This window comes from Acinetobacter sp. CS-2 (assembly GCF_016599715.1).
Classification (GTDB): Bacteria; Pseudomonadota; Gammaproteobacteria; order Pseudomonadales; family Moraxellaceae; genus Acinetobacter.
In genome coordinates, this window is the sequence record NZ_CP067019.1 from 1,603,964 (window position 1) to 1,834,649 (window position 230,686).

Below are 230,686 nucleotides of genomic sequence, written 5' to 3' on the forward strand. Positions count from 1 at the left end.
AAGCATTTATCTTTTACTCTGCAAAAAATGAGTCATAAAACGCTTCGTTTCTAAGATGGTAGCTGTTGATTGTACTTATAAATAGCCTAAGCAAAATAATAGATCTATTAAAATAGCCTAAGTAAAAATTTTAGTTATTTCGCTGCGCAAAAATTGATGACGCGAATTTTCTTCCAAATCTTTATGCCAATACATCCCCAAAGTAATTAGCGGCAAGTCCACAGGCACTGTAAAAATATTTAATGTAGTAGAAAGTTGTAAATGACTAAGCAAATTTTGAGGAATAGTTAAAACGGATTGAGGGTTTTGTAGCAAAATCTGTAAAGCCGTTGAGTAATGTTGGCAACGTAAAAAAATCTGTCGCGACAGTTGTTTGCGGTTTAAATATATATCTTCAACCAAAACTCCAGTTCGGCGTGATGAAACTCCAATATGTGGAGCAGCGAGATAAAGCTGTTCTGTCATTTCAGGTTGCTGTGTACATACCACAAATTGATCTTGTACCAGTTTCTGAAATTGAATTTTCTCACCGAAGTTTTGTTCCAGATCAATGACAAAGTCTATTTGCTGGGTGGCGAGATCTGTGACAAGCGTTTTACGGTCTAATTTGCTACTGAAAAATTGAATTTCTAAATTTAGACCTTGAAAGTGCTGCACCAGTTTGGGAAAAATCATCGGTTCAATTTCATCATGGACCGCAATTTTCAAACTTTGGACCATGCTTGGTTCAAAACTCTGCTTTTGCATTGAAATATTTTGAATGGTAAACAGCGCATTTTTAATTGCAGGATAAATCTGCTCGGCAAACGGTGTGGGCAACATTTTACTGCTAGCACGTGCAAATAAATCATCCTGCAAATGCTGTCTTAAACGCTGTAAGGCATGACTGGCGGCCGATTGACTGATACATAAAATCTGCGCGGCTTTGGATATGCTTTTTTGTTCATACACTGCAATAAATAAGGGATACAAGTTAATGTCTATACGGTGAAAATTCCCCATATCAATGACTGCTTTATTATGAATATTTTTCATAGTGTGATATTGAATTAAATCATTTTATTCATAATAGTTTTCGGGTTATGGTGTTGTAAAGCGTATAAAACATAATATTTGAAGGAAAGTCGCCATGTTTGAATTATCAGCACGTGCACAAGACTATATTGAAAGAACCAAAAAGTTCATTAAAGAAGAAATTGAACCGGTTGAAACCGAGTTTTGGAATGATGTCCATGAGCTCAATCAAGGGGGAGACTGGACAACATGGCAATGGCCCACTCAACTTGAAATATTAAAAAATAAGGCTAAGGCAGTGGGTCTTTGGAATATGTTTTTGCCATGTCCAGAATTGGGGCAAGGTTTATCAGTTCAGGAATATGCACACATTGCCGAACTTTCCGGTCGTAGCTTGCTTGCACCGACGGTCTTTAACTGTAATGCACCAGACAGCGGCAACATGGAAGTGTTGTGGCGTTATGGTTCTGAAGAACAAAAACAGCAATGGCTCACACCATTATTGGAAGGCAAAATTCGTTCAGTATTTTGTATGACTGAACCTGCTGTGGCATCTTCTGATGCCACCAATATGCAGGCTACGGCGATTGTCGAGGGAGACGAAATAGTTCTGAATGGCCGTAAATGGTGGTCATCGGGTTTGGGCGATCCCAATGCAAAAATCATCATTTTTATGGCGCATACGCCTGATGAAAGCAAAGACCGTCATCATCAACATTCCATGGTTTTGGTTCCTGTAGATACTACGGGCGTAACAATTGAACGCATGCTGCCAGTGTTTGGGGTCTATGATGCGCCACATGGTCACGGCGAAATTAGCTTTAATAATGTCCGTGTGCCAGTAGCGAATTTTATTGGTGGTGCAGGTCAGGGTTTTGAAATTGCGCAAGGCCGTTTAGGGCCAGGTCGTATTCATCATTGTATGCGTTGTATCGGTGCAGCAGAAAAATCTTTAGAGTTGATGATTGATCGTGGTATGAGTCGTACTGCTTTTGGCAAAGAAATTTTAAAGCTGGGTGGCAATCTGGAACGTGTTGCAGAAGCCCGTGTGGCCATTGACCAGGCACGATTACTTACACTTTATGCTGCTTACAAGATGGATACTTTAGGTAATATGGCAGCACTGACTGAAATCTCAGCAATTAAAGTGGTTGCACCAAGCGTACTGGAAAAAGTGGTAGATATGGCCATACAGATACACGGTGGTGCTGGTGTTTCTCGTGATACACCTCTAACAGGATTCTTTGCTCAGGCTCGAAGCTTGCGTTTGGCCGATGGCCCAGATGAAGTGCATAAAGGCATGATTGCTAAACTTGAATTGGCAAAACGCGGTTACAGTTCAGGTCGGAAAAAAGATTAATTACATAAATAGTTGAGGCTGCTTATCACTTGCCTGAAAATTTTGCTGTTTATGAGAAATTAAACGGGTATAAATAAGTAAGCGATGAAGTGTTATAACATTGATGATTTAGGGAAATAACAATGTCAGTGATTGATGTGGGTGGGAAGGTTCGTCAAGGCGAAGAACTGGATGTCATTGCTGTTGAGAATTGGCTCAAAGCACAAGGAACTGATTTACAGGGTCAAGCCGAAGTTACACAATATTCAGGTGGAGCGTCCAACTGGACTTACCGTTTGAAATACGACAATACGGACTTGATTTTACGCCGTCCCCCTAAAGGAACCAAAGCCAAATCTGCGCACGACATGGCACGTGAATACAATGTGCAAAAAAATCTGGCACCATTCTATCCTGTACTGCCTGAAATGGTGGCGCTCTGTCAGGATGAATCGGTGATTGGCTGTGATTTCTATGTCATGCAACGTGTGGAAGGCATTATTCCACGTGCCAATTTACCCAAAGAGCTCAACTTTAATGAAGCTCAGGTCCGTGAATTGTGCATCAATGTCATTGATAAATTGATTGAGTTGCATCAAGTTCCTTATCAGGGTACAGAACTGGAAAAGCTCGGCAAGGGCGAAGGCTATTGTCGTCGTCAGGTAGAAGGCTGGGATGCTCGCTATGAAAAAGCCAAAACCCTAAATGTACCGTCTTTTAAATATGTCCGAAACTGGCTAAAAGACAATATCCCTGCCGATTCAAAAACCTGTGTCATTCATAATGACTGGCGTTTTGATAATGTAATTTTAGATCCGAAGCATCCGACACAAGTAATTGGCGTTCTAGACTGGGAAATGGCAACCCTCGGCGACCCTTTAATGGATTTGGGTTCAGCCCTCGCGTATTGGGTTGAAGAAAGTGACAATCAAATTTTTAAAGCCACGCGTCGTCAGCCCACCAATTTAAAAGGTATGTTCACGCGTCAGGAAGTGGTGGATTATTATTTGCAAAAAACTGGCTTGCAAACAGAGAACTGGACCTTTTATGAAGTGTTCGGCATTTTCCGTTTGGCCGTGATTGCGCAGCAAATCTATTATCGCTACTACCATAAACAGACCAATAATCCAGCCTTTAAGGATTTCTGGGTAGTGATTCATGCCTTGCATATCCGTGCGCTTAAATTGATTGGCCTGCAAAAACTTGAGGCCAATGAACTGGCTCAAAAATATATCGCGAAATTTAAGGAATTGATGCCGACATGACCACAATTTATCTGATTCGTCACGGGCAAGCCTCTTTTGGGGCTGAAAGTTATGACCAGCTTTCTCCCAACGGCGAATTACAGGCGAAATTATTAGGGCAATATTTCGACCAGATTCTAAAAGAAGCACCTTATGTGGTGTCAGGTTCGATGCAACGTCATCAACAGACAGCCAACTTGACTTTGGCACAATGTTTTCCTGAGGCTGAGATTCAGACCGATAGTGCATGGAATGAATTTAATCACCAGCAGGTTTTTGCCAGATACGAACCACGTTTTAATGAACCACATCTGTTAAAGCAGGATGTCGCCAAGGAAGATAATCCTCGGGCTTACCTGGCTAAAATTTTTGAAGGGGCGATTGAGCGCTGGACGGGTGGTGACTATCATCATGAATATGATGAATCTTGGCCGCATTTTAAAAACCGGGTTGAAACAGCATTGCAAAACTTATGTGATGAACTGGCTAAAATCAAACCGCGGTATGCCGTAGTGTTTACCTCTGGCGGTGTGATTTCGGTAGCTGCAGGAAAACTGTTAGAGCTGAATGCTAACCGGACTTTTGCCTTAAACTGGGCAATCGCCAATACCAGCATGACCACACTACGTCTGGTGGGAAATGAACCACAATTACTGAGCTTGAATGAACACCATTTTATTAAGGCCGAAGATCCCGGCTTACTGACCTGGATCTGATTAAAAAAATAGCAAAGGAAGACAACATGGCAAAAACAATTTTAATTACCGGGGCAAGTTCAGGGATTGGTGCAGGTATGGCACGTGAATTTGCACAAAAAGGCTATAACCTTGCCATCTGCGCCCGTCGTTTGGAACGTCTGGAAACATTAAAACAAGAACTGGAAAGCAAGTACAGCGTAAAAGTCATAGCCAAAACCTTAGATGTGACCCATTACGATCAAGTCTTTGAAGTGTTCCGTGCATTTAAAAAGGAATTTGGTACCATTGACCGTATTATTGTCAATGCTGGGGTGGGTGAAGGTCGCCGGATTGGTAAAGGTAATTTTGAAATTAACAAAGCCACTGTCGAAACTAACTTTATTTCAGCTTTGGCACAATGTGAAGCTGCGGTTGAAATTTTCCGTGCGCAAAATGCAGGGCATCTGGTGATGATTTCATCTATGAGCGCTATGCGTGGCATGCCGAAACATTTAACCGCGTATGGAGCAAGCAAAGCCGGAGTAGCTCACCTGGCTGAAGGCATTCGTGCCGAGTTGATTGATACCCCGATTAAAGTCACCACCATTTTCCCAGGTTATATCCGTACAGAACTGAATGAAGGTGCGAAAAAACTGCCTTTTGAAGTGGATGAAAAAACCGGTTCGCATTTACTGGTCAAGGCCATTGAAAAAGCACCAGTTAAAGCTTATGTGCCACAGTGGCCCTGGTTACCTTTAGGCTTGGCCATGAAAGTATTGCCACTGAAACTGGTCAATAAGTTGGGTTAATTTTAGGATTCTAAAAAGCTCATTCAATGGGCTTTTTTTATACGCTGGAAAACATTGTAAAACTAAGCTCGATAAAAAATAACATCATCAGCAGATTCAGCAGATTCAGCAGATATCGACCACCCTCAACCCTAGATTATTACTGACCTGATGTAGCACATTCACTATTTAATTAGATGAAACTTATTGTAATTTAAGTCAATGCTTCTCACCCCATAAACTCTTATATTGATGCAGATATCATCGTGAATCTTATTTTGTATGCTGTTAAAAATTTCAACCATCGTTCTGATTCCATCCCTGATTATTCAAGGCAATGCCGTTAAGAAAAATACTCTACGTTTAGCAGAACCAGAAGGACAACGTCAGGGGACAGTTGGAACTGGAAAAATGCTGTCTATTTTAATTTTAGGAGATTCGGCTGCGGCTGGAGTCGGTGTTGCAACTCAGGAAGATGCTTTACTCGGTGCAGTGCTGAAGCAGTTAAAAGATGGCTATGAAATCAGTTATCAACTTGAAGCTACCACTGGTCATACCAGCGGACAAGTGATTCAGACGGTAAAGAATATGCCCAATCAACACTTTGATGTGGTGATTACCTCAGTCGGTGTAAATGACATTACCAAACTGATCTCACCTAAAGACTGGATTCAAAAGCAGCAACAACTTTATGCAGAAATTAACCAGAAATTCACGCCTGAATTAGTTATTGCATCTGGCGTGCCACCGATGAACATATTTCCTGCATTACCTCATCCACTGGCCTGGTTATTTGGACAATATGCCAAAGGCATGAATAAAAATCTTACGAAATTTGTTCGGCAGAACGGCAATATGCAATGGATTGAATATGATTTGCAACGTTTTAAAAGCCTCAATCTGGAAATGGCAAAGGATGGTTTTCATCCCAGCAAGGAAATTTATACACTTTGGGGTGAACAGGTTGCAGATAAAATTCGTCAAATGTTTTAAATTAAGCTGAAGACGGATAAATAGACTGTTATGAGCACCGAACCAAATATTGAAACCCATCCACTGGAACCTTTTTTACCACCAGATGCTAGATTGCTGATGATGGGTAGCTTTCCACCACCTAAAGCCCGCTGGAAAATGGAGTTCTATTATCCAAATTACCAAAATGACATGTGGAAAATTTTTGGTTTGGTATTCTTTGGCAATAAAGAACATTTTTTAGATATTGCCAATAAAAATTTCAAGGAACAGCAGATACGTGATTTTTTAATGGAAAAAGGCATCGCAATTTTTGATACGGCGTACCAAATTATCCGTTTAAAAGGCAATGCTTCGGATAAATTTCTGCACATTGCTCAAGCAACTGATTTAAACAAGCTGCTACAGCAGATTCCTGAGTGTAATAGCATCATGACAACTGGAGATAAAGCAACCGATACCTTGATGCTTTCAATGCCAGAACATACTGAAAAACCGACAATTGGTCATGCCTCAAAAACCTACTTTGCGGAACGTGAATTGACTTTATATCGGATGCCATCTTCATCCCGTGCTTATCCACTTGCTTTGGAGAAAAAGGCCGAAGCTTATGCTCAGTTATTTAAGGAAATAGGCTTACTGTAAGTAAGTTATGTAAATCAAGACTTAATTAAACGCATCCAAAGAGCTGACTGTATTTCGTCCATTTTAGGCTGTGCTGGAAAAAGTTTTTGATATCTTTACGAATGTCATCGAAAACTTTTCAAATGATAAATAGATTTAAAAAGGAATTTAAGTGATTCAGAGTAGGCCAGAAAAGTTATCCATCATATTCCACATAGTCCCATAAATTTAAACGGGATTTAATCTCTTTACGGATATTCGGCAACATTGGCAGCAGGGTTCCGTCAATCCACAGGCTTAAGGCCTGAGCAGAAATCACCTGCTGATTGGCATCTATAATTTTTGCGCCTTTGACCATCACCAGAGTTTCTTCACTCGCTGCTGTTTCAATGCCTTTAAACAGGACTTGGAGTTCAAAACCGGTATCTTGAATCAGCCATTCCAGTTCCAGCTGCACATTTTGATTGGATTTTAAAATGGCCTGACCTTCAATTAATTCAGAATCGGACTGGCAATCATGCTCTACACGAACTTTCGCTAAAAACCAGTCTTGGCGGCCTAAATCGTCCAGCGTTTTATACGGGGTTAAAATATCACTTAAATTAAATTGACGGCTTAAATCAAAAAATTGCATTGCAGAAGGTCACGATTGGGAGAGAGCTGAGTTAAAAACTCGAAAAATGGCATGTTAAATCAAATTAAGAAACGAGTAAAATCATTGTGTTGATTGATCTAAAATATATATAAATAACATTTAATTTCTTATAAGTCTTTGCAGAAATATTCATCAGGGAAGTGCCCAGTCTGATAGATGAGACAAGCCAGATTATAGACTTGCAGCTTTTATTAAGGCGGGTTGTGTAGATTCATGAGCACAATATGATCTCGTGCTGATCTTCCAGTACTCGATGATTTAGAAAGACAAGGCCTGTGTGTGTTTTAATGTCATTAATTTGTCATTACATCATCCATTCAATGGGGAGATATGACACCGCTTGCATGCTAAAACGCTGAAATCTGGTCGATTGGGGATCATGTGAATACTCTGTGCGAGTTCCATCTTTATGATGCTCTATCCAAATCACTTCACCTTGTGGATTAAGTTTTAATTCATAGGCAATAAGCGGTAAGTATTTATCTAAAGAGTCGGAAATTTGTTGTTGTAAGATAGTGGATTCGACCATCAGTCCTACTTCGCTATTTAAATTGGCGGAACGAGGATCAAAATTGGCAGAACCAATAAACACCATGCCATCTATATCCAAAAACTTGGCATGCAAACTGGAGGCATTTTTCCCCTTAGCTGGAATGACGTTACCTGTCATCACTTCATACCAGGTCCGTTTATTGCGTTCTATATAGGGCTTAAATTCATATAATTTTATCCCGTTTTTCAGTAAATCATGGCGATATTGTCTATAAAAGGCATGGACCAAAGGAACGTCATTGGCAAGGAATGAATTGGTCAGCACTCGAACATTCACGTTGTTTTGGGCTAAACTGGTTAAATAATCCCTGCCTTTTTTTGTGGGGACAAAATAGGCAGAGACCAGCTCCAGATGCTGTTCAGGTTTTCCCACAAGCTGCATTATTTGACGGTAAATCAGTTGATTATCCGATGCCTGAGCGCGAATTTTATCGGGTGAATCTGCGACAAAATGTGCTTTTGCCCAGTTAATCGGACGATCTTTTAGATGTTCAGTGATCTGTTTTTCAGCCAGTTCAATCCGCCTTTTTAGCTGGTCTTTTTGTAAGGCAGTCAGCTCATAATATCGACGTAATTTGGCAAGCTGTTCTGGACGACTTTTACCCAACAGCAGGGGTATAGGATAACTTAAATCATCACTCCAAAAGTCCTGAAATACTTTGTTGGCATGCTTCACCGCAGTGCCATAAAACAAAATGTCCATATCGGTAAACTGGAAAGACTCACTGGCTTCAAAGTATTCACGGCTAATGTTGCGGCCACCGGTCACCGCTATGGCACCATCGGCAATAATCAGCTTGTTATGCATACGGCGATTAATTTGCTTGAAACGAAAAACATAATCAAACACGCGCAGTTTTCTGGCTCTAAAGGTATAAGGATTAAAGATTTTAATTTCAAAATTGGGATGCTGTGCCAGTTGTTTTAAGGTTGCATCGAGTTGAGAACCGTTCTGGTCATCAATCAACAAACGGATTTTGACCCCACGATCAGCGGCTTTGAGCAATTCAGCCAGCATCAGATGGCCAATCGAGTCATCTTCCCAGATGTAATACTGCAAATCGATATTATATTGTGCTTTATTAATCAGATGCAGCCTTGAAGCAATACTGATAAAAGCATCATCTAAAGCAAGATAGGCGGTGAGGCCCTGGTTAATTTGTGTATCTACATTGGAACCGTTTAACCAGTGCTCGGCATGCACCTGAATGGGAGACTGCTTTTTGGATTCATTCATCGGCAAACTGCACCCCGTCATTGTAAAAATTGTAACAGCAAACATGACAGCATGCATGGATGGTCTAATCTGCATAATTGTTATGAAGTCATAAAGTTATAAGTACATATTATCATCATGTTATAGGTTGAATCCGACAATAAAAAGAGGTTACTGTAGCTCATCTGTTAAAGAACCCAAAAAGGATAAATTATTCATGAAATCACGTGCTGCAGTCGCATTTGGTCCAGGTCAACCGCTCCAAATTGTTGAAATTGATGTTGCTCCGCCAAAAGCAGGTGAGGTTTTGGTAAAAATTAGCCATACCGGTGTATGTCATACCGATGCCTTTACGTTATCGGGTGATGATCCTGAAGGCGTGTTTCCTGCAGTATTGGGCCATGAAGGCGCTGGTGTGGTGGTCGAAGTTGGTGAAGGCGTAACCAGCGTAAAACCGGGGGATCACGTTATTCCACTGTATACTGCAGAATGTGGTGAATGTTTATTCTGTAAATCGGGTAAAACCAACCTCTGTGTAGCGGTTCGTGCAACTCAAGGTAAGGGTTTGATGCCAGATGGCACCACACGTTTTTCTTATAATGGTCAGCCGATTTACCACTATATGGGTTGCTCAACTTTCAGTGAATATACCGTGGTCGCTGAAGTCTCTTTGGCAAAAATTAACCCTGAAGCGAATCATGAGCATGTGTGTCTGCTGGGTTGTGGCGTAACCACAGGTTTAGGTGCAGTAAAAAATACCGCCAAGGTTCAGGAAGGAGATACCGTCGCTGTATTTGGTCTGGGCGGTATTGGTCTGGCTGTGGTGCAAGGTGCCAAAAAAGCCAAAGCCAGCCGCATTATTGCTATTGATACCAATCCTGAAAAATTCAAACTGGCTGAACAGTTTGGCGCGACAGAATTTTTAAATCCAAAAGATTATGACAAACCGATTCAGGAAGTGATTGTTGAAAAAACCGGTTGGGGTGTAGATCATTCTTTTGAATGTATTGGCAATACCAATGTGATGCGTTCTGCACTGGAATGTGCTCACCGTGGTTGGGGACAATCCATCATTATTGGGGTAGCCGGTGCTGGTCAGGAAATTTCAACCCGTCCATTCCAGCTGGTCACCGGCCGTACCTGGAAAGGCACCGCTTTTGGTGGAGTGAAAGGCCGTTCACAATTGCCAGGTATGGTAGAAGAAGCAATGAAAGGAGATATTCAGCTTGAACCTTTTGTTACTCATACCATGGGACTGGAAAAAATTAACGAAGCCTTTGAGTTAATGCATGATGGTAAATCGATTCGTACCGTGATCCATTTTGAAGACTAAACATTCTCAAATAAAAACGAAATAAAAAACGGGCAGATTGCCCGTTTTTTTTATATCAGCCTAAAGAAATTCGGTCCAAATTAAGCAGTGGCTTTAATGACTTCAGCAATCGATTCCGCCACATAATCAATATTGCTTAAATTCAGACCCGCAACACACATACGGCCACTACGCACCAGATAAATGCCGTATTGATCTTTGAGAATATCGACCTGTTCAGCACTCAGCCCGGTATAGCTAAACATGCCTTGCTGTTTGACCAGATAGCTAAAATCTCGTTCCGGTAAGGCCAGGCTCAGTTTATCTTTTAAAATGTGACGCATTTGAATAATACGTTCTCGCATTTCTTGCAGTTCAGCTTGCCACTGTGCAGTCAGATCAGCATCATTCAGCACATTATCCACCAACAATGCACCGGTCGTAGGTGGGCTTGAGTAAATACGGCGTACTGTTGCCTTTAATTGTCCTAACACTTTTTGTGCAGTGGCTTGATCATCACAAACAAATGTCAGACCGCCTACACGTTCACCATACAGCGAGAAAATTTTAGAGAATGAATTGCTGACAATAAAGTTCATTCCAGCCTGATCGAGTGCGCGAATCGCATAGGCATCTTCTTCTAGTCCTTGACCAAAACCTTGATAGGCAATATCCAAGAAGGGAATCAGATCCTGTTGTTTTAGTACAGCAATCACCTGATCCCATTCAGCAGGTGTCAAGTCTGCACCCGTCGGGTTATGGCAACATGGATGTAATAACACAATACTTTTTGCCGGTAGCTGGCTCAACTTTTCTAGCATCGCTGGCACATTGACGCCATTGGTTGCTGCATCAAAATAAGGGTAGAAGTGCGAGTGAATACCAGCACCATTAAAAATGGCAATATGATTTTCCCAAGTCGGTTGGCTAACCCAAACATCAGATTCAGGAAAATATTTTTTCAGAAAATCCGCACCAACTTTAAGCGCGCCAGAACCGCCTAAGGTCTGGATGGTCACCGCGCGTCCATCACGGCGCGCCGGACTATTTTCTCCCAATACCAGCGCTTGAGTAGCCTGATTATAAGGTTTTAAGCCATCCATCGGTAAATACAGCTTAACCTGTTCATTGCTTGTTTCAATATTCTTATACGCTGCTTTGACCGCTTCAAGTTGAGGCACAATATTGTCTTCATTGTAATAAAGCCCAATACTTAAATTCACTTTTTGTGTCCGTTCATCTTTAGCAAATTCTTCCATTAAAGAAAGAATCGGATCACCTGCATACGCATCAACATGTTGGAACATGAATACATCCTTCGTTATATGGAGTAAAACAAATCAAGCCTTCGGTATAGAATACATTTTATCTTTTAATGCCAATGGATGGTCTTTTATTTTGATAGAAACTGCTCAGCAGTTGAAATATTGGTGGTGTTTCAAAAAGTATGCTGACATTAAATGAAGCCATTATTGATGTAAAAAAAGGTTAAGTCGAAAGCTTTAAAATGGTTTTCAATCTTTTTTGAAAAATTACAACTCCTTCTAAAACCGCGCCTAATTCGATGCCTTATTTTGCAATTATTACCTTCAATACCTACAGTAAAAAATTTACCAATACTTTGCTTGCAGTTTTTAAAAGCAGTTATGAAACTGTCCCAATGATCACTTGCAATTCGGGTGTAGTGAATACCTAATTGTTTAAGCTTTGTCTTCAATCGTTGAACTGTAGCTAAGTCTCTTTTACCCCAAACATAAGCAACAATCTCACCTGTTTCTCGATGGTAGGCGTAAATAAGCCATTGTTTATTATTTTTATTTCCCACAAAAGTCCAAAACTCATCAACTTCAAGAGACTCATAATGACTTTGTTTAGGCTGAATTTGGTAGGTCGATTCGGTTAAAGTACGTAAAACTTTACCGATACTGATTCGCTCAACTTCAGCGATATCTCGTATACCACTACCTCTGACCATCAACTGTAATATTTTTCGAGTAATGCCTGAATTACATCCTAGATAGCTCAGAGCATGGTCACCAATAAACTGACGTTTACAGTCTTTGCACTGATAGTTTTGTTTCCCATCTACTTTGATGCCATTTTTCTTTATACTGTCACTGAGGCAGGTTGGACATTTGATTTCTAGAGTTATTCGCATTTCTCTATTTTATCAAAATTCAACCTGCTTTGTTTCAGCATACTTTTTGAAACACCACCGAAATATTAAAAAATTATCTAAAGCACGTTAACAATAGAAAAGGATTAGATTTTAAGTTAGAAGCCAAGTTTTATTTGTAAACAATGTATAAGTAAAAGTTTAATGATTGATGTAGTTTTATTTTAAATAAAACTATTGTCAAATATGGCAATACAGCGTATTTTAATTTCAAGATACATACTTTTTTGAAGAAATAAAGATGTTAAAGCAACCTGTACTCTCAAACGCGACTTATTACTTTTGGCAATTTAGATAATTGCCTGAATGCGTTCGGGCAAGAAAAGGTTGCCCACCAAGTTTATAACCTGATCGGGCAACCCTGATCAGGTTTTTTTTATATCTTATTTTTTATATTTTGGGAGTTTAGACATGCAAACATTAAATTATTCATACTTTAGCAATTTTTATTGGTTTTACTTTAGTCAATTGATGACTCTTCACACGCAATCCATTAGACCCATAACGCTCAAATAAAAGATTGGACTGAATAGTCCCCAGGAAAGACCAATGAATGCTTTAAATACTGCTTTACAACAAACTCAAACAACTGCAAAAGAAACCATTTTAACTTTGCCTCACCAATTGAAGGCACAATTGCCATTATCGAATAAATTGGCGCAACAAATTGCTGCGCAGCGTCAAACCATTGAAAATATATTGGCAGGCAAGGACCATCGTTTGATGGTGGTGACAGGCCCATGTTCGATTCATGATCCCGTGGCTGTACTTGAATATGCGCATAAATTACAACAATTACAAAGCCAGGTGTCAGATCAGATTTTCCTGGTGATGCGTGCCTATATTGAAAAACCGCGTACTACCATAGGCTGGAAAGGCTTCCTGTATGACCCAAATTTAGATGGCTCATCCAATATGCAATTGGGACTAGAAAAATCACGTGAGTTGTATCTACAAATTATTGAAATAGGTTTGCCGATTGCTTCGGAAATATTAAGCCCAATGGCGACTGCGTATTTCGATGATTTACTGGCATGGGGTGCTATTGGTGCACGGACCAGTGAATCTCAGATTCATCGTGAAATTTCCAGTCATATGCCATACAGCATCGGTTTCAAAAATGGCACCGATGGCTCCATTCAAATTGCACTGGATGCTATTCAATCTGCATCACATCCACATCAATTCCTGGGTCTGGGCCAATCCGGTTTACCGTGTATTTTAGAGTCGCAGGGCAATCCAAAAGCACATTTAATTTTACGCGGTGCAAATTCAGGTCCCAATTACCAGCTGGCGGAAATTGAAAAGATCAAAGAAAAATGCAAAGGTGAATTACCGGCTTTGGTGATTGACTGCAGTCATGGCAATAGCCACAAAGATCCGCTTTTACAGCCCGAAGTACTGCGTACCATTGTGGCAGAACGCAAGCAAAATCATGTTCGAGGCGTAATGCTGGAAAGTCATCTTGTCGATGGTCAGCAAAAGATTTCTTGTGAGATGACTTATGGTCAGTCTGTAACAGATGGCTGTCTGGGTTGGGACAAAACCCTGCAACTTTTGCTGGAGGTAGCAGATTCACTACGTGTTTCACAGTTAAAACGTAGCGCCTGATTTTCTATAAAAAGTTTATCGATGATCAATAATCTATAAATAATGTTGTGATAAAGCCCCTGAATTTAGGGGCTTTTTTCTTGTATAGATCTATTTTTGTTATCTGGTTAATTTTAAACCACGCGTTTATTGATGGTGTATGCAATTTCTATTCATACTTTTAACCAGTTAAAAATAACAAAGTTGAGTACTTTACTATGTTTATGCACAATAGGGAAAAATAGTAATCAATAAAACATGAATTGTTTCTTCACGACTGAGATAAGCATTTAAATAAATTAAACCAATTTCAGTATGCGTGGATCATAGAAACAATTCTCATCGGGGAATATATGTATAGTACGGAATTACTGGAAGAAGCACGTAAAATGATGTTCCATATGCTGACTAAGGTGGTGGAATATGGCGGCTCAGATTTATTTATTTCAGCAGATTTTCCACCGAGTATTAAACATCAGGGCTTAATGAAACCGCTTGGCCAGCAGGCATTGACTGCCGACAAGACCAAGTTGTTTGCCTATAGTTTAATGAATGAAAAACAGAGGCATGAGTTTGAAACCGAGCTGGAATGTAATTTTGCCATTAGTGTTCCCAATGTTTCGCGCTTTCGTGTCAATGTATTCCAGCAGCAATTACATGTAGGGATGGTAATACGAACCATTACCGCAGAAATTCCAAATTTTGACCAGTTAAAGCTTCCCGAGTCCTTAAAGCATGTGATGATGGCAAAACGCGGTCTGATACTTGTGGTCGGTGCTACCGGCTCGGGTAAATCGACTTCTTTAGCCGCCATGATTGATCATCGTAATGAAAATTCTGCCGGGCACATTATTACCGTGGAAGATCCGGTGGAATATGTGCATAAGCATAAGAAATCGATGATTACCCACCGCGAAGTCGGCGTGGATAGTCATTCATGGCACAATGCCTTGAAGAACACCTTGCGTCAGGCACCGGATGTTATTTTAATTGGTGAAATCCGTGATACCGAAACCATGGAACATGCCATTGCCTTTGCCGAAACCGGACATTTATGTTTAGGTACTTTACATGCCAATAATGCCAATCAGGCGCTGGATCGAATTATCAACTTTTTCCCGGAAGAACGTCGCAATCAATTGCTGATGGATTTATCTTCCAATATGAAGGCGATTATTTCACAGCGTTTGGTGCGTACTGAAGATGGACGTGGACGTCGTGCAGCCATTGAAATTTTGTTGAATACACCTTTAATTGGAGATAATATCCTGAAAGGCCAGTTTCATGAACTCAAAGAAATCATGAAGAAATCCCGTGAATTGGGCATGCAAACTTTCGATCAGGCTTTATATGATTTATATAATGAGGGTGCGATCAGTTATGAAGAAGCATTGCGTAATGCCGACTCCATGAATGAATTGCGCTTGCAGATTAAATTGAAAAGTAACCGACAGGATCAAACGGTTCCAGGTTCAGCTGCATCATTCAGTATGCTGCAAGATAAAGATCCGGAAGAGAATCAAGCTAAGATAGGACCGGAAACACCTTAATAATAAATGTCTTAAGTCAGATACTTTTTTATTAAAAAATTTGAGCTTTATTTTTCAATTTGCTTTTTCAAAGATTATTTTTTTAAAAGAGTACTGCATTTTTCTGACGATAAAAAAATCAGCCTTCAAGGCTGATTTTTTTATTTAAAGCAGTATTACAAACCTGCTTCATATTCACTACTGGAAAGCAGTTTTTCTACATCCGCCATGTTGTCTGGCTTGATTTTATAAATCCAGCCTTTGCCATAAGGGTCATCATTGACAAAATCAGGATCATCTTCAAGTGCTGAGTTTACTTCAACCACTTCACCTGAAACAGGTGCATGAATATCAGAAGCCGTTTTCACCGATTCAACTACGCCTGCCTGTTCACCGGCAATCATTTTCTGACCCACTTCTGGCGCTTCAACATACACCAGGTCGCCCAAAGCATCCTGTGCATGGTCGGAAATCCCAGTAATAACCAGATCACCTTCAATTTTGACCCATTCGTGTGTACTTGCGTACTTTAACTCTGAAGGGTGATTCATGGATGACTCCTTTAAAATATTCAAATCATTTTTGCCATGTTTTATACATGTTTTTTGATAAAAACAAAAGTTTATAGATAAGGATCTTTACGCCAATTGCTTGGACTACGCCCACTCCAACGCTTAAATGCACGGCTGAAATTGGCGACATCGCTATAACCAATTTCATCGGCAATCTGCTCAAGCGTGTAATCAGTACGTGACAGCAGGGAAGTGGCATGCCGATAACGTACTTCATCCACCAAGGTAGAAAATGAGGTGCCTTCAGCTGCCAGTTGGCGTTTCAGGGTACGATCTGACATATGCAGCCGATCTGCCACATTTTCAATACTTAAATAATGCTGTTCAGAATTGGTCAAAATGTCACGCACCCGCATGGCCAGGCGGCGACGTTCGCCCAAGGCAGACAGTTCAGCTTCACACTGGTTAATCGCAATCTGGCTGGCAATCGGGTCAGCATTGACCATTTTCAAGCTCAGATATTTTTTATCAAAGCTGCTTAATAGATGTGGCTGTTCGAAACGGAACTGATGCGATGGAAATTTTGCCATGTAACGTTCAAAACCGGACGGTTTGGGAAAATCAAAATCAATCTCCCCGGACAGGTCCTCACAACCGGTCAGGGCTTTGGCCATGGTAATAATGCCAAAGGTCAGGGCAATGGCAATTTCAGTACGTAAGGGTTCAATATCAAAATCACACTGCAACTGTAAGGTCGCTTTTTCACCAAAGGTGGAAAAATAAAGTTGTAAAAATGGCATACGTAGCTGGATAAACCGGTTCGCCAGTATCAGGGCATCAGTAATGTCATGTGCCGTCATAATGGCATAACCAATAAAACCATGAATCGAGATACGCATCTGGGTGCCCAAATGGAAACCCAGTGTCGGCTCGCCAGTTAAACGTAGTGCATGCTTGACCAGTTCATTGGCAACTGGTGTCGGAATACGAAAGTTGGGGTCTGCCAACTGTTCACTGTTTAAATGAAATGGGGTGAAGAGTGCTTCAGCAGTGTAACCCCAACGGGATACCACATCTAACAGCAGCAGTCCATAAACACCCGGTATGCCTTGATCCTGTCTTGGAGAAATCGTTTTCATGCGCCATCCATTGCATTCATTCGTTTTTCTATTTGTAGATGCCATATTGGCATGAGTTGAAACAGTATTCGATTAAAATTGTTGGACAATATTTTTAAAGTCTGAAAATTATTCAGGCTGAACATCTTTTTTAAAGACCACAATTTTAGTGGTTGAAATAAGTAATACATCATGGTTCTGATTGAATGCCTGAGTCACATAACTGACTATAGCTCGGTCATTTTTACTTTTTGATGGCGTAATTGCCACAATTTCGACCTCGACATGAATCTTATCGCCAGGACGGGTCGGACGCGGCCAGCGCAGGCTGGACTCTGAACCAATCAAACCATAAGCGACCGGAAAACACTCAGTCCATAAACGCATGGTAACTGCACAGGTGTGCCAGCCACTGGCAGCAATGCCCTGAAAAACAGGATGTGCTTTGGCCTCATGTTCATCAGTATGAAAAACTTGAGGATCATAAGCATGTGCAAACTGTTTGATTTCTTCTAAGGTCATTTCATATTCACGGCTAATGAAACGATCACCCACTTTTATATCTTCTAAATACAGCATCAATACATATCCTTTTTCTTCAATGCCTGTTGTTCGATTAAAAAACTGCCCGTCTGTCTTTGCCACAAATGTGCATAAATACCACCCAGCGCAACCAGTTCTTCATGCGTGCCTTGCTCTACAATGTTACCTTCATCCAGCACAATCAAACGGTCCATTTGTGCAATGGTGGATAGTCGATGGGCAATCGCAATCACGGTTTTACCTTGCATCAATTCATCCAGACTGGATTGAATTGCCGCCTCTACTTCAGAATCTAAGGCACTGGTGGCTTCGTCTAAAATCAGAATTGGCGCATCTTTTAAAAACACCCGGGCAATGGCGATACGCTGGCGTTGACCACCCGATAGTTTAACACCGCGTTCCCCCACATAGGCTTCATAGCCAGTTTTGCCACGCAAATCAGTGAGCTGTGGAATAAAATCTTCCGCCTTGGCTTTGCGCACGGCTTCAAACATCTCTTCATCTGTTGCATCGGGACGGCCATATTTAATATTTTCAGCCACGGTACGATGTAACAAAGAGGTATCCTGAGTTACAAAAGCAATATTTTTACGCAAACTGTCCTGAGTCACATCTTGAATATTTTGACCATCGATCGAAATACGACCTTGGTTAATATTATAAAAATGCAATAACAGTTGAATCAGGGTCGATTTTCCTGCACCAGAGCGGCCGACAATGCCAATTTTTTCTCCCGGTTTAATGGTTAAATTAAAATGATCAATCACATTTTTATTCTGATAAGCAAAACTGACATCTTCAAATTTAATTTCACCATGCTGTACCTGTAAAGGTTGTGCATCCGGTTTGTCCTGAATGTGAATTGGCTGTCCCAAGGTTTTCATACCATCCTGAATGGTTCCGACATTTTCGAACAGTGCGGATGACTGCCACATCATAAATTCGGCAATACTGTTGAGTTTTAAAATCATGGCGGTCGTTGCAGCAATAATACCGAGTTCGGCCTGACCGTTGATCCATAACCAGATGGCGGTACCTAAAACGCCACCATATAAAACCACACTGAGTAAATTGATGCTGATCTCATACTGTGTGCCCAGGCGCATTTGTTTATATACCGTGATCATGAAATCTTGCATGGATGCTTTGGCATACTTGCTTTCACGCCCAGCATGTGCAAATAGTTTCACGGTTTGAATATTGGTGTAAGCGTCGGTAACACGACCAGTCATGACTGCACGGGCATCGGCCTGCTGGCTTGAAATCTGGCTTAAACGTGGAATAAAAAAGCAGGCAGCACAAATAAACAGTACCAGCCAAAGCAGCAGAGGCAAAATCAGCAACGGAGAAATTGCCCCCAGAACCAGACTGATCGTGACAAAGTAGATCAGAACATAGGCAAGCATATCACCCAAAATCACCCAAAATTCACGTACCGCCAGTGAAGTCTGCATTACTTTGGCAGATAAACGTCCGGCAAAGTCGTTGTGAAAAAAGTCTAGACTTTGCTGTAACAGTAAATTATGGAAACGCCAGCGTAAACGCATGGGAAAAGTACTGTATAAAATTTGATGCTTGATAATAGACTGTATATTGGCAAATAAGATATTGGCCAGCAGAATGCAGCTCAAGATCGTAAGATTTTGGCTATGTTCAGCCAAAAAAGTGTCTGGTTGACTCTTGCTTAGCCAGTTCACCAAATCACCGATTTTAGAATAAAGAAAGGCTTCAAAACTTGCAGCAGCTGCAGTAAACAGCACCAGCAACAATAAATAAGGGCGCACACCTTGAGCGGCTTGCCAGACAAAAGGGAAAAAACGGGTAGGAAGTGGTTCGTTTAAACCTTTGGATGGATAAGGATCGACGAGTTTTTCAAACCACTGCAACATGCGAATTTCCTTGAGTAAATGGCTGTTAGGTTGAATATTATTGCAACTTCAATAGTATAAATAATAATTTAATGAATATCTAAAAGTCTGATTAAATCAGTAAACTTTTCATTTTAACGGCTTTGTTACATAAATATTTAAAAGCTGAATTTACTCCAAATCATTAAAATTTAGGAGATCACTTGGGTATGAAGGTCTACCTCACTGGGTAAATTTGTTCAGTACAGCCACACATACATGAATTTCATTAACCTGGCTTTGAAAATGTCTTGAAGTTAATTGATCACCTAACAATTTGATACAGTGCATTTTGGCGTCATCTAAACTTCGTCGATGATAGCCCCCGATCATTTTTTTCAGAAAATTCTACCTGAGAAACACTGCTTCGCAAGATTAATGGTTTGAATTAATTCATTTCGATCAATTGAACTGATTTTAGAATCTTTTTAGGGCTTGGCATTCTTTTAGGTGGATTCTCCTCAGCACCTTAGAGCAGCATTCAACTGAAACGATTTGTAGATTGCAGTAGTTTTGGGTCTCGCCCTGATTGAACAGGGCGATTCTTTAATATTTCCAAGTCAGATTGCCTTAAACGCCTCTATGGCACGCTTGCGCGATAAGCTTAAATCCACAATTGCCCGTGGGTAATTTAATTTTCGCACCTGTGGGTAAGCATAAGGATCATGGATTTTTTTTGCATCCAGATGTGCCAGTTCCGGTACCCATGTTCGGATATAATCGCCGTTTTTATCAAACTTTTGCGATTGGGTGATTGGGTTGAAGATTCGGAAATAGGGTACTGAATCGGTTCCCGTTGAAGCACACCATTGCCAGCCACCATTATTTGCGGCCAAATTGCCATCAATTAAATGCTGCATAAACCATTTTTCACCCAGACGCCAGTCAATCAGCAGGTTCTTGGTTAAGAACATTGCTGTAATCATACGTACCCGGTTGTGCATCCAACCGGTTTGCAGCAACTGACGCATACCCGCATCTACAATGGGAATTCCAGTCTGACCTTGTTGCCAGGCATGCAGGTCTTGCTCAGCATTACGCCATTGAATCTTCTCAGTATTGCTTTTAAAAGGTTTATGTTTGGAAACGGCAGGAAACTGATAAAGAATGTGTTGATAGAACTCACGCCACAACAATTCATCCAGCCAGGTTTGTTGTCCCGCATTGTCTATATGAAAATGACCATTTTGTTTTCTAAACACGGCTCGTAAGCACTGCCTGATTGAAACCGCACCGATATTTAAGTAAGCAGACAATCGGCTGGTTGAATTAAGATCAGGAAAATCCCGTTCCTGTTGATACTGCTGTATTTTAGAGTCAACAAAATGATTCAAAATATTCAGTGCATAGTCTTCCGTTACCGGCCAAAGCTGCTGTAACTGATCTGATACAGAGCTTTGCATATATGTTGATGCACTGTTTTTCGTTTTTTCTGATTCCAGGTTCAGCGCTATTTTTTCCTGCTTTGCCACTGCTGGATAACATTGCTGTAGGCCAATGCCAAGTAATTCATAACAGCGTTTTTTAAACGCACTAAACACCTGATAAGGCTGATTAGATTTATTTGTGATTGAACCGACAGGAAAAATCGTCTGGTCATGATAAAGCTCAAGCGAAATCTGATGCTTTTCCAGATTTTGTTGCGTTTGGGCATCTCGTTTTAATTCATTCACTCCAATTTCAATATTGGCATGTACAGCGTCAATACCAAGTCGCAGACAAAGCTGCAGCATCTCATTGGGGACATCTTTCCATAAAGGAATGTGCTTGATCAGCAGTGGAATATTTAGCTGATTGAGCTGTGATTTTAGCGTTTCCAGTTGGCGTAAATAAAATATTTGTTTGGCAGGGCTGTCATCATGTCGTTGCCATTGCTCAGGTGAGAGAATCACCAAGGCAACACAGTTTCCAGATTGAGCTGCATGCCAAAGTGCAGCATGGTCTTGTATACGCAAGTCCTGTCGAAACCATATTAATTGCATGAACGGGGGATGCCTTATTTTCAGTTGAATCATTCAAGTACAAATAAGAATAATAGCAATACGTTTTAACTATTGCATCAGCCCGTTTGTTTTTAAAGTTCGGCTTGATCTGCTGAACGTGCCGTGAATTGCCTAAAATCAGCACCGGATGGTGCCTGATAAACTCTTAAACCAAATTCTGGGACAATTGCAATCAAATGATCAAAGATATCAGACTGTATCGCCTCATAATCTTTCCATACTGTCGTATTTGCAAAAGCATAAATTTCCAGGGGTAAACCTTCACTGGTCGGTTGTAATTGTCGAATAATCAGCGATTGATTTTGCGCGATGCCTGAATGCTGTTTTAAGTAAAACTCAACATAGGCGCGGAAGGTACCTAAATTGGTTAAACGGCGCTGATTGTATAAAGATTGGTTCGAGAGTTGCTGGTTAAAGCTTTCCAGCTCATCATGTTTGCTATTTAAATATTGATCCAGCAATAAAAAATCTTTTAGTTTTTGCTGCTCATCTGGTGTCATGAAATGCACACTACTTTGATCAATAAAGATGGACCTTTTGATGCGGCGCACTCCAGCATACGCCATACCGCGCCAGTTTTTAAAAGTATCTGTTACCAGCTTATTGGTTGGAATAGTGGTTAGGGTTTTGTCAAAATTTTGCACGGTAATGGTATGTAATGACATATCAATGACATCACCGTCGGCATTCAGTGAAGGCATTTCTATCCAGTCACCAATTCGCACCATGTCATAAGATGAAATTTGTACTGATGCCACCAAGGAGAGAATGGTATTTTGAAATATCAACATCAATACTGCTGCCATGGCACCAAAACCTGCTAGCAAGGTAAAGACATCTTTTTTGAGGAAAGTACCTAAAATCATCAAGCCACAGACAATAAAGATAATCAGCTTAACCAGCTGTAAATAACCTTTAATCGGTTTGTTTTTTGATTTGGGATTACGTTGATAAACTAGATTGAAAATACTTAAAAATTCACTGATGGCTAAAGCAAGGGTGAGAAAAATAAACGCCTGTGCTGCCATTTGAATTAAAACAGTTACTTTTTCTGAAAGATGGGGAACAGTGACAATACCATTCATAATCACAATCGCTGGCACAATGCTTGAAACCCGGCGGATAACACTATGCTGGGCAAAAATGTCCTGATTGACAAATTTCATCTTGGAAATCAGTTGGCGGATACCACGAACCACGACTTGCTTGGCAATAAAATTTGCCAGGAGTGCCAGTAAAATTAAAATACTGAGAGAGGTGAACATTTCTAGCCATGGATAGTGATCTGACCAGTCCTGAATATTTTGTATGAATGCCAATTGTTCCAAAAAATTATCCTGAATTTTTTAAATTATGGAATAGTGTATAGCGTTATTTTTTGATTATTATAAAGATAACGTTTTATATACACGAACTCAAATAAAATTCACCAGCTGGGCTGATGCTGAAATTACTTAATTTCTTATCATTATTCTGTTCTTGTTATCTATGCCAATACGAATACTGGCATAGTGAATTCCTTCAACGATTGATGAACTGGACTTACCACATTAAATCATCAGGAATGACGTAGGCTGCATATGGATCGTCTTCATCGGTGGTCTGTTCATTCTTTTCAGAATTGTTGACAATAATGAAGCCTTCCATCTTGTCGTTAATGCGCTCTGCCAAGGCTTTAGGCAAAATGGCATAACTATCTGCTTCTTTTGCAATAATGAGTGAACCTGCAACCAGCGCATTGTAAATCTGCTGATTGAGATAAATCTTTTTGACTTTATTGTCATCAATAAATTGATAGGCAACTTCGCCATCGGTGTCTTTAATTTTGTGCTGATTGATCATTTGCACAATGGCAGCTTTTAATTCTTTACCCTGTAACAGGCGTTTTTTTTCTAAATCCAGCGCCTGATCGCGAGCCAGCTTTTCTTGCTGGTCTTGAGCAATTTTGGCCTTTAATTCAGCTTCATTGCTTTGTCCGGTACGTTGCTCATGTACTGCCTGTTTTGACAGTTTTTTAGCCTTTTTATTATCGACTAAACCCGCTTTTAGCAATTGAGCCTGTAATGCATTTTTGACCATAATAAATTCCGATATTACTCTTGAGTCTGCCGATAACGATAATAAATAACCCAATAAATCAAGCTAAGTGTCCAGCTTAACATCACTGGGACGAGGTAGGCATGCAATTTTAAATAAGGATAAATCACGCTGGCAAGTAGACCGCCAATGAAAAATCCAAATAAAATGAGCAAGTGCAGAATAATACGTCTACGTTCTACTTTTAGTCCCCGTAACTTGTAGCCTAAAGCCAAGCCCAAATCTGTCAAAACACCCGATAAGTGGGTTGTACGAATAATCGTACCTTTATAATGACTGACCATAGCATTCTGGATACCCATGGCACCACATGCCCAGAGTAAGGCATAACGCGGGAAATAGGGAAGTAAAAGCCAACATAACAGGATAAAAAAAGCCACCAGACTTAAAGGAAAACCGTAGCGGCGTCCTAACTTAAACTGACTATTTCCGAGTATAAATCCACTATAAAATGAACCAATGACATAGCATAGAATAACCAGGATTAAGTAAAGGATGTGTTCAGGTTGCCACTTGAGTAAAGCCATGGCCAACATGCTGACATTTCCGGTCATATGGGAAACGGACTGATGCAGCACGGTCACCAGTCCGAGAACGTTAATCATTCCTGCATTGACTGCAAGAAAAAAAGCCCCTAATTGAACCCAGAGCGGTAAAGTTTGAAAAGGCATAACGTCACAAAAAAAACTTAATAATGACTATCTTAATCCAAACCGCGGTCAACGGCAGCAGTAAATAGCACATCTGTTGAAGAATTTAATGCAGTTTCTGTTGAATCCTGCAATACGCTAATCACCATACCAATGGCTACCACTTGCATGGCGACATCCGAACTGATCCCAAACAGGCCACAAGCGACAGGAATCAGCAATAAAGATCCACCGGCAACACCGGAAGCACCACAAGCTGAAATGGTTGCCAGTACCGATAAAACCAGCATGGTGGTGAAATCCACCGAAATACTCAATGTATTCACAGTGGCTAAGGTGAGAACGGTAATGGTAACAGCAGCCCCCGCCATATTAATCGTTGCTCCTAAAGGAATGGCAACGCTGGCTGTAGATTCAGCAACACCTAAACGTTTGGCCAAATCCAGATTCACAGGAATATTGGCTGCCGAACTGCGAGTAAAAAACGCCGTAATGCCACTTTCGCGTAAACATTGTAAAACCAGTGGATAGGGATTTGCACGGGTCACAAAGGCCACCATCATTGGATTGACTACCAATGCCACAAACAACATGGTGCCAATCAATACTACTAACAATTGTGCATAGCTCTCAAACGTACTTAATCCAGCTTCTGCAAAGGTCACGGCAACCAGACCAAAAATACCCACCGGGGCAAAATTGATGACCAAACGGATCACGCTATTGACGGCATTTGCAGCATCGGTGAGCAATACTTTTGTTGAGTCATGGGCATGACGGAATGCAACCCCCAAAGCAACAGCCCAGGCCAAAATACCAATAAAGTTGGCTTCACTAATCGCAACCACAGGATTGGCCACAAAACTTAAAAGCAGGTTTTTTAAGATTTCAATCAGACTACCTGGTGGTTGCAAGTCTGCATTTGCGGGAATATCCAGAAACAAGGTACTTGGAAAAATGATACTGGCAATTACAGCACTTAATGCAGCCAGTAACATTCCAATCGCATACATTAGTATGATGGGTTTAATTTTCGCGCTATGTCCGACTTTAAAATTAGCAATAGAGGCTAAAACCAGCACAAAAACTAAAATGGGTGCAACAGATTTAAGTGCTTTAATAAACAGTTCACCTAACAGGCTTAAATAAGGAGCCAGATTCGGGAACAAAACAGCAACACCAATACCGAGAATAATGGCGATAATAATTCGGGAGACTAAACTCAAACGCATTAAAGCAGAAAACATAAAGGTGCCTTGTTACAAATACGAGGACTAAAAAATCACAAAAATATTCGGCATTTTATACCTAAAAGTGATATGGCTAAAAAATAATTTCCATATAAAAACTAACTGCTTATTTTTAAAGTTGATATTTTTAGTTTTTCATCAAATTTTACCATATTTTTTAAATATTCAAATAATACAAATGCTTCCGATTATTCTACTGTGTTGTATTCTGTTAAAAGATTCTATTTTCAAGCTCTTAATAAAATATCAAAGGCAGTCTCAAAAAAACCACAGCAGAAATTGAGTGAGATCATTTATATCTGATTTGTCTTAAAATACTTCCGGGGAAAGTTCTTGCATGGCCTGAAAATGCGAAAGATAAATCCGGCCACTTAAGTGATGCAGCAGTTTTGAATGTTGTAATTTATCCATTACGGGGCCCTTAATTTCGGAAAAATTCAGTTTGATGTCCAGTTTATTGAGTTCGGCATTGAGGTCTTCCAGCATTTCCAGCGCGCTCAGATCAATGGCACTAATACTGGAGCAGTTAATGACCACATGCTCTAAATCTGTATACTGACTCACGGCATTAATCAGAAAACCTTTAAAGGTATTGGCATTTAGAAAGGTCAGATTTTCATCTATCCGCATGGACAGGACTGTGTCTGAGGTCAGTACCTGATGACGCTGTATATTTCTAAAATGCTGGGTTCCTTCAACCAGACCAATGACGGCAATATGCGGGCGGCTGATCCGCCACAGCAGCAGAATAAAGGTAGAAACAATACCCAGTAGCAAACCAGTCGAGATATCGATGCAGAGCACACCAAAGAAGGTAATCCACATGGCAATACCATCAGCTTTGGAATAACGCCAGGTTTCAATAAAGGGCTTGAAATCAACCAGTTTCCAGATGGAAACAATAATGGTTGCTGCCAGAATGCCTAAAGGCAAATCACGGAAAAAGCCGGTAAAATAAAGACTGACCACCACAATAAGCAGAGATGAAATGACCCCTGCCAGCGGAGTTTTGGCACCGGCATCTGCATTGACCACCGTGCGCGATAAGCTTCCGGTAACCGGAAATGCTGAGCTGAGCCCGGCACTTAAATTGGATAAACCCAATGCGATCAGTTCCTGGTTACTATTTAAATGACTGCGTTGCTGTAGGGCAGTCGCTTGAGCAATAGATAAAGACTCGACAAAGCTGATCATGGCGATCATTGCTGCACCGGGTAACAAGGTAATGACCAGATCCAGATTCCAGTAGGGCATACTCAGCGGGGGAAAACCTGAGGGGATTTCTCCTACCGTTTTAATGCCTACGGCTTTTAAATCCAGAAAATAGACCGCCGCAATTGAAATTACCACCAAACTTAAAGGCAAGGCTTTCGTCAGAAATGCAGTCGACCCTATTCGGCTTTGCACAGCATTGGACTGTAAAACTTTAGGGAAATAAATCAGAAAAATGAGCGCAAGCATGCCAAAGATCAAAGAGGAGAAATTGCTGTACCTTAGATATTGCCAAACGCTGACTACAAACTCAGGGATATTATTGGCCTTTAAAGGTACATCGACCAGAAATTTGAATTGACCCAAAGCAATCAGCAGCGCAGAGGCAATAATAAAACTCTTGATGACCGGATGACTAATCAGCTGAATCAGAAAGCCAAATCGAAATATCCCGAGCAATAAGGAAATGACACCCACCATTACTGCAAGCAGGCAGGCTGCCTGTATATAAACCGGCGAGCCAACCTCAAATAAGGGATTGAGTGTCGCGAAAGTCATCATGGAAATAATCGCGACCGGGCCAATAGAAAGCGTAGGACTGCTCCCGACCATGGCGTAAATGATCATGGGTAAAATACTGGCATACAGTCCCGTAATGGGCGGTAGTCCTGCCAGCATGGCATAGGCCATACCTTGCGGAACCAGCATTGCGATGACAATTAGGGCTGAAAGAAGGTCAGATTTAAACTTGGCGTGGTTGTAGGTACGCAGCCAGCGCCAAGCCGGTAATAGCGCCGTTAAGCGAGAATTTAAATCTGACATATCTAAAGCTAAATCACTATCTTAGATATATTATGCATAAAAAATGCTAAGAAGTCTTATCAGGACGATTACATCTTCTCAATTTTCTTTTATTTATATGATTAAATTAAATTTTTAGGACAATAGAGTTGATATAGGGTATTGAGGACCTGAACCAGTTTTTCATCTTTAATGGAATAAAAAATCTGTTTTCCATCACGACGTGTAGTCACCATATCGCTTTTACGTAGCATCATCAGTTGCTGTGATAAGGTAGGCTGGCTTATTTTTGTCGTCTGTTCTATTTGGGAGACATTTAATTCTTGTTTGGCAAGATGACATAAAATAAGTAAACGATCTGTATTGGCTAATGATTTTAATATTGTGACAACAACATCAATAGACTCATGCATAGAAGCAATTTCAAGATCGGTGTTCATACAGCATTTCCATACTACGCAACAGTAACTTAGGCAGTATACTGCCTGATTAATCTCATATAGGATGAAAATGTAACATTTTCAATGGTTTTTTATGAAAGTAATTATCAGATATTCTTATATCCATTAAAATAAGGCATTTAATCCAGATTAAATGCCTGATAGCAATGCAAAATATGATTCATCAATTTTTATGGGTCTATTTAAATCCTTTTAATTCTTTTTCATTAAAATGCACGGCTTCAGTGATTGCCTGACGCGTTTCAGGATTATACCAGTTAAAAATTGCAGACATTTTTTCTTCAAAATCATCGCTAATGACAAAATGATTTTCTTGAGTACTGAGCAGACTTTTTTCTTTTAATATAGCAATAAAGCTTTTTAATGTGGCGCTGTCAAAATAATAACCGGCCTGAATCTTTTTGGTTTGTGACAGTTTGTTCAGTACAGCTTTACCCATTTTCTCCAGTTCTTTCAGGCTCAGTGCTTGCAGCGAAGCATACTGCTGAAGTAATGCAGCAATCATCGTCATGTTATTCAGGCTAGAAGCAGACAAATGAGCCAATGTTACAAGCTGGTTTTGCATGTGTTCATCGGCTGGGATAGAAAGGGTTTGATCCTGACGAACAATCCAGCCTAAATGTTCTAAACCTTTTATAATGAGTGTGATTTCTTTTTCTAATTCATCCATAGACCATTTTAAGAAAAATTCTTCTTTAAAATAGGGATAGATACTTTTAACACTATCAATTAAATAATGCGTAGAGATTTTTTTATATGAATGCACCAGCATTGCAATTAATGCCGGTAAAATAAAACAGTGTAGAATATTATTACTAAAATAACTTAATAGAATTTTTTGACTTTCGGCAACGCGCACCCAGTTTTGGTTATTTTGGCTGAAGATTTCAACCTGTTTTAATTTTGCAGCATATTGAATAATCTCTGTGCTCGATAATTCTGTCATGATCATTTTTGCATCATATTTCGTTATTTTTAATAAATGACGATATTGATCAATTTTTCCGATTAAATCATGTTCAGTTAAAGCATGATGTTCGGCATTCAATAAAATCAGCGAGATTAAAGAGATTGGATTAATCACTACTGCTTTATTAATATTTTCCAGAATTGAGTTGGCAACCTGATTGACTGTTTGAATGACTGGCTGAGGTAATTCATCATGAATGTTGAGTTTAATATCACTGGCTTGATGTTCAGCTAAAACCTGATCCAGAAAAACCGGTTCCCCAAAATTGACGTGTACCTGACCAAAAACTTTTTCAATTTTACGGACTGAACTCAAGATGCCCCAGATCGATTCGGCTTCTTTGGGTTTGCCATTCAGTTCATTTAAATAAGAGGTGCCTTCAATCAGTTTTTCATAACCAAAATAGGTCGGAATAAAGGCTATCGGCTTGGTTGCACCACGTAAATGGCTTTGTACCGTCATCGACAGCATGCCTTTTTTCGGTGGTAACAGCAGACCAGTCCGTGAGCGTCCACCTTCAATAAAGTATTCCAAAGGCGTGTTACGCGACAATAAACTATGTAAATATTCTTTAAAAACAGAAGTATATAACTCATTTCCACTAAAGGTGCGCCGGATGAAATAAGCACCGCCACCACGCATGATCTGACCGACCACAGGCAAGTTGAGGTTAATGCCTGCCGCAATATGCGGCACCATCAAGCCACGGTTAAAAATCACATAAGACAGCAGTAAATAATCGATATGACTGCGATGGCATGGGGTATAAACAATTTCGTAATCTTTGGCCAGCTCGCGGACGGTATCGAAATTATGCACTTCAATTCCATCATAAAGTTGCGTCCAGAGTTTGGTCAGCGCCAGTTCGGCAAAACGTAGGGTAGAATAGGAAAAGTCCGACACCACTTCGGTTAAATAGCCTTTGGCACGGTTCTCTGCTTCGAACATGCTGATTTTGTTGTCAATACTTTCTTTACGAATAGCATCTTGCACCGTTTCGGTTTTCATTAACTTGTTAATGAGATTACGGCGGTCGGATAAGTCGGGACCTAAAATGGCTTCTTTGTATTTATTGAAATTGCTATTGAGTTCCTTGACCACAGAATGTGCCGGGGAAAAGTTTGGATATTCAATTTTAGATTTTTCTATAGCTGCTCTTAGGGAAAGCGGTTTGTGAAATTCAATATAGTTTTCACGGCTATATAAAGAAATATTCAAGGCCTGCTTTAATTTGGACGGTGTCGCCCAGGCATCGGCAAATAAGGCTTTAAACCAGGAGTCTTCATATTCGGGTGAGCGGCCCCATAAAACCGTCACCGGAACCAGTTCAATATCGTATGCGGGATATTTTTCCAGAGCTTCAATTAGCCGAATGAGCTTGGCTGAATAATGATAGGTTTGATTTTGTGAGTTGGGGAGGTTTAAAGCCAGAATAGAATCATCTTCCTGCAACTCCTGAATGCTGAAAGGCGTAAAAACAGAAGGCAGTTGGCGTGCTTTGGCTTCAGTATCAATCAGGACCGTGTTGCTTAAGGATGCATCTTGTAATACATAGCAAATTATTTTTTTATCTTTTTGATATTCTAAGGTTTTTTTTAATTCTTCAGTATTGCCCAAGACTTGAGGAGTCACAATTTTATCTAAAATTTTCTGTGTAAATTGTCGATAGAACCGGCTATAACTCTTATGAGACATGTGATTCCCTAAATCAGTTTTCATTTGCTGGATATTGTGTGCAATTGCATGAATAAATACAAACTTTATTGATGACAATTACGTCATTTAAGTGGTAATTCTTTGGTCAATATTACAAGCTTATCGGTTTAAAAAGCATTGTTTTTTAGATTGAAATCACAACTTAAGTTGAATAAGCATAGCAATAGAAAAACTTATCTTGAAAGTGTAAATGGCTTATGATGAGCGCATGACTTTAAAATCAAAAGACAGCTCAAGGAGTTAAAATGAGTACTGATTCTGCTTTTCCAGCACCGAACAATTTAGCCATAGCGGTTTATAGTGATAATGCTGAAGCGATTGGCAATACACCTTTAATTCGTATTAATCGTGCCATTTCATCCGATGCAACCGTATTGGCAAAAGTTGAAAGCCGTAATCCGGCATTCTCGGTGAAATGTCGGGTAGGTGCCGCTTTAATTGCAGATGCTGAAGAAAAAGGTTTGCTTAAACCGGGCATGCATATTGTCGAGCCAACCAGTGGCAATACCGGTATTGCACTGGCATTTGTTGCAGCTGCTAAAGGTTATGACATTACCTTAACCATGCCTGCAAGCATGAGTGTTGAGCGCCGTAAGGTGCTGAAGGCTTTTGGTGCAAATCTGGTACTGACTGAGCCGGCCAAAGGCATGAAAGGTGCGGTCGATGAAGCAGTACGTTTAGCCACTGAACAACCGGATGTGTATTTTTTACCGCAACAATTTGAAAACCCGGCCAACCCGAAAATCCATGAACAGACCACAGGCCCCGAAATTTGGGAAGCTACTGGCGGTAAAGTCGATATCTTGGTATCTGGCGTCGGTACGGGTGGCACTATTTCTGGTATTTCACGTTATTTTGAACAGGTAAAAAATCAACCGCTTTATTCGGTTGCTGTGGAACCTGCGGAATCACCGATTATTGGTCAGGCGAAACGTGGCGAGCCATTGACTCCGGGACCGCATAAAATTCAGGGCATTGGCGCCAACTTTATTCCTAAAAACCTGGATCTGGATTTAGTGGATGAAGTGATTGCGATTGAAAGTGCTACAGCTATTGAATGGGCACGCAAAACAGCAACCCATGACGGTATTCTGGTGGGTATTTCAAGTGGTGCAGCCATGGCAGCCGCAGCTCAATTGGCAGCACGTCCTGAAAATGCCGGTAAAAACATTGTGGTAATTTTACCGGATGCCGGTGAGCGTTATTTATCTTCGGTGTTATTTGAAGATATTTCAGCAGAATAATTGCTGTAGGCTTTTAAAGTTTGACTTAAATTTGAGGCGTTCAGGTTTAAGTCAAACCGTTTGAGTGATGTGTTTCTTTAGATCTCTTTCATAAATCAAAAAATGTTCAATGTTAGATATTTTAAATCAGCACGGCTTCATTTGATTAATTTAATTTTTTACCTTCTCGTAGGCAGTTTCTCTACTTTTGAAAGGTCAAAAGTAGACAAAAACCTTTTGTTTCCCATACACGACATCCTTGTCGTGATGGGAAACGTATGGCATTCATGCCACACTCATGAATCTAATATCGACTAAAAATCTATTTTCAATTTTAGCTTTACGAACGATTTTTAGTTTTTAAAATGATTTATGAAAGAAGCCTTTTCATCCATCCTTTTTATTTCTCTTACACAGACTTGAAATATATTTCAAGTCCGCTCAGGGAGAAAAATAAAGAGGGTATCAACAAGGGTGAAAGCAGTCTGTTATGTTATTTTGATTTTTATTGATAGAATTTATTTTATAAGCTTCAGCCAAAGCTTATTCACATGGCATGCTATTTCGGTATAAATGGACATTGGAAATAGCACTCAAAAGGTAGATGATGTATTGCCTCTACAAATTAAAGATTTAGGGATTTGAATCGGTGTTTGAGCTCGACTGTAAATTACTCAGCGTTTTTCTTTATATTTATAAATATAAAAGTGTTTCCGTCGCGGCTGAATATCTGGCCATGAGTCAGCCCACGGTCAGCAATATCCTGAATAAAATCCGCCAGCATTATAATGACCCACTTTTTTTAAGAATCGGCAATGAAATGGTGCCGACTGAACTGTCGAAACAGCTGTTCCCACTGGTCAGTGAAGCCTTAAGTAAAGTTGAAATCATCAATAATTTCACCGTTGATTTTGACCAGACTACTTCACAGCAGAAATTTACTATTGCCATGACCGATGTGTCGCATTTGGTGTTATTGCCTAAAATTTCCCAATATTTAAAACAGCATGCTTCAAATATTCGTTTAAATGTTCGCGCCATTACTTCTGAAACCAGTTATCAAATGGCCAATGGAGAAATTGATTTGGCGATTGGTTTTTTACCCCATCTGGAAAATGGTTTTTATCAGCAAAAACTGTTTGAGCAATATTATGTGGTGATTGCATCCAAAAACCATCCGCGGCTGAGCGAAAACAGTCTAAGCACTGAACAATATATCAATGAACCCCATATCGATATTGATGCCGGAATGGGGCATTATCATATTGAAAATGAATTGTTAAATTTAGAACTGAAACGTAATATCTTGATGCGCTTGCCCAGTTATCTGGGCGTTGGTCTGGTGGTACAGGAAACAGATGCAATTGCGACCGTACCTTATTATTTAAGTGAAGTGTTATTGTCGCGCGGCAATTTACAGATTTTTGATGCACCGATTACTTTTCCCACCTATGCAGTCAAGCAATATTGGCATATGTCCTGCCATCACAAGACCAGCCATCAATGGCTGAGACAGATGTGTTATGAATTGTTCTCGAAAATGAATGACCTGGATGACCCTATGCATAAAATCATTCATCAATAATTGATTTATTGAAACCCGGCCATCAAGAAATTTTATCCGGGGTCATTAAGGCCTGGTTAATATACAGTTTAATCAGGCGTTCACGTGAACCAATGGCTTTCTGGTAATGGGTTGAATTAAGCAACAAGGAAGCACCATAGGTGACCGTCCAGATATAAGACAAATAGTCGCGAATCGACATGGCACTATTGAAGGATTTCAGATATTCGTCGGTCATGTCCTTAATTTCAATAATCCGCTCTTCACGTACCCGATAAAGCTGTTCAAATAATTCTTTCAGCTTGCGTTCATTATTGGTTAAGCGTTCTTCAATCACATGCAATAAAATGGTCCGGTTGGAATTTAACATGTTGTAGAGCATGTACTGTGAAACATAGGTTTTAATATTATTTTTATATTTTTTTGAAATTTCCAATAATCTTTTTTCATTCAAGATGATCAGTTCTAAATAGAGCTGATTCTTGCTTTTAAAATGTTTATAAATGGTCCCTTTGGCAATATCCAGCTCACACGCAAGTTCTGCCAAGGTAATGTCCTGATTATTATCCAGCAACAGTGTTTCTGCCATGGCTAAAATTTTCTCTTTGCGTAATTGAAAATTTTGTTGGCGTACCGTATTCATCGCAAGTCCCAGAAAGACATAAAAAAAGCCAATTTAAAATATACCGATATCAAGCCTATGACAACCCAACTAATGTCTGATATGAGCTAAAAACAAAGCACTGCTTTGTTTTTAGCGCAAGAGAATAATAAAAAGCACTGCTTTGTTTTTGACTCAAGAAAATAAAAAGCACTTTTTTGTTTTAATGCAAGAGAGGCAATATAAACTGATGGTTAACGAAGCACATTAAATCAGCTTAGATTTGCAATTGCATAGCACAAAATAAAAGTCAATCAGTGAGAACCTGAGAGGTCAATAATCATCAATAAAATTCCAATTACCGCATAATTATTTTATTGTCTTTTTGCGTTGAAAAAAGGGATTAACCCATAAAACGCAAAGAGCAGATATGCTGATTTAACCGTATTTCATTCACATATTTAAGCTTAGGCTTGATGGTGAGTGGTTCAGTTTAAAGTGATTTACAGAAACCATGTTTTATTCGTTGCTCATAATAGTAATGATGAAATGATTCTGAACACTCGAGCTGATGAGTAAAGTTTTTAAACCTGATTCTCGCTGCATTCATTTTTTCTTCATGGATGTTGCAAACTGCGCGAATGGTCAAATTTTACTTAGAGAGATGTACGTGAGAATAAATCCGTTATTTCAGTATAGGTTCTTACAACTTTAAAAAGCACTTCACTATTTTTAATGCGAAGTCTTCACATAAGGAAAGCAATATGCCTATTTATAACGCACCCCTTAAAGACATGGAATTTATTTTAAATGATGTATTTAAGGCAGATGAATTCTGGCAGGGTAATGAAAACCTCGCTCATTTAGATATGGCAACGGCTAATGCGATTTTAGAGGAAATGGCCAAGTTTTCTAAAAACGTCATCCTTGATTTAAACCGCAGCAGTGATGAAGAAGGCGGCGCACAGTTTAATAATGGCGTGGTGACTACACCTAAAGGTTTTAAAGAAGCATTTAAACAGTTTGCCGAAGGTGGCTGGGTGGGTCTGGGGGCACCTGAAGAATGGGGCGGTCAGGGCATGCCTAAAATGCTGACGGTACTGGCTGATGAAATGATCTGGAGTACGAACCCCTCATTTATGCTCTATCCATTACTGACTGTGGGTGCAGGTATGGCGATTAATGACCGTGCTTCCCAAGAACAAAAAGAGACTTATCTACCAAAATTCTACACCGGTGAATGGTCAGGTACTATGTGCCTGACAGAACCGCATTCTGGTACAGATCTCGGGTTGATCAAAACCAAAGCAGAACCGAATGAAGATGGTTCATTCAATATTACCGGGACTAAAATCTTTATTACCAGTGGTGAACACGACCTGTCTGAAAACATCATTCACCTGGTTCTGGCAAAAACACCGAATGCACCGGCTGGCTCACGCGGTATTTCCTTATTCATCGTGCCTAAATTCCATGTCAATGCAGATGGATCGGTGGGTGAACGTAATGCCGTATCTGCCGGTTCTATCGAACATAAGATGGGGATTAAGGGATCTGCAACTTGCGTGATGAACTTTGATGGTGCCAAAGGTTATATCGTTGGTAAGGAAAATGAAGGTCTGGCAGCCATGTTCGTGATGATGAACTACGAACGCTTATCTATGGGGATTCAAGGCATTGGTGCGGCTGAATTTGCCTATCAAAATGCTGCACAATATGCCACAGACCGTTTGCAGGGCCGTTCGGCAACTGGTGCAAAAGCACCTGAAAAACCAGCCGATTCTATTTTAGTGCATGGCGATGTGCGTCGTATGTTGCTGAATGCTCGTGCCAACAACGAAGCATCACGCGCCTTTGCTGTTTATGTCGGTCAACAGCTCGACATCACCAAATACTCAACCGATGCTGAAGCAGTACGTAAAGCCAATGACCGTGTTGCACTGTTAACCCCAATTGCAAAAGCCTACTTAACCGACAAGGCACTTGATTCAAGCCTGGAAGCACAAATGGTGTTTGGTGGTCACGGTTATATTCGTGAATGGGGCATGGAACAATGTATTCGTGACTTGCGCATTTCCCAAATTTACGAAGGCACCAACGGCGTTCAGGCGATTGACCTGATTGGCCGTAAGACCATCAAATGCGGTGGTGCATACCTTGCTGAATACATTGTGGAAATTCGTGAGTTTGCACAAGCTTTAGATGATGCCTTGCCAATTAAAGCCGCTACATTAGATGTGTGTACACAAGTTGAAGACATTACCGCTTTCATTGTGAACCATGCAAAAACAGCGCCAGAGTTCTCTAATGCTGTAGCAGTGGATTACTTGCATGTAGTGGGATTACTTAGCTTTGTCTATATGTATGCGCGTATTAGCCAGGCCGCTCAACCAAAAGCGGAAGCGTTCTTCAAGAACAAACTGGTGTTAGCGCAGTATTATGTAGCCAAAGTTTTACCTGACCTGGCTGCACGTGTACAACGTATTCAAGCCGGTGCCGATGTAGTGATGCAGTTACCAGAGGAATACTTTACTGCCCAATCTTAAGTTTGGCACGATGCTTTAATACAGGGTTTAATAAAGATGGAAATGACATGAGCTGAAGGTATAGCTCATGTCACACAACAAGATTGATAAATTAGGATGGAAAAAATGATTGTTATTGTAAATGGTGTTCGTACAGCAATGGGTGGCTTCCAAGGAGCACTGTCTCCATGTACAGCACCAGATTTAGGTGCAGCAGCTATTAAAGAAGCTGTAGAGCGTTCCGGCTTGCAACCAACCGATATTGATGAAGTGATTTTTGGCTGTGTACTTCCGGCCGGTTTAAAACAGGGTCCGGCCCGCCAAGCCATGCGTCAGGCAGGTTTACCTGATAGTACGGGTGCAACCACCATTAATAAAATTTGTGGTTCAGGCATGAAAGCGGTGATGCAGGCTGCTGATGCCATTAAAGCCGGTTCTGCTGAAATTGTAGTTGCAGGCGGTATGGAATCGATGAGTAATGCGCCATATCTACTGGACAAGGCGCGTGCCGGTTATCGTATGGGGCATGGCAAAATCACCGATCATATGTTTCAGGAAGGTCTGGAAGATGCTGAAACCGGTCTTTCCATGGGTATTCTTGCACAAGAAATGGCAGATAAAAAAGGTTATACCCGCGAACAGCAAGATGCCTTTGCCATCAGCTCGTTGAATAAAGCGGTCACTGCCATCAACAATGGTTATTTTAAAGAAGAAATCGTGCCTGTAACCGTGTCTTCACGTAAAGGTGATGTAGTTGTTGAGCAAGACGAACAACCGCTGAATGCCAAGGCCGATAAAATTCCAACTTTACGTCCTGCATTTAAAAAAGATGGCACCATTACTGCCGCCAATTCCAGTTCGATTTCAGATGGTGCGTCGGCTTTAGTGCTGACTTCAGAGGAAATTGCGGCACAACGGGGATTAAAACCACTGGCAAAAATTGTCGCTTATGGCTCCAACTCACAACATCCTACAGAATTCAGTATTGCACCAGTCGGTGCGATTGAAAAAGTATTGAAAAAAGCCGGCTGGGATGCTCAGGAGGTTGACCTTTGGGAAATCAATGAAGCATTTGCCATGGTGGCGATGGCTGCGATAGATGCGTTCAATCTGGATGAAGCAAAAGTGAACATCAATGGTGGTGCTTGCGCATTGGGTCATCCACTCGGTTCATCCGGTTCACGTATTATCGTGACTTTAGTACATGCCCTAAAACGTACCCGTGGTAAAAAAGGCATTGCCAGTTTATGTATTGGTGGCGGTGAAGCAACCGCGGTTGCAGTCGAGCTGATCTAAAAAGTCTCTATCAGCGTAGAGCGATAAGTAACGAATTAGAATTTAATAAGCAATAACAACCAACATTCCAGCACGCCGGGATGGTGAAAAACAATATGTTTATTTTTGAGATTTTTATTATGAATGGTTTAGATCGCATTCGCTTAGTCTCCCTTCGCGACAAAATTATGTCTGCTGAACAAGCGATTAAATTGATTCAAGACGGTGCTGTAGTCGGTTTAAGTGGTTTTGGTGGTGCAGGTGAGGCAAAAGCAGTACCGTTGGCTCTGGCTGAACATGCCAAAGAGCATCCCTTGAAAATTACCTTGGCGACAGGTGCCAGCCTGGGCAATAAAATTGATGGCCGTTTAAATGAAGCTCATGCAATTGAGCGTCGTTATCCTTATCAGGCTGATCCCGGTCTGCGTAAATCCATCAATGCTGGTGAGGTGATGTATATCGATCAGCATTTGTCTGAAATGGCCGATAACATCCGTCATCACAACTTGCCGTCGATTAATGTAGCAATTATTGCAGCAACGGCGATTACTGAAGATGGGCAGATTATTCCAACCGGTTCATGCGGTAACTCGGCCAACTTTGTGGAAATGGCAGATCATGTGATTGTCGAAATTGACAATACCATTAATCCGGTGCTGGAAGGCGTACATGACATTTATGTACCGAAAGCCCGTCCGAACCGCGCACCGATTCCGTTGATTCATGCGGGTGACCGGATTGGAACGGTTGGGATTCAGGTTAGTCCGGAAAAGATTTCAGCGATTGTGCTGAATGATATTCCTGATACCTCTTTTAACATGGATGAACCGGATCAGGATACTTTGGCCATTGCCAAACATCTGATTCAGTTTTTTGAAGGCGAAGTGGCAGCCGGGCGTTTACCGGAAAATTTAGGCCCATTACAGTCTGGAGTTGGTTCGATTGCCAATGCGGTTTTTTCAGGTTTTGAACATTCCAATTTTCATGACTTGGAAATGTATTCGGAAGTGTTACAGGACTGTACTTTTGAGTTGATTGATTCAGGTAAAATGACCTTTGCTTCAGGCTGTTCAATGACCTTGTCAGATTCTTGTGCACAACATGTGATGCAGAATTTTGAACAATACAAAGACAAAATTGTGCTGCGTCCGCAGGAAATTTCCAATAATCCTGAAATCATCCGCCGTTTGGGGATTATTGCCATTAATACCGCGCTTGAGTTTGATATCTACGGTAACGTCAATTCTACCCATGTCACCGGTACAAAAATGATGAATGGTATTGGTGGTTCGGGCGACTTTACCCGGCATGCCCATATAGCAATTTTTGTGACCAAATCGGTCGCCAAAGGTGGGGCTATTTCATCTGTAGTTCCAATGGTCAGCCATACTGACCATACCGATCATGATGTTGATATTTTGGTGACAGAAAACGGTCTGGCAGATTTACGCGGTCTGGCTCCGCGTGAGCGTGCCCGCAAGATTATCGATTTATGTGCGCATCCTGATTATCGCGATGAACTGAATGATTATTTTGAACGCGCTTGCCAGCGTGGTGGGCAAACCCCGCATCTTCTTGAAGAAACCTTGTCTTGGCATGCAACATTTGAAGAGACTGGAAACATGCATAAAACTGCATAAAGATAGCTAAATGTATAAAACAAAACCCATCTTATGATGGGTTTTTTAATTCCTAATCTAATTCTAAATTAAGTTTTTATGAATGAAATGTGGAGAGAATTTTCAAAAAATGACGAAGGCAAGACAGATTCATTACGGCTGAAACGCTTTGCCTACAAGATCTCGCTTAACCCTCAGAGGGTTCTTTCTATAATGACTGCATCGTAACATTCAAGGTCTTAAATTTTGAAATATCTTCAATATTTTTCAGGAATCTCATTAGCACTGTTGTTAACTGCGTGTACCACTGAAGCATCGGATTATCAGGGGAACTGGAAAAACACCCTGGAAAATCCAAAACTGGAAAATATCCTGGTCATTTCCAAGAATGGTGACAATTATTTCATTACCAATACGATTAAAGATAAAGCAACGGGTAAAACTGAAAAGAAAAATCCTGTACCTGCCTCAGTGGGTAAAAATGGTTTTCTTGAGGTGAATGCTGGTGCGGCTATGGTTGATTTTGCAATTGATGAGAAAACCGGCAATCTGGTGGGTTCAGGCTCGGTCTATAAGAAAGCAAAATAACGCATAAAAGCAATAATTAACAAAACAATCTATCCCTACAGAAGATGTCATGAAATCTATGATTCATGACATCTTTTTTTAGTTTAGAGAACTTAATAACGCTGTAAAACCTTCTATATAATAATTCGCTTTGGATTTGATCAGGTCGCTTTCATCGGCAGAATATTGATCATAGAGTGCAACGACATCAATGCCGGCATGATTTGCAGCTTCCACCCCAATGAGCGAATCTTCAACAATCAGACATTGTTCTGGCTTTAGATCAAAATGTTGCAGTGCCTTTAAATACACTTCTGGATGTGGCTTGATGTTGTCGACATTTTCACGCGTTAACATCAATGCGAAATCGTTGCTGAAATCAATTTTGCTATTGATGAGTTTATTATTCTCTTGATAACGCTGGATATTATATAAACTCGTCGTGGTGGTTAACGCCAGTTGAATACCATGTTGTTTCAACGCCTGAATCAAATTTTCTGCTTGCGGTTTTAGCTCCACGACATAATCGAGAAAATGCCGTGAAATGGCATAACGGCGTAACTTTACTTGTTCTTTTGTTAAATTAAAACCATACAATTCATTCAGATAAGCACAATATTCCAGATAGGGATCAGCAGACTGTCGAAATTTATTCAGCTGTGTATCGCGCTGCTGCTGCTGAATGCTATGATGATCAACATCTATCTTTGCTAACTGTTGAATCAGGGCTGCGTCCACTTGATTCCAGATGCCTACGGAATCAATCAAGGTACCATCCAGATCGAAACACACCAGCTTTTTATCTTTAAACATGCCGAATCCATTTTATTGCTGACCGTATTATCAGACTTTATCTGGCAGATAAAAAGTCTAGTTTAGGTGCAAATACGGCATCGGATTTCGATTTCACAACGAAGATGACCTCTTTTTGCTCATTTTAAGTATTACGAACAATAAAAAGCGTAATACTAAATTGGCATGTCCTTTGCATTTCTTTAAGCATCATAAAGTGATCTAGGGTTCCGGCATTTTTCAATGTGACTGAGACCGAGAGTTCACGGCTAGGTTAAATAAAACCAAAGCTACACGGAGGGATAAAAGCCCGGGAGGTTGTAATTCAAACGGTCTGCACGAATCCAACGTGGCGCAGTATTACAACTTAAATCCTTAGGTGAAAATGCCAATGTTTCACTTTTTTGTGTCAATGCAGCAGACAAGCTTGAAGCCTACACCATGCCCGATAGCCTGAAAGGTCAGCATACGGCATTTTTTTAAGCACAGGGCATATTTTGGCGTCGGATTTAGGTCGCGCCATAATCTCAATTGTCAAAGATGACCACGGTTGGAACGATGCCTTAATAAATACAATTTACACGGGTCGCATTTTAAAGGCTGTTTTATTTAGCCACTTGGACTCCATGCCGAAAAGAGCTTGCCCTTAAAACGTTTCATTTTTAAGGGCTGGGTGGAGCAGGTGGATCAGGCAGCGTTGCGAAGTAAAGATACGCCAGTGACTTTCTGAATTTCCTCAAGACTCACATCTGGCGCCAGTTCAACTAGTCGAATCCCATCAGGAGTGACATCAAGTACTCCAAGGTCAGTAATAATACGGTTGACGACAGCCTGACCAGTCAGCGGTAAGCTGCATTGTGGAACAATTTTAGGCGTGCCATCTTTGGCGCAGTGTTCCATGAGCACCACAACTTTTTGTACACCTGCGACCAGGTCCATCGCACCGCCCATACCTTTGACTTTTTTACCCGGAATCATCCAGTTGGCCAAATCGCCAGTTTCCGAGACTTCCATGGCACCCAGAATGGCAATATTGACATGACCGCCACGGATCATGGCGAAAGAATCAGCGCTTGAGAAAAATGAAGCACCTTTCCTCGCAGTGACGGTCTGTTTGCCGGCATTGATCAAATCGGCATCGACAGTCTCCTCGGTTGGAAATTCACCAATCCCCAATAAACCATTTTCTGACTGTAGCCAGACATTGATATTTTCCGGAATATAGTTCGCTACCAATGTTGGCAGGCCAATCCCCAGATTGACATAGAAACCATCTTCAAGCTCTTGTGCAGCGCGCTGCGCCATTTCATTACGTGTCCAAGCCATGAGATCAAGCCTCCGCCTTTAAAGTCATCTGTTCAATGCGTTTTTCTGGTTGGGTATTTAAGACAATTCGGTTTACATAAATACCAGGTAGATGAATTTCGTCTGGATCAAGCGCACCAATCTCGACAATTTCTTCCACTTCAGCAATGGTGATTTTACCGGCCATGGCACAGACCGGATTAAAGTTTTGCGCTGTTTTACGGAAAATCAGGTTGCCCGCTTTATCCGCCTTATAGGCTTTGACCAAAGCCACATCGGCAGTCAAAGACTCTTCCAGAATGTAGGATTTACCGTTAAATTCGCCAACATCTTTACCTTCAGCAATGACGGTCCCGACACCCGTCGCCGTATAAAAAGCGGGGATACCGGCACCACCAGCACGTAATTTCTCTGCCAAAGTCCCTTGCGGAGTCAGTTCAACTTCTAGTTCACCGTTTAAATATTGACGTTCAAACTCTTTATTTTCACCGACATAAGAGGAGATCATTTTTTTTATCTGTTTGGTTTCCAGCAATAGCCCCAGGCCAAAACCATCCACACCGGCATTATTGGAAATACAGGTCAGGTTTTTCGCGCCCGTTTCTTTTAAAGCCGCAATCAAGGCTTCCGGAATACCACATAAACCAAAACCGCCGACCGCCAGGGTATGACCATCTTGAACAACACCTTTTAAGGCGGCTTGAGCGCTGTCATAGACCTTGTTTGACATCTTGTCACCTCTATTGTTGTTGCAGCAGATTTGGGCTGCTGCTTATATCCTTATGATTGCTTGAGGTCATTTTGCTCAAGCATGATTGTTTTTAAGCACAGGCTTTTTGCCAATAGGCATTGGCATAATTGGATGGATTATTGCGCTGCAAGACTTCACTGATATTACGACTGGCCTGCATCAGGGCATCCAGCTGAATACCGGTTTCATAGCCCATCTTGGAAAGCAGATAATACAGGTCTTCGGTTGAGACATTGCCTGAAGCCCCTTTGGCATAAGGACAACCACCTAGGCCAGCAATGGAGGAATCAAAGACCCGAATGCCTTGCAGAAGTGACTGATAAATATTGGCAATCGCCATGCCATAGGTATTATGAAAATGTCCTGCTAACACTTTGGCATCAAGTTCAGCCAGGCAGGCCTCCCAGACATTTTTCACCCGATCTGGTGTCGCTGTACCAATAGTTTCACCCAGAGACACTTCATAACAGCCCATCTCCAGTAAGCGCTGAGTAACTTTCACTACTTGTTTGGGATCAATCGCGCCTTCATAAGGGCAGTCGACCATACAGGAGACATAACCACGCACCTTGATGTCATTGGCTTTGGCTGCTGCCATGACATCGGCAAACTTCTCCAAACTTTCATCAATCGAACAGTTGATGTTTTTGCGGGTAAAGCTTTCCGAAGCTGCGGTAAACACCGCAACTTCCTTACAACCGACAGCCAGTGCAGACTCAAATCCTTTCATGTTCGGGGTTAACAAACTGAATTGAATATTTGGATCTTTGGGTAAGCTGGCAAACAGTACATCACTGTCCGCCATTTGCGGCACCCATTTGGCTGAAACGCAAGAGCCGACTTCAATCGCCTGCAAACCGGTTTTCATCAAATCCAGAATCAGGTTTTTCCGGTCATCCAGGGTGAGGGGCATTTTTTCATTTTGCAGGCCATCGCGTGGCCCGACTTCTACGATTTTGACAAAATCCGTCATGCGACTTCCTCCGCCAATGGCTGGAACTCGACCAGTTCATCACCGGCTTTGACCTGATCACCTTTCTGGAAATATGAGCTTGCGATGATACCGTCATGCGGTGCACGAATCGAATATTCGATCTTCATGGCTTCCAGCGTCATCAGCACATCGTCTTTTTTCACCTTATCATTGGCTGCGACCAGTACCTGGGTGATTACACCTGGCATCGGTGCAGTCAGGTTATTTTCAGCACCTTGTTCATCCTGACTGTTAAAGTCATTTTTCAGATAAGTAAACTTGTAGCTTTGGCCTTGATGGAACAGGGTAATGCCTTGTGCAGTCTGACTAAAGGACAGTTTTTGCTGTTTTCCTGCCAGTTGCAACGCTAAAGTATGTGCATCAATAAACTGACCCTGTATTTGAATCTGCTGACCGTTATAGCTGGCGACAAAGCCTTGATCTTGAGTATTGAACTGAACTTTTAGGGTAAAACCATTACGTTGTAATTGCACTATATGGCTATTTTTCTGGTTCAGGCGCCAGAATGCTTTTTGCTGCCACACCGGATTACTTGGAACGGGATTCTGTGCCTGACGTGAAAGTAGTTCAATCAGTGCAGCACTAACCACCAGTTCGGTACTGATATCAGCAGAAGGCTTGAGCAAAAACTCTTCTTCACGCTGGATCAGTCCAGTGTCTAGGTTTGCATTTTTAAATGAGTCACAGAGAACCAGTCGATCCAGAAAGGCAATGTTGTTGCCTAAACCGTCAACATGGAACTGGCAAAGTGCATGATGCATTTGGGTCAAGGCCGCTTCACGGTTTTTGCCCCAGACAATCAGTTTGGCAATCATCGGATCATAATAGGTGCTGATTTCATCACCTTCGACAATACCGCTATCCACACGTACACAGTCATTTTGTTCTGGATAGTGCAAATAGCTGATCTGGCCAATCGCCGGAATAAAACCTTTTTCTGGTTCTTCGGCATAGACACGTGCTTCAAGTGCATGACCGTGAATCTGCAATTCATGCTGCTGTTTCGGTAACGGTTCACCAAAAGCTACGCGCAGTTGCCATTCCACCAGATCCTGTCCGGTAATCATTTCAGTCACCGGATGTTCAACCTGCAAGCGGGTGTTCATTTCCATGAAATAAGCCGTACCGTCTTGCTCGACAATAAACTCTACTGTGCCAGCGCCAACGTAATTCACTGCACGAGCAGCGTCAATCGCAGCCTGACGCATCGCTTCCAGTTTATCTTCTGGCATTTTTGGTGCTGGGGCTTCTTCCAGTACTTTCTGGTGGCGACGTTGTACCGAACAATCACGCTCAAACAAATGTACATAGTTGCCATGCGTATCACCAAAGACTTGCACTTCAATATGACGTGGTTGAATCACATAACGTTCAATCAGTACATCTTCATTACCAAAGCTGGAACGGGCTTCACTTTTGCAAGAAGCCAATAAGCTGAGAAAGTCTTCGCTGCGTTCCACCAGACGCATGCCTTTACCGCCACCACCAGCACTGGCTTTAATCAGCACCGGATAGCCAATATTATCTGCCTGCTGTTTCAGGAAATCAGCATCCTGATTGGTACCGTGATAGCCGGGTGTTAAAGGCACACCTGCTTTTTCCATCAAGGCTTTAGAGGTGGCTTTCAGGCCCATCGCCAGAATGGCGGCTACTGGTGGTCCAATAAAAGTGATGTTATTGGCTTGGCATGCTTCGGCAAACTGGTCATTTTCAGACAGGAAGCCATAACCAGGGTGAATCGCCTGAGCACCAGTCGCTTTTGCTGCCTGAATAATACGGTCAATTTGCAAATAGCTTTGTGCGGCTGGTGATTCACCAATATAGATCGCTTCATCGGCCAGTTTGACATGCTGTGCCTGCGCATCGGCATCGGAATAGACTGCAACGGTAGCAATTCCTAATTTCTTCGCTGTACGAATCACACGGCAGGCAATTTCACCACGGTTGGCAATTAAAATCTTTTCAAACATTGTAGGATCCTTCTTGTTGTTATGCCGTGGTCTTGATCCAGGCCGGGCTTTGTTTATTTAAAAATGCATTTAAGCCATTTTTCGCCTCATCTCCCTGGCGAACATGGGCAATATGCTGTGCTGTTTTAAGCAGTAAATCTTCGGTCAAAACCTGTTGGTCAACCAGTTGAATCAATTGCTTGGAGGCGGTTTGCGCAGCAGGACCACCGAGTAAAAGTGCTTCAACAATTTCATCAATTTTGCTGTCGAGCTGTTCTGGAGTAGTGACTTCATGCGCTAGTCCAATGGTTTTGGCCTGTTCAGCAGAAATCCGCTCTGCGGTCAGGAAATAACGTGAAGCCTGACGCGCACCAATCGCACGAATCACATAAGGGCTAATGGTGGAAGGGGCTAATCCTAAACGTACTTCTGAAGTGGCAAATTTGGCATCGGTGCTTGCGATGCAGATATCACAGGCAGAAGCCAGCCCCATGCCACCGCCGAAAGCAATGCCATGTACACGGGCAATGGTTGGCTGTTTCAAGGTTGCTAGGCTTTGCAGCATTTTTGCCAGTTTGAGGGCATCGGCTTCATTGTCTGCCTGTGAAGCCTGACCGGCCTGTTTCATCCAGTTCAGATCAGCGCCAGCGGAGAAGCTTTTGCCTCGGCCCGCCAGAATCACCACACGCACATCATCACGGTCGTTTAAAGACTGGAAGCAGGCATGCAGTTCTTCAATCACCTGGGTATTAAAGGCATTGTGCAATTCAGCACGGTTAATCCAGACCGTGGCGACCTGATCCTGCTGTTCGAGCTGTAAAAACTGATAGGTCATTTATGTCACCTCTTACATGCGGAACACGCCGAATTTGGTTGGCTGGATGGGTGCATTCAGGGCTGCAGCCAGACTGAGGGCCAGCACTTCACGCGATTGCGCCGGATCAATCACACCGTCATCCCATAAACGTGCAGACGCATAATAAGGATGGCCCTGGCGTTCGTACTGCTCACGAATTGGCTGTTTAAACTGGTCTTCTTCTTCAGCCGACCAAGTTCCGCCTTTTTGCTCAATCTGGTCGCGTTTTAAGGTCGACAATACGCTGGAGGCCTGTTCGCCACCCATCACCGAAATACGCGAGTTTGGCCAGGTCCACATAAAGCGTGGCGAGTAGGCGCGTCCACACATACCATAGTTACCGGCGCCAAAAGAACCGCCAATCACCAGGGTCAGTTTCGGGACATTGGCATTGGCCACAGCCATCACCAGCTTGGCACCATTTTTGGCGATACCTTCATTTTCATACTGGCGGCCCACCATAAAGCCGGTAATGTTTTGCAGGAAAATCAAAGGAATATTGCGCTGGGTACACAGTTCAATAAAATGCGCACCTTTTTGAGCCGATTCGGAAAACAGAATGCCATTATTGGCGATAATCCCAACCGGCATGCCGTAGAGCTTGGCAAAACCGGTGACCAGTGTAGTGCCAAAACGTGCCTTGAACTCGTCAAAACGTGAGCCATCGACAATGCGGGCAATCACTTCGCGGATATCGAAGGGTTTGCGCGTGTCACTTGGCACAATGCCGTACAGTTCTGAACTGTCAAACAGCGGTGCTTCAATTTCATCTGCGGTCTTGTTTGGCTTTTTGTTCAGGTTCGCCACGATATTGCGGGCAATCGCAATCGCATGTTCATCATTCTCCGCCAGATGATCGGCCACGCCAGACAAACGGGTGTGCACATCACCGCCACCTAAGTCTTCACTGGAAACGACTTCACCAGTGGCTGCTTTGACCAGAGGAGGGCCGCCAAGGAAAATGGTGCCCTGATTACGCACAATGATGGTTTCATCTGACATGGCTGGCACATAAGCACCACCCGCAGTACAGCTACCCATCACCACAGCAATCTGGGCAATACCTTGGCTCGACATACGTGCTTGATTGTAGAAGATACGGCCGAAGTGATCACGATCCGGGAAAACTTCATCCTGTAAAGGCAGATAAGCACCGCCAGAATCGACTAGATAAATACAAGTCAGATGATTCTGTTCGGCAATTTCCTGAGCACGTAAATGCTTTTTCACGGTCAATGGATAATAAGTCCCGCCTTTGACCGTAGCATCATTCGCCACGATCATGCAGGTCACACCATTTACCTGACCCACACCGGCCACGACACCTGCTGCAGGAACATCATCCTGATAGACCTGATAGGCAGCCAATTGTCCAATTTCAATAAAAGCTGTACCTGGATCGATCAGATGATCAATACGATCTCTTGGTAATAATTTACCGCGAGCTAAATGTTTTTGACGGGCAGTTTCACCGCCACCCAAGGCAATTTTTTCGACTTTTTGTTTAAGATCTTCTACCAGCGTTTGCATAGCCGCCTGGTTGTTCTTAAATTCTTCGCTACGGATATTAATTTTGCTCTGTAATTGATTCATTCCGAACATCCTTGTTTATGTGCTTATGGTTTATCTTTAAGCTGTTTCATTAAACAGTTCACGACCAATCAACATACGGCGAATTTCTGAAGTACCCGCGCCAATTTCATACAGTTTGGCATCGCGCCATAAACGGCCAGCAGCAAATTCGTTGATATAACCGCTTCCACCCAAGGTCTGAATGGTTTCACCTGCCATCCAGGTGGCTTTTTCAGCGGCATATAAAATGGCACTGGCAGCATCTTTACGTAAGCTACGGCTATGATCCGCTTTGTCACACTCTGCGCCTACCGCATAAACCAGTGCTTTACAAGCCAACCAGGTGGAATACATGTCGGCAATTTTGCCCTGCATCAACTGAAATTCACCGATGGCCTGACCAAACTGTTTACGGTCGTGGATATACGGGATCACGGTATCCATACAGGCATCCATAATGCCCAGTGGGCCGGCACTCAACACGGCACGCTCATAGTCCAGACCACTCATCAGCACTTTGGTGCCATTGCCAACGCCGCCCATGACGTTTTCTTTCGGGACTTTAACATTGTCAAAAAACAGCGGATAAGTATTGGAACCACGCATACCCAGTTTGTCCAAATGCGTGCCATGACTGAAACCTGGCATATTTTTCTCAACCAGAAATGCAGTCATGCCTTTGGCGCCGGCTTGCAAATCGGTTTTTGCATAGACCACCAATACATCGGCATCGCCACCATTGGTGATCCACATTTTTGAACCATTCAGCAGGTAATGATCGCCTTTATCTTCAGCTTTGAGTTTCATGCTAACGACATCCGAGCCGGCATTCGGTTCTGACATTGCTAAGGCGCCGACATATTCACCTGAAATCAGTTTAGGTAAATAACGCTGTTTCTGTTCTTCAGTGCCATTTCGATTAATTTGGTTCACACATAGGTTAGAATGTGCGCCATAGGACAAGCCAATGGATGCAGAAGCACGGGAAATTTCCTGCATGGCAATGATGTGCGCCAGATAACCGAAATTTGAACCGCCATATTCTTCACTGACAGTTAGACCAAGCAGGCCCATCTCGCCAAATTTTTTCCAAAGGTGAGCCGGGAATTCATTGTCACGGTCGACCTGTTGGGCAATTGGGGCAATTTCCTTGGCGCAAAAAGCGGCCACTGAATCACGAAGCGCTATCAGAGTTTCATCCAAACCGAAATCCAAGCTTTGTAAATTCATTCTTCATCCATCCTGAGGTTATATTTGTTGTGTCCAAAAAAGCATTTTTGTTGTGCTTGTTTTTTAACATACAACGAAAAATTAAAAAAGTGAACCAATATTCACAAAATGATTTACAATTCATTTTATCTTGTTGAGAATAATTTTATGAGTTATAAAAGATCATCACTGATGCAGGAACGAATGGAACAAAATCGCTTGTCGATTTTACAGTCTGCTCGTGAACTGATTACTCAAGGGGGCTTTAAGGAGGCATCGATTCAGGCGATTGCAGAACGTTCAGGCGTTTCTACAGGGCTGGTATATCGATATTTCGAAAACAAAAACCAGATTTTGATTGAGGTTTTATCGGCAGCGATTCAGCATGAAGTAGGAATTTTGAACCATATTGCCGGGTCAGATTTGTCGCCAAAACTGAAATTGCAAAAATCTGTTACAACTTTTGTGAAGCGTGCCATGAACAGCCCCCAATTGGCGTATTCACTGATGTTCGAGCCGGTCAATCCGGAAATGGAACATGAGCGTTTTCGCAGTAAACAGCTGATCAAACAAAGTATTAAGGAGATTCTGGCCGAAGGGAAGGTGAACGGAGAGTTCGAATTTGAAGATTTAAATACCGTAGCTTTGGGCGTGGTGGGTGCCATGACCTTTGTGGTGATTGAACCTTTGAATCCATCCCGTAATGTAATGTTTGATCAGAAGTATAAGGATCACTTTGTCACACAGATTGCCGATTTTTGTGTTAACGCAGTACGTCGACAGGAGGGAAATTCAGCAGCATAAGCACACAAAAACAGGCATATAGACAAGGTCGTCGTGGTCATAAAACAATTAGTAAAGTTGAAAATCAGAATTACAAAGAATCAAGGAGATCGATTCAATGACACAAGTACGGTTAAGCTATGCCTATGGAACAAGCAGTCAACCCTTATTGGGCATGACTATTGGTGAAAAATTTGATCAGGCATGCGAACAGTATGCACATTCTGATGCAATCGTCAGCTTGCATCAGAATGTGCGTCTAACCTATCAGCAGCTGCAACAGCAAGTGAATGCTTTTGCTTGCAGTTTGCAGAAATTGGGTCTGGAAAAAGGTGACCGTCTGGCCATCTGGTCGCCGAACTGTGTGGAATGGACTATTACCCAGTTTGCAGCCTTTAAGGCGGGCATTATTCTAGTCAACCTGAATCCGGCCTATAAAAGCAATGAGCTGGAATATGTCCTGAACAAGGTTTCCTGTAAGGGACTGGTGATTGCAGCGCAGTTCAAAACCACTGACTATCAGGAAATTCTGACCAAAATTGCCCCTGAGCTGAAGCAGGCTGAAAGTAAATTACTCAATGCAGAGCGTCTGCCGCATTTGAAGCATGTCATCAAGATTGATGATCAAGCACATACTGGTCTACATCGTTTTCAAGACCTGCTGGTTGAGCCGAGTGCAAAAGCCTTAGAAAAATTACAGCAAGTTTCGAGTGAATTGCAGTTCGATGAAACCATTAATATCCAGTTTACTTCGGGGACTACAGGCAATCCGAAAGGCACCATGCTGACCCATAACAATATTTTGAATAACGGTTACTTTGTCGGTGAAGCGATTCATTTAGGGTCGGAAGACCGGGTCTGTATTTCGGTACCGCTATTCCACTGTTTTGGCATGGTGATGGGCAACTTGGCCTGTATTACCCACGGTTCAGCCATGATTTATCCTTCAGCAGTGTTTAACCCGCTGGAAACATTGAAAGCCATCCAGCAAGAAAAATGTACTGCGGCCTATGGTGTGCCAACCATGTTTATTGCCGTGCTGGAACATGAGCAATTTGACGAATTCGACCTGTCCAGCTTGCGTACCGGCATTATGGCGGGTAGCCCCTGTCCACAGGAAATCATGCAGCGTGTGATTGAACGTATGCATATGACTGAAATTACCATCTGTTATGGTATGACTGAAACTGCGCCGGTGAGTGCACAAAGCTCCACTGAAGACAGTGTCGAGCGACGTGTCAGTACCGTTGGCCGGGTTCATCCGCATCTGGAAGTTAAAATTGTCGATGAAGAAGGCAAGGTGGTTCCGCGTGGTCAATTGGGTGAACTGTGTGTACGTGGTTATTCCGTGATGCTGGGTTATTGGGAAGATCAGGACAAAACCCAAGAAGTCATTGATTGTGCACGCTGGATGCATACCGGTGATATTGCCGAAATGGATGATGAAGGTTTTGTCAAAATCAAGGGCCGAATCAAGGATGTGGTGATTCGTGGTGGTGAGAACCTGTTCCCGAAAGAAATTGAAGACTTCCTTTATACTCACCCGGCAGTTTCAGATGTACAGGTGATTGGTGTGCCAGATCCTAGATATGGTGAAGAACTGTGTGCCTGCATCATTCTGCACGAAAATGATCCATGTACTGAAGAAACAATCCGTCAGTATTGTCAGGAGCATATTTCGCATAACAAGGTGCCGCGCTATGTGCGTTTCTTCCACGAGTTTCCGATGACAGCTTCAGGTAAGGCGCAGAAGTTCAAGTTACGTGAATTTATGCAGGAAGAACTGAACTTGAAAGAAATTGCATGATATGAACTGAATATTTTGATATTGATGTCTCCCTCTTTATTTCCTCAGTAGAAATAAAGAGGGGTGTAGCTTTTAAGTCATTTGACTGCATATCCAACATTTATCTCTTCGAATTTAATATATGCCTGATCCGTCTTTCTTATACAGGAAAGCATGGTGAATACATATTTTAATAATAAAAAAATCACCAAAATTCATAGTATTGCATTCTTTCTAAACTAAAATGTAACAGAATTGGTCTTCGTTAATTCTTATGATCATTGCTAACAGCTTTTATTATGCAAATGTATAAAATCAGTGAGATAGGATATTAAAATTGGAAAATATAATTAATCTTGAACAGAAGTTAAGCACAAATTAGAGAGTTTATTTATTAGGTCTATTGCAGGAGAATAATGATGACAGATAATCAAGATCGTGAAAAATTATGGGAACTGATTAAAGAGATACGATTTTCAATGATCAGTCATAGTACTGAATCCCAGGAAATCCATGCACAACCCATGACTATGCTTAATTCTGAACGTATGAATGAAAGCCAGAACCTTTACTTTATTTTGAAAAGTACCAATGATCTGGTGAATGCGATTGAATCTGGACGTAATCAGATTGGACTGTCCTTCGCTAAACCTTCAGATAGCATTTATGTGTCAATTAGTGCACATGCACATATCAGTACAAATTCTGCCCTGATTGATGAGCTGTGGAATTCATCTGCTGAAAACTGGTTCGAAGGAAGAGATGATCCGAGTGTACGGGTTCTGGTTGCTGAGGCCGTCAGTGCCGAGTATTGGAATGTCACCGACAATAAAATGACCCAACTGTTTAAGGTGATGAAAGGAAGTCTTACCGGTAAAACGGATGAACCCCATGCAGAGCATAAAAAAATGAATCTGTAGAAGGTTAAGATTGTCTCATTGAAGATCATTATTGTAAAAATAAATAAAATCTTGAAGTTTAGAAACTGGCTCTGTAGTGTAAAACTATAGGGCTTTTTTATAGGGTCATCGAGATAGTTGAATGATTATTTTACTTTTCAAAGGAAATTTGAAAGAGGATCACTTCCTCATGAAAATGACTCGACAGGATTGCTGAAAAAACGAGCTAAAAGTCGCTTGGTGTACTGAAGTAAAGGTTTGCTATGAAATTAAAACATTGAATCTTTGGCAGATTTCTTTAGTAAGTTGTATATCTTATAAAAATATTAATGAATAACCACTTTAAATTTGGCTTTTTCTCTAAATAATTGCCATAAAAATCTCCGATAAAAAAGATCAGATAAGCTTGAGAAAATTTTTATAATTATTTCAATGATATGATTATTTAGTAGAAATCCTGAAAAACATAAAATGTTGTTTTTTATTTATTTATTTTAAAATAATTGAAGTTTTAGATAGTTTATTGTTCTTTTACCTAAAGAGATTAGATATTTACAGCAGTTACAAAATATTCTTTAAAATTCCTAAAAAATCGGCTTGATTTACTCTTTTTTTGTGTATAATTTCGCCAAATTAAAACCCTGGTTTAGTTATAGAAAATATCTATAATTGCCGGGGTTTTTCTCTGAAAATTATCCTGAAAGGGACGGCCAAAAAACCTATTTCTTGTGGTGGCACACATATGTTTTTAACTAAAACAGCACATCTGGATCATGCAACTCAGCACTCTGCACAGCGTTTATCTACATTACTGAGCTTCTTTAGTTTAGGTCTCAGTACTGCAGCATGGGCTCCGCTGATTCCCTACGCACAGCAGCGACTTCATCTGAATCATGCCGATTTTGGTACTTTATTGCTGTGTATCGGTGCAGGTTCCATGCTGGCAATGCCTGCAACAGGTTTACTAATCCAGAAAGTGGGGTGTCGTGCCATTATTTCCGTAGCCGTTTTATTGTTGCTCATGGTTTTACCCACCTTTGCCTTAACCAGTAGTATTTTGATCATGACCGTTGCTTTGTTCCTGTTTGGTACAGCTGCGGGTAGCCTGGGTGTGGCAATTAATTTACAAGCTGTGATTGTGGAAAAAAACAGTACCAAAAGCATGATGTCGCAGTTTCATGGCATGTGCAGTTTAGGTGGTCTGGCCGGAGTCATGACTGTTACTGCCTTACTTGCAGCGGGTATGAGCCCATTGATGAGTGCTTTGGCAATTTGTCTTTTATTGATGGTTTTGAGCCTAATTGCTGTGCCTAACAGTTTAGCGGTCATTGAAAAGGAACCAAAAACTGATACTACTGAAGTTGAAAGCAAGACCAAAAAATTCCCCAGTCCCTTAATCATTTTAATAGGTCTGGTGTGTTTTATTGCTTTTCTTTCAGAAGGTTCAGCAATGGATTGGAGCGGAATTTATCTGATCAATGAATACGGCGTAAAACCTGCTTTAGCTGGTCTGGCGTATACCTGCTTTGCAATTGCCATGACTTCAGGGCGTTTTGCAGGTCATTATTTAATTGAGGCTCTGGGTGAAAAAAATATCATCATCTACAGTGCAGTTTGTGCAGCGCTTGGACTGTTTACGGTGGTGGTTGCTCCACACTGGATTGTGGTTTTATTAGGCTATGCTTTACTGGGCTTGGGTTGTTCGAATATTGTTCCGGTGATGTTTTCACGTGTGGGCCGTCAAAGTGTCATGTCTAAAGCAGCCGCATTGTCATGTGTCTCTATCATGGCGTATACCGGCTCTTTATTGGGACCTGCTTTGGTTGGGATTAGCAGTGAAATGATGGGCTTGTCTGTCGTCTTTGGGTTTATTGCGACTTTGCTTTTAACCATTGCTTTTTTAAACCGTTTTACTCAGGTCAAAGCTTCTTAATATCTTGATTTAATTTATTAAAATAGAACGAGCATACTCAAGAGTAGATATGCTCGTTTTTTATCACTAAAAAATATAAAATTCTTGTCTTAAATACTTAATAATTCGCAATTTTCTGACAAGATTTTTTAGTGAATGAGGGGGGGTATTCACTTTTTCAGCGCCTTTCAGATCGGCTAAAAATGCATTACGCCAGTCATTGATATCAAAACTTTTTAAGCCATTCATTAATTGCTGATAGCGTTCCAAACGTTCTGATTTTGCCATGGTTAAGGCTTTTTTTAAGGCATGAATCATGCTGCTGCAATTTTCAGGATCGACCATTAACGCTTCAGACATCTGTGCTGCTGCACCGGTATATTTTGAAAGAATCAGTACTCCCGGATTTTCCGGGTCCTGGGCCGCGATAAACTCTTTGGCCACCAGATTCATCCCGTCACGCAAAGAATTTACCCAGCAAATATTGGCCTGCCGATAAATTTTCATTAATACATCATGTGAAATGGTGGCATGGGTACAGTTGATCGGTAACCAGTTATCTTGGGAAAACTCTTGATTAATCCAATCCACCTTGGACTGTAAATGTTCGAATAAATCTTTATACGCGGCAATTTCCATACGGCAAGGACAGGCAATTTGTATGTCGGTAAGATGCTTATGATATTCAGGATTGCTCTGTAAAAATGCTTCCAGGGCATTAAACCGTTCGATTAACCCTTTGGAATAATCAATGCGATCGACGCTAATAATGGTTTGCTGATCACTAAGACTCACAAATTCAAATATAGTGGAAGTATTTTCATCTTTTTGCTCGGCGACTTTTTGTATCAGTTCGGGGTTAACCCCAATCGGATAGCATTGCACAGTGACCTGATGATGATTAAAGCTCAATATGTGAGTATTGATAGGCTGAGTAGCCAGATAATGACTACACACTTGCATACATTGCTGCTGGTCATGTTCAGTTTGTAAACCTACAACATCATACTGGCAAAGGTCTTGAATCAATGATTGTGCGGTAGGAATTAAATTCCAGATCTTTAGGCCAGCAAAGGGAATATGCAGGAAAAATCCAATTCTATTTTTCATGCCCATTTCCCGACAATAACGCGCCACACTTAAAAAATGGTAATCATGTACCCAGATCAAATCGTCTGGCTCGGCCATTTGTTTGAGCTGTCTGGCGAATAGCTGATTAACCTGTTGATAGGTTGTGTATTCCTGAGCCTGGTATTCAATTAAATCGGCGCGATCATGCATTGCCGGCCATAAAGTATTATTGGCAAAACCACAGTAATAATTTTGGTACTGTTCTTCGGTTAAAGGACATGTAACGTATTCCACACCTTTAAATTCGGTTTGATTGAAGTGCGGCTCTTGATGATTGGTGATTTTTTCACCATTCCAACCTAGCCAGATTCCACCAATATCAGCAAGTGCATCTTGCAAGGCCACGGCTAATCCCCCAGCGGTAGATTTATCGGGATTGGGTAAACTGACACGGTTCGATAATACGATTAATCTAGACATGCTTTTTCTCCCTCTGATACTTGAGACAGTCTCAAACAATGTTCTTCTAAGAATTGTGAAAATAAATCAAGAAAATCAGTAACATCTTCAACATTTTTTAGTCGGTAATGCGCCTGGGTAGGTTCTGGTCCAACTTTTATACTGATACCTTCTAACTGATTGATAACTTTGAAGCCAGATTCGTCGGTTTTGTCATCCCCAATGAAAATAGCGAATACATCATTAAGATTTAAATACTCCAACATCGTTTGAATCGCTTGTCCCTTATCTGCCTGTTGAGGGAGCAATTCAAATACATATTTCCCTTCATTTATTTTCAGTTCTGGGTAGGTTTCTAGAAGTTCTTCAGCAATTTGTTTTGCAATATCAGCAAGTTCAGGATGTTGACGATAATGTATGGCAACAGAATAGGTTTTGTTTTCAATCAACAATTGAGGATAGGGCTGACAGCGTTTTCGAATATCATCTTGTAATGAAGAAAAATGAATTGCATTTGTAGCAATACTGAATTGAGTGTCGTCATCGATTTTTATTTCCAGGCCATGCGTACCCGCTATGGGCATTTTTAAAGGAAACAGGAGTTTTGAGGCAACCTTGACTGAACGACCCGTGAGAAAGATGATCAAAACATTCAAATGACTTAACTGCTGTAAAGTATTTAAGGTGGTCAATGAAATAAAACTTTGAGAGGGATCAGGATGAAATTCTGAGATTGTTCCATCAATATCCAGAAATAAACAATACTTTTTATCCAGGGATAAATAAGGAATTATAAACTGTAACAAGTTATGAGCGTAATATTGATCGGGGTGATAATAAGAACTTGAGCCACACATATTTACTGTCTATTAATTATTTGATTCATTCATAAATATCATTAAAAAAATAATTGAGGGATAAAAATATTATTAAAGCTACATAAAATAAATAAATTTTACATAGTTTATGCTTATTTTATTTTTGTCTAATTTGAAATATGTGCCTGAGTGAGATTAAAAAATATAGATTTTAAGGTGTTAGAATGTAGATAAAGTCTCATTCCAAGTATTTTTTTACATTTAAAATCCGATTAAAAATACTTGCAAAATCAGCCAAAAAATAAATTGTAATTATTGATATTTAATGAATATATAGTTAAAAAATAAGGTATTAAACTTGCTAATTAAATATTTTTGCATAACATGGTTACATTTTATATAACTTTGATTACACGAATGTACATTGACGTATATTTGTCACAATGCAATATTTTTTCTATGAAAACATATTGAATTTATAATTCAAGTGGATATTCACTTGGAGTGTTTAGTAGACATGATCTTGAAATAATATTTAAAAAGATTAATAACGTCATATTCTTGATTATAAATTTGAATTGAAAATTATTATAATTTTTTAAGGAGGAATTATAAGACTTATTGTTCTCGATTATCATTGTGAGCAAAAAATGATTTGTTAATTTATATAAACTTTAACCATGATTACTTTAGAAAAATATTGCTATAGGATTTATATAATTTAATTTGTAATTTGGTTAAATCAATCTAAACATATTTATATAAGCGGATAAACATGAATATGAAAAATGAATTATGTAGTCTGGAACAAATTTATAATTTTTTACTTATGCGTCCTTATTTTCATAAGAACACCCAGTTCGAGAAGTTAAAAGAATTTTTTTATGAAATCCATGAAATGAATGGCGGTTTTTTTGAAGTTAAAAATTCTTATAGCTTTTTGGGGACATTTAACGGTAAGCAAAAGGTCATAGATTCTACCCATTCTCCTAATTTTCTTGATAAAAAAGTATTCTTGGAATGGGTAATCAGACAGATAAATTAACGATGAGATAAAAGCTATTTTATGCTCTGTACCTTTTAGAAATATGATGGATGGAATCAACATGATCAAGAAACATATATGCTTTGTAGTAATGGCACTATTGGGGTTAGGGGGATGTCAAACCTATAGCACAAATCAAACGCACTTTATCATGATTACAAAATCATTAGGAACCAAACAGTGTTCGGGAGTCAATGCCGATGATCAGCTTCAGCAACTTAAACATGAATTAGAACAGGCAAATATTAAAGTTTTTGCTGCTGAAATAGGTACAGATCAAATGTCACATATTGCTTTATGTGGGGCAGACGACAGTAAAATCGCGATTTTCAAAATCAGACAAGAGTCAGTCATTAGCGCTGAAAACATGGGTTATAAACTAAAAATAACGGATGAATAATGATTACCGGTTTAATTTTATTGAAATTACAAGTCAACAATCTGGGGGAAAGATCAGAGTACAGCTCCTAGTAGAGCTATTTCAGAAGGAATGTGTGATTTGCAATTAAAAGTGACTGATTAAAGTCACTTTTAATTGATTCAATCTGATGGTGTTAATGGATACGTCCCCAAGTCTGGCTTCGACCAAGGGCGGATATACCAATGTAGCCTCGACCATTTAAAGTTTTGCCATCTTCAGAGAGTTTGGCATTAAAGCTATAAGTTTTACCATTTTTAGGATCGGTAATTTTTCCGCCATCATAGCTATTGTTCCCGGCCTTTTTCAGTCCAGATACGATCTGTACGCCTTGAAGCGGTTTATTATAAAATTTACCCTTACACTTGGTACATTTTTCTCCTTCAGTGCCTTCCAATACATCTACAATCTTTGCTGAAAGCACACCCTTCGATGTTTCAGTAAATTGAACCACAGATAAGGGTTTCTTGGTCACATCATCAATCGTTTTCCATTTGCTTCCATGTAAGGGGTCGGCAGCCAGAGCCAGTGTGGAAACGAGCGACAGTCCGATTATGCTTAGCGTTGTTTTTATCATCATTTGACCTCAACTGATTTGAGTAAACCTTTTTTGTAGAAATGCTTGAAGTCGTAGTTCGAGTTCCGACTTCAACAGGCACAAAATGCAGGTTTGCAGTTTGTAGCTAAAATCTTATTGAAAGATTTAGTATCTATTGTGGAAATTTTTATGAGCTTATGTGTGGAACCCTTTAATTGGATGTAATTTTTATTTTATTTTTCTACATAATTTGATTGAAATTTACTTTATTTCACAATTCATGATGAAGCTCCACATGATGTCTAGTCGTGACTTATACCTGAGTAAGACCTACATATTTAGTAAAGTGTCTGGAAATATTGTCTTGATAGTGCCAGATCTAAGTTGTCCTGTTTTAAGCATTTCTCATCAATAGGCGAGAACAGTAGACAAAAGTTATCAATCAGGCAAAATCCCTCTATAATACCGTCCATTATTTCTAGGGTCAGTTGTTTGCTTTGTTATACGAATGACGCTAGTCACATTATTTTTTAAGTCAGTTTCTTATCTGTAATTCGGCTTATATTTTATTTTCTGATTTTTATGTGTTGCACTGACACATAAGAATATTTAGGTGCCCGCATGGAAATTAAGGTCAATTATCTTGACAACCTTCGACAAGAAGCCAAGTTCGATGATTTCACGGTAATCGCCGATCAACCCATCCGCTATAAAGGTGACGGTTCAGCGCCAGGTCCCTTCGACTATTTTCTCGCATCATCAGCATTATGTGCCGCTTACTTTGTAAAGGTGTACTGTGCAGCGCGTGACATTCCAACCGATAACATCCGTTTGTCGCAAAACAATATTGTCGACCCGGAAAACCGTTACAAGCAGATTTTTAAAATTCAGGTTGAATTACCGGCTGATATTTCTGAAAAAGACCGCCAAGGTATTTTGCGCTCCATTGATCGCTGTACGGTAAAGAAAGTGATTCAAACTGGCCCGGAATTCGTGATCGAAGAAGTGGAAAGTATTGATGCCGATGCTCAAGCTTTGCTGATGCCGAGCTTGACTTCGGAAAGCAGTACTTATATTCCAGGTAAAGACCTGCCATTAGAAGAAACCATCGCCAATATGTCCGGCATTATGGCGAATCTGGGCATGAAGATTGAAATCGCATCATGGCGCAACATTGTACCGAATGTGTGGTCTTTACATATTCGTGATGCACAATCGCCGATGTGCTTTACCAACGGTAAAGGTTCGACCAAAGAAAGTGCTTTGGCTTCGGCCTTGGGTGAATTCATTGAACGCTTGAACTGCAACTTCTTTTATAACGACCAGTTCTGGGGGCAAGATATTGCCAATGCTGAATTTGTGCATTACCCGGATGAAAAATGGTTCCAGCCAGGTCCAAATGGGGAATTGCCAAAAGAAATTCTGGATGAATACACTTTAGAAGTTTATAACCCTGAAGATGAACTGCTCGGCACACATTTGTATGATACCAACTCGGGCAATACTGCGCGTGGTATCTGTTCATTGCCATTTGTGCGTCATTCTGATGGTGAAACAGTTTATTTCCCATCCAACCTGATTGAAAACCTGTATCTTTCCAATGGTATGAGTGCGGGGAATACCTTGGCCGAAGCCCAGGTCCAGTGTTTATCTGAAATTTTTGAACGTGCCGTTAAACGCGAAATTTTAGAAGGTGAGCTTGCACTTCCGGATGTGCCTGAACATGTACTGGCAAAATATCCAAAAATTGTTGAAGGGATCAAAGGGCTGGAAGAGCAAGGCTTTCCAGTACTGGTTAAAGATGCTTCTTTAGGCGGCCAGTATCCGGTGATGTGCGTGACCTTGATGAACCCGCGTACGGGCGGTGTATTTGCCTCTTTTGGTGCACATCCGAACTTTGAAGTCGCTTTGGAACGGAGTTTGACTGAACTGCTCCAAGGTCGCAGTTTTGAAGGCCTGAATGATCTGCCTAAACCGACATTCAGCAGTAACGCGGTAACCGAGCCGAATAACTTTGTCGAGCACTTTATTGATTCCAGTGGTGTCGTGTCATGGCGTTTCTTTAGTGCCCAGTCTGACTACGCGTTTGTAGAGTGGGACTTTACCAACCAAGGTCAAAACTCCAATGCTGAAGAAGCGGCAATGTTGTTCGGCATTCTCGAAGATATGGGCAAGGAAGTATACATGGCTGTGTACGAGCATTTAGGTGCAACCGCTTGCCGTATTTTAGTACCGGGTTATTCGGAAATTTATCTGGTTGAAGATTTAATTTGGGATAATACCAACAAGGCATTATTGTTCCGTGAAGATATCCTGAACTTGCACCGTTTGGATGAAGACCAGCTGGTCGCTCTGGTTGAACGTCTAGAAGATGTTGAAGTAGATGATTACACTGAAATTAGTACCTTGATTGGTATCGAGTTTGACGACAATACGGTATGGGGCCAGCTCACCATTCTGGAATTAAAACTATTGATTTATATTGCATTGCAAGAGTTTGAAGAAGCCAAAGAGCTGGTGGAAACTTTCCTGCAATATAATACCAATACCGTTGAGCGTGGCTTGTTCTATCAGTGCATGAATGTGGTTCTGGAAGTAGAACTTGACGATGACATGGATCTGAACGATTACGAAGCTAATTTCCGCCGTATGTTTGGTGATGAGCGTATGGATGCGGTGATCGGCTCGATGGAAGGTAGTATCCGCTTCTATGGTTTAACTGAAACCAGCATGAAGCTTGAAGGTTTGGACCGTCATTTACGTCTGATCGATAGCTACAAAAAACTGCATGCAGCACGGGGCAAAACTTTGTCAAAGTAAACTCTTATTGAGGAGGACTCAGGTTTTGCTCTGATGCGAATATAAGCAAGAAAACGGCTTGTTCATAATGAATAAGCCGTTTTTTATTTTGAAAACCGCTTCAATTATTTCCTGATGTTTTTTTAAAATTAACTTTTATGGGATAGAGAGGTGTAGATGAACCATTGGTAGTATTCCTGGTCTCTAACAAAATATTTATCCTGTGGGTTGATTTAAGATCATCATAACTAACTTTTATCCATTAAATACAGATGCATCCTTATGGTTTCAGTTCATGTTTCAAGTCTGGATTAAGTTTTCGAATTGAAAGTGTAAAACTTGCTGCAAATAAAGTTTTAGCAGCCTATAAATGCTGTAAAAAGTAATTAAGCATTTGAAATTATTAGCATTAACTATAAGCCTGATAAGCTGTTTAAGATTATTTTTTTGAAACTAAAAATAGCAAGTGCTTAATATTTTTTTATGGTTTAGGGTATCAAGCCAAACTTTATTCTATTAAAGCCCATCCCATTTTTAATTAGTCATGCCTTCGACTAGAGCATAGAATGAGTTCACTTTTGTTTTACTGGCGTTAGGCATATGGCAGTGAGCTGGATTTTCTTCACTTTAATGGCAGCATTTATGCAGGCCTGGCGTAATGCCTTTCAAAAACAGCTGAGTACCACGGTCGATGTCTGGGGAGTCACGCTGGCTCGGTTTATTTTTGGATTGCCATTTGCTGCTCTTTACCTCAGTAGTCTGTATTATTTCAAGCCGGTTGAAAGTATCGTCCACTTCACGCCAAAGTTCTGGGTCTACATTGTGATTGCAGCTTCCAGCCAGATTTTAGCCACTGCATTGATGGTACAGCTGTTTAAGCAAAAAAATTACGCGATTGGGGTAGGGCTGGCTAAAAGTGAAGCGATACTGGCCGCGATTATTGGCGTAACTTTTCTGGCTGACCATTTGTCCTTTCTGGCTTGGATTGGGGTGGCACTGGGTGGTTATGCGGTATTTTTGCTGAGTAAAGGCCAGCAGATGTCCGGGTTCTCAGCCAAAACACTGGCTATTGGCATCGGAAGCGGTTTAAGTTTTGCCATTACTTCACTACTGGTACGAGAAGCCAGTTTAGAGCTCACAAATTTACCAAATTTACACCGTGCAGCATGGGTATTACTGCTGGTGATCAGTTTCCAGTGTATCAGTATGCTGCTTTATCTGGGGCTATTTAGCCGCCGTACTTTAATTGCCATGTGGCAACGTTTGGGTCTAACCTTTAAGGTGAGTGTGTGCAGTTTTATGGCATCGCTCGGCTGGTTCACTGCCATGAGCATGATGAGTGTACCGGTGGTCAAAACCTTAGGCCAAATCGAGATTCTGTTTAGTATGCTGATTTCCGCTTATTTCTTTAAAGAAAAACTGGCCCGTGCGGAGCATTGGGGATTGGTCTTAGTGGTGATTGCGGCAATCTTAGTGATCTGGGCCTGATACGAGAAAAAAGATGGAAAAGATAAAAAAGCCACTTCAAAAAGTGGCTTTTTTACTCTTGCTCTATGCTTTTTTAAGCTGCAATAAATTTTTGCACCGCCTGATTAAAGGCTTCAGGTTGCTCTACATTGGAAATATGCGAGGCATTGATTTCAAACAGCTGACTATGGGCAATACGTTCTTGCATGAACTGACCATCTGCAACAGTCGTCACCGGATCTTGCTGACCAGCCACAATCAGTACAGGTACGGAAATGCTATTTAACTGTTCACGTAAATCCGCTTTAGCCAAAGCTTCACAACAGCTTGCATAACCTTCGCTGCTGCCAGCTTCCAAGTCGTTTTGAAGATTTTCAACTACTGTTGGGTTGCTTTGGATAAAGGGTTCGGTAAACCAGCGTGATGCTGCGGTAGACGCAATTGGTTGAAGACCTTGCTGACGTACCAAAGTGGCACGCTCATTCCAAGCCTGTTCCTGACCAATTTTGGCTGCCGTATTGCAGACAATCACGTGGCTAAAATGTTCGGGTTTATTAATTGCTAACCATTGACCGGTTAAACCACCCATTGAAATACCACAGAATGCAGCTTTTTCAATTTTTAAATGATCAAGTAGGTTGATAACATCTTGACCCAGTTGATCAAGGCTATATGGACCTTGTGGCGCAGATGAAGCCCCATGACCACGGGTATCATAGCAAATCACAAAATAATCCTGTTTGAAGTGATTAAATTGTTTTTGCCACATCCCATAATTGGTGCCGAGTGAATTAGAAAAAATCAAGGCTGGCTTAGATGCATCACCAAAGGTTTGGTAATTGATCTGGGCATCATTCGATGTAAAAGTTGGCATTTTTTTAGAATCCTTAATCTTATAAATCCCCCTAAATCCCCCTTTATGAAAGGGGGAGTTTGGATGAGGATTAAACGCGTTCAATAATCAAAGCGATGCCTTGACCTACACCAATACACATTGAACACAGACCGTATTTACCGCCAGTCTGTTCAAGCTGGTTCAGTGCAGTCATCACAAGACGCGCGCCAGATGCACCAAGTGGATGACCTAAAGCAATTGCACCACCATTTGGATTGACTTTCTCTGAACCATCTTCAATGCCTAAGTCACGAGTACAGGCTAAAGCTTGTGCTGCAAAGGCTTCGTTCAGTTCAATCACGTCCATCTGTTCAATGGTCAAACCTGTTTGTGCCAACAGTTTCTTGATGGCAGGTGCAGGACCAAAGCCCATGATGCGTGGTTCAACACCGACAACAGTTGAGCCAATAATTTTGGCACGTGGTTTTAAACCGTGTTGAGCAACTGCTTCGTCAGATGCAATTAATAGGGCAGCCGCACCATCATTAATACCGGATGCGTTACCTGCAGTTACGGTACCCTCTGCTTTTACGACTGGCTTCAGTTTTGCCAAAGCTTCTGGTGTTGTTGCACGTGGATGTTCGTCTTTATCCACTACAACAGCATCGCCTTTACGTTGTGGAATCACCACAGGAATAATTTCTTTGGCAAAGAAACCACGTGCTTGTGCTGCCGCTGTACGTTGCTGGCTGGTTAAAGCAAACTGGTCCTGATCTGCACGGTTGATGTTGAACTGTTCCGCCAGGTTTTCAGCGGTTTGCGGCATGGTTTCCACGCCGTACATTTCTTTCAGTTTCGGGTTAATGAAACGCCAGCCCATGGTAGTGTCTTCAATTTTTTGACTACGACCATAGGCAGATTCAGATTTACCCATCACAAATGGCGCACGGCTCATTGACTCGACACCGCCAGCAATAATCAGTTCAGCTTCACCGGCTTTAATGGCACGTGCTGCAATGGCAATAGCATCCAGTGATGAACCGCAAAGACGGTTAATTGTCGTTGCTGGTACTTGGTAGGGTAAACCGGCTAAAAGTGCAGACATACGCCCCACGTTACGGTTATCTTCACCGGCCTGGTTGGCACAGCCGTAAATCACGTCATCAACCTGTTCCCAGTTCACCGATGGGTTACGTTGCATCAATGCCTTGATTGGAAGTGCACCCAAGTCATCGGTACGAACAGGAGCAAGGCCACCGGCATAACGGCCAAATGGGGTGCGGATGGCATCTACGATATAGGCATTTTTCATTGTGTATTTCTCACATATTTAAAAGAAGAAAACTTCTCCCTTTTTAAAGGGTGAGAAGCATTGCTTCGCAAGGGAGGGATTTAATGAAGTAGTTTTATTCCTCAAATCCTCCCTACATCCCTCCTGAACATGTTTTAAAGCACTGCTTTAAAAACTAAGTGCAAGAAAGGAGGGACTTCCCCTTAATTTGATTGAGTTGCATCAATCAGTTTGGCACCGGTCATCGACTGTAATTCTTCAAATGACAGACCTTCAACTTTTTCAATTACTTTCATGCCTTCAGGAGTGACATCAATCACACACAGGTCGGTATATATCCGGTCGACACATTTCAGGCCAGTCGCAGGGTAAGCCAACTCAGCGACGATTTTTGGCTCGCCTTTTTTAGTCACATGATCGGTGGTAATAAAGACTTTTTTCGCACCAACGGCTAAGTCCATTGCACCGCCCACCGCAGGAATCGCATCCGGTGCACCGGTATGCCAGTTGGCCAAGTCACCATTTTCAGCCACCTGGAAAGCACCAAGTACGGCGATGTCCAGGTGACCACCACGCATCATGACGAATGAATCACCGTGATGGAAGAAGGCACCACCTTCAAGTAAAGTCACAAATTCTTTACCGGCATTAATCAGCTCAGGATCACGGTCTTCTTCAGCAGGAGGAGGACCGAAAGCCAACAGGCCATTTTCAGAGTGCAAGAATACGTCTTTGTCTGAAGGCAGGTAGCTGGAAATTTTGGTTGGTAAGCCAATGCCGAGGTTGACATAGGCGCCATCAGGAATGTCTTGTGCCACACGTTCAGCGATCTGGTCACGGGTCAGTTTGCTATAGCTCATTGTTTCTCTCCGATACCGATTATTGTGCAGGTTTAACTTGAACAACGTGTTGAACAAAAATTCCCGGGGTGATGATATGTTCAGGATCCAGTACACCCAGTTCAACCACTTCTGACACCTGGGCAATGGTCACGTCTGCTGCCATCGCCATAATCGGACCGAAGTTACGCGCAGATTTACGGTACACCAGGTTGCCCCAACGGTCGCCTTTATGCGCTTTAATCAAAGCGAAATCTGCCTTGATCGGGTTTTCCAGCACGTAATCTTTGCCTTCATAGTTCATGGTTGGTTTGCCTTCAGCCAGCAAAGTACCAAAACCTGTAGGTGTATAAATTGGGCCTAAGCCCATACCAGCAGCCTGAATACGGCAAGCTAGGTTACCTTGAGGCACCAGTTCCAGTTCGATTTTTCCGGCACGGTAAAGTTCGTCAAACACCCAAGAGTCAGACTGACGCGGGAAAGAACAGATGATCTTGCGCACAGCACCCGTCTTTAAAAGTTTGGCCAGGCCGTAATCGCCATTACCAGCATTATTATTCACAATAACCAGATCCTTGATGCCAAGCTCAATCAGGCCATCAATCAGCTCTGCTGGCTGACCCGCTGTACCAAAACCGCCAATCATGATGGTCGAACCATCTTTAATTTGAGAGAGGACTTCCGTTAATGAAGCCACGCTTTTATCGATCATAATCGTTCCTAACGCTAAAATTATTTAGTTTCAGTTTGGGAGAGGGAAACAGTGTTTGACACTGTCGGACCTGTTTTGGGTTTGCTTAATAAAAGATGGGCGACGAGACCGATACAAATGCCCCAAAACACCGAACTCAATCCGAGGAAATGCATACCGGATGCCGTAGCTAAAAAAGTGATTAAGGCTGCATCACGTTCGCTTTCATCTTTCATGGCCACTGAAACATTGGTGGCAATGGCACCCAATAGGGCAAGGCCTGCAAGCGCTGCCACCAGTTCTTTCGGCAGCAGGCTGAACAGCATGACAATACTGCCGGCAAATAAACCGCCTAAAATGTAAAACACACCATTGGCGATTCCTGCGATATAGCGCTTATCTTTAAGTTCATGTGCATCCTTACCCATACACAAGGCAGCGGTAATGGATGCCAAAACAATGGTGATGCCACCCACGCAAGCCACAGCAAGCGATGCAATACTGGTGGTAGTTATAATCGGTTTTGCAGGTGTGTCATAACCACTGAGTTTCATAATCGCCATACCAGGCAAAAACTGCCCGCTAAGACTGACCAAGATTAGTGGAATCGCCAGATTCAGCATGCCATTAATTGACCATTCAGGGTTAATCCACTGCGGAATGGCAAGACTGAAATCGACAGTGACTGGATTCATTTTGCCGAGGATTAAACTGAGTAAAACTCCTGCAAGCAGTACCCAAACCATGCTGTAGCGTGGACTTACGCGCTTGGATACTAAAAAAACCAGTAGCATGCCAAACACAATCAGGGGCATGCTGTTTGTAGCAGTGAACAGTCCCAAGCCAAATTGAAATAAAATCCCGGCCATCATGCCCGCTGCAATGGATTGGGGAATCCACTTCAACAGCTTGTCGAAATAGCCTGTCAAACCAATAAAAAGAATCACCAAAGCGGCCGTGATATAGGCAGCGACCGCTTCATTTAAAGAAATATTGGGGAATAGCGTGACCAGCAGTGCCGTGCCGGGCGCTGACCAGGCGGTGATAACCGGGACTTTGTACTTGATTGATAAAAAAATCCCAGCAACTGCTGCACCAATGGAGATGCCCCAGATCCATGAAATCATCATGCTGGGGTCAACATTGGCTTTTTGTGCTGCCTGGAAAAAGATAATCAACGGCCCGGAATAGGAAATCAGCACGGCTAGAAATCCTGCAACCGTTGCTGACACAGACCAGTCATCTTTTAAGCTTTTAAACAGGGTCGTCATTGCTACTGCCTCCATGCTGATAAATCAATGATCCTGTACCACGCCTATGATCAGGGTTAGCCCTGATCACCACCACCAACAGGAACCACTGTTCCTGTCATATAAGAAGATTCGTCAGATGCCAGGAAAGTGATGGCATTGACTTGTTCCTGAATCGTGCCATAGCGTCCAAGAAAGGTACGGTCAATGGTTTGATCAACCACTTGCTGCATCCAGTCTTTTTCAGATTCAGTCAGTGGATTGGCATTACGCGGTACTTTACGTGGTGGGGCTTCTGTTCCACCTGTCGCCACTGCATTGACACGAATACCATCTTTGGCATGTTCAAAGGCGAGGGAAGCGGTTAAACCATTCACACCACCTTTTGAAGCTGAATAAGGCACACGGTTAATACCACGTGTTGCAATTGAAGATACGTTGACAATAGTACCTTGCCGATTCTTGATCATTTCAGGCAATACTGCACGGCAGCACCACATGGTTGGGAACAGTGAACGATTCACTTCCTTGATAATTTCTTCTTCAGAAAATTCTTCAAAGGGTTTCATCCAGATGGCACCACCCACGTTGTTGATGAGCACATCAACACGGCCATAGGTCTCAATTGCTTGGGCAACCACAGATTCTGCACCTGCAAAGGTTTCCAGGTTAGCCTTGACGATAATTGCATCACCTTCTTGTGCTTCAATTTCCGCTAATGTCTCTTCGACATAATTAGATATATCTGCTAGAACAACTTGAGCACCTTCGCTGGCCACTTGTAGCGCTACACCGCGACCGATGCCTTGAGCGGCACCGGTTACGATCACAACTTTGTTTTCAAATCTTTTTGCGCGATTCATTTGATTCTCCAACTTAGTTTGCAGAGAATTTTTCGAACAGGAAGTTTGCTGGTTTAACACCTTCAGCTTCTAACCAGCCACGCACTGCTTCAACCATAAGTACTGGACCACATAAGTAGATGTCCACGTCACCACCATTTAGCCATTCATTATCGATATGGCCTGTGACATACCCTTTACGCTCATGTGCAGATTCCGGGTTTGCCACAACGGTACGGTATTCGAACCATGGTAATTTCGCCTGAAGTTCATTAAGGCGCTCTAATGCAACCAGGTCAAAGTCGTTGGTTACACCAAATACCAGACGTACAGGCTGTTCTGAACCTTTTTCTTCCAGAACGGATAACATGGACAAGAATGGTGCAATACCTGTACCGCCTGCCAGCATCACGACAGGGCGTGCAACATTACGTAAGTAGAAGCTACCGAAAGGACCGGTAAAATTCATCTTGTCGCCCACTTTAGCCGTTTGGCTCAGGAAGCTGCTCATTTTGCCATTCGGGACATTACGAACAACGAAACCGGTTTTACGGTCACCCGGTTTAGAGCTGAAAGAGTAAGAGCGGGTTTCAGATGTACCAGGAATACCGACATTGACATATTGGCCTGCCAGGAAATTAATTTCTGGCTCAGCAGCGTCAAGTTCGATTTCAAAAGTAATCGTTGATTCAGACAGGTTCTCAACAGAAGTTAGAGTACCTTGATAAGTATGAATTTGAGTTTTACAAACATCAGAAGTTGCCTGAATCTGGAATACAGCATCAGAAGTCGGGTGGCACTGGCAAGCCAGTACATAGCCTTCAGCCGCTTCTTCAGGTGTTAAAGCATCTTCGATATAAGTTTCTTCCGGCATATCATAAGTGCCTGATTCACAAAATGCACGACACGTACCACATGCACCATCACGGCAATCTAGCGGAATATTGATCTTTTGGCGATATGCTGCGTCAGAAAGAGTTTCACCGTCAACAACAGTAATAAAACGCGTTACGCCATCTTCAAATTGAAGTGCAACATTATGGTTTGACATGGCAAGTATCCTACAAATGAGTTAAAACATCAGGTGGCCCGGGCCAACATTCCATTGGGCCAAGGCCGGTTTTTAAATCTAATCAGCTTAGATGTGGTAAACATCAATAACTTGGTTGATATAGTCGTTTTTCAGTACCACGTACTTGTTCAGGATTTTTGGCTGTTCGCCAGAGAAATCGATCACATAACGCGACATACCGAAGTAGCTGTAGTTTTTCTTGTAACGGAAACTCAAAGTATTCCAGTTAAAACGTACAGTCACCTGGTCACCGTTTTGTTCCACAGTTTCAATGTTGCTGATGTTGTGGCTGGTACGGGTATCCGGCATGGTTGCTGAAGAACGTTCAGTCTTAATGCGGAATACACGGTCTTCCAAACCTTGACGGTCCGGATAGAAAATCAGGGAGATCTCAGACTGTGGATCTTCAGTCAAGGTGTCATTGTCGTCCCAGGCTGGCATCCAGAACTGTGCATTCGGAGCGTAGCACTCTAACCAGTTATCCCATTGCTCGTCGTCCAGGAAGCGCGCTTCGCGGTAAAGGAATTGAGCAATATTTTCTAAAGTAATCGCGCTCATGCTTGTTCTCCTGCAGCAGCAATCTCTTTTTCAGCAGCAATTGCTTTTTTCATCAGTTTCAACCAGAACTCGTGTTGAGCCAGGTATAGACCTTCGTCTTCAGTTTTAACGCCAGAAAGTTTTGGTTTTAAACCGATTTCATTGGCAGCATCATCCGGACCTTGGATCCAGTGTTTAGAACCGCGGCTCATATCATTCCATTCAAGCGCGATACCTTGGTAGCCTGCTTGACATGCGCGGAATTCTTCTAGGTCATCCGGAGTTGCCATACCAGACGCGTTGAAGAAGTCTTCGTATTGACGGATACGACGTGCACGTGCTTCAGGTGCTTCACCTTTAGGCGCGATACAGTAAATGGTTACTTCAGTCTTATCGACAGAGATCGGGCGCAGTACACGGATTTGTGAACCGAACTGATCCATGAAGTAAACGTTTGGATAGATACACAGGTTACGAGAACGCTCGATCATCCATTTCGCCATAGCTGCACCGTATTTCTCGGTGTATTCGTCTTTTTTCGGGAAGTTTGGACGGTCTTCCGGGTTTGCCCATTGCGTCCAAAGGAGCATGTGGCCGTTTTCAAAACCGTAAGAACCACCGCCTTGTTTACCCCAAGAACCAGCACTCATCGCACGGATGTTGTCGCCGCCTTGTTTTTCTTTGCGTTGCTGAGTTGTCGCAGCATAGTTCCAGTGAACAGCAGAAACGTGGTAACCATCGGCACCATTTTCAGCAGTCAGTTTCCAGTTGCCTTCATACGTGTAGGTAGACGCACCACGAAGAACTTCCAGACCTTCTTCAGACTGACCTACGATCATGTCGATGATTTTGGTTGCTTCACCAAGGTATTCTTCAAGAGAAGGAACGTCCGGGTTCAAGCTACCGAACAGGAAGCCTTTGTAGTTTTCAAAACGTGCAACTTTTTTCAGGTCGTGTGAACCTTCTTTGTTGAAGCAGTCAGAATAACCGGCATCAGAAGGATCTTTAACTTTTAACAACTTACCAGAGTTGTTGAATGTCCAGCCGTGGAAAGGGCAGGTATAAGTTGCTTTGTTACCGCGTTTGTAACGGCAAAGCTCTGCACCACGGTGTGAACACGCGTTGATCATTGCGTTTAATTCACCGTTACGGTTACGTGCAATGATGATTGGCTGACGGCCAATGTTCGTGGTGTAGTAATCGTTGATATTCGGAATTTGGCTTTCATGTGCCAAGTAAACCCAATTGCCTTCAAAGATATATTTCATCTCTAAGTCAAATAAGGCTTCATCAGTAAATACTGAACGATGGAGTTTGAATTCACCTGTTTCATAATTTTCAACAAGTAATTCATCGATACGATCTAGATGGCTGGTATTGATTACAGGAATACGTGGCATGTCCGTTCTCCGACTTTCCAAATTTTAGGGAAGTCACCACAGCGCTTCATTGCCCTTCTTTGGGAATGAAGCGTTGCAGTTCCTTATTTGCTAATTAAGCGCTTGCGCGACGACGTTCAACTTCAGTAGAAGGAGCACCTTCTTTGTCTTTTTGAAGTACAACGTCGAACTGGATGTGTTTGAAAGGACCTTTCAAGCCACGACGCGCAATTTCAGCTTCGTCAGTAACGTCAACCGCAGTTGCTACCAGACCTTCACGAGTACCGAATGCGAAGTCATCCCAAAGGTATTTGTCGCCTTCGATGTTGAACTGAGTTGTCAACTTGCGGTGACCTGGTGCAGAGATAAAGTAGTGCACGTGTGCAGGACGCTGACCGTGACGAGAAAGCTTGTTCAACATGTGTTGCAACGGACCTTCAGGGTTCAAACCGTAACCTACAGGCATAGTGGTTTGCGCAGTGTAGTTACCGTTGCTGTTGGCATGCCACATTTCTACTTTAGCACCAGAAAGAACTTCACCATCAGTGTCAGTTACTTTACCTTCGATGATAAGTGTCGGGATTTTACCTTCTTCAGTACCATCGTCCATGCGAGCGAAACCTGTTGATTCAGGTGCACCAGCAACATATAGAGGGCCTTCGATTGTACGTGGTGTACCACCCGTTAAACCTGCTTTTGCATCAGCTTCATCAGCACGCAAGTCCAGGAAGTGTTCCAGGCCGATTGCTGAACCTAACAGTGCAAATTCATCAGCTTTTGCCATGTCGATCAGCGCTTCTACACCTTTCCAAACTTCAGACTGGCTCAGATCAAGATCTTCAATGGCTTGGTAAAAGTCTGTAACCAGACGCACAACAACTTGTTGTAAACGGGCATCTACTGGACCTTCAGAAGTGTCTACGTTACAAGCTTTAACTACATTTTCAATGGTTTGACGATCCATTTTATTACTCCTTGGATGGGTGCTTTGGTGGCGAATATCTCTGCTTAAAGAGATAGATGGCTGCCACTTTCCTTGTTTGCTACTTGGTATGTTAAATATGTTTTTTTGTGAAACTGGAACAAAGGTTTATTCCAGTTTTCAGGGTTAAATCAGGTGTCATCTTCACGAACAGATGAGGGGTGACGGTTTAATGCCATCACTTCAATGTTCATGTAAGGGTAGAGTGGAAGACCCTGTAAAATGTTATGCAGTTCTTCATTGCTCTCAACATCAAAAATACTGATGTTTGAGTATTGGCCAGTAATGCGCCAGATATGACGCCATTTGCCTTGACGCTGCAATTCCTGTGAATAAGCCTTTTCAACGGCTTTAATTTCATTCGCCTGTTCAACGGGCATATCACGTGGAATATTTACATCCATACGTACATGGAAAAGCATGGGTTTCTCCTGATTACTGACGACGCAAGTTGTCAATCTTGTTTTCATCCAGCTCAATACCCAGACCTGGACCGTTCGGAATCTCAAGTTCAAAGTTCTGATAGTTGAGCGGGGTTTTCAAAATATTTTCGGTAAGCAGCAATGGACCAAACAGTTCGGTTCCATACGCCAGATTTTCAAAGGTAGAGAAGACATGAGCAGAGGCAATCGTACCCACCGGGCCTTCCAGCATGGTGCCGCCGTACAGGTCGATACCTGCCAGTTTAGCGACTTTTCCAACCTCACAACCTTCAACCAAACCGCCTGATTGGGCTACTTTTACTGCAAAAACTGATGCACCATTGTTACGTGCAATTTGATAAGCCGAGTGAGGACCCATCAAGGATTCATCCGCCATGATGGCCACATCAAAACGGCGAGTCAGGCGTCGCATTGCATCCAGATTGTCAATTGCACATGGCTGTTCGATCAGATCAACACCACCATCTTGTAACAACTGAATACCCTTGATCGCTTCAAGCTCAGACCAGGCACGGTTTACATCGACACGAATCGAAATGTCTTTGCCCAAGGCTTTCTTGATCGCCAGTACATGTTCAACATCTTCTTCAACCGGGCGTGAACCAATTTTCAGTTTGAACACATTGTGGCGTTTTGCCTCAATCATTTTCTGCGCTTCAGCAATATCTTTCTTGGTATTACCTGAAGCCAATACCCAAAGTACCGGAATACTGTTACGTAAACGTCCACCTAAAACTTCGCTGAGTGGCAGGTTAAGACGTTGCGCCTTAATGTCCAGCAGGGCAGTCTGAATGGCACATTTGGCAAAACGGTTGCCATTAATATTTTTTTTGATTACCTGTAATGTTTGTGCAACATTTAAACCGGATAATGTTTTTAAAAGCGGTGCGAAATAAGTATCAATATTAACTTTGACACTTTCCGGGCTTTCTTCACCATAGCCTAATCCACCAATAGTGGTTGCTTCGCCCCAGCCTACATAACCATCTTCTGTGGTAATTTTAACCAACACCAGTGTCTGGGTTTGCATGGTTGCGACAGCCATCTTGTGGGGACGGATGGTTGGAATTTCCACCAGCAACGTTTCTATAGACTTATACATCTTTAAAATTCTCGATCTTGCTTTATGCCTGTCTTGTGATATACCTTAAAGGAATAGTTTTAATTGGTCGAAGATCAATTTTGCATTTTTTTATACTTTAAAGGTATTCTTAACTATGGAACTTAGACATTTACGTTACTTCGTTGCAGTGGTTGAAGAGCAAAGTTTTACCAAAGCGGCTGAAAAACTCTTTATTGCTCAACCTCCTTTAAGCCGACAGATCCAAAATTTAGAGCAAGAGCTAGATATTCAGCTGTTTGAGCGGGGTAGTCGCCCACTTAAGACTACAGAAGCAGGACAATTTTTTTATCAGCATGCGGTTAAACTTTTGTCTAATGCTGAAGAAATAAAATCGATGACGAAACGTATCGGGATTGCCGATCGGACCATTACCATTGGTTTTGTCGGTTCTTTATTGTTCGGTTTGCTATCGCGCATCATGTTTCTTTTTAAACAGCAGCATCCTTATCTCAAGATTGAAATGATGGAAATGAATACCTATGAGCAGATTCAGGCGCTTAAAGAAGGAAAGATTGATGTCGGCTTTGGCCGTTTAAGAATTTCTGACCCTGCGATTAAACGTGTACTACTTCGTGAAGAGCCTCTTGTGGCGGCAGTGCATGCCAGCCATCCTTTAGGACAGCGTTCTGGTGTGAACCTGTCGGAACTGGTAGATCACCAGTTATTCTTGTATCCCAATACTGGCAAGGCCAATTTTGCCAGTCAGGTCCGTGGTATATTTTCCGAGTATGGCCTGGAACCTAAAAATGTTCGTGAAGTACGTGAACTGCAGCTTGCACTCGGTTTTGTTGCAGCAGGAGAGGGAATTTGCCTGGTGCCGGAAAGTGCCAAAAACATTAAATTGGCGCATTTAAACTTTATTCCTATATTAGACAGTTTTGCGGTGAGTCCTGTCTTTATGGCGATTCGTAATATGGATGAAAGTGAATACATACAGTTCCTGTTTGATGCGGTATATCAGGTTTATGACCTGGAAGCGGTGCAATATGATCGTGCCGTTTTCTGATCAGGCACAGTAAAAAGCTACCCTAAAAACCTTAAATATAGAAAATTTCTCCAAATAATGAGACTCAATAAAATATTTTGATATAAAAAGGTGATGGGTCTCATGGTCTTTAATATATCTAAAGCATAGTAAATACAGGATTTTGACCTAAACCAGACTTTATAGGTATAGAAACATGCCTATTCAGTTTTGGACATTTTTTCGCATCTTCTGCATTGTGAGCACCAGAAACTGAACTTCACAATTAGGAGGTGGAGATGTCTACAAATAAAGTGAATATTAATACGCTGATCGATGAGGCAAAATTTACGCCATTTCACTGGGGTGTGTTGCTTTGGTGTCTGTTGATCATTATCTTTGACGGTTATGACCTGGTAATTTATGGGGTAGCTTTACCACTCCTGATGCAGGAATGGGCACTCAGTACCGTACAGGCAGGTTTGCTGGCCAGTACTGCATTATTTGGCATGATGTTCGGTGCCATGAGCTTTGGTACTCTCTCTGACAAGATTGGCCGTAAAAAAACCATCATGATCTGTGTTGCACTTTTCAGTGGTTTTACCTTTTTAGGTTCTTTTGCCAGTAACCCTACTGAGTTCGGTATTCTTCGCTTCTTAGCCGGTTTGGGAATTGGTGGCGTAATGCCAAACGTGGTTGCCCTCATGACCGAATATGCACCAAAACGTATCCGCAGCACGCTGGTTGCCCTGATGTTTAGTGGTTATGCGATTGGTGGAATGTCATCTGCATTATTGGGCGCATGGTTGGTTCCACAGTTTGGCTGGAAAATCATGTTCCTTCTTGCCGGTACTCCATTATTACTTTTGCCGGTTATCTGGAAATTCCTGCCAGAATCGCTGATGTACCTGACTGTTAAAAAAGAAACAGAAAAGGCCCACGTCATTATCCAAAAATTGTCACCAGAACAGCAGATTACAGCTCAAACTGAATTTGTCCTGAATGAGGTGAAAAAAGGTGATGAAGCGCCACTCAAAGCATTGTTCCAGCAAGGCCGTAGCTTTAGTACCTTCATGTTCTGGCTGGCTTTCTTCATGTGCCTGTTGATGGTATATGCTTTAGGCAGCTGGTTACCAAAATTAATGATTCAGGCAGGTTATTCACTGGGCGCAAGTATGATCTTCCTGTTTGCCCTGAACATTGGCGGCATGATTGGCGCGATTGGCGGTGGTGCATTGGCTGACCGCTTCCATATCAAAAAAGTACTCGTGATTATGTTTGTATGCGGTGCAGCAGCGTTAATTTTACTTGGTTTTAACAGCCCACAAATCGTGTTGTATACCTTAATTTCAGTAGCAGGTGCAGCAACTATTGGTTCACAAATCTTGTTATACACCTTCGTAGCACAGTACTACCCATCAACTGTACGTTCTACCGGCATGGGTTGGGCATCAGGCATTGGTCGTATTGGCGCAATTGTTGGACCAGTATTAACAGGTGCGTTATTAACCATGAACTTACCCCACCAAATGAATTTCTTTGCTATTGCGATTCCAGGTGTAATTGCGGCGTTAGCAATCTTAATGGTGAATTTAAAAGCTTCTGTAGAAGCTAAAGCTCTTACAGAGTCTAGTGCAAACAGCAATCTAGTTGCACAAGAATCAACCCAATAATTTCTTTACCTTTCCATTAATCTACTGTCATCAATGATATAGATCGCCATCGTAAGCGATGGTGATCTGTTGCTAGAATTTGACGGCACAATAACAAGCGAGTTTAGGATGAACGCGAAAACATTAACCCAAACAACTGATTTACAAGTAACAACGGTTCGACCAAATATGCAGCGTACGCTCATGATGAGCATGATTGCATTAAGCATGGGGGGTATGAGTGTTGCAGCGCAAGCACAAACCCAGCAGCAAAATGAAATTGAACAGCTCAGACAGGAAGTTCAGGCTTTACGCAGTTTGGTGGAGCAGCAAAAAGTACAGAATGCACAAACTGCAACAGCAATTGCTAACGTACAACGTACTGCAGCAACTGTGCCAGCGAACCCTGTATTAAAAACTGCCAAAGGTGCCGAGTTTAATTTATATGGTAACGTGCGTTTAGATGCCTCTTATAAGGTTGATGGCGGTCCTATCGATTGGCCATATAACCAGATCAATAACGTGGCACTGGAAGGTACTGCCGGAAATAGCGACCGTTTAAGCTCGACTTTATCTGCAACGCGTTTAGGCCTTGATTTTAAAACTCAGGCTGCTGAGCAAGAGGTTAAGGGTAAAATTGAAGTCGACTTTTTGGGTGGAGCCAACTTCGATAATCTGCGTATCCGTCATGCCTATGTAAATTATGGTAACTGGCTGCTGGGGCAAACCTGGTCAAACTTTGCAGTACCGGATTATATGCCAGAAACCATTGATGCAAATGCATACGTTGGTGGTGCTGTGAAACGTACACCACAAGTGCGTTATACCGCCAAATTTAATCCACAAACCAATTTGGTGTTAGCTGCTGAAGATCCAAAAGATAAATTGGTTACTGATAAGGTGATCACTCAGCGTTTACCGGCGTTTACCGCACGTTTAAATCACCAATTTGCAGATAACTTGAATGTCAGCGTACGTGCCATGGGCCATGAAAAGCGTATCAATTCTGAAGAAGAAATGGCATGGGGGGTAGGTGTAGGTGCAAAGTATGATGTTGTACCTGGTACCACCTTAAAAGCAGATTATTACCATGTTAAAGGCGATAGCAGCTTCGTATCATTTGCCAATAAAGGTGTTGTTGTAGAAGCAGATGGTAGTCTTGTACAAAACGAATTTGATTCTATTATGCTAGGTGTTACCCAAAAATTTAGTGACAAATTACATGGCACTTTGGGCTACGGTTATATGACTTTTGATAAAGATCAAAATTATCTGGATGCTCCTGGAAGTGCAGCTACAGCCAATAAAAACCTCTGGCAAGCCTGGGCAAATGTTTTTTATAGCCCAACCAAGCCTTTGAGTTTTGGTCTTGAATATGTCTATGGTGAACGTGAAACTTTTGCTAGCAAGACAGGTGAAGACAACCGCTTAAATGCAGTTGCAATCTATAACTTCTAATAGTCCCCTAAATAAAGACCTTTTATTATGCACTACATAGTAAAGGGTCTATTTTTATATGTATATTGTGATCATTTGAGAATCAAAACCTGAGCCAGAACAAAGCACAGCCAGGGATTAGATCTTTTTTGCTATTACCTCATTGTGAACCACTCGTTTAGAATGACTAAATTTAGTATTTCTTGCCTCACATCCTCTAAAAAATACTTGCACTCGCAAATATAGACGAATTATCAACAGATCCTCATTTTCTATTACTGAATTTCGCACAGTGAAAATTAGTGCATAGCCACGATAAGGTCTATCAAAAGATCAATAGAGATATCTGGAATTTTGGCGATCCTTCCGTTTAAGTTAAACTGGCTTATGAATTTTAAAGTAGTAAAAATACGGAAATAGGTGTAAGCGGGGTTATTTTTCGTTTATCTTTATATGACTCATTTGAATCCTAGCCAATTCACAACAGGCCGATCACCACCAGAGTGTAATGGTTTAATTTCATGAGACTTTTCAAAAAATCTTATTGTCAATAACAAGTTGAAGCATACAATTGCTACAGAGCAACAGTACTTGCTGTTAGATGTACCAAGCTCTTAAGCTGAACTGGAGAGATTCATTGCGCGTTGTTCGCTATAAATTTGTGATTATCATCCTGCTGCTCATACTTGCAGCAAGCTATGCTCTATTTCGATGGTGGCAGGGACCTGTGTTACCAGGATATACCCTGACATACAGGCCTCTGGTGCAAAATGTGGTAGCGACTGGCCGTGTAGCGACCGTATCACGTGCTCAGGTGGGCAGTGAAATTACCGGTGTCGTTCTTGAGCGGTTTGTGCAGGAAGGTGATCAGGTGGTGCCGGGTGATTTACTGCTCGTCCTAAAATCGGATGAACTGCTTACACAGGTACGACAAGCCGAAGTGGCTCTGACCGAACTCGCAACCAGCCGGCGTCCACAGGCAGTAGCAGAACTGGCCACTGCCAAAGCCCAGCTGGAACAGGCCAGTCGGGAAGCAGCACGCAGACGTAATCTAGAAGCTGGCATACTCTCAGCAGAAGAAATAGAACAGGCCGTGGAAGCGGAAAGAGTCGCCCGCAATAATTTTGAAACAGTACGTCTAAAAACAGCAGCATTGGCACCGGGTCAAGTCGAGGAAGCCAAGCTTCGTGAGCAACTTGCTGCAGCCCAGGCTCAACTGGCCAAAACTAAAATTCGCTCTACAGTCACCGGTACGGTACTCACTCTGGATGTGGAACCGGGTGATCTGATCCAACCGGGTCAGACTTTATTTAGCATCGCATTGAAGGGCAATACAGAAATTCGGGTGCCTTTAGATGAGCGAAATTTACCGCAACTTGCTTTACAGCAAAAGGCAACGGTCATTTCCGATGCCTATCCGGATCAAGCTTTTCCGGCCCGGATCAATTTTATAGCGCCAAGCATTGACCCGCAGCGTGGTACGGTAGAGGTTCGCTTAGCCGTCGATCCGGTGCCTAATTTTCTGCGTCAGGATATGACGGTGTCGGTAAATGTCGAAACGAACAGACGGGAACGGGCATTGGCTATTCCGAATGATGCTTTAAGCGGTATCAAAGGCCATAAGGCTAGTGTGCTATTGGTACATGATGGAAAAATAAAACATCAGCAAGTCAGCTTAGGTTTACGTGGCCTGGCCATGTCAGAAGTGGTTTCAGGTTTAAGTGATGGTGATCAGGTGCTGGCCAATGCCGAAGCACCCTTAACAGAGGGTGCGAGGGTACGCTTAAAACAGCAAAAAACACCCTGGAATCATCAGGCTGATGATACAGATAGTAAAAATGAATTACCGGTGAAATTCGATTGAAAAACTTTTTCGGGCGGCTCTGGACAGAATGGACAATCGCAATCAGTTTTTTGCGTGAAGGCCGTGCACAGTCCATCATGATTACTGTGGGTGTTGCAGTGGGTGTGGCTGTCATCATTTTTATCAGTGCTTTAATTCAAGGATTGCAGTCGAATATTGTCGAACGTACTTTGGGTACTCAGGCGCATATCCGTTTGCTTTCACCGGATGAGGTGAATCAGATTGTGCAACCTGCTGCAGGGACGGTGCAATTATTGCAGGAAGACAAGCGGGCACAGCGACTACGCTCAATCAACAACTGGCAGCAGATTACTGAGACTTTAGATCAGTTGCCGGTACTGACCGCCGTATCTCCGGTGGTATCCGGGCCAGCCTTTGTGCAACGGGGGGATGCCATTCAATCGGTTGCCTTGGTGGGTATTAATCTTGAGCGTTATCAACAGATCATCCCGCTGAAAGAATATCTGCTGAGTGGTCAGTTGCGCATCGGTGCAGACGATGTAATGATTGGCAGTCAGCTCGCCAAAGATCTGGGTGTGCAGGTGGGAAGCAAGTTACGGCTGGATACGGGGCGGGAGAACAGTGCATTGGTCAATGTAGCAGGGATCTTTGAACTTGGGGTACGCGAACTGGATGCGCGCTATGTGTATCTGGACTTGAAACAGGCACAGTCCTTACTCAGTTTACCTGGTGGAGTTACAGTGATTGACCTGACCATTTCAGATATTTTTGAGGCAGACAATATTGCTGCACAGATAGGACGTTTGACCTCATTAAAAGCCGAGAGCTGGATTAAAACCAATGCTCAGCTCATGAATGCGATTACAGCTCAGAGCCTGTCAACCAATATGATTATTATCTTTGTGGCAATTTCCGTGGCATTTGGAATTGCCAGCGTTATGTCGGTCAGCGTGGTGCAGCGTACCCGGGAAATCGGTATTTTACGCGCGACTGGCGCGACCCAATTGCAAATTTTACGAATTTTCCTGTTTCAGGGCGCAATATTTGGCCTGCTGGGTTCAGTTTTAGGCAGTGCGGTCAGTTATGGTCTGGTGTGGATATTCAACACCTTTGGCCCGGGTCTGTTTTACATTCCTCTTTCGATCAATCTGGTAATACTGGCCTTGTTACTGGCTACGCTGACTGGCGTACTGGCTGCTGCGATACCATCGCGCCGGGCAGCAGCATTGGACCCTGTGGAGGCGATTCGTCATGTCTGATCAGTCTCAGGAAGTACTGCGCCTAGAAGCGCTGCATAAATCTTATAATATCGGGCAGCCCAATGAAGTTGAAGTATTGCATGGAATCGATTTGCGTATCGCACGCAATGACTTTGCTGCGCTGATTGGTCCATCCGGTTCCGGTAAAAGTACCTTATTGAATATTTTAGGTTTGCTGGATAAACCTAGCAGCGGTGAGCTGTATTTGCTGGGTCAGCCAACCAGTCGCATGGATGATGCCGGACGTACTGCGCTACGCGGCAACAGTATCGGTTTTGTGTTTCAGTTTCATCATCTTATTCAGGCTTTTACTGCCTTAAACAATGTACTTATGCCGTTAATGCTGACACATGGCAAGCCGGACAAACAGGCACTGGAGCGAGCGCGTGAACTGCTTGCAGCAGTCGGTCTTGAACAGTTTGCGGATCGTAAACCGAATGAACTTTCGGGAGGGCAGCAACAGCGGGTGGCGATTGCCCGGGCACTTATTACAGAACCAGCGCTATTATTAGCTGATGAACCTACAGGGAATCTGGATACCCAGACGGCTGCAGAAATGTTTGAACTGTTCCGTAAAGTGCATCGCGAACGTGATTGTGCTGTACTGCTGGTAACGCACGATCCACGTCTGTCCGCGACCTGTGATCGCACCATCAATCTGGTGGATGGTCGTATTCAAAGTGATTCATCAAATCATTAAACCAGCTCCTTTATTTTAAAATTCTAATCTTGATCTTAGCCACCTAATCATAAGAGTGATAAAGGGACTTAACGCTATATTGCTTTTGGCTAGGCATGCAAAAATATCAATCGTTTTAGCGATTTCACTTTTAGTTTTATTTTTTGCTGAAAATTTCAAAATTAACTTTTATGGACAGTTGAGTTATGTAGGGCGCAATCTTAGTTATCGGATTTAACATAATATACATTATACGAAATAAGTCTGTAAGCCCAACATAGAAATGTCCGCTTTTAGAATACGCACCTTTACGATTATCGAAGCAGACTGTTTGATATTCCGGTATCTATAACTGTTATATAAATATTTCACTTTTTTGTATCTATAGATACGCTGTTACATCGTCAATAATCAATCTAACAGATAGATAAATTGAGATAGCCTGATGAACAATCAAGAGCCAAAAAAGCAGCAAAAATACGCTGACAGTGAAATTTCAGATAAGGCTTTCAAGCGAGCCATTATTTGGTTTGGAATTTACGCTTTATTGTTCTGTATTGGAGTCGCATTTGTGGTTGGCGCAGATAACTCATATCTTCCCTAATTTCTACATAACTAATACATAAGTAAAGCTATGGTCAAGCAGCATACTTAATAAAACATGCTGCTTTTTAGTTCAATGATATTGAATTTTAGTTTGCATATATTCACCATAAACTGAAAGTTTTTCAAAAATATGTTCTGAATAAAACATATCATCTACCAGTAATTGTGCTTGATCAAAGCTATATAAATCTAATATTTTCAGTAATTTGGCATTAATTTTAGAAAGCTTTGTACAAAGATGAATATAGTCATCATTTTTATTCTTAAATAATAACTGTAACATATTGATTTTATTTATGTCTAAGTATTCAGATTGTTGTTCCAGCGAGATAACCTGAATTTTCACATGCAAAGAATGAGCAATAAAATCAATTAGTTCCAGATTAATATCTAAACGTGTAATACAAATTATTCTAGATACTTTTGAGTTACATAAACTATTGATTAAATTTAAATAAAATGAATCTTTCGGGCTCATTTCATCATCATTTAATTGTATAGATAGTCCCAGACTATCCAATAATTCATCAAAATTAAAACTAAGGTTGCTCTGGTTCGCCTGATAATAGCGCGATAAAATGCTCAAACTTTGTTCATTTTTAACTGTATGATAAATCACCTTCTGATTCAGATTCGACAATATAAATGGTGAGAATAAATAGGCTAAATCTTCAATATGCTCTGTAATAGGATCTTGCAGGATCACAATCTGCCCTGCTTTCTCTATCTCTCTGAGCTTTTTTGCTCTCAATACTGTGGCTTCAACATTCAAATATTTTTGCTTAAGTAATCTTTTAACCTGCGGAGAAATTTCGTATCCTGACAGCAACTGATTGATCAAATTAAGTTGCGATATTTCAAACATTTGTCACTCCATTTCAACATTTTATCTACCTTCATCACACGTTTGCATGAAGTATTCGCCAGTATCGCAAATTCTTTTAAACTTAATAGATACAACATCAATTATAAAATTTATAACAGATCAGTATTTTTTAAAAATCTGTTATAAAAATACTTTAATATTAATTAAATATTGCTATATTTATATACAGTCATTTTTCATCAGTTATTTTTTAATATGTATAAGTCAGAACAGCTTGCTCATCAATTAAGACAATTGATAGAAAGTGGCTCACTGAAAGCCCATGAAAAACTCCCTTCTTTACGTGAACAAGTGCAGCTTTCCGGTTTTAGCCTGATTACCGTGATGAATGCTTATCAAGAGCTTGAATCTAGAGGTTTAATTTACGCGAAAGAAAAATCTGGCTACTACATTGCAAATACATATGCAGACCATGAACACAATGCACCTTTAATTGTTTCTCTCAATTCAAATATTGAGATCAATTCATTAATTTTTAAATATCTCAAATCCATTCAAGGCGAACACATCGTTCCATTTGGTTCGGCATTTCCAGACAGTGATTTGGTCTATTCCAAAAAACTAACGCAAATTATGGGGCAAATCGCACGTAATAAAAAAAGTTATGATGCCATTGATAGTTTGCCCCCAGGAAATTTTTCATTACGCAAACTGATTGCCCAACGCTATTGTATGCAAGGCATACCCACTGATCCAGATGACATTGTCATTACATCTGGTGCTTTGGATGCACTAAACCTGGCCTTACAAGCGATTGCCAAACCTGGTGACTATATTATCCTGCAGCAAAATATTTTTTATGGTGCCTGGCAAGCGGCTGAACGATTAGGCCTAAAAGTGGTCACTATTCCTGAACATCCAAAACATGGATTTGACCTGGAAGCTTTTGAACATATCTTAAAAACCTATCCGATCAAACTCTGCTGGTTCATGCTAAATAGCCATAATCCGGTAGGTTTTACCGTTTCAGAGGATATAAAGTTTCAAATTTCAAAATTATTACATCAATATCAAGTTCATATGATTGAAGATGATGTGTATGAGGAAATGTATTTTGGCCATAAAAAGCCGTTACCCATGACTTATTATGATCAAAATAATTTAGTCCTGCACTGCTCTTCTTTTTCGAAAACCCTGGGGGCGACGTTTCGGGTGGGTTGGGTACATGCCGGGAAATACTCACAGCATATTCAGCATCTGCAATTAATGAGCACGATTTCAGTCAATTCCTTACTGCAAAGCGCTTTAGTGGAATTTTTATCCAATTTTCATTATGAAAAACATCTGCGCAATTTACGTAAAAATTTACAGCACAATAAATTGTTATTTTATAGATATTTAGAGTTGAATTTACCAGCCAGATGTAAAGTTGAATATCATCCAAGTGGTTATTTTTTATGGCTTAAACTGCCTAAAAATGTAGATAGCATGTGCATTTATGAAACCCTCATCCAGCAGCAGATTGGCATTGCATCTGGTCAACTTTTTAACATCACCGCACAAAAACAGCATTACTTAAGAATAAACTGTTCATTTGAATGGTCAGATTCAGTTCAGCATTCACTTGATCAGGTCATTGCTACGCTGCAAAAATTTATAATAGATTAATAGTTTAAATTGACAGTGAGTATTGTCATGACTATGTTGTAAAATGATTTTGATCAGCGCTGTCTTGTTATGCTGATCTCTATTAAGACAAAATGAAAAACAAAAATATAGGAAAATACGGGACTACCATTATATGGAATCGCAAAATGCTAAACGAATTCATGCATTTGATAATGATGTAATGTCAGATCTAGATGCCGTTGGTATCGCACAATTAATTCGCAACAAAGAGGCTTCTGTACAGGAAGTCACAGCAGCTTCAATTGCACGTGCACAACGTGTCAATCCGTATCTCAATGCGATTCAGCTTGAATGTTTTGAGCGTGCTTTAGCAAAGCCACATTTCAAACAAACAGGAATTTTTGCCGGTGTGCCCTTCTTTTTTAAAGACAATACCGATTATCAAGGCCTTACAACCAGTCATGGTTCTAAAGCAGTAAATGGCAAGACTGTATTAATTAACCCCAAGATCAGTCAACAATTTTTAGACCAGGGATTTGTCGTTTTAGGCAAAACGACCATGCCAGAATTTGGTTTAAATGCCACCACAGAGTTTAAAGATGGCAGTGCGACTTTCAATCCATGGCATACGGACTATTCTTGCGGTGCATCTTCCGGTGGTTCTGCTGCAATGGTGGCCTCAGGTGTAGTGCCTATTGCGCATGCTAATGATGGTGGCGGTTCAATTCGCATCCCCGCTGCCTGTTGTGGTTTGATTGGTCTTAAACCCAGTCGCGGTCGTACTTTTGATAGTGATGCAGCACGTTCTTTACCCATCAATATCATTAGTGAAGGTGTAGTCACCCGTAGTGTCCGGGATACAGCTTATTTTTATGCGGGTATGGAACAAAGATTTTATAATAAAAAACTGCCTAAAATTGGTCTAATCGAACAACCAATCCAGCGCCGTTTACGCATTGGTCTGGTTACTCAATCCATCACAGGCCAAATTGATCAGGAAACATCATCCACCCTCAACCAGACTGCGAAATTACTTGCAGATTTGGGTCATCATATTGAAGAGTTTCAGTTACCTATCTCGATTAGCTTTGTTGATGATTTTAGTGAATATTGGGGTTTTTTATCCTTTATGCTGCAAACTTTTGGCAAAAAGGCTTTTGGTGCTGGATTTAATGCCAAACAGCTGGATAATTTAACGGTAGGACTTGCCGGACTCTATAAGAAGAATTTTTACAAAACGCCGCTATTTTTGTATCGCTTAAAAAAAATGCAGCAACAGTATCAAGACATTTTTAGCCAGTATGACGTTCTGCTTTCTCCAGTATTAGCACATACGACGCCACAAATTGGTTACTTATCGCCGCAACTTCCCTTTGATCAATTATTTGATCGGATTCAAAATTACGTTACTTTTACTCCAATTCAAAATGTGGTGGGTGCTCCTGGCATGTCGATTCCAATGGGACAAACGCAAGTGGATGGCTTACCGATTAGTATGCAACTTTCTGCCAATATTGGGGATGAAAAAACTTTAATTGAATTGGCCTATGAAATTGAACAGGCAAAACCCTGGCGTAGAATTCAGGATACTTGAGCATAAAAATATATAAGGAAATGACCTATTTCCTTATTCCATAGAATATTAAATACAATCATTTATTAAACGTCTTTCATCATTTTTGACACCCTCTTTATTTTTCTCATGTGCTTGATTTTAAAACACTGCTTAAAACCAAGCTTAGAGAGAAATAAAAAGGACTTATGGGAAACATCTATTGAACCTCAAACTCAATACGACGGTTTTTCCGACGTCCCTCTGCAGTGATATTGTCAGCAACAGGTTGATTTGAACCAAAACCTTCTGTGGTTAAATTTTCAGCTGCAATATTTTTCCCAATTAAATAGTTTTTAACTGCTGCTGCACGCCGTTGGCTTAGAATCAGGTTTTTATTTGCATCACCAGAGCTATCCGTATGACCAATCACCTTCACTTTTTTTCCACTCACCTTCTTTAGTGCCACTGACATTTCATCTAAAATTTTTATGCCCGATGCAGTTAACACGGCACTTCCAGATTCAAATTCAATAATACGATGCTTTAATGCAGCATCAATCATTTGTTGCTCAGCTTGGTTGACTGATAATTGTGTAGTTAAGTGATAAGGAGCAGATACAAGACTTTGAAATTTTGTAGTCATCGATTGAATGTCATTAGGGTTACCCATTTTCCCGGATAAATCCATTTGCATGCCACGTACGCTCAGTTTGCCCTGTCTGACTTTCTTTAAATCCTCTGTAATGACATGACTAATCGCATTACTCCAGCCATTAGGCGCTGTAACAGTACGCACTTGAATCTTATCTACAATATTTTCCTGCCCATACGTGAGGTACATTTTATTTAAAATTTCTTGTTTAGTTGCGTCATTAGGTACTGCTCCTTCAATGACAACCGGCTCTGCATGGCCCATTACAGATACACTTAAAAATAAAAAAGCCAACTGAAAAATATTTTTTATATATTGTTTTTTCATAATATTTTATTCATCAATAAAGGTTTGTCTAAACAGTTTCATGTTTTGAGTAGTGCTAAGCTGTTTTTTATTCATTATGATGTAGCTCCAGCAGCATTCATTGTATTTGTTTTGACTACGGTTACAGGGGCTGGAGCTGTCTGTGCTGAAACAACACGAACCGATTTATCATTTACAACCTGATCAACCAGTTGCATGCTGGCATAACCGCGACTTGAGCCAATCTGTCCTGAATTACCACTAATCAAACGGAAATTTACTTTCACAGCTAAACTAGGGTTTTGCAGGTCTTTCCAGATCATCTCAAAACTATTGCCCCGTTGAGTACTCTGGGCATGATCAATGAGACGGTTAATGCCATACTCACCCGGCTCATCAAAAATGGTATGCGTTTGTCCTTGTAAATCTACCACTGTAATACGTGCGCCAGGCATAGATCCTTGATTTGGCCAGACAAAATTCACCCATTGTTGAATGCCATTTTCGTAAACCATTCTTTGACCATCAATATCAATGGTATAAGAAAGCAGTTGTGGATTTTCTAATGGATAAAACTGGAAATTTGATTGATTGACTGCAGCTGTTACCGTTGTTTGATTCAATTCACCCGTGGCCATGCCATTATTAGGAGCAACATAACTTTGGAAATTCATCACAAATTGTGGATTTAGACTAATCCCCAAATCTTTCCAGGTTTTAGACGTTAATAGATAACCACGACGAATGATCAGTGGATCGAGATCCTCTTTGACAAAACGTGCAATACTGCCGTTTTCACCTAAAATCTGACTGATTTCCTGACGAGTTGCTTGTAAGCTCGCAGAAGGATTAAATGGATATTTTTTGCTTAAGTTAGCGGTAAACGGTTGATTGGCTTGTATCATCCATAATTTATTCATTTCATGTTGAGCAGGGATCAATAAACAATCAAAAGATTGAGTTAATGGGCTCATCAATAATTTTTGTAAAACCTGCTGATCCGGCTCATTCAGGCCAATAGTCATTTTTTCATCAATCATTTTTTGACTATGATTAAAAACAGAGTTCTGATCATTAATTGTTTGCTTGACTAAAATGATGGCTGCGGGACCAATCTCCCCTGCACTTTTAAGATCATTGAACTTGCTCCTCACCTGCGCCAATGATTGCATATATTCATCTAATAAAGATTTATTTTGTTGATCATCTCGTTTACGAACCAGTTGATAGAACATTCGGAATTCTTTTGCAATGACACCCTGGACTTGGTTTGATGCCTGTTGCGCAACTTTAGGTGTATCCCGGGTTAAAATTTTCGATTTAAACCAGGCCATGAAACCGGTTTTCGGTGTAGCCAGCTCTGCCTGAACCATTGGATTATCCCAGCTGGTTTCTTTAGTCACTCGCTCAATAATGGTACGTATAGGTGAATTTTCTGGCTCACCCAAGATTTCCATATTTTTTGTTTGCTGGTTAAAATTATTGGCTTTTGCATAGTAAATGCCATTTAAAAATTTGCGCCATTCAGCGATATATTGCTGTTTATATAATGTAGTTAACTGCTTACGAATCTGGTCTGGGCTACCGCTAAAGGTGAGATCATCAGATTGGGTACTATTTAACACCCAATCCTTGCTATCGGTTGGACGGTTCGCAGCATCATCAATGGCTTTTTCTACATATTCATTCCAGGCTCTATAAGTAAACATGCCCGGTAAGGCATAACTTCCCAGTACGGTATTTTGGTTATTTTCCCCAACTAACTGTTTTATCGTTACAGCAGGATAACGCACTGTACCACGCATTTTAATTTCGTTATATACGCGATCACGTGCAGGCATTCCGCGAATGACATCCAGCAAAACCTGACGGGTCTGGTCAACCAGCAAAGAATCAGCTTCAAGCACAGGAAATTTCTGATCATTTGCCAGTGTAATGCTATAGGATAATATTTGCTCGGCTTTCTGGATCATTTCACCACGTGGCATTTGTTCCCGGTTTGAATCCAGCCAGGGACGCCAAAAACGTGTCAGCTGATCACCTAGATGACTTGAATCCATATATTGAGGATTACTCAGCATCAAGTAAGCCTTTAAAGCGTTATAAGCATCTTGCGGATTGGTTTCGGAAGGGTCTAGATATTGCTGAGTTTTCACTCCTTGTTTTATTTCTGCATTGACATGATTGGCTTTTAAAGTAGCTTCATTACTTTTTATACGCCGTAAATACTGCGCAATATTCTGCTGGGTTGGCTGCAAAAGCAGTTGTTTAATTCCCGCTAAATATTCGCCTTGTAATTTTTCTCGCAATGTATTGCCTTGATACAGTCCAAAACCAAACTGAATAGGTTGATTTTCTTCAAATTGATCAAGCTGTTGCATACGCTCCTGTAAAATCAGCAAAGCATTCAGCTGTGTAGAGAGTTGTTGGCCTGATTGCTTTTGCAATTGTAAGACCTTGTCTAAATCGGCCTGAACATCGGCGATCAGCTGTTGATTATTTCGATATGACCAGATCCACAAGCTTAATATTATGGAAATCCCCAGCAAGGCCGCAATAAAAGCAAAGTAGCGTTGTTTCTTGCGTTTAGGATTAATATGCTGTTTAACCAGATGCTGGTCTTTCAAAATCACATCTGAAAATAGACCTTTCAAAAAGTAACCATGATGCTGTGAAACTGAATGACCCGGTACAGGATTTTCACTATTTAAGCTTGCTGATAAATGAAAATCCTGTAACATCTGTTCAGTCATTGGACTTTCGGTCATACCCTGCTGTAAGGCACTGGTAAAATAAAAGCCACGGAATACGGGTTTAAACTGGTAGGGATTTTCTTCAAACAAGGTCCCTATAAAGGTTTTCAGTACCGGTTTTAAGCTTTTAAACTCTAAAGGAAATGTCATTACACTGGGAGAAATATTCTGGCTATGACGTCGGCTAAGATGTGTGGTACTTAACCCTTTTAAACCTTCATATAAAACAGCATAATGCTGTTCAAAAAGTGCCATTACATTCTGCATGGAATCTGGCTCATATTTTAAGGTCGCACCCCATACCTGATCAAATTCATCGACATCATAACATTCAAAAAATTCGCTAAATCCTGCAATCAAATCCATTTTGGAAAACACAACATAAATGGGGGCAAATATTTCTAAACGTTCCGTAATCTCTTGAATGCGTGCTCTTAAATTTTTAGCCAGTTTTATGGATTGTTCAGGACTTTGGCTGATCAGTTCTGCAATGCTGACCACTACAATTAAACCGTTAACAGGTGCCTGACTACGGCTTTTCTTTAATAAATTTAAAAAGCCTAACCATTCAGCTTGATCTTCAGCATAAACGGAATAACGCCCGGCAGTATCCAGCAATACCCCTTCGGTAGAGAAAAACCAGTCACAGTTTCTTGTCCCGCTCAGGCCAGAAGAAACACTTTTTTGATGGGAATTTTCAAACGGAAATTTGAGACCCGAATGAAAAATAGCTGAACTTTTACCTGCAGCAGGATTCCCAATCACCATATACCAAGGTAATCCATATAAAGCTGCGTTGCCTTTTTGATTCCCCAACTTTGATTTGCGAATCATCTGGATCGATTCTTTCATTTGCTGGCTAATCAACTGTAAGTCTTGCATATTTTTCTGCTTGTCATATTCCGCTTGTGTATTATTTTCAATTGCTTCTGCAAGCACAGCAACCTGTTGAATATGGGGTTTTTTTTGCACCAGTCTATAAATGCCATAGCCGATAATAATTAAAATATAAGTTGAAAATAATGCCCAAAAAATATTTCGCGGAATAGTATGATAAGAAGACAACAATGCCACTAATACAGATAGTGCAATAATGGCTTTGGGATGGGTCACATACTGCCAGAGATAAGCTAAAATGGTATAAAACATGTGATTCTCGTTATTTTATTTATATTTAAATGATTTGTTATTTGAATTAATTTAATTCTACATCGATTTAAAAAAAGCATGGGTTAAGGCTTGGTCAGTGCTGTATATCATGCTGGTCATCTCCTTTGACAGATGCATACCCAACATAAAACCAAAAATTTTTGCGAGTTGTTGTGTATGACCAAAAATCGGGTATGTATGTATAAAATGGTAAGGTTCAATTAAAGTAGATAAAAATGTCTGATTATTTTTCTTAACGTTTTTTATATCCGTTGTATCATCTAAAACCAGTATAAAAGGTTGTTCTTGTTGGGTCTGATCAGCGTGATCAGGCATCTCCTGATTAAGGCAAGTCAATAAATTACCTACATTATTGGCAACCTTAAGCGTCTTGATTGCATCTAGATTATTGATCTTCACACCTTCAGCGGCCACACACCAACTGGATGCAAATTCTGCTGGCAAATAATCATCCACCCCAGACATTTTTTCATCCAAAAATGTCTGGTCAATTTCAGAGTCCACATTCATTATTAATGAAAATTCCTGACTTTGTTTTGATATTTGATCTAATAAATTCAGCCAGTCTGTATAAGCACTTTGCTGGGCAATATAATGATGTTGCAGATGTATTTGCTGTGAGATCGTTCCCAAGGATTGCATAAAATTAGACAGCATTTCCCGGCTTGAATATTCATCCCAGACATGTAACACGTTGTCTGATAATAAGATATGAATATTGAGTCGATTTAGACGTGGTACCGGCTTTATTGAGATGCACTGTTCGTCTGCATCACGGCCTGAAGTATCGGTATTGCTCCATCCAGGATGCATCCGGTATTGATATGCCAATTCGCTATCATAAAATAATGCAGAGCGCTTTAAATGCTCAGCCACTTGCATTAAGGTTTCATTCTGTTGTTCTAATTGTTGTTGAATTAAAGCTTTTATACGTGCCAAGCGCCCCACTTTATCTTCTTCATTTTGCTCATTCTCTTCCAGCTCTAAAATATGATCGAGCATTTGAATCCTGTAGGATAAAACAGCTAAGCCATAACTATTTTCCAAATGAGGATCTAATTCCGGCGATTTAAACTTTTTTAGACCATCAATTATTGTTGTATTTTCACCCCATGCATGGCACACAGAAGATGAAAAAATATTTAAATTGAAACATTGGATCTCTTCAACTTTTAGCTCATGCTCAGTCTGTGCTTTATTTGATTGCTGTTCTAATAAGGCGTGATGCTGCTGTCGACATCTTATATATGATTGATAGGCCCGATAAATAAAATATGGTGCAAGCAGAATGATAGATAAAACTACAGGCCATATAAGAAAATATGATACTAAATCTAAACTTGAATGTTCATATTGAATATCACGCCAATAATAAATAATGATCACACCCAACAATAGAAAAATACTACTGAACGTTCCCAGCACCAGCTTATTCATTGAAGCTCCCCAAATAATGCATAACATGTCTCCAAATTAGCTTCTCTATTTTGAGTCATTAAAAAAGCGTTTTGTGCCAAGCCCTGCTCGGATTTTGTATTCAGGCAAAGTGGCTGTATTTCTTCTTTTTTTAATATTAAGCGCACATCCACCAGTTTTGTGGGACTACACCAAGTTGAAATTATTTTCTTTAATTTTTCACTCATTTGTTGCTTGGGTAAAAAACTCAAATAATCCGTTCTAGATAATGGGCCAATCTGAATCTCTACTTTTCCATCAATTTGTCGAATGCTCTCACCACAGAATGTATTTCTACCGAGTAAATTGGCATTCCCCCCTAAAGTTGTTCGTTGTGCATCTTCTAATTTGAATTTTTCTTCTACCCACTGTTTTATTTTAAAGTCATTTTTGAAAATACAATTCAGCATGGTTTTTAAAGCATATGCGGTATTATTTTGCCCCTGCATTAAACCTGAAAATTCAGCAAAATAATCATCTAATTCAGTCTGATCCTGTTGTGTTCTGACATACCCATTCAAGGCATGCAGGACATCCAGATAATCATTTTCCTTTTCAATTTCATACCGTATGGGTAAATAATAAGCCAAACTCGCATCGACATATTGTGTTGTTAATTTATGATTAAATAGACTCAGAAAACCAAGGATTTCTTGTCTTTGCTGATGACGACTTTGCTTAACTTTATGGGTATAACTATAGGGCAAAGCACCTTGTATACCGGTGATTCCCATCATGAGATTAGTGATCTGTATATACTTGTTTTCAAAAGTTAAGGATTCTATCTCAGTCACTGGAAAATTAAGATTTAAAGAACTGTGAAATTTAAAATCATTCGCCCAATACTGCGTTGTAGATGAATGTGGCCTATGGCGCAACAAACGTGTCGCCTGAATAAACTCATAAGCTGTAGGTGTGGTAAAGAGATCATCTATTACAGAAGCTTCTTGCCACCAACGTTCTGCACGCATTGGTATAACTCCTGTTGAGTATTTGAATCACTGACCACAAGATCAACATAACTATTCATTTGAACTTTTAAATTAAAAATATGGCTTAAAAGTTGGCTGAAAATATACAGACTATGGCCTTTAAAAATTTGTGAATCTATGACTAAACTCACTTTAATACCCCGGACAAATAATGGAAAAGGTTGTGCTTCAACCAGTTTTTGTGTCAAAGAGAAATCAATCTTTTTGATAGCATCAATAATAAGCTGGTTTTCTTTTAATTTAGGCAAGTTATAAAGCACTAAAAGCTCTTTAATATGGCTAACGGCATCTCCTTTCATCAGAGATAAGGTATTTAAGGATAAATGAGAAATAACGCGCCATTGTTCATTTTTATTTTGCTCAAAGTAATATGGCTTGGACGGTCGCTTTAACATCATCGCACGCCGTGCAAGGTGGCTCTCATTCAAATTCAAAACATTATTGGCCTGACTTAAAGCTTCATGCGGCAAATCCCGATTACAACAGAGCAATTGTGTACTGATAAAATCAGACTTGGTACTTTGGGGTGATAAATGTTTAGAAACAATGGAATAATGGGTTTCAACCCCATTGTTCTGCAATTGTGTCTGATTCAGACTATAAAAATATTGCTCATTATGCTGATGATAATGACTCATGGCAAAAAATGGTAGGATGGGAACTCTAATCTGATCCTGATTACTTTTTTCCCGAATCATGTTCATCTCAACTATTGAATAAATCTGATAAAATTCGGGATGATGTGCATCAGTGAGCAATGGGTATTCTAATTGTTTATGATTGATTTTCTGTGGTTCAGCCTGCTTATAAAATAGGTTCACCACAGGCGTTGAAAATAGCTTAAAGTTTGCAACATTCAGCTCAGTATAGTTTCGGATACAGGCCTGATCATTTAAATTAATTTTTAAATGAATCAATATTTCAAATGCTGTCTCTTCTTCTGTTAAATGTTTCAAGAAATTTAAATTAAGATTGAGATAATTAAATTTTTCAGGAAAACAAAAGTATTCAATCAGTAAACGATAAGCATGATTCAGCTCAGTATAGTTTCGGATACAGGCCTGATCATTTAAATTAATTTTTAAATGAATCAATATTTCAAATGCTGTCTCTTCTTCTGTTAAATGTTTCAAGAAATTTAAATTAAGATTGAGATAATTAAATTTTTCAGGAAAACAAAAGTATTCAATCAGTAAACGATAAGCATGATTCAGCTCAGTATAGTTTCGGATACAGGCCTGATCATTTAAATTAATTTTTAAATGAATCAATATTTCAAATGCTGTCTCTTCTTCTGTTAAATGTTTCAAGAAATTTAAATTAAGATTGAGATAATTAAATTTTTCAGGAAAACAAAAGTATTCAATCAGTAAACGATAAGCATGATGGGTATGTTGATCAATCGGTAATAAACTTTCAGATTCAGCAAAGCCCATGACTGCAAATGGATGAGCAATTTCAATAATGCGATTGCCAATTCTTAATGAAAATCCTGTGCTGGCATGGAATATGCCATCCAGGACCTGCAAAGGAAAATTTGCAATCGCATCTAAGTAAATCGGTAAATTTTCATTAATTAAAAGTTGTCTGCTTCCTTGATAAATTTCAAAGCCTAAACTAAGCGTCGCATTCTGATTTAAATACATATGTGTACGAGGATGGGTTTTAAAATTCAGACTTTTTAAAGTGATCGGTAATAATCGTACAGGCTGGGTCATGCTAAATTCACACTGTACGCCTTTAAAACTACGTGACTTTAAGAAAGTCGCTTTAGGAATTTCATGTACCTCCGTCAACTGTTTTATCTTATTTATATCGTCAAAACTGACCACTGAACATGCTGGAAATGGCTTAAGATATTGAGGAAACATGACTTCAAATAATGAACGGGTAAAAACCTCATAACTGTCTGCTAGTTTTTTATCAATACGTGCAGCTATGAGTGAAAAAGCCTGAACCAGACGTTCAATATGCGGATCGTCAATTTGTTCTTGATTGAGCGATAAACGTTGAGCAATTTTCGGATATTTCTGTGAAAATTCACGTGATTGTTGTCCAAATTCTTGTAATTGCTTTTCATAATAAGGTAAGAGTTCTTCAATCACGGCAAACCTACTTAAAATCTTACTGAAATAACATATTGTTGTGTTGTGGGCTTCAATAAAACATCCAGAATGACCGGCTCAAATAAAGGCTGAATGTTTAAATAAGCTTGAATACTTAAAGGCAATCCTCCCATGTTATGACTATCAAATAACATGGTGACCTTAACCTGTTTTAATCTCGGTTCATGTGCAGCAATCGATTGTTCGATAGATTGACAAATTTTATCCCGGTCTATGGGATTGGCTGTTGATAGCCCCACAAAGTCAATAATCCCAAATTGCAGAACGGATTGTTTTGCTAAAGGAAAGTCATCAATTACGCCATCCAATAGCGACATGCGGCTATTCAGTAAATCCTCTAGATCCAAGGCTACAGATTCTCGTAATTTTTGAAGAGAAATCCCATGCTCATTCTTTTCAGTTTCAGCTAATAGTCGGTCGAATAAAGTGGTTTTAAAGCCGTAGGGATATAATTTGTCTAAATTCATGTTCTTATTATTTAATTATAAAATTAAAAATCATTTATAGCGACCAACGGTAGTTGGCCACTATTTGGGTCAGTACATTATGCAGCGTAAGAAGCTGTATTATTAGAAAGTGACCATTTCTTGGTCACCGCACCTTTTTGTGTACCGTTAATATCCTGCTGATTATAAGTCCACTCTACTGCAGCATATTTCAAACCAAAAGATTCAGTCGGAACCCCTTCTTCATTGACGTTTGGGGTAACGCTTGAAACAAGCACATGCTTTAATTTGATTTGAAGATATTTAATCCGTTTATCACCATTGGCACGATAAAAATCGATTTGAACTTCGCCAAAAGTATATCCAGCTGAACATGCTTCCCAAAGTTTTGGACTGGTTGCATCTAAATCTTTCATAAATATCATATCTGAATGTTCAACCCTTTCGGCAGTATGGCCCCCTACACTTGAAGATGTCGCTGATTTGGGTTGACGAATATTGTGTGCCCAAGAATTTACTTCCAGCCAGTCTTTGTGCTCGGAGTCACGAGATTCACCATCAACTTTATATTTACCTCGAAATTGTACATATATATCTTTCATTTTTTAATTTTCCTGTTTTATTTTTAAATTATTATAAAATTGCGCTCTGATTAGTTAGAGGACTGAGGTAACTCAGTAACAAGTCGCAAAGAAACTGACAACTCATCCAATTGAAAATGTGGTCGTAAAAAGACCACAGACTTGTAGTGTCCAGGTTGAGCTGGGTTCTCTACAACTTTTACTGAAGCTTCGCGAAGCGGATACTGTGCTTTTGCCTCTTGCGATGCACCATCATCCAACAAAACGTATTGCGATAGCCATTCATTTAAAAATGCTTCAACATTACCAGCAGATGCAAAACTACCCACTTTGTCGCGCATCATAGCCTTTAAATAATGCGCAATACGTGAAACGGCCATAATGTATTGAATCTGACTCGATAAAGCGGAATTGGCATTTGCACTATCACTCTCATATTTTTTCGGTTTTTGAGTCGATTGCGCACCAAAAAAAACAGCATAGTCGGTATTTTTGCAATGTACTAAAGGGATAAATCCTAAATCACTGAGTTCTTTTTCACGACGGTCAGTAATAGCAATCTCAGTGGGACATTTGAATACTACTTCACCATCATTGGTCTTGAACGTATGTACTGGCAAACCCTCAACCAGACCACCACCTTCCACGCCACGAATGGCTGCGCACCAACCATGCATATCAAAAGCATTGGTTAAGCGTGTCGCAAATGCATAAGCTGCGTTCATCCATAAATATTCAGCATGGTTTTGACCAGTCACTTCTTCTATAAAATTAAAGCCTTGTGTCACAGTTCCATCTTTGGGATGATATGGCAGACGACCTAATACGCGAGGCATGGTCAATGCCACATAACGGGCATCATCACTTTCGCGGAATGAACGCCACTGAATATATTCAGCAGTTTCAAAAATTTTAGAAACATCACGTGGGCGATCAATATCGGTAAATGACACTAGGCCTAATATATTGGCACTTGCTGCTGAGATAAAGGGTGCATGTGCTGCTGCAGCGACATGGGAAATCTGCTCCAGCAAATACATATCAGATGGAGTACGATCAAATTCAAAATCACCCACTAATGTGGCATAAGGTGCACCGCCAAACGAACCATATTCTTCTTCATAGATTTTTTTAAACAGCATACTCTGATCAAAATCAGTTGCTCCCTGAAAGTCTTTAATCAGTTCTTTTTTGCTGGTGTTGAGCATACGAATTTTAATTAAAGAATGCGATGGTGTTTCCTGACAGAAATAGTATAAGCCACGCCAGGTTGATTCAATTTTCTGAAATTGTTCATGATGCATAATTTTGCTTAACTGGCTGGAAATTAAGGCATCAATTTCTGCAATTCGCTTATCAATAGACAAGGTCATATTTTCGGAAACCGTTATGGTTCCAGCCATCACTTCTTTAGCCAATTCAGCTATCAGGCTTTTGGCCCGATGATGTTCTTCCTCATTACGTGCGATGCGACTTTGCTCAACAATCGAATCCAGCAAAGTAAATTCTTGAATATCTGTAGCTGTTGCAGTGGCAGTATGAAAATTATTCATGTTCTGCCTCCACGCTTAACTTGTGCACTTGATCTGTATTTTGCAGAATTTCATCCAACAAATCTTCAAGACGTTCATTATTTGAAATTTTGTTACGCAAATCAGTTAGGCGTTCTCGTGCCTCCACCAATTGATGTAATGGATCGACTTGTTGTACGACATTCTCTGGACGGAAATCTGCCATTGAATTAAAAGTTAAATCTACTGACATATAACCTCCTTCTTCGGTTAAGGTGTTCTCAACTTGAAAAGCTGCACGAGGTGCCAGTGATTGTATGACCTCATCAATATTATCCAAATCAACATTGATAAATTTTTTATCCTTTAATTTGGTTTTTTCTAATTCCGAGGCAGCCGAAAAGTCACCTAAAACCCCAATCACAAAAGGCAGCTCTTTTATTTCCTTACCATTTCCGACTTCTACATCATAAGTGAGCTGTACACGTGGTGGACGGATACGTTGTAATTTCTTTTGTACACTTTCACGTTTAGCCATGAAGACTGTCCTATTTTAGTTCTTATTAAATGAAGCAAATGGGCTTGAACCCGAAGTTATAGAATTGTTACTTTGCAGTTTTTTTGCCGCTGTCGTATCTCGTGCAGATGTTTTAATTACTCTGCTCTGTAAATTGACACTTTGGGGATGGCTTACAGAGTTGGCTTTTCCAACGGTACGATTTGATAAAGTACTGCTTTTCAGCCGTTGTTTTAGTCTGACCGTGCTTGCAGTAACGACTTTAGCATTAGAGGTATCAGGTTCAGGTAAGGAAATTTGAATATGATCAGACAATTTTTTTGCTGCAGGATAAGTATTTTCTGCATTCAGATAACGCATTTCATTATTACGCATATACTGTAAATTACTCTGGCTAATCCCTATCCCTGCAAGAAAAGCAACATCGGTCAGCTCTCTGCGCTGAACATTCTGTTTACGCAACTCCTCGACCCATTGCAATGCTTTCAGATTTTTCCCTATGGCCTGAAATCTTTGAGCAGCTTGAATAGATAAATCGTTTTTCAATTCAATATTTTTCTTATTTTTTCTGTCACATATCTGACGATAAATATTTAATAATTCTGGATCGATTTCATCACGAACCAAAGGATAGTTCTTAATGCAACCTCTTTTGAGTTCAATAGATTTTTCGCTCGCGGAGGTTAAAGGAGTGATAGATAGTCCCATCACTAAGGATAAAAAAAATTTATATTTATTCAAAAGATGCCTCTAATTTTATAGCTTTAAATTTAATTATTAGTATAGGTTTAAGAACATTAAATGATTTTTATAATCTTTAATTTATTATTATGATTCTTAATCAATGCGCAGATTTAACAAAAAACAACTAGTTTAAGTCAACAGTGAATTAAGTAAAAACCACACTTTTTATTGTTTTTTTATGTAAAAGATACAAAAAATCATCATATATTTTTTTTATTTTTAGAAAAAATGTGTATTATGTGCAGATTATTTTTATAAAAAACAAACATAATTCATTGTTTTAAATAAATAAATTTAAAAAAATCAAACTAGAAATAAAAACGAAATCATTCAGTAAATAAACAGAATAAAAACTGATGTTCTTTTAACGATATTGAGTATGTTATGAATAATTTAAAAATTCTGATTACAAAATTATCTTCTTGTGCCCGTCTGGTACTGGAGAAATCAGCCAACACCTGTATAGCCCAACGCAATTACGAAATAGAAATTGAACACATATTTTTAGAAATTCTACACAATCAAGAAAATAATGATGTCCAATTGCTATTAGAAAATTACAAAATATCACCTCTTGAGTTAATGGATGATTTAAAGAAAAGTATGGCGCAATTGCCTAAAGGCAATACACGGACTCCAATTTTTGCAAAATCCATTATACGTCTATTAGAACAAGCCTGGTTATTGGCCTCAGCAGAACAAAAACCTTTGATTCGAACCAGTCATCTTCTGGTCGCATTATTAACTGCGCCAGATCTTTATCAAATAGCGATCCGAGCTTCTAGCCTATTTGAATTGTTACCAATAGACCATATGAAACACAACTTTTTAAATGAATGTACACAAAGTATCGAGCAACAATACGAACAGAATGCAGCCCATCCAGATACGATACCAACCCCACAATTATCCAAACAGATATTGCAAACGCCTGCTTTAGCTCGGTACACCATTGATTTAACCGAAAAAGCTCAAAAAGGGAAAATTGATCCAGTGGTTGGTCGGGAACTCGAAATTCGCCTGATGCTGGATATTTTAATGCGCCGTCGTCAAAACAACCCTATTTTAACGGGTGATCCAGGGGTGGGCAAAACGGCTATAGTGGAAGGCCTGGCTGTTAAAATTGCCAACAATCAGGTTCCCGATGCTTTAAAGAATGTTCATTTACATATGCTTGATATGGGGCTTTTACAGGCAGGTGCCAGTGTCAAAGGTGAATTTGAAAATCGTCTAAAACAGGTAATTCAAGAAGTTCAAAGTTCTATTCACCCTATTATCTTATTTATTGATGAAGCACATAGCTTAATTGGTGCGGGTGGCCAGGCGGGACAAAACGATGCAGCCAATCTGCTTAAACCAGCACTTGCACGTGGTGAATTACGCACCATTGCAGCAACGACTTGGGCTGAATATAAACAGTTTTTCGAAAAAGATGCGGCTCTGAGTCGCCGCTTTCAAGTGGTGAAAGTAGAAGAACCAACAGAAGCAGTGGCTATTGATATGCTACGCGCCATGATTCCTGTCATGAGTCATCATTTTAATGTAAACATTGAAGATGAAGCGACTGTTGCAGCAGTCCATAGCTCTCATCGATATATCAGTGGGCGTCAGCTTCCAGATAAAGCCATCAGTGTATTAGATACAGCAGCGGCCCGAGTAGCTTTAACGCAAAATGCACAACCGGTGAAGTTGGACCAGTTACAGGCACAATGGCATAACCTGAATCTGGAACAGGATATTCTAGAAAAAGAACAACAAAATATGCCTATTCACCATGAACGCATCATAGCGCTAAAAGGTAAAATTGCTGAGTTAGCCAAAAAAATAAGTGATACACAAGCTCAGTGGCAAAAAGAGCTACAACTGGTCAACAGGATTAAAGAACTGGAACAACATGCTATAGGTCAGTCAAATCCAGATATTGCTCAATGTCGTGAAGCTCTTGCTCAGCTTCAGGGCACCACTCCGCTGGTTTTTGAACGCGTAAATGCGCAAATGATTCATGAAATTATTTCTGACTGGACTGGGATCCCTGTAAGAAAGATGGCCAATGATGAAATTAAACAGATTTTGAATTTAAAAGATAAGCTGTCAATACGAGTTATGGGACAGGAGAATGCCTTAAATCAGCTAGTTCAGGGCATTAAAACCTCTAAAGCAAAACTAGAAGATCCACATAAACCCCAAGGCGTATTTTTATTGGTGGGTCCAAGTGGTGTAGGTAAAACAGAAACAGCTTTAGCACTTGCTCATGAGTTATATGGTGGTGAATCTCATCTGATTAGCATCAACATGTCTGAATACCAGGAAGCACATACGGTTTCTACACTAAAAGGAGCTCCTCCCGGCTATGTTGGATATGGTCAAGGGGGTATTTTAACTGAAGCGGTACGCCGTAATCCCTATAGTGTGGTCTTGTTGGATGAAATTGAAAAGGCCCATAGCGATGTCCAGGAATTATTTTACCAGGTCTTTGACAAGGGCATGATTGAAGATAGCGAAGGGCGTTTAATTGATTTTAAAAATACCATCATTCTGCTGACCTCTAATGTCGGTTCTAGTGTCATTATGCAAACCTGCTTAAACTCAGCAGTTGAAGATTGGCCAACAGCAGAACAATTAACAGAACACTTAAAACCAAGTTTATATCAACAGTTTAAACCGGCATTTTTAGGCCGTATGCGTATTGTACCTTACGTCCCTTTACATGATGAATTACTGCTACGCATCATCAGATATAAATTGGATAAAACTACTGCACGTCTAGAACAACAATACACCACCAAAGTTAACTATAGTGAAAACCTGATTGAATTACTGCTCAGCCGTTGTACTGAGGTTGATAGTGGTGCACGTAATGTCGATAACATTCTCAATTCATCCGTATTGCCTGCTTTAGCCACACAAGTTTTGCTCGGTTTGGCAGAACAAAAATTGCCACAACACATCTTTATCGATGTTCAAGATAATAAAATATCTTATCAAGTTGATCCGGTAGTCAACAAAATAAAAAAACGTAGTAAAAAGCCTCGTGTTACTGAAGCATAATTAAAAAAACAGAAGGCAGAACATGAATTTAGAATTGGAAAGATTATTAAAAGCAATTTCAGCTGAAGCCCCTTGCGGGATGGATTGTTCTTTTTCCAATGAGTTCCATGCCATTAAAAAAGCACGAACTCAGGATGATTTACTTTTAGAACAAGGTGATTGGATTACAGAACCAAAACTGGCCGATTGGAGTTTTGTAAAGGATAAATCCATTGAACTTTTGACTGAAAAAACCAAAGATATTCGTTTATATACCTGGTTGGTTGAAGCCTGGTCCAATCTGTACGGTTTTGAAGGAGTAGCCAAAGGTTTAGAATTAACCCAACGTAGCTTAAACGATTTCTGGATACTGTTACACCCAAAAATTGAAGAGGAGGATTTGGATCAACGTCTGGGATTGTTGCAAGGACTGATTAATCAACTGCCCATGTTGATTAAGAATATTCCCTTGGTAAATATTTCGCCTTTTTATTCTTTAATTGACTATGATGGCTTATTACATCAACAAAATCTACACCGTAAACATAGTGAAGAAAATAGTACCAGTCATGTCAATATAGCTCTAGAGCAATTTGAACAGGCATTATTGAATACGTCAAAATCTTTCCAATATCAAAATTATCAGGCTTTTTGGGAAATTTTGAATCAGTGGAATATTTTAAAAAAAGTAATAGATGGCCTCATGGGTGTAGATGCTCCAGGTTTTGCAGCTATCGATTCTCAGCTAGAATCGATTCATGGCAGCCTGAAAAAAATCTACAAAACTGATGCATTTGGTTCAGTATGCATGACAGATCAATCCAGCCCTATCACTGACCTGACCGATTCAGCTAAAACCGTAAACCAAGCTGTTGATCTACCGACAGTGATAACCTGTGCACAAAAATTTCAGCTACACGCACAAAATCATTTAGCAAATCGTGAACAAGCCATGCAGCTTTTACAAGATATTGCCGATTATTTCCAGGTCAATGAACCGCATAGCCCGGTCAGCTACTTACTACAAAAAACAATTAAATGGAGCCAGATGCCTCTACATGAATGGCTAAACCATGTGATTAAAAACGAGAACCCTTTAGAAACAGTACATGAACTTTTGGGTGTACAAAAACAATCCTTATAAAACGACTCATAATACGAATAACAACGGGTAAATTTAATGTTTAAAGCAGAAAAAATTCTTTGGGGCGAAGGCTTATTTTTACGTCCACAACATTTTCAATTGCAAGATGCCTATCATGAACAGCGTTTAAATCATACCATCCGATCAACCATTCCTTTTGCTTACGGGATTCAATCCATTCAATTTGATGAGGTGCAATTAAGTACGCATGTTCTGGCTTTAGAAAAAATAGAAATGCTTTGGCAAGATGGCGAAATTTATCAGGCACCGGCACGTGACTTATTACCAGAGCCCATTCAACTGGATAACTTAACTTTACGTGGAGAAATAACGATCTATTTGGCCTTACCTATAATTCAGCCCAATAAGCGCAATGTCTCGTTTGCAGAAAGTAGCCAGCCTAGCCGTTATCACTCACACTTAACTGAAACACATGATTTATTTACCGATGCTACAGCCGCAGATATTACCTTGTTAAGACGCCGTGCAGAATTTAAATTACTTGAGTCTGGTATTGAACCCAATCATAACCTGGATGGATTTCTGTATTTAGCCGTGGCAAAAGTTAAACGGCAAAGTTCGGGAAATTTTGAATTTGATTGCAAGTTTATTCCACCGATCTTGCATATTGATGCATCTGCCAGCCTGATGTCAGGTTTAAAACGTAGTCTGAATATCATTAAAGCGAAAATTAAGGCCATTCAAAGCAACAATCGTGAAAATGAGCAAAAACTCATCGAATTCCGTTCTGGTGATATTGTTTCTTTCTGGTTAGTGAATGCCTTAAACACCGCATATGCCTCTCTGAATCATCTTTTACAATATCCGCATATTCATCCTGAACGATTATTTTTTGAATTACTGCGTTTAACCGGATCACTGCTGACCTTTTCTACCGCCTATGAAGTGGATCAATTGCCTCATTATAAACATCATCATTTACAAGAAAGCTTTTCACAGCTCGATGCCATTCTGCGCGATTTACTCGATACCATTATTTCAAATCGCTATATCAGCATTCCCTTAAAAGAAGTACGTCCTTCGTATTGGGTTGGAAGTCTGGAATCCGACAAAATTACCCGCGACACGAAACTTTATATTGCAGTTTCGAGTGGTCTGATGCAAAGCCATGAGCTGGTTCAGTTAGTCCCACTGCGTTTTAAAGTGGGTAATTCCGTAGATGTAGAACAACGTGTTGTAGCCGCCCTTCCCGTCATTCCTTTACATCATCTCATGCAAGTCCCTACAGCAATTCCAGTACGTTCTGGTGTCAGTTATTTTGAAGTTGAACCCAATAATGAATTATATCAACGTATGTTGGATGCTGAATCAATGTGTATTTATATCCCAGCCGGCTTTCAGGATATTTCAGTTGATGTTATTGCAGTGATTAATGGCTAAGGAAGCAGTATATGAATAATCAAATGCCTTTACTTTTTGAAAATGGTCAAATTGATTTGTGGTTAAACCAAACTGCAACTTCTAACATCACAAGTGCAACAAATCTAGTTGATTTATTGCATGAGGGTTTCTATGTAGTTTTTTTATTGAAAAATCAATTTATTCCAGTAAATCCAGATGAATTTAAGGAGAAAATTTTAGCCCTGTTAGATCGTTTTGAGAACCAGACGCGAAAACTGCAATTTTCAGCAGCTGATATTCACGATGCAAAATATGCGTATTGTGCTTTGCTTGATGAAATCATTGTGACTCAACCAAATGCACAATTTTTTGATTTACAGAATCACTGGATGATTAGTCCTTTACAGTTAAGCCTTTTTGGCTCACAGCTCGCAGGCTATCGCTTTTTTGAAATTCTGGAGTCATTGCGGAGTCAAGGCAAAGAACGATTAGTAGCCCTAGAAGTCTTTCATTACTGCATGCTACTTGGCTTTCAAGGTAAATTTAGAATTGAGTCCATACAAAGTTTGTATCATATGATGGCACGGGTTGGAGATGAAATTGATTTTTTAAAAGGTAAAAAAGCATCTTTTTCACCCTTTGCCGCGTTACCTGATCAAATTAAACATATCATTCATCGTGAATTACCATTTAGAAGAGTTTTAGTCTTTTTAGCAGTTTTTGCTTTATTATCATTTTTATCTTTAAATTTGATGCTTTCAAATCAGAATAATAAGTCATTATCTATTTATAAGAACATTATCAGTCAGCCTGCTGAACAAGCCTATATTACGATTTATTTACCATAAAAAATTAAAAAAGAAAATAGAACATGACCACTTCAAAACCGACCTCTTTAAACAGTTTAGATCAGCAGAAAATTCAGGAGCGTTCTGTATTTAGCAATATAGATTTGTTTAAGCAGGAGGTCTTAGCACATAAGCAAAATAAGCAGCAAATTTCGACAAGCTTAGAAATGCATGGGAGCCCACCTGACCTTAAAATAAATCAGCCTGAGCAAGAAGACAATCATCAAGTTAAGTTCCCTCAAACTCAAAATGTTGACTCTTTGTCATATACCGTACTTGTTAATCAGCAGCTAAGTGCTAGAGAAAGTCTGGTAAAAGACCGTGAATCGGATGAATTGGCTCAATTTTCTATAAATATTTCTGAGACTAAAACACTTGCAATATCTTCAGAAAGTGTCGTCTTTCCATGATTATTGCTATTTTCACGGGGTTTATTGTGCTGGCTTTCAGTCTGGCCTGGTTATTTTTTTATGATTTACGCTTTAAAGTACAAGAATTCTTTTTGGTCATTATTCCGCAAGCTAAGAAACAATTATATTCTGCCAGGCAATTTGCTCAGCAGTTCAATGATGCTGCTGCACCTACACAACTCCAGTCGCATTGGCATTTACAACAATGGTGGATACTGGTTGCTGGATTTTCATTATTTGCCAGTATCTTAATTTTTGCTTTTACCCGCCCCGTAAGTCCGACTAAAATTGAAGCAGATTATTTAAAAGAAGCAGATCCTCAAATTTATGCCTTGCTCGATGGGCAAATGCTTTCACCTCCTCCTGAAGTAGAACAATCTTTAATTGAAGAAGCTATTATTTCTGCAAGTCATATTGAGGCTAGCCAGTCCAGTATTCAGACAAAAATATTTAGCACAAATATAGAATCTTCATCTATCTCACATTTACATGGAGATATCATATCTGCCGATCGTCGATGGCATAAAATGAATCCACGTTATAAACAGCGTTTATTAATGGTATTTAAAATCATGCAACAACGTTATGGTTATGAAATGGTTTTATTAGAGGGTTACCGTAGTCCAGAGCGCCAGAATGCCCTGGCTGGCAATAGTCATATTACTCGAGCCAAAGCTTTTCAAAGTTATCATCAGTTTGGTTTGGCTGCCGATGTTGCATTTAAGCGTAATGGTAAAGTGGTTATTTCAGAACGTGACCCCTGGGCAATGCGAGGTTACCAGTTATATGGAACCATTTCAGAATCGGTCGGTTTAACCTGGGGTGGCCGTTGGACCTCCATTCAAGATTATGGTCATAGCGAGTATCGAATGTCGGGGCTCAAAAAAACTGCTGCAATGGCTGAACAGTTAACGGCTGAAGATCAACTGTTAGCCGATTCTATCAATGAAGCTGTTGAATAACAGGGAACCTATTCGATATCTAAACTAAGTTTAGATATCGATTCATTTCATCCAGAACTGATTGCGTTTTTTCAGCATGCAGCCAATGTCCAGCATCATCAATAACCTGAATTTTAGCATGCGGAAATTGCTGTTTGATGGCACTGAAATGTTCATCCTTACTAATATAGGCAGATTTACCACCACGAATAAACAGTGCCTCTTTTTGCCAAGGCTGGATCATCTTCCAATCCAGGATTTCTGAGTAATGATTAAATAAAGCATCGACATTAAATAACCATTGGCCTTTATTAAAAGACTTCATTAAAAACTGGATCACCATTTCTTCATTTAAATATTCACGCATAATCTGGGTCGCCTGCTGCCGACTTTCAATCTGTGCATTTTTGACTGCAAACAAAGCTTTAAAAATTTGCTTATGATGGCTTTCCTGGTATGCAAATGGTGCCATATCCAAAACCACCAATTGTTCTAATCTCTGCCCTGCCTGATTTGCCAATTGCATGGCAATTTTCCCCCCCATGGAATGACCAATAGCAGAGAATTTTTGAATATTTAAACTATCTAATGTTTCCAGAATATCTGCTGCCATGACAGCATAATTCATTTCTGTTGCATGTGCTGAATGGCCATGATTACGGATGTCTATTTGAATGACTGAATGAGATTCATAGTATGCACGTGCCAGCATACCTAGATTACTTAAACTGCCAAAGAGGCCATGAATAAATATTAGCGTATTTTTTGCTGTAGCAGTTTCATTAATATGTATTTGGTGATTTAAAATCATGGAGTGCTTTTATTACTTTTTAGATGAAATTATTTTTGAGTAAATTAGGTATTTAATCAATTGTTAATTTTCTAAAATATTTTTTTTGCTTAGGCTATTTATGTGGGTATAGGCAAAATTTGGTGAATTGTTCTGTTTTGAGAGATATTTAAAAGAGTATAAAACTGGAAGTTCTTAAGATGAAAGAATTAGGCTCAATATCCTATTTTTAGCCTGTTTTTACTTTAGATTTAATTATTAAAAATAATTCAGAGGAATTTAAATAGTAGATGCCACCATTGACCTCAGCTTCCAGGAACTATCCTCCATCGATATTGACCTGAATTGCAGGTAAAATCAGTTTAGGCATAGATAATGTTGCATCACGGCGGTTACGCATTTCAACAAAATCTACTTTTGTTGTAGTTTCATTCAGGAGAATATTTCTTATATAGTGATCTTCTTTTCTATCTTCGGGTTAATAATCATGACAATATGATAAAGAAAAACCTGAATTTGATTATCCAACGCATAACATTTTTGAATGGAATTGAGTTAAGTAACTGCACTGCCCTTTTAGGAGAATCACAGAAGGATTGGTATGAAAATAAACTTGAAGAAGTTATTATTGCTTAGGCTATTTTGATAAATATAGTCGCTTTGGACGGCGCATAATAATCCAGCATATTGGTAGATAATATCCATTCAGGTGTTAGATCTTGTTTGATTTTTTCCGTTTTTTTAATCCCAAAGATCTTGATATAAAGAATTATTCGCTAAATTCTTTAAATACTTTTTCTGCAAACCACCACGGTAACTGTTGAACCTCAGGGTTCATTTTCAATGTTTCAGCCGCTTCAATCTCGGCAATAAAAGCGGCTTTTTCGCCATTAGAAGAATTATCAAACAAATAGCTACGATCACTGGCATCAATCGCCTGCATGAGTAAATCAATACTGCGATAATAACGTTCCACAATCTTTTGCTCCGGAACAGGATGTCCACCTACACTCACCCGGTATTTAACCCGGGCAATATTAATTCTAGGGTCAACCGTAGAAACATAGTATAAATAGGTTTTAAATCCCTGCAGCTGTGCTTGTTGTAGAAACTCCACTTTAGAGATATGTGACATTACCGTTTCAAAAGTAAAACTGATTTTTAAGCGCAAAAATTCCAGGCGAATATAGTCAATAATTCGTGCGCAAAGATAAGAATCTATTTCTGATGCCTGAAACTGGATATTCCAATCATCAATTATGGTGGGTTCATGTTGCAGTAAAGCCAAAAACTGCCCGGATTGAAGGCGCTTTTTCTGTTTAAGGAAAGCAACGAGGGATTGAGCTTTTAAGGCAGAATGATAGATCATTAAATCCAGTCGTTGACTCAAGCGAAGATTCTGTTCCAATTCATCGGCATTTAAATAAGCCCCAATATAATGGGGCAATAAATATTCTTTGACTGTGCTCTTTCCAGATCCATTCGGACCGGCAAACATTCTTATTCTTGGTTGAGGCATTCTATTATACAGCTGCCTCTTGTTTTCTCTTGCGTTTTAAAACTTTAGGAAGATGATTAACACTTATATAGTTTTGGTGTAGGTCTGCAATCACGGTTTCTTGTCCATTGACTTCGTGTTGTAGTAATTGCTGATCTTTTGCATAAACGACCGTTGCTACCGTACATGCTTTGTTAAAGGCGTGACGGAAAGCATGTATGGCAAGTTTAGGAATCATGTCATCCTCATATTTGCCTGCTTTCATAATGGTATAAGCTGTCATGGAGCAACTCCCCTTACACAAGGTGTATTTGCTTATTATATTAACATAGCCGCAATAATTGTCTATAAATACACCAACATAGAAATGTAATGCTTTGCAGTGAAGTTAATTAAAGCCACATATTCCGTGGCTCATGCATTATTAGTCTTCCTTCCACACATCTTCATAATCTTCACGATCAATCATAAAGCGGAAACCCTCACCCAAAGCTAGGTATGGCAGTACTTCAGGTAAAATATCCTGTAATTCTCGAACAGTCATGGTCTGGAAAAAGTCTTCCCCCTCTTCCAGTTCGCCCCCGTAAATAAACCAGCCAATATTTTCATCCGTTTCAGGCTTTTTACGAATCCCGACAATCGGTTCCTTATTTAAAGTCTCAACCGCAATAGCTACGACATCATCACCACTCACCTGAACGTAAGCAGAATCGAACTCCTCACACAATAACTTTTGTTCAGCAATCAGCTCTTCTAAGGGTGAAAGTTGTTGGGATTTTTTTGACATTGCGCTTCTCTGGCAGATAAAAACCGAATAGCCACAGTTTAACTTAGAACGATTTAACATGGCTAAACTTTTTATTTTCAGTATTTTTTGCTAATCTTGAAAATGTTACGAAATCAAAAAAAATGTAAATGAAACCACAAGATGCGACAGAATCTACAATAAGCCCTCAATATGGTCACGGCGGCAAACGCAAAAATGCTGGCCGCAAAACCCAGTATCAGGAAAAAACTGTGGTGATGCGCGTACCAGAGTCTAAAGTATCTGAAATTAAGTCCTGGTTAAAACCCAAACCCGCAGATGACCGTAGTCAGAAGATTGAACTGCATTCAATACAGATTCAGACCCAACTCGATATTCCTTATCCTATGGAATCGGTTGAGGCAGGTTTTTCCTCTCTGAGTCAGGATTACGCTGAAGACGTTATCGACTTAAATCAATATCTCGTACACAACGCCTCCAGTACCTTTGTATTACGGATAAATTCGTTGTCAATGAAGAATGCTGGTATAGACATTGATGACCAGATTTTAGTTGACCGTAGCTTGAACGCAGAACATGGCGATATTGTTTTGGCTTTAATTAATAATGAGTTTACCGTTAAACGATTAATGATAGAAAAACAGAAAAATAGAGAAGTGAAAATCTGGTTAAAAGCAGAAAACCCAGAATATCCGGATATTTATTTGCGCAGTGAAGAACAGTTGACGATCTGGGGTGTAGTGACCTGTATTTTAAAAAAATTGCGCTAATAAATTTAATGAGTTGATATATAGCCGGCACTGATCAAAATTTTACTTTTAACATACGCAGATAAGATAGATAGATAAAAGCCCCAAGTAAACTTGAGGCTTATGGTAAATCCTAAGCAAGTTTTAGGATTATTTTTGCTGTTGAGGGTTTTTTGCTGCTGTTGGCGTTGATTGCCTTGGTTTTGCTGACGTTGATTGTCTTGTTGCTGCTGTTGCTGTTGATGCTTTTGATTTTCGCTTTGCGGATTCGATTGTTGTTGATTAGCCATTTTCATATTCATCCTTTCGATTGATTACTAGCCCTGATTACTAGGGATATGCCGTATGTAATTACGACTCTTATTAATCTAGCGGATATTTCTGATTAACCAACCTGCAAACTGTTTCGACTTAATTCATTGTAATGATCAAAATATTAATTTACTGATTTTTAGTCTATCACTGAATCTCATCTTTACGCTATTAACGCTAATTACACTGAACCTTACATGCTGCTCAAGCTCTTTATCGAATGATCTCTTGATTATTCGGATTTTTAAAAATTGAAATTTATAAACGATTTTATTTTCCTCACTTTGAAAACGTTACAATTTCAAAACAAGAAAAATGGCTAACTAATTCTTTGCCTTAATTGATCTTAACTGCTATGTAAGCTGTGAACGGAGCTTTAATCCTCATTTAAATGGCCAACCTGTAGTTATAATACTTTCCAATAATGTACTTATATTTTTATAAAATTGAGCAATAGACTTGGCCTGTTAGGAGTCAAAGTATCTTTCAGTAACTACGCTTTATACACAGATATGTCACGGCGCTTTTTGGGATTCTGGAACAGCATTTCCATCTGATGATTTAGAACCTCAACTCCCCCTTAAATTGATAATTGTTTTATCCAGCACAGCAGTTATGCAAAATATTTTGATCTAGAATAATTCTAGAAAAATATTGTCGAGTCTTAATCCAGCTCATTGAGCAATCACTGGGTTTACTATGATGCTGCATAGGAGTGGCATTACTAAGACCCAAGCCAAACAGGCCAGTTATTTTGTCAAAATAATTCTTTGTTTTAAGTCTCTGTGCTATTTACCACATTTAGACTTATGCAGTTATGAAAGCCTGCTCGTAGAAACACTGGTCATCGAAATTTGGGTATTGGTCGTAAAAACGGCAAACAGTTTCAAGACTATAAATTTTATAGTTGCTATGACTTAACTTTTGCCAATAAATATCATCTCTGCAAACAATTCTCGGTGATGATTGCACGGACAACTCCTGAACTAAAAGGTCAATCATGTACTACATTCAATGATCCTGTAACACCAGCAAAAAGCATTCTTTCATCACGCAGTTTCGCTACAGTATTGACCAAAAAAACAATCATCAAACATGCAGTGATTTTTTATGTCAGCCGTGCTCATAAACGCTTAAACCGGCAGTAATTGCATACCTGTGTCCATGTTCACGCTATGAAAAGGTATCTAGCCCTCCCTATAAAAATAGGCTGTCTTATGCACTAGGTCTTGAATATGCAAGCGATGACCTGCTGACTTTAAAGGGTATATCATTAAAGCAAATAGATGTTTTATTTAAATAAATTATAAATATTTGAAAGTGGAAATGTGGAAGTCATTTTTAGGGCATTATCTGTTAAACAGCACTATATTCATGGCTTAGGGCAACCTTTAGCCTTGATTCAACAACGGGATAATTTAATGAACACCTTATTGAAAATGCAACAACGCTATGGATCGGATTGTATACAGGTGGTCTATCATTCAGCCAATTCGGCCTGGCAGATGAAACAGCAGCACCGCTCACCACGCGATACCATCTGCCGGAAGGAACTGCTGCCTATTCATGACTCTACCGTGACTGTTACGCAAAATAAATGAACTGTTTTGGTCAATTTAGCTTACAATGTAAGAACTATTAATAATTATAAAAAATGTCATTTTTTAACATTGCCAATTCCCTGCAAAGTTCTCATTATATAGCTCAGTTTTGACACATAGCTTCCGTATCAATTTAAACAAATTATAATAGAAATACGGAATTATTTGCCATAATACGCAAACTTTGCTGACATCTTGCAAGGTATATTTGCAAACTTATAATTGGAGCAAGCTGAATGGGCTCAACCATTTTGGTTATTCATGGACCGAATCTAAATTTACTCGGTATGCGTGAACCTGAAGTTTATGGACACCTTACCTTAGACGATATCAATCAAAAGCTCATCGCTCAAGCTCAAAATGCATCTGTTTCCCTGAATACTTTTCAAAGCAATTGGGAAGGTGCAATTGTCGACCGAATTCATCAGGCACAAAAAGAAGGTGTTCAATTCATCATTATCAATCCTGCGGCGTTGACCCATACCTCTGTTGCAGTACGTGATGCGCTTCTTGGTGTTGCCATTCCGTTTATTGAAGTTCACTTGTCTAATGTACACGCACGTGAAGCATTCCGACATCATTCATATTTATCCGATAAAGCCGTTGGCGTGATTTGTGGTTTAGGTGCAAAAGGTTATAGCGCTGCACTGGAATTCGCCATCGATAAAATTCAACCTTCTAAGCAATCATAATTAGGAATACTGTCTCATGGATATCCGTAAAATCAAGAAACTCATCGACCTGATGATTGAATCTGACTTACAAGCGATTGAAGTTAAAGAGGGTGACCAATCCATCGCCCTCACCCGTCGCAATCCTGTGGTAGCAGCAGCTGTTCCTACAATGCCTGTAGCTACTGCAGCTGCAGCACCTGCTGCAAAAACACCACGCGGTGCAGTTGAAACATCGCCTATGGTTGGTGTGTTCTATGCAGCACCAAACCCGGGTGAAGCACCATTCGTGAAAGTGGGCCAAACCGTTTCTGCAGGTGAAACACTGGGTATTATTGAAGCCATGAAAATCATGAACCCGATTGAAGCAACTCAAAGTGGCGTGATTGAAGAAATTCTGGTGAAAAATGGCGAAGTGATTCAATTCGGTCAACCATTGTTCCGCTATCGCGCCTAAGACCACGGGGATTCACAATGTTGCAAAAAGTTTTAATTGCAAACCGGGGTGAAATTGCTTTACGCATCACCCGAGCTTGCAGAACTTTAGGAATTAAAACCGTAGGTATTTATTCCGATGCCGATAAAGACCTGATGCATTTACGCTTTTGTGATGAAGCGGTATGTATTGGTCCGGGTGCAAGTAGTGAAAGCTATTTAAACATCCCGGCAATTATTACTGCTGCTGAAATTACCGGTGCAGATGCCATTCACCCAGGTTATGGTTTCTTGTCTGAAAATGCCGAATTTGCAGAAATTGTTGAAAATTCTGGCTTTATCTTTATTGGTCCACGTCCGGAACACATCCGTCTGATGGGTAACAAGGTTTCTGCCATTATTGCCATGAAGAAAGCCGGTGTACCAACAGTACCAGGCTGTGACCATGCAGTGACTATTCACAATGCCCTTGCAGAAGCCAAAGAAATTGGTTTCCCGCTGATCGTTAAAGCTGCTTCTGGTGGTGGTGGTCGTGGTATGCGTATTGTTGAACGTGTCGATACCCTGCTTGAATCGGTTCAGGCTGCACAGCGTGATGCTGAAATGTGGTTTGGTGATGACACAGTTTATATGGAACGTTTCCTGCAAAAACCGCGTCACGTCGAAGTTCAGGTTTTAGCAGATGGTAATGGTCATGCCATTCACTTGTATGATCGTGACTGTTCTTTACAGCGTCGCCATCAAAAAGTATTGGAAGAAGCACCTGCCCCAGGTTTACCAGAAGAAGCTCGCGCTGAAATTTTAGAAGCCTGTGTTAATGCATGTAAGCTTATGCAATACCGTGGTGCGGGTACATTCGAGTTCCTGTTTGAAGATGGTGAGTTCTTCTTCATTGAAATGAATACCCGTGTTCAAGTTGAACACCCTGTTACCGAAATGGTCACTGGTATTGATATTATTGAGCAACAATTGCGTATTGCTGGCGGACTTGGCCTTGAAATTCAACAAGATCAAGTGGAAGTACGCGGTCATGCCATTGAATGCCGTATCAATGCGGAAGATCCAACCACATTCCTGCCATCTCCGGGCAAAATTGAAAATTATTATGCTCCAGGTGGTGCAGGTATCCGTATGGATTCGCATATTTACCCAGGCTACAGCATTCCGCCTTATTATGACTCAATGATTGCAAAACTCATTGCCCATGGTAAAGATCGTGATACGACTATTGCACGTATGAAACAGGCATTAGAAGAAACGATCCTGACCGGAGTGAAAACCAACATTCCTTTACATAGAGATTTGATTCTGGAAGATGAAAACTTCTGTAAAGAAGCGATGGATATTCACTATCTGGAAAAACACTTATTGAAAAAGCTGGAAGCTTATCAAGAAGCGTCTTAAATAAACCGATATAAAAAAACCGGTCTTTATGAGCGGTTTTTTTATCTGTATAACGATATATTTATAAAATCATGAACAATCATTAAGGTAAAACACGGCGCAAGGTGGCAAAACACTGTTCAGCTTTTTCATTACTGCAGAAATTTATTGTTGATGCATTTTTCCACTGCACAAAATATTGGGAAATCTCGCCAGTCTGGTCTTCTTGCAGACCTGAACAATCCTTTTCATTATTGTCATACTTTACTTGTAAAACCAGTGCAGATAATAAGGAACGTTCCTCTTGAGCTGGTTGAAAATCATAAATTCCAGATGACCACTCCTGGCCACTTTTAATAATGACATTGTTATTCGATTTAAAATTATAATATTCAATGCATTTATTATTGTTGGCAACTTGCATCCCCCATAAGCCAACAATTTCTGGACGAGTCACAATACGAATGGTATTCGAATTTTCAGCTCGATCATTTTCTTCTGTTGCGACTACAGCTTGATTGTAATTTGCCATCGCAACAGATGAGCACAATGTAAGTAAAATTGTAAAATATGTTTTTTTCATACATCAATTCAGTGCTAAAAATCCTTTGTTATAACTTAGCATATTTTTATGAAAAACCAGTATTTATCACCATATTACAACAATATAATTTCAGGTTGAATTTGCACAAAATTGGTCTACCAAGCCGAAAGAATCAATAGTTTTATCACAACACTGAAACAAGAATTTTTCGTACTGATGCAGCTGTATAATAAAGACCACACAGCGGCAATCTTGGCCATAAATGTAAAATACTGACTTTTTAAAAAATTTTTAGCCATGTTGAATATATTTCGGTAGCCAGCGCACAAATAGCAAACCCACAACTGTTGAAAGCCCAGCAAGAACAAACACCATTTCTCCTGAGATGACTTGCCAATATCTTCCAGCCAGAATACTTCCTAAAGCGACACCTAAACCCCACATGGTGCTGTACATGGCCTGACCGCGGCCTTGCTGACCTGCGGAAAAGTTTTGAAAGATAATGCGCATGGCAATCATATGAAACAGGCCAAAACTAAAGGCATGAATACTTTGGGCTAAAAACTGTGCCACCAAGAGATGAGGTAATAGTCCCACAACAATCCACCGTACACCGGTCAGGACCAGACAGCAACTAACTAGACTGCGCCACGAAAACCGGGTCAAGAAAATATGGGCAAAAGCAAACATGATAATTTCTGCAACCACTCCGACGGACCACAACAGGCCAATTTCAGTCGTCGAAAAACCAGCTTGATGCAAGTAGTTACTATAGAAACTATAAAATGGAGCATGAGAAAATAACAAAACAAATTCAATAGCAAAAAAAGCAGCCACTACAGGCCGTTTTAATATCGGCAATAACGGTTCTAATTGTTGTTGTGATTGTGGGGCTGTGCTGGGTTCTTTAATGCTAAAAGACCAAAGAAAAGCCAAAAATGCGATACACAGCAACATCAGCGGGAGCATGGAAATAGCGACAATTTCAAGTAAGGCACCAATGCCAAAAACGCCTACAATAAAACCCACCGAGCCCCATTTTCTGATTTTCCCATACAGCTGATTGCGCTTATCCCCCAACCAGAACAATGTGACCCCTTCAAACTGCGCTAAGATGGCATTCTGAAAAAAACTAAAAATCAGCATAAGCAGTGCAACAGACTGAAAGGTATTTGGGATCAAAAAAATCATGAACCAGATACAGGATTCCATCCATGTGGCTATACGGACCAACAGCATTCTTTTGCCAGATTTATCGGCAATCCACCCCCAAATGAACGGCGCGAAAAAGCGGGTAATGATTGCGATTGAAGATAACAATCCAATCTCTTGATAATTAAAGCCTTGATCTTCCAGATACAAATTCCAAAAAGGCATGAACGTACCAACGATGGAATAGTAGAAGAAGTAGAATCCTGACAGTTTGTACTGGATTGGCAAGCTTAGCATTTAGTTGCATTCCATTTTATTTTTTCAATAACTTAAAACATTTAATAGTTGCATCACATTGCATGGTTTTGCCACTAATTGCACTTCAATAGTCTACAAATCTGTCTACAAAAATTAAAATAAATATTTTTTCATTTTTTGTAAACTCCTATTAAGTAGCCCTAACCTTACTGATTTTAGAGTAAAAATTTATAAAATGGATATAAATATATTTTATAGAGACTTTCTTTATTGAGCTGTTTGTTTAAAAAAAAAATATTCAATTGACATAAAAAATCTAGAGAGAATCAGGCTGAACTGTTTGGGATAGTTTTTTTGATGGTGAGTATGGGTATGGAAGTGAGTTTGTAGTGCTATTCCTGGCATACTTTCTTCCATCCACCTTGGTTAAACATGACCTTTTCACATTGAGACCCAGTACCATACGCTTTTTTTGCTACGGCGACCAATGAAGCCCAAGCAAATGCCAAGAAAAACCACCATAAGGTGGTTGGAATTATTAACTGAGCATATTTCACTCTTCATTAAACAAGATATGCTTCATGTCATGGGAAAATTCTTTTTGTTTTTCCAGTAAAAAGGAATCAATCTCTGGATCATTAGCTATTCCTAATTCTGTTCTTAGTAAATTTTGAAGATCTAATGCTTGATCACCTAAACGTTCAAGAATTTCAAATAAATTGCACAGATCCTGCTCTTGTGAACTATACCAATTATTGGTAATTTTACTGAGTTCAAGATTTTTTCTACTAAAATCCAGTGTAAATAGCATTACTTCTTTTTTAGTTTTTGGCTCGGATATAAAATTAGACTTATGCAAGGATGAAACTAAATCTTTAGTTGCTTGAAAAATAGCTTTCACATATTCCTCTTGTGGATTAACTCTAAAGGTATTTACTACCATTAGATAATTCATCCAATGATCAACCAAACTTAAAAAAATATCTCTTTTAGCCTCTACAAGTTTATCTGCCTTAAAATTTTCGTAGACATTTCCAGCAGTCTTACGGGCTATTCTAAATAATGCAAAAGCACCTATTAAAGCCCCAGCAATTGCACCCCAAAAACTCAAATATTCTTCAGCCATTTTCTTATTTCTTAAGTTAATATCCAATTATAAGTTAAAGACTTTCAGTTTCCTATTGCCCAATTCAAATCATCCAGCATAGTCAAATGAATACCAAATTTCACCACAGTAAAATCATGCCCGCCATTCAAATATTCAGTCATCTGAATAGGAATTGATAGGAAACACGGCTTTTTGCATTTCCTCACCTCAATACTTATCATGTTACCAATAGTTATTAAAAAATTAAGAACCACAATGCTTTATATCCTTGGGATTCTGTTTCTGCTCTTTATTGCTTATCACTACAGACTTGATCAAGCATCTGGAATTGGTGGATTTCTTTTATACATAGTCATTTTATTAATCGTAATCTGCATCAGAGCTGCATGGCATGTTCTAACCTAACATTGAACAGCTTAGACTCTGATACTTAGACAGCTCAGCACTGCAAAATTCTAAGTCTTGTTTCGCTTGTACTTTGTCTTTTATAAGCACCATCAATAAGAAAAGCCCCCCTCATTACTAAAGCAAGAGGGGTTTCTGGTTCAATCCAATCACTTCAAGTGAACAGTAAGCAAAATCAAATTATCTTTGATCTCCGCAACGCCGTGTTTATATCCATGCTTGGAGCAATAATCTAAAAATCTATTTAAAGCGTTTCCGACTAATGAAGATACGCACACCTCTATCTTAACAATGCCATCTTCTGGTGCATTCAACCTACGGAATGAATAACCTAACAACTCTTCAAATGTTGTCGTAAATGTTGATACTTTCATTTTAAAACTCCGTTATTTCTATAAAGTAACGAAGCAATAATGCCCACCAAACAAGCTAGACTCAATATAAAAATTAACCTAAGTTATTGAATTAATATAATTATATTAATTAAAAATACTAAATCAATGAATTAAATAGGTTATTTAAAAAGTAACAAAATTTAATAAATTTAAAAAAGAAAACCCCCGCCAATAATGCATATTGAGCGGGGTCTTATGTGCCAGAATATATCATCCATCCGGCAATGGAGAACTATTTTTCCCTTAAATAATCCCGACACAGCTGGATTTCTTCATCATCAATCGTGTAATCGATTTCTGTCGCACCATGTAGTCCAAGTAAACAATACAGAAACTTAAGCATGATTTTTCTCCTCACAATTAAAAACCCACTTACTCCTTCAAATAAGCGGGCCTGCGCTACAGTTATTTTCTTCATTTTCTTGTGGTTGCAAAATTAAAATAGCACTGAAAATTTGACCACAAGGTATAGAAAATATAGATAAATTGTTGAGTTGTAGAATTATTAAGTTAATTCTATGTTACTTATCCACTAAAAGCCTGATCTATGCCAGAGCTTTGATTGCTATGTGAACTAACTTAGGTGTATTGGAATATCTTCAACAACTGTAAACTCTGCAGCATAACGAGTCCTAAGCGCTTCAGTAATCTCATTAAACATCCGCTGATACTCTTCAGTGATATAAGTAGCTTTCTTTATTTGCTCAGTAGAATCAGCAACAATTAACAATAACTTTCGGTTTTCTTCCTTTAATTCTTCATTCTCTCGCATCACCATTGCCAAGAATAACTGTAATTCATCTTTAGTTAATACACTACTCATAACACCAGCTCGGTATTTTTTCCAAAAAATAGCAAATGAGTGTGACAAATAAAAATCACACCTTTCGATGAGTTCTTAAATTTAATTCTTTAGCTTTTCATTCGTTTAAGACACTTTAACAAATTATCGTATTTATCACGTGACATTAAATTACAAACCACTAGACCTGAATATTGTCCCATCGCCTATGGATGTATCATTAGGATATTTTAATTATGGTGAAACAGGATTTATTTAATTCGATCTAAATATCGACCATATGTGATCCATTTACACTTGTCACATTGCCACTCACTACGAGCATTTAAGTGATTAATCTGATCACGATGAATAGTTCGAATCAGTTTGTAATCATGCTTGCAAACAATAGATTTAATAATTTTCTTAATCATATCCCACCATTTTTTTAACTGAATTCCCTAAACACCACTCACACCCTATATCTACACACAGTACCAGTATGAAGTAGAATTAAATAAGGTATACAGTTTTCCCCTATGCAAAAAAAAAGCCCACTCATGGAAAGACGATGTGGGCTTATAAACTAAGGAACTTGGGAGGTCATTCAGAAACTACAGCAGTTTCTGATGGTTATTTTGTACACTATTCAAATATTTTTCAGTGGCAAAACATACCAAAAAATAAAATAATGATAATTAAATCACATTATTAATAAGTCTTAATTAATGATTTATACAATATGAAAAAAGCCTGCTTAATGTGAGGTATCTAAGCGGATGACTAGCATAAAGACTTGCTTTTTTCAGGAAATAAAAAGCCCATATTTCTATAGGCCTATTTTCTCTAAAATTATGAGCTATACATATTTTAACTCAAACTGGTACTCATCTTGGGTAACCTTAATTTTATGCTTTTTATATTTACGTTTGTTCGGATTTATAGCTGAATTCATCACCTCATCATGAAATGATGTATCCCCCATTAAGCAAACATAAGCTTTATATCCTAGCAAGATTTTCTCAACTTTTTTGCCTTTTTTGGCAGCTGCTTCAAGCAATTCATCTAATTTTTTTAGTTCTATATCAGACATCTGTATTTACCCTCTGTTTGGAGGATACATTCTGACATACTAAAATTTCAAACTGAATCACCTATAAAATGGATTGATCGAAATTTTATCAAAAAGAAAAAAATCCACCTTTCTATGAGCTTCTTTATCAATCCAGTCCATAACTTACATTTAGACCATGTATAACATAACGTTAATATGTCCATGATCAAGATCAATTGCACTGAAATAAAATAATCATGATAAGAAAAAAATTGATGCTGCCCATTTGACACAAACCATGTTCATTTTTCGATCGATTTATGTGGATTATTCGTTAATAATCAAATGAATTGAGAAAATTTTTATAAAATTATTATGTGTTATTTGCCTCACAATTGCCTTTAAGGTAAATCAATGGGAGAAAGCAAATGTTAAATAAAATAATGATGATAGCAAGTAGCATCGCTGCCTCTGTGGTGTTAGTCGGCTGTATACCCTCAATGCTTAACTCTTCTACGGAAAAAAATTTAGCAAAATTGCAAAACAAAAATTGGGTGATGACCGAAATTAATAGAACATAGAGATCATTTAGCCCTCATGAGAGGGCTTGTATGGATTACTCATATCACCTGAATCATTCAAAACACATTTAATTTAAATACAAAACAACATGTTATTTATGTTGTTTTTGCGGATTATTGTGTTGATTAGGTTGCTGCTGTACATTCGACTGTTGATTTTGCTGATGACCTTGCTGATTCTCTTGTTGCTGCTTGTGTTTATCACGATCATGCTCTTGATTATGCTGGCTCATTTGAAGGGGTTGTTGATTAACCATTTCAGTTTCCTTCCTCTATTTAGAATCTGTACATGAGTTAATCTACTATTTAATCTTGCTTATCCAATCTTAACTTTGTATCAATTTCATTCAATGTAATTTGGATGCATCTAGATGATTGATCAGCAACAAGGCCGTTTTAAACTCCTTAACATTTCTACATCATATGCCATTTTACACTAGCCAAAATCCATCCCCATCAAACCAAGTCGAAGCGATTTAAACCCCGTCAGGCATGTCGTTACAAGTCTATTAAAGCGGTAAAATGCCTTAGTCATTTTTACCACATTTGCGACATTCCTGAACGTACCCATGCTTATGATCCCAATTGAACTCATAAACATGAATACAAAACAGTTTACGAAATGTATTAAGCATATTTTTCACCTCACCTACCGGCTTAGGAAAAGTATTTATACTTAATAATATGGGTATACACAGCATCACTTTCAAACAGTAAGATAAAAAACTCAGACCAAAATAATAAAATAATTCAGCAATTTTGATTTTACTGATCTTTATCCATGGAATGAGGAGTGGTGGTTTTATCTTGCTGCGAAGTATCACTATCCTGTTTTTGACATGCACTTAGGCCCAGCATCATCACCAATCCTACAAATGCGAGTTTTTTCATGGTCGATCCTTAAATCTTTTAAAAATTAAGAATAGAAGAGATACTCACTTACACGGTTCAGTTTTTGCAGCATAAATGTAAAAACAGCTTATTTATTCAATTTTTTATTTACAGCTTTTATAAACCATAAAATTCAGATCACAATTTTCCATAAGACAGAATGTTCTGCTGTTTCAATGAAACCTATCACCTCATCATTTTCATTGAGCTTAGGAATAAACTGATGATTATCCATATAATAATAACCAGCATGATCTTGCGCTTGAGCCAGAGTGACTTCATCGCCTAAAACCTTGTTAATCATTCGCTCTTCGCCTGAATTAGGGTTTCTAATTTTGATCATAAGGATTTATCTTCATGTATATTTTGATCTCTATCATAAGAAATTAGAGCTTAAGCTGTGAATTAATTTGTTAGTTTGAATGTAAACTGGTTTAGCTTTTTAGTTTATAAAACTGAACAAATAAAAAGAAATATATAAATGAATCGTTGATAACTTTTTCATACATTATGTTATTTAATGTTTGCCTCACTAAATTTATTTTTTAAAGCTTCTAATATGTTTTAAGCAGTTAAAAAAATAGTAAAGCAAAATGAATAAATATCCAAAAAGCCCATCCATTAAAGTCCAAGCCCATCAACCAGGTATTCAGATGTGGAACGGATTGCTTGGGCTACCGTCAATAAGCAGGATGGTGGTAGCAAGAAAAAAGACACCATTGAAGATTATTCTTTCTACAATTCTATAAAGCTCTTTCATCAGGGCTTTATTTGATTGATCTGCCTATAACCCAGCAATTTTACCGCTTATCGGATGGTATAATTACAAAAACACTCTAACAGCATGATTATTATTAGCTTATAAAATATACGCTGACATTATTCACAATTTTTAAAGGTTCAAATGAATCAACACCGTTAAAATCTTAGTTTACCCGTCACAGGGGTGAATAGTGATGACACTCTATTGCATAAAAAAGAATCAAAGCTTTCTCGCTTATCGAGATCAATTTGATGACTGCCATAATTGGCAAATGTCCGACCTGGATTTAGCCTTAGCCAGCCCATGGTACTGGACGACCGATAAAAATGTAGCCAAAATTTTTATAACCAAAACTGAAGCAGAAGTTTTTCTAACTACCCATTACGGAGAGTCTTTTATCCTGGAGGAAATAAACTTGTATAGATATGAATATGATTAACTTAATTTAACTCAAATCTATTACCAGCCCGACAATTTTATTTAGTGAGCTGGGTATGCCTTACAAGACAGCCCAGCAGCTAAAATCGCCATCAACTACTTATTATTATTGGTTTGAGTACGAATAGTGCTAAATTTGTAAGATTCATGATGCCAGCCCACTTTTTTGCTGTAATTGAGGATAAATAAAAATTAGGGATTGTTCCATGTGCGCAAATTTTGAAGCAATTAAAAGAAATAGAGCATTTCTTCTCGGTCTTTCCGAACCACAGTTCCAATATCCTGATCATATTTATCCCTTATATGATGCCCCGATTTTAATCCATGGTGCAGACCAGCCAGAATGGGATCTTGCCAAGTTTGGTCTGATTCCTTCTTGGGCAAAAGAATTAAAATATGGTCGTCACACCTATAATGCCAGAACTGAAACCGTGTCTAATAAGCCCAGTTTTCGCCACGCCTGGCATAAAAATCAGTTTGCCCTTGTGCCTGTCGAAGCCATTTATGAACCCAAATATATAGATGGCAAACCGCACTGGTACGCAATTTTTCGGAAAGATGAACTGCCCTTTACCCTTGCCGCCATTTATGAAAATGCTGTGATTGAAAACAAGCAAGTTCGCTCCATGAGCCTGCTCACCATCAATGCAGACCATCATCCCTTTATGCGGCAATTTCACACGCCAAAAGATGAAAAGCGTTCGGTCATTGTTATTCCTGAAAATGCGAGAATGGACTGGTTAAATTGCAAATATGATGAAGCAAACCAGTTCTTCTTCGAAATGCAGGATGAATATCTTGCTGTTCCCAAAAATCGTGCAGCAACGACATGACGTTAATATCCACTATTTATCTTATCTGTCACTCATCCTTGCAATCATTTTAAATGCTAATCGAAAATGATAAAAATCCAAGCTATTGGATTTAATTTTTTTCTTGATCGTCATTTCTATAAACTTAAAATTATAAAGAACATAGATTATTAAATATTAAATTGAGCTACACATTTTAATTAGACGCAAAATTTACTTTCTAAAGCATGATATTTATACACTAAGGTAAAGTTGCTTAAAGATTTGTTCCCTTTTGCATATATAGGGCGCGCAATATCGGAGAATCTCTTAAATTAGAGGATACAAAATGAGCACTATCAGGAGAGCTATGAAATGGCTACGATCAATGCAAATGATATTACCAAACATGCAGAGGTAATTTCTTCAGATGGTCAAAAAGTAGGAACTGTAGATCATATTCAAGGTACAGATCAAATTAAGTTAACAAGAAATGAAGAAGGTAGTCATCATCTTATTCCACTTTCATGGGTGAGTGAAATTAAAGAAAATCAAGTAATGCTGAATGTAGATGCTGAAGAAGTCAAAAGTCATTGGGTGGCTGCTTAAGCATCTTACAACATTGATATAAGCCCTTTCTTCGCTTGGAGGGCTTATTTAAGCTTAATAGCCTTAAAATACCTGAGCTGAAAATTTCATTAACATTATATCAAAGCTTGAAATATTAAAGACTTTTTATTTTAATTTTTTTCTGATGACTTTATTTTAATTAAATTCATCTTTCTATATTTTTATCTTTAAATGCAGATTTTATCAAAGCATAAACCTCTATTTATTTGAAATTCTCTTTACATACCCAAACCTCCCCCTCTATACGTACCCGATCCGGCCCAATCAGGTCTAATCTATGACCATAATAATTGGTCAGATTGAGAAAATTCCCATTCTTGTCATAATTCGCCCATACGCCTCGCTGAATGTCCGGGCTATCAAGTTTATAAAATGTAACGAGTTTCTGTGGATATGTGGTTACTGTATTATTCATTTTACCTGACCTTGTTAATTAGCAAAATAAGGTACATCCTCTTCAATAAAGAATACCTCTCCCGTAGAGTTCAAAATCCATTGATTAGTGCCCATAATCTTTGTTAATTGTTCTTGTGATGAGTCATATACATTGAGCAAATGATTTTCTTCATCATATTCACCGGTATAAATTACGGTGGGTGTTGTATCAAAATCCTCATTCATTTTATGGGCTTTTACAGGTCTGATATTCATACTTAACTCCTGTCCTGCTTAAAGGGGCTTTCCCCCTTCAAACTTCCTACTGACCACCCTATTCAATCCTGCTTTATTTTTCATTTTGAGACTGTTTACCAGACTCTTTTTGCTGATTATGTTTATGGTCTTGCTGTGGCAAATGATGTGGCTGTTTAATCGGTTGATTCCTTTGATTCATATCTGTTTGATTTTGAGGTTGAGACTTATTAGACATAACACTATTCCTTATGCTATTTTTATTACCATTACTTAATGACAATCAATAGCCTGATTATTAATGACAATATTAAGCATATACTCAAGTTAACCGAACAAAAACAATCATGATGTATCAAAATATAATATTGCAATAAAAATATAACTATAGAACTCAATATTCTTACTAAAGCAATATTTAACACAGCAAATAAATAAATTATTAATAGAATTTTTTAAATAAAAAAAATAATGATAATTCTTATACATATGTTAATTATGATAATTTATCATCATCTTAAAATAATACTTATTTCACAAAATTTAAAATAACATGAATACATAAATAATACATATAAATAAATCTCCCATATTTATCAAATGGCTCCAAAGTAAAGCTTATGATTTTTAATACAATAGACTTCTTCATAATTATTGCTAGCTTCTTTATTTTTATCTCATAGACAGAAGTAAAAAGGACTTATGAAAGAAGTCTAATATATATTAAAAGTTAGTCTTCTGATTCAACTCATCAATAAGCTTTCGAAATTTAAATCGAACGATAATTTAAGTGCTTAGTCTCAAATCGTATGTGCAACTCAACAATAGCTACACCAACTTGCAAGTGCATTTTAGAAAATTAAAATTGTTCATTCGAAAAACACCCATCATGAAGATGGGTGTTTTTAAGAAATAGTCGCGAAAATATCGAAATTTAAGCTGGAACGGCGTCGGCAATCGCTTCGCGTGACCAGACCCGATGATAACGAAGCAGGGTTTTAAACTGTTCCTGTACAGAGGAAAAATTATCTGTACTTAGCGTTCCATCATCATGGGGTAATTTAAGCTCATGCAAAAGTTCTTGCTTATCTCCTAACAATACAATCGGCTTCAGGTGCTTGTAGGCTTCCAAAAGATAATGTTTTGTCACGCCGTCTTTTAACGCTTGCTGGTAATTATCACCATCCACAATCACCACAGCATCATAAGCAATGGAAGGCTCTGCTTTTTGCATACCATCCGATGCAACTGGAGACTGCTGTTGATTCATCACAGGGCCCGGCGTTGGCGTCAATATATGAGCAACTACTTTTTCAGCCATAGCCCATTGCTGAATCGCATCGATATTCTCTTGGCTCACCCCATCATGTACCAGCACGGCTATTTTTTTAGCTTTGATATCTTCAGGAACAAATGCCGTCATAGAAAGACGCGCCGATTTTTCTACCGAGGAAGATTTGGCCGGATTTTGGGGAGCTGTGACCTCTATACCCAAATTTTTACCGACCTGTTGGGCCAGATCCAGATCTATATTGGCCAATACTTCTTGCACTTCACGTTGGCGGATATGTGGATGCTGCACTTTACTCAATTCAAAAGTATAGGCATCTACTACGTGCTTCTGTTCATACGGTGCCAAGCTCTGGTAATATAGTCGAGCCTGCGAAAAATGGTCTGAAAAAGCCTCACTGCGCTGGCGGATTTTTTTACCATCAATTTTTTCCTGATAACTCTCAAAACCGCCATCCTGTGCAGCGGATGGTGTTTCGACTGGCCAGTTGTTATCAATCGAATTCGGTTGATACGATGCCTGACCACGATGAATAAAAGTTTGATGCATGGCATCACGCTGGTTGTTATGAAAAGGACAAACTGGTTTATTAATGGGCAACTGATGAAAGTTTGGGCCACCCAAGCGGCTCAATTGAGTGTCGGTATAAGAAAATAAACGTGCCTGTAACAGAGGATCATTGGTGAAATCTATACCCGGTACAATATGGGCCGGGCAAAATGCCACCTGTTCAATTTCTGCAAAGAAATTATCAACATTACAGTTGAGCACAAACTTGCCAATTGGCGTGACCGGAACCAATTCCTCAGGAATGATTTTTGTAGGATCAAGTAAATCGAAATCAAACTTCATTTCATCTTCTTCAGCGACAATCTGAATACCCAGCTCCCACTCCGGATAATTCCCCGACTCAATCGCTTCATATAAATCCCGACGGTGAAAATCCGGGTCTTTACCTGCCAGTTTTTGTGCCTCATCCCAAACCAGCTGACTTAAACCTTGTTTTGGTGTCCAGTGAAATTTGACAAATATGGCTTTTCCGTCGGCATTGATCATACGGAAGGTATGGACACCAAAACCTTGAATCGAGCGTAAATTACGGGGAATGGCACGATCCGACATCGCCCACATCACGGTATGGGCAGACTCGGGTACCAGGGAGACAAAATCCCAAAAAGTATCATGCGCTGATCCTCCGGTTGGTATTTCCGTATGAGGTTCAGGCTTTACGGCATGTACAAAGTCCGGAAACTTAATGCCATCCTGCACAAAGAAAACCGGAACATTATTGCCGACCAAATCATAATTGCCTTCATGAGTGTAAAATTTGATGGCAAAACCTCGAATATCTCGTACGGTATCGGCAGAGCCACGGGGTCCTTGTACCGTAGAAAAACGCACAAAAATGGGTGTCTGTATGCCGGAGTCTGTTAAAAAGCCCGCTTTGGTATATTGTTCATTGCCCGGATAAGCCTGGAAATATCCATGTGCCCCTACACCACGTGCATGCACAATCCGCTCAGGAATGCGCTCATGATCAAAATGGGTGATTTTTTCCCTTAGGATAAAATCTTCCAGTAAGGTCGAACCTCTTACACCTGCCTTTAAACTGTTTTGATTATCTGCAATCTTTACGCCTTGATTGGTGGTCAGTGCATGATCTGTAGCATCACTGCGTGAAGCATCTAACTGCTGTGTTTTTGCACTTTCATTTTTTTTGTCTAAAGTACCGGTGCCTGCTACTTCACTTTGCTTGGCTTTATGATTCATCTTGCGCCTCTTTTCTATTGTATAAACATGGGTTCGATAACGTAAATGCGTGGATGTTATGGCTGACATCAATTGGTGAATTTCTGATTGCTTAAAAAGGGAAACAGGAACTCGACCAAACGTTGGGTACACCAGAGTCCTGTTTCACGATGATGGGCATGAGGAGCTAAATAAGGCAGCAGTTTATTGATCTTCATAGCAAGGTTGCCAGTTTCATAAATCTGATGCTGAATATCTTCAAGCTCCCCATCGGATAAAAAACTGAACATATAATTATTTTTATCTTTATGGTCCAATTGGATTCTTCGAGCGTTCAAATTGGCATATTGAGCAGATTCACCTGCAATCCAATCATAAATGATCTGCTTTTCAGTAGCAGTAAATACGCCAAACATTTTCCCTTCTTCCTGATTAATCAGCTTCCAGAAGCAGCTTTCTTCAGGATCGTAACCCAGCTTGATCCATTTTTTATCAATGAGTACCTCAACAAACTCTTCTACCGAGTCTGGCGATGCAAGCCACGAATTAATCGTTTTGTTATTAAACTTGCATTTGTCATTGTGAATGACATTACCGATCAAGGCTTTTCGTTTTAAAATTTTAATTACCAAGGCGTCTAAATTGAGATTTTTAATAATTTTCCTGGAGGACAAGCCTTTATCATTCAAAGCGAAGCCAATCTTCATTTTCTCTATAAAAGACTTTTTATCATTGAATTTACTATATATTTTTTCAAAAGCTTTAATGGATAAATATGCATGACCATTATCAATATTGTCGATGGTAATATGCAGATTGAAATATTTTGAATCTATTCCTAATTCTTGTAGCTCATAGTTAGTGATCAGCAGATGTAATGGAAGTTGCTCATAGGCCAGATTAAAACCGATGATTTCCGGAATGAACTCGGGGGGTGCATAAGCCAGCGCGAGTTGAATGGCAGGTTGATGATAATATTCATCCTCCAGATCCAGTACAAAATGTTCCAGCCCCAAATTTAAGATAAGATCATCAAATAAGCATACATGATTAGATGTGGCGAGTCCCAAACCGAGTTCTTCCAGATAAATCTGGATTAAGTCTCTAAAAACCGGATCATTCCAGTAATGGACAATACTAAACAACCATGAACCGTCTACCCTCTTTACCGGCGCAACCTTAATCAGAAATTCGAATGCCTGACCCACATTTTTAAAATATTCTCGCCCTGCCCCCCTATTTCTTTTTTCTAAATAAGCCTGATATTCAGCACATTGAAACTTATTATTTTCTAGAATCCAGTCCTGGATTTTACTGATATCAGGGGGAAAATCGATGGAGTTATAAGTTAAGCTTTGGATTTCTTTTTTTAAAAAATATGAAGCTTTTCTTTCCTTTTCTTGAATAGAAACCTCACCATTGAGAAAAAAAGTAACCAAATCAAAATAATTTTGATGATTTTTATCAACCAATTCTAGTAATTGCTTTTTTACTGCTACTGGCATTTTTTATTCTCCAAGCGGTAATTAGCATATAAACTTAATTCACTTGGGTTTCATGAAAAAAGCCTATAATTGTTATTATTCGTTTAATTTATGTTGAATCAAAAAATAATCAGTTTTTATATATCAAATATTTAAAATACTCATACTCCAAAAAAATGAGAAACTAGTCACCTTTTAAAAAATATTTTATTTGTTTTTTAGAATATGAAGATGAAATTAAAATAAAGCGAAAAAATATGATGACTCAATGTTGTGAATTATTGGCTAAAGAAAAATTAAAAGTGACTTTCATTAAAAGCGCTTCCGCAGGTTATTTAGCTTACCTATTTTCCCTGACTCCATGCTCTGGAAAAATTCTAATTGGAGGTTTAGTGTGTTATGACCTGAAAGTTAAAGAAAAAATACTGAAAATCTCTCCAAAACTGATAGCAAAATATACACCTGAATCTATTGAAATTACTGAAGAATTGGTAAAAAAAGCAAAGAATATGTTTACCTCAGATATTTATGTAGGATGTACAGGATTACTCAAACCTGGCGGTTCTGAAACTTCAGAAAAACCTGAGGGAACTTTTTTTTATTCAATTTTATACAAAAACAAAATATATAATTACCGATGTTTGTGTAAAGGAAAGAAAACAGAAAAATTAAATAAACTGATTCAACAAATATGTAAAAGCCTCATTAAAATTATTAAAAAAATTTAATAAAATAATAATTAAAATTTAAATTTGTAAATATCAATACACCTAATAACCGATATATTTCATAGATATAATATATGATGTAATTATTATAATTACATTTAAAACATTATGTAACATCCATTTTATTTTTTAATGAAATATTCATGCTAATAATAATTGTATCTGGTTAAACAGATTTTATTAAAAATATATATTATATATGAGGTGTAGAGATGACTAATCAAAATCAACCCCAACAACAAAATGATCAACAACGCCAACAGCAGCAACAGAACGACCAACAACGTCAACAGCCTGGCCAACAGCAAGGCAATATGCCTCAACAACAGCAACAAAATGATCAGCAACATCAACAGCCGGGTCAGCAGCAAGGCAATATGCCTCAACAGCAGCAACAAAATGACCAGCAACGTCAACAGTCTGGTCAGCAACAACAACCTAATCAACAGCAACAGCAAACTGGTCAGCAACAAGGTAACCCGCAACAACAGCAGCAAAATGATCAGCAACGTCAGCAAACTGGTCAACAGCAAGATTTTCGACAAAATCAGAATGACCAAAATAATCAACAGCAATAATGCGTTGATTGAACATTAAATTTCACATTTTAGAATGTGAAATTGTATTTCATTGCTTGGCTATTGATTCCGAAAATTAGGAGCTACACAAAATGACTGATCCCACTTTAGAAAATCAAAACCGTACGTCAAATAATGAGTCTGATCGGTATTGGCGTGAAAATTATTCCAGTCGACCTTATTATCAAGATTTACAGCGTGATATTCCCGATATTGATTATGACAAGGATTTATCCTCTGCTTACGAATTTGGAAGAAATACACGCTCTGAATATGGCGAAAATGCCCGTTTTGAAGACTCGGAAAATAATCTTGAAAGCAAATGGGAACAGTTTAAGGCGAACTCTCGCTTAAAGTGGCAACAAGCGAAACATGCTGTAAAAGATGCATGGGACAGAATATAAAGAAATGAAAATTTTCATTTAAAATCCTACTCACGAAAAAAGCACCCTCGGGTGCTTTTTATGAAATATCTTTTTCTGATTAATTAAACATTTGCCCAAATGCATAAATCACAAACATCAGCATCAGTGCAGATGATGAAGTTACAAGGAGTTCTATTGTTTTCATAACCCACTCTCACTTCCTTATCGTGGAACTTTCTTTATACACAGATATTTTTTGTCAGACAATAACAATTATTGACATAAATGTATCAAAAAATACTAAACATATAAATATCACATTTTAAAATCTACACTTTCTCTCATTACAAATACAACAATTCATTGCAAAATATGTCGCTTGTTTTTAAAACATTTCCTTTATTTTAATATTTATTTATTTTTCAAAAACTTAAATCTTAAGTCTTTAACTTTTTACTTACATTTAAATATTCAGCTCATAATATATGATTGAACTTTCCTGTTAATTTTTACTACCTATTTTTAGGGGGTTTCATGGACTCAGATTTAAATTTTTTTACAACTTGTAGACTTGCTCTCTTCTTCACTAACTGCTGTCTAGAGATCCATCAAGAAAATATTTCCTGACTTGTTCAACAGGCAAGCTCAAGTAAAATTTTCAGGCATTAAAAAACCGCCTTAAAGACGGTTTTCGTATTGCTCTAACCCTTACACCGCATTTACATGCGCATTAAGCCGGAACATTTCATTTACACCCGTATAGAAACTGCGGCCATCAAGATTCAAATCAATTTCAATACCGGATTCAAGCAAGACTTTTTTGCCTACTTCAACCCATTTAAACCCATCACGGGTATTTTGCATTTTTTTAAAAGGAATTAACGACACAACAATTTCACGACCATTTACCGATTTTGCAACTAAATTTTCAGTTTTATTCAACATTTACACCAATTTTTTAATACCGATAGAAAAGCCACCATTGGCATTTCAAAATAACAACCTTAACTTGGGATCACTCGAATGAGAGGAGATTTCTCGTATACCAATTTTGAACGAGAACATTTTCATGTCAGTTTTATTGTTGAAGCTATTATAACAGAAATACTGATTTAAGTCTCATTAATATATCAGTGTTACAAATTACAATTGTATTAAAAGATTTCAGGTTTTTTACCCTATCGATCCTTACATGTAGAAACATGCAGAAAATTACTTTACTGGTATACCCGCAAATAATCTGCAATCAAACGTGCTGCCCAAGATTCAGGCTGTTTAAGGCCCTCATAAAAAATACAGTGGCTGCCCTTTTTAGTGGTCACAACCACAATATTTGGCATCTTCTGAAGGGTTTCCTTATAAGGCTCCAGATTCCGGATATGACACACAGGATCATCTTCCGCATTTAAAATCATCAACGGAATTTTGACATTTTCAAATACATGAATCGGATTGGTGGCCTGATTATAGTCTTCAAAGCTGCTATAGCCTGCCAGTTCAAAATAATAAGATTGAAACTCCAATAAATTCCTGGCAGCAAGCACTTTGGGCAAGGAGGCGGTTTGTTGCCAAGTTTCGCTATAAGGGTGAATAAAGGATTCAAATAGCTTTTTTGTCATCACTTTACTATAGAAAGGATGTACATTTTGAAAACCCAGTTCAGTGTCATAACCGGGACACAAGGCAAATGCTGCCTTAAACGGTGTTTGCTCGCCTTGTTCTCCTAAATAGCGGACCAATAGTCCTGTGCCCGCAGATGAACCAACCGCATAAAGGCTCGAATCTGGAAATTTGCTTTCAATATATTGAATCTGTTCACGTAAATCATCAGTCGAACCAAACATGGAAATTTTTGGAACAGGCAGAGGTAAATTGGCATGGCCACGGCGCAAACATAAGGCTACACGCCATCCGGTATGTCGATGCAAGTCACGAACCAGCTCGGCCATACTTTCCGGTGTACCCATCAAGGTAGGCATCAACACAATAGTTGGGGCATCTGCGGGAACATGAAGCCCATACCAGGCAATAGCCGTGATCCCACCATCGGACATTTTCAGCTGTTCGATCGCATCATATTTAAGTTGCACCGCTTTTTTTTTGATTAAGTCAAAATAGATCAAATGCAGATGTGTATTTGACAACCACGGCGTTGGACGGTATTTCTGTTTGAGTTGGGGCAAGACTTCAAGCATCTGTCCTGCTTCACCTTGTGGATCATAGTACAGGGTAGGTAATTCCGCACCTGTAACCTGATCGACAATCTCTTGCACCAACTGACCGATTTTATTGACCACAAACTTCATATTCGGTTTACCTCAAAAATGATGTAACGCAAAATACTTAGTACATGTCATTCCATTAACAGTTCATACCTTTACTATACGCTTTATGCTTTAGGCATAAAAGCAGCCATACGCTGCCCCATCTGTACCGCCAATGCTTCCAGACCACTCTTCGGACGCAGCATTACTTCAAAATCAATAATTTGACCTTGTTCATTAAACTGAATCATGTCGATGCCTTTAAGTTTTTTTTCACCCACATTGGCGGAAAACTCCAGCACCACATTCATTCCATCTTCAGTATAGAATTCGCGGTGGTAGCTAAAGTTTTCAAAGATCTGGATCACATTACTCAGAATAAAAAAGACCACCTGTTTGCCCGGATAAGGGTTATATGCTACCGGTGAACGAAACACTACATCTTCAGCCAGTAATTCATTCAGAATAGACATGTCGCCTGTTTGCAGCATTTCATGCCAGCGCACAATTGCCTGTTTTGTGGTCTCGATGGTCATTTTAGCTTCCTTTTTTGTTTTGGTATTTAAAAAAACTCCTCCCTGAGCAAGTTTTAAAGCATTGCCTTAAAACGAAGCGCAAGAAAGGAAGATTGGGAAGGATTAATTTTTAGCATTCATTAATAAGAATCCCCCTTTTACAAAGGGGGACTTCATTGAAAGAAATTAAATCACAGCCGCTAAGTCAGCACCTTGACGGATGGCACGCTTGGCATCCAGTTCACCCGCTTCTTTGGCTCCACCAATCAAATGCACATTTTTACCATCCGCTTTCAGTTGATCGAACATCGCGGTGAAAGGTTCCTGACCGGCACAAATCACGATATTATCGACTTCTAAAATGGTCGGCTGACCATTCACTACAATATGCAAGCCCTGATCATCAATCTTTTCATAGCTGACTCCTGCCAGCATTTTCACTGCACGGTGTTTCAAGCCAGTACGGTGAATCCAGCCGGTGGTTTTACCCAGGCCCGCACCCACTGAACTTGCCTTGCGTTGTAATAAGTAAATTTCACGATTGGACTGTTCTACTTGTGCATGCTTCAATCCACCAACATTTTCATAACGCGTATCAATACCCCATTCATTATAGAATTTTTCAGGATTCAGGCTGGCGCTATCGCCTTCATGGGTTAAATATTCTGCGGTATCAAAGCCGATACCGCCAGCCCCAATAATCGCGACACGTTGACCGACTGGCTTACGTTCTTTTAATACTTCGATATAGCTCAATACTTTAGGATGATTAATCCCTTCAATCTCTAAATGACGCGGAGTGACACCTGTCGCTACCACAATCTCGTCAAAGTCGGACTGGCTTAATGCTTCATAGGTCGCAGGATGATTTAAAAGCAGTTTAATATTAGGGTGTAATTCAATTTTACGTTTGAAGTAACGCAAGGTTTCATAAAATTCTTCTTTGCCTGGAATGGTCTTGGCAATATTGAACTGACCGCCAATTTGATCGGCTGCTTCGAAAATGGTGACCTGATGTCCTCGTTCGGCCGCATAGGTGGCGAAACTTAAACCTGCCGGTCCTGCGCCAATCACGGCAATATTTTTAGTCTGAGTCGTTTCCTTAAAAATCAGCTCCGTTTCATAACAGGCACGCGGATTGACCAGACAAGATGCAATTTTCATGGAGAAAATATGATCCAGACAGGCCTGGTTACAACCAATACAGGTATTGATTTCATCACTACGTCCTTGCTCTGCTTTTTGTACAAAGAAGGCATCGGCAAGCATCGGACGTGCCATGGAAATCATGTCAGCATGACCTGAAGCCAACACATGTTCCGCCATTTCCGGAGTATTGATACGATTAGACGTAATAAGAGGAACTTTGACCAAACCTTTCAGCTTTTGAGTGACCCAAGTAAATGCTGCACGTGGTACTTTGGTAGCAATGGTCGGAATGCGCGCTTCATGCCAGCCAATCCCGGTATTAATAATCGTGGCACCGGCTTTTTCAATTTCTTTGGCCAGTTGCACCACTTCTGCAAAGGTAGAACCGCCATCAACCAGATCCAACATGGATAAGCGGTAAATAATGATAAAGTTTTCCCCTACCGCTTCGCGGGTACGCTTGACGATTTCAATCGGGAAACGGATCCGGTTTTCATAACTGCCCCCCCATTCATCATCCCGATGGTTAGTGCGTGCAGCAATAAATTCATTAATCAGATAGCCTTCTGAACCCATAATTTCTACGCCGTCATAACCTGCGTATTGCGCCAGTTTTGCACAGTGGGCAAAGTCAGCAATAGTTTGTTGTACTTCTGCGCTGGTTAAGGCATGCGGTTTAGTCGGGTTGATCGGTGCCTGAATGGCAGATGGCGCAACCAAATCAGCCTGATAGGAATAACGCCCGGTATGTAAAATCTGCATGGCAATTTTACCCCCGGCATCATGCACCGCCTGGGTAATGACTTTATGTTTTTCCGCTTCTTCTTTAGAGTCTAATTTCGCTCCACCTGCAAAGGTCAGACCTGCATCATTCGGTGCAATCCCGCCCGTCACAATCAGCCCTACACCACCTTGTGCACGTTCTGCATAAAATGCCGCCATACGCTCATAACCATGTGGAACTTCTTCCAGCCCTACATGCATGGACCCCATCAAAACCCGGTTTTTAAGTGTAGTAAAGCCTAAATCTAAAGGCGCTAATAAATGCGGGTAATTAGACATACAATCTCCTTGGCGTGCTTTCTCAGCTGGCGAATATCTTTTAATGCAACTTGTTGCATTAAAAGATATTCCAGATTTTATTTTTATGCAACATGTTGCATAATGAACTTGTAAAGATTTATTGACTGAGCCGTTTATGTCCTTAGCCCATGTTTTATTGACCAGCCTGATTGAAAAACCCAGTACCGGTATTGATTTGGCTCGTCGCTTTGACCGCTCCATGGGATTTTTCTGGAATGCAACCCATCAGCAGATTTACCGTGAACTCAGTGCTATGCAACAAAAGAACTGGATATCCACAGTTGAAGATCACGGCTCCAATACACGTAAAAAGACTTATCAGGTTGAAGCTCTGGGGCGTGCCGAACTGGCCGACTGGATGGTCAAGCAAAGCCCGCCTGCCCAATTGCGTGATGACTTAATGGTCCGTTTGCGTGCCGAAGCTCAACTCGGTGGTAATAACGTGTTGCCGGAACTGGAAAGACATCTGGTATTGCATCAACAAAATTTAAAAATTTACCAAACTATTTTTGCCAAAGATTTTGCTCATGGGAACGATCAGGACCGCACCCAGTTTATTCATAAAATGATTCTGCAACTGGGGATTGATTTAGAATTAGGTTGGATTCATTGGCTGGAAGCGGTGATTCCACAATTAAAAGCGTTTAATCAGCAATAATGGACTTCTTGCATAAATACCTTTTATTTCTCTTGCGCAGACTAGAAATACATTTCAATTCAGCTCAGGGAGAAAAATAAAGAGGATGTCAGCAGTTAGAGTTATGAAAGAAGTCTAATAAGCAAGGAAACAACCATGCCACATTACCTTATGCCAGATAATGAACAACTGTTTGTCCGTGATTATGGACAAGGCCAACCGGTTTTAGTTCTTTCCGGTTTGGGCATGCTGAGCTGGCAATGGCTTCCGTTTCTTTATCGGCATGCTAAAACGCATCGCTTTATTATTCCGGACTGGCGCGGCTTTGGTGGTTCGCAAGAGTGTGCCATTCCCGAAATGGATGCCATTTCCAGTCACTGGCGTGATATTGAAAGCTTGATTGAACAGCTCCAGTTAAACGATTTCGCCGTGATTGCCTATTCCATGGGTGCAACTACAGCGATGCATGGCATGTACTATGGCAACTTTGCCGAACAGATCACAGCCTATTTACATATTGACCAGACCCCTAAAATTTCGGTAGATGATAGCTGGGATTATGGTTTATTTGGTCAACAGCATCCGTTATTTATTTCTATTCTGACAGAACTATCGCAGTTGCTGGCTCAGCATCAACACATTCAATATATAAAAGACATGAATAGCCAAGCCCGCGGACAGATTGCCAAGCTCTGGCTACAGTTTATTGGCCTGCAGAACAGCAGTAAATACAGTTTAAAAGCCTTTGAATGGGTCTTAAACCAGTCGCGGTTGCAAAGTTTATTACTGCCCTCCAAGCGGGTCGACTATATGGCCTGGTATATCAACAACTATCTGTACCATCAGGAAGATTACCGCGAAGCCCTGCAAAAATTGCAATGTCCAGTGACTTTTCTCAGTGGGACACAATCCAAGCTTTATCCGGTGGAAGGCCAAACCCTGATTGCGCAGAGTATTGCTCATGCCAAACAAGTGCATTTTGAAAAATCTGGACATACTCCGTTGCTTACTGAACCGCTAAAGTTTGCACGAGAAATTAGTGAATTCCTGCAAGACAATGTGACTCATAAACCTTAAACAGCTGAATGAAATCAGGAGCCGAGATGAAAAAACTGGTGGTCTTTTCGGGAGCAGGTATGAGTGCCGAAAGTGGTATCAACACATTTCGGGACAGTGATGGCTTATGGGAACAATATCGAATTGAAGACGTTGCAACACCTGAAGCATGGAAACGTGATCCAGAACTGGTCCAACGTTTCTATAACGAACGGCGTAAAAATATTCTGGCTGCCAAGCCCAATGCAGCACATCAGCTCATTGCCGAACTTGAAGATGTTTTTGATGTACACGTCATTACCCAAAACATTGATGATCTGCATGAACGTGCTGGAAGTAGCAAGGTCATTCATCTACATGGCAATATTCGCCTGGCTAAAACTTCAGGGCCAAACTGTCAATACAGCACTGAATTCTATCCAGTCGAAGGTACTGAACTGGATCTGAACAAACACTTCTGCAAGGATGGCTATCCGCTACGTCCACATGTGGTCTGGTTTGGTGAGGCCGTACCTGCCTATGCCGATGCACAAGACTGCGTACAGAATGCGGATATTTTTATTGTGATTGGTACCAGTTTACAGGTTTATCCAGTGGCAGGGTTAATTCATGAAATCTCACCTGCCTGTAGCGCTTACTATATTGACCCCAAAGCTGATCAGCAGCACCTGCCCCCACAATTCCAGAAAATTGTGATGACCGCTACTCAAGGCATGCAATACCTGAAAAAAATATTGCGACAATCACGATAAGCCTTTCTATTGAATAACAAAACCACAAAACAGATATTGACATAATGCAACAATAAACTTTTAATCAGCTTATTGTTGCATAAATGGAATTCTTAAATGCTGTCTGATCTTGATGATTTTTATTGCTTTGCCTTAGTGGTCGAACATGGGGGCTTTAGTGCAGCAGAACGCGCAACCGATATTCCAAAATCAAAATTAAGCCGCCGCGTTTATAATCTGGAAGAACACTTAGGGGTGCGACTGATTCAGCGCAGTTCCCGCCATTTTGCCGTAACTGATATTGGCATGAATATTTACCGCCATGCCCAGGTCATGATGAATGCGGCACAAGCGGCTCATGATCTGGTCGATCATCTCAGCATTCAGCCGCGTGGTGTAATCAAGGTCAGTTTGCCTGTTTCAATTGCGCAAAATGAAATTGCCAAGATTTTGCCAAAATTCCTGAAAACCTATCCGGAAATTAAAGTGCAGCTCATTGTCAGTAACCGCCGTGTCGATATCATCAATGAAGGCATTGATGTGGCACTTCGGGTACGTTCCAATCTGGATGATGACCCGAATCTGGTTTTACGCAAATTTGAAAATATCGAGCAGCACCTGTTTGCTAGCCAAGCCTATCTAAATGAATTTGGCGACTTAAAACAGCCTGAGGATTTAAGCAATCATCAAATTCTCAGTATGTCAGATGAACATTTAGACCAATACATTATTGTGCATGATGATAAAAACCGGCAGAAAAAAATCAAGGTCAATCCTATAGTGATGGGATCTGACCTGATGATGCTGGCACAACTGGCACGACAAAATTGCGGAATTGTGTTATTGCCCGACAGCATTGTGCAGGATCATGTTCAGAATGGTGAATTGGTACGTGTATTGCCGGACTGGAAAGCACCACATGGGATTTTCCACGCAGTTTATCCTTCACGCCGTGGCCTATTACCTGCGGTCCGTGTCTTTATCGACTATTTGGTGGAACAGCTCAGTAAGCATTAAGCTTTTATGGATCTGAGTAAAAAAAGCAATCACAGGGCTATCTTCAACCCATCGACAGAGGCCTTTTGAGTTGCTAATGAATACATTACAAAAAACCGTAAATCTTATTGTTACAAAAACATAAAATTTACTTGAGTAATACACAAATTTAGATAAAAAAAAGCTTATCCGAGGTGGATAAGCTTATAAACTTTAAATAAGGAAAATAAGAAACTACAGCTAGAATCTATAGTTGTATATTACAAAGAAAAAATGTAAATATCTAATAGATAAAAGATATCAAAAAAGTATAGCAAAAACATTTTTATCTAATAAATCATAAATTTACATCTTAATATCATAGATATTAAAACTTTATATGAACACAAAATATACAATTCTATACTAAAGTATAAAGTTGTATATTTCATTTAACTCTTCGCTTAAATCACAGGATATGAGCCAGTACCTTCTGGCCAAGGAGATAACAGTTCAAAACCGGTATCCGTTACAGCAACCATATGTTCCCATTGTGCTGTCAAAGAGCGGTCTGCTGTAACAACAGTCCAGCCATCCTTAAGCTCTTTAACACGCGCCTTGCCTGCATTGACCATCGGCTCAATGGTAAAAACCATGCCTTTTTTAAGGATCAGACCTTGACCAGGCTGACCATAATGCAGCACATTCGGCTGTTCATGATAGACCTTACCAATGCCATGACCGCAGTATTCACGGACAATGCTATAGCCCTCACGATGAGCCACAGACTGAATAGCAAAACCGATATCACCTAAAGTTGCGCCCGGTTTCACCGCATGGATGCCGGCCACCATGGCTTCATAAGTGGTTTCAACCAGTTTTTTCGCTTCCGGTTTTACATTTCCGACATAATACATCCGGCTGGTATCGCCAAAATAACCATCTTTAATGATCGCAACATCAATATTGATAATATCGCCATCCTGCAAAATGGTGTTTGGCGATGGGATACCGTGACAAACCACTTCATTTGGAGAAATACAGGTGGTTTTGGTATAGCCATAATAACCCACATTGGCTGGAATGACTTTTAAGGTATTCACAATGAAATCATTGCAGATATCATCCAGATACTCTGTACTTACTCCAGGCTTGACATACTTCCCTATCATTTCCAAAACCTGAGCAGCCAAACGTCCAGAAATACGGAGTTTCTCTAAATCTTGCTCAGTTTTAATGGTAATAGTGGAAGCTTTCATTGCATCATCCTCAGAAATAAGGCTTATGATTATAGTCCTTTTACTTTAATTTTGTTTAATATGAGCAGATAAACAGCGGAGTTTTGAGCATTTTTAGTCAACCATGCGGTTAATTTATATACATTTAAACGATCATTATAAAAAAATCAAAATCTGCTTAAAAAATTAAAAAAGCATGACAGCCTATACTTTTATGCTTTTTACCAATTAATCAAATATATAAATAAATTTAAATTCTTCAGGTGTTCAGTTTAAGAGCTTACTGAACCTCTAAAACTTATAAGCTGCATAAAATGAACTGTAAAAAAGCACTAATATCTTCTAAAATCGCTTTTTTGTTTAATTCCTCTCCCTTTTTATGACGAATCTCCGCACAAGGGATATTATTGCCTTGGGTTTTATGACTTTTGCACTTTTTATTGGTGCGGGCAATATTATCTTTCCACCAATTGTCGCTCAACAAGCGGGTGAACATGTATGGTTAGCTGCTTTAGGTTTTCTTATTACTGCAGTTGGCCTGCCTGTTATCACCATTATGGCACTTTCACGTGTAGAAGGATCAATCCAGAATTTAAGTTCACCTCTGGGTAAAATCGCCAGCCTGATTTTAACCATTGTATGTTACTTAGCTGTTGGTCCTCTATTTGCAACACCTCGTACAGCCACAGTTTCCTATGAAATCGGTTTCTCTTCCTATTTTGGTACATCAAGTAGCAGTCTGCTGATTTATAGTGCAATTTATTTTGCAGTCGTCACTGTTATTTCCTTATATCCCAACAAACTGCTCGATACTGTCGGCCACTTCCTGGCACCTTTAAAGATTATTTCTTTGGCAGTATTAGGTATCTCTGCATTTGTCATTCCTGCTGGATTCATTTCACCAGCAATTAACAACTATGCGACTGCCCCAGTTTCTGAAGGTTTTGTCAATGGTTACTTAACTATGGACACTTTGGGTGCATTGGTATTTGGTATTGTTATTATTCACGCAATTCATTCACGTGGTGTAACAGATAAAAAACTGGTGACCAAGTATGCCGTGATTGCCAGCCTGATTTCTGGTGCAGGTTTAACCTTGGTTTATTTAAGCCTGTTTAAACTCGGTTTAGGCAGCCATGAAATCGCTCCAAATGCAGCAAATGGTGCAGTGATCCTGCATGCCTATGTGCAGCATGCTTTTGGTGATATTGGTTCTGTATTCTTGACCGGCATGATTTTCCTGGCCTGTATGGTAACAGCGATTGGTTTAACCTGTGCTTGTGCAGAATACTTCTCTGAACTGACTAAAGTTCCTTATAAAATTTTAGTGTTTGTTCTGGTTGGTTTCGCTTTCATCATTTCAAACCTCGGTTTAACCAAACTGATTGCTGTGTCTGTACCTGTTTTAAGTGCCATTTATCCACCAGCAATTGCAGTGATTCTACTGAGCTTCTTGTGGAAATTTTTCAACAGGCCTGCTTATGTGGTTGCACCAGTAACTGCAGTGGCCCTGTTATTCGGTATTTTTGACGGCCTGAAAGTTGCAGGACTTGAAGCCTACTTGCCTGGTTTCATTCAAAATCTACCGTTAAATGCACAAAATTTAGCATGGCTGATTCCATCTATTATTGTGCTGATTATTGCTATCGTCATCGATAAAGTTAGAAAATAACTGAGTTGATGTGCTTAAAATCTGGTTTTACCCAAACCTGATTTTAACCGTGATCAATAAAACATCATGTTTTACCCAAACTGGGTTTTATTGTTTACATCCTCATCAATCCAACATGGTTGCTTAAACATATAAAATTCAATCAGTCACGATTAGACTGATCCTGCCGTATCCCGTCCCAAACCTTGATACACTTCTAGACTGGCATCAATATTGCTTCTTTTATATTCACTATTGTTGAGTATCTTGACATCTTTTTAACTAGTAAGAATGAATGAGGAGGATAATTGCATATTCAGAAGAAATATCCAGCATTTATATGTTGAATAAAATCAGGCTATAAACTTATGTCTAACATATTTTTATGACAAAATAGTGACATCAACTATTGAAATGAATCGAAATACCAAGTACAACAATAGAAACTAATCTGACTAAAACAATTAGGTTTAGGTCAATATATAACCGGAGGAGTGGAGATGTTATCATTACATTTCAATAAAGAAATCTTCATTAACGCTCTAAAAGCAAATAAGAATATGGTCACTTATTTGAGTACTACGGTTGCTCTGATTGTGACACTCATTATTCATGGTTTAATTCAAGGCAACTTAAAACCTGAATTCTTTATGTATGCTTTTATTGTATCGGTAGCTTTCTATGTGTGGGCTGTGGTCGATCAGAAATACCGTCAACAGAAGCAAAATACTTCTACAGAATAAAAGATGGGTGAACTATCACCCATCTTAATAATAATTAATCATCCAGAACTTATACCAAAATCACCAATCATCAAGTTAAAACTTTCACTAGGCCGATCATTGTACCAAGCAATAATCCTGTTGTAGCAACCAACTCTCCAATGATCAGAAAAATCATTGCACTGCTTAGTATCCATTTTGGCAAATGCCAACGTCCCATTTGATGAGGTTGCTTAAACTGATTGGTCGTATCTTTCAGCCAGCCATGTAACACATAACTTAAAATTGAAAAGCTAAAAAAGAAAAGATTGATCAATACAAAAGTAAAGTTAAGTCCATCACTCCAAACTGAAAATAAGCTAGAATTGCAATAATCAGGCTGGCTGGTGCATAGAGCAAGCTACTTCTATGCGCAATATCAACATAATAATGGGCCCGCGCCTGTGCTGAATGATGAATCTGATAATATTTCCATACCCCGGTCAGCATACCCACCCAAAGAAAAACACCACTAAACAACACGGCCCAAGCTACAGCCTGTGTTAAATTTTCCGCTTCCATGCATTTATATCCTTATTTTTAGATCGTTATTTTGACTTTAAAGTCATGAATTATACAAGTTTCTTTTTAGAACTTGGCTACAGTAGTTACCATATATACTTATTCCATATTCTCCATATGAACACTTTTGAATCATTAACAATTACCTGTAAAGATGGATATTCACTTAGCGGCCGCTTTTATGCAGCCAGCGCTACGCAAAAAAAGAATTACCCCGTCCTCATCTGTCCAGCAACCGGGATTACCCAGAATTTTTATCATGCTTTTGCAGAATGGTTAATCACACAAGGCTATGAGGTTTTGAGTTTCGATTTCCGCGGAATTGGTCGTTTTTTACATGGTCCGCTTAGTCAATCTGAAGCCAGCATTATAGATTGGGGTAAACTGGATATTCCCGCTGCAATAGAAACCTTGTTATATAAAACTCAAGCCGATCAGGTCATTTTAGTTGGTCACAGTGCTGGCGGTCAGCTTTTGGGTATTGTGCCTAATCATGAAAAAGTAGCCAAAGTTGTTGCGGTTTCAGGTTCAACCGGGCATGTTAAAGGCTTAAAGGGCCGCACCAAATTGCTGGCTTCTGTCATGTTTAATGTCCTTTTTCCATTGGCTCGCATCACCAAAGGTTATGCTCCAACTCAAGCAATTGGAATGGGAGAAAATCTACCTAAAGATGTCACCAAACAATGGGCACAATTTTGTCGTAAACCGGGTTATGTGATCAATGCGATTGGCAAAAGCGTGTTTGAAGATTATCACACTCAAATTAGCTGCCCGATTACGGTACTGTGGTCATCGGATGATGAAATTGCAACGGAAGCCAACGTAAAGGATTTATTACGCCTGTACCCGAATGCCGATACTCAAATGATTGAGCTAAAACCAAAAAGCTACGGACATAAAACGATTGGTCATATGCTGATGTTTAAGAAGTCTCATCAAAATTTATGGTCGGTGATTGAAAAAGAACTCTTGGCTTAAGCATTTATACATCGCCAATTTTAGAAAATTATGTTCTAATACAATTAGTTTGAGATGAGCCTCTTACAGTATATAAGCTTAGATCTTATATACGACTAGCCCCTAACCATGGGGCTTTTTAATGTCTGAAATTTATTACTTGTATATTATGGACAAAAATAATGGCGTTCTATAATTTTTTATTTAATTCAAAATCCGGACATTAAAGGTAAATCTAATTTTTTTAATTAAAACATACCCGGTTTCGTCCACTATTTTTGGCTTCATATAAATGCTTATCTGCTATTTCCAAGGCACTCATAAACTGAGATTCAGTTTCTATTTTAGCCGCTCCAAAACTTGCAGTAATTTTAATGTCATGAATAAAAATTTGATCTTCAACCTTTTTACGTAAACGCTCAACTAAAACCCATGAAGCCTCCTCATTTGGACTTTGCAGCAAGATAATAAATTCTTCCCCACCAAACCGCCCAACAATATCACCTTCCCGAATATTAAACCTGCATATATCGGCAAATGCGTATAAAATTTTATCTCCCACAACATGTCCCCATGTATCATTTATATTCTTAAAATTATCAATATCACACATCACAAGATAAACTTCACCATATTGTTTTTTCTCAAACAGGTCTTTGGTTTTTTCCAGGAAGCCATTCCGGTTATACAATTTGGTTAAAGGATCTCTCAACCGCTCTTCATTAAGGCTAGTAAACATTTCTTTTACAGCTACGGCCGAGAGAATAATGGCAAACCACAGACTGATAAAAACATTTATAGAAATCAGCATCATCCACCAAGTTGTGGTCGCCACGGTCATATGTTGCAGTTCTTGAAGATACACAATGACTATTAAAGCTCTAATAAAGGCATAGATAACGACGAAAAAATAACTCAAACACAAAAGTTTTTCTAAAGCATAGGTTTTCTTAAATAAAACATATACTTTTGGTAGGGCTAAAGCTTCCAGGCATAAAATCACCACACTAACTATGACCACTCGTGACCATAAATTCTCATCGATATAGGTGAAATATAGAAGTAAAGTTATACCCGCAATAATAAGGCCAGAAGAGATCCATCTATTTAATTTTGCATTAGCTTTTAAGAACATTCCATGTACGACTGCCCAAACCCCACCTATATACAGAATTGCAAACCAAGGCGCTGTTAGCCGTAGTTGTGTATTTGTCATCAATGTCTGTGTAGCGAATGCTACAGATAACAGAATACAACCAACTCCCATCCACATTAAATACTTGGGTGCTTTAAACCTTAAATATGCAACAATAAAGGCCGTACCAATCAGAATTAAGCAAATTGGGTAAATCAACAAGAAATAGTGAGTAGCTGGTAGATTCACGGACTTGAACAACCACTAGAACTGTGTAGTTTTTATTCTAAATTGTTTAGCTAAACTTATTCAATAAATATTTATTTTTAATAAGAAAATATTAATTGATTATTTTTAAAAACTGAGTCATTTTTTAAATGCTCTTTTCATATTCCATCTCAACAAAATATTCGCACTTTTATTTGATATTTAAAGTCATTGTTCTATTAGAGTGCTTGGAAATATTACTTTTCAGCAAAGATCAGACGTTTGTATAAATTCATTGAGGCTTTTAAAAAGTCCAGAATACCAACTCTCTATACTTGTCATTACTCCAAAAAATAAGGGCTGATAAATCAGCCCTTATTTTCAACTACTTATTCAATCAAGACAATTGAGCAGCAGCAATTTTCTTGGTATCGATGTCTTTAGCAGCATCTGTATACTCGCCCATCTTGTCGAAGTTCAAGTATTGATAGATGTCAGCAGACATGCTGTCAATTTGAGCTGCATATTGTTGATATTCTTCTGGAGTTGGTAATTTACCAAGTACAGCAGCAACAGATGCAAGTTCAGCAGAAGCTAAGTAAACGTTAGCGCCTTGACCTAAACGGTTCGGGAAGTTACGAGTAGAAGTCGATACACAAGTTGTGTTCGGAGCTACACGTGCTTGGTTACCCATACATAATGAACAGCCTGGCATTTCAGTACGAGCGCCAGCTTTACCATAAATGTTATAGAAACCTTCTTCCATCAATTGGTGCTCGTCCATACGAGTTGGCGGAGCCAACCATAAACGAGTAGACAATACGCCACCAGGTACTTTATCAAGTAATTTACCAGCAGCACGGAAGTGACCGATATTCGTCATACATGAACCAACGAATACTTCGTCAATCTTAACGCCTTGAACGTCAGAAAGAAGTTTAGCGTCATCTGGATCGTTCGGGCAGCAAAGAACAGGTTCAGTGATTGTAGCTAGGTCGATTTCATACACTTTAGTGTATTCAGCGTCAGCATCAGCTTTAAGAAGTGATGGATTCGCCAACCATTTTTCCATGTTCTCAACACGACGAGCCATAGTACGCGCATCGCCATAACCTTGAGAAATCATCCATTTCAACATAGTGATGTTAGAACGGAGGTATTCAGCAACTTTCTCTTCAGAAAGCGTAATTGAACAACCAGCAGCAGAACGTTCAGCAGAAGCATCAGAAAGTTCGAATGCTTGTTCTACTGTTAATTCAGTTTCCATTTCAGTCAGGTCGATTTCTAGGATACGACCAGAGAAAATGTTTTTCTTACCTTTTTTCTCAACAGTAAGATCGCCTTCTTGGATCGCACGGTAAGGAATCGCATGTACAAGGTCACGTAGAGTGATACCAGGCTGCATTTTACCTTTGAATTTCACAAGAACAGATTCAGGCATGTCTAGTGGCATAACACCAGTCGCTGCAGCGAACGCTACAAGACCAGAACCTGCTGGGAATGAAATACCGATTGGGAAACGAGTATGTGAGTCACCACCAGTACCAACAGTATCTGGAAGAAGCATACGGTTTAACCAAGAGTGAATAATACCGTCACCTGGACGTAATGAAACACCACCACGGTTCATGATGAAATCAGGAAGCGTGTGTTGCATTTGTACGTCAACTGGTTTTGGATATGCAGCTGTGTGACAGAAAGATTGCATTACCAGATCAGCAGAGAAGCCCAAGCAAGCCAAGTCTTTCAATTCGTCACGAGTCATTGGACCAGTTGTATCTTGAGAACCAACAGTTGTCATCTTAGGTTCGCAGTAAGTACCTGGACGAACACCTTGACCTTCTGGAAGACCACAAGCGCGACCTACCATTTTTTGAGCTTGAGTGAAGCCTTTACCAGTATTCTCAGGTTGAACTGGAGTACGGAATAAAGTTGAAGGTGCAAGACCTAAAGCTTCACGCGCTTTACCAGTCAAACCACGACCAATAATCAGGTTGATACGGCCACCAGCACGTACTTCATCTAACAACACTGGAGTTTTGAGTTCAGACTCGGCAATTTGAGCGCCATCTTTGAATGCAGTTACTTTAGCAGCAGCATGGTCGATTTTAAGTGTGATCTCGTCGCCCATGTTCATGTTGGTAACGTCGATCTCGACTGGTAACGCACCAGCATCTTCCATTGTGTTGAAGAAGATCGGAGCAATTTTACCACCTAAGCAGTAACCACCGTCTTTTTTGTTCGGGATGTGAGCAATTTCGTCACCAAAGAACCAAAGAACAGAGTTAGTTGCAGATTTACGAGAAGAACCTGTACCAACTACGTCGCCTACGTAAGCAACTTGGTTGCCTTTCGCAACAAGTTCTTTAATTTGGCTTAATGGACCAACTTCACCTGGTTTTTCAGGATTGATGCCATCACGTTCGTTTTTCAACATCGCATTTGCATGTAATGGGATGTCAGGACGGCTCCAAGCATCTTGAGCTGGAGACAAGTCATCAGTGTTAGTTTCACCAGTAACTTTGAATACAGTTAATTTGATTTCTTCTGGAACGTCTTTACGGCTAGTGAACCATTCAGCATCAGCCCAAGACTGCATAACAGCTTGTGCATTTGCATTGCCCGCTTTCGCTTTGTCAGCTACGTCATGGAATGCATCAAATACAAGAAGAGTTTTTTTCAATGCATCAGCAGCTAAACCTGATAATTCTGCATTGTCTAAAAGTTCAACTAAAGGTGCAACGTTATAACCACCAAGCATAGTACCCAGTAAGTAAACCGCACGTTCTTTAGAAACTAATGGTGAAGTCGCTTCACCTTTTGCCACAGCAGCCAAGAAAGCAGCTTTAACATAAGCAGCTTGGTCAACACCTGCTGGAACACGGTTTTCAAGCAAGTCAACTAAAAATGCTTCTTCTCCAGCTGGTGGATTTTTTAATAGTTCAACCAAGTCAGCTGTTTGAGCATCGTCAAGTGGCTTCGGTGGGACTCCGAGTGCGGCACGTTCTGCAACGTGTTGGCGGTAAGCTTCTAGCACAGTGTTATTCCTCTTTTTTAAAAAATTATTTACGAATTCCAGCTTATGCAAAGCTTCGCAAATAATATGGACTGCTAAATTTTACTAAAATTCCAGTTAAAAGTTAATGCAACTACAGTGTTTCTTTGTGATGCCCATTATTTTATAGCTAAATAATAGGCATATCGATTACACAATAAGCAAATCCTTCACTTTTAAAGCTTTTTAATGATGAAAAAAGTTACTTTTAATGGAACATTCAACACAAAAAAGACAACTCCATGTTGCCTGTTTTGCTTATATAAAAATATTCAACCTTAGTGGACAGTGGTGGCTGTTAAATATTGAGCTAATTCTGCACGATTCCCGGTAAATTTAACTGCACATTCATCTTCAAACAGGCCTTGATGTTGATTACTGGCGAATGAAATATCAACTAAATAACGAGGATAATACTGATCTGCCAATTTTCTACGCAGAAACACTTTATCTCCCACACTCAGGACATAATTTGCACCACCAATAATTGCTACACCGTGCTCATCTTCCAAGAGCAAATCTTCATGATGCAAGTAGCCAATCACATCCATATTTCTACTCCAGTCATTATAATTCTTGATTTCATTATTCAATAACAAGATAAGTTTTTCCATATTTTTGATGAAGCAAATGTCACAATTTATGCTGATCAATATACTCAGGCTATTTTAAGTCACCCAATAAAAAACCGTTCATTAGAACGGTTTGTAATTCGGCATTTTGTCATGCGGCGTAGCGATACATTTTTCAGTTATTTTCTGCTTAAATTGATTACGGCTGGCTTCTGGATCTTTATTAATTTCATCTATAGGAAATGCATAGACCTGTTCAATAATATCCAGAATAAAGGTTTTAGTGATTTCATCTTCAATCTTGTTGGCGTGTTCTATAGCGGCCTCTTTGGTAATGGTATTTTGACGATCATACATAATATTGTTTGCCGCATTACCCATACTGGTACAATAGCCTTTCCACTGTTCTTCAGGTGTTAATGGCTTCTTTTCACTACAGCCCACTAAAGCAACCAATGCCATCAAAGTGAATAACTTTTTCATCAATGTTCTCCTGTTGCCTCCTATCATAATCAAAGTTAAGCAAAATACGAAATCATCAAAACAAGATATCCCCAAAAATCATGAGCAAACTAAAATCAAGTACATAAAAATAAGCTCTATTTTAATTTCATGGGTTTAAAAAAGACTTTGAATTGAATTTTTTATTTTTAACTGATCTTTAAGTTATTAATTTAATTAAACATAATTATTAAGTTACAAATTTAAGCTATAAAAAGCAGCAATAGGTAGCTATTCATTTGCATAATTTCAAACATAACTGTATGCTTAAACCCAACTAGAAAAATAGTTTGCTCTGGTAAATCTTCTTGTATTTCGCAGTTTTAGTCATAATCCTTCGTTTTTCAGATTTAAAGTTCCATTCTTATTTTCAAGTTAAATTATCTGGCTTTTCAATAAGCTAAAAACATTTTTAAGGATTTTATTATGTCTAATACTGTAAAAGGTACTGTTAAGTGGTTTAACGAAACTAAAGGTTTTGGTTTTATTCAACAAGAAAATGGTCCTGACGTTTTCGCTCATTTCAGCGAAATCACTGGTAATGGCTTCAAAACTTTGGCTGAAGGCCAACAAGTTGAATTCAGCATCGCTCAAGGTCAAAAAGGCCCGAATGCTGTAAACATCGTAGCACTATAATTTTTAAATCACGCTTGCCGACTGCAAGTATGATTTAAAAAAAGCGAGAGTTAAACTCTCGCTTTTTTTTGGACGCAGATTCAAATCCCAAGTGCGACACATTTGTAGTTAGTTGAAAAAGTTAGGTGTATTCGTAGAATCATTGGACTTTTTCAACTCGCAATTGGAAAGCACACAATGAAGAAATACACCCAACTTTCTCAAGATGAAAGATACGAAATTTATGCTACTTTGAAAAGTAAAAGTTCAATCGCTACCCTTGCTCGGGAGTTAGGGCGTTCACGATCAACCATCTACCGTGAATTAAAAAGAAATACTGGGCAACGTGGATATAGAGCTCAACAGGCAGCTAAATTTGCAAGTCAAAGACGGTACCGTCCTTCATCACCCATGACAGCGTTTGCCTTCGCTTATATTGATTATTTGATTGGCTTGGACTGGTCACCAGAACAAATTTCAGGTGCTTTAACACAACGCTGTTGGCTGGATGTACCTTCACATGAGTGGATTTACCAGTACATTTATCAAGATAAATCAAAAGGCGGTAAACTCCATCTACACTTAAGGCATCAGAAGAAATATCGAAAACGAGGTTACAAAAACACGGATCGTAGGGGTCAAATCATTGATAAAACAAGTATTCATTGCCGAGACCAGGTCATTGATCAACGACAACGTTTAGGAGATTTCGAAGGTGACACGGTGATTGGTAAACATCATAAAGGTGCTTTATTAACTCTCGTTGATCGAAAGAGCCTGTACGTACATATTGTTCATTTAGGGCCAACGAGAGCATCCTCTCAAACGATTACTTGTGCATTAGATCGTTTACAGATGAGCCATGCTTATAGTGTGACATTTGATAATGGCAAGGAATTTTCCGAACACAAAAGAATTACTGATGCTGGCATAGATACGTATTTTGCTGATCCTTACAAGTCTATTCAGCGAGCTAGAAATGAAAATACGAATGGTTTAATCCGGCAATATCTGCCAAAATCGTCATCGTTTGATGACGTGTCAAACGAACAAATAGAGCAGATAGAATTTGCACTCAACCATCGTCCTAGAAAAACACTAGGTTGGCATACACCGAGTGAAGTTATGGCTGGTTTTTATACTGTTGCACTTGCCGCTTGAATCCGCCGGATTTTAAAACACTGATGCGCTAAATTAGGGTGTTTTATTGAGTAGTTGATCTACCAGTTCATTAATTTTAGTTTCAATGATGCACGTTGCGAGTGACATTGCTGAGGTCAGAATCGGGGGATTGGAAATATTGTTTCATTCATGTCCACTACCTCACAGAAAATAAATAGCCCAATATTGAATTGGGCTTTTCTTTACTCTTCAACTTCAATCGGATCGCCATCTTCAGGTCGTATATGACGAGTTCCATCATCTGCAGGGTCAACACTTGAGCCATCTTTAGTAATCGTGTTGTACATCTCATCCTCTCTCTTATCGTCGATAAATTCTTCATCTTCGAAATCTTGAGGCTCATTATCATCGTCAAAATCTAAAGGCTTTTCTTCATCTATCATGACAATCCATCACTTGTTTGATCAAACAAATATCATGCTCAAACATTCGACAGTGTTATTCAATAGTGAACTATCCTTATTTGTGTAACTGATGATGAGATATTTTGTTGTAGCTAAAACCACAAATGCAACTCCGAAATGACGCAACAATCTGCATATGGTCTACACTGCTAAAAACAATGCAGACCGATGTTGATAAAATTTTAAATATAACAAATAGTTGAGAATTTATATTCTCAAGCCATTAGAAGCGCCAGTTATAGAACACGTCTATTGCACGTTCTAGCGATTGGCTCGCTTCCAGATATAAACGTTTATTCATTTGATAACGCAAGGTCAATTTATTCACCGGTGTAAACACCCCTACACCATAACGGATGAACAGATCCGGTGTAATATAACCTGTTACACTGACCTGAGTATCATCTCCTGTTCCCTGTGCATCCAGCGCCAGACCACTCAGACCAAAAGTACGTCCAATCTGGTTGGTGAGAGCGCGTGTACCGCCTAAGCCCATACTGATTCCGGCAGCCGCAATGGTATTGTTGACATCGGACTTAAAGCCCGCTTCCTGACTAATACCACTGGCACCTTCATTAATACGGCCGGTAATGATGGCATTTAAGGCTTCCTGTTCAGACAATCCGGCATCGTTATACACTTGAATATTCGGACTGGTTGCTGTACCTGTTACACGCACCCCAACCAGACTACCCTGTACAGTCTTATTGGCATCGATATCCAGGGTCGGGTTATATAAAGGACCGTTAAAACGTGCAATCGAACGATTCAAATCCAGACTTTGTCCATAGGCTTCAATTTTTACCCGTTGACTGACCCCAATTGCACCATTAGCACGCATGGCGGTTTCAAGTCCACGTTGTGAAAGATACAAACGTCCGGCCAGTGGAATACGACTATCAAAGCCCTGGAAAATCACCTGATTACCTAAATTGACCATGACATCGGCACGGATATCCCAAGGACGGGCTGCCCTTAATATTGCAAGCTGATCTTGTCCTTCACGCACGATTCGTACATCTGAAGATACATTGATTACCGGTGCTGAAGCTTCAGGCATCGAAATTAAGGCACGTGGTACATCCACCTTACCGCTTAAGCTTAATTTCTTCTTAAACGGCAGCACATCTAAAGACAAATCCGGCGTAACCACGGCGGTAATTAACGGCGCCTGACGTATAAGCAGGTTTTCACCTTTTAAATGCAACTGAATGCGGGGATCATCTTTCCAATTTACACTACCAGTCAATGCACCTGCACCTTGACCACTATTAAATGCACCGTTAATGGTAGCGTGATCCTGACGAATGGAAGAATAGACCTGAATATTGGTTAAATTCACCGGCAAGGAAATCATGCTGATGGCGCCATCTTTCAGGCGCATTTCACCGTTCAATAAAGGCTGCGTTAAGGTACCACTAATTTTTCCAGCAAAAGACAAGTTGCCCGCCAGGGAACGAACATCCCGCATAAACGGTTTAAAGACTTTCAGTTGTACCTGATCGAAGGCGATCTCACCGCGCATCGGCATCCTGTCTTTATAAGGGTCTATAATGACATTGGCATAACCGGTACCAATTTCAGGGGTTTTAACATCTAAACGAACCTGTAAACCCGCAGCAATACTTTTTGCCACCACAGCAATTTCATTATATTTAAGTGTAGATCCTATATCTTGTGGATCTTCAGCTGCCAGCCCAATCACGCCATTACGGCTAACCAGTCTGGCATCAATTTTTGGCTTGCTGCCTTGTGCCCAGGCTGCTTTGGTATAGCCATTGACCTTACCGGTAATTTCCAGACCTTCTGGCATAAAGGCAGCAAAGTCATTTAAATCGACATTTCGGGTAATAAATGAAACATTACCTCTAGTTTTACTGACCCGAATCGGTTGGTCAAAACACAACTGGCTTTGTTGACTCGACCAGCAATGTGCTCCGACAAATAATTCGCTTTTGGCAGAACTGTAAATCACCGAGGCATTTTGACGTTGTACCAAACGTGCACGCAAGGAGTCAAAATCACCTTTCTGGATTTGTCCCAACCAGTCATTCTGTGCATTAAAACCACCGGCCAATTGCACATAAAATTTAGACAGTCTGTTTTGTGCCTGTACTTTCAGGATATGGGCCTTACGCGTTCCGGCCAGTGAAATTTCACCCTGCTGAATCTCACGCCTACCACTACGCAAGTTTTCCATTTTGGCAGTCATCAAGGTCGGGGTCGACTCAGAAGTCGGCAGCTCGCCTTGTACACGTAATTTTTTAACACTGAATAACTGGTTAAAACCGAAATCGTCTACCGCCAGATTGGCCGTCGCTTGCAGACGTGGTTGTGATTGCACATTTAAATAGCCATAAGCACGGCCACGAAGTCCACTGTATATTTCATACAAGGCCGGTGCATTGATTTTCAGTCTTAAGTTCTGGGCATTACCAGTAGCCTGAACCTGATTTTTTGCATAAGAAAGATACAAGTTGTTCGCTTCAAACTGTTGTGGCAGGAAGCCTTTTTGATTTGAATTAATCACCATCGCTAGATTTCCTGTTCCGCGAACAGGTTTATTGTTGATGATACCGGCTATATTCAGTTTCTGGATATTAATACGTTTTAAGCTGTCTGACCAAACCCCTTCAGTTTTCACGTTACCGGATAATTCACCGCGCACAGACGAGACAAAATAATGCGGTTTAAAACGTACTAAAGAGGCATTGATATTCCAGCCCAAACCATTTTTAAGATAGACCAGACCACTGGCATAAATTTTTCCGGCAATACCTGAATGTTTCAGTTCATCGACTTTAACCAGTTCAGGTGTACCGGAGATCTTGAACTTGAGCATGCCTTCGCTGGCCGGAATTTGACTGGCATTGAGTGCGCCATCATAGTTGACGGCAAAACTTTTAAATGCACCACCCGCTTTTTGGGTATTAAATAAAAGGGCGATGGTGCTACGACCAGTTAAGCGTACTGTTTCGTTATTATTTTGCTGCGCCAGGCGCCCGGTTAAATTAATCGCATTCAAATGAATAATCTGCTGATTCGGTTTGGCAAAACCATTGGCTTTTACCTGACCATTAAGCAAATTCACCGGTGCAGCTGCTGCAACAGTTTGCGGATTAAAATCTTTGGCATTGAGAATGGCATTCCATTTAAATTGACGTTTTTTGGTCGGAAAATCTACTTTAGCACTACCGCTTAAACTGCTTTTACCTGCCACATAACTAAAACTCGGGATATTCAAGTCATTATTTTTGAAATTAAGCTGGGCGGTATACAGACCTTCAGGCAACACACCCTTATCATTTTGGGTGACCGCTGTAGCGACATGAATATCCTGCTTGCCTTCAACCAGCGCCAATTTGACATCGCCCGATTTACTGCTTAACCAGCCTACATAAGGCACGGCACGATCAATATTTTGCCAGGCCACATTCAGCAGCATCGGATTGAGTTTTTTGCCTTTTTGTTCGGCCTGATCGAGCTTTAGATTCCATGTTTCATAACGGTCAAAATCTACCAATGCGGTTAAATGCAGACCATTTTGCAAACGGCCTTTAGAGGCAATTTTGGCATCCAGAGTTGGCGGTAGAAAGTCTTGGATGATTTGCGGAATCAGTTTATCTTTGGGATTAATTTTATCGACACGGCCATTCATGTCCCAGGTGACATGATCTTTCCAGCTCACCACGCCTGCAACATTCACCGCACCACTCATCAACTGACCATTTAAATTGCTAATGTCGAGCTGATGTACCAAGTCGGTATGCATACTGCCGTTATATTGACCTTGCGGAATATTTTTACCGCTTAAATCTGTAATGGCATCGATATTTAAACGCTGAATATCACCATTAAATTTAGCCACGCCATTTTTGGTATATAGCTCTTGTTCCTTCAGCAATGGCCAATGATATTTTTTAAAATTTAACTCGCCAAACATCGGCACATGTTTGCGTACCGGATGCAGTACCACCCAACCGGTTAACAGGTCTGGGGTATTGGTCGCTACACCGGCCTGAATCGTATCTAAAGATCCAGTTGCAACTACTTTAATATCATGAATATTTAGATTTTTATGCAGTGCAGGTATGTTCAGATCACCCACAGCATGTAAAGGGTATTTCCCTTCAAACTTCATGTTGCCCGTAGCATTTTTCACCGAAAGATAGCCCATATCCATTCGGGAATCTTCGAACTTCAGTTCAGTACCTGACCAAAGTGCGTCATTCAGGTGAATATCGTGAAACTTTACACTTGCCGAAGCAGTCTTAATCAGCAGATGATCGACATCTGCAGTGTCTAGACGCAAAACAAAGGGCAAACGGATTTCATTAAATTTAAATGGTTTATCACTCGGTGGATGTTTGGTGATAATTTGCAGATTACGTACATCGGCACGATTTAGATGAATTTCTTTTTTAAGAATGGCACGCCAGCCCAGAGTGACATCTGCTCGGTCAATCTTCACGTCTACAGGTTTGAGCGTGACCAAAATATTTTTTAGGATAATACCGCTGAGCAGATTGCCGCCTTCATATTCATAATGAATAATTTGCTGACGCTCTAAAACACGGTCCAGTAAAAACTTGCTGCCTTTATCGGTACTAAACATCACGGCGAAAGAAGCAATCAGCAACACAAACACGATAAGTAATGTGAATAGCACACTCCTTAAAATACGACGCTTTTTCGGTCTAGGTGTTTCCGTTTCCGGTTGCTGTTCTACTTCAGCCATAATACTCTCTAAAAACTAAGATTTATAAAAACCAGTATTTATAATTGTGAACCAATAAAGAAATGCAGACGTATTGGATGATTGTCATCAGAAATACCTGAAGCAACATCTATACGAATAGGGCCAATTGGCGATGCCCAACGCAGCCCCAAGCCCATACTGTATGCAGTAGGCGTATTGAAATCTTTATCATAAGCATTGCCGACATCGCTAAAAATGGCTGCACGCCAACCTTCTTTAAATTGATAGTTATATTCAAGTGATCCCACAGCCAGAGCCTGACCACCGATTTTAAATCCATTTTCTTCCGGCGATAGACTTTTATAGTCAAAACCGCGTACTGTCTGATCACCACCAGTAAAGTAACGCAGGTTATAAGGCACCTTGCTAAAATCTTGAGTCAAGATATAACCCAAATCGCCACGCCCGACAAACTGGTGACTATCATTTTCACCCAATGAATAAATAAAACGCCAGCCTGCATTGAGAATGGCCATATCAGCATCAGACAATAATGACTCACTGCCAAGTTCGACCTTATAGGTCTGCTTAAAGCCTTTACCCGGATTGACCCGTTTATCGCTGGTCGCAAGTGATGCCTCATAACCCAACAATAAAGATTGCTGCTGGTCATTGGCATTGGCAATAAAGGCATCCGGAATTTCATTGGTATTAATGGTTCCCTGTTGGGTAATCTGATCCAAACGATAACGGAGACCAAAAGTATGTTGCCAGCTACCACGCGGTCTTTTAATAATTCTGTCAGCACCAGCCACAGCAGATTCAATCTTCAGGCTATTCCCCTGTGCCACGTCATCACGTTCTTCACGTTCATAACCGCCAACGATACTGATGTAGTCATTGATAGGATCGTGATAGGGAATATTATAACGTCCGTCGATAGACTGGCGAATTTGCGACACTTCCATGTTGGCATCAAAAGAATGTCCACGGCGGTTGACGATGGCACGGCGGTACTGAGCACGTAATCGTGCTCCTGTATCGGAACCATAACCTGCCCCCAGTTCTGCACTATTTAAACGATCAGCATTTAAAGTTACGATCACTGGAACTTTCTTCTCTTCACGTGCCTGAACTTTTAAACGATCTTCTTCAGATTGTCTGGTTTCCTGCTGTGCACGCATCTGACGAAGATTTTCATCCCCTTCAGTTTCCTCTTGACCCGCAAACTGGGTTTCATCGGCTACAGATTGGGTGACTTCTTTAGCGGAAGCGACCCGTTTTTTATCCTGAACGCTAGCCTCACTTTCAGATATTTTTTGCTGATCGACCAAAGCCTGAATATCGGGCGGCAGTTCCAGCGCTTTCTCAACTGGATCTGGATGTATTGCATCCACCAGAGTGTAATTAAAATAACGCGAGTTGGTGAGGTTATTGGCTAAACCATTGACACGCCAGAAAGTATAATCGGCACCATCCTCCCAGGAAACCATACTTTGCAGAACATCCATATCAATTGGAAATGGCTGTGACGGATCACTCATGCGGAATTCGACTGGGCCTAACTTGTAGCGTTCGCCCGTTTCATAGCGCAGGTTCACATCGACAGTATTTTGTGGCTGGGCTACTTTTACATCATGCAGGCGCCAATAGCTGTCAAAGTAACCGTTGTTGGTTGCGGCATCGCTAATACGGTTTTTGGTTTCCTCATATAGACCATGGTTGAAAATATCGCCTACATCCTGATCGGGCAAAAGCCGGATCACCTGAAACTGGGGCTGGTTTTCTCCTGCACCGCTAAATTCAATATTCTGTGCTTTAATCTGTACCGGTGCATTTGTCGTTACTCTGACCCGAACACGACTTTCACTGAGTTTCTCGAATTTAAATTCGGCATTATAAAAGCCAACTGCTTGTGCAGCCTGATTTGACAATGTCCTCAGCTGCGGCAATGCTGAAGGGAAATCACTAAAAGATTCCCGGGTAAAACTGGAAAGTTTAGCTCTGATATTTTCTTTCAGATTTTCCATAGCCTGCGCATAAGCTTTGGCTGAAACATCGCTACTATTTGCTGTAGGGACAATAATCACATCGGCACTGATACGATCCAGCTTGGCAGTATTTAGCTGACGCGGCGGGCGTATTTTATATAACCAGCGTTTAAAGAAATTCGGTTCTTCAATTTCATCAGTGGGGGCCAGTTCAGGTAAAGTTTTACCGGCTGCATTGGCTTCAACCACAATCTGGCTATCTGCCTCAATATTCGACATCAACTGATCGATATTTACCGGTGCCTGATTAATTTCAACCAACTCTTGTTGTGTGGCATCAGAAACGGCTACTTCTGTGCTCTGACCGGCGCGGTATTGCTGGGCTTCTCGTTTCGCCTCTTCGGCAACCCGAAAAATTTCATTTGCCATTTCTGCATTGACAGGGGTTATCGGCAGTTCTTCCAGATCTTCAAATTCAATCGGCTTGAATTCTTCCAGAGGTTGGGTTGCCTGTTCTTGCTGCTCCAGCATTTGCAAGCTATCAGGTTCAATCGGAGTTTGCTGAATGTTTTCTGGCTTTTCCAATTCTGCACTACTGCCCACACCCTGCTGAATAGCTTCATTTTTGAGTTGTTGCTGAAATTCCGCTTCAGTGATGATGCTATTTGGCTGAGTCACTTGTGCAAAACCGTGTTGAGCCAGTAACATGAGTAAAATACTGAGTCCGAATCGTTTATGCTCATTGTTCCACTGTAAAATGGAATTGACGCTTAAAGTAAGCGTCGTCTTTTTAAAATTCAGTTTCGAAAGCATAAAAAACTCTAAACTCATATAATATTTGTAATGGAAATGCCCAATGAAAGCTCGCTAACAAACTCAAATCTATTGGAATTTTCACTAAAGTATAGGTTAAAAACATCATACATGATTTTTATAGTGTTTTACCAAATGCTCACATTTCTTAATAAAACTTAATGAAGTCCACAAACCATGGAAAAAAATGAACATCTCTTAGGCACACGCCGGTTTTTACCGATGTTTGTCACTCAATTTTTTGGTGCCCTGAATGACAACGTGTATAAACAAGCCTTGTTACTGGTCATTACCTATGGTTGGATTAGCCAGCAAACTGCCAGCGTAAGCACACTGAATAACCTTGCAGCCTTGTTGTTTATTTTACCCTATTTCATTTTCTCTGCCACAGCCGGACAGATTGCCGACAAATACGAACGTTCACAACTTGTACGGGGCATCAAGATTCTCGAAATCGTGATTATGCTGATTGGCTCGGCGGGTTTTTTACTCGGTCATTTGTGGCTTTTATTATTAGCTTTATTTTTAATGGGTACTCACTCGACTTTCTTCGGGCCAATCAAATATGCCATTTTGCCAGAAATTTTAAAGCCCAATGAATTGATGTCCGGAAATGCCTTATTTCAGTCAGGAACTTCTATTGCCATTTTAGTCGGGATGATTTTAGGCGGTGCGGTCATTTCTGCCTCGGACGGCAATTTGTTGTGGATCAGCTTAACGATTGTGACGATTGCCTTGCTGGGATATTTTTCCAGTCGTTTCGTATTAAAGCAAAAAGTGACTTCACCAGACGTACACATTGACTGGAACTTTTTTAGAACCAGCTTTCAAACTCTGGGTTATGCCAAAAGTTTACCAATGGTGTTCCTGATTTTACTGGGCAATTCCTGGTACTGGTTTTATGGCGCAACCTATCTCACTCAAATTCCGCAGCTGACTCAACAAAACCTGCATGCTTCTGAAAATGTAGTCAGCCTGCTATTAACGTTCTTCTCTGTCGGGATTGGCATCGGTTCGTTATTGTGCCGCAGAATTGGCGGTACAGAAGTCAATTTGAAAATGGTTCCGATAGGAGCGATTGGCTTAACCGTGTTTGCTTTTTATCTGGCAGCCAGTTTGGCTTTTGTGCCAGAACGTAGTGGTGAATTGCTCAGCTTGAAAGATGTTTTTACCCAAGGCTGGAGTTATTACCATGTCATGCTTGCTGTGACATTACTTGGGATTAGTGGCGGTTTTTATATCGTACCGCTTTATGCCATGATGCAGGCTTTTTCGCCGCCATCACATCGCGCACGTGTAGTTGCTGCAAACAACATTCTCAATGCCATATTCATGGTATCCTCTGCTATATTTTCTATTATCATCTTAAGTGTGCTTAAGATTGATATTAAAATACTTTTTAGTATCACAGCGATTCTAAGCGCCATTTTCACTACATGGCTCTTGTTTAAGCTCAAGCCCATGCTTGCAGCACAGCAACAAGATGCTTTAGAGGATTAATTTTATGCGCCAATATACCGGTATTGACAAATTTATTCATTCATTTGACCAGGCGCTACGCAGCCTGGTTCCGGGCACAACCTCTGCACACCGTGAAAACCCGGGAAATGAAGTTGAAACCAAACTCGGTGTCAGTGAAGCGCGCCATGTGGCCGGTTTAATGCGGGTCAATCATAGCGGTGAAGTGTGCGCCCAGGCGCTTTATCATGGTCAGGCATTAACAGCCAAACTCCCGAATGTACGCCGTGAAATGGAACAGGCTGCAATTGAAGAACAGGATCATTTGGCCTGGTGTGAAGACCGTTTAAAAGAGCTGGATAGCCATACCAGTTTGCTTAATCCGGTGTGGTATGGCCTGTCTTTTGGCATGGGTGCGATTGCCGGTATTGCCGGGGATAAATATAGCCTTGGTTTTGTGGCAGAAACAGAACGTCAGGTGAGCTTGCATTTACAGCATCATATCAGTCAGTTACCTGAACAGGATGAACGTTCACGTAAAATACTGGTGCAAATGAATGAAGATGAATTGCATCATCGAGATACCGCACTGAAGGCTGGCGGTGTAGATTTACCAATACCAGTCCGTATTACCATGACCGCTATTTCCAAACTGATGACCAAGACCAGTTATTATATTTAATCTACATTTGCATGATTAAGCCTACTTGAATGTGGGCTTTTTTATGTCTATTCATCACGATTTTTTCTAACGAACAACTATAGAATACATAATCTGAAACAATAAAATACAGGCCACCACCGCCAGAACAGTATCAATATCATGATGATAAAGCAGTATTTTCGCCCAAAATACATGTAACCAGTGAATCTTCTACAATCCGACACTCACTATCACAAAGAGCCAAATAAAGCAAGCAAGCAGACTCAGCAGTACATATGTTCCCAAGGGATAAGCTTTGATTCCGATAAAAATCGGCAGAAGGTTTCTGAGCTCCCCCAATAAAATTGCATCAATAAAATGTTCAGCACGGGATGATTGTCGATGACACTGCTGACCTGAGCAATTTTTTATGCCAAATTATTGTTTATTGCAAAGACCTGTCTAATTTTTTTAATCTTTTTTCAGTAGAATAAAGTGATTGCTTGGCAGATATCATCTCATCAATATGATGTTTTTTAGGCTTTTATAGGCAGGGTATTATTTATATATATCTTACTCCTTTACAATAGACTGTTTTAAAAAAACTTTTTATCCCAAAAAATAAATCTCAAAATATCAGAAATAGAGCTGCTTCCTTGTGAGTTTTTGCTTACAACACGTGTCTAAAATTTTAGTGGGATGAATAGGTTTTTATAGCACCCAGTAAAGCTTCTATTTTTGTAAAATTTATACAATACGATGACCAAAACATATAAAAAGATTCATTCGTATACTTTATAAAAATAAATATTAGCTGCATAAAGAACAAAAAAACCAACAACAAAAATAATTTAAGGAGCAAGGTATGTCTACCCAGTTCAATTTTGTCTCTGTCCAGAAAAAATCAAATATCCATTTTGATGGCTGTTCTATCAGTCATGTAATTGAATTAACAGACGGAAGAAAAAAAACCTTAGGTGTGATTCTGCCCACAGAGCGTCCTCTGGTATTTGAAACTGTGGTCGCTGAACGCATAGAAATTGTTTCAGGCAAGTGTTTGGTTCAAATTGGCAACAATACAGAGAGCCAAACCTATCATGCTGGTGAATCTTTTTATGTGCCTAAAAAAACCCAATTTAAAATTATCACGGATGATATTGTCGATTACGTTTGCCATCTGGAAGACCGTTAGGTTTGGTAACAACCCTTATTACACATTAATTAGTCGACAATAAAAAAGCCCGGCATCCTGTCGGGCTTTTTCATATGGGTTCGCTCGGTATAACTCCTGTCGTACCTGACTGTCCTTGTGCTTGTTTGTTATTATTCTTTTGCAGAACTTCCTGTTCTTGTTGAACTCATCATATGAAATTTCCAATATTTCAAATAGAAGCTATAACATTAAATTCATGTGAGCAAATGCTTACAAAACGAAGTAAAAATCACCCGATACTTATTAACAAAAATTCCAGATCATCTTTCTCCAGGAACAATTTGGAACGGTAAATAAAGAAAATTCTATGCTCAATCAACTTATAATCACATATATTTCTCGTCCCAAATCATCTTTGAAACATTTAAAAAACCAATAAAAAAACAGATTTCGAGAAAAATTATTATTTGATGATGCCATTAAAACTTCATTTAATTCTGCTATCTTCTGAGCAGAACAATGCATGACAATTACCCTATTTTATTAATTAAATTTTCAGCCGCTATGGTTGGGGTCAGGAGTATCGAATGAACAGGATCCATAAAATTTCCATCTTTGCAGCAAGTTCAGCTGTTGCTGTCCTGGCTTATGCGGTAAGTACACCATCGAATAAAGCCGCTACAACAGTAGTAAAACAAGATCAAGTACTGACCAACCAACAAGTTTCCACACCCAGCACAACGACAGCAAGCTCTTCACCAACCGTATTAGCACCCACATTGACCAGCACGACAACAGCTTCACCCATCAAGAACCAGTATATTGTAGTGCTCCAAGCGGGTTCAGATCTCCCTGCACAAGCTGCTGCAGCAATAGCAAAACAGCATGGGGGGCAAGTTTTATTTACGTATAACCGGGCGATTCGTGGTTTTGCCGTACGTATTCCAGAACAGGCTACGTCAGCTTTCCTTACGGCTATGCAGAAAAATCCGCAAGTCAGTTATGTAGAAGAAGATACTCTGATGCAGGCTAATACAATCACGCAAAGCAATCCTGTATGGGGTCTGGATCGTATTGACCAGCACAATTTGCCACTAAGCAAATCATTTAGCTATAACAAAACTGGTTCTGCGGTGAATGCCTATATTGTCGATACCGGTATTTTAGCCTCACATCAAGAATTTAACGGTCGTGTACAAACTGGTTATTCTGCAATTGCCGATAACAATGGCACCAATGACTGTAACGGCCATGGTACACATGTGGCTGGCACTGTAGGTGGCAGTACGTATGGAATCGCAAAAAATGTGGGCTTGGTACCTGTACGGGTACTCGATTGTGCAGGCTCAGGTGCTATGAGTGGTGTGATTGCCGGACTGGACTGGATTATTCAAAATGGTCGAAAACCCGCAGTGGTGAATATGTCTCTCGGTGGCAGTGCCTATAGTACCCTCGATACTGCTATAGATAACCTGTTTAATAACGGCTATGTACCAGTGGTTGCTGCAGGCAATGCAAATACCGATGCATGTACCAGCTCTCCTGCTCGCGCAGGCAAAGCCATTACTGTTGCTGCCACAGATTCAACCGACACCCGTGCCAGCTACTCGAATTATGGTAGTTGTGTCGATCTTTTCGCTCCAGGCAGTCAGATTACCTCTGCTTGGATTGGTAGCAATAGCTCGGCAGCAACTGCCAGCGGAACCTCAATGGCTTCGCCACATGTTGCAGGCGTAGTCGCGACACTACTGGAAAATAACAGTACTGCAACACCGCAAAGTATTACTGATCAACTACTCAACCAAAGCACTATAAATCTGATTCAAAATCCGATGGGTAGCCCAAACCGATTGCTCTATAGCTTGGTAGACACACAGACCATTACCCCAGTACCAAGCATTATTGCGCATATCAGCAAACTCAACGCAACAACACTACGTTATCGTAACGGTACATGGCGTGCCAATGTGAGCATTTCTGTGGTCGACAGCAATAACCTTGCCGTGCCGAATGCAACAGTAACCGGCAGTTTCTCTGTAGGTGGCAGCAATCTTAACTGTACGACAAACAGCTTGGGACAATGCCAAATCAATAGCGGCACCATCAAAAGTGCAACGCAGACTACCTTTAACGTCAACAATATTAGTGGCAGCAACCTGACCTATGCAGCCAGCAGCAATTTGGTCAGCTCCATTACTATTTACCGCTAAACAGTCCTTGGGATAAGAAAACGCAACTCTATAGGTTGCGTTTTTTATAGGATGATTGGCACTTCCCCATAGATCTCAATTACCACAAAATAGCATTTAGATTGTAATACTGTAGGTGGTTTTTTGAGGATTAATCACATGCTGCTACTCAATTTTTATTACCTAGTGGAGCAAATTAAGTCATCAGGTTGATCTTATTATTGCTTAGGCTATTTTTAATCAGCTAAGTTTGATGATATATACAAGGAAATGAATTTTAATTTGTCCAATTGACCACTGGAAATTGATGATTTTCATGCTGAAAATCGCTACTTTGCCAAATATCCAGCATCGGTATTTTAACATCTAGAGCTAATGGCAACTTTTTAGGATTAAACTGCATGTGCTGTAAATCCTGTCCCCAGGCAATTAAATCCATATCCAATGAAATTTGATGTGAAGGCCGTACCCGACCAGAATCTGCTTCCATTCTTTTTAATAATGCAATGATATCATCCACCGACATTACAGCTTTTAACAAACACGCCGCATTCCAGTAATCCGCCCCCACCGCATCACGACACGGAATCACATAAATTTGAGAGAATTGAACCTCTCCCAAACCAGAGATTTGTTTCATAGCGTTTTGAAAATGCTGTTGGGGATGACAATTACTCGCCAGAGCTAAGGCGAATATCGTTTCGGTGGCGTTCAAGACGAATTCCTACAGAATTTGCTTGCGCGATAATGGCAGGCTTACGGATGGTAATCATAATCGATTCTACTGTGGGAAAGGTAGTAAAAAGCGCATTTAGCACAAGTTTTGCTGCATGTTCAATCAATTCCGGCTTGGCATCCTGAATGACTTTGGCAGAAATCTCGCAAATTTCAGCATAATTCAGGGTATGTTCCAGCTGATCCGAATTGGAAGCCTGTTCCAGACTGGTCTGGATGGTCATATCCAGCATTAAAGGCTGCATGATTTGACGTTCCCAATTGAAACATCCCACCACTGTTTCAACCTTTAAACCTTCAATGATAATTGCGTCCATGTTTGCCCCTAACAGACTTAGATTTTTTAATCCCTCCCTTGCGAAACAATGTTTCTCACCCTTTAAAAAAGGAAAAGTCCCTCTTTTATAAAGAGGGATTTAGGGAGATTTTCAAACTAATAACTTAGTTTTTTAACAACACATTTGGATCAAGAGTTTGCACCATTTGCAGTCTTTGGTCTGCATAAATATCGGTATATGGCGCGAGGATGCGCATAAAGCGATCGAAATAAAGCATTTGCTTGAACAGCAAGGCAAAGTCACGCGGGAAGCGAATGCCATGACGCTCACCTACTCCCACCATATCCATCATGATGTCATTTAAATCTGCCGGATTAGAAGTGAGTAACTCCTGAGGATCAGCCAAAAGAACACCACTGAACAGACGTTCTAAGTCAGCCGCCAAAACTTGAGTATCAATTTTCTTGTCCGTCATGCCCATTTTCAGCATGTTTTCAGCCATTAAGGTGTAATCGGTTTTTTGCAGCGCATCCATGAAGGCGATACAAGCTGTCCAGACTTCAGGCTTCAACTGACCCACAATACCAAAATCAATAAAACCGACCCGGCCATCTTCAAGCAACATCAGGTTTCCGGCATGCAAGTCTGCATGGAAGCTGTTACACATCATCAAGCTGCCAAACCAGGTATTCATGGCGGTAATGAGCACCTGAGATGGGTCTTTAGCCACCTTTTTTACCACATCAAAATCGGTCAATGGCACGCCATATAAGCGCTGCATGGTCAGTACACGGCGGGTTGAGTATTGATGATAAACTTTTGGTGCAGTAGCTTTCTGGTTTTGCGTTATATTCAGATAATTAACAAAATCATCCAGATTTTGCGCTTCTTCAATAAAGTCGACTTCGCGTACCATCCGAGTTTTAATTTCCTCGACAATATCGGCAAGTGATGCAAATTTCACTTTCGGTACGGCTTTTTCCAAAATCTTGGTGGCCCAGTGCAAGACATTCAAGTCGGTATACAGAATGGTTTCCACACCCGGTTTTTGCACTTTAATCACCACATCTTCACCAGTCACCAGTTTGGCTGCGTGAACCTGTGCAATAGAAGCCGAGGCTAAAGGCTTTTCATCAATAGAAGCAAAGATTTCATCTAAATTTCGACCCGCAAATTCTGATGCCAATACGCCTTGTACATAACTAAAAGGCAAAGATGGGGTCTGATCTAAACAGCCCTGAAATTCTTCCACATATTCACGTGGAAACAAGGAAGGTGTGCTGGCAATAAACTGTCCCAGCTTGATATAGGTTGAACCTAAAGATTCAAAAGTTTCACGCATCAGCTTGGCGTTACTTGGTTTTTCTGTGGCGTATTTTAAGCCCGCTTTTGCTGCAATGACAGCCGTTTCCCCAACACGGGCAACTGAACGCAGGCCATCTAACCAGATATTGTTTTTCATAATGTCAGCTTAGAATTAAATTATAGCGAGTGTAGCAAAAAAATATGGTCTTGCAGGTCTATCTTGCCTGACAGATTGGACAATCTGTATCTTTTTCGAAAGCCAGTAGACGTTGTTTCATGCTTAATCCATCCCAGAGCATCAGTTTTTGCTTCAGTGGTGTTTTGCCCAACCCCAAGTAGAGTAAAGCATGATGCGCCTGCAAACTCGCCATAACATTCGGAGTCGTAGCTAATACGCCTGAATCTGCACAGCGCAAGTTTTCATTGGCATGCTGTTCTTTGGGAAACAGACATTCATAACAGGCCGATTTGCCTTCCACCATAAACAGCTGTCCCTGAAAACCAATCGCTGAAGCACTGATTAAAGGTACATTGAATTGCTTGCAGCTTTGGTTGACGAGATAACGTGTAGTGAAATTATCACAACCATCTAAAACCAGATCTTGAGCTGAAATTAATGCTTCTGCATTGTTCTCGTCCAGTTTTACTGTTTGAGATTCAACACGGATATGCGGATTGATGTGCTGTAATCGCTTAGCCAGTATTTCAGCTTTATAGAAACCAATATTTTCTTCTACATAGGCTATTTGCCGTTGCAGATTACTCATTTCAATGGTATCAGCATCAATTAAGGTAATTTGTCCCACACCTGCCCGAGCAAGAAGTTCAGCTGTAGTACAGCCAATTCCACCACAACCGACAATCAGGACATTAGCAAGTTTCAGTTTTTCCTGTGCTTCAATGTCCCAGCCATCCAGCAAAATTTGCCGACTGTAAAGATGCATTTCTTCATCGCTTAACTCTAGGTCCATGTCGAGTGGGTTGGTCACTTGCTTATCCTGTCTATTACTTGCATTTGCTTAAACTAGGCAGCCATTATAGTTCAAAATGAATTTTGCATAGGACTAAAAAAAGCACCCTTTCGGGTGCAAGAGCATGAAACTTTAAAAAATGAAAAAGAATTTAACTGGCTTTTTGAATTCCTTGCATGTTGGCAATTTCCTGCTGTTTGAGTAAATTGCGTTGAATTTTACCACTCGTGGTTTTAGGTAAACCTTCGACAAATTCGATTTCTTTAGGATAGGCATGTTTAGATAAACGTGAACGCACATATTCCTGAAGTTTATGGCTTAACGCATCCGAAGCCGAAAATTGCGGTTTAAGCACGACAAAAGCTTTCACCACCTCGGTACGTTCCGGGTCTGGCTTGCCAATAACTGCAGATTCCAAGACCTCGGCACATTCCAGTAAAGTACTTTCTACATCGAAAGGACCCACACGATAGCCTGACGTTGTAATGACATCGTCAGCACGCCCGATAAAATCCACCCCACCCAGTTCATTTAATTTCACCGTATCACCGGTTAAATAATAATGCCCAACGAATGATTTACGGTTATTGCCGCCATAACCTTTAAACCAGGTTAAAGGTGATTGCGAAAAATCAATAGCCAAGGTACCAATGCCACCTCTTTCCACTTCTTCATGGTTTTGATTCAAGACCACAAAACGATGACCCGGGTTGGCAAAACCTGCAGAACCAACTTTCTTTTCATGTTCTAAAGCATGATGATTGGCAATCACCATCCCCAGTTCAGTCTGGCCATATTGATCATAAATATTGACATTCAAATCATGATTAAACCAGTGAATAACTTCCGGAGTTAATGGCTCGCCGGCACTACTGACGGCACGTAAATGTTCTTTAATGGATGGATCAAATTTTTCCTTGAATCCAAAAAACATCCGAAATGCCGTTGGTGAACCGGTCAAGTTACTAACTTTATGCTTTTTAATGATCTGCACGGCGTTGTCTACACTAAAGGCACGTTCATCCATAATAATGCTATGCCCCAGACTTAAAGGTCCGGTAATGCCGTAATACAAGCCATAAGCCCAACCCGGATCAGCCAGATTCCAGAAAGAGTCTTCTTCACGCAAATCCACCGCGTGGATCATATAGCCTTTAAATGCCAGCAGCGCCTTTAAAGGAACCTGTACCGATTTTGCCAAACCTGTGGTTCCTGAGGTAAACATCATCAGGAAATCATCTGCAAAAGTCTGCATTACCGGTTCAAAAGATTCTGACTGTTGCGCCAGTTCTGTCCAGAAATCGGCATCTGCATGACTTGAAACATCTTGTGGATGTACTGTAAGAATATGCGGGACAGTGACACCGTTCAGTTTTGAGCGTTGTTCTGCATTGGTCACAATCAATTGGGTTTTGGCTGTATTAATCCGGTGCTCAATGGCTTTGGATTCAAATGCAGTAAACAATGGTTGGTAAATTGCGCCCATACGCCAGGTGGCCAAAATGGTAATCAGCAATTCAGGCGTACGTGGCAATAAACCGGCAATGCAATCCCCTGCTTTTAAGCCAATTGAGCTAAAATAATTTGCAAGTTCTCCTGAAGCTTCTGCCAGCTGTTCAAATGTCCATTCGGCAGATTCTCCATTTTTGCCTTCCCAGATTAAGGCTGTTTTATTTAAACCGAGATAACGATCACAGCATTCAACATAGGCATTGACTGACTCAGCCGTACCGACCAGTTGCTCTGCAAGAAAATCATCAAAATTAAACTCTTGATATGCTTGTTGTAGTGTCTTCATGACGACAACCTCTCATCCGTTATTTTATAAACAAAGCTCGTGCTTTGCTGATCCATTTTGCTTATTGTTCTGACTCTAAAAATGCCAAAGCTGATTCAGCATCTTTAAATTTTTTACTTCACAGTTGACTTAGATAACCATGATTTCCAAGCTCCTGCAATTTCCTTATCCATCAGAAAATGTGCAGGATTTGAACACCGACTAAAGTCTAAAATTTAGCCATTTAAAGCTTTAGCCGGTTTAGATTTTAGTCACCTCGCGTGCAATAACCAGACGCTGGATATCCGAAGCTCCTTCATAAATCTGGCTGACCCGTACATCACGGTAAATGCGCTCTACCGGGAAATCCGAGACATAGCCATAACCGCCGTGAATCTGAATGGCATCGGAACACACCCGCTCCGCCATGGTGGATGCAAACAGCTTGGCCATAGAAGCTTCTTTCAAACATGGTAGCCCTGCATCTTTTAAGGTTGCTGCATGGAAAATCAGTTGGCGTGCCGCTTCAATCTGCGTGGCCATATCTGCCAGACGGAATGCAATGGCCTGATGCTGTACAATTTCTACCCCAAATGCTTTGCGCTGATTGGCATATTCCACAGCAGCATCAAGTGCAGCACGCGCCATGCCGACGGATTGTGCGGCAATCCCAATTCGGCCGGACTCCAGATTGGATAAAGCGATCTTGTAGCCTTCTCCTTCCTTGCCAAGTAAGTTTTCAGCAGGAATCCGGCAATTTTCAAAAATGATGGTGGCGGTATCGGAACAATGCTGTCCCATTTTTTCTTCCAGACGCGAAACAATATAGCCTTCCGTGTCTGTTGGAACGAGGAAACAGGAGATGCCTTTTTTCCCTGCGGCTTTATCGGTCACGGCAAATACAATCGCCACTTGGGCATGTTTGCCTGTGGTAATAAACTGTTTGGTGCCATTCAATACCCATTCATCTCCATCACGTTCTGCCTTACATTCCAGTGCACCGGCATCGGAACCGGCTTGCGGTTCGGTAAGACAGAAACATCCAAGCCATTCACCTGTAGCCAGTTTGGTAAGATATTTCTGTTTCTGTGCTTCCGTACCGTAACGCTGGGTAATGCCACACGGCAAAGAGTTTTGCACACTGACAATGGTTGAAATCGCGCCATCACCTGCAGCAATTTCCTCCAAAGCAAGCACCAGCGAAACATAGTCCAAACCAGCACCGCCCCATTGTTCGGATACGGTCATGCCCAAAGCACCCAGCTCACCGAGTTCTTTCAGTTCTTGTGCAGGAAATTGCGCAGTTTTATCACGTTCTGCGGCAGTAGGTTTTAACTTGTTTTGCGAATAATCGCGCAACATGTCCTGAACCATCTTTTGTTCGTCATTTAAAATCATTGAGCTTCCCTTTCTATATCTATTTTATTCATTTCAAACTTTTTAAAAATGACTGTATCTGGAGTACATGACGGCGACATGGATGTCGCCTGTAAAACTGAGATACAAGGAGGTATCTTCAGTTTCCCGAAAGAAAAGTAGGTCGAACCGAAGGTTAAACAGAGTTTTATACATATTGAAAAGACTCCGTCATGCCGCCGCCATTATCAATAATTATTTAGGCTGCATACGAATCGCGCCATCCAGACGAATCACTTCGCCATTTAAATAGGTATTTTCAAAAATATGCCCAACCAGATGTGCAAACTCTTCCGGTTTAGCCAAACGTGGTGGAAACGGCACCATTTGCCCCAAAGCCTCCTGCACATTCTGCGGCATGGCTTTCAGCATTGGTGTTTCCATAATGCCTGGTGCAATCGTCATCACCCGAATCGCCTCACGCGCCAGTTCACGCGCCAGAGGTAAAGTCATGGACACCACAGCACCTTTAGAAGCAGCATAAGCCGCTTGCCCAAGTTGTCCTTCAAATGCAGCCACTGAAGCAGTATTGACAATCACACCACGCTCTTCTTCACCTGGCTGCAATGGATACTTCGCCATCAAACTTGCCGCAAAACGGATCATGTTAAAAGTACCACTGACATTGATATTCAATACTTTCTGGAACAGACCCAGATCATGAATGCCATCACGACCCAACACTTTGGCAGACGGTGCAATCCCGGCACAGTTCACCAAACCATTTAACTGACCATACTGCTGTTCAATATTTTCAAAGAAAACTTTGACTGCATGCTCATCGGTCACATCCAGTTTGAGAAAAACTGCATGCTCACCCAAGCGCTGCTGCATTTCCTGACCCAGCTCCTGGTTCATATCCACCATAATCACCTGAGCGCCCTGACCCACCAGATAAGTGGCTGTGGCTGCACCCAAACCCGATGCACCGCCTGTCACGACAAATACTTTTCCTTGAATTTTCATTTTTTGTTCCTGTTAATTATTTGAATAAACACTCGACTTAAGATGCAGAGTAAAGGCAGTTCAGCTAGAGTACAATTTCCAAACCTTGCATCTTTTATGATGGATTTGGACAATCCAGGTCACGGTAGTAAAAATACGGAATACGGATATCTGTACATGAATGAACAAAACTTAAATTACAGTAAAGGCACGATCTCGATCAGTCTGGTGCATGAAGCACTTTTATCTGCCCAGCATCAGAGATTGAACACTCAAAATATCTTGCTCAAATCCGGTATTCCTGTTGAGCTGCTGCATTCCAGTAAGGCTCGCGTTTCAGTTTCACAATATGCCCAGCTCTGGACCGAACTGGCAGATGTCATGAATGACGAGTTTTTTGGGATGGACAGCCACCCAATGCGGCGCGGCAGTTTTAAACTGTTATCACAATCGGTCATGCATGCCGAAACTCTGGGAAAAGCCCTACAGCAAATTTTGCAGTTTTTAAATCTGGTACTGGATGATTTTATCAGTCAATTATCTGTGCAGGAAAACTATGCCTATATTGTGATTTATGAACAGAAACACACCAAAAGAATGTTCAGCTATGCCACCTATTTAATGCTGATTCATGCTTTGATGTGCTGGTTAAGTGGACAACGGGTCTTACTGAACCAGATTCAGCTCAAATGTGATGCCCCACTGGATGATCAGGACTATAAAGTCCGTTTTTGTGAAAATATTCAATACAATAGCGATGAAAACTATATCCAGTTCGATGCCAATTATTTAAATATTCAGATCAAACAGGACAAACAGTCATGGCATCAGTTTATTAGACAGACACCGCATAACCTGCTGGTGCGCTTTAAAAATCCACATGCCATTAGTTCTCAAATCCGTAAACATTTAATGAATGTTCCACCTGCGGAATGGTTAGAACTGAATGCAATTGCCCAGCGCTTAAATATTTCGGATGCCACCATGCAAAGACGTTTAAAAAGCGAAGGGGTCAGCTATCAACAACTTAAAAATGATATCCGGCGTGATACCGCCATTGAATTTCTGACCAAAACAGAGAAAACTTTGCAACAAATTAGTGATGAACTCAGCTTTCACGATCCGAGTGCATTCCATCGTGCTTTCAAAAAATGGACCGGCGTCAGTCCCGGGGCTTATCGGCAAAATAAGGAGTAATAAATTCAATATAAGCCATAAGAATATAGATGCTTTTCTAAAAATTTAATAAATCTTTGCTTTTCATTAACTTAAAAAATGATGCATTTTTCGTCGGAATTTATTTGCAAAAAGTGAAAAAATAGGTTGATTTTCAACCAATTTAAAGGCATATCTTTATGTCACCCCTGCTGTAATCTCCCTGTTAAATCACCTTATATTAAAGGTTCTGACATGCTTAAAATGATTGATGTACTAGAGCAAAGCTTGGTGCAAAATTTTACTCATTCTCTCCATTCTCACACCAGTCAATTTGATGAGTTATTCAATCAAGGTATTTTAAATACTGCTGATTCTGCACTTCAAAATGTGGTGGTCAATTTCTTCAATCGTGCAGATGCCATTGAATCAGCTCAGGCACTGGATATCAGTGCTGATCGTATTCAAGCTTTACAAACTGGCGCAGCTTTAAAAGATGAGCAATATCTTGCAGATACTGCAAAAATTGTGGCGCTTTGTTTAGCGCTTGAAACCGATGCGCTTGCACACTTGGACATATCTGATGGTTTACAAGATTTTCTAATATAAATCTAAAACCTATTAAAAAAAGCGACCCCAGCGAGTCGCTTTTTTTAAATCAATTTAATTTGTTTGATTTTATATCACGCCCCAATAGTAGATCTGACCACGTATTCTTTCTACTTACCTCTCTTATGCTACACCAGACAGATCTGAATTACTCATCAAATCCTGTTAGCAGGTTGCATTACCATTTAAAAACATAGTTTTGACTATTTTCTTTAAGTCATCGTTTTCAGCAATCGCTAAATGCAACCATTAATGTAATTACATAGCAATGACATTAAAATTACAAAATCTCATTTTTTTTAATTGTTTCATATTTTACTTTTATTCATACTGATGTAACTTTTTGATATAAAGTGCAAAATATTTAAACAAATAAAATAAATTCATTAAAATTCAAAAACTTATTTCAAAAAATTTAATATATCCAGAATTAAGATAATTTTATAAAAATTACTCTTTTGTCTTATCCCTTGAGTTACTGGCAGTATTTGCCGCATCTCATTCAAATCATTCTATCGGGACTTATATGCAAAATTCTGGTTTCAAAACGAAAATACTCACAGCGATCACATTCGGCTTGGTCAGTCAATATAGCATGGCAGCCCTACCTGATACGCTAAAGCTGGATTATGCCTATTATGCTCCGACCAGTTTGGTGGTGAAGGAACAAAAACTTTTGGAAAAAGCTTTACCTAAAACCCAGATTAAATGGGTGTTTAGTCAAGGGAGTAACCGTTCACTCGAATATTTAAATAGTGGCAGTGTAGATTTTTCCTCAACCGCCGGTTTGGCAGCCGTACTCAGCCGTGCCAATGGCAGTCCGATTAAAACAGTTTACATCCAGAGTCAGCCTGAATGGACCGCCTTATTGGTTGCAAAAAATTCTCCCATTAAAAGCATCAAAGACTTAAAAGGTAAAAAAATTGCCGCCACCAAAGGTACAGACCCGTTCCTATTTACCTTACAGGCACTGGAAACAGCAGGCTTGAATAAAAAGGATGTTCAGCTTGTACACTTGCAACATCCAGATGGTAAAACGGCACTGGAACGTGGACAAGTCGATGCCTGGGCCGGTCTAGATCCGCTAATGGCCTCTGCACAAGTCCAGTCAGGTGCAAAACTGCTGTATCGAAATGTCGGTTTTAATAGTTACAGTGTATTAAGTACCAGGGAGCAATTTGCCAGCCAAAGCCCGGAAGCCATCGAAGCGGTGATTAAAGCTTATGAACAGGCACGTAAATGGGCCAAAGCCAATCCAGCAAAACTGGCCGAATTGCTGGCACGTGAATCGAAATTGCCTATTGCTGTGGCCAAACTGCAACTCAGCCGTACTAATTTTGAGCAAAACATCCCGACTGTAAAACATCTCAATGCATTGAAAAAATCAGGAACCATTTTGACCGAAGAGGATTTAGTTCGTAAAGGAACTAATGTCAATCAGGTGATTGATCAACTGTTTGATGCGAAATATGCAAACAAGGTTGTAAATAAATAATGAGTTCGTCTGTAACAACGAATAAGGCACCGGTTCAACCTAAAGTGGATAGCATCCCAGCGCCTGGCTTGCTTAAATTATTAAGCAAGCTGAAGGGGCTGGTCATCCCTGTTCTTGCGTTGATCCTGTGTGAATTTTTGGTTAGAAACGGTTTTATAGCACCCTACCTGCTCCCCGCACCCAGCAGTTTATGGCAATCGTTATTAGAACTGTCTACAGGTGATTTGTGGCTACATATCTGGACCAGTACCTGGCGGGTATTTCTAGGCTTCTTTATTGGTAGCGGACTTGCGCTGGTTTTCGCCATCTTGGTCGGTTTAAACAAGCAAGCTGAAGAATTTTTAGAACCTTCTTTTTCAGCGATTAAGTCGATTCCAAGTCTGGCATGGATTCCCCTGTTACTGCTGTGGTTAGGCATCGATGAAGCATCCAAAATCACCCTGATTGCCATCGGCGCATTTTTCCCGACCTATACCAATACCGTTGCCGCGATTCAGGGCGTAGACCGCAAGCTGATTGAAGTGGCGCAAGTCTACCGTCTGAAATACGTGCAACAGATCAAGGAAATTGTACTTCCGGCAGCATCCCCGGGTATTTTAACCGGTTTACGCAACAGCCTGAGCTTGTCCTGGATGTTTATGATCGCGGCTGAACTGATCGCGGCCACTCAAGGGATTGGTTATTTGCTTAGTGATGGACGGGAAACCTCTCGACCTGACATTGTCATTATTGCGATTATCTTATTGGCCATTTTAGGCAAAATGACGGATAGCTTAATGAAAATTGCTGAAAACTGGCTGTTACGCTGGCGGGATGTAGTCAAAAAATAAAGCGCATGATGCGCTTTATTTTTATCTTATTTTAACTATTAATGTGGCCATTGCCCCAAAGTGACACGGTCATTACCACCATAATCTTTTACCGTACGCACTTGCTTATAACCGGCTTGAGTAAAGATATGCCGTACAGCATCCCCCTGATCATAACCATGTTCCAACACCACCCAGCCATTGACGGTTAAATGCTTTTTGCCCTGCTGGATAATTTGCTCAAGGTCAGCAAGTCCATGTTTGTCTGCCACCAAAGCCCGCTCTGGTTCAGTCGCCAAATCCTGCATATGGATATCATCTGCATCGATATACGGCGGATTGGAAACAATGACATCAAAGAATTCACGGCCCAGAGGTTTAAACCAGGAACCACAAACAAAACGCACATGCTCAAGATCATGCTTTTCAGCATTAAACTGAGCAACTTCTAGAGTCGGTGCATAAATATCGGTTGCCGTAATAGACCAATCCGGACGTTCACTGGCAAGAGATAAGGCAATGGCTCCGGTTCCGGTGCCTAAATCGACAATTCGGGCATCTTCAGGCAAATCAAGTTTCAGTACCGTTTCCACCAGTACTTCTGTATCTGGACGTGGCACCAAGGTGTCTTTAGTGACTTTTAAATCCAGTGTCCAAAAAGGCTGTGACCCTGTGACATAAGCCAGAGGCTCACCTGCTGCAATACGTGCCAGCCCATTACGATATGCCTGTTCTTGCTCTGCTGTTAATTCCAGAGTTTTTTTCAATGGCAAATCAAAAGCATCAATTTTGGTAATGTGCTCAAGTAACCACGCATTTTCCTGGCGTTCATAGCTTTCTGCATCACCACGTAAGGCCAAAGCCTGTGCAATATTCATTAACCACCATTCTGCTGTGCAAGAAGTGCCAACTGATCTGCCTGATATTCACGATGCAAACTATCCAGCAATTCCGTCAAGTCACCTTCCATCACGGCATCCAGCTTATATAAAGTCAGGTTGATACGATGATCAGTCATACGACCTTGCGGATAGTTATAAGTACGGATACGTTCCGAACGGTCACCTGAACCGACCAGGTCACGGCGCATTTCCGAAGTTGCCGCATCTGCCGCCGCACGTTTGGCATTTTCCAGACGTGAAACCAAAAGTGCCATGGCTTTAGCTTTGTTCTTATGTTGTGAACGTTCATCCTGACATTCAACCACCGTACCGGTTGGAATGTGAGTAATACGGACTGCCGAATCGGTTTTGTTAATGTGCTGACCACCTGCACCCGATGCACGATAAGTATCAATACGCAAATCTGCCGGGTTAATCTCTACCGAAGTATCGACATCCACTTCAGGCAAAATTGCTACTGTGCATGCTGAAGTATGCACACGGCCTTGAGATTCAGTTGCAGGAACACGTTGTACGCGGTGTGCACCACTTTCAAATTTTAAGCGACCGTAAACACCTTCACCATTAATCAGGCAGATGACTTCTTTATAACCGCCATGCTCGCCTTCATTTTCAGACAGGATTTCTATGCGCCAACCTTGATTTTCCGCATATTTGCTATACATGCGGAATAAATCGCCCGAGAAAATCGCAGCTTCATCGCCGCCGGTTCCGGCACGAATTTCTAAATAAGCCGAGTTGGCATCGTTTGGATCTTTCGGAATCATCAGAATATTTAAGCCTGCTTCCAGTTGTTCCAGCAGCGCCTTATTGTCTTTTATTTCTTCCTGAGCCATTTCCTTAAAGTCAGGATCGCTCAACATGGCTTCAGCAGTTTGTATATCTTCTTCTGCCTGACGGAATTTAGTCCAGACTTCAGTAATTTCAGATAAATCACTATGCTCACGAGACAATTGGCGGAAGCGTTTATTATCTGAAATCACTTCAACGTCGGCAAGTAATGCGTTTAATTCTTCATGACGGTCAGAAAGTTGATCTAATCGTAAACGTAACGATTCTTTCATTTTGCTAAATATCTCAATACAAAGGCTATCCCCATGCCTTATAGGACATAGATCAGCGCAAAAAAATTGTGCCTAGTGTAACGATTCTAAGGGTTAAATGACATAGATATTGTGGGGACAAAACCACATGTAGAAAGGGATTTTTTTAAGATAAGAACTGTATTGATACCAGTTTTATTCATATTTGCCTTATAAACGTGCATTTTATGAGCACTTTTAAATATTGTTAATATAACTTTACAAAGCAGACACTAAACGCCACAACTCTAGTTGAACCTCTCCACATTGTTGGAAAAAATTTTTGTTACATTTGCCGACATCGAAATAACTTACCTACAACGTTCATTTTGGACATGGAGTTAACTATGAAACTGAATGCATTATTACTCAGCGCAACAATGGCGGCTGCATCAATGTTTACTGTTACTGCTCATGCAGACAACTCTACTCGTATTGCGGCAACATCCGCATTAGGTAGCGTAGCAGGTACTGCAATTGGTAAACAGATGGGTGGTAATACCGGTGCAATGATTGGCTCTGCTATCGGTGGTGCTGGTGGTGCTGCAGTTTCTGCAGATCGACGTAATCGTACTGGTGCTGCTATCGGTGGTGGTCTAGGCGGTGTTGGTGGTTATGCCGTAGGTAAAAATGTCGGTGGTTCTACTGGTGGCTATATCGGCTCTGCACTAGGTGCTGCAGGTGGTTCGGTACTGGGTAAAAAAGTTTCAGAAGACCGTCGTGCGGATCAACGCAAATACAAAAAACATTCTAAAAGATATTATCGTAGCCATCGTTAATAGATGATGCTAGGACAGAACAAAAAAGCACCTGAAGGTGCTTTTCTGATTTTTTATCATAATGATCCGTTATTAATTATGGATAAATCTGAAAGATAAAAATACAAATGATAAACAACTCACCCATGATCATTTCTACATCTTTCATTACATTTAACTCAAGAGATAACAAAAGCTTCCAAAAGGAGTTTGCCATGAAATTTAATTCCATCATTCTTGCTGCTGTAGTGACTTCATCCGCTTTAACCATGACTACAGCCAATGCAGGCAATACAACAAATACAGCCTTAACTTCTGCTCTGGGCGGTGTTGTAGGTGCCGCCGTGGGTAAACAGATGGGTGGTACCACAGGCGCAATGATTGGTTCAGCGATTGGTGCTGGAGCCGGTGCCGGTGTTGCTTCCAACAAACGTGACCGTACTGGTGCCGTGATCGGTAGTGCTCTGGGCGGTGCTGGTGGCTATACCGTAGGTAAAAATATGGGTGGTACTAATGGCGGTTATATCGGTGCCGGATTAGGTGCTGCTGGTGGTTCGGTACTGGGTAAAAAAGTAAGCGAAGACAGTCGCTACGATGACCGTGATGACCGTCGCTATGATCGTGATGAGCGTCGTGATGATCGCTATGATCGCCGTTATAACAGTTATCGTTACAGTGACCGCCACGACAATGGTCGTCATTTAGGTTGGTACAAAAACGGTAAACGTTAATTCATCGCAATATCAAATTAGCTTAAAGCACCTTCGGGTGCTTTTTTATGCTTGCTACAAGCCAAATCACAGGCATCGCCAATATATCGAAAAAAAACGATATACAAGTTCAAGTGGGCAGCGTATGCTTTTCTTAGCCCTGATATTAGAGAAAACCAATGCGTTCTTTAAGAGATACCCAATTTTCAATTCTGGACCTAGTTCCTGTTCGTGAAAATAAAAGCATTCAATCTTCATTACATCATGCACTTGCTTTGGCTCAACATGCCGAAAAATTAGGTTATAAACGCTTATGGCTCGCTGAGCATCACAATATGTCCGGCATCGCCAGTTCAGCAACTGCTGTTCTCTTAGGCTATTTATTGGCAAATACTCGAACTTTAAAAGTCGGCTCAGGCGGCATCATGCTACCGAACCATGCCCCTTTAATAGTTGCAGAGCAATTTGGTACTTTGGCAACACTCTATCCAAACCGTATTGAACTTGGTCTTGGTCGTGCACCGGGTACGGATCAAAATACAATGCATGCACTGCGTCGTGGCCGTCAGGAAACTGAAGATCAATTCCCACAAGATGTACTGGAAATTCTGCAATACTTTAAAGATCCACTACCACAGCAACGTATTGTGGCAACTCCAGGTCAAAGCACCCATGTTCCGGTCTGGTTACTCGGTTCAAGTTTGTTTAGCGCACAACTGGCCGCAAAGTTGGGTCTACCCTATTCATTTGCCTCCCATTTTGCACCGCGAATGCTCGATCAGGCGATCAAGCTATATAGAGAGAACTTTGAACCCTCTGAATACCTGGATCGGCCTTATGTTTCAATGGGTGTTCCAACGGTAATCGCTCAGACAGATGAAGAAGCGCAATATTTAGCAACATCACCCTATCAGCGTATTATTTCAATGTTCCGTAATCAACGTGGCAAGTTGAAACCGCCAATCAAAAATATTGATGAAATCTGGTCACCTGCAGAAAAAATGTCGGTTGACAGTTTCTATGCCATGGCACAAATTGGCTCACCTGAAACGGTTAAAGCTGGTTTAGAAAACCTGTTAGAAAAATATAATGTCGATGAATTTATCTTTACCTGTGATATCTATGACACAGATAAACGTCTTGAAAACTTTGAATTATTGATGAATATCAAAAACGCTTAATTCTTTTAAAATCGTAAATAGCACCTGCTTGAGGTGCTATTTTTTTATCACAACTGCTCATTCAGTTGATCATCTGATCTATTTTTACCAAAAGACTGGACAACATTTACGAACTTGTATGTTCGAGGCATCGCTCTATAAAGAATAATCCATTTTAAGGATACAACCTGACCAGAAACCACATCAACTAAATTATAAATATCAAGTATTTAAATAAATTATTTCAACAAATAAGCACACTAGACAATTAACAAAAATGCTCATCTCACTTTAAGTACTTAAGCAAATTAGATTGTCCGGCTTTTTCATACACTTGTCATTAAACCATGATTTTAGAGGTGTACATAATAGCTTCAACAGACCTAAAAATGGTTTCTATTCCTACCGATGCCATGATGGCGATGACTGACAAGATTCCAGAAAAATCTTTACCCAAAGTTTCATCTTGGATATACCTATGAAGTACAGAACAAAATGCAACAAAAGTAAAAATAAAAAAGGATATAAAAATGGTCAACAAGAAAAAGAATCCGTTGGATGGATTCTTTCAAAATGCACCCGATTTTTTCCAGAAATTCCAGGGGAAAATCGTCGCTTCTGAAGATATTAACAACTTCGATTTCACTAATTTAAATGTGGCTATTGTTGGGGGCAACCAGATGACAGTTATGCATCTGGAACACATCTGCAATACCGCAAAATTTGTACAAGTATTTCAAATTACACCACTTTTTATCTTACCTCAAACTGAAAAAGGCATTCACAAACTACTTTCGCATCCTTTGATTATCAAGAATCGTCGTTTATTTAATACCCGCATCAAATCATTACTGGCTATTCGCTATCTGGATTCCCAAGTTCAAGATACCTGGTTAAAACGCCAGCTAATGCCCAATTCGGCATCTGGAAACAAGGTTTTTCTCAAATCGGATCATTATTACACTGCACTGCAACAGGATAACTGTAAGCTGATTACCTGGCCTGTGGTAAAAATTACTGAAAATGCAGTACAAAGCATGGAAGGTGTTGAACATTTAGTAGATGTCATTATTACTACCTATTGATGTTTCAACATAAAAAGAGACATATCAGCCACTCTTATGCATTTTATTTTACTATGCCAATATATTGATAATAATGTTTAGCCTTTTGATAACGCAAATAATTAGAAGTTAATTCACCTGATGGCTTAATGACTAAAATATCGATGTTTTTAAGATTTTTGGAAACACGAATATAGTGCCGATTCATATCAAAAGGCTGGATATTTTCTGGATAATAATGACAATCATAACTGACATCAATATGGTTCAGTACTTTCGTTCCGATTTTAAATACCTCGACAGCTTGATATTTCGAATTTCTAATTTGCGCTGCCTGAATAGCATAGGTCCCTACACAACTGCTGCCAATATAGGTACTTGAAATAAAATAAGTGGGTGCTTTATTCAGCTCAGTTTGCTGAATGGATCGTATAAATCCTCCATCATTCACCGCCTGAGTAACAACTTTATTGCCCTGTTTAAATTGCACATAAGATTCGAATTCCCGCATCGTACCGCCAGCTGAAATATCAAATGTATAAAATTTCAGCTTTTGATCAGGGCTATAATGTATAGAAATCATGTTTTTGCTGGCTAGATTTTTAAAATTATAGTGGAAACTTTGTGGATGACTCTGAATAAAATCGACTACTTTTACAGCCACCTCCTGATTAACACCCTCACTCTCATAAATGTCTGCTAAACGCCTTTGATCATATTGTTTGATCATTTGGGTTTCAAAATCAGCCACAGATTGTGCAAAAACATGCGCATTTATCAGACTAAACCAAGCAAAACCAAGAGTTATTTTATTTATTTTTAATACTTTATTCATATAATTACGCTCTATATTTTCGATTATAGAAATGGAGTTAAATCTGAATTTAACTCCATTTTTAAATTAGCCAATACGACGTTTTAAACCTGTCATCTGTAAAACACGGGTTGAAATTTCCTCAATCGACATTTCAGAAACATTCAGATATTTAATGCCTTCTGAAATATAAATGCCTTCTACGGCACGCAGTTCCATTTGGCATTGATTAAAACTTGCATAACGGCTATTGGCTTTACGTTCGCTACGAATCGCTACAAGTCGTTCAGCATCAATCATTAAGCCAAATAGCTTATGCTTGTGTGCTTTTAACACCGCAGGTAAACGGTTGTCATCCAGGTCTTCTTCAGTCAGCGGATAGTTCGCCACACGAATTCCAAACTGTAATGAAAGATAAATTGAAGTCGGTGTTTTACCGGAACGGGAAACCCCAATCAGGATCAGATCAGCCTTGTCATAATGACGTGTGCGTGCGCCATCATCGTTATCTAGGGCAAAATGCACTGCATCAATACGTGCTTTATATGACTCAGAATCGGTTACAGCATGGGTTTGTCCGACTAAAGTTGTAGGCGCAGTACCTAAAACCTCAGACAATTTACCAATAAGACCTTCAAAAACATCAAGATTTACTGCGTTTGCGGTATTGATAATATCACGCACATACGGGTCTACCAAGGTATCAAACACCAAAGGTTGTTGCCCATCTTGATCGGCACGCTGGTTGATTTCAGCTACCACATTCATCGCAGCTTCTTCTGAAGAAATATAAGGAATAATATGAATGTCAAAATCTACATGAGGAAACTGTGCTAACAGTGAGTGTCCCAGGGTTTCAGCAGTAATTGCAGTCCCATCGGAGATAAAAAACACACTGCGCTTAATCTGTTTACCTTCTGACATTAAAATTCTCCTTAAATATTTGTCTAAGTGCTGTAAAATCTTTATAGTAAACCGATCTTACATGAGTGTCGCCGAGTAAATCAAAAAGCTGGGCGATTTGTTATAATTTCATGCCAAGATAGTGATTAATACTGCATAAGTGGAGTAACAACTTTGGAAGCGCGCGTAATTGGTCTAGAAAAATTAGGGAAACACGACGTTGAACTCGTTGGTGGGAAAAACTCATCACTGGGTGAAATGATCAGCCATTTGTCTAATGCTGGTGTATCAGTACCGGGTGGTTTTGCAACCACAGCTGCTGCGTATCGTGAATTTCTCGAGCAAAGTGGCCTAAACGCTAAAATCAACGCCGAGCTTGCAGCGCTTAATGTTGATGACGTAAAAGCTCTAGCAGAAACTGGCGCAAAAATCCGTCAATGGATTGTCGAAACTCCGCTTACAGCAGAACTTGAAAAGGAAATTCGCGAATCTTTCGCTGCTCTTTCAAACGGCAACCCTGACATCGCGGTTGCCGTTCGTTCATCTGCAACAGCAGAAGACTTGCCAGATGCATCATTTGCAGGACAACAAGAAACCTTCCTGAACATCCGTGGCATCGACAACGTTCTTGTAGCCATTAAGGAAGTATTTGCTTCACTTTATAACGATCGCGCAATTTCTTACCGTGTACACCAAAACTTTGCTCACGACATCGTAGCGTTGTCGGCTGGCGTGCAACGTATGGTCCGCTCTGAAACTGGTGCTGCTGGTGTAATGTTCACACTGGATACAGAATCTGGTTTCCGTGATGCAGTATTTATTACCGCTTCTTATGGCTTGGGTGAAATGGTCGTTCAAGGTGCAGTTAACCCTGACGAATTCTATATTTCTAAACCACTTCTTAAAAATGGCAAGCATTCTATCCTGCGTCGCAACCTGGGCTCTAAACACCAAAAAATGATTTATGGTGAAGAAGGTGCAGCAGGTAAATCAGTCGTTGTCGTCGACGTTGAAAAACAAGAGCGTCAACAATTTGCCTTAAATGATCATGAGCTGCAAGAACTTGCAAAACAAGCCTTGATCATTGAAGAACATTACGGTGCCCCAATGGACATCGAATGGGCCAAAGATGGTGATGACGGTCAGCTTTATATCGTTCAGGCACGTCCAGAAACCGTAAAAAGCCGTGAAAATGTCGGCACAATGGAACGCTACCTGCTTAAACAAAAAGGTACTGTGGTTTGTGAAGGCCGTTCAATTGGTCAACGTATCGGTTCTGGTAAAGTCCGCATCGTCACTTCGATTAAAGAGATGGATAAAGTACAAGACGGTGACGTACTCGTATCTGACATGACTGACCCGGATTGGGAACCAGTGATGAAACGTGCTGCTGCTATTGTCACCAACCGTGGTGGCCGTACTTGTCACGCTGCCATCATTGCACGTGAACTTGGTGTTCCAGCGATTGTAGGTTGTGGTAATGCAACTGAAGTTCTGACCGATGGTCAAGAAGTAACTGTTTCTTGTGCCGAAGGTGATACAGGCTTTATCTATGAAGGTGCTTTAGATTTCGAAGTTCAGCGTAACTCTATCGAATCTATGCCTGCGCTTCCATTTAAAGTCATGATGAACGTGGGTAACCCTGACCGTGCATTTGACTTTGCTCAAATTCCAAACGCAGGTATTGGTCTGGCACGTCTTGAATTCATCATTAACCGGATGATTGGTGTGCATCCTAAAGCATTGCTCAACATTGACAGCCTTCCACGCGAAACTCGCGCTGCTGTAATGGCACGTACTGCAGGTTACGCTTCTCCTATCGAATTCTATGTAGAAAAATTGGTTGAAGGTATTTCTACCCTTGCTGCTGCATTCGCTGACAAACCAGTGATCGTGCGTATGTCTGACTTTAAGTCAAACGAATATGCAAACTTGATCGGTGGTAAGCTATACGAACCAGAAGAAGAAAACCCAATGCTTGGTTTCCGTGGTGCAAGCCGCTACGTTTCTGACAACTTCCGTGACTGTTTCGAACTTGAATGCCGTGCGTTGAAAAAAGTTCGTGACGAAATGGGCTTAACCAATGTACAGATCATGATTCCATTCGTACGTACCGTTGCTGAAGCAAAACGTGTGATTGAATTGTTGGCATTGAACGGTCTTAAACGTGGTGAAAATGGTCTTAAAGTGATCATGATGTGCGAATTGCCAACGAATGCATTGTTGGCTGAACAATTCCTTGAACACTTCGATGGTTTCTCTATTGGTTCTAACGACTTGACTCAGTTAACTCTTGGTCTAGACCGTGACTCTGGTATTGTTTCTCACTTGTTTGATGAACGCGACCCAGCGGTTAAAGCCCTTCTTTCTATGGCTATCCATGCATGTCGTAAAGCAGGAAAATATGTAGGTATTTGTGGTCAAGGTCCTTCTGATCACCCTGACCTGGCTAAATGGTTGATGGAACAAGGTATTGAGTCTGTTTCTTTAAACCCGGACTCAGTTTTAGACACTTGGTTCTTCCTTGCAGAAGAAAAAGCTCAACAAGCCTAATAAAACATGTTAAAAAAGACCCACATTTGGGTCTTTTTTTTCATCTATAATTTAAGGGTTTGCTATACAAACCTAATTTACGTTTTGAGATTTAATATTTATGCAAATTTACTTGGCTCGTAATAATCAACAAGCTGGTCCATACACCTTAGAGCAGTTGAACCAAATGCTCGCTAGCCAACAAGTGCTGCTAACAGATTTGGCATGGCATCAAGGTATGACCGAATGGAAGGCTTTAGGTGAATTAACCCAAGGTAAACTTGTATATACACCTGAAGGCTATATCGCACCTGCAGCTTTTCCAGAACCCAGCCCTGTACAGAATTCAGCTATTCGTAAAGTTCAGGTGGAAAAAAAAGCAACTGCTCGACAGGAGTTGGCTGCAATTCCAACCCGTATTTTGGCAAAAATCATTGACTTGCTACTCTGGCTACCGGCAGCTGCAATTCCGTCATTTTTCCTAAAACCAGAGCAATTTAACCAGTTATCCGAGATTCAGCAAAAAATGCAATCGGCCGAGACTTCCACTCAAGCCATGCAATTGCAACAGGAATTATTTACCCTTATACCTTCTGAAGCCTGGCAGACCATGTTTATTTACCTCATTATTATGCTAGGTATACAGGCATTTATGTTGGCAAAATCCGGACAAAGCATCGGTAAAAAACTGACCAAAATTAAAATTGTAGATGCCGACAATGGTGAAAAAGTCAGCCTGATGCGTGCTTTCACTTTACGTAGCTTTATTTTTATCGTTTTAAATTTGCTATTTATGCCATTTATTACAATTATTGATCATGTTTTTGCACTGGGTGAAAAGCGCCAGACCTTACATGATAAGTTAGCCAAAACCAAAGTGGTTAAACAATAAGCATATAATTAGACAGGGATTGTTTTTATATCCCTGTTTTTCCGCAGAATATTGATATTAAAATAAAATTCATATAATAAAAGCTTAATTCCGAGTAAAAAAATCAGTTTTTATAACAGATATTTAAAGCCACTTTACATATAGCTTAGTTTGTCGATATCAGGCATAATGCCCTACAACGTAGCGGTGCCTCATGATTGGGAAGGCTTTACTGTGCTTGGATTTTCTAAGTGAAAAATAAACATTTCCAATCATGCGACACTTTAATCGCTATCCCATATTAAATTAGGGAATGGGACTCTTCACCGAGGTTGTAAAATGAGACAAACAATTTTAGCTGTATTGTCTTTATCTGCGATGGCTGCACTCTTGACTGGGTGTGGTGGTGATTTAGTACTTCTGAACTCCAAAGGTCCAGTTGCTGAAGGTCAATCAAACCTCATGTTGACTGCGATTTACTTAATGCTATTGGTGGTTATTCCATCAGCGATTATGGCATTATGGTTCGGATGGAAATATCGCGCGTCGAATAAAGATGCAGACTATAAACCTACATGGGCACACTCTACTGCAATTGAAATTGTAGTCTGGGGTGTTCCTGTTATTATTATTGGTATTTTAGCTTGGTTAACTTGGTGGGGTTCCCACAAGTATGACCCATACCGTCCGCTAGAATCAGATAAAGCACCTTTAAATGTTCAGGTTATTGCTGAACAGTTTAAATGGATTTTTATCTATCCAGAACAAAACATTGCGACTGTTAACGAAATTCGTTTCCCAGAAAAAACTCCGGTTAGCCTGCGTTTAACTTCTAACTTCACAATGAACTCGTTCTTCATCCCTGCATTGTCTGGTCAGATTTATGCTATGGCGGGTATGCAAACTCACCTGAACTTCTTGGCAAATGAAACCAGTCCTGCTGAAGGCTTCCGCGGTTTCTCTTCTAACTATTCAGGTTATGGTTTCTCGCAAATGCGTTTCCGTGCACACTCTGTGACTGATGCTCAGTTTGCTGAATGGGTTGCTGCAGTTAAAGCGGGTAATGGTAATACCATTAATCCTCAAGCTGTTCAAAAAACAGTTTTAGATCAAGCTGAATTTGCAACCTTACGTGACGGTAACCGCTCTAAGCACCAAATCGAAGCAATCGTTGCGAAAGCGCAAACTCCTGAAGAGAAGGCTGCTGCTGAAGCGTTGAAGCCTTATCCGACTAAGCCACACCCAGTGACTTATTATTCTTCAGTAGAACCTAAACTGTTCGAATCTGTGATTAACAAATACATGAGTAATTACCACGGTGCTGATCACTCAGCCGCTGCTGGTCATGAAGCTGCTGCTTCTGAAGCTCATGCAAATGTTGAACATGCGACTGCTTCTGTAGAGGAATAAGACATGAGCTTCTTAGGTAAGTTAGGTCCGGATGCAATCCCTCACGATCCAATCGTGCTGGTGACAGTTGCCATGATGGTCCTAGGCGGTCTTGCACTGTTTGCAGGTATCACCTATTTCAAAAAATGGGGCTATTTGTGGAACGAATGGTTCACATCTGTAGACCATAAAAAAATTGGTATCATGTATATCATCGTGTCGATTGTCATGCTTCTGCGTGGTTTTGCCGATGCGATCATGATGCGTCTTCAACAGTTCCTTGCAAAAGGTGGTGGTGAAGGTTACTTGCACCCAGAACATTACGATCAGATCTTTACTGCGCATGGCGTAATCATGATCTTCTTCGTAGCGATGGGTCTTGTGGTTGGTTTGATGAACATTTCTGTACCACTTCAAATCGGTGCACGTGATGTTGCCTTCCCGCTATTAAACTCTTTAAGCTTCTGGCTATTCGCTGGCGCTGCCGGTCTGGTAATGGCTTCTCTTGCTTTAGGTGAATTCGCTGCAACAGGTTGGATGGCTTATCCTCCTCTATCAGGTATCGAATATTCTCCTGGCGTAGGTGTAGACTACTACATTTGGGCACTGCAGATTTCAGGCTTGGGTACACTTTTAACTGGTGTTAACTTCTTCGTTACCATCATTAAAATGCGCGCGCCTGGCATGACCCTTATGGATATGCCTATTTTTACCTGGACATCTTTAGTTACTGTTGTACTTATCATTGCGACATTCCCAGTATTAACTGCGACTATTGCAATGTTGTCACTTGACCGTTACTTTGACTTCCACTTCTTTACAAATGACTTGGGTGGTAGCCCAATGTTATATGTAAACTTGATCTGGACTTGGGGTCACCCGGAAGTATATATCCTGGTATTACCAGCTTTTGGTATTTACTCGGAAGTTACTGCTGTATTCTGCCGCAAAGCTTTGTTCGGTTACAAATCAATGGTGTACGCTACCGTAGCAATTGGTGTTTTATCACTTGTTGTTTGGGTTCACCACTTCTTTACCATGGGTGCAGGTGCCAACGTTAACGCGTTCTTCGGTATCATGACCATGATTATTGCAATCCCGACTGGTGTGAAAATCTTCTCTTGGTTATTCACCATGTATAAGGGCCGCATTACCTATACAACACCAATGCTTTGGACACTTGGCTTCCTTGTGACTTTCGGTATCGGTGGTTTAACAGGCGTATTAATGGCAGTTCCACCAGCGGACTTCCTAGTACACAACTCTTTATTCCTGATCGCTCACTTCCATAACGTAATTATTGGTGGTGTAGTGTTTGCGATGTTCGCAGGTATCATCTTCTACTGGCCAAAAATGTTTGGCTGGCAGTTAAATGAAGCTTGGGGTAAAGCAGCATTCTGGTTCTGGTTCATCGGTTTCTATTTTGCATTCATGCCACTTTATATCCTTGGTTTCATGGGTATGACTCGTCGTTTGAATACATTTGACAACCCTGAATGGGATCCATATGTAAATATTGCTTTGTTTGGTGCAGTTCTTATTGCACTGGGTATTGCATGTTTCGTTATGCAAATCGTGGTGGGTTTCTTGCAACGCGAGAAAAACATGGACGTTACTGGCGACATTTGGGATGGCCGTACGCTTGAATGGTCTACTTCTTCTCCAGCGCCGTTCTATAACTTTGCCTATCTTCCAAAGATCAACGGTATTGATACTTTCTGGACTGACAAAGAAAACGGTATTGCATACACTAAACCAACCAAGTATGAAGACATTCATATGCCAACCAACCGTGCGGCTGGTTTTGTTATCGCGATGTTCATTACTGTTATGGGCTTTGCTTTAATCTGGCACATCTGGTGGTTAGTAGCGATTACATTCGTTTCTGCGATCATTAGCTTCATCGTGTCTTCTTTCACCAAGAAAGTGGATTACTATGTTCCAGCTGCTGAAGTTGAACGCATCGAAAACGAACGTTATGCACAACTTGAAAAACACTTGAAGAAGGACTAAGACTATGGCTGAAGTACTTCATCACGATAACCACGGACATGATGAACATCATCATCACGATGATACTGACATCACGGTCTTTGGTTTCTGGTCTTACTTGATGAGTGACTTGATCCTATTCGGTACACTCTTCATCGCGTTTGCTGTATTAAGCAGTCACGTTCCAGTTGGTACTCCAAGTGCACGAGATCTTTTTGGTGAATCTCTCAGTTTCGTATTAACTGAAACTTTCGCCCTCTTGATTTCGTCTGTAACGTTCGGCTTTGCTGTTCTTGCTGCCTACAAGAAAGACGTATCTAAAGTTCTGACTTGGCTTGCAATTACTTGGGTATTTGGTGCTTCGTTCATCGGCATGGAATTATATGAGTTCAATCATTTAGTTCATGCAGGTCATGGCCCTAGCACAAGTGCATTCTTATCTTCGTTCTTTACGCTGGTAGGTACACACGGTATTCACGTAACTTCTGGTTTGGTATGGATGATCGTGTTAATGGTTCAAATCAAGAAATATGGTTTGACTCTTCCAAACACTCGTCGTCTTGCATGCTTAAGCTTGTTCTGGCACTTCCTTGACATCGTTTGGATCTGTGTGTTCAGCGTAGTTTACTTGATGGGAGTTCTCTAATGAGTCACGATCACAATTCAGCTGGTGCAGCACACGGTAACGTTAAACAATATACAGTTGGCTTTATCCTATCTATCATCCTGACCATCATTCCTTTCGGAATGGTGATGGCTGGTGGTTTTGGCCGCGGTATCTTGATTACCGTGATTGCAATTACTGCAGTTGCTCAGATTCTTGTACAGTTAATTTATTTCCTGCACATGAACTCGTCTTCAGAGCAACGCTGGAACGTTATTGCATTCGTTTATACGATTCTGACCATTGCCATCCTTTTGGTTGGTTCTGTATGGATCATGAACTACCTTCACTACAACATGATGATCTAAACTGGTTGTCATGCTGAAAAAGTATTTATTCCTGACTAAACCAGGAATTCTCTTTGGTAACTTCGTTACCACTTTGGGTGGCTACTTTGTAGCTGCCCAAGGTTCTGTAGATTTCCTTCTTCTTCTCATTACCCTTCTCGGTACCACTCTGGTTGTGGCATCAGGTTGTGTAGTCAATAACATCATTGACCAAGACATCGACCAAAAGATGCAACGTACGCAAAATCGTGCGATGGTTAAAAAATCAGTTTCCGTTCCTGTTGCTTTGGTTTATTCCCTGGCACTTGGATTCGCTGGTTTTAGCATTTTGTGGTTTTGGGTCAATGAGTACGCTTTTTTATTTGCTGTTATTGGTTTTGTTGTATATGTTGGTTTTTACAGCTTATGGACAAAACGAACCACCATCCATCAAACCATTGTGGGAAGTATTTCCGGTGCAGCTCCGCCTGTAATTGGTTATACCGCTGTTGCAAACCAGTTTGACATGGGTGCTTTACTTATTTTTATTGGGTATGCACTTTGGCAAATGCCTCACTCTTGGGCAATTGCAATTTACCGCTTTGAAGATTACAAAAATGCAGGGATTCCAATTTTACCTGTAGCACGTTCAATTCATCGTACCAAGATCGAGTCACTCATCTACGTTGTATTGTTCTGTATCACCATGAATGGATTATTTGTTTATGGTTATACAAATTGGATTTATGTGGTCGTACTGAACCTTTTGTGTCTGTACTGGGTGTATTTGAGTATTCAAGGCTTTAAAGCTGAAAATGATCAGTTATGGGCAAAGCAATATTTTATGTTCTCTGTCAAATTAATCACTGTCATCAGCCTGTTGTTTAGTTTCACTTCAACAGCCCCACAATTACCCATCATATTTTTTTAAAAGATAGAGTCCTGCTCTATCTTTTAATTAGATATGTCATACACTTTACCCCCTTCTCGTTATACTTTGTTTGCCCTTCTTATTTTCATTCACACACTTTCAGTAAGTAAATTCCTTTTATTCTTCATTTCATGTTCAGCAAGATTTAGCGCAGCACTATTTTCAGTATTTTTGCTTTTCGCTCTCCCCAAACCTTGTATTTAACATGCAAAGGCTCTAAAATTCACGCTTCGCAATTTATGCGACACAACTTTAGTTGTGACTCCTTGCCTCTGCTTGTATTTGCAAAGGCTGTATAAACCGTAAGGAGCTGACAATGCGTCACTACGAAATCGTACTTTTGGTACATCCAGACCAAAGCGATCAAGTTGTGGGTATGGTAGAACGTTACCTAACTCACATCAAAGAAGCTGAAGGTCAAATTCACCGTTTAGAAGATTGGGGCCGTCGTCAATTGGCTTACCCAATTAACAAAATTCACAAAGCTCACTACATTTTAATGAACGTTGAATGTGGTCAAGCTACGCTTAATGAATTAGAAGAATTGTTCCGTTATAACGATGCAATCCTTCGTAATGTTATTATTCGTCGTGAACACGCTATCACTGAAGAGTCTTTACTTGCTAAGAGTGCTGAAGAAAAACGTGCGCGTAAAGCTCAACGTGAAGAAGCACAACAAGCTCAAGACTCTGCTGAAGCATAAGGAGAACATTACATGGCACGTTTTTACCGTCGTCGCAAGTTCTGCCGCTTTACAGCTGAGAACGTTACGTACATCGACTACAAAGATATCGATACTTTGAAACAGTACATCACTGAAAACGGCAAGATTGTTCCTAGCCGTATTACAGGTACTAAAGCTCGTTACCAACGTCAATTGGCGCTTGCTATCAAACAAGCTCGCTACTTAGCGTTGATCCCTTACACTGACAATCATAAGTGAGGTTGAGCTGTGGATATTATCTTATTACAACGCATTAAAAACCTTGGTAAATTAGGCGATAAAGTATCAGTTAAAGCTGGTTACGGCCGTAACTTCCTTATCCCTCAAGGTAAAGCGGTTGCAGCTACTGAAGCTAACACTGCTGCTTTTGAAGCTCGTCGTGCTGAACTTGAGAAAGCTGAAGCTGACGTTTTAGCTGCTGCTCAAGCACGTGCTGACCAATTGAACGAAGTTAACATCGTAATCACTGCTAAAGCTGGTGACGAAGGTAAACTATTCGGTTCTATCGGTACTCGTGACATCGCTGACGCTTTAACTAATGCAGGTCTTGAAGTTGACCGTGCAGAAGTTCGTTTACCAAACGGTGCGCTTCGTCACACTGGTGAATTCAACATCGCAATCCAATTGCATCATGATGTTATTGCTGAAGTTCTCGTTACTATCGTATCTGAGTAATTTATTGCAAGAAAAAGAGCATGCTTTTGCATGCTCTTTTTTTATCTCTAAAAATAGTCAAAATAGTTGAATTAGCAGATATAGACCCCCTCCACTTCATTTATTTTGACTATTTTTAATGACTTACATAAATGAAATTTTCGATTCGCATTTTTTTTAAGAGCGCGTATCATCTGTTTATACGAAGATAATACCTTTTTTATTCTTCGGCATTTTTTTCAAATTACTCATTTATTGCATTTAAAATTAGGGTTTTATATGTCACAGGCGAATGCCAGCGCTATGCTTAACTCAGTTAAAGTAGATAATAAAGCAAATGAGTCAGGCCAACTCAAAGAGTTTCGTACCCCTCCGCATAACTTGGCAATTGAACAAGCCGTTCTTGCCGCGCTGATGACGGTAGCCGAATCTTTTGAGCAAGTCGGTGATGTATTAAGTGAAAATGATTTCTATGCCACACGTCATAAATATATTTTCCGTGCCATTGAAAAATTAGCCCAGGAAAACTCGCCTTATGATGCCGTATTGGTCAATGACTGGCTGATCAAACAGAACCTGCTTGAAGCTGTGGGTGGCGAAGAATACTTAATGCAATTAATGGCAGACTCTCCTTCCAGCTTTTATAACCTGGAAACTTATGCCAATAAAATTAAAGAATTTTCAACATTACGCAGCATGATTAAAGTCAGCTCTGAAATTTTACAGAATGCTTACGACACCAAAGGTCGTAGCGTGAGTGAAATTCTGGATCTAGCTGAAACCAACATCTTCTCGATTGCTGAACAGCATAACAACAATGCCAAAGCCCAAGGCCCAAAACCAATTAATGCAGTAGTCGCCGATGTTTTTGACAAGTTGAACGAACTTTCCCAAATGGAAGGGAACATTACCGGTTTAACATCAGGTTTCGTGGAACTGGATAATAAAACTTCAGGTATGCAGGCTGGTGATTTAATTATTGTGGCTGCACGTCCATCTATGGGTAAAACCACTTTCGCCATGAACCTGGTGGAAAGTGTGCTGTTTAACTGTGACTTGCCTGCCTTGGTTTTCTCTATGGAGATGCCCGCAGATTCGATTGCCATGCGTCTGATTTCTGCTTACGGTAAAGTCCACCAGGGTCATCTGCGTGCCGGTAAACTGGATGGCGATGAATGGTCTAAAGTCACCGGTACCATTTTACAGCTACAGGAAAAACATCTGTACATCGATGATTCTTCTGCCCTGCCTCCGACGGAATTACGTGCCCGTGCCCGTCGTATTGCCAAACAGCATGGCGGAAAAATTGGCTGCATCATGGTCGATTACCTTCAGCTCATGAAAGTACCCGGTATGGGTGACAACCGTGTCGGCGAGATTTCAGAAATTTCGCGTAGCTTAAAAGCCTTGGCTAAAGAGATGAACTGTCCTGTCATTGCACTTTCTCAGCTGAACCGCTCACTGGAAAACCGTCCAAATAAACGTCCGGTGATGTCCGACTTACGTGAATCTGGTGCGATCGAGCAGGATGCCGACTTGATCATGTTCATTTACCGTGACGAAGTGTATAACAAGGAATCCAAAGAAGCCGGTACTGCCGAGATTATTATCGGCAAGCAGCGTAACGGACCGATCGGTACGGTTCGTCTTGCTTTTGAAGGTCAATACACGCGCTTTAGCAATCTCTCACCTGAGTTCTACGCTCAATATGATGATGAAGAATAAGATATAAAAACGAGGTGCTGACCTCGTTTTTTTAAATTTATTTTTCTTGTACCATTGCTTTAATTCATCACTGCTACGTATTACATAAATTTTTTCTGTTTAATATTTGGTGAAAAATACACTTTAACTTAGTGTTTATTTTCAGTCATAGGACTACAATATCCCTCTCCATTTTGCTTAAGTTCCTCATTTTCAAGACTGAGGAATAGCATATCTATAATATTCTTATGTAGAGCTTATAAGCGATTTGATATAACAAATTGCTGTAATTTTTTATTGTAATCCCAAGGAGTGACGAGGGTGCGCCAAGCAACAGTTTATATTGATAGAGAAGCCCTTCAATATAATTTAAACCGTGTCAAACAACTTGCACCGACTGCTCAAATTGTCAGTATGGTCAAAGCCAATGCTTATGGACATGGAGTCAAAGACTGTTTAGCAGCCTTGGGTGAAACGGATGCTTTTGGTGTCGCCTGCCTGGAAGAAGCTTTAGAAATTCGTGAACTTGGCTATAAGCAACCGATTACCCTCATTGAAGGCATTTTTTCTGAAGATGAAATGCAGGTGGTGATAGAGAACAATATTGAATGTGTAATCCATCACCATCAGCAACTTGATTGGTTACGAGCACATAAAAATGCTTATATTGGCAAAAAATTAAAAGTTTGGGTCAAGCTGAATAGCGGTATGAACCGTCTTGGTTTTAAAGTACCCGAAATCATTGAAGTAATTAATTCGCTTAAAGCTGAAGGTTTTACTTGTGTACTGGCCATGCACTTTGCCAATGCGGATGCCAACCATCCTTTAAATGAACAACAAAAAAATCAGTTCCTGCAAGTGAAACAAGCTTGTGCACCCGTGATGGGCTCTTGCTGTAATTCGGCTGCCATTTATAAATGGCCTGAACTGCATTTTGATTTTGTCCGTCCAGGAATCATGCTTTATGGTGCATCACCATTTGCAGATCAATCCGTCCATGATTTAGGACTTAAACCAGTCATGACTTTTACGGCTGAAATTATTGCCCTAAATCACATTCAGGCAGGTGAACATGTCGGTTATGGCTCCACCTTTACCGCTGACAAAGACATGGACCTCGCTATCGTTTCAATTGGTTATGGAGATGGCTACCCTCGTGCCTTCCCTAAACAGAACTATGTATCTATTAACGGTCAAGCGACCCGTGTGATTGGCCGCGTTGCCATGGACATGATTGCCATTGATGTGACCGGTATGGATGCTCCGCTTGGAACTGAAGTTGAACTCTGGGGTAAAAACCGTCTGGTTGATGATGTTGCCGAAGCCAATGGCACCATTGGTTATGAGCTACTCTGTCGTTTAAGTGCACGTCCTATAAGAAAATAATATTTTAAATCCCAATAAAAAAACCCAAGCTTGTGCTTGGGTTTTTTTACAATCTCACAACTGCTTATTACTCTAGATAATCATCAGTCGGGATTGGCAATTCCTGTAAGCCACGGCGCAAAGTATCTGACCACTGTTTACTGAGTTTCCAGAAATAGGGATCTTCTTCATAAATTCGTTTGCCATTCGGAATATGCAAAGAATCTTTTCTATACACGACCGTATCAAGTGGCATCCCTACAGAAACATTGGAACGCAAGGTAGAATCAAAAGAGATTAAACAACAGCGTACGGCTTCATCTAAAGGCATTTCATAAATTAAAGCCCGGTCGAGTATGGGCTTGCCATATTTACTTTCACCAATCTGAAAATACGGCGTATCTTCTGTGGCACAAATAAAATTGCCTTGCGGGTAAATATTATACAGTTGCATTTCTGACCCTTGAATCTGCCCGCCCAACAAAATGCTGCAATAATAATTACTTTGTTCATGCGTGTGAGCATCTTCAACCACATCGGCAATCACTTTTTTCAAGGTGTGCCCCACCAGTTCCGCCATCTCAAACATAGTGTTTACACTATATAAGTTCGGTTCCTGTTTAAGTTCCAGATGGTTGTTTAAGTGACCAATCACTGCTTGAGTTGTGGCTAAATTCCCTGATGTCTGGATGGTTAAAAACCGTTCTCCTTCCACACCAAAGATATAGAGCTTGCGAAATACCGAGATGTGATCAACTCCGGCATTGGTACGGGTATCACTTACAAAAACCAGGCCGTCTTTTAACCGTAGCGCACAACAATAAGTCATTAGAAACTCCTTATGACTTTAAAATTTTCAGCAAGCGAGCACTTGAACAATAGAGCTCATGGATTCAATACCTCCACGCTCTCGTATACCTCGCACTGGCGCAACATCCCAGTAATCCCGGCCTATGGCGACATATATATGTGCATTAGGCGTAAATAACTGGTTGCTGGTATCAAAACAATACCACGTATTTTCAAAAAAAACCTCTGCCCAAGCATGACTGGCAAGATGAGAGGTATAGGGTACAAATAAATAACCTGATACATAACGTGCCGGCAAGCCTAAATATTTACACATGGCAATAAAGACATGGCTGTGATCCTGACATACCCCCTGTCGGCATTGAAAAGCCTCGATTGCAGAGGTATGGACCGAAGTTTGCTCAGGTGTATAGGGAATATAATTCAAGATAGCTTCAGACAGCACCATCAGGTTAGCCCGATTAATGCGAGGAACATAGCAATCTGCAAAACTTTTCATGTCGGCATTGCACAGCGTACTTGTGGTAGGCTGCAAAAATAATTGCGGATTGATGTGTGTATCAATTCCAAATTGCGTCGCAGGATTAATCTCGACAATGCCCTGTGCCATGATGGTCATCTGGCTGTAAGGCTGGCGCTGCGAACTGGTAATCCAGATATTATTAAAGGCATCGTTTTTTATTTCTTTTTGTCCGGGCACGCTGACATCCCAGCAATGTATCTGCTGATGGCCATTGCTGGTCGGTGTCATTTTAATATACTGAATACTGTTGCAGACCTGATCACTATATTGATAATGCGTTTGGTGATTAATCATCAACTTCATACATCCACCTCAAATAGCTGTTGAATATGATCACTAAAGTGATAAAAATTCATACTATCCGGGTTTAATTTAAGCTGCTGCCAGGCAGCATCCAGCTTATCCCAGCCAATCTGAGTCAGCAGATCAACAATTTTATTAATATTATCTAAAGTTGTGTTTTGGTCCTGTTTTAGACGAATTTGTCTGTCCAACTGCTCAATATTTTGTCCCAAACTAAAAAACAGAAACACATCTGCCGATTCAGCCTCTATCACATCATGGCAATCCGCTGCCACGTCACATATATAGCTCGCATTTGCATGAGCATTTTTAATTAGCTGATTCAGCTCTGCATAAGTCTTGGCTGAAAGTATGCCACGCAAGTCCTGTATGTTGTCTTTGGCATATTGAAATTGTTGATGAAAAGATGATGGCTGTTCATCATCCAGCAATAATGCATTGAGTGAACTCGCATCAAAAGCCGGCAAGCAAAAAGCATGGGCATATTGCAACGCCTCCTGATCTTCCACAAACGGAAACTGGCTACAGGTATATTGAATCCGGGTTAAATAACGGCCTAACCAAAAAATGTGCTGAGCATTACTATTTAATAAAATCATGATTTCCTTCCCATGGTTAAAGGTCTATGAATGCAGATTATCGACAACCCAGGTGTCTTTAATGCCACCACCTTGTGAAGAATTCACCACTAGCGACCCTGCCTGCATGGCTACCCGTGTCAAGCCACCCGGTACAATCTCGGTTCGATATGGTGAGCTAAGGACGAATGGGCGCAAATCGATATGACGCTCTGCCACGCCAAAATCGGTTAAAGTCGGGCAAACCGATAAATCCAGTGTCGGCTGTGCAATATACAAATGCGGTGCTGCACTAATTTTGTCTCTAAAAGATTCAATCTGGCTGTTTGAGGCATGTGGGCCAATCAACATGCCATACCCCCCTGAACCCTGCGCTTCTTTCACCACCAGTTGTTCCAGATTGGCTAAGACGTATTCCAGATCTTCACTTTCCCGACACAGATAAGTCGGTACATTTTTTAAGATGGCCTGCTCACCAAGATAAAAATGGATCATTTTATCCACGTACGGATAGATCGATTTATCATCAGCCACTCCGGTACCCGGCGCATTGGCAATCACCACATTGTGATTTAAATAAGCTGACATTAAGCCAGGCACACCCAAGGTGCTATCCGGCAAAAAGCATAAAGGATCGAGATATGCATCATCGACTCGCCGATAAATTACATCAACCCGCTGTCTGCCACGAATCGTTTTGACATAAACCTTATCGTTCTCTACAAAAAGGTCACGTGATGTCACTAAAGGCACATCCATTTCCCTTGCCAGGAAGGAATGTTCATAATATGCGCTGTTATAACGACCCGGAGTCAAGACCACAATAAAAGGCTTATCTACATAGGCATTTTCAACAAGGATCTCTTTGAGTAACTGAGGATATTGTTCAATACCCAAAATGTTATTTTGCTGGAACAGCTGTGGCATTATTTTTTGGCTAATTTTCCGGCTTTCCAGCATATAAGACACACCGGATGGCGTTCTTAAATTATCTTCCAGTACATAAAATTCACCATGACGGTCACGGATAATATCGATCCCACTGATTTGACTGTAAATTTTTCCTTTCAGGTCATGTGCATACATATGTGGCTGATAAGCTTCATGAGCCAACACCTGCAACTCAGGCACAATATTGGCTTTCAAAATGTCCTGTTGATGATAAATATCATGTAAAAATAAATTCAGCGCGCGCACTCTTTGTGCACAGCCAAGTGACACCTTGTTCCATTGTTTTTTTTCAATGACACGCGGAATCAGATCATAGGGAATGGTTCGTTCAATTCCTTCAGATTCGCCATAGACGGTGAAAGTAATACCGTCATATAAAAAATGCTCCTTGGCGGTCTGGTTAAGCGACTTTAACTCTTCCAAGGTATGCTGTGATAACCAATGTTCTATCTTTTGGCAGGTTTCCCCAGACATGGCTCGATCATCAACCAGCTCATTAAAGAAATGTGATTTGAACTGTTGAAATAATGCATTTACCTTATTTTGTGGCTTTACTTGATTTACCGTAGTCACGCTACTATTAGTCTCGATATCACTGTGAGCAAAATTTTCTAATAAAGAAATTAAATTTGTATCTTGATTCTCTTTAAGCATACAAACCTCGTCATTGTTTTCTATTGTGATTAGACTCTAGCAACAAACATGCCAATCATTCTTTAAGTTATTGAGCTATGATGATTTTATGCATTCAACGGCATTTTTTGCATAAATCTGGAGCAAAATATACAGAGTTACAGACACCCATGCTTGCGAAAATAATTCAGTTTTTTTATTGTGTTCATAATTTAATGGATATATAAACACTCTACTGGTTCTTTAATTTTAGTTATGTCTTCACAAGAAAAAGAAACATCAAATAGCCTGTATCGTCAGTGGCAAATTTTATCTCGTCTTTCTACCGGGAAATGGATGGGCACCCGTGAATTACAGGAAATTTTACAGCGTGAAGGCATTGATATCAGCCTGCGTACCATTCAACGTGATTTAAATCAAATCTCGCTACGTTTTCCGATTGAAAGCAGTAAAACCGTGCCTCAAGGCTGGCGCTGGCGTTCAGATGCGCCTATTCAAAGTTTGCCACATATGACCAGCTCGCAAGCAGTCACCTTTATGATGGTCGAAGAACATTTAAAACACCTATTGCCGCCTAGCCTGATTGAAGAGATGAATCCATGGTTTGATCTGGCACGTCGCAGCTTGTCGACCCAAAACAATGTACGCCAATGGATTAACCGTGTGCGTATTGTCCCGGCGACTCAACCGCTGATTCCCCCTGTCGTCGACAAACTGGCACAACAGTCCATTTATGAAGGCTTGCTGCAAGATAAACAGCTGGAATGTGTTTACCAGGGACGCAGCCATTCTGGCGAAGAAAAAACCTATATTTTAAATCCCTTAGCGTTGGTACAAAAAGGTGCGATTATTTATTTGATTTGTACCCGCCATGATAAAACCGATATTCAGACCTTTGCCCTGCATCGTTTTAAATCGGCTGTGGTGCTAAATTCGCGCGCGATGCATCCGGTTAACTTTGATATTGATGCCTATATTGAATCCGGTGCCTTAGGCTTTAGGGTCGACTACAATAAACCGACCCAAAATGTGACATTAAAACTAACTATGACAGAAGAAGATGCACATTACTTTGATGAAAGCCAGCTCAGCACGGACCAGGTGATTGAAAAATTAGAGAATGGTTTGGCCCAAGTCACTGCAACCGTGCCTTTCACTTCACAACTGGCATGGTGGTTAAGGAGTTTTGGCAACAAGATTCAGCACATCGAGCCGATTGAAGTTTCCAATGCAGTTCGTCAAATCGGGGATGAATAAAAGCACTGAAATAAACAATAAAAAAAGTCCCAATCTTTGGGACTATAGAATATTTCTGCTTGGATCTATTTTTAGTATTGTCTGGTAGGCTTCTAGAACATCAAGCTTTATTTTCTCACCCCGACACAAAGCTTGATGGTGACGGATTTTACACATGGAGAAAAACATATTGTGCTCTACTAGCACGCCAGTTCTCCACTATTATAGCGAATGGATTTCATCGTCATATAAATTACCTCTGTGGCTTAGATAAAACCAATGTAATTCAAACTCTCCGCTTTGTGAAAGCATAAGATCAGCAGTGTTAATCTGATTATTGATTAAGCATTTATTCTGAATTTCTATTTCCATGTGTTTATATACTCTTATGTAGTGTTCAGTCCAACTTTCATTCAATTCAAGAATGCCTATACTCAACCTTAACAGCTGAGATTTACTCTTAGCTCCTTTTAGTGGTTTTACAAATCAGAACTTGTACAGTGTACATAAAATAGGCAAATTCATATTATGAACCATTTGATGGAAACATGAAAATGCCAGTTCCAGCCCAAGCCGTCAGACATAGACTTTTAAATACTTTTTTCTCACGATACTCGGTCTGGTTTAGCTGTATTTTTATTACCTTAACAATTAGCTGGTTTAGAATTATCTATGAACTTCAATCTATTCATTATTTTCTTTCCGATCCCTTTCTGAATTCTTTATGGCTGATTTCAGGAATCCTGACCCTTGTTGGTGTATATGATATCTTGCAAAATCAGCATTCAATCCTGAAAAATTATCCCATCATTGGACATTTTCGCTTTATTTTTGAAGAGTTTCGTCCTGAAATCCGGCAATATTTTATTGAAGACGATCAGGATGCCCTGCCTTTTTCACGGATGCAACGCAGTCTGGTTTATCAACGTGCCAAGAATAAAAATGCCGATAAACCGTTTGGCTCCCTGATTGATGTCTATCAGCAAGATTACCGTTTTATTACCCATTCCATTACACCATGCAAACCTGCCGATCCTGAAAGCTTCCGTATTCAAATCGGCAATCATCAATGTCGACAGCCCTATAGCGCCTCCATTATGAATATCTCCGCCCTGAGTTTTGGCAGCCTGAGCGCCAATGCGATTCGGGCGTTGAATCTGGGGGCGAAAATGGGCAATTTTTACCATGATACGGGTGAAGGCAGTATCAGCCCTTATCATCTGGAAAATGGTGGGGATATCGTGTGGGAACTGGGTAGTGCCTACTTTGGCTGCCGTACTCTGGAGGGTCAGTTCGATCCGGAAAAATTTACCAAGCAAGCACGATTACCGCAAATCAAGATGATAGAAATCAAGCTGTCTCAAGGGGCAAAACCGGGTCATGGAGGAATTTTACCCAAAAGCAAAATTTCAGAAGAAATTGCCCAGATACGCGGAGTGAGCCGGGAACATGATTGCGTATCCCCAGCACAACATTCTACATTTAGCACTCCGATTGAAATGATGCATTTTATACAGCAACTGCGTGAACTGTCTGGCGGTAAACCGGTGGGCTTTAAACTCTGTATTGGCCAGCCCTGGCAATTCATGAGTATTGTCAAAGCCATGCTTGAAACTCAAATTGTGCCGGACTTTATTGTGGTAGATGGCTCTGAAGGTGGTAGTGGTGCCGCCCCGATTGAACTGATTGACCACGTGGGTACGCCTTTACGTGAAGGTTTACTGTTTGTCCATAACACCTTGGTCGGTGCAGGTTTAAGAAATCGAATCAAGATAGGAGCAAGCGGCAAAATTATCAGTGCATTTGACATTGCTAGTACCATGGCAATTGGGGCAGACTGGGTCAATTCAGCACGTGGCTTTATGTTTGCCGTAGGCTGTATTCAGGCACAAAGTTGTCATACCAACCAATGCCCGGTTGGTGTTACCACCCAAGACCAGGAACGGCAAAAAGCCCTGCATGTTCCCAGCAAGGCAGTTCGTGTTTTGAATTTTCAAAAAAATACCCTGCGTGCCTTATCCGAAATGATTGCAGTCGCAGGCTTAAAACATCCAGCGGATATCAAGCCACATCATTTAGCCCAGCGCATTAATGACCGGGAAATCAAGAATTATGCCCAGTTGCACTTCTGGTTAAAAGAAGGTGAATTACTCAACTGCAAAGCAGGAGATCATGAAAACTTCTATTATCGCATCTGGAATTTAGCCCATGCAGAAAGATTTTAATCGGGACACAAATTCAAAGTGAATTGCATTTCAAAGAATCAACAAAGAGGCTACATGGGCCAGTGCTGTCCCATAATTTGAATTTTATTTTCAGCACCAAATCAATATGATGACATTCTATATTTAAATATTTGATATTTATATTTAATTTTTTCTCAGCCTTGTCTTTTCTTTAAAAGTTCAAGTCACTTTGTGTAGGCTGAACCCTACTTTTGACAGACCAAAAGTAGGCAAAAGTCTTTATTCCCCATACACGACATCCTGTCGTGATGGGGAACGTGTGGCATCCTTGCCACACTCACGAATCAAACACCTGGAATTTAACTGTGGGACAGCAGGTGCCACATGAGCCTCTTTCAGGTAGTCATGTAAAGCAAATCAATAATAACCAGATGAGCTTTGGGCATGTAAAAAAGCAGGAATCAAACCGGTTAAGGCCGCACGAATATCAGCACGTTCATTGATCAACTGGTGTGACCCTTCTTCCAGCATCAATAAGGTCTGTAAACGGAACTTGCGACGAATAAACTCAATATTATAGCGCCAGTCGACCGTCTGGTCCTGTGCCCCCTGTGCCAACCAGACGGGAATGCGGCAAGCAGGACGCTCTTCCATTTCCTGCATCCATTTTGACATGGCCAGAATCCAGTCCATTCCCATCATACGGGGCTGTAACGGATCTTTTAAACGGACAAAACGTAAAAACTCAGGATTATGATTATTACGCCTAAAATGCCGTGGTACCTGACGCTTAATCCGTCGGATAATACCCAGACCAACAGAATTATGCCACCACGCCGACTTGGCTGGTCGAAGCAGCGGTGAAAGCAATAATACACGGTCTACATAGGGATTTTCACGACGCTGGGCAAATTCCAGCAAATGATGCATCCAGATGGCACCACCGGTACTCTGACCGATTCCTAACCAGGGTTTCGGTAATTGCTCGGCATTTTTAATGTAGTGATAAACAGCATGTAATACCTGCTGGTAATGATCAAAATTTTTGATATTTGCCGGCGAACCGTCACTCAGGCCATGACCGGGCAAATCATAGGTAATGACACTAAAACCCTGTTCCAGCAATTCACGAATAATCGGCTGGTAAATCCCACTATGTTCCAGGTAGCCGTGCAGTAAAAATACCGTGCCACGTATTTTCGGTAAGGCAATTTTTCCCAGATTCGGTTGAAATACCTGTACATGCAATTTAAACAAAGGCATTTGCACATAGCCTTGCCAGTGCTCACAGTCCAGCAAATGCAAACCATATAACTTGCGATAGGCCTGAATTTCGAGTGAAGGTTGATAAGGCTGGTTCAGATTCAATGCTTCAAGTAATTGAGGTGTGGTTTCACGACTTGGAACGGGTAAATCCAGCTGTTTTAAAATAGCAGGATTTAAAAATGGAATATCAGGCATTAAGGTACCTCTCGGCAATCACTGGAACCAAACCAGATATCACGAATAGTGGCTAACATTTCATAATTGGCACGGCGGCTATGGTCATAATTCTGTTCACTTGGACGCCAGTGGGTCAATTGAGTGGGCATAGGTGCTTCCACAGGTACAGTTTCAATACCATTCAAGGCAAATAAACGACGGGTACGCGGCATATGATAACGGTCGGTAATCAGAATCACCCGTGGAGCTCCACCTTTTTTTTGCAATAGCAATGAGCTAAAACGCGAATTTTCACAGGTATTCATGCTGCGGTCTTCCAGCAGTTTCGCATCGACATTATATGCTTTTAACCAGCGCTGCATATACGGTGCTTCAACACCACTCAGCACAATCGGTAAATGGTACTGTCGTTCTATTTCTAAGGTTTTTTCTAAACGCAGACGGGTATATTTGTTTACCACAATATCCTTGCTATTTTTATCCAGTGTCAACCCACCACCCAGGACCACAATTGCATAAGGTTTAGAGCTTTGTGACTGTGATTGTTCATTTTGCTCCTGAATCAGGGCAATATCCTGATAGATTGTTTCGTCAACCGCTTCTCCAGCCACCTTTTCCGGTTCTATTTCATGCGTGCGCAGAAAATCCAGATATTTTTCCATTAAGGCTTTATTTTCGCTGCTGTTTAAATCCAGCAAATCTTTGACCGTTTGGGTGGGATCTTCTGCTTCAGATGCAGCTTCAACCGGCTTTGCCAGCAGCGGAACTTGCGGTTTGTCCTGTTGTTGTTCTTCTTTGATCTGGGCATCTTCAATGATTTGTTGCAAGGCTTTATAACGCGCTTGAATCAATACCAGATCCTGTGAATTATGGCTTTGTATCGCCTCTTCCATCAATTTTAGATAGGCTTGACGGGCAATCCAGACTTTAGAACCCGGCTCCAGATTTTCATGTTCACTTAAAGCTGCCATTTGCTGGCTTTTTGCCGCGACCTGATTCACCTCTACAGGCACAAAACTGTTTAATGCACTCACCACCCAACCAGAATAAAAGGGTGAATAAAGCAAAACCATGAAACAGCCGAACAGTACAAATAGCACTGAAGCTATTTGTACCAGTCGTACCATCCAATGCGATTTCGCCATCATTTTTTATTCCAGATGTGAACGAATTAAGCCTGTTTCATCAAACAAGACCGGTTCCGGTTCTAACAAAATATCAAATTTTTGCTGCACATCGTGTTGTACAGCATGGTACGTGGTCTGAACATCCGCCAGATTGGCCTGATCATAATTGACTAGCACCAAAGCCTGCTTATGGAACATACCCACCACACCCAGTTTTTTACCCTTCCAGCCTGATTGATCAATCAGCCAGCCTGCTGCAATTTTAACCCCACCTTTTGCTTGAGGATAATGGGGCAAATTCGGAAATGTCTGTGCCAAATGGTCAAAAAGCTGTTCTGAAATAATCGGATTTTTGAAAAAACTTCCCACATTCGGATATTCTTTTGGATTTGGCAATTTACTTTGACGAATCTGAATGACTTGTTTTTGCAGGTTTTCAGCCGTCTGTTCTTCACCTACTGCCTGCTTGAGATCACCATAATTCAACATTAAATGGACTTGCTTAAGCAACTTAAAAGTCACATGAGTAATCACAAAACGGTTCGGGTCATCTTTAAAAATACTGTGCCGATAGGAAAAATCACAATCTTGAGCCAGAATGGTGCTGAATTGTTCCAGCTGACGGTCATAAACTTGAACCGACTCGATGAACTCACCCGCTTCTACTCCATAGGCACCAATATTCTGTACCGGAGATGCACCGACCAAACCTGGAATAAGTGCCAGATTCTGCAGGCCATATAAATGATTTTCTGTAGTCCAGAGTACGAAATCATGCCAGACCTGACCTGCACCCACGCGAATGGTTTTGCTGTAATCATCTTCAATCACATATTCAATGCCCTGAATGTCCATATGAATCACCAGCGCATGGATTTTTTCCGGCAAGAGCATGTTGCTGCCACCAGACAGAATCAAAACATTTAACTGCTGTTGCTTAGCATAATTTAAAGCATCCACCAATTCAGCTGTGGACTGAACTTTGCAGTAATGCGATGTGGTTGCATCAAGACTTAAGGTATTAAAAGGCTTAAGTTGAATTTGAGTTTGAATATTCATGTGCTTAAACCTTTATTTCACATCGATCTGTTGTTTGAACTGCTGTTTAAAAATGCTGACCCAAGCCAAGCTGCTCGATTCACACTGATCGAGTACACGCTCAAACCCATTTGCTCCGCCATAATAAGGATCTGGCAACGCCTGTTTGGGATAAGTTTGATCGTATTCACTCATCAATGCAATTTTTGCCCGAATCTGGTGGGCCGCATAGGCGATTTGAGCCTGTTTTAAAAGCATTTGAATATTGAATAAATTTTCATGATCCATCGCCAGAATAAGATCAAATTCAAGAAAATCTTGCGCTTTTAACTGGCGCGCCCGTAACGATGATAAATCATAGCCCCGTTTTAAGGCATGTTTCTGGCTACGCTCATCTGGTGCTTTTCCGGGATGGTAATTACTGGTTCCTGCAGAGTTGATCATAATATTCAGTTGCTGTTTATCACAAAAATGTCTAAGAACAACTTCTGCCGTAGGAGAGCGACAAATATTTCCTAAACATACACATAACACCTTATAGGGCGTTTTGGATGACATAACAACCTCAATTACTGCTTTATTTTCAGGTGTCTTATGTTAAGTTATTTACAGGATGAATCCTATAGAACACTAAAACAATAATCTTGAATTTGATATCAAAAAGGAAGCAATAGATGAGCCATTTTCAATTTCAAACCGTCTCGAATATTATTTCAGGACTGGGCTCGATCTATGAGTTAAAGCCATTATTACAACAACAGACGTATAAAAAACTGCTGCTGGTCACCGATTCAGGTATCATTCAGCAGCAACTGCATATGCCGATTATTGAAATTTTAGAAACCATTCGACTGCCCTATGCAATTTATTCAAACGTTCAGGCCGATCCTCCTGAACATATTGTATTGGACGCCGTAAACTTCGCCAAAAATGAAAAAGCAGACATCATCTTGGGTTTTGGTGGTGGCAGTTCACTGGATGTTGCCAAAGTGATTGCGGTTCTGGCTCATCCGCAGCAACAACAAAATTTGCAGGATTTATATGGCGTAAATAATGCCAAACAACCGAGATTGCCGCTGTTTTTAGTTCCTACAACGGCAGGTACAGGTTCCGAAGTCACTCCCATCTCGATTGTCACTACAGGTGAAACCACCAAAACCGGCATCGTTGCTCCAGTTTTATTTGCCGATGTCGCCATTTTAGATGCGACTTTTACCCAAAACTTACCTGCACATATTACCGCGGCAACCGGTATTGATGCGATGGTGCATGCGATTGAAGCCTATACCTCAAAAATCAAAAAGAATCCCTATGCCGACATGTTAGCTAAACAGGCTTTAAGATTACTCAATAAAAACCTAAGTTTAGTCTTAGCAGATGGGCAGAATTTAGAAGCACGTCAAAATATGCTAGTTGGATCAATGCTCGCCGGACAGGCCTTTGCCAATGCTCCTGTGGCAGCAATCCATGCACTTGCCTATCCCTTAGGCGGACATTTTCATATTTCACATGGCCATAGCAATGCTCTGGTTTTGACCGAAGTATTAAAATTCAATGCACCAAATGCCAAACAATACTATGCTGAACTGATGTGCTGGTTGGACCCGAAAAGTACTGGCAGTACAGATGGTTTGTGTGATTTATTTATTGATCATATGCAAAATCACTTAGAGCAAAGTGGGCTGATTTTAAAGCTGAAAGATTTAAATGTTCCTGAAAATATGCTGGATCAATTGGCAAGTGATGCGATGCTGCAAACCCGGCTGTTACAAAATAACCCGCGTGACCTGATTCAACAGGATGCACGGGAAATTTACCAAGCTATTTATGCATAAATTTCTATTTATATTTGTGATAAAAACAGATTTAAGTGATATCAAAATAACCAAATAATGATTTATTACAGGTCATCCCATTTTATTGAGATGATCTATTTTTTCACTTGTATTTTTATGGACTTCACAGTAAAAACAAATGAAATCATCAAAACAACTATGCCAATGAAACAGATACCTAAACGACGTGCAGATTTTTCATACTTTTTACCTATTCAAACCCGCTGGTCCGATAATGATATCTATGGTCACGTCAATAATGTGACTTATTATAGTTATTTTGATACTGCCGCCAATTCCCTGCTGATTGAAAAGGCAGACTTTGATATTCGCTATTCGCCCGTGATTGGATTAGTCGTGGATTCGGCATGCAGTTTTTTTCAGGAATTGTCTTATCCTGAAATCATTGATGTCGGTGTGACAATTTCCAAACTGGGCAATTCATCCCTGCAATATGATTTAGCCATTTTCAAACAGGACCATGATGTGGCCTCAGCGCAAGGCCATTTCGTGCATGTATTTGTCGACCGCCAGACACGAAAAAGCACCCCGATTCCAATTAAAATGCGGGATACTCTCTATCAGTACAGTGTGAATGAATAAGCTTATTTGAGCTGGATATTCTGTATTTCACCCTCAAAGTTTTGCAGAAGCTCTTTGACCGCAGGTTCTGCATGCAGTAACTCTGCCGCACGTGCATAGGCTTTTTCTTTACGCTCACTTTGCATGCTATACGGCGTTGTGGTTTCTACATCTGCATAATGAACCTGAAAATGAGTACTCGACCATTCAGTTTTTAAGGCCTGCTCCAAGGCATGCTGCAACTGAGTCAACAAAGCTTCATATTGCTTTGGAATGTGGAAAGTCGATTCACCATTGATTTGACCCGTCATCACGCCATGCTGAGCCAATTCTTGGACTGCCGGTGAAAGATCACTGTTACGGAACCAATACTCCCACTTATCCACCGTCCACTCGCCTTCAAGAACTTGAGGCTTTAGTCTTAAAATATCTTGTGGCATCAGTTTTGATGAAATATCGGTCAGATTGCCTTGTACCTCTTGATGTGCCGGAACAGCCGGTTCAGCTGCCAAATCAAATAATAAATCTTGTGCGGTTTCTTCTACAGGTTGCTGAGCTTGCGCCTGAACTTCCGCTGGAGCTTTGACAGGCGTTAATTCATTGGCTGCTAATGGTACTAGTTCATCAAACAGAAAATCATCGCTGTTGCTTTCATCAGCTGTAGTACTTATTGCTTCAGGCTCATCATCAAAGCCAAATAAAGCATCGTCACTCGATGGATCGAAGATAATTTTTTCCGACTGTACTTGAGCTGGATGCAATGAAGAATCTGAAGGAGTAGATCGCACTTCAGCTTCTACAGTTTCTTTCTCCAGGAAATCATCCGAACTTGGTTCATCTACAGAAACAGATTGAGCTGTAACTTCATTAAATGAGTCATCATCATACTGAGCATCATCAAAATCATCATATACAGCTGCTGATTCAACAGGTGTGTCCTGTTCTACCATTATATTTTGAGCTGCTTGCTGCTGAACCTCATGTTGAATCGACTGTTGTACTACAGGCTGAACGCTCGGTGTAACAACTTGTTGTACTTGTGATAGCGGAACTTCATTGGGCTGTAATGGACGGAACGCCAATAAGCGCAATACGCACATTTCAAAGCCCTGCTCTTGCGTCACCGCCAGTTGCAGGTCAGCACGGCCTTTACAGGCCACCTGATAATACAATTGCAAATCTTGTGCTGAAATGCGTTGCGACAACTGCATAATCTTTTGATTGATTTCAGCACTGTATTTCAAGCTCAGCTCAGGCAAATACTGCAGTAATGCCAGTTCATGCAGGGTTGAAATCAATTGATCCAGAACCAGTGACACATCCAGCGCCTGTTGTCTAAATTGCATCAGCAATTCACTGACACGGGCTTTCTGGTTCTGATGAATGGCCAAGATCAAATCATAAATGATGGTACGGTCAATCAGACCCAGCATGTCTTTGACATCTTGATGCTGGATTGCGCCCTGACCATAGGCAATGGCCTGATCGGTTAAAGATAAGGCATCACGTAATGACCCCTGGGCAGATTCAGCAATTTGCCAGATGGCATCCTGTTCGGCTTTTATTTCTTCTTTGTTTAAGATACTGGTGAGATGTTCGGTAATTTCATCGACTGCTAGTGGACGCAAAGTAAATTGCAAGCAACGGGAAATAACAGTAATCGGTAATTTTTGTGGATCAGTGGTAGCAAAAAGGAATTTTACATGTTCAGGTGGTTCTTCTAATGTTTTCAGTAAGGCATTAAAGGAATGCGTCGAAAGCATATGCACTTCATCGATCAAGTAAACCTTGAAACGACCTTGCGTAGGCGCATAGGGAACATTATCTAACAATTCACGTGTATCTTCTACTTTGGTACGTGAAGCCGCATCAATCTCGATTAAATCGATAAAACGGCCTTCATTCACCGCTTTACAGGTTGCACACACTTCACAAGGCGTTGAGGTCACGCCAGTTTCGCAGTTCAGACATTTCGCCAAAATACGGGCAATCGTGGTTTTACCTACTCCGCGAGTCCCGGTAAACAAATACGCATGATGCAACCGACCACGTTCCAAGGCACTCGTCAGTGCGCGCGACACATGGTTTTGCCCCACCAATTCATTAAAATTACGTGGACGGTATTTTCGTGCAAGTACTTGATACATGTATGCTCCTTTTTACAGGTCTAAGCATACTGTTTTTTTATAAAATAGTGAAATAAATGGCGGAGGTATGAACAATAAAAATCTTGTATTCTGCCGAAACAAAGACGAAATTTTTATTTATACATTCAATAAAATTAGCTCAGTTTTCCCAAAAGAAAATCACTTTGCATCTGATAGCTTTTACCGCTTTGATCTTCACGAATTTCAAGAACTTTTTCATCTAAATTTACATAGAGTAAATTACGCGTTGCCACATTGATCAGCTCAATTCTTTGCTTTGATTCATCTATAAAACGCAGCTTACCTTTCAAGGTTTCGACTTCACTATGACCACTTAAACTTTCACGGGTTAAGGTATAGGTTTGATCTTCATACAATGCCAAAGTCACAGCCATACCTGGACAATCTTCGCAACGGGATAAACAGCTCATGCACGGTGTTGTACCCTCATATTCTCCTGCCCATGCTGCCAGTTGCTTTTTCGACTCTATAGATGCATTGCCTTGCGTATTCGATTGCTTGGCATCCTGACATCCCAATAATGCAGTACTTGCCAGCAAAGGAATTAACACGACATTTTTCATGAAATATCAACAGCAGCTAGAATCTCAGGCAAAGTAGCATATTTTCCCGTTATTTTCCTCAACAACATGTTGCACATTAAAACCAACCCTTACGACCTGCCAAGATACGATCCGCGCAGCGTAGTGTTTCCTGGGTCAAGCCCCACAGCCGGTAATCGCCTGTGATGGAAGCCGTGGAAAAATTATGGGTATAGGCAAAACTTAAACCACGCTCCGGGTCACACCATGCACCAGAGCCATTAAAGCCCATATGCCCAAACCCTGATGATGATTTGCCTAAAGTTAAAATCCGGTGATAACCCAATCGCCAATGCATCGGTAGTGGCATAATCCGGTCACGTCGGGTGTACTGAATTTGGCTTAACTGTTTAAAGATTTCAGTGCCTATCAACTGCTGCCTTTGCCACTCCCCGCCATTGGCAAGCATGGCATAAATTCGAGCTAGGCTATTGGCACTAAACACACCTGTTGCCGCAGGAATTATAGCTTGTAAACCTTGATCACTAAAAAAGCTGAAATTTTTCATTCCTTTTGGAATCATCGCATCCTGAAAGTCTTGAGGTTTTTGGCCGGATAACTCCAATAATTTATCGAATGGAGATGCTTTGCGTGCCTGTGCAGGTTTTACTTTAGGTTTGGAATTTTGAAGCTTATCTTTTGAAACTTTTTGTTGAGGAATAATCCTGGCAACTTCAGCAAGTTTTTCCTTAGGTACACCAAAATAGGCAGCATCTAATTGTAATGGTGCAACCAGATATTGTTGCATCAGTTCCGCCAGTGTTTTACCTGTGGCTTTTTCCAAAATGCCACCGACTTGCCAGCCAAAGGTTAAGGGCTGATATGCTGCATCTGTCATCACTGCAAAACGTGGTTTGGCCTGGGCTATAATAGCAAGCATATGCTGCCAATCCGCCATTTCCGAGGCATCAGCAACAAGATTGCGAATATCATATAAACCGCTTTGATGACTCAGCATATGCCTTAAGGTAATTTGATCTTTACCCTGTTGGGCAAATTCAGGCCAGTAAGTTGCTACTGGAATATCATAATCAACAAAACCTTCACTGACTAAAATATGCGCTAAGGTAGATAAAACCCCTTTCCCGGTGGAATAGCAGAGCGACAAGGTATTTGCTTGCCAGCTTTCGGTTTCAGACTTTTTCCCTGTCCAGATATCAACAACTTTTTGACCCTGAAAATAAATCACCAGAGCAGCGCCACCTAACTCTGTCCGTGCATCCTGCATCCGGCTGAACTGTCTGGCAAGGTCGATAAAGCGTTCATCGACGTGACCTTGATAATTTGCCGTATTGGCAAAAAGGTAATCTTTTAGTTGCTGCATCCTTCCATCCCTAGAAATCTGTTTTCCATGAGCTTAAAACAAAAAAGCCTAAATCGACAGTGACTTAGGCTTTGGTCTTAAAGTGCTTTGACACTTCCCGTGACATGCGGTTTTTTGTTTTTACCGTTTCGGATGACAAACTCGGTATCTTGTCCTTCCTGAGCAGTCAAGAACTCCACTTTTGAAGGGAGATACATCGGGAGCTTAAACCAGACATCAGCTTCGTAGGCATCTGGCAAAGTTAAGCTGGCCTGTGCTTTCGCTTTGCTCCACATACCATGGGCAATCGCCTGTTTAAAACCGAATGCTTTTGCCGTGATGGCATGGATATGAATCAGGTTAAAGTCACCAGACGTTAAAGCATAACGACGACCAGTATTTTCAGATACATTCCATTCGGCATTGAGTTCATAGGCTGGCGTTTTATTGTCTACCAGTTTAGGAGTAGCTTTAACACTGGTTTTTTGACGGGCTAAATAGGTAGTTACCCCTTCCATCACCACGTCATTGCCAACTTTCGCCGTGGTAATAAAGTCAAATTGAACACCCTTATCATGCGATTGCAATTCACCAAATTTGCAAGACAAAGTTAATGCTTCATTGGTTCCGACTTTGCGGTTTTGTTTAATCTGGTTGCGAATATGTACCAGACCTAAAATTGCAAATGGGAAAGTCTCAGTCGTCATCATATGCATTTGCAGGCTTTGCGATAGTACTGCTAAATAAATGGCTGGAATATAATCATTATTCTTGAAGCCGCACACTTCGTTATAAGCCTTAAGATGCTTTTGATCGACCTTGAATGAATCCACCACATATTCAACTTGCGGCAGCACTTGTTCACCTTTAGGCTTTTTAAAAATCAAGCCTTGAATCACTTTCGGATAGGCTAAATAAGGTTTTGGAAGTTGACTAAAATGGCGAGTATTCATACTGAACCTTTTGGAAGTTTTTCTAATTTATTTAATGGAGTTCTCTCTCCCTCTGGGAGAGAGCTAGAGAGAAGGTTAATAATATATCCTCTTATCTCCCTCTCCTAAATCCTCTCCCCAAGGGAGAGGACTTTAATGTGTTAAGCCCCTAACAAGCTTTGACCACACACACGAACCACGTTACCATTTAAACCTGTAGACGCTGAAGATGCAAATAATGCAATTGTTTCAGCAACATCAACCGGTAGACCGCCTTGACTCATTGAGTTCATACGGCGACCTGCTTCACGAATCGCAAATGGAATTGCCGCTGTCATTTGCGTTTCAATAAAGCCCGGTGCCACGGCATTAATGGTTACGCCATTTTTCAAAATAGGTGCCGTAAATTTCACCACACCAATCACGCCCGCTTTAGAAGCAGCATAGTTGGTTTGCCCTAAATTACCCGCACTACCTGAAATTGACGATATGCAAACAATACGACCATTGGCATTGAGACCTTCATTTTCAAGCAGGTAATCGTTTACACGCTCAATTGCAGACAAGTTAATGTTGATCACCAAATCCCAAAGCTCTGGTTTCATATTGGCCAAAGTTTTGTCACGGGTAATTCCGGCGTTGTGCACGATAATATCCAGACCGCCCTGCACCGCTGCAGCAGCCTTAATTTTTTCACCGGCATCCGCAGCCGTGATGTCAATTGCTAAAGTTGAACCGCCAATGGCACCCGCAACACGGTCCAGATCCGCCTGCTGTTGGGGGACGTCCAGGCAAATGACATGTGCGCCATCACGTGAAAGTACATGGGCAATTGCTTCACCAATCCCGCGGCTTGCACCAGTGACTACAGCTGTTTTACCAGCAAGAGGTTTGGCCCAGTCTACATCTATAACTTCTGCTTTAGAAACCCGAATGACTTGACCAGAAACATAAGCAGAACGCGGAGATAATGCAAAACGTACTGTAGATTCAAGGTTTGCTTCAGCACCTTGATCGACATAAATCAGGTTTGCCGCTATACCTTTCTTAAACTCTTTACCGACAGATTTTACAAAACCTTCAAGTGCACGTTGGGCAATCGCCTGTTTTACCGTTTTTGCAGTCTCAGGGCTAATCCCCACAACGATGACACGGCCTGAAGCCTGGATTTGGCGCGCAATCGGGTTAAAGAAGTTATAAAGTTCTTTTAGCTGTTCAGAGTTTTGGATACCAGATGCATCAAAAATGACTGCTTTAAATTTAGACTCTTTATCGCCCGGGTGAAAAGCACCCAGATTTAAACCTGTTTTTGCAGCTGCTTGCTGTAATTCAGAGTTGTTACCTGCGTAGCTATTGGCATGAATATTGGCCAGAACCTGTGCGATTGCACCAGATAATGTACTTGATGATGCAGCACCAAATAACACCGCCCCTTTCACTACAGGTGTCGCAGACTCAAAACGCTCTAAAAAAGTTGGCGATGGCAAGCCTAAATTTTTGATGACAAATTTACCAATAGGAGATTTTGCAAAGGTTTGGTATTGATCAGTCATGTTTATTATCTCTCATACAAATTAATTTTTGATGGTTTTGAAAATATCTTTTTAACTTCAATATGATGTCAAGCACTTATATTTCAATACATCCATCAGTTTCCATAGAATCATACTTGAGTTAAATTATAGATGTCTTGACCTGAATGCTTTGCCTAATGTCATTTTAGTCAATTCAGCTGTTTTTAGATTGTGTTAATGTACACGCCAAGAATACTGTAAAATGCTTGGAAAAGCCTGATGAGCAAAACAACTCAAGAAAATCCGGCAGTCGATAATTCTGCTACGGAAACTGTGTCAAAACCATCAAAAAGTACTGCGCGCACAACTAAAACTTCTGGCACGGCAGCCACGCCAGCAGATGCTGCGCCTAAAACATCCCGTACCCGTTCCACATCGGCACGTAGTAAAACTACAGCTTCAACGACAATAACACCTGAATCTACACCTCAAACGTCTGTTCAACAGGATAACACCATGAGCCAAAACACAGTTCGCCGCGTTGCAATTATCGGTGGTAACCGTATTCCTTTCGCCCGTTCAAACGGTGCTTACTTTACTGCTTCTAACAGCGACATGTTTACTGCAGCATTAAATGGTCTGATTGAGCGTTTTAATTTACAAGGTCAACGTTTAGGCGAGGTCGTTGCCGGCGCGGTTTTAAAACACAGTCGTGACTTTAACATGACCCGTGAGTGCGTGTTAAATACTGAACTTGCTCCAGAAACACCTGCTTACGATATTCAGCAAGCCTGTGGTACAGGCTTGCAAGCAGCATTCCAGATTGCCAACAAAATTGCACTGGGTCAAATTGAAGTGGGTATTGCGGGTGGTGTAGATACGACTTCTGATGCGCCAATTTCTTTCGGTGACGGTTTACGTAAGGCATTGCTTGAGCTAAACATCGCAAAAACAGCAAAAGACCGTTTAAAAGCGTTAACCAAAATTAATGTTAAAGACTTGATGGATGCTCCTAAAAACGGTGAGCCACGTACCGGTCTTTCTATGGGTGACCATCAGGCGATTACCGCACTTGAATGGGGTATTTCTCGTGAAGCACAGGACGAACTTGCAGCGTCATCTCACCAAAAAATGGCGGCTGCATACGAAGAAGGCTTCTTCGATGACTTGATCACACCCTTCCTGGGCTTGGAACGTGACAACAACTTACGTGCTGACTCATCTGTAGAAAAACTTGCAAAACTTAAACCAGCCTTTGGTAAAGGCGATGCGCGTACCATGACTGCGGGTAACTCGACTCCACTCACTGATGGTGCATCTTGTGTATTGTTAGCTTCTGAGGAATGGGCTAAAGCCAATAGTCACGAAATTTTAGCTTACTTAACATTCCAGGAAACTGCAGCAGTTGACTTTGTTGAGAAAAAAGAAGGCTTGTTGATGGCACCTGCTTATGCCGTTCCACGTATGCTCGAACGTGCTGGTCTTACCCTGCAAGATTTCGACTACTATGAAATTCATGAAGCATTTGCATCACAGGTTCTTTCTACCCTTAAGGCATGGGAAGACCCAAAATTCTGTAAAGAACGTTTAGGCCTGGATGCTCCCCTGGGTTCTATTGACCGTAGCAAATTGAATGTGAAAGGTTCATCTTTAGCAGCGGGTCACCCATTTGCTGCAACTGGCGGCCGTCTTATCGCTACTGCAGCAAAACTGATTCACCAAAAAGGTTCAGGCCGTGTTTTAGTGTCGATTTGTGCTGCGGGTGGTCAAGGTGTAACAGCAATTATTGAAAAATAATCTGAATCTTTGGTTCAGGAAAGCTCCTCGAGTGAGGGGCTTTTTTATTATCATCTTATTATTTGGCTATTTATATGCTCACTAATATCTTGAATACGCGAAAATACAAATAAGATGAGTATCTATCAAAAACCATGCATCAACCATGTTTTTTAAATCACAGATTTAAATCAGGCTGTAGATTTCACATGATGACTAATGTTCAATTTAGCTTCAATATAGTCATAACACCACTGGAAAATAAAAGTATAGACCAGAATACACAAAGTCATACTGAGGTCAGTCAAAATTGCCTGCCAAATTGACATCTCCAAAGCATAAGCCACCATTGGAATGGTGGCCAGCATCAAACCACCTTCAAAACCAATAGCATGTAAAATACGTACACCGACTGTTCTTTTCAGTTGACGTTTGGCTTCAAAGTTTTCAAAAAAATGATTGAAAGTCATATTCCAAATCACGGAAGTCACGGCCATTGCAACACCTAAGCTACCGGTCACCTCCATAGGCATTTCAAAAATAAAGCTTAACGCAATTGAAATGATCAGCAGCAGGATCGTTTCATAGCTTAGCGCATGGATTATCCTTCTTTTGGACATCAACATTTTAAAACTCTTTCATTTGGATGCAGACATTTTATTTTGATAATATTGATTAATCGAATTAGATTCTTTCAAAAGTTTTGATAAATGAATATTAATCAAGAACAGCTAATCATTTTTAAAACCGTGATTGAAAGCGGTTCATTTTCTGCGGCTGCCAGACAGCTCGGCAAAGTGCCTTCAGCAGTTAGTATGTCGATTGCCAACCTAGAAGTTGATCTCAATTTAACCCTCTTCACCCGTGCTGGCCGTGAGCCTGTACCGACCCCACAAGCGCTGACCTTGTATGAAAAAACCGAACAGCTCTTAATTGAAATTAACCAGTGGAAACAGCAGGCTTTTGCCCTGAGTCAAGGTCTGGAATCTGCTTTAAATATTGTGGTGGTATCTGAACTGTTGCACACAAAATGGATTGACTATATTTCATTGCTGGAAAAACAGTTTCCTGAACTGCAAATCAACATTTTTTCAGCGCCACAGGAAGATGCGTTGAAAATGCTGCTCAACCAGACTGCACAGTTAGCACTCATGTTTGAACGCGAACAGCTGGAAACGCGCGAACAGTTTGTTGAACTCAAGCGTGAGGCTCTGGTGCCGGTTACGGCTATTGATTCTCTATTAGCCAGATTTGAACAGGTGAGCTATGAGCAAATTCTGCAAAGCCGGCAAATTGTGGTGGCAAGTCGCGACCGCAGCATCAAGCCGGAATTGTTATTTTCAAAAAAATACTGGCGTACAGACAATCATTTATCTGCCTGTGCCATGATCCAGCAGGGTCTGGGATGGGGAGTTTTACCTTTAGAAATGCTAAACCAGAATCCGCATATTCAACAACAACTTAAGATTCTTAACTTTCTGGATTTCACCCCAAAATTTGAATATTTTGTTGATCTGGTCTGGAGTCGTGAAAGCCAGCTGGGTGCGGCTGCTCATTTTTTGATTAATCACATCCGAAATTCAAGAAAAAACATAAAATAGACAGGCCTTATACGCGCTTTTTACTTTGGATAACAGTAGATTGTGATATAACAAATAAACGGGAAATAACTTTAAGAACCAGACGACAATGACTCAATCAGCCTTAAATCAATTAAAAAACCTTACTACCATTGTTGCCGACAGTAGCGATTTTTCCGCAATCGAAAAATTTCGCCCTCTTGATGCAACAACAAATCCTTCACTGATTACAGCTGCAGCGAATCAGCCTGAAAATAAGGAACTGATTGAAGCTGCCTTTGAACAGGCGAAATCTGAAGGTTATAGCAACGATCTTCTGGTTGAACGTACCATCGATATCCTGACAGTCAAGTTTGGTGTGGAAATTCTAAAACTGATTCAAGGACGTGTTTCTACCGAAGTCGATGCAGCACTTTCTTACGATACTGAAGCCACCATTGCCAAAGCCAAAGAACTTCTGGAATTATATAAAACCTATGGGATCGATCAGAACCGTATCCTGATTAAAATTGCGTCAACCTGGGAAGGCATTCAGGCAGCCAAAGCATTAGAAGCTGAAGGCATTCATTGTAACTTGACCCTGTTATTCGGCTTGCATCAGGCTCAAGCCTGTGCGGACGCCAATGTCACCCTGATTTCACCTTTTGTCGGCCGTATTCTGGACTGGTATAAAAAAGCGGAAAATGTCGATCATTATCCAATTGATAAAGACCCGGGTGTACTTTCAGTCAAACAGATTTATCATTTCTACAAGCAGCATTGCATCAAAACAGAAGTAATGGGAGCAAGTTTCCGCAGTATAGATCAGGTACTTGGATTGGCTGGCTGTGATCTGCTTACCGTTTCTCCTAACCTTCTGGCAGAACTGGAACAGGATCAGCGTGAAGTGGTGGCCCAGCTTAGCAACGATCATACCCAAGCCCATTGCCAGCATCAGGTTGAGCCTTTAACCCAAGAAAGCTTTAAAGCTCAGATTGAAAAAGATTTAATGTCTTCTCAACTGTTACAAAGCGGCATTGACGGATTTATTAAAGCGCGTGAACAGTTAAATACCTTACTGCGCCAATCTTTCGGCCTGGATGCTGAAATTAAAGCTTAATTTATTCCTATCTTTCCCTAAAAAAAAGCCGATTTTGTTATAGTGAACAGGTCGGCTTTTTTGATGATTTGAGAGTATATTTTGTTCGGCATAACCGATCTTAGCACCTATATTATTGGCACTACCCTAATCGTATTACTACCCGGTCCAAATTCACTGTATGTGATGTCCATCGCTTCACGTTTCGGTATCAAAGCCGGCTATAAAAGTGCTTTTGGTGTCTATACCGGCGACCTGATTTTAATTCTACTGACAGCATTGGGTGCAGCCTCATTACTGCATGCTTTCCCTTGGGTATTTACCTTACTGAAGATTATTGGTGCAATTTACTTGAGTTATTTGGGCATAAAATTGCTGATTGCTGCCTATCACACTTGGAATATCCTGTATGCCACAACGCAAATAGCAACAGTAGAAAAAAATATTGAACAGCTGCAACCCTTTAAAACAGCATTAACCATCAGTATTTTAAACCCCAAAGCCATTTTATTTTATTTGTCTTTTTTTGTGCAGTTTGTCGATCCGGCCTATCCTTATCCGGCAATTACCTTTACTGCACTTGCAGTCATCTTGCAGATCATTAGCATGAGTTATTTAACCGTCCTGATTTTTTCCGGTGCAAAACTGGCATCTTATTTTACTTCACGTTATAAAGTAACGGCCTCATGTGTAGCAGCTGTGGGACTGTTATTTTGTGGTTTCGGGATTAAACTCGCGACCTCAACCCTGTAATTCTACGGTCTAAAGAAGCAAATTAAACCTATCAATAGCCTATAAATTAAGGCACAAATTTCTTTCCGCTTATCAACCACAGGCGTATGATTATTACACTTTTCAAATTTTAACAAATCCAGCACGCAAAGGATGTATGCACAAATTTCTCCAAGACTTTTCCGTTCCTGCGGTATTTGCAGGTTTCATTACCTTTCTGATTGGTATCAGTGTTTCGGCAGTTTTGGTCATTCAAGCTGCACAAATATTAGGGGCTACGCCAGAGCAAATTAGCTCCTGGTTTTGGGCACTCGGTTTAGGGATTGGACTGTCTGGTTTAATTTTGTCCTGGAAATTTAAATATCCGGTTGCCACGTCATGGTCCACTGCTGGACTGGCCCTGATTTTAGCCACTGGCAATGGTTATAGCTTGCATGAAGCCATCGGTGCATTTCTGGTCTGTGGTTTACTCAGTGCCATTTTAGGTTTTTCGGGTATTTTTCAGAAAATTTTATCTTATATTCCACAAAGCTTAACCAGTGCCATGTTGGCAGGCGTGTTACTCAAATTCGGCATTGCCCTGTTTGCCAGCATGCAAAATGACTGGGGCTTTATCATTTCATTGTTAGCGGCATATGTTCTGTCTAAACGCCTGTCTCCACGTTACAGCATCGTCATTACCGTGATTGCTGGACTTGTGCTCTGTCCAATGTTTATGCAGTTTCATCCTCCAGTTTTACAATGGAGTTTGGCGCAACCGGTATGGATTAGTCCTGAATTTAGCTGGTCGGCGATTTTTGGTTTAGCCCTACCATTATTCGTCATTAACATGGCATCACAATATTTACCCGGTATTGCCATGATCAAAAGCTATGGCTATCAGCCTCATGTCAATCAGCTGATTGGCTGGACCGGAGTTACCCAGACCATGCTGGCTCCATTTGGCTGTTACACGGTGAATATTGCAGCCATTAGTGCAGCCGTCAGTCTGGATGATCAGGTTCATCCTGACCCAGAGAAACGCTATATTGCCGGCATAAGCTGTGGATTTTTCTATATCTTGATGGGAGTTTTCGCAGCAACACTGACCAGTTTACTGATGTCTTTCCCAGCCATTTTTATTGTCGCGCTGGCAGGTATTGCCTTACTGGGTACCATTAGCCACAACATAGCTATCGCCTTTCAGGATGTCCGCGAACGAGAAGCCGCATTATTGACCTTTTTATTCAGCGCTTCAGGAATTCAGTTTTTTGGGATTGGTTCAGCCTTCTGGGGTTTAATTTTTGGTATTGTCGTATCCATTATATTCAAGTTTAAAGTAGTGCAATCCTGCAAATAATTTTTGCGGTTTATTAATCAGGCTATGCATATTCCAGCACAGGGTAAGCCAGGATCAGGTTTATAATTGTGTGCTTTACATGCAGGATGATAATTTTTTAATCTTCCTGCTTTAACCCTGCCCGATGAATTTAGAATACACAACCACCAGCAAACTCGGTCCCTGTTTGCCAGAATCTTCCGTTTTGAGCAAAAAGTGAGTTCTGTTCCTTCTAAAATAATAGCTAAACCCAGTAAGGGATCAGCTAACAAAACAGAATTCGGATCCTCTTTTGCTCAATTCACCTTAAAGTGCTATTTTGAATAATTTAAGGGCTGTCCCATTTTTAGATATGACCTGTCTAAAACGAAGCTACAAAGCTGAATCACTATATTTTTGAATAAACTGGATGGTTTGCTTAAATGTCTGCTGACTGGCCCTTTTACTCATCATAAACTGATATTCATGGACCAAAAACTCTTTAGATTCAGGATAAAAAACTTCAGTTACCGGTATCTTCTGATTAAGCAAAGCAGTTACAAAAGGGATAGACTGAGTCCTGGTCAAAAAATCCTTATTGCCGCCACTAATGAAAACAGGCGGATAATTCGCAGTTAAATATTGAATGGGAGAAATGCTTTTTAAGAAATCTGCATCATCTTTTTTATTGCCGGTATATGCCTGAACCAGATTAAACACTCCCCATTCGATCAGTTTTAATTCATCTGGAGCCGTTTTGATAAAGGCATTCATATCATAAATACCGCAATGCAGGATCAACCCTTTAATTTGCTCACGCTGGATTAACGGTGAAATCGCAGACTTTCGGGCAAAATCAGGATTACTGAGTAAAGCTGCATAATGACTGACTAAATTTGCACCTGCCGAGTCACCCGCCAGATACAGGTGCTGGGCATTAATATGATAAGCCTGAGCATGCTCGCTAATGAATTTTAGGGCCTGATTAATTTGCAACAGCTGCTCAGGATAAATCGTTTGCGGAGCAAATTGGTATTCGACTGAAACCACGTTATAGCCTTGATCTGCCAGACGTTTAAAGTAGCCTCGAGCATGTTGTTTAGAACCGGAAATCCAGCCACCGCCATGAATCCAGACCACCGTCGGCCGGTTTCCCAACTCTGCAATATCACGGGGTTGGTAAAGATCCAGATGCAGTGCCGGATTTTGCATATATCCAATATTGGTTTGAGCTAAAACTTCAGGAGCATGCCGATCAATAAACTTTTTTTGAACATTGGTCGAGGCATTAAATACACTGGCAATGACCTTGCTATTGCTTTGTATATTCTGACAAGCACTACTGGATAGTGCAGCAATGAGGCATACACTTAGACTAAAAGATTTCGAATACACAATTTGCCCTATCAACTTTTCCACAAAATTGAGAAAAATCATCATATTTTGCAGCATTTTAATGACTGTTTAAACATTTAGAAATACAGGCCCAAATGTTGAGTTTTAAACTCGGTTTTTGAATGTCACAGCGAATACAGTTATATTTATGATTTGTATATAATTTAATGAATTTTAAAACATTTTTTACAGAGTAAATTGATCAATTCAATACAATGTGCTATGTATAAACAATAGCTACATAATAAATGCTAAGGAATCATGCTTATGTCTTATCAAAATATTTTAGTCCCAGTTGATGGCTCAGAAATTTCTTTCTCTGCAGTTAAAAATGCAGCTCAAATTGCTAAAGCATTTTCCAGTCAGTTAACCTTGATCAGCCTGGTTACTGAAGACCCATTTTCTCAAGCAGATTTTTATTATCCATCTCCAATCATGAAAGAATATTTTGTGCAGGCTTATGCCAATGCCGAAAAAGCCCTAGAAAAAGCCAAAGCAATTGCCGCTGAAAATGGTGTCATTGCAACACCTCAAATCATTAAGGGCAATATTTCAGAAGAAGGTATTCTGGAAACTGCGGAAAAATTGAAAACTGACCTGATTGTGATGGGTTCGCATGGTCGTAAAGGTTTTCAAAAATTCCTTCTGGGCAGCTTTGCTCAGGATGTTCTAAAAACCACCAAGCTTCCTGTTTTAGTGGTCAAAGAATAAGTTTTTTAATGAGCCTCGCCATAGATGAAAAGGCTCATTTTATCAATTTTGGCAATTGGTAAAATGATCATCATAACTGATTATAAATCGCCATCACACTTATCCATTCAGCAATATTCATAAGGTAATTTCATGACTTATAAACATATTTTGGTTCCAGTAGATGAATCTCCTATTTCTTATGCCGCTGTTGAACAGGCTCTGGCTTTGGCCAAGCCTTTAAATTGCCAGGTCACCATTACCAGTGTGATTGCGGTTGATCCTTTTGTTGGAGTTGATTTTTATAAAGTCGCACCGGCAATTACCGATTACTTTATCGAAGCTGAAAAAAATGCACAGTTGAACCTGGCAGAAATCAAGCAATCTTTCATTCGTGATGGCATTGCGGTCGATACCAAAATCGTTCGGGGTGTATCACCTGCTGAAGGTATTATGCAGGTTGCCGATGAAGTGGGTGCCGATCTGATTATTATGGGCTCACATGGTCGTACCGGATTTAAAAAATTAGTGTTGGGAAGTGTGGCCCAAGAAGTCTTGACTCAGTCTCCTATTCCAGTACTGATTATGAAAGTCTAAGCAATAAAAAAGTCCCTGCAGCACAGGGACTTTTTTATATAAGCATATCTATCATGTGCTTCTGCTGCTGCCATCCATGCACTTGATCTCAAGCTGGTAAACTGAATGGGGAATATTTGCCAAAGAAACTGTTTTTAATCAGCATTGAAGTAACCTCAACACAGTTTATGTTTTGGAAATATGCTGATATAAATTTTGCAGGTAAATTTCTGCTTCAAGTTTGCTGGCAAAGTTTTTTTGATAGCTTCCCGTCGCCTGAATATTATTCGGTGTATATTCAATCAACACAGCAAAATTTCCGTCAGTCGCATTTTTTGAAACCCGAATTGCAATGATATGCTGAGAATTTAGGTAGAAACCATCTTCAATTTTAACTAACAAAACCAATCTCCAGTCTATTTAGTAAAATGACAGGCTAATGCAATCACAGTCTGTAAATGATAAAAGCTCACCTTAAGATGAGCTTTGACATGGCTATTTTAAGCCATAACAGTGATTTATTCGACACTTTTAAAGTAATCATGCAATATTAATTATGTCTTACTATTCAAGTATTCAACTAAGTCAATCTAAACATAAGCAGCATTTTCAGCCCGTACAATATTTGAAATATCAACAAAAAAGCCTTTTCTCAGTTTGCACCAAGAAAAGGCTTTTCATTATTAATGGATGCTCAGTTAGATACTCAACATACTATTCAAAGTTTCCGATACGTTTTTGGATTTCACTTGTGGCTTTAAGGCTTCCAGTGCATTTTTCACTTCTGTACGTTGTGGCTCTGCCAAGGTGTACCAGCGAGAAAGCACTTGTAATAAGCGTGAACCGACAATCGGGTTTTTCTCGTCCAGATATTTAGCCAGATCAATAAAGTGTTGCACACCAAAACTCCATGTATTGACCGGATTTGCATTTAAACCGCCACTTACCGAACGAATACGGTTGGGGTTCCCCAAATCATAGTCCGGATGTGAAGTCAGGTATTTGATGGTTTCTGCATTTGCTTTTGGATGCGCTGCCTGAACCATAAACCATTGATCTAACGACAAGGCTTCATCTTCAAAGCCGCTATAGAAGTCTGCTAAAGCTTCTTTGGCTTGTGGCGCATCATTCCAAACCAAGACTTTAAGTGCACCCAAACGTTCAGACATATTGCCCGTATGATACTGTTCATACGCTAAATCAAAGGCAGAGGCATCACCCTGACGTGCAATCATACCAAGCATGATGTTTCTGAGGGCACGTACACCCATCGCCTGAGAGAATTCGCTCTGATTATCCGGATCTAAGTCCAGGTAAGTCTGTTTACAGAATGCACCCAAGTCACGTGCCAATGTATCCAACAAAGCATTACGCTGTTCCTGAATTTTAGCAGGTTGATAATCGGTATCGATACGGCTACCCAAATAGCCTTCGGTCGGTACATCAAACAGACGTGAGGCCAAAAGTGGATCTTTTTTAATGACTTCAGGCAAAGTATGTTTCATAGCTTGAATATAAATATCAGCATCATGTTCTTCCAGAAAAATACGTTCCAGCAGGGTTTGAGTGGCCTGCCACTGGTTAAAACCATTGGTTTCATATTGCATCAAGAAGGCCAGTTCTTCATCTGAATAGTTGAATTCAAGATTGACCGGTGCAGAGAAATTACGCAGCAATGACACCACAGGTTTTGCCATCACGCCGCTAAATTCAATGCTTGCCTCATTTTGATCAAATAAATACACGCCATCTTTTACGCCATTTTCAAACAGTGCTTCAGATTTCAAGGTATATTGCTCACCTGTTTCTGCATTGAACAATGCCAAAGCCACAGGAATCGGAACTGCTTTGAGGTTAGGATATTTTGCATTCGCTTTTAAACTTTGTTTAAAGCTTAAGCGATAGGTTTGAGTTGCAGCATCATACTCGCCTGTGGCTTGCAATTTTGGCGTACCCGGCTGGTTATACCAGATCAGGAATGCCGATAAATCTACGCCTGAACCAGCAGTGAGTGCAGCCACCCAGTCCTCAACGGTTACTGCCTGACCGTCATGACGGCGGAAGTATTCGTCAGTCCCTTGGCGGAATTTTTCCTTGCCAAGTAAGGTCGACATCATACGGTTAATTTCCGCACCTTTTTCGTACACCGTTGCCGTATAGAAGTTGTTAATTTCGACAAAATGATCTGGACGTGGCGGATGCGATAATGGACCAGAATCTTCAGGGAACTGGTGGGCTTTAAGTACAGCTACATCATCAATACGTTGTACCGCTGCGGACTGTAAATCTTCCGAGAAAGACTGATCACGGAATACCGTCAAGCCTTCTTTCAGGCACAACTGGAACCAGTCACGGCAGGTAATCCGATTCCCGGTCCAATTATGGAAGTATTCATGGGCAATGACCGACTGTACTCGCATGATGGCAGCATCGGTG

The 230,686-nt window shown here is 40.5% G+C and carries 204 protein-coding genes, 3 pseudogenes and 1 riboswitch (1 of these 208 only partly in view); of the genes and pseudogenes, 95 read left to right on the forward strand and 112 right to left on the reverse strand.

The window, feature by feature from the left end; all coding sequences use genetic code 11:
* Positions 1-117 precede the first annotated feature (117 nt).
* Complete coding sequence (locus JFY49_RS08080) at positions 118-1,035, reverse strand: LysR family transcriptional regulator (protein WP_200224754.1); 918 nt, start codon at positions 1,033-1,035, stop codon at positions 118-120.
* A 94-nt stretch (positions 1,036-1,129) separates the two neighbouring features.
* Here JFY49_RS08080 and JFY49_RS08085 point away from each other — a divergent pair, with 94 nt between their 5' ends.
* From JFY49_RS08085 to JFY49_RS08110, 6 genes are all read left to right on the forward strand, one after another.
* Positions 1,130-2,374: an acyl-CoA dehydrogenase family protein gene (locus tag JFY49_RS08085; protein WP_200224755.1), complete on the forward strand. Its 1,245-nt coding sequence runs from the start codon at positions 1,130-1,132 to the stop codon at positions 2,372-2,374.
* A gap of 122 nt (positions 2,375-2,496) precedes the next feature.
* Positions 2,497-3,618: a phosphotransferase family protein gene (locus JFY49_RS08090; protein WP_200224757.1), complete on the forward strand. Its 1,122-nt coding sequence runs from the start codon at positions 2,497-2,499 to the stop codon at positions 3,616-3,618.
* A complete protein-coding gene (locus JFY49_RS08095) occupies positions 3,615-4,313 on the forward strand; it encodes a histidine phosphatase family protein (protein ID WP_200224758.1) in 699 nt (232 codons plus the stop codon). Before JFY49_RS08090 ends, JFY49_RS08095 begins: the two co-directional genes overlap by 4 nt.
* Before the next feature lie 26 nt (positions 4,314-4,339).
* Complete coding sequence (locus JFY49_RS08100; RefSeq protein ID WP_166170072.1) at positions 4,340-5,083, forward strand: SDR family oxidoreductase; 744 nt, start codon at positions 4,340-4,342, stop codon at positions 5,081-5,083.
* Positions 5,084-5,344: 261 nt separating this feature from the next.
* Entirely contained in the window at positions 5,345-6,055 is a 711-nt protein-coding gene (locus JFY49_RS08105) for an SGNH/GDSL hydrolase family protein (protein ID WP_200224759.1), read from the forward strand.
* Between the two features lie 30 nt (positions 6,056-6,085).
* Positions 6,086-6,679: a uracil-DNA glycosylase family protein gene (locus tag JFY49_RS08110; RefSeq protein WP_200224760.1), complete on the forward strand. Its 594-nt coding sequence runs from the start codon at positions 6,086-6,088 to the stop codon at positions 6,677-6,679.
* Positions 6,680-6,854: 175 nt separating this feature from the next.
* Here JFY49_RS08110 and JFY49_RS08115 read toward each other — a convergent pair whose 3' ends face one another.
* On the reverse strand, positions 6,855-7,292 hold the full coding sequence (locus JFY49_RS08115; protein ID WP_180082196.1) for a hypothetical protein: 438 nt from the start codon (positions 7,290-7,292) through the stop codon (positions 6,855-6,857).
* A gap of 325 nt (positions 7,293-7,617) precedes the next feature.
* Positions 7,618-9,177, reverse strand: coding sequence for a phospholipase D family protein (locus JFY49_RS08120; RefSeq protein WP_200224761.1), 1,560 nt, complete (start codon positions 9,175-9,177; stop codon positions 7,618-7,620).
* 121 nt (positions 9,178-9,298) lie between these two features.
* Here JFY49_RS08120 and JFY49_RS08125 point away from each other — a divergent pair, with 121 nt between their 5' ends.
* Positions 9,299-10,414, forward strand: a complete 1,116-nt coding sequence (locus JFY49_RS08125) for an S-(hydroxymethyl)glutathione dehydrogenase/class III alcohol dehydrogenase (RefSeq protein WP_086196977.1) — start codon at positions 9,299-9,301, stop codon at positions 10,412-10,414.
* An 80-nt stretch (positions 10,415-10,494) separates the two neighbouring features.
* Here the strand turns inward: JFY49_RS08125 and JFY49_RS08130 are convergent, their stop codons facing one another.
* Together JFY49_RS08130 and JFY49_RS08135 are read right to left on the reverse strand one after the other, a co-directional pair.
* Positions 10,495-11,700, reverse strand: coding sequence for an aromatic amino acid transaminase (locus JFY49_RS08130; protein WP_180082198.1), 1,206 nt, complete (start codon positions 11,698-11,700; stop codon positions 10,495-10,497).
* Between the two features lie 149 nt (positions 11,701-11,849).
* Complete coding sequence (locus JFY49_RS08135) at positions 11,850-12,551, reverse strand: IS1-like element ISPa14 family transposase (protein ID WP_001223318.1); 702 nt, start codon at positions 12,549-12,551, stop codon at positions 11,850-11,852.
* Positions 12,552-13,118: 567 nt separating this feature from the next.
* Here JFY49_RS08135 and JFY49_RS08140 point away from each other — a divergent pair.
* Positions 13,119-14,180 (forward strand): 3-deoxy-7-phosphoheptulonate synthase, encoded by a 1,062-nt coding sequence (locus JFY49_RS08140; RefSeq protein WP_180042584.1) that lies wholly within the window; start codon positions 13,119-13,121, stop codon positions 14,178-14,180.
* Positions 14,181-14,512: 332 nt separating this feature from the next.
* Positions 14,513-15,709, forward strand: a complete 1,197-nt coding sequence (locus tag JFY49_RS08145) for a PilT/PilU family type 4a pilus ATPase (protein WP_200224762.1) — start codon at positions 14,513-14,515, stop codon at positions 15,707-15,709.
* Between the two features lie 155 nt (positions 15,710-15,864).
* Here the strand turns inward: JFY49_RS08145 and gcvH are convergent, their stop codons facing one another.
* The 13 genes and pseudogenes from gcvH to plsB all read right to left on the reverse strand — a co-directional run bounded on the left by gcvH (position 15,865) and on the right by plsB (position 30,907).
* Positions 15,865-16,239, reverse strand: a complete 375-nt coding sequence (gene gcvH / locus JFY49_RS08150) for a glycine cleavage system protein GcvH (RefSeq protein WP_200224764.1) — start codon at positions 16,237-16,239, stop codon at positions 15,865-15,867.
* A 71-nt stretch (positions 16,240-16,310) separates the two neighbouring features.
* Positions 16,311-17,339 (reverse strand): helix-turn-helix transcriptional regulator, encoded by a 1,029-nt coding sequence (locus tag JFY49_RS08155; RefSeq protein ID WP_180042582.1) that lies wholly within the window; start codon positions 17,337-17,339, stop codon positions 16,311-16,313.
* Between the two features lie 108 nt (positions 17,340-17,447).
* Positions 17,448-17,897 carry a MaoC family dehydratase gene (locus JFY49_RS08160; protein ID WP_200224765.1) on the reverse strand — a complete coding sequence of 150 codons (450 nt, stop codon included), beginning with the start codon at positions 17,895-17,897 and terminating at the stop codon, positions 17,448-17,450.
* A complete protein-coding gene (locus JFY49_RS08165) occupies positions 17,897-19,750 on the reverse strand; it encodes an ABC transporter ATP-binding protein (protein ID WP_200224766.1) in 1,854 nt (617 codons plus the stop codon). Before JFY49_RS08165 ends, JFY49_RS08160 begins: the two co-directional genes overlap by 1 nt.
* A 201-nt stretch (positions 19,751-19,951) precedes the next feature.
* Positions 19,952-20,214: pseudogene (locus tag JFY49_RS08170) on the reverse strand (IS5/IS1182 family transposase); the annotation flags it as partial.
* Positions 20,215-20,328: 114 nt separating this feature from the next.
* Complete coding sequence (locus JFY49_RS08175) at positions 20,329-21,750, reverse strand: cryptochrome/photolyase family protein (RefSeq protein WP_180176404.1); 1,422 nt, start codon at positions 21,748-21,750, stop codon at positions 20,329-20,331.
* Positions 21,751-21,842: 92 nt separating this feature from the next.
* Positions 21,843-23,099, reverse strand: a complete 1,257-nt coding sequence (locus tag JFY49_RS08180) for a mechanosensitive ion channel family protein (RefSeq protein WP_200224767.1) — start codon at positions 23,097-23,099, stop codon at positions 21,843-21,845.
* A gap of 214 nt (positions 23,100-23,313) precedes the next feature.
* On the reverse strand, positions 23,314-23,850 hold the full coding sequence (locus JFY49_RS08185; protein ID WP_180176406.1) for a DUF2058 domain-containing protein: 537 nt from the start codon (positions 23,848-23,850) through the stop codon (positions 23,314-23,316).
* 14 nt (positions 23,851-23,864) lie between these two features.
* On the reverse strand, positions 23,865-24,539 hold the full coding sequence (locus JFY49_RS08190) for a YoaK family protein (protein ID WP_200224768.1): 675 nt from the start codon (positions 24,537-24,539) through the stop codon (positions 23,865-23,867).
* A gap of 32 nt (positions 24,540-24,571) precedes the next feature.
* Entirely contained in the window at positions 24,572-25,765 is a 1,194-nt protein-coding gene (gene sstT, locus JFY49_RS08195; protein WP_200224769.1) for a serine/threonine transporter SstT, read from the reverse strand.
* A 312-nt stretch (positions 25,766-26,077) separates the two neighbouring features.
* The gene (locus JFY49_RS08200) at positions 26,078-27,802 is read right to left on the reverse strand and encodes a SulP family inorganic anion transporter (RefSeq protein WP_200224770.1); all 1,725 of its coding nucleotides are present in this window, start codon (positions 27,800-27,802) and stop codon (positions 26,078-26,080) included.
* Between the two features lie 101 nt (positions 27,803-27,903).
* Complete coding sequence (locus JFY49_RS08205) at positions 27,904-28,221, reverse strand: ArsR/SmtB family transcription factor (protein WP_086196964.1); 318 nt, start codon at positions 28,219-28,221, stop codon at positions 27,904-27,906.
* A 199-nt stretch (positions 28,222-28,420) separates the two neighbouring features.
* Positions 28,421-30,907 (reverse strand): glycerol-3-phosphate 1-O-acyltransferase PlsB, encoded by a 2,487-nt coding sequence (gene plsB, locus JFY49_RS08210; RefSeq protein WP_200222522.1) that lies wholly within the window; start codon positions 30,905-30,907, stop codon positions 28,421-28,423.
* 266 nt (positions 30,908-31,173) lie between these two features.
* Between plsB and cysK the strand changes: the two genes are divergently transcribed.
* Both cysK and JFY49_RS08220 read left to right on the forward strand, forming a co-directional pair.
* Positions 31,174-32,172: a cysteine synthase A gene (gene cysK, locus JFY49_RS08215; protein ID WP_200222523.1), complete on the forward strand. Its 999-nt coding sequence runs from the start codon at positions 31,174-31,176 to the stop codon at positions 32,170-32,172.
* A gap of 628 nt (positions 32,173-32,800) precedes the next feature.
* Entirely contained in the window at positions 32,801-33,736 is a 936-nt protein-coding gene (locus JFY49_RS08220) for a LysR substrate-binding domain-containing protein (protein WP_086196961.1), read from the forward strand.
* A 22-nt stretch (positions 33,737-33,758) separates the two neighbouring features.
* Here JFY49_RS08220 and JFY49_RS08225 read toward each other — a convergent pair whose 3' ends face one another.
* Entirely contained in the window at positions 33,759-34,358 is a 600-nt protein-coding gene (locus tag JFY49_RS08225) for a TetR/AcrR family transcriptional regulator (RefSeq protein ID WP_086196960.1), read from the reverse strand.
* A gap of 722 nt (positions 34,359-35,080) precedes the next feature.
* Here JFY49_RS08225 and JFY49_RS08230 point away from each other — a divergent pair.
* The 4 genes from JFY49_RS08230 to JFY49_RS08245 all read left to right on the forward strand — a co-directional run bounded on the left by JFY49_RS08230 (position 35,081) and on the right by JFY49_RS08245 (position 40,323).
* Positions 35,081-36,862, forward strand: coding sequence for an acyl-CoA dehydrogenase C-terminal domain-containing protein (locus JFY49_RS08230; protein WP_200222524.1), 1,782 nt, complete (start codon positions 35,081-35,083; stop codon positions 36,860-36,862).
* 105 nt (positions 36,863-36,967) lie between these two features.
* On the forward strand, positions 36,968-38,137 hold the full coding sequence (locus tag JFY49_RS08235; RefSeq protein ID WP_200222525.1) for a thiolase family protein: 1,170 nt from the start codon (positions 36,968-36,970) through the stop codon (positions 38,135-38,137).
* 119 nt (positions 38,138-38,256) lie between these two features.
* A complete protein-coding gene (locus JFY49_RS08240; RefSeq protein WP_200222526.1) occupies positions 38,257-39,756 on the forward strand; it encodes a succinate CoA transferase in 1,500 nt (499 codons plus the stop codon).
* A gap of 225 nt (positions 39,757-39,981) precedes the next feature.
* A complete protein-coding gene (locus tag JFY49_RS08245) occupies positions 39,982-40,323 on the forward strand; it encodes a hypothetical protein (RefSeq protein ID WP_200222527.1) in 342 nt (113 codons plus the stop codon).
* A 78-nt stretch (positions 40,324-40,401) separates the two neighbouring features.
* On the opposite strand, the gene JFY49_RS08250 is transcribed toward JFY49_RS08245, so the two are convergent.
* Positions 40,402-41,115: an HAD family hydrolase gene (locus tag JFY49_RS08250; protein WP_200222528.1), complete on the reverse strand. Its 714-nt coding sequence runs from the start codon at positions 41,113-41,115 to the stop codon at positions 40,402-40,404.
* A 190-nt stretch (positions 41,116-41,305) separates the two neighbouring features.
* A riboswitch (guanidine-I (ykkC/yxkD leader) is annotated at positions 41,306-41,413 on the forward strand.
* A gap of 14 nt (positions 41,414-41,427) precedes the next feature.
* On the opposite strand from JFY49_RS08250, the pseudogene JFY49_RS08255 reads away from it, so the two are divergent.
* Positions 41,428-41,657, forward strand: a pseudogene (locus JFY49_RS08255) (DUF1989 domain-containing protein); the annotation flags it as partial.
* A 124-nt stretch (positions 41,658-41,781) separates the two neighbouring features.
* Here the strand turns inward: JFY49_RS08255 and JFY49_RS08260 are convergent.
* The 7 genes from JFY49_RS08260 to JFY49_RS08290 form a co-directional block, all read right to left on the reverse strand.
* Positions 41,782-42,420 carry a CoA transferase subunit B gene (locus tag JFY49_RS08260; RefSeq protein WP_166170026.1) on the reverse strand — a complete coding sequence of 213 codons (639 nt, stop codon included), beginning with the start codon at positions 42,418-42,420 and terminating at the stop codon, positions 41,782-41,784.
* Between the two features lie 4 nt (positions 42,421-42,424).
* On the reverse strand, positions 42,425-43,129 hold the full coding sequence (locus JFY49_RS08265; protein ID WP_166170024.1) for a CoA transferase subunit A: 705 nt from the start codon (positions 43,127-43,129) through the stop codon (positions 42,425-42,427).
* A 91-nt stretch (positions 43,130-43,220) separates the two neighbouring features.
* On the reverse strand, positions 43,221-44,123 hold the full coding sequence (locus tag JFY49_RS08270) for a hydroxymethylglutaryl-CoA lyase (protein ID WP_200222529.1): 903 nt from the start codon (positions 44,121-44,123) through the stop codon (positions 43,221-43,223).
* The gene (locus tag JFY49_RS08275) at positions 44,120-46,114 is read right to left on the reverse strand and encodes an acetyl/propionyl/methylcrotonyl-CoA carboxylase subunit alpha (protein WP_200222530.1); all 1,995 of its coding nucleotides are present in this window, start codon (positions 46,112-46,114) and stop codon (positions 44,120-44,122) included. Before JFY49_RS08275 ends, JFY49_RS08270 begins: the two co-directional genes overlap by 4 nt.
* A gap of 19 nt (positions 46,115-46,133) precedes the next feature.
* Positions 46,134-46,928: an enoyl-CoA hydratase/isomerase family protein gene (locus JFY49_RS08280; RefSeq protein ID WP_200222531.1), complete on the reverse strand. Its 795-nt coding sequence runs from the start codon at positions 46,926-46,928 to the stop codon at positions 46,134-46,136.
* A 12-nt stretch (positions 46,929-46,940) separates the two neighbouring features.
* Complete coding sequence (locus JFY49_RS08285) at positions 46,941-48,542, reverse strand: carboxyl transferase domain-containing protein (protein WP_200222532.1); 1,602 nt, start codon at positions 48,540-48,542, stop codon at positions 46,941-46,943.
* A 36-nt stretch (positions 48,543-48,578) separates the two neighbouring features.
* Positions 48,579-49,751 carry an isovaleryl-CoA dehydrogenase gene (locus JFY49_RS08290; RefSeq protein ID WP_200222533.1) on the reverse strand — a complete coding sequence of 391 codons (1,173 nt, stop codon included), beginning with the start codon at positions 49,749-49,751 and terminating at the stop codon, positions 48,579-48,581.
* 147 nt (positions 49,752-49,898) lie between these two features.
* Here JFY49_RS08290 and JFY49_RS08295 point away from each other — a divergent pair, with 147 nt between their 5' ends.
* From JFY49_RS08295 to JFY49_RS08310, 4 genes are all read left to right on the forward strand, one after another.
* Positions 49,899-50,534, forward strand: a complete 636-nt coding sequence (locus tag JFY49_RS08295) for a TetR/AcrR family transcriptional regulator (protein ID WP_200222534.1) — start codon at positions 49,899-49,901, stop codon at positions 50,532-50,534.
* Between the two features lie 97 nt (positions 50,535-50,631).
* Complete coding sequence (locus JFY49_RS08300) at positions 50,632-52,320, forward strand: AMP-binding protein (RefSeq protein WP_200222535.1); 1,689 nt, start codon at positions 50,632-50,634, stop codon at positions 52,318-52,320.
* Between the two features lie 398 nt (positions 52,321-52,718).
* Positions 52,719-53,219 carry a pyridoxamine 5'-phosphate oxidase family protein gene (locus JFY49_RS08305; RefSeq protein ID WP_200222536.1) on the forward strand — a complete coding sequence of 167 codons (501 nt, stop codon included), beginning with the start codon at positions 52,719-52,721 and terminating at the stop codon, positions 53,217-53,219.
* 721 nt (positions 53,220-53,940) lie between these two features.
* Complete coding sequence (locus JFY49_RS08310; RefSeq protein ID WP_200222537.1) at positions 53,941-55,131, forward strand: MFS transporter; 1,191 nt, start codon at positions 53,941-53,943, stop codon at positions 55,129-55,131.
* A 66-nt stretch (positions 55,132-55,197) separates the two neighbouring features.
* Here JFY49_RS08310 and JFY49_RS08315 read toward each other — a convergent pair whose 3' ends face one another.
* Together JFY49_RS08315 and otsB are read right to left on the reverse strand one after the other, a co-directional pair.
* Positions 55,198-56,661 carry an alpha,alpha-trehalose-phosphate synthase (UDP-forming) gene (locus tag JFY49_RS08315; RefSeq protein ID WP_200222538.1) on the reverse strand — a complete coding sequence of 488 codons (1,464 nt, stop codon included), beginning with the start codon at positions 56,659-56,661 and terminating at the stop codon, positions 55,198-55,200.
* Entirely contained in the window at positions 56,649-57,497 is an 849-nt protein-coding gene (gene otsB / locus JFY49_RS08320; RefSeq protein ID WP_200222539.1) for a trehalose-phosphatase, read from the reverse strand. The genes JFY49_RS08315 and otsB overlap by 13 nt, the downstream gene beginning before the upstream one ends.
* A gap of 736 nt (positions 57,498-58,233) precedes the next feature.
* On the opposite strand from otsB, the gene JFY49_RS08325 reads away from it, so the two are divergent.
* Both JFY49_RS08325 and JFY49_RS08330 read left to right on the forward strand, forming a co-directional pair.
* A complete protein-coding gene (locus tag JFY49_RS08325) occupies positions 58,234-58,503 on the forward strand; it encodes a hypothetical protein (protein WP_200222540.1) in 270 nt (89 codons plus the stop codon).
* Between the two features lie 61 nt (positions 58,504-58,564).
* Positions 58,565-58,903, forward strand: a complete 339-nt coding sequence (locus tag JFY49_RS08330; protein WP_200222541.1) for a hypothetical protein — start codon at positions 58,565-58,567, stop codon at positions 58,901-58,903.
* A gap of 154 nt (positions 58,904-59,057) precedes the next feature.
* Here JFY49_RS08330 and JFY49_RS08335 read toward each other — a convergent pair whose 3' ends face one another.
* Positions 59,058-59,495: a DUF2147 domain-containing protein gene (locus JFY49_RS08335; protein ID WP_413784601.1), complete on the reverse strand. Its 438-nt coding sequence runs from the start codon at positions 59,493-59,495 to the stop codon at positions 59,058-59,060.
* A 585-nt stretch (positions 59,496-60,080) separates the two neighbouring features.
* On the opposite strand from JFY49_RS08335, the gene JFY49_RS08340 reads away from it, so the two are divergent.
* On the forward strand, positions 60,081-62,279 hold the full coding sequence (locus JFY49_RS08340; protein WP_200222543.1) for an OsmC domain/YcaO domain-containing protein: 2,199 nt from the start codon (positions 60,081-60,083) through the stop codon (positions 62,277-62,279).
* 579 nt (positions 62,280-62,858) lie between these two features.
* Positions 62,859-63,746 carry a DMT family transporter gene (locus JFY49_RS08345; protein WP_200222544.1) on the forward strand — a complete coding sequence of 296 codons (888 nt, stop codon included), beginning with the start codon at positions 62,859-62,861 and terminating at the stop codon, positions 63,744-63,746.
* Positions 63,747-63,819: 73 nt separating this feature from the next.
* Here JFY49_RS08345 and pcaD read toward each other — a convergent pair whose 3' ends face one another.
* The 12 genes from pcaD to JFY49_RS08405 form a co-directional block, all read right to left on the reverse strand.
* On the reverse strand, positions 63,820-64,599 hold the full coding sequence (gene pcaD / locus JFY49_RS08350) for a 3-oxoadipate enol-lactonase (protein ID WP_200222545.1): 780 nt from the start codon (positions 64,597-64,599) through the stop codon (positions 63,820-63,822).
* Positions 64,600-64,669: 70 nt separating this feature from the next.
* Positions 64,670-65,872 carry a 3-oxoadipyl-CoA thiolase gene (pcaF, locus tag JFY49_RS08355; protein WP_200222546.1) on the reverse strand — a complete coding sequence of 401 codons (1,203 nt, stop codon included), beginning with the start codon at positions 65,870-65,872 and terminating at the stop codon, positions 64,670-64,672.
* 182 nt (positions 65,873-66,054) lie between these two features.
* Positions 66,055-66,711 carry a 3-oxoacid CoA-transferase subunit B gene (locus JFY49_RS08360; protein WP_200222547.1) on the reverse strand — a complete coding sequence of 219 codons (657 nt, stop codon included), beginning with the start codon at positions 66,709-66,711 and terminating at the stop codon, positions 66,055-66,057.
* A 19-nt stretch (positions 66,712-66,730) separates the two neighbouring features.
* A complete protein-coding gene (locus JFY49_RS08365) occupies positions 66,731-67,402 on the reverse strand; it encodes a 3-oxoacid CoA-transferase subunit A (RefSeq protein WP_200222548.1) in 672 nt (223 codons plus the stop codon).
* A gap of 20 nt (positions 67,403-67,422) precedes the next feature.
* On the reverse strand, positions 67,423-68,652 hold the full coding sequence (benE, locus tag JFY49_RS08370) for a benzoate/H(+) symporter BenE (RefSeq protein ID WP_086196945.1): 1,230 nt from the start codon (positions 68,650-68,652) through the stop codon (positions 67,423-67,425).
* 56 nt (positions 68,653-68,708) lie between these two features.
* Positions 68,709-69,494 carry a benzoate diol dehydrogenase BenD gene (benD, locus tag JFY49_RS08375; protein ID WP_200222549.1) on the reverse strand — a complete coding sequence of 262 codons (786 nt, stop codon included), beginning with the start codon at positions 69,492-69,494 and terminating at the stop codon, positions 68,709-68,711.
* 13 nt (positions 69,495-69,507) lie between these two features.
* The gene (gene benC, locus JFY49_RS08380) at positions 69,508-70,524 is read right to left on the reverse strand and encodes a benzoate 1,2-dioxygenase electron transfer component BenC (RefSeq protein ID WP_086196943.1); all 1,017 of its coding nucleotides are present in this window, start codon (positions 70,522-70,524) and stop codon (positions 69,508-69,510) included.
* Between the two features lie 87 nt (positions 70,525-70,611).
* The gene (gene benB / locus JFY49_RS08385; RefSeq protein ID WP_200222550.1) at positions 70,612-71,103 is read right to left on the reverse strand and encodes a benzoate 1,2-dioxygenase small subunit; all 492 of its coding nucleotides are present in this window, start codon (positions 71,101-71,103) and stop codon (positions 70,612-70,614) included.
* Positions 71,100-72,482, reverse strand: coding sequence for a benzoate 1,2-dioxygenase large subunit (gene benA / locus JFY49_RS08390; protein WP_200222551.1), 1,383 nt, complete (start codon positions 72,480-72,482; stop codon positions 71,100-71,102). The genes benB and benA overlap by 4 nt, the downstream gene beginning before the upstream one ends.
* A 94-nt stretch (positions 72,483-72,576) precedes the next feature.
* Entirely contained in the window at positions 72,577-73,425 is an 849-nt protein-coding gene (locus JFY49_RS08395; protein ID WP_200222552.1) for a dioxygenase, read from the reverse strand.
* A gap of 149 nt (positions 73,426-73,574) precedes the next feature.
* Positions 73,575-73,865 (reverse strand): muconolactone Delta-isomerase, encoded by a 291-nt coding sequence (catC, locus tag JFY49_RS08400; RefSeq protein WP_200222553.1) that lies wholly within the window; start codon positions 73,863-73,865, stop codon positions 73,575-73,577.
* A 13-nt stretch (positions 73,866-73,878) separates the two neighbouring features.
* Positions 73,879-74,988, reverse strand: coding sequence for a muconate/chloromuconate family cycloisomerase (locus JFY49_RS08405; protein WP_200222554.1), 1,110 nt, complete (start codon positions 74,986-74,988; stop codon positions 73,879-73,881).
* A gap of 115 nt (positions 74,989-75,103) precedes the next feature.
* Between JFY49_RS08405 and JFY49_RS08410 the strand changes: the two genes are divergently transcribed.
* The 7 genes from JFY49_RS08410 to JFY49_RS08440 all read left to right on the forward strand — a co-directional run bounded on the left by JFY49_RS08410 (position 75,104) and on the right by JFY49_RS08440 (position 83,429).
* Positions 75,104-76,015, forward strand: a complete 912-nt coding sequence (locus tag JFY49_RS08410; RefSeq protein WP_166169976.1) for a LysR family transcriptional regulator — start codon at positions 75,104-75,106, stop codon at positions 76,013-76,015.
* 257 nt (positions 76,016-76,272) lie between these two features.
* Positions 76,273-77,646, forward strand: a complete 1,374-nt coding sequence (locus JFY49_RS08415) for an MFS transporter (protein WP_200222555.1) — start codon at positions 76,273-76,275, stop codon at positions 77,644-77,646.
* A gap of 168 nt (positions 77,647-77,814) precedes the next feature.
* A complete protein-coding gene (locus JFY49_RS08420; protein WP_200224837.1) occupies positions 77,815-79,083 on the forward strand; it encodes a DcaP family trimeric outer membrane transporter in 1,269 nt (422 codons plus the stop codon).
* A gap of 616 nt (positions 79,084-79,699) precedes the next feature.
* Positions 79,700-80,926, forward strand: a complete 1,227-nt coding sequence (locus tag JFY49_RS08425) for an efflux RND transporter periplasmic adaptor subunit (RefSeq protein WP_200224839.1) — start codon at positions 79,700-79,702, stop codon at positions 80,924-80,926.
* Positions 80,923-82,146, forward strand: a complete 1,224-nt coding sequence (locus JFY49_RS08430) for an ABC transporter permease (RefSeq protein ID WP_200222556.1) — start codon at positions 80,923-80,925, stop codon at positions 82,144-82,146. Before JFY49_RS08425 ends, JFY49_RS08430 begins: the two co-directional genes overlap by 4 nt.
* Entirely contained in the window at positions 82,139-82,846 is a 708-nt protein-coding gene (locus JFY49_RS08435) for an ABC transporter ATP-binding protein (RefSeq protein WP_180042553.1), read from the forward strand. The genes JFY49_RS08430 and JFY49_RS08435 overlap by 8 nt, the downstream gene beginning before the upstream one ends.
* 424 nt (positions 82,847-83,270) lie before the next feature.
* The gene (locus JFY49_RS08440; RefSeq protein WP_165493301.1) at positions 83,271-83,429 is read left to right on the forward strand and encodes a hypothetical protein; all 159 of its coding nucleotides are present in this window, start codon (positions 83,271-83,273) and stop codon (positions 83,427-83,429) included.
* Positions 83,430-83,501: 72 nt separating this feature from the next.
* On the opposite strand, the gene JFY49_RS08445 is transcribed toward JFY49_RS08440, so the two are convergent.
* A complete protein-coding gene (locus JFY49_RS08445; protein WP_200222557.1) occupies positions 83,502-84,296 on the reverse strand; it encodes a hypothetical protein in 795 nt (264 codons plus the stop codon).
* Between the two features lie 216 nt (positions 84,297-84,512).
* Between JFY49_RS08445 and JFY49_RS08450 the strand changes: the two genes are divergently transcribed.
* Positions 84,513-85,925, forward strand: coding sequence for a PLP-dependent aminotransferase family protein (locus JFY49_RS08450; protein WP_200222558.1), 1,413 nt, complete (start codon positions 84,513-84,515; stop codon positions 85,923-85,925).
* A gap of 133 nt (positions 85,926-86,058) precedes the next feature.
* Positions 86,059-87,480: an amidase gene (locus JFY49_RS08455; RefSeq protein ID WP_200222559.1), complete on the forward strand. Its 1,422-nt coding sequence runs from the start codon at positions 86,059-86,061 to the stop codon at positions 87,478-87,480.
* A gap of 178 nt (positions 87,481-87,658) precedes the next feature.
* Here JFY49_RS08455 and JFY49_RS08460 read toward each other — a convergent pair whose 3' ends face one another.
* The 10 genes from JFY49_RS08460 to JFY49_RS08505 form a co-directional block, all read right to left on the reverse strand.
* The gene (locus tag JFY49_RS08460; protein ID WP_227609604.1) at positions 87,659-88,357 is read right to left on the reverse strand and encodes an OmpA family protein; all 699 of its coding nucleotides are present in this window, start codon (positions 88,355-88,357) and stop codon (positions 87,659-87,661) included.
* Between the two features lie 137 nt (positions 88,358-88,494).
* The gene (gene tssM / locus JFY49_RS08465; RefSeq protein WP_200222561.1) at positions 88,495-92,301 is read right to left on the reverse strand and encodes a type VI secretion system membrane subunit TssM; all 3,807 of its coding nucleotides are present in this window, start codon (positions 92,299-92,301) and stop codon (positions 88,495-88,497) included.
* Between the two features lie 57 nt (positions 92,302-92,358).
* A complete protein-coding gene (locus JFY49_RS08470; protein WP_200222562.1) occupies positions 92,359-93,759 on the reverse strand; it encodes a hypothetical protein in 1,401 nt (466 codons plus the stop codon).
* A complete protein-coding gene (gene tssG, locus JFY49_RS08475; RefSeq protein WP_200222563.1) occupies positions 93,756-94,748 on the reverse strand; it encodes a type VI secretion system baseplate subunit TssG in 993 nt (330 codons plus the stop codon). Before tssG ends, JFY49_RS08470 begins: the two co-directional genes overlap by 4 nt.
* The gene (tssF, locus tag JFY49_RS17755; protein ID WP_200222564.1) at positions 94,712-96,874 is read right to left on the reverse strand and encodes a type VI secretion system baseplate subunit TssF; all 2,163 of its coding nucleotides are present in this window, start codon (positions 96,872-96,874) and stop codon (positions 94,712-94,714) included. The genes tssG and tssF overlap by 37 nt, the downstream gene beginning before the upstream one ends.
* Before the next feature lie 11 nt (positions 96,875-96,885).
* Positions 96,886-97,362 (reverse strand): type VI secretion system baseplate subunit TssE, encoded by a 477-nt coding sequence (gene tssE, locus JFY49_RS08485; RefSeq protein ID WP_200222565.1) that lies wholly within the window; start codon positions 97,360-97,362, stop codon positions 96,886-96,888.
* A gap of 77 nt (positions 97,363-97,439) precedes the next feature.
* On the reverse strand, positions 97,440-97,943 hold the full coding sequence (locus tag JFY49_RS08490) for an Hcp family type VI secretion system effector (protein ID WP_200222566.1): 504 nt from the start codon (positions 97,941-97,943) through the stop codon (positions 97,440-97,442).
* Positions 97,944-97,993: 50 nt separating this feature from the next.
* Positions 97,994-99,475 (reverse strand): type VI secretion system contractile sheath large subunit, encoded by a 1,482-nt coding sequence (tssC, locus tag JFY49_RS08495; RefSeq protein WP_200222567.1) that lies wholly within the window; start codon positions 99,473-99,475, stop codon positions 97,994-97,996.
* Positions 99,468-99,971, reverse strand: a complete 504-nt coding sequence (gene tssB, locus JFY49_RS08500; RefSeq protein WP_200222568.1) for a type VI secretion system contractile sheath small subunit — start codon at positions 99,969-99,971, stop codon at positions 99,468-99,470. The genes tssC and tssB overlap by 8 nt, the downstream gene beginning before the upstream one ends.
* 15 nt (positions 99,972-99,986) lie before the next feature.
* Positions 99,987-100,691: a hypothetical protein gene (locus JFY49_RS08505; RefSeq protein WP_200222569.1), complete on the reverse strand. Its 705-nt coding sequence runs from the start codon at positions 100,689-100,691 to the stop codon at positions 99,987-99,989.
* Between the two features lie 387 nt (positions 100,692-101,078).
* Here JFY49_RS08505 and tssH point away from each other — a divergent pair, with 387 nt between their 5' ends.
* Genes tssH through JFY49_RS08535 form a run of 6 tightly spaced genes read left to right on the forward strand, consistent with a single transcriptional unit; the run spans position 101,079 to position 108,447 of the window.
* Entirely contained in the window at positions 101,079-103,742 is a 2,664-nt protein-coding gene (tssH, locus tag JFY49_RS08510) for a type VI secretion system ATPase TssH (RefSeq protein WP_200222570.1), read from the forward strand.
* A 22-nt stretch (positions 103,743-103,764) separates the two neighbouring features.
* The gene (gene tssA, locus JFY49_RS08515; RefSeq protein WP_200222571.1) at positions 103,765-104,865 is read left to right on the forward strand and encodes a type VI secretion system protein TssA; all 1,101 of its coding nucleotides are present in this window, start codon (positions 103,765-103,767) and stop codon (positions 104,863-104,865) included.
* Positions 104,866-104,901: 36 nt separating this feature from the next.
* Positions 104,902-106,266 (forward strand): type VI secretion system baseplate subunit TssK, encoded by a 1,365-nt coding sequence (tssK, locus tag JFY49_RS08520; protein WP_200222572.1) that lies wholly within the window; start codon positions 104,902-104,904, stop codon positions 106,264-106,266.
* An 11-nt stretch (positions 106,267-106,277) separates the two neighbouring features.
* Complete coding sequence (locus JFY49_RS08525; protein WP_200222573.1) at positions 106,278-107,075, forward strand: DotU family type IV/VI secretion system protein; 798 nt, start codon at positions 106,278-106,280, stop codon at positions 107,073-107,075.
* 23 nt (positions 107,076-107,098) lie between these two features.
* Positions 107,099-107,485 (forward strand): hypothetical protein, encoded by a 387-nt coding sequence (locus JFY49_RS08530; RefSeq protein WP_200222574.1) that lies wholly within the window; start codon positions 107,099-107,101, stop codon positions 107,483-107,485.
* On the forward strand, positions 107,482-108,447 hold the full coding sequence (locus JFY49_RS08535) for a M15 family metallopeptidase (RefSeq protein ID WP_200222575.1): 966 nt from the start codon (positions 107,482-107,484) through the stop codon (positions 108,445-108,447). The genes JFY49_RS08530 and JFY49_RS08535 overlap by 4 nt, the downstream gene beginning before the upstream one ends.
* A gap of 19 nt (positions 108,448-108,466) precedes the next feature.
* Here JFY49_RS08535 and JFY49_RS08540 read toward each other — a convergent pair whose 3' ends face one another.
* From JFY49_RS08540 to JFY49_RS08555, 4 genes are all read right to left on the reverse strand, one after another.
* Positions 108,467-109,237 (reverse strand): alpha/beta fold hydrolase, encoded by a 771-nt coding sequence (locus JFY49_RS08540; protein ID WP_180174828.1) that lies wholly within the window; start codon positions 109,235-109,237, stop codon positions 108,467-108,469.
* A 748-nt stretch (positions 109,238-109,985) separates the two neighbouring features.
* Positions 109,986-110,735 (reverse strand): zeta toxin, encoded by a 750-nt coding sequence (locus JFY49_RS08545; RefSeq protein ID WP_200222576.1) that lies wholly within the window; start codon positions 110,733-110,735, stop codon positions 109,986-109,988.
* 4 nt (positions 110,736-110,739) lie between these two features.
* On the reverse strand, positions 110,740-110,997 hold the full coding sequence (locus tag JFY49_RS08550; protein ID WP_180044140.1) for a hypothetical protein: 258 nt from the start codon (positions 110,995-110,997) through the stop codon (positions 110,740-110,742).
* A 141-nt stretch (positions 110,998-111,138) separates the two neighbouring features.
* Complete coding sequence (locus tag JFY49_RS08555; RefSeq protein ID WP_180044142.1) at positions 111,139-111,501, reverse strand: hypothetical protein; 363 nt, start codon at positions 111,499-111,501, stop codon at positions 111,139-111,141.
* 128 nt (positions 111,502-111,629) lie between these two features.
* Here JFY49_RS08555 and JFY49_RS08560 point away from each other — a divergent pair, with 128 nt between their 5' ends.
* The gene (locus JFY49_RS08560) at positions 111,630-112,250 is read left to right on the forward strand and encodes a LexA family protein (RefSeq protein ID WP_200222577.1); all 621 of its coding nucleotides are present in this window, start codon (positions 111,630-111,632) and stop codon (positions 112,248-112,250) included.
* Between the two features lie 5 nt (positions 112,251-112,255).
* Here JFY49_RS08560 and JFY49_RS08565 read toward each other — a convergent pair whose 3' ends face one another.
* Positions 112,256-112,519 (reverse strand): hypothetical protein, encoded by a 264-nt coding sequence (locus tag JFY49_RS08565; RefSeq protein WP_200222578.1) that lies wholly within the window; start codon positions 112,517-112,519, stop codon positions 112,256-112,258.
* Positions 112,520-113,395: 876 nt separating this feature from the next.
* Between JFY49_RS08565 and JFY49_RS17520 the strand changes: the two genes are divergently transcribed.
* The 5 genes from JFY49_RS17520 to accC all read left to right on the forward strand — a co-directional run bounded on the left by JFY49_RS17520 (position 113,396) and on the right by accC (position 116,652).
* The gene (locus JFY49_RS17520) at positions 113,396-113,689 is read left to right on the forward strand and encodes a hypothetical protein (RefSeq protein ID WP_227609426.1); all 294 of its coding nucleotides are present in this window, start codon (positions 113,396-113,398) and stop codon (positions 113,687-113,689) included.
* 180 nt (positions 113,690-113,869) lie between these two features.
* On the forward strand, positions 113,870-114,142 hold the full coding sequence (locus JFY49_RS17525) for a DUF4113 domain-containing protein (RefSeq protein WP_227609427.1): 273 nt from the start codon (positions 113,870-113,872) through the stop codon (positions 114,140-114,142).
* A gap of 236 nt (positions 114,143-114,378) precedes the next feature.
* A complete protein-coding gene (gene aroQ / locus JFY49_RS08575; RefSeq protein ID WP_180044147.1) occupies positions 114,379-114,834 on the forward strand; it encodes a type II 3-dehydroquinate dehydratase in 456 nt (151 codons plus the stop codon).
* Positions 114,835-114,850: 16 nt separating this feature from the next.
* On the forward strand, positions 114,851-115,270 hold the full coding sequence (gene accB, locus JFY49_RS08580; RefSeq protein WP_200222579.1) for an acetyl-CoA carboxylase biotin carboxyl carrier protein: 420 nt from the start codon (positions 114,851-114,853) through the stop codon (positions 115,268-115,270).
* Positions 115,271-115,287: 17 nt separating this feature from the next.
* A complete protein-coding gene (gene accC, locus JFY49_RS08585) occupies positions 115,288-116,652 on the forward strand; it encodes an acetyl-CoA carboxylase biotin carboxylase subunit (RefSeq protein WP_086197359.1) in 1,365 nt (454 codons plus the stop codon).
* Positions 116,653-116,734: 82 nt separating this feature from the next.
* Here the strand turns inward: accC and JFY49_RS08590 are convergent, their stop codons facing one another.
* The 9 genes from JFY49_RS08590 to JFY49_RS08625 all read right to left on the reverse strand — a co-directional run bounded on the left by JFY49_RS08590 (position 116,735) and on the right by JFY49_RS08625 (position 124,143).
* Entirely contained in the window at positions 116,735-117,214 is a 480-nt protein-coding gene (locus tag JFY49_RS08590) for a hypothetical protein (protein ID WP_200222580.1), read from the reverse strand.
* Between the two features lie 252 nt (positions 117,215-117,466).
* Positions 117,467-118,624: an MFS transporter gene (locus JFY49_RS08595; protein WP_200222581.1), complete on the reverse strand. Its 1,158-nt coding sequence runs from the start codon at positions 118,622-118,624 to the stop codon at positions 117,467-117,469.
* Between the two features lie 514 nt (positions 118,625-119,138).
* Positions 119,139-119,711: a hypothetical protein gene (locus JFY49_RS08600; protein WP_200222582.1), complete on the reverse strand. Its 573-nt coding sequence runs from the start codon at positions 119,709-119,711 to the stop codon at positions 119,139-119,141.
* Between the two features lie 536 nt (positions 119,712-120,247).
* Complete coding sequence (locus JFY49_RS08605; RefSeq protein WP_200222583.1) at positions 120,248-120,472, reverse strand: hypothetical protein; 225 nt, start codon at positions 120,470-120,472, stop codon at positions 120,248-120,250.
* Between the two features lie 595 nt (positions 120,473-121,067).
* Positions 121,068-121,364: a hypothetical protein gene (locus JFY49_RS08610; protein ID WP_200222584.1), complete on the reverse strand. Its 297-nt coding sequence runs from the start codon at positions 121,362-121,364 to the stop codon at positions 121,068-121,070.
* Positions 121,365-122,133: 769 nt separating this feature from the next.
* Positions 122,134-122,367 (reverse strand): hypothetical protein, encoded by a 234-nt coding sequence (locus tag JFY49_RS08615; protein WP_086197365.1) that lies wholly within the window; start codon positions 122,365-122,367, stop codon positions 122,134-122,136.
* Between the two features lie 634 nt (positions 122,368-123,001).
* Complete coding sequence (locus tag JFY49_RS08620; RefSeq protein ID WP_200222585.1) at positions 123,002-123,166, reverse strand: hypothetical protein; 165 nt, start codon at positions 123,164-123,166, stop codon at positions 123,002-123,004.
* A gap of 508 nt (positions 123,167-123,674) precedes the next feature.
* Positions 123,675-123,800 carry a hypothetical protein gene (locus JFY49_RS17530; RefSeq protein ID WP_227609428.1) on the reverse strand — a complete coding sequence of 42 codons (126 nt, stop codon included), beginning with the start codon at positions 123,798-123,800 and terminating at the stop codon, positions 123,675-123,677.
* 133 nt (positions 123,801-123,933) lie between these two features.
* Positions 123,934-124,143, reverse strand: a complete 210-nt coding sequence (locus JFY49_RS08625; protein ID WP_200222586.1) for a hypothetical protein — start codon at positions 124,141-124,143, stop codon at positions 123,934-123,936.
* Between the two features lie 610 nt (positions 124,144-124,753).
* Here JFY49_RS08625 and JFY49_RS08630 point away from each other — a divergent pair.
* The 3 genes from JFY49_RS08630 to JFY49_RS08640 all read left to right on the forward strand — a co-directional run bounded on the left by JFY49_RS08630 (position 124,754) and on the right by JFY49_RS08640 (position 126,401).
* The gene (locus JFY49_RS08630; protein WP_200222587.1) at positions 124,754-125,002 is read left to right on the forward strand and encodes a hypothetical protein; all 249 of its coding nucleotides are present in this window, start codon (positions 124,754-124,756) and stop codon (positions 125,000-125,002) included.
* Positions 125,003-125,207: 205 nt separating this feature from the next.
* On the forward strand, positions 125,208-125,834 hold the full coding sequence (locus tag JFY49_RS08635; RefSeq protein WP_200222588.1) for an SOS response-associated peptidase: 627 nt from the start codon (positions 125,208-125,210) through the stop codon (positions 125,832-125,834).
* 333 nt (positions 125,835-126,167) lie between these two features.
* Entirely contained in the window at positions 126,168-126,401 is a 234-nt protein-coding gene (locus JFY49_RS08640) for a DUF2171 domain-containing protein (protein ID WP_200222589.1), read from the forward strand.
* Between the two features lie 450 nt (positions 126,402-126,851).
* Here the strand turns inward: JFY49_RS08640 and JFY49_RS08645 are convergent, their stop codons facing one another.
* From JFY49_RS08645 to JFY49_RS08660, 4 genes are all read right to left on the reverse strand, one after another.
* A complete protein-coding gene (locus JFY49_RS08645; protein ID WP_086197372.1) occupies positions 126,852-127,073 on the reverse strand; it encodes a hypothetical protein in 222 nt (73 codons plus the stop codon).
* A 73-nt stretch (positions 127,074-127,146) separates the two neighbouring features.
* Positions 127,147-127,290, reverse strand: coding sequence for a hypothetical protein (locus tag JFY49_RS08650; RefSeq protein ID WP_200222590.1), 144 nt, complete (start codon positions 127,288-127,290; stop codon positions 127,147-127,149).
* A 696-nt stretch (positions 127,291-127,986) separates the two neighbouring features.
* Positions 127,987-130,113 (reverse strand): catalase HPII, encoded by a 2,127-nt coding sequence (katE, locus tag JFY49_RS08655; RefSeq protein WP_200222591.1) that lies wholly within the window; start codon positions 130,111-130,113, stop codon positions 127,987-127,989.
* A 68-nt stretch (positions 130,114-130,181) separates the two neighbouring features.
* Entirely contained in the window at positions 130,182-131,597 is a 1,416-nt protein-coding gene (locus tag JFY49_RS08660; RefSeq protein ID WP_200222592.1) for an iron-containing redox enzyme family protein, read from the reverse strand.
* 236 nt (positions 131,598-131,833) lie between these two features.
* On the opposite strand from JFY49_RS08660, the gene JFY49_RS08665 reads away from it, so the two are divergent.
* The 3 genes from JFY49_RS08665 (at position 131,834) to JFY49_RS08675 (ending at position 133,286) form a co-directional block, all read left to right on the forward strand.
* Positions 131,834-132,304, forward strand: a complete 471-nt coding sequence (locus tag JFY49_RS08665; RefSeq protein WP_200222593.1) for a CinA family protein — start codon at positions 131,834-131,836, stop codon at positions 132,302-132,304.
* Positions 132,305-132,516: 212 nt separating this feature from the next.
* Positions 132,517-132,882: a hypothetical protein gene (locus tag JFY49_RS08670; protein WP_200222594.1), complete on the forward strand. Its 366-nt coding sequence runs from the start codon at positions 132,517-132,519 to the stop codon at positions 132,880-132,882.
* A gap of 92 nt (positions 132,883-132,974) precedes the next feature.
* Complete coding sequence (locus JFY49_RS08675) at positions 132,975-133,286, forward strand: hypothetical protein (protein WP_200222595.1); 312 nt, start codon at positions 132,975-132,977, stop codon at positions 133,284-133,286.
* 669 nt (positions 133,287-133,955) lie between these two features.
* On the opposite strand, the gene JFY49_RS08680 is transcribed toward JFY49_RS08675, so the two are convergent.
* The 4 genes from JFY49_RS08680 to JFY49_RS08695 form a co-directional block, all read right to left on the reverse strand.
* Positions 133,956-134,189, reverse strand: a complete 234-nt coding sequence (locus tag JFY49_RS08680) for a hypothetical protein (protein ID WP_086197447.1) — start codon at positions 134,187-134,189, stop codon at positions 133,956-133,958.
* Between the two features lie 275 nt (positions 134,190-134,464).
* Positions 134,465-135,553, reverse strand: a complete 1,089-nt coding sequence (locus JFY49_RS08685) for a YheT family hydrolase (protein WP_200222596.1) — start codon at positions 135,551-135,553, stop codon at positions 134,465-134,467.
* Positions 135,554-135,636: 83 nt separating this feature from the next.
* Complete coding sequence (locus JFY49_RS08690) at positions 135,637-136,047, reverse strand: nuclear transport factor 2 family protein (protein ID WP_200222597.1); 411 nt, start codon at positions 136,045-136,047, stop codon at positions 135,637-135,639.
* Between the two features lie 165 nt (positions 136,048-136,212).
* Positions 136,213-138,237: an NADPH-dependent 2,4-dienoyl-CoA reductase gene (locus tag JFY49_RS08695; protein ID WP_200222598.1), complete on the reverse strand. Its 2,025-nt coding sequence runs from the start codon at positions 138,235-138,237 to the stop codon at positions 136,213-136,215.
* 136 nt (positions 138,238-138,373) lie between these two features.
* Between JFY49_RS08695 and JFY49_RS08700 the strand changes: the two genes are divergently transcribed.
* The 4 genes from JFY49_RS08700 to JFY49_RS08715 all read left to right on the forward strand — a co-directional run bounded on the left by JFY49_RS08700 (position 138,374) and on the right by JFY49_RS08715 (position 141,699).
* A complete protein-coding gene (locus tag JFY49_RS08700; RefSeq protein ID WP_200222599.1) occupies positions 138,374-138,916 on the forward strand; it encodes a PadR family transcriptional regulator in 543 nt (180 codons plus the stop codon).
* 135 nt (positions 138,917-139,051) lie between these two features.
* Complete coding sequence (locus JFY49_RS08705) at positions 139,052-139,972, forward strand: alpha/beta fold hydrolase (RefSeq protein ID WP_200222600.1); 921 nt, start codon at positions 139,052-139,054, stop codon at positions 139,970-139,972.
* Positions 139,973-139,998: 26 nt separating this feature from the next.
* Positions 139,999-140,703, forward strand: a complete 705-nt coding sequence (locus tag JFY49_RS08710; protein WP_200222601.1) for an SIR2 family NAD-dependent protein deacylase — start codon at positions 139,999-140,001, stop codon at positions 140,701-140,703.
* Between the two features lie 96 nt (positions 140,704-140,799).
* Positions 140,800-141,699 (forward strand): LysR substrate-binding domain-containing protein, encoded by a 900-nt coding sequence (locus JFY49_RS08715; RefSeq protein ID WP_200222602.1) that lies wholly within the window; start codon positions 140,800-140,802, stop codon positions 141,697-141,699.
* A gap of 422 nt (positions 141,700-142,121) precedes the next feature.
* Here the strand turns inward: JFY49_RS08715 and map are convergent, their stop codons facing one another.
* Entirely contained in the window at positions 142,122-142,916 is a 795-nt protein-coding gene (gene map, locus JFY49_RS08720) for a type I methionyl aminopeptidase (RefSeq protein WP_086197383.1), read from the reverse strand.
* Positions 142,917-143,274: 358 nt separating this feature from the next.
* On the opposite strand from map, the gene brnQ reads away from it, so the two are divergent.
* Both brnQ and JFY49_RS08730 read left to right on the forward strand, forming a co-directional pair.
* Entirely contained in the window at positions 143,275-144,567 is a 1,293-nt protein-coding gene (gene brnQ / locus JFY49_RS08725) for a branched-chain amino acid transport system II carrier protein (RefSeq protein WP_200222603.1), read from the forward strand.
* Between the two features lie 479 nt (positions 144,568-145,046).
* Positions 145,047-145,289, forward strand: a complete 243-nt coding sequence (locus tag JFY49_RS08730) for a hypothetical protein (protein ID WP_086197385.1) — start codon at positions 145,047-145,049, stop codon at positions 145,287-145,289.
* 70 nt (positions 145,290-145,359) lie between these two features.
* Here JFY49_RS08730 and JFY49_RS08735 read toward each other — a convergent pair.
* Positions 145,360-145,829: pseudogene (locus JFY49_RS08735) on the reverse strand (hypothetical protein).
* A gap of 117 nt (positions 145,830-145,946) precedes the next feature.
* Between JFY49_RS08735 and JFY49_RS08740 the strand changes: the two are divergent.
* Positions 145,947-146,807, forward strand: a complete 861-nt coding sequence (locus tag JFY49_RS08740) for an alpha/beta fold hydrolase (RefSeq protein ID WP_200222604.1) — start codon at positions 145,947-145,949, stop codon at positions 146,805-146,807.
* Between the two features lie 223 nt (positions 146,808-147,030).
* Here JFY49_RS08740 and JFY49_RS08745 read toward each other — a convergent pair whose 3' ends face one another.
* The 4 genes from JFY49_RS08745 to JFY49_RS08760 all read right to left on the reverse strand — a co-directional run bounded on the left by JFY49_RS08745 (position 147,031) and on the right by JFY49_RS08760 (position 152,238).
* The gene (locus tag JFY49_RS08745) at positions 147,031-148,170 is read right to left on the reverse strand and encodes a sensor domain-containing diguanylate cyclase (RefSeq protein WP_180043745.1); all 1,140 of its coding nucleotides are present in this window, start codon (positions 148,168-148,170) and stop codon (positions 147,031-147,033) included.
* 355 nt (positions 148,171-148,525) lie between these two features.
* Entirely contained in the window at positions 148,526-151,165 is a 2,640-nt protein-coding gene (locus tag JFY49_RS08750) for a bifunctional aconitate hydratase 2/2-methylisocitrate dehydratase (protein WP_086197300.1), read from the reverse strand.
* A 296-nt stretch (positions 151,166-151,461) separates the two neighbouring features.
* Positions 151,462-151,734, reverse strand: a complete 273-nt coding sequence (locus tag JFY49_RS08755) for a hypothetical protein (RefSeq protein ID WP_200224841.1) — start codon at positions 151,732-151,734, stop codon at positions 151,462-151,464.
* Between the two features lie 144 nt (positions 151,735-151,878).
* A complete protein-coding gene (locus JFY49_RS08760; RefSeq protein WP_200222605.1) occupies positions 151,879-152,238 on the reverse strand; it encodes a hypothetical protein in 360 nt (119 codons plus the stop codon).
* A 444-nt stretch (positions 152,239-152,682) separates the two neighbouring features.
* Here JFY49_RS08760 and JFY49_RS08765 point away from each other — a divergent pair, with 444 nt between their 5' ends.
* Positions 152,683-152,892: a cold-shock protein gene (locus JFY49_RS08765; RefSeq protein WP_086175076.1), complete on the forward strand. Its 210-nt coding sequence runs from the start codon at positions 152,683-152,685 to the stop codon at positions 152,890-152,892.
* Positions 152,893-153,069: 177 nt separating this feature from the next.
* Positions 153,070-154,032 (forward strand): IS30 family transposase, encoded by a 963-nt coding sequence (locus tag JFY49_RS08770; RefSeq protein WP_131272768.1) that lies wholly within the window; start codon positions 153,070-153,072, stop codon positions 154,030-154,032.
* Between the two features lie 203 nt (positions 154,033-154,235).
* On the opposite strand, the gene JFY49_RS08775 is transcribed toward JFY49_RS08770, so the two are convergent.
* From JFY49_RS08775 to JFY49_RS08785, 3 genes are all read right to left on the reverse strand, one after another.
* Positions 154,236-154,436, reverse strand: a complete 201-nt coding sequence (locus JFY49_RS08775) for a hypothetical protein (protein WP_200222606.1) — start codon at positions 154,434-154,436, stop codon at positions 154,236-154,238.
* Between the two features lie 244 nt (positions 154,437-154,680).
* Positions 154,681-159,195, reverse strand: a complete 4,515-nt coding sequence (locus tag JFY49_RS08780) for a translocation/assembly module TamB domain-containing protein (RefSeq protein ID WP_200222607.1) — start codon at positions 159,193-159,195, stop codon at positions 154,681-154,683.
* Between the two features lie 38 nt (positions 159,196-159,233).
* Positions 159,234-161,960, reverse strand: coding sequence for an autotransporter assembly complex protein TamA (locus JFY49_RS08785; RefSeq protein WP_200224843.1), 2,727 nt, complete (start codon positions 161,958-161,960; stop codon positions 159,234-159,236).
* Between the two features lie 177 nt (positions 161,961-162,137).
* Between JFY49_RS08785 and JFY49_RS08790 the strand changes: the two genes are divergently transcribed.
* The 4 genes from JFY49_RS08790 (at position 162,138) to JFY49_RS08805 (ending at position 167,424) form a co-directional block, all read left to right on the forward strand.
* Entirely contained in the window at positions 162,138-163,460 is a 1,323-nt protein-coding gene (locus JFY49_RS08790) for an MFS transporter (RefSeq protein WP_200222608.1), read from the forward strand.
* A gap of 4 nt (positions 163,461-163,464) precedes the next feature.
* A complete protein-coding gene (gene coq7 / locus JFY49_RS08795; protein ID WP_180176106.1) occupies positions 163,465-164,100 on the forward strand; it encodes a 2-polyprenyl-3-methyl-6-methoxy-1,4-benzoquinone monooxygenase in 636 nt (211 codons plus the stop codon).
* An 826-nt stretch (positions 164,101-164,926) separates the two neighbouring features.
* Positions 164,927-165,253, forward strand: coding sequence for a pyrimidine/purine nucleoside phosphorylase (locus JFY49_RS08800; protein WP_086197291.1), 327 nt, complete (start codon positions 164,927-164,929; stop codon positions 165,251-165,253).
* A 548-nt stretch (positions 165,254-165,801) separates the two neighbouring features.
* Positions 165,802-167,424 (forward strand): S8 family peptidase, encoded by a 1,623-nt coding sequence (locus tag JFY49_RS08805; RefSeq protein ID WP_200222609.1) that lies wholly within the window; start codon positions 165,802-165,804, stop codon positions 167,422-167,424.
* A gap of 256 nt (positions 167,425-167,680) precedes the next feature.
* Here JFY49_RS08805 and JFY49_RS08810 read toward each other — a convergent pair whose 3' ends face one another.
* From JFY49_RS08810 to JFY49_RS08840, 7 genes are all read right to left on the reverse strand, one after another.
* Complete coding sequence (locus JFY49_RS08810; RefSeq protein WP_180044266.1) at positions 167,681-168,118, reverse strand: 2-amino-4-hydroxy-6-hydroxymethyldihydropteridine diphosphokinase; 438 nt, start codon at positions 168,116-168,118, stop codon at positions 167,681-167,683.
* Complete coding sequence (gene folB / locus JFY49_RS08815; protein ID WP_086197289.1) at positions 168,075-168,455, reverse strand: dihydroneopterin aldolase; 381 nt, start codon at positions 168,453-168,455, stop codon at positions 168,075-168,077. The genes JFY49_RS08810 and folB overlap by 44 nt, the downstream gene beginning before the upstream one ends.
* 124 nt (positions 168,456-168,579) lie before the next feature.
* Positions 168,580-169,878 (reverse strand): ABC1 kinase family protein, encoded by a 1,299-nt coding sequence (locus JFY49_RS08820; protein ID WP_200222610.1) that lies wholly within the window; start codon positions 169,876-169,878, stop codon positions 168,580-168,582.
* 58 nt (positions 169,879-169,936) lie between these two features.
* Positions 169,937-170,692 carry a HesA/MoeB/ThiF family protein gene (locus tag JFY49_RS08825; protein ID WP_413784602.1) on the reverse strand — a complete coding sequence of 252 codons (756 nt, stop codon included), beginning with the start codon at positions 170,690-170,692 and terminating at the stop codon, positions 169,937-169,939.
* Positions 170,693-170,843: 151 nt separating this feature from the next.
* Positions 170,844-172,490, reverse strand: coding sequence for an AMP-binding protein (locus JFY49_RS08830; protein WP_200222612.1), 1,647 nt, complete (start codon positions 172,488-172,490; stop codon positions 170,844-170,846).
* Between the two features lie 240 nt (positions 172,491-172,730).
* Positions 172,731-173,867, reverse strand: coding sequence for an acyl-CoA dehydrogenase (locus tag JFY49_RS08835; protein ID WP_200222613.1), 1,137 nt, complete (start codon positions 173,865-173,867; stop codon positions 172,731-172,733).
* Positions 173,868-174,080: 213 nt separating this feature from the next.
* Positions 174,081-174,851 (reverse strand): 3-hydroxyacyl-CoA dehydrogenase, encoded by a 771-nt coding sequence (locus JFY49_RS08840; protein WP_200222614.1) that lies wholly within the window; start codon positions 174,849-174,851, stop codon positions 174,081-174,083.
* Positions 174,852-175,007: 156 nt separating this feature from the next.
* On the opposite strand from JFY49_RS08840, the gene JFY49_RS08845 reads away from it, so the two are divergent.
* The 4 genes from JFY49_RS08845 to JFY49_RS08860 all read left to right on the forward strand — a co-directional run bounded on the left by JFY49_RS08845 (position 175,008) and on the right by JFY49_RS08860 (position 178,919).
* Positions 175,008-176,027, forward strand: coding sequence for an AraC family transcriptional regulator (locus JFY49_RS08845; RefSeq protein ID WP_200222615.1), 1,020 nt, complete (start codon positions 175,008-175,010; stop codon positions 176,025-176,027).
* A 213-nt stretch (positions 176,028-176,240) separates the two neighbouring features.
* A complete protein-coding gene (locus JFY49_RS08850) occupies positions 176,241-176,594 on the forward strand; it encodes a hypothetical protein (protein ID WP_200222616.1) in 354 nt (117 codons plus the stop codon).
* A gap of 526 nt (positions 176,595-177,120) precedes the next feature.
* The gene (locus JFY49_RS08855) at positions 177,121-178,089 is read left to right on the forward strand and encodes an aliphatic sulfonate ABC transporter substrate-binding protein (RefSeq protein WP_200222617.1); all 969 of its coding nucleotides are present in this window, start codon (positions 177,121-177,123) and stop codon (positions 178,087-178,089) included.
* Positions 178,089-178,919 carry an ABC transporter permease gene (locus JFY49_RS08860; RefSeq protein ID WP_200222618.1) on the forward strand — a complete coding sequence of 277 codons (831 nt, stop codon included), beginning with the start codon at positions 178,089-178,091 and terminating at the stop codon, positions 178,917-178,919. The genes JFY49_RS08855 and JFY49_RS08860 overlap by 1 nt, the downstream gene beginning before the upstream one ends.
* A 38-nt stretch (positions 178,920-178,957) precedes the next feature.
* Here the strand turns inward: JFY49_RS08860 and prmC are convergent, their stop codons facing one another.
* Both prmC and prfA read right to left on the reverse strand, forming a co-directional pair.
* Positions 178,958-179,776: a peptide chain release factor N(5)-glutamine methyltransferase gene (prmC, locus tag JFY49_RS08865; RefSeq protein ID WP_200222619.1), complete on the reverse strand. Its 819-nt coding sequence runs from the start codon at positions 179,774-179,776 to the stop codon at positions 178,958-178,960.
* Positions 179,776-180,864 carry a peptide chain release factor 1 gene (gene prfA, locus JFY49_RS08870; protein ID WP_200222620.1) on the reverse strand — a complete coding sequence of 363 codons (1,089 nt, stop codon included), beginning with the start codon at positions 180,862-180,864 and terminating at the stop codon, positions 179,776-179,778. The genes prmC and prfA overlap by 1 nt, the downstream gene beginning before the upstream one ends.
* A 365-nt stretch (positions 180,865-181,229) precedes the next feature.
* Between prfA and JFY49_RS08875 the strand changes: the two genes are divergently transcribed.
* From JFY49_RS08875 to JFY49_RS08890, 4 genes are all read left to right on the forward strand, one after another.
* Positions 181,230-181,661 carry a hypothetical protein gene (locus JFY49_RS08875; RefSeq protein WP_086197280.1) on the forward strand — a complete coding sequence of 144 codons (432 nt, stop codon included), beginning with the start codon at positions 181,230-181,232 and terminating at the stop codon, positions 181,659-181,661.
* Between the two features lie 194 nt (positions 181,662-181,855).
* Positions 181,856-182,371: a glycine zipper domain-containing protein gene (locus JFY49_RS08880; protein WP_200222621.1), complete on the forward strand. Its 516-nt coding sequence runs from the start codon at positions 181,856-181,858 to the stop codon at positions 182,369-182,371.
* A gap of 158 nt (positions 182,372-182,529) precedes the next feature.
* Positions 182,530-183,531: an LLM class flavin-dependent oxidoreductase gene (locus JFY49_RS08885; RefSeq protein WP_200222622.1), complete on the forward strand. Its 1,002-nt coding sequence runs from the start codon at positions 182,530-182,532 to the stop codon at positions 183,529-183,531.
* 509 nt (positions 183,532-184,040) lie between these two features.
* On the forward strand, positions 184,041-184,595 hold the full coding sequence (locus JFY49_RS08890) for a flavoprotein (RefSeq protein ID WP_180174574.1): 555 nt from the start codon (positions 184,041-184,043) through the stop codon (positions 184,593-184,595).
* Positions 184,596-184,638: 43 nt separating this feature from the next.
* On the opposite strand, the gene JFY49_RS08895 is transcribed toward JFY49_RS08890, so the two are convergent.
* Both JFY49_RS08895 and JFY49_RS08900 read right to left on the reverse strand, forming a co-directional pair.
* Positions 184,639-185,409 carry a hypothetical protein gene (locus JFY49_RS08895; RefSeq protein ID WP_180174573.1) on the reverse strand — a complete coding sequence of 257 codons (771 nt, stop codon included), beginning with the start codon at positions 185,407-185,409 and terminating at the stop codon, positions 184,639-184,641.
* A gap of 66 nt (positions 185,410-185,475) precedes the next feature.
* Complete coding sequence (locus JFY49_RS08900; RefSeq protein ID WP_086197275.1) at positions 185,476-186,312, reverse strand: pyruvate, water dikinase regulatory protein; 837 nt, start codon at positions 186,310-186,312, stop codon at positions 185,476-185,478.
* A gap of 153 nt (positions 186,313-186,465) precedes the next feature.
* Here JFY49_RS08900 and ppsA point away from each other — a divergent pair, with 153 nt between their 5' ends.
* From ppsA to alr, 12 genes are all read left to right on the forward strand, one after another.
* Positions 186,466-188,844, forward strand: a complete 2,379-nt coding sequence (ppsA, locus tag JFY49_RS08905; RefSeq protein ID WP_180174572.1) for a phosphoenolpyruvate synthase — start codon at positions 186,466-186,468, stop codon at positions 188,842-188,844.
* A 100-nt stretch (positions 188,845-188,944) separates the two neighbouring features.
* On the forward strand, positions 188,945-189,715 hold the full coding sequence (locus JFY49_RS08910) for an RDD family protein (RefSeq protein WP_131274772.1): 771 nt from the start codon (positions 188,945-188,947) through the stop codon (positions 189,713-189,715).
* A gap of 318 nt (positions 189,716-190,033) precedes the next feature.
* Positions 190,034-191,104: a ubiquinol oxidase subunit II gene (gene cyoA / locus JFY49_RS08915; RefSeq protein WP_086197272.1), complete on the forward strand. Its 1,071-nt coding sequence runs from the start codon at positions 190,034-190,036 to the stop codon at positions 191,102-191,104.
* 3 nt (positions 191,105-191,107) lie between these two features.
* Positions 191,108-193,096: a cytochrome o ubiquinol oxidase subunit I gene (gene cyoB, locus JFY49_RS08920; RefSeq protein WP_200222623.1), complete on the forward strand. Its 1,989-nt coding sequence runs from the start codon at positions 191,108-191,110 to the stop codon at positions 193,094-193,096.
* A 4-nt stretch (positions 193,097-193,100) separates the two neighbouring features.
* Positions 193,101-193,721 carry a cytochrome o ubiquinol oxidase subunit III gene (gene cyoC, locus JFY49_RS08925; RefSeq protein ID WP_086197270.1) on the forward strand — a complete coding sequence of 207 codons (621 nt, stop codon included), beginning with the start codon at positions 193,101-193,103 and terminating at the stop codon, positions 193,719-193,721.
* A complete protein-coding gene (locus JFY49_RS08930; protein ID WP_086197269.1) occupies positions 193,721-194,047 on the forward strand; it encodes a cytochrome o ubiquinol oxidase subunit IV in 327 nt (108 codons plus the stop codon). Before cyoC ends, JFY49_RS08930 begins: the two co-directional genes overlap by 1 nt.
* A 10-nt stretch (positions 194,048-194,057) precedes the next feature.
* On the forward strand, positions 194,058-194,936 hold the full coding sequence (gene cyoE / locus JFY49_RS08935) for a heme o synthase (RefSeq protein ID WP_200222624.1): 879 nt from the start codon (positions 194,058-194,060) through the stop codon (positions 194,934-194,936).
* A 316-nt stretch (positions 194,937-195,252) separates the two neighbouring features.
* Positions 195,253-195,639 carry a 30S ribosomal protein S6 gene (gene rpsF / locus JFY49_RS08940; protein WP_086197267.1) on the forward strand — a complete coding sequence of 129 codons (387 nt, stop codon included), beginning with the start codon at positions 195,253-195,255 and terminating at the stop codon, positions 195,637-195,639.
* 12 nt (positions 195,640-195,651) lie between these two features.
* Positions 195,652-195,879, forward strand: coding sequence for a 30S ribosomal protein S18 (gene rpsR / locus JFY49_RS08945; RefSeq protein ID WP_004719336.1), 228 nt, complete (start codon positions 195,652-195,654; stop codon positions 195,877-195,879).
* Positions 195,880-195,888: 9 nt separating this feature from the next.
* On the forward strand, positions 195,889-196,335 hold the full coding sequence (gene rplI, locus JFY49_RS08950; protein ID WP_086197266.1) for a 50S ribosomal protein L9: 447 nt from the start codon (positions 195,889-195,891) through the stop codon (positions 196,333-196,335).
* Positions 196,336-196,593: 258 nt separating this feature from the next.
* Positions 196,594-198,039, forward strand: coding sequence for a replicative DNA helicase (gene dnaB, locus JFY49_RS08955; RefSeq protein ID WP_086197265.1), 1,446 nt, complete (start codon positions 196,594-196,596; stop codon positions 198,037-198,039).
* Between the two features lie 300 nt (positions 198,040-198,339).
* Positions 198,340-199,404 carry an alanine racemase gene (gene alr, locus JFY49_RS08960; protein WP_200222625.1) on the forward strand — a complete coding sequence of 355 codons (1,065 nt, stop codon included), beginning with the start codon at positions 198,340-198,342 and terminating at the stop codon, positions 199,402-199,404.
* A gap of 67 nt (positions 199,405-199,471) precedes the next feature.
* On the opposite strand, the gene JFY49_RS08965 is transcribed toward alr, so the two are convergent.
* Genes JFY49_RS08965 through JFY49_RS08980 form a run of 4 tightly spaced genes read right to left on the reverse strand, consistent with a single transcriptional unit; the run spans position 199,472 to position 203,202 of the window.
* Positions 199,472-200,212 carry a proteasome-type protease gene (locus tag JFY49_RS08965; protein WP_086197263.1) on the reverse strand — a complete coding sequence of 247 codons (741 nt, stop codon included), beginning with the start codon at positions 200,210-200,212 and terminating at the stop codon, positions 199,472-199,474.
* A gap of 27 nt (positions 200,213-200,239) precedes the next feature.
* Positions 200,240-201,019: a transglutaminase family protein gene (locus JFY49_RS08970; protein WP_200222626.1), complete on the reverse strand. Its 780-nt coding sequence runs from the start codon at positions 201,017-201,019 to the stop codon at positions 200,240-200,242.
* Positions 201,016-201,618 carry an alpha-E domain-containing protein gene (locus tag JFY49_RS08975; protein WP_200222627.1) on the reverse strand — a complete coding sequence of 201 codons (603 nt, stop codon included), beginning with the start codon at positions 201,616-201,618 and terminating at the stop codon, positions 201,016-201,018. The genes JFY49_RS08970 and JFY49_RS08975 overlap by 4 nt, the downstream gene beginning before the upstream one ends.
* Positions 201,619-201,642: 24 nt before the next feature.
* Complete coding sequence (locus tag JFY49_RS08980; protein ID WP_200222628.1) at positions 201,643-203,202, reverse strand: circularly permuted type 2 ATP-grasp protein; 1,560 nt, start codon at positions 203,200-203,202, stop codon at positions 201,643-201,645.
* 234 nt (positions 203,203-203,436) lie between these two features.
* On the opposite strand from JFY49_RS08980, the gene JFY49_RS08985 reads away from it, so the two are divergent.
* Both JFY49_RS08985 and JFY49_RS08990 read left to right on the forward strand, forming a co-directional pair.
* The gene (locus tag JFY49_RS08985) at positions 203,437-204,438 is read left to right on the forward strand and encodes a helix-turn-helix transcriptional regulator (RefSeq protein ID WP_180042977.1); all 1,002 of its coding nucleotides are present in this window, start codon (positions 203,437-203,439) and stop codon (positions 204,436-204,438) included.
* A gap of 533 nt (positions 204,439-204,971) precedes the next feature.
* Positions 204,972-206,642 carry an FMN-binding glutamate synthase family protein gene (locus JFY49_RS08990; RefSeq protein ID WP_200224845.1) on the forward strand — a complete coding sequence of 557 codons (1,671 nt, stop codon included), beginning with the start codon at positions 204,972-204,974 and terminating at the stop codon, positions 206,640-206,642.
* Between the two features lie 378 nt (positions 206,643-207,020).
* On the opposite strand, the gene JFY49_RS08995 is transcribed toward JFY49_RS08990, so the two are convergent.
* Genes JFY49_RS08995 through JFY49_RS09010 form a run of 4 tightly spaced genes read right to left on the reverse strand, consistent with a single transcriptional unit; the run spans position 207,021 to position 210,769 of the window.
* Positions 207,021-208,064, reverse strand: coding sequence for an alpha/beta hydrolase (locus tag JFY49_RS08995; RefSeq protein ID WP_180176119.1), 1,044 nt, complete (start codon positions 208,062-208,064; stop codon positions 207,021-207,023).
* Positions 208,064-209,191, reverse strand: a complete 1,128-nt coding sequence (locus JFY49_RS09000) for a YdcF family protein (protein ID WP_200222629.1) — start codon at positions 209,189-209,191, stop codon at positions 208,064-208,066. The genes JFY49_RS08995 and JFY49_RS09000 overlap by 1 nt, the downstream gene beginning before the upstream one ends.
* 6 nt (positions 209,192-209,197) lie before the next feature.
* Complete coding sequence (gene murB / locus JFY49_RS09005) at positions 209,198-210,232, reverse strand: UDP-N-acetylmuramate dehydrogenase (RefSeq protein WP_200222630.1); 1,035 nt, start codon at positions 210,230-210,232, stop codon at positions 209,198-209,200.
* A gap of 12 nt (positions 210,233-210,244) precedes the next feature.
* Positions 210,245-210,769 carry a low molecular weight protein-tyrosine-phosphatase gene (locus JFY49_RS09010; RefSeq protein ID WP_200222631.1) on the reverse strand — a complete coding sequence of 175 codons (525 nt, stop codon included), beginning with the start codon at positions 210,767-210,769 and terminating at the stop codon, positions 210,245-210,247.
* Positions 210,770-210,885: 116 nt separating this feature from the next.
* On the opposite strand from JFY49_RS09010, the gene JFY49_RS09015 reads away from it, so the two are divergent.
* A complete protein-coding gene (locus JFY49_RS09015; RefSeq protein ID WP_200222632.1) occupies positions 210,886-212,046 on the forward strand; it encodes an iron-containing alcohol dehydrogenase in 1,161 nt (386 codons plus the stop codon).
* A 165-nt stretch (positions 212,047-212,211) separates the two neighbouring features.
* Entirely contained in the window at positions 212,212-212,649 is a 438-nt protein-coding gene (locus JFY49_RS09020; protein ID WP_200222633.1) for an acyl-CoA thioesterase, read from the forward strand.
* A 2-nt stretch (positions 212,650-212,651) separates the two neighbouring features.
* Here JFY49_RS09020 and dnaX read toward each other — a convergent pair whose 3' ends face one another.
* The 5 genes from dnaX to JFY49_RS09045 all read right to left on the reverse strand — a co-directional run bounded on the left by dnaX (position 212,652) and on the right by JFY49_RS09045 (position 219,165).
* Positions 212,652-214,775, reverse strand: a complete 2,124-nt coding sequence (gene dnaX, locus JFY49_RS09025) for a DNA polymerase III subunit gamma/tau (protein WP_200222634.1) — start codon at positions 214,773-214,775, stop codon at positions 212,652-212,654.
* A 134-nt stretch (positions 214,776-214,909) separates the two neighbouring features.
* Complete coding sequence (locus JFY49_RS09030) at positions 214,910-215,359, reverse strand: copper resistance protein NlpE N-terminal domain-containing protein (RefSeq protein ID WP_180080270.1); 450 nt, start codon at positions 215,357-215,359, stop codon at positions 214,910-214,912.
* Positions 215,360-215,435: 76 nt separating this feature from the next.
* The gene (locus JFY49_RS09035; protein WP_200222635.1) at positions 215,436-216,701 is read right to left on the reverse strand and encodes a serine hydrolase domain-containing protein; all 1,266 of its coding nucleotides are present in this window, start codon (positions 216,699-216,701) and stop codon (positions 215,436-215,438) included.
* A gap of 77 nt (positions 216,702-216,778) precedes the next feature.
* Positions 216,779-217,633, reverse strand: a complete 855-nt coding sequence (locus JFY49_RS09040; protein WP_200222636.1) for a MaoC family dehydratase — start codon at positions 217,631-217,633, stop codon at positions 216,779-216,781.
* A gap of 140 nt (positions 217,634-217,773) precedes the next feature.
* The gene (locus tag JFY49_RS09045) at positions 217,774-219,165 is read right to left on the reverse strand and encodes a 3-oxoacyl-ACP reductase (protein ID WP_200222637.1); all 1,392 of its coding nucleotides are present in this window, start codon (positions 219,163-219,165) and stop codon (positions 217,774-217,776) included.
* Between the two features lie 240 nt (positions 219,166-219,405).
* Between JFY49_RS09045 and JFY49_RS09050 the strand changes: the two genes are divergently transcribed.
* The gene (locus tag JFY49_RS09050; protein ID WP_200222638.1) at positions 219,406-220,923 is read left to right on the forward strand and encodes an acetyl-CoA C-acetyltransferase; all 1,518 of its coding nucleotides are present in this window, start codon (positions 219,406-219,408) and stop codon (positions 220,921-220,923) included.
* A 170-nt stretch (positions 220,924-221,093) separates the two neighbouring features.
* Here the strand turns inward: JFY49_RS09050 and aceI are convergent, their stop codons facing one another.
* Positions 221,094-221,528 (reverse strand): chlorhexidine efflux PACE transporter AceI, encoded by a 435-nt coding sequence (aceI, locus tag JFY49_RS09055; RefSeq protein WP_200222639.1) that lies wholly within the window; start codon positions 221,526-221,528, stop codon positions 221,094-221,096.
* A gap of 84 nt (positions 221,529-221,612) precedes the next feature.
* Between aceI and JFY49_RS09060 the strand changes: the two genes are divergently transcribed.
* From JFY49_RS09060 to JFY49_RS09075, 4 genes are all read left to right on the forward strand, one after another.
* Entirely contained in the window at positions 221,613-222,503 is an 891-nt protein-coding gene (locus JFY49_RS09060; protein WP_200222640.1) for a LysR family transcriptional regulator, read from the forward strand.
* Positions 222,504-222,591: 88 nt separating this feature from the next.
* Positions 222,592-223,581, forward strand: coding sequence for a transaldolase (tal, locus tag JFY49_RS09065; protein WP_200222641.1), 990 nt, complete (start codon positions 222,592-222,594; stop codon positions 223,579-223,581).
* Positions 223,582-223,662: 81 nt separating this feature from the next.
* Positions 223,663-224,313: a leucine efflux protein LeuE gene (leuE, locus tag JFY49_RS09070; RefSeq protein WP_200222642.1), complete on the forward strand. Its 651-nt coding sequence runs from the start codon at positions 223,663-223,665 to the stop codon at positions 224,311-224,313.
* Positions 224,314-224,449: 136 nt separating this feature from the next.
* Positions 224,450-225,631: a benzoate/H(+) symporter BenE family transporter gene (locus tag JFY49_RS09075; RefSeq protein ID WP_200222643.1), complete on the forward strand. Its 1,182-nt coding sequence runs from the start codon at positions 224,450-224,452 to the stop codon at positions 225,629-225,631.
* A 351-nt stretch (positions 225,632-225,982) separates the two neighbouring features.
* Here JFY49_RS09075 and JFY49_RS09080 read toward each other — a convergent pair whose 3' ends face one another.
* Entirely contained in the window at positions 225,983-227,026 is a 1,044-nt protein-coding gene (locus tag JFY49_RS09080) for an alpha/beta hydrolase (protein ID WP_200222644.1), read from the reverse strand.
* A gap of 225 nt (positions 227,027-227,251) precedes the next feature.
* Here JFY49_RS09080 and JFY49_RS09085 point away from each other — a divergent pair, with 225 nt between their 5' ends.
* Both JFY49_RS09085 and JFY49_RS09090 read left to right on the forward strand, forming a co-directional pair.
* Positions 227,252-227,695 carry a universal stress protein gene (locus tag JFY49_RS09085; protein WP_166168925.1) on the forward strand — a complete coding sequence of 148 codons (444 nt, stop codon included), beginning with the start codon at positions 227,252-227,254 and terminating at the stop codon, positions 227,693-227,695.
* A 132-nt stretch (positions 227,696-227,827) separates the two neighbouring features.
* Positions 227,828-228,271, forward strand: coding sequence for a universal stress protein (locus JFY49_RS09090; RefSeq protein ID WP_131274561.1), 444 nt, complete (start codon positions 227,828-227,830; stop codon positions 228,269-228,271).
* 165 nt (positions 228,272-228,436) lie between these two features.
* Here the strand turns inward: JFY49_RS09090 and JFY49_RS09095 are convergent, their stop codons facing one another.
* Positions 228,437-228,652 carry a hypothetical protein gene (locus JFY49_RS09095; protein ID WP_200222645.1) on the reverse strand — a complete coding sequence of 72 codons (216 nt, stop codon included), beginning with the start codon at positions 228,650-228,652 and terminating at the stop codon, positions 228,437-228,439.
* Between the two features lie 296 nt (positions 228,653-228,948).
* Positions 228,949-230,686 carry the 3' portion of an aminopeptidase N gene (gene pepN, locus JFY49_RS09100; protein WP_200222646.1) on the reverse strand. It continues 869 nt past the right edge of the window, so only the last 1,738 of its 2,607 coding nucleotides appear in the window; its start codon lies off the right edge, out of view — the gene reads right to left on this strand; the stop codon is at positions 228,949-228,951.

Excerpts from the sequence above, each read along its gene's own strand:
- rpsR (WP_004719336.1), top strand. The coding sequence starts at position 195,652 with ATGGCACGTTTTTACCGTCGTCGCAAGTTCTGCCGCTTTACAGCTGAG.
- JFY49_RS08115 (WP_180082196.1), bottom strand. The coding sequence starts at position 7,292 with ATGCAATTTTTTGATTTAAGCCGTCAATTTAATTTAAGTGATATTTTA.
- JFY49_RS08980 (WP_200222628.1), bottom strand. The coding sequence starts at position 203,202 with ATGCTTAAAGAGAATCAAGATACAAATTTAATTTCTTTATTAGAAAAT.
- cysK (WP_200222523.1), top strand. The coding sequence starts at position 31,174 with ATGAGTACTGATTCTGCTTTTCCAGCACCGAACAATTTAGCCATAGCG.
- JFY49_RS08675 (WP_200222595.1), top strand. The coding sequence starts at position 132,975 with ATGACTGATCCCACTTTAGAAAATCAAAACCGTACGTCAAATAATGAG.
- map (WP_086197383.1), bottom strand. The coding sequence starts at position 142,916 with ATGAAAGCTTCCACTATTACCATTAAAACTGAGCAAGATTTAGAGAAA.
- JFY49_RS08270 (WP_200222529.1), bottom strand. The coding sequence starts at position 44,123 with ATGACGGATTTTGTCAAAATCGTAGAAGTCGGGCCACGCGATGGCCTG.
- JFY49_RS09060 (WP_200222640.1), top strand. The coding sequence starts at position 221,613 with ATGAATATTAATCAAGAACAGCTAATCATTTTTAAAACCGTGATTGAA.
- JFY49_RS08470 (WP_200222562.1), bottom strand. The coding sequence starts at position 93,759 with ATGAATAAGCTGGTGCTGGGAACGTTCAGTAGTATTTTTCTATTGTTG.
- JFY49_RS08715 (WP_200222602.1), top strand. The coding sequence starts at position 140,800 with ATGCTGTCTGATCTTGATGATTTTTATTGCTTTGCCTTAGTGGTCGAA.
- JFY49_RS08825 (WP_413784602.1), bottom strand. The coding sequence starts at position 170,692 with ATGGACCTAGAGTTAAGCGATGAAGAAATGCATCTTTACAGTCGGCAA.
- JFY49_RS08755 (WP_200224841.1), bottom strand. The coding sequence starts at position 151,734 with ATGGATGTGATTGGCTACTTGCATCATGAAGATTTGCTCTTGGAAGAT.
- JFY49_RS08855 (WP_200222617.1), top strand. The coding sequence starts at position 177,121 with ATGCAAAATTCTGGTTTCAAAACGAAAATACTCACAGCGATCACATTC.
- prmC (WP_200222619.1), bottom strand. The coding sequence starts at position 179,776 with ATGAATATTGCACAGGCTTTGGCCTTACGTGGTGATGCAGAAAGCTAT.
- JFY49_RS08095 (WP_200224758.1), top strand. The coding sequence starts at position 3,615 with ATGACCACAATTTATCTGATTCGTCACGGGCAAGCCTCTTTTGGGGCT.
- JFY49_RS08640 (WP_200222589.1), top strand. The coding sequence starts at position 126,168 with ATGGCTACGATCAATGCAAATGATATTACCAAACATGCAGAGGTAATT.
- coq7 (WP_180176106.1), top strand. The coding sequence starts at position 163,465 with ATGCGCCAATATACCGGTATTGACAAATTTATTCATTCATTTGACCAG.
- JFY49_RS08135 (WP_001223318.1), bottom strand. The coding sequence starts at position 12,551 with ATGCGAATAACTCTAGAAATCAAATGTCCAACCTGCCTCAGTGACAGT.
- JFY49_RS08120 (WP_200224761.1), bottom strand. The coding sequence starts at position 9,177 with ATGCAGATTAGACCATCCATGCATGCTGTCATGTTTGCTGTTACAATT.
- JFY49_RS17530 (WP_227609428.1), bottom strand. The coding sequence starts at position 123,800 with ATGAAAAAACTCGCATTTGTAGGATTGGTGATGATGCTGGGCCTAAGT.
- JFY49_RS08700 (WP_200222599.1), top strand. The coding sequence starts at position 138,374 with ATGTCCTTAGCCCATGTTTTATTGACCAGCCTGATTGAAAAACCCAGT.
- tal (WP_200222641.1), top strand. The coding sequence starts at position 222,592 with ATGACTCAATCAGCCTTAAATCAATTAAAAAACCTTACTACCATTGTT.
- JFY49_RS08280 (WP_200222531.1), bottom strand. The coding sequence starts at position 46,928 with ATGACCTATCAGTTTTTACAGCTCGAACAGCAGGATCAGGTCGCCACG.
- JFY49_RS08695 (WP_200222598.1), bottom strand. The coding sequence starts at position 138,237 with ATGTCTAATTACCCGCATTTATTAGCGCCTTTAGATTTAGGCTTTACT.
- tssG (WP_200222563.1), bottom strand. The coding sequence starts at position 94,748 with ATGCGTGCAGAACGTTGGTGGCAAGAAGCTTCTGTAATAGATGATCTC.
- JFY49_RS08705 (WP_200222600.1), top strand. The coding sequence starts at position 139,052 with ATGCCACATTACCTTATGCCAGATAATGAACAACTGTTTGTCCGTGAT.
- JFY49_RS08605 (WP_200222583.1), bottom strand. The coding sequence starts at position 120,472 with ATGAAAGTATCAACATTTACGACAACATTTGAAGAGTTGTTAGGTTAT.
- JFY49_RS08295 (WP_200222534.1), top strand. The coding sequence starts at position 49,899 with ATGAGTTATAAAAGATCATCACTGATGCAGGAACGAATGGAACAAAAT.
- JFY49_RS08165 (WP_200224766.1), bottom strand. The coding sequence starts at position 19,750 with ATGTTGCAGTGGTTTGAAAAACTCGTCGATCCTTATCCATCCAAAGGT.
- JFY49_RS08760 (WP_200222605.1), bottom strand. The coding sequence starts at position 152,238 with ATGAAAAAGTTATTCACTTTGATGGCATTGGTTGCTTTAGTGGGCTGT.
- JFY49_RS08310 (WP_200222537.1), top strand. The coding sequence starts at position 53,941 with ATGTTTTTAACTAAAACAGCACATCTGGATCATGCAACTCAGCACTCT.
- JFY49_RS08775 (WP_200222606.1), bottom strand. The coding sequence starts at position 154,436 with ATGATAGATGAAGAAAAGCCTTTAGATTTTGACGATGATAATGAGCCT.
- JFY49_RS08620 (WP_200222585.1), bottom strand. The coding sequence starts at position 123,166 with ATGGTTAATCAACAACCCCTTCAAATGAGCCAGCATAATCAAGAGCAT.
- benD (WP_200222549.1), bottom strand. The coding sequence starts at position 69,494 with ATGAATCGCGCAAAAAGATTTGAAAACAAAGTTGTGATCGTAACCGGT.
- JFY49_RS08835 (WP_200222613.1), bottom strand. The coding sequence starts at position 173,867 with ATGATTTTAAATGACGAACAAAAGATGGTTCAGGACATGTTGCGCGAT.
- JFY49_RS08305 (WP_200222536.1), top strand. The coding sequence starts at position 52,719 with ATGACAGATAATCAAGATCGTGAAAAATTATGGGAACTGATTAAAGAG.
- JFY49_RS08625 (WP_200222586.1), bottom strand. The coding sequence starts at position 124,143 with ATGATCAAAATTAGAAACCCTAATTCAGGCGAAGAGCGAATGATTAAC.
- JFY49_RS08930 (WP_086197269.1), top strand. The coding sequence starts at position 193,721 with ATGAGTCACGATCACAATTCAGCTGGTGCAGCACACGGTAACGTTAAA.
- JFY49_RS08840 (WP_200222614.1), bottom strand. The coding sequence starts at position 174,851 with ATGAAAATTCAAGGAAAAGTATTTGTCGTGACAGGCGGTGCATCGGGT.
- JFY49_RS08090 (WP_200224757.1), top strand. The coding sequence starts at position 2,497 with ATGTCAGTGATTGATGTGGGTGGGAAGGTTCGTCAAGGCGAAGAACTG.
- dnaB (WP_086197265.1), top strand. The coding sequence starts at position 196,594 with ATGTCACAGGCGAATGCCAGCGCTATGCTTAACTCAGTTAAAGTAGAT.
- murB (WP_200222630.1), bottom strand. The coding sequence starts at position 210,232 with ATGAATATTCAAACTCAAATTCAACTTAAGCCTTTTAATACCTTAAGT.
- benE (WP_086196945.1), bottom strand. The coding sequence starts at position 68,652 with ATGACGACCCTGTTTAAAAGCTTAAAAGATGACTGGTCTGTGTCAGCA.
- JFY49_RS08600 (WP_200222582.1), bottom strand. The coding sequence starts at position 119,711 with ATGGCTGAAGAATATTTGAGTTTTTGGGGTGCAATTGCTGGGGCTTTA.
- JFY49_RS09020 (WP_200222633.1), top strand. The coding sequence starts at position 212,212 with ATGAAACAGATACCTAAACGACGTGCAGATTTTTCATACTTTTTACCT.
- JFY49_RS09035 (WP_200222635.1), bottom strand. The coding sequence starts at position 216,701 with ATGCAGCAACTAAAAGATTACCTTTTTGCCAATACGGCAAATTATCAA.
- gcvH (WP_200224764.1), bottom strand. The coding sequence starts at position 16,239 with ATGAATCACCCTTCAGAGTTAAAGTACGCAAGTACACACGAATGGGTC.
- JFY49_RS08985 (WP_180042977.1), top strand. The coding sequence starts at position 203,437 with ATGTCTTCACAAGAAAAAGAAACATCAAATAGCCTGTATCGTCAGTGG.
- JFY49_RS08670 (WP_200222594.1), top strand. The coding sequence starts at position 132,517 with ATGACTAATCAAAATCAACCCCAACAACAAAATGATCAACAACGCCAA.
- JFY49_RS08205 (WP_086196964.1), bottom strand. The coding sequence starts at position 28,221 with ATGAACACCGATCTTGAAATTGCTTCTATGCATGAGTCTATTGATGTT.
- JFY49_RS08285 (WP_200222532.1), bottom strand. The coding sequence starts at position 48,542 with ATGAATCAATTACAGAGCAAAATTAATATCCGTAGCGAAGAATTTAAG.
- JFY49_RS08645 (WP_086197372.1), bottom strand. The coding sequence starts at position 127,073 with ATGAATATCAGACCTGTAAAAGCCCATAAAATGAATGAGGATTTTGAT.
- JFY49_RS08525 (WP_200222573.1), top strand. The coding sequence starts at position 106,278 with ATGAATAATCAAATGCCTTTACTTTTTGAAAATGGTCAAATTGATTTG.
- JFY49_RS08875 (WP_086197280.1), top strand. The coding sequence starts at position 181,230 with ATGAAACTGAATGCATTATTACTCAGCGCAACAATGGCGGCTGCATCA.
- JFY49_RS08800 (WP_086197291.1), top strand. The coding sequence starts at position 164,927 with ATGTCTACCCAGTTCAATTTTGTCTCTGTCCAGAAAAAATCAAATATC.
- JFY49_RS08560 (WP_200222577.1), top strand. The coding sequence starts at position 111,630 with ATGAAACCACAAGATGCGACAGAATCTACAATAAGCCCTCAATATGGT.
- JFY49_RS08895 (WP_180174573.1), bottom strand. The coding sequence starts at position 185,409 with ATGAATAAAGTATTAAAAATAAATAAAATAACTCTTGGTTTTGCTTGG.
- JFY49_RS08820 (WP_200222610.1), bottom strand. The coding sequence starts at position 169,878 with ATGAAAAACAATATCTGGTTAGATGGCCTGCGTTCAGTTGCCCGTGTT.
- JFY49_RS08545 (WP_200222576.1), bottom strand. The coding sequence starts at position 110,735 with ATGCCTCAACCAAGAATAAGAATGTTTGCCGGTCCGAATGGATCTGGA.
- JFY49_RS09090 (WP_131274561.1), top strand. The coding sequence starts at position 227,828 with ATGACTTATAAACATATTTTGGTTCCAGTAGATGAATCTCCTATTTCT.
- JFY49_RS08785 (WP_200224843.1), bottom strand. The coding sequence starts at position 161,960 with ATGCTTTCGAAACTGAATTTTAAAAAGACGACGCTTACTTTAAGCGTC.
- JFY49_RS09045 (WP_200222637.1), bottom strand. The coding sequence starts at position 219,165 with ATGACTGATCAATACCAAACCTTTGCAAAATCTCCTATTGGTAAATTT.
- folB (WP_086197289.1), bottom strand. The coding sequence starts at position 168,455 with ATGGACGCAATTATCATTGAAGGTTTAAAGGTTGAAACAGTGGTGGGA.
- JFY49_RS08190 (WP_200224768.1), bottom strand. The coding sequence starts at position 24,539 with ATGCCTTTTCAAACTTTACCGCTCTGGGTTCAATTAGGGGCTTTTTTT.
- JFY49_RS08550 (WP_180044140.1), bottom strand. The coding sequence starts at position 110,997 with ATGACAGCTTATACCATTATGAAAGCAGGCAAATATGAGGATGACATG.
- JFY49_RS08445 (WP_200222557.1), bottom strand. The coding sequence starts at position 84,296 with ATGTTTGAAATATCGCAACTTAATTTGATCAATCAGTTGCTGTCAGGA.
- JFY49_RS08535 (WP_200222575.1), top strand. The coding sequence starts at position 107,482 with ATGATTATTGCTATTTTCACGGGGTTTATTGTGCTGGCTTTCAGTCTG.
- JFY49_RS08770 (WP_131272768.1), top strand. The coding sequence starts at position 153,070 with ATGAAGAAATACACCCAACTTTCTCAAGATGAAAGATACGAAATTTAT.
- JFY49_RS08260 (WP_166170026.1), bottom strand. The coding sequence starts at position 42,420 with ATGGCTTGGACACGTAATGAAATGGCGCAGCGCGCTGCACAAGAGCTT.
- JFY49_RS08665 (WP_200222593.1), top strand. The coding sequence starts at position 131,834 with ATGATGACTCAATGTTGTGAATTATTGGCTAAAGAAAAATTAAAAGTG.
- benB (WP_200222550.1), bottom strand. The coding sequence starts at position 71,103 with ATGAGCGCGATTACTTTAGAAAATATTGCTCAATTCCTTTACCGCGAA.
- cyoB (WP_200222623.1), top strand. The coding sequence starts at position 191,108 with ATGAGCTTCTTAGGTAAGTTAGGTCCGGATGCAATCCCTCACGATCCA.
- JFY49_RS08850 (WP_200222616.1), top strand. The coding sequence starts at position 176,241 with ATGCTTAAAATGATTGATGTACTAGAGCAAAGCTTGGTGCAAAATTTT.
- pcaF (WP_200222546.1), bottom strand. The coding sequence starts at position 65,872 with ATGAAAAATGCCTATATCGTAGATGCCATCCGCACCCCATTTGGCCGT.
- aceI (WP_200222639.1), bottom strand. The coding sequence starts at position 221,528 with ATGTTGATGTCCAAAAGAAGGATAATCCATGCGCTAAGCTATGAAACG.
- tssA (WP_200222571.1), top strand. The coding sequence starts at position 103,765 with ATGAATTTAGAATTGGAAAGATTATTAAAAGCAATTTCAGCTGAAGCC.
- JFY49_RS08275 (WP_200222530.1), bottom strand. The coding sequence starts at position 46,114 with ATGTTTGAAAAGATTTTAATTGCCAACCGTGGTGAAATTGCCTGCCGT.
- JFY49_RS08325 (WP_200222540.1), top strand. The coding sequence starts at position 58,234 with ATGAATATGAAAAATGAATTATGTAGTCTGGAACAAATTTATAATTTT.
- JFY49_RS08805 (WP_200222609.1), top strand. The coding sequence starts at position 165,802 with ATGAACAGGATCCATAAAATTTCCATCTTTGCAGCAAGTTCAGCTGTT.
- JFY49_RS09015 (WP_200222632.1), top strand. The coding sequence starts at position 210,886 with ATGAGCCATTTTCAATTTCAAACCGTCTCGAATATTATTTCAGGACTG.
- JFY49_RS08890 (WP_180174574.1), top strand. The coding sequence starts at position 184,041 with ATGGTCAACAAGAAAAAGAATCCGTTGGATGGATTCTTTCAAAATGCA.
- JFY49_RS09030 (WP_180080270.1), bottom strand. The coding sequence starts at position 215,359 with ATGAAAAATGTCGTGTTAATTCCTTTGCTGGCAAGTACTGCATTATTG.
- pcaD (WP_200222545.1), bottom strand. The coding sequence starts at position 64,599 with ATGCCAACTTTTACATCGAATGATGCCCAGATCAATTACCAAACCTTT.
- JFY49_RS08235 (WP_200222525.1), top strand. The coding sequence starts at position 36,968 with ATGATTGTTATTGTAAATGGTGTTCGTACAGCAATGGGTGGCTTCCAA.
- benA (WP_200222551.1), bottom strand. The coding sequence starts at position 72,482 with ATGCCACGTATTCCTGTAATCAATACCAGCCATCTAGATCGTATCGAT.
- JFY49_RS08340 (WP_200222543.1), top strand. The coding sequence starts at position 60,081 with ATGGAAATTAAGGTCAATTATCTTGACAACCTTCGACAAGAAGCCAAG.
- JFY49_RS08415 (WP_200222555.1), top strand. The coding sequence starts at position 76,273 with ATGTCTACAAATAAAGTGAATATTAATACGCTGATCGATGAGGCAAAA.
- JFY49_RS08765 (WP_086175076.1), top strand. The coding sequence starts at position 152,683 with ATGTCTAATACTGTAAAAGGTACTGTTAAGTGGTTTAACGAAACTAAA.
- JFY49_RS08660 (WP_200222592.1), bottom strand. The coding sequence starts at position 131,597 with ATGCCAGTAGCAGTAAAAAAGCAATTACTAGAATTGGTTGATAAAAAT.
- JFY49_RS08130 (WP_180082198.1), bottom strand. The coding sequence starts at position 11,700 with ATGTTCCAACATGTTGATGCGTATGCAGGTGATCCGATTCTTTCTTTA.
- tssE (WP_200222565.1), bottom strand. The coding sequence starts at position 97,362 with ATGAATTTAGACAAATTATATCCCTACGGCTTTAAAACCACTTTATTC.
- JFY49_RS08830 (WP_200222612.1), bottom strand. The coding sequence starts at position 172,490 with ATGAAGACACTACAACAAGCATATCAAGAGTTTAATTTTGATGATTTT.
- JFY49_RS08105 (WP_200224759.1), top strand. The coding sequence starts at position 5,345 with ATGCTGTTAAAAATTTCAACCATCGTTCTGATTCCATCCCTGATTATT.
- JFY49_RS08540 (WP_180174828.1), bottom strand. The coding sequence starts at position 109,237 with ATGATTTTAAATCACCAAATACATATTAATGAAACTGCTACAGCAAAA.
- JFY49_RS08970 (WP_200222626.1), bottom strand. The coding sequence starts at position 201,019 with ATGAAGTTGATGATTAATCACCAAACGCATTATCAATATAGTGATCAG.
- JFY49_RS08450 (WP_200222558.1), top strand. The coding sequence starts at position 84,513 with ATGTATAAGTCAGAACAGCTTGCTCATCAATTAAGACAATTGATAGAA.
- katE (WP_200222591.1), bottom strand. The coding sequence starts at position 130,113 with ATGAATCATAAAGCCAAGCAAAGTGAAGTAGCAGGCACCGGTACTTTA.
- JFY49_RS08740 (WP_200222604.1), top strand. The coding sequence starts at position 145,947 with ATGAACACTTTTGAATCATTAACAATTACCTGTAAAGATGGATATTCA.
- JFY49_RS08650 (WP_200222590.1), bottom strand. The coding sequence starts at position 127,290 with ATGTCTAATAAGTCTCAACCTCAAAATCAAACAGATATGAATCAAAGG.
- JFY49_RS08565 (WP_200222578.1), bottom strand. The coding sequence starts at position 112,519 with ATGGCTAATCAACAACAATCGAATCCGCAAAGCGAAAATCAAAAGCAT.
- JFY49_RS08965 (WP_086197263.1), bottom strand. The coding sequence starts at position 200,212 with ATGACTTATTGTTGTGCGCTACGGTTAAAAGACGGCCTGGTTTTTGTA.
- JFY49_RS09040 (WP_200222636.1), bottom strand. The coding sequence starts at position 217,633 with ATGAATACTCGCCATTTTAGTCAACTTCCAAAACCTTATTTAGCCTAT.
- JFY49_RS08685 (WP_200222596.1), bottom strand. The coding sequence starts at position 135,553 with ATGAAGTTTGTGGTCAATAAAATCGGTCAGTTGGTGCAAGAGATTGTC.
- otsB (WP_200222539.1), bottom strand. The coding sequence starts at position 57,497 with ATGTGTGGCTCAAGTTCTTATTATCACCCCGATCAATATTACGCTCAT.
- JFY49_RS08405 (WP_200222554.1), bottom strand. The coding sequence starts at position 74,988 with ATGTATAAGTCTATAGAAACGTTGCTGGTGGAAATTCCAACCATCCGT.
- JFY49_RS08345 (WP_200222544.1), top strand. The coding sequence starts at position 62,859 with ATGGCAGTGAGCTGGATTTTCTTCACTTTAATGGCAGCATTTATGCAG.
- JFY49_RS08145 (WP_200224762.1), top strand. The coding sequence starts at position 14,513 with ATGTATAGTACGGAATTACTGGAAGAAGCACGTAAAATGATGTTCCAT.
- JFY49_RS08250 (WP_200222528.1), bottom strand. The coding sequence starts at position 41,115 with ATGTTTAAAGATAAAAAGCTGGTGTGTTTCGATCTGGATGGTACCTTG.
- JFY49_RS08440 (WP_165493301.1), top strand. The coding sequence starts at position 83,271 with ATGAACAATCAAGAGCCAAAAAAGCAGCAAAAATACGCTGACAGTGAA.
- JFY49_RS08590 (WP_200222580.1), bottom strand. The coding sequence starts at position 117,214 with ATGAAAAAAACATATTTTACAATTTTACTTACATTGTGCTCATCTGTT.
- accC (WP_086197359.1), top strand. The coding sequence starts at position 115,288 with ATGTTGCAAAAAGTTTTAATTGCAAACCGGGGTGAAATTGCTTTACGC.
- JFY49_RS08155 (WP_180042582.1), bottom strand. The coding sequence starts at position 17,339 with ATGAAAACGATTTCTCCAAGACAGGATCAAGGCATACCGGGTGTTTAT.
- cyoE (WP_200222624.1), top strand. The coding sequence starts at position 194,058 with ATGCTGAAAAAGTATTTATTCCTGACTAAACCAGGAATTCTCTTTGGT.
- JFY49_RS08100 (WP_166170072.1), top strand. The coding sequence starts at position 4,340 with ATGGCAAAAACAATTTTAATTACCGGGGCAAGTTCAGGGATTGGTGCA.
- JFY49_RS08300 (WP_200222535.1), top strand. The coding sequence starts at position 50,632 with ATGACACAAGTACGGTTAAGCTATGCCTATGGAACAAGCAGTCAACCC.
- JFY49_RS08555 (WP_180044142.1), bottom strand. The coding sequence starts at position 111,501 with ATGTCAAAAAAATCCCAACAACTTTCACCCTTAGAAGAGCTGATTGCT.
- JFY49_RS08885 (WP_200222622.1), top strand. The coding sequence starts at position 182,530 with ATGCGTTCTTTAAGAGATACCCAATTTTCAATTCTGGACCTAGTTCCT.
- JFY49_RS08240 (WP_200222526.1), top strand. The coding sequence starts at position 38,257 with ATGAATGGTTTAGATCGCATTCGCTTAGTCTCCCTTCGCGACAAAATT.
- cyoC (WP_086197270.1), top strand. The coding sequence starts at position 193,101 with ATGGCTGAAGTACTTCATCACGATAACCACGGACATGATGAACATCAT.
- JFY49_RS08530 (WP_200222574.1), top strand. The coding sequence starts at position 107,099 with ATGACCACTTCAAAACCGACCTCTTTAAACAGTTTAGATCAGCAGAAA.
- cyoA (WP_086197272.1), top strand. The coding sequence starts at position 190,034 with ATGAGACAAACAATTTTAGCTGTATTGTCTTTATCTGCGATGGCTGCA.
- JFY49_RS09050 (WP_200222638.1), top strand. The coding sequence starts at position 219,406 with ATGAGCAAAACAACTCAAGAAAATCCGGCAGTCGATAATTCTGCTACG.
- JFY49_RS08490 (WP_200222566.1), bottom strand. The coding sequence starts at position 97,943 with ATGAAAGATATATATGTACAATTTCGAGGTAAATATAAAGTTGATGGT.
- JFY49_RS08900 (WP_086197275.1), bottom strand. The coding sequence starts at position 186,312 with ATGTCAGAAGGTAAACAGATTAAGCGCAGTGTGTTTTTTATCTCCGAT.
- accB (WP_200222579.1), top strand. The coding sequence starts at position 114,851 with ATGGATATCCGTAAAATCAAGAAACTCATCGACCTGATGATTGAATCT.
- JFY49_RS08845 (WP_200222615.1), top strand. The coding sequence starts at position 175,008 with ATGAATGAACAAAACTTAAATTACAGTAAAGGCACGATCTCGATCAGT.
- JFY49_RS09010 (WP_200222631.1), bottom strand. The coding sequence starts at position 210,769 with ATGTCATCCAAAACGCCCTATAAGGTGTTATGTGTATGTTTAGGAAAT.
- JFY49_RS08185 (WP_180176406.1), bottom strand. The coding sequence starts at position 23,850 with ATGGTCAAAAATGCATTACAGGCTCAATTGCTAAAAGCGGGTTTAGTC.
- JFY49_RS09000 (WP_200222629.1), bottom strand. The coding sequence starts at position 209,191 with ATGGCGAAATCGCATTGGATGGTACGACTGGTACAAATAGCTTCAGTG.
- JFY49_RS08080 (WP_200224754.1), bottom strand. The coding sequence starts at position 1,035 with ATGAAAAATATTCATAATAAAGCAGTCATTGATATGGGGAATTTTCAC.
- JFY49_RS08265 (WP_166170024.1), bottom strand. The coding sequence starts at position 43,129 with ATGTCAAACAAGGTCTATGACAGCGCTCAAGCCGCCTTAAAAGGTGTT.
- JFY49_RS08635 (WP_200222588.1), top strand. The coding sequence starts at position 125,208 with ATGTGCGCAAATTTTGAAGCAATTAAAAGAAATAGAGCATTTCTTCTC.
- JFY49_RS08995 (WP_180176119.1), bottom strand. The coding sequence starts at position 208,064 with ATGCCTGATATTCCATTTTTAAATCCTGCTATTTTAAAACAGCTGGAT.
- JFY49_RS08125 (WP_086196977.1), top strand. The coding sequence starts at position 9,299 with ATGAAATCACGTGCTGCAGTCGCATTTGGTCCAGGTCAACCGCTCCAA.
- JFY49_RS09080 (WP_200222644.1), bottom strand. The coding sequence starts at position 227,026 with ATGATTTTTCTCAATTTTGTGGAAAAGTTGATAGGGCAAATTGTGTAT.
- JFY49_RS08860 (WP_200222618.1), top strand. The coding sequence starts at position 178,089 with ATGAGTTCGTCTGTAACAACGAATAAGGCACCGGTTCAACCTAAAGTG.
- tssK (WP_200222572.1), top strand. The coding sequence starts at position 104,902 with ATGTTTAAAGCAGAAAAAATTCTTTGGGGCGAAGGCTTATTTTTACGT.
- JFY49_RS08225 (WP_086196960.1), bottom strand. The coding sequence starts at position 34,358 with ATGAATACGGTACGCCAACAAAATTTTCAATTACGCAAAGAGAAAATT.
- aroQ (WP_180044147.1), top strand. The coding sequence starts at position 114,379 with ATGGGCTCAACCATTTTGGTTATTCATGGACCGAATCTAAATTTACTC.
- JFY49_RS08175 (WP_180176404.1), bottom strand. The coding sequence starts at position 21,750 with ATGCAATTAATATGGTTTCGACAGGACTTGCGTATACAAGACCATGCT.
- tssC (WP_200222567.1), bottom strand. The coding sequence starts at position 99,475 with ATGAATAATTTTCATACTGCCACTGCAACAGCTACAGATATTCAAGAA.
- JFY49_RS08110 (WP_200224760.1), top strand. The coding sequence starts at position 6,086 with ATGAGCACCGAACCAAATATTGAAACCCATCCACTGGAACCTTTTTTA.
- plsB (WP_200222522.1), bottom strand. The coding sequence starts at position 30,907 with ATGTCTCATAAGAGTTATAGCCGGTTCTATCGACAATTTACACAGAAA.
- dnaX (WP_200222634.1), bottom strand. The coding sequence starts at position 214,775 with ATGTATCAAGTACTTGCACGAAAATACCGTCCACGTAATTTTAATGAA.
- JFY49_RS08710 (WP_200222601.1), top strand. The coding sequence starts at position 139,999 with ATGAAAAAACTGGTGGTCTTTTCGGGAGCAGGTATGAGTGCCGAAAGT.
- JFY49_RS08395 (WP_200222552.1), bottom strand. The coding sequence starts at position 73,425 with ATGGATCGTCAAACCATTGAAAATGTAGTTAAAGCTTGTAACGTAGAC.
- tssH (WP_200222570.1), top strand. The coding sequence starts at position 101,079 with ATGAATAATTTAAAAATTCTGATTACAAAATTATCTTCTTGTGCCCGT.
- JFY49_RS08365 (WP_200222548.1), bottom strand. The coding sequence starts at position 67,402 with ATGATCGATAAAAGCGTGGCTTCATTAACGGAAGTCCTCTCTCAAATT.
- JFY49_RS08085 (WP_200224755.1), top strand. The coding sequence starts at position 1,130 with ATGTTTGAATTATCAGCACGTGCACAAGACTATATTGAAAGAACCAAA.
- JFY49_RS08455 (WP_200222559.1), top strand. The coding sequence starts at position 86,059 with ATGGAATCGCAAAATGCTAAACGAATTCATGCATTTGATAATGATGTA.
- JFY49_RS08230 (WP_200222524.1), top strand. The coding sequence starts at position 35,081 with ATGCCTATTTATAACGCACCCCTTAAAGACATGGAATTTATTTTAAAT.
- tssB (WP_200222568.1), bottom strand. The coding sequence starts at position 99,971 with ATGGCTAAACGTGAAAGTGTACAAAAGAAATTACAACGTATCCGTCCA.
- JFY49_RS08460 (WP_227609604.1), bottom strand. The coding sequence starts at position 88,357 with ATGGGCCATGCAGAGCCGGTTGTCATTGAAGGAGCAGTACCTAATGAC.
- JFY49_RS08290 (WP_200222533.1), bottom strand. The coding sequence starts at position 49,751 with ATGAATTTACAAAGCTTGGATTTCGGTTTGGATGAAACTCTGATAGCG.
- JFY49_RS08160 (WP_200224765.1), bottom strand. The coding sequence starts at position 17,897 with ATGCTGTATTTAGAAGATATAAAAGTGGGTGATCGTTTCATTAGCCGT.
- JFY49_RS08360 (WP_200222547.1), bottom strand. The coding sequence starts at position 66,711 with ATGAGCTATAGCAAACTGACCCGTGACCAGATCGCTGAACGTGTGGCA.
- JFY49_RS08975 (WP_200222627.1), bottom strand. The coding sequence starts at position 201,618 with ATGATTTTATTAAATAGTAATGCTCAGCACATTTTTTGGTTAGGCCGT.
- JFY49_RS09075 (WP_200222643.1), top strand. The coding sequence starts at position 224,450 with ATGCACAAATTTCTCCAAGACTTTTCCGTTCCTGCGGTATTTGCAGGT.
- JFY49_RS08880 (WP_200222621.1), top strand. The coding sequence starts at position 181,856 with ATGAAATTTAATTCCATCATTCTTGCTGCTGTAGTGACTTCATCCGCT.
- JFY49_RS08200 (WP_200224770.1), bottom strand. The coding sequence starts at position 27,802 with ATGTCAGATTTAAATTCTCGCTTAACGGCGCTATTACCGGCTTGGCGC.
- JFY49_RS08780 (WP_200222607.1), bottom strand. The coding sequence starts at position 159,195 with ATGGCTGAAGTAGAACAGCAACCGGAAACGGAAACACCTAGACCGAAA.
- prfA (WP_200222620.1), bottom strand. The coding sequence starts at position 180,864 with ATGAAAGAATCGTTACGTTTACGATTAGATCAACTTTCTGACCGTCAT.
- JFY49_RS09085 (WP_166168925.1), top strand. The coding sequence starts at position 227,252 with ATGTCTTATCAAAATATTTTAGTCCCAGTTGATGGCTCAGAAATTTCT.
- JFY49_RS08910 (WP_131274772.1), top strand. The coding sequence starts at position 188,945 with ATGCAAATTTACTTGGCTCGTAATAATCAACAAGCTGGTCCATACACC.
- JFY49_RS08435 (WP_180042553.1), top strand. The coding sequence starts at position 82,139 with ATGTCTGATCAGTCTCAGGAAGTACTGCGCCTAGAAGCGCTGCATAAA.
- JFY49_RS08315 (WP_200222538.1), bottom strand. The coding sequence starts at position 56,661 with ATGTCTAGATTAATCGTATTATCGAACCGTGTCAGTTTACCCAATCCC.
- catC (WP_200222553.1), bottom strand. The coding sequence starts at position 73,865 with ATGCTTTTCCATGTACGTATGGATGTAAATATTCCACGTGATATGCCC.
- benC (WP_086196943.1), bottom strand. The coding sequence starts at position 70,524 with ATGTCAAACCATAATGTTGCACTTCAATTTGAAGATGGCGTAACGCGT.
- JFY49_RS08140 (WP_180042584.1), top strand. The coding sequence starts at position 13,119 with ATGAATGCTTTAAATACTGCTTTACAACAAACTCAAACAACTGCAAAA.
- JFY49_RS08690 (WP_200222597.1), bottom strand. The coding sequence starts at position 136,047 with ATGACCATCGAGACCACAAAACAGGCAATTGTGCGCTGGCATGAAATG.
- brnQ (WP_200222603.1), top strand. The coding sequence starts at position 143,275 with ATGACGAATCTCCGCACAAGGGATATTATTGCCTTGGGTTTTATGACT.
- tssM (WP_200222561.1), bottom strand. The coding sequence starts at position 92,301 with ATGTTTTATACCATTTTAGCTTATCTCTGGCAGTATGTGACCCATCCC.
- JFY49_RS08330 (WP_200222541.1), top strand. The coding sequence starts at position 58,565 with ATGATCAAGAAACATATATGCTTTGTAGTAATGGCACTATTGGGGTTA.
- JFY49_RS08420 (WP_200224837.1), top strand. The coding sequence starts at position 77,815 with ATGCAGCGTACGCTCATGATGAGCATGATTGCATTAAGCATGGGGGGT.
- JFY49_RS08790 (WP_200222608.1), top strand. The coding sequence starts at position 162,138 with ATGGAAAAAAATGAACATCTCTTAGGCACACGCCGGTTTTTACCGATG.
- JFY49_RS08410 (WP_166169976.1), top strand. The coding sequence starts at position 75,104 with ATGGAACTTAGACATTTACGTTACTTCGTTGCAGTGGTTGAAGAGCAA.
- JFY49_RS08615 (WP_086197365.1), bottom strand. The coding sequence starts at position 122,367 with ATGTCTGATATAGAACTAAAAAAATTAGATGAATTGCTTGAAGCAGCT.
- JFY49_RS08595 (WP_200222581.1), bottom strand. The coding sequence starts at position 118,624 with ATGCTAAGCTTGCCAATCCAGTACAAACTGTCAGGATTCTACTTCTTC.
- JFY49_RS08730 (WP_086197385.1), top strand. The coding sequence starts at position 145,047 with ATGTTATCATTACATTTCAATAAAGAAATCTTCATTAACGCTCTAAAA.
- rpsF (WP_086197267.1), top strand. The coding sequence starts at position 195,253 with ATGCGTCACTACGAAATCGTACTTTTGGTACATCCAGACCAAAGCGAT.
- JFY49_RS08990 (WP_200224845.1), top strand. The coding sequence starts at position 204,972 with ATGCCAGTTCCAGCCCAAGCCGTCAGACATAGACTTTTAAATACTTTT.
- sstT (WP_200224769.1), bottom strand. The coding sequence starts at position 25,765 with ATGTTTTCTGCTTTAATGCGTTTGAGTTTAGTCTCCCGAATTATTATC.